Origin of the sequence: Blastococcus sp. CT_GayMR16, from assembly GCF_004570875.1 — a bacterium.
Lineage (GTDB): Bacteria > Actinomycetota > Actinomycetes > Mycobacteriales > Geodermatophilaceae > Blastococcus_B.
The window spans coordinates 1-197,341 of the sequence record NZ_SPQK01000006.1; the positions used below are offsets into that span (position 1 = coordinate 1).

Below are 197,341 nucleotides of genomic sequence, written 5' to 3' on the forward strand. Positions count from 1 at the left end.
CCGCGGCCGCCCAGGCCGAGGCCGAGGCCGCCGCCGCCCGCCCGGGGCAGGGCACCGCCGCCGCGGTCGCTCCCGCCGGCTCCTACCAGGACTACGCCATGAGCAAGCTCGGTGGCAGCGGCAGCGAGTTCACCTGCCTGGAGAACCTGTGGGGCAAGGAGAGCGGCTGGAACCCCAACGCGCAGAACCCGAGCAGCACCGCCTACGGGATCCCGCAGTTCCTGGACTCGACCTGGGGCGGCACCGGCATCGCCAAGACCTCCGACGGCTACCGGCAGATCGACGCCGGGCTGATCTACATCGACACCCGCTACGGCTCGCCGTGCGGCGCGTGGGGGCACTCCCAGTCCACCGGCTGGTACTGAGCCGGCGGACCCTCGGGTAGCGGTCGAACGTGGCCGTGCGCATCGGGACGTCGGGGTGGAGCTACGACCACTGGGACGGCGTCCTGTACCCGCCGGGGACCCCGCCCCGGGACCGGCTGGCGCACTACGTGCGGCGGTTCGACACCGTGGAGCTCAACGCGAGCTTCTACCGCTGGCCGCGCGACGCCGCCTTCGCGAGCTGGCGGCGCCGGCTGCCCGAGGGGTTCGCGCTGTCGGTCAAGGCCCCACGCGGCCTGACCCACGCCAAGCGGCTCTACACCCCTGAGCCCTGGCTGCCCCGGCTCACATCGGCGTGGCACGAGCTGGGGGACCGGCGTGCGGTCCTGCTCGTGCAGCTCCATCCCGCGCACGCGCGTGACGACGTCCGGCTGGACTGGTTCCTCGCCCGGCTGCCGTCCTGGATGCGGGTGGCGGTCGAGTTCCGGCATGCCAGCTGGCACGACGAGGCCGTGTACGCACTGCTCGAGCGGCACGGTGCGGCCTACTGCGTGATGAGCGGCGCACACCTGCCGTGCGTGCTGCGGGCGACCGCGCCGTTCGTCTACGTCCGGATGCACGGCCCGGACACCGGGCACCTGTACGCCGGGTCCTACAGCGACGCCGATCTCCGCTGGTGGGCCGACCGGGTGCGGGAGTGGGACGGCTCGGGCCGCGACGTGCTCGTGTACTTCAACAACGACGGCCACGGCCACGCCGTCCGCAACGCCGAACGGCTGCGCGAGCTCCTGGGCTGATTTCGGGGGCCTGATCCAGGGGCCTGACCGGGTGGCCTGAGTCAGCCTGGCAGGAGCCCCGCTCGGTCCTTGGCCAGCAGCGCGGTGCGCACCGCGGCGTCGACGGTGCCCGCGAAGGCGGGGTCGGCGTCGCTGCGGGCCAGCACGGCGTCGATCATCTCCGGGACCAGCGCGGCGTCCACGGTGAGCACGAGCGTGCCGCCGGCCGCGAGGAAGCGGACCGCGCGCTCGCCGGGCGGGACGGCGCGGACCGCGGCGGCGTTGCCGACGTCGTCGGTGATCACCACGCCGTCGAACCGCAGCGTCCCTCGCAGCAGGTCGGTGACCACGACGGGCGAGAACACCGCCTGGGTGGTCGGGTCGAGCGACGTGTAGGTGGCCGACGACGTCATGACGAACGGGCGGGCGGGGGAGCGGGCCAGGGTGCCGAACGCGGCCACCTGGTCGTCGCCGGCCGTGGTCGTGCTGTCGACGACGTCCGCGGTGGTGTCGGTGTTGGCCTGCACCCGGCCCAGGCCGGGGAAGTGCTTGAGGGTGGCGGTGACCCCGTGGGCGGCCAGCCCGTCGATCACCGTCCCCGCGGCCGCGACCACCACGTCGGCGGTGCTGCCGTACTGCCGGTCGACGGCCCCGATCGGGGGGTTGGCGCTCTCGGTGCCGGCGGGCACCACGTCGGCGACCGGGGCGAGGTCGAGGTTGATGCCGGCGCTCTGGAGTCCGGCGCCCATGCGGTCGGCGAACGCGGCGAGCTCGCCGGGCGGCAGGGCGCCCTGGTCGAGGGCGGAGGGCAGCGGCTCGAGACCGGGCCCCCGCAGTGACTGGACCCTCCCGCCCTCCTGGTCGGCGGCCACCCAGAGCCGGGGACCGGGCGTCAGCGACTGCCACCCCGCGACGGTCCCGGCCAGGTCGGTCGCGGCAGCGGAGGACCGGCCGGCGAGGAAGATCCCGCCCACCCCGCCGGAGGCCAGTCCGTCGCCCGCGGCCAGGTCGTCCAGCCGGACGCCGGCCACGAACAGCTGGCCCACCTGCGTCCGGCGGTCCATCCCCGCCAGCGCGACGGTCACCGGGTCCACCGGGGGCGCGGGGCTCGGCGTGGGGCTGGCCGTCGCCGTCGCCGTCGCGGAGGAGGTCGACGCGGACCCCTCGGCGCCCCCGGACGAGCAGGCGCCCAGAACCAGCAGGCTCGCGAGCGCCGCGATCCGGCGGGCAGGCGTGCGCATGGGCCCGAGTCTGCCGGATCGGCCCTAGCGCAGATCACGGCGCAGGGGATGGTCCGGCGGGACCTCCACCAGCACGATCCGCACCCCGTCCGGATCCTCGATCCACATCTCGACCAGGCCCCACGGCTCCAGCTGCGGCGGCCGCAGGACCGCCGTCCCGGCCGCGGCGCAGCGGGCGTGCTCGGCCGCCACGTCGCGCACCTGGACCCACAGGGCGAGCCCGCGGGGGACCTCGTCTGACCGGCCCGACAGCTCGAGCAGGCCGTTGCCGAGGAAGAACACGACCCCGGGATGCTCGGGTGGCCCGAACTCGCGGTACACGGCCAGCCCCAGCACGTCGCCGTAGAAGGCGCGGCTGCGCGCGGGGTCCGACGGTCGCAGGAGCACGCGGCTGCTCAGGACGTCCATGCCAGAACCCTCCCAGGAACGGCCAGTAGCGTGGCGGCCGTGCCAGAACCGCTCACGGCCCGCGCCGACGTTCCCACGGAGGCCCCGGCCCGCTACGCCAAACAGCTCGTCTCCCACCTGGGCCGCCGGGTCGAGTGGACGACCGACGGTGCGGTGTCCACGGCCACCATCGCCGGCGGTACCGGGATCGTCGAGGTGGGGGACGGCGTCCTGACCCTGCGGGCGGAGGCGCCCGACAGCGAGTCGATGGCCCGGGTGCAGGACGTGCTGGGCCGCCACCTGGAGCGCTTCGGCCAGCGCAACGAGCTCGTCGTCACCTGGTCCGGCGGCCCCGGCGCGGAGCGGTCCGCAGGCTGACCCCCTACGGTCGGGGGATGGGCGGGGAGCAGGAGCAGACGACACCCGAGTCGGCACCCAGCGGCCTGGTCGGCCGCTCGATCGACGAGTTCGTGAACCAGTTGCGTGGCTTCAGCGACCGCGCGAGATCCCTCGCCGGCGCCGTCCCGTCGAAGCTGTCCCTGCCGTCCCTGCCCAGCCCACCGGGTGCGCTCTCGGCGGCCCAGCTGCGGGCGGTCGCGCAGACGGTCAGCGCCCAGCGGCAGTCCATCGGCGCGATGCGGGCGCAACTGGATGCGTTCGACCAGCAGCTCGCGGTGTTCGAGCGGATCCTCGACCCACTCGTCGACTGGAGCGCCACGTGGGCCCGCCTGGAGGAGGCCGTCGGCGACTTCGTCCGGCCCGGCAACTCCGACGAGGCCTCGACCGGCGCCTGAGGGTCAGATACCGGGGAGGTCGTCCTCGTCGTCGTCCCGCGGCTTGCGGCGGAGCAGCCCGGTCACCGAGCCGACGCGGGACTGCGCCATGCGCAGGCCGTGGATCAGCGGCACCAGGTCCTCCTGGATGCGGCGCAGCGTGTCCGGCACGGTGTCGACGACGGGATCGTCGAGCACCCGGCCCACCCGCTCCAGGCCCGGTTTCAGCGCGCGCACCGGCTCCTCCAGCTCGTCGACCAGGCCCTCGAGGCGGTGGGCGATGCGCTGGGCCGACTCGATGGTCTCCCGCGCCATGGTCGTGGCCTGGGTGAGCTCCCGGACGGTCCCGTTCAGATCGCTCAGGGTGCGCGGCAGCTGGGCCAGCGCCTCGGTCTGCGTCTGCAGGAGGCTCAGCAGCTCGCTGAGCCCGGGGATGCGCGGCATCCCGAGCCCACGGAAGGGGTCCACGCCCGCAACCGTCCGCGACCGGGGTCCGGTGCGCAACCCGGGTAGGGCGTGAGGGACCGGGTCCGCCGTCGCCGGGACGGCGTAGCGTCGGATCTCCGGGTGGGCACAGGGCACTCGCGACAGCTGTCGTGGGACCGGGCCGGGAACGACCTCCACCCTCGTGGGCCGGACCGTGCAGTCGGGGTCGTAGGACACCGGAGGGACCGCCCATGACCGCCCATCCCGACGACGGCGCCCGGTCGCCCGGCGCTGCTCTGGACCGGCTGGGCCGGATCCGTCTCACCGAGCACTCGATGCGGTCCCTGCTCGGGGAGATCGCGGAGCTCGCCCAGCAGAGCCTGCCGGGGCGGCTCGAGACGTCGGTGACCCTGCTGACCGGCGACGCCCCGGTCACCGCCGTCGCCACCGGGCCCCTCGCGCGGGAGCTGGACCAGGCGCAGTACGGCAGCGGCGCCGGGCCCTGCCTGCATGCCGCGAGCCGGGGCGAGGTCGTCGAGATCCGGGACATGCGGGCCGAGGAGCGGTGGACGGAATTCCGCGAGCAGGCGGTGCAGCACGGCTGCCTGAGCTCCCTGTCGCTGCCGCTGCCCCTGCACGAGGCGGTGAGCGGATCGCTCAACATCTATGCGCAGGAGCCCTCGACCTTCGACGAGCCCGCCCGCGACTTCGCGCAGCGGTTCGCGTCCTACGGCGCGGTCGTCGCCGGCAACATGCTGGTGTACGAGAGCGCGCTGGACCGGGCCCGGAACCTCGAGGCGGCGATGGCGTCCCGGGCGATCATCGACCAGGCGAAGGGCATCCTCATGGAGCGCTTCAAGCTGACCGCCGACCAGGCGTTCCGGGCACTGACGCGCGTCTCGATGGAGACGAACAAGAAGGTCCGGGACATCGCCGCGCGGTTCGTCGACACCGGCGAGCTCGATCGCCGCCCGCCGCAGTAGCGGTCAGAACCAGGTGAGGACCCGGACCGTCGTCCCCTGGTCGGAGGACCGGACCTGGACCAGGTCGCAGAGCTGGTTCACGAGGTAGAGCCCCCGGCCGCCCTCGGAGTCCAGCGGCGGGCTCAGGCGACCGGTCAGCGGGTCGGTAAAGGTGCCCGAGTCGCTGAACTGGACGACGGCGGCGCCGCGGTCCAGCCACATCGCCAGCGTTCCCGATCCGCCACCGTGACGGACGCTGTTCGTGGCCAGCTCCGAGGCGGCCAGCTCGAGCACCTCCACCCGCTCCTCGGGCAGGCCGCAGGAGCGGGCCCACTGGGCGACGGTGTGGCGGGTGGCCGAGATGTCACGGGCGCCGTAGACGCCGCGGAGCACAGCGTCGGCGGGCTCGGGGAGTCCCTCGGCGAACGCGGCGACGTGCCCGCCGGCGGCGTAGGCGTCGCTGGGCAGCCGGGTCGTCGACGTGGAGCGGACCGGATGGGTGTGCAGCGCGGCCTGGGTGACGGCGCGGGGCAGGTGCTCCTGGTCGTACGGGCACAGCAGCCGCCAGCCCGGTCCGCCGTCGAAGGCGTGGTTGAGCAGCAGTTCGTGCAGCCGGCACTCGACCAGCTCGGCGGTGCGGCGGCCGGGGAAGGCGGGCTCGCCGACCCCGCGCAGCCGACGTCCCGCGCTGGTGTGCCGGTCGAGCGCGGCGGCCCACACCCCGATGATCCGGCCCGGGTTCGCGCCGATCTCGGCCATGTCGAGGAACTCGACCTCCCCGGCGTCGCTGCCCAGGGCGTCGCGGAGCATCTCCAGCCGGGGACGGGGCTCGGCGACGACGACGGCCTCGTCGTGCTCCAGGCCGTCGCGGATGAAGGGGAGGAGACCGGCAAGGAAGTCGGCATCGCCCCGGTAGAAGAGCGCCTCGTGCTCGAAGCGGTCGACCGGCACGGTCACGGAAGCGGTCACGAGGAGACACCGGAGAAGGTGACGGGTGCGAGGCGGGCGAGATCGAGGACCTGCCACATCCGGCGCAGGAGCGCCGAGGAGCCGGTCACCTCCAGGGCCACCGAGCGCGCCTCCAGGTCGGCCGCCCACCGGGCGAGGACCCGGCATCCCGAGACGTCCATGAACTCCAGCCCGGCGACGTCCAGGACGACCCGGCCGTCGTGCGGTCGGGCGGCGGCGAGCACCCGGGCCAGCCGGTCACAGCTGTTGGTGTCCACGCTCCCGGCGAGCACGATGCGGTGGCCGTCGACGAAGATCCGGAAGGAGGAGGCATCGCCGGGTGCGTGCACGAGGGGGTGCACGGCCGTGACGTCGGCGAGCGCCTCGGACCCGAGGTCGGCGCGGTAGGCGCACATCGCCGAGAAGCCGGATCCGCGCGCCGCGAACCCGTCGGCCATGTGCTCCCACCGGACCAGGTCGGCCCGCTGGACGGGGTCGGCAGCCAGGTCGCTGACCTCGGCGAGCACCCGCAGGCCGCGGTAGCCGTCGTCCGTCGCGCGCCGGGTCGCCGCGTCGTAGTACGCGAGCTGCTGCTCCGGGACGAACGGGCCGGAGGCCTCGTAGGCGTCGGCGAGGGTGAGCGTCTCCACGACGCCCGCGGCAATGAGCGTGTCGACGTCGTCGGTCACCGACCGGAGACTGTCGATCATCCGCTGGCCGACGCACAGGAGACGCTCGCCGCGCGCCAGCCCACCGGCGAGGAACTCGCGGGCGGCCTCGTCGAACGCGGCGTCGTCCTCGTAGACCCAGCAGAGGTGGTCCGCTGGGCCGGCTCCGGGAACGTCGTTGACCAGACCGTGTGCACGCACCTACCCAAGGTAGGCCGCGCACGTCTCCGGCGACAGGGCCGCGCCGGGTGTCACAGCGCGCGGAGGATGTCCTCCACCCGCTCGCGGGCGTCGCCGAACAGCATCCGGCTGTTGTCCCGGAAGAACAGTGGGTTCTGCACCCCGGCGTACCCGGTGTTCATCGACCGCTTGAAGACGACGACCCGCTCGGCCTCCCACACCTTGAGCACCGGCATGCCGGCGATGGGGCTGCCGGGATCGTCGGTGGCGGCGGGGTTGACGGTGTCGTTCGCCCCGATGACCAGGACCACGTCGGTGTCGGTGAAGTCGTCGTTGATCTCGTCCATCTCCAGGACGACGTCGTAGGGCACCTTCGCCTCGGCGAGCAGCACGTTCATGTGCCCGGGGAGCCGCCCGGCGACCGGGTGGATGCCGAACCGCACGTCGATGCCCTTGGCCCGCAGGTGGCGGGTGAGCTCGGCGACCGCGCTCTGCGCCTGCGCGACGGCCATGCCGTAACCCGGGGTGATGATCACCGACTCGGCCTCGCGGAGGAGCTCGGCGACCGCATCGGCGTCGATCTCGGTGTGCTCGCCGTAGTCGCGGTCGTCGGTGCTCGCGCTGCCCTCGTTGCCGAACCCGCCGGCGATCACCGAGATGAACGACCGGTTCATGGCCTTGCACATGATGTAGGAGAGGTAGGCACCGGAGGACCCGACCAGGGCGCCGGTGATGATCAGCAGGTCGTTGCCGAGGAGGAAGCCCGACGCCGCGGCGGCCCAGCCGGAGTAGCTGTTCAGCATCGACACGACGACCGGCATGTCGCCGCCGCCGATCGAGGCGACCAGGTGCCAGCCCAGGGCGAGCGCCAGCGCCGTCACGGCGGTGAGCAGCGCCAGGTTCGGGTCGATCACGAAGAACACCGTCAGGACGGCGAAGGCGACCAGCGCACCCAGGTTCAGGGCGTTGTGGGCCGGGAGGATCAGCGGGTTGGACTTGATCCGGCCGGACAGCTTCAGGAAGGCGACGATCGACCCGGTGAAGGTGACGGCGCCGATGAAGACGCCGATCACCACCTCGGCGGAGTGGATGCCGAGCAGGTTGCCGGCCACCTCGGTCTGCTCGCCGGCGTTCGCCTCGACCGACAGGTAGCCGTTCCAGCCGACGAGGACGGCGGCCAGGCCGACGAAGCTGTGCAGGATCGCGATCAGCTCGGGCATACCGGTCATCTCGACCTTGGCCGCCCGCCACAGGCCGATCGCGGCGCCGACGGCCATGGCGGCGACGAGCAGCGTCAGGCCGATCGCGGAGATGCTGCGGGTGGCCAGGCCGATGGTCGCCGCGAGCGCGATCGCCATGCCGGCGATGCCGAAGCCGTTGCCGGTCTTCGCGGTCTCGTGCCTGGACAGCCTGGCGAGGCTGAGGATGAAGAGCAGTCCCGCGACGATGTAGGCCGCCGATGCGGCAGCGGTGGCGGTCATCGCGTGAACATCCCCAGCATCCGGCGGGTGACGGCGAAGCCACCGAAGACGTTGATGCTGGCGACGAGGATCGCGACCGCCGCCAGTGCGGTGACCACGGGCTCGTCGTGGCCGATCTGCAGCAACGCCCCGACCACGATGATCCCGGAGATCGCGTTGGTGACCGACATCAGCGGGGTGTGCAGCGCGTGGTGCACGTGCCCGATGACGTAGAAGCCGACGACGACGGCGAGCGCGAACACGGTGAAGTGCTGGATCAGCTCGTTCGGGGAGAACGCGGTGAGCACGAACAGCAGGGCGGCCCCGAGCCCGACGAGTGCGAATCTGCGGGACGGCGGTGGGGGAGCCTTCGGTGGGGCGGGTTCGAGAGCCTTCGTCTGGACCGGCGCAGGGGAGGCGGACACCTGCACGGGCGGTGGCGGCCAGGTCGTCTCGCCGTCCCGGACGACGGTCATCGCCCGCTGGACGACGTCGTCGAAGTCCAGGACCAGCCGGCCGTCCTTCTCCGGGGTCATGAGCGTCAGCAGGCTGACCAGGTTCTGGCCGTAGAGCTGGGAGGCCTGGGCCGGCAGCCGCCCGGGCAGGTCGGTGTAGCCGATGATCGAGACGCCGTTGGCGGTCATCACGATCTCGTCGGGCACGGAGCCCGCCACGTTGCCGCCCTGCGCGGCCGCCATGTCCACCAGCACGCTGCCGGACTTCATCGAGGCCACCATCTCCTCGGTGATCAGCAGCGGCGCGGGCTTCCCGGGGATCAGCGCGGTGGTGATGATGATGTCGACGTCGGTGGCCTGCTCCGCGTACATCTGTGCGGCCCGGCGGTTGAAGTCCTCCGACATCTCCCGCGCGTAGCCGTCCGTACTCACCGGGGCCTGGCCCCCCTGCTCCTCGGCGTCCGGCACCGCGACGTACTCGCCACCGAGCGAGCGGACCTGCTCGGCCACCTCGGGCCGCACGTCGGTCGCGCGGACGATCGCGCCCAGGCTGCTGGCGGCGCCGATCGCGGCGAGCCCAGCGACTCCGGCACCGACGACGAGCACCTTCGCCGGGGGCACCTTGCCGGCGGCGGTGACCTGGCCGGTGAAGAACCGGCCGAACGTGTGCGCGGCCTCGATGACGGCGCGGTAGCCGGCGATGTTGGCCATGGAGCTCAGCACGTCGAGCGACTGCGCGCGGGAGATCCGCGGGACGGCGTCCATCGCGAGCGCGGTGATCGGGCGCGTGGCGAGTTCCTCGACGAGGTCAGGATTCAGCGCCGGGCTCAGCAGGCTGATGAGCGTGGCGCCCTCGCGGAGCCGGGGGAGCTCGTCGAAGGCCGGGGCGTTGACCCGGAGGACGACGTCGGCCTGCCAGGCGTCGTCGGCGGTGCCGATGCTCGCTCCCGCCTCGGCGTAGGCCTCGTCGGGGAAGCTGCTGGCCAACCCGGCGCCGCTCTCGACCACGACGTCGTAGCCGAGGGCCACCAGCTTGGTCACCGTGGCCGGCGTAGCCGCCACGCGTGTCTCGCGGGCCTTGGTCTCCCGCGGAACTCCGATACGCAACAGGGCGCTCCATTCGTCGCCGGGGGGCATCGTCGCCTGCCCACGGTGGCTGTCGTTCGCTGGTGCACGGTGATCCCGGGGGATCATGCCTGGTAACGCGGAAGGGCACCGTTAGGGTCCGCCGATGTGAGCGGCGACACGCAGGGACTCGAGGTTCTCGAACGCCGGCCGGCCGTCGACACGGGGCGGCCGCCGCTGCTCTTCGTGCACGGACTGGGGCACGGGGCCTGGTGCTGGGAGCACTGGCAGGCGGCCGCCGCCGAGGCCGGTTTCCCCACGTACGCCGTCTCGTTGCGGGGGCACGGTCGGAGTCCCGGAAGGCTGCGGACGGCGCTGCTGCGCGAGTACGTCGACGACGTCGTGGCCACGGCTGCTGCGCTACCGCGCCCGGCGGTGCTCGTGGGTCACTCGATGGGCGGGCTGGTCGTGCAGCAGGCGCTGGCCCGCTACGCCGCCCGGGCCGCGGTCCTGGTCGCGCCGGTGCCGGCCCACCCGGCGCTCGCGTCGCTGGCGGCGATCGCCCGCCGGCACCCGCTCGACGCGCTGCGCATCGTGGCGGGCGGCTCGCTGCCCCTGCGGCCCGACTATCTCTTCCACGAGCTCGACGAGGCGCAGGCGCAGACCCACTCCGACCGGTGCCACGGGGAGTCGGCGGTCGTGCAGTACCAGCTGCTGATGCACCGCCCGGCGCGGCCGCCTCTGGGTTCTCCGCCGGTCCTCGTGCTGGCCACGCCCGACGACCGGCTGGTGCCCATCCGCGGCGTGCGCTCCACGGCCGCGCGGTACGGGGCGGAGGTCGTCGAGTTCCCCGGCATGGGCCATGACCTGATGCTGGACGCCCGCTGGCGCGAGCCGCTCGACGCCATGGTGGCCTGGCTGGAGACGGCCGCGCCGGGCTGAGGTCTCCGTCCCTGTGCTGGTTCCAGCCTCGGAAACTGTCGTACCCCGTCCGTAGATTCGTCGGTGTGTTCGAGGGTTTCGGCGTCGGTCTGACGGTGACGCAGCTGGGGGTGGACCGTGGCCCGGCCGTGCCGGGGGCGCGGGCGTCGCGGTTGTCGGAAGTGCTGCCGGTCGAGGCGTGGTCGGATGGGGAGAAGGCGTTCGAGCTGACCCGCATCCAGCGGTTCCGGGCGATGCTGGACGCCTACGAGGCGGTGGTGGTCGTCGGCTTGGCGGCCGACCGGCCGGATGCGCTCGACCCCCAGCCGGGTGATCGGGGGGCCGGCGTGAACGCGCGGTCGCCGATCCCGGGGACGAGTGAGTTCTTCGTCGACGAGCTGGCGGCGGTGACGAATTCCTCGGCCCGGATGGCCGGTCGGCTGGCCGAGCAGTCGTGGGTGCTGATCGAGAGGTTGCCGGCGGTGTGGGCGGCGCTGGCCGACGGGGAGCTGGACACGGCGCGGGCGCGGGTCTTCGTCGACGTGCTGGGGTCCACGGGCGCGGGGGTGCCGGAGGCGGTGGTGCCGCTGGTGCTGCCGGAAGCGGCCGGTTTGTCGCTGGGCCGGCTGCGGGCCCGGTTGCTGAAGGCGGTGCTGGCCGTCGATGAGGAGTTCGCCGAGCAGGTGCGGGCGGCGGCGCAGGCGCAGACCGACGTGCGGCTGTATCCGACCCTGCCGGGCATGAGCGAGCTGGCGACGGAGCTGCCGGCGCCGGTGGCGGCGGCGTGCTGGACGACGATCGATCAGTTGGCCTGGCTGCGGAAGGTCGACGGGGATCCGCGGCCGATCGGGCAGCTGCGGGCGCTCACGCACGCGGACCTGATCCTGCGGCCGTGGGATGACTCGCGTCCGCCGGTGACCGCGGTGCTGACCGTGACCGCGCCGCTGCCGTCGCTGACCGGGGGTGCCGCCGGTCTCGAGCCGGGTGAGGTGAACGGGCGACCGATCACCGCCGCGCACCTCCGGGAGTTGCTGACGCAGTTGGACGCGCTCTGCCCGGGCGGGCTGCAGGCGCCGACCGGTGGGTCGCTGCAGGTCGCGGTCACCGACGGCGACGGTGCGCTGCTGGCCACCACCGGCCGCCGGGAGCTGGAACGGATCGCCCGCCACGGCTGCCCGGAACATCCGCAGGCCTCGTGCGGCTGCGCGGTGCTCGACCGGCCGCCGCCGGTGGACCGGTACCTGCCCACCCCGGCCCAGCGCCGCTTCTCCGAGACCCGGGACCGGACCTGCCGGCATCCCGGCTGCGGCCAGCCGGTCGCCCGGGTGGACCTGGACCACGTCGTCCCCTACGGCGACGGCGGGGAGACCGACTGCGACAACCTCTGCTGCCTCTGCCGCCGGCACCACCGGCTCAAGACCCATGCACCCGGCTGGCGATTCGTCCTCACGCCACGGGGCGTGCTGCGGGTGACGACCCCGAGCGGCATCACCCGCACCACCCGACCACCGGGCCTGCGCGACCGCATCGAGCAACGAGCCCTCCCCGCGCCGCCCCCACCACCCGCCCCACCGGACGAGCCACCGCCCTTCTGAGGGAAAGCGAGCGCGGTTGTCACCGCCTGACCGCGAGGAGTCAGCGGCGGAAGGGCGTCCTCCGGCGCACGACGGACCTGATTGACGCCCTGATCCCGGTACGTCCAGCATCGCCGAAGCAGCGGCATCCCAGAGTCCGTCCGCCGGACGTTCCGTGCGGGTGCCCGAGGGGGACGTCATGCCGCTCATCCCGCCTGCGCTGAACCGGCCGATCGCCGTCGTCACGGACCTGCTCCGGCATCTCCCGTACGGCCCGCGGCTGATCACATCGGGGTTCGTGTGGCTCCTGGCCAACCGCACCCCGCCGCGGCCCCGGCCGTTCACGCTGGCCGGCGACTACACCAGCTGGATCAGCCTCACCGACCGGTCGTTCACCGGCCGGCACCTGCCCGTCGCCTCCGACGGCCAGCAGCTGCCGAGTGAGGCCGAGGTGCTCGAGCTGTTCCGGCGCCCGCCCGGGAAGGAGACGCCGTCGGTCGACACCAGCGTCCTGTTCCTGCTGTTCGCCCAGTGGTTCACCGACAGCTTCCTGCGCACCGATTCCACCGACGTCCGGAAGAACACCTCGACGCAGGAGATCGACTTCTGCCAGATCTACGGCCTGTCCGAGCAGAAGACCCGGCTGCTGCGGTCGATGGCGGGCGGCCGGCTGACGTCACAGCAGATCGACGGTCAGGAGTTCCCGCCGTTCCTCTTCGAGCGCTCGCCCAGCGGCACGTACACCGTCAAGCCGGAGTTCACGGGACTGCACGACGAGGACTGGCTGCTCGACGTCCTGCTCGCGGGCGTCTCCGACCGGCAGAAGGACCTCTTCTTCGCCGTCGGACTCGAGCACGGCAACTCCACCGCCGGCAGCACCGCCCTCGACGTGTTGTTCCTCCGCGAGCACAACCGCATCGCCGGGCTGCTGGCCAAGGAGTACGAGCTCGGCCGGGAACGCCCGGCCTGGGACCGGCGGATGAGCGTCGCGGAGCTCGACGAGCGGCTCTTCCAGACGACCCGGCTGATCATGGTCGTGCTGCTCCTGAAGCTGGTCGTCGAGGAGTACATCCGGCACATCGCTCCACACGACCCCCCGCTGACCGTCGTCCCCGGCATGGCGGCGAACAAGCCGTGGAACCGGTCCAGCTGGATCGCCGTCGAGTTCAACCTGCTCTACCGCTGGCACATGCTGGTGCCCGACCAGGTGACCACCGATGAGGGGCCGGTCGACTCCAGGACCTTCCTCCGCGACAACAACGAGCTCGTCATCGACCGCGGGCTGGAATGGCTCCTGGCCCAGTGCTCCCGGTCGCGCGCGGCCCGGATCGGCCTGTTCAACACCCCGGCGTTCCTCACCGACCGCCGGACGCCGGAACACCCCGCGGTCGAGGAGCGGTCCATCGCGCTCATGCGGTCCGCCCGGCTGCAGTCCTACAACGCCTACCGCCGGCGGTTCGGCATGCCGGCCGCGCGGGACTTCGCCGACCTGACCTCCGACGTCGCCGTCCAGCAGCGGCTGACCGAGCTCTACGGGGACATCGACCACCTCGAGTGGTACGTCGGGATCTTCGCCGAGGACCACCCCGAGGACCAGATGATGGGGGACCTGCTCACCGCCATGGTCGGCTACGACGCCTTCACCCAGGCACTCACCAACCCGGTGCTCGCCCCCCAGGTCTTCACCGAGGACACGTTCACCCGGGCCGGGTTGACGGTCATCCGCACGACCCGTTCGCTGCAGCAGATCCTGGCTCGCAACGCCGCCGATCCGGCCGCTGCCTACTGCCGGTTCACCTACGAGCCCTAGGCCGCCGCGCCCGGTACCCCCGTCGCGGTCGATCCCGGGCGTGGATGTGTCGTCTCACCCCGACCTCCCCCCAACGGGGGAGCCCGAGCACGTTCGGGTGAAGACCCACCCCCACAACGGCCGAAACACTCCCCAACGGGGCGCAGTCGCGGCTCTGTGAGCGGTGTCGACCTGCGACATCGGAGAAAGGGAGGGAGGACCGTGTCCGTCACGATCAGCGTGCCTGACGACGACCTCGTGCCACCCGAGATCGTCTCCACGGTCTTCTACAGCGCCACGGTCAGCGACAGCCTGGCCATCCTCGTCGCCGAATCGGTCGGCGGGGAGCAGCGGCTGACCTGGTGCAACGAGGGCGCGGTCAAGCTGCTCGGCTACGGCCTCGACGACGTGCGTTCGCTCGCCCTCGACCACCTCTTCCCCAGCCTCGGCGGCGGTGAGCTCAAGCTGCTCCTGCGCCGTGAGCGGGCTGCCCGCATGACCGTCCCCATCCGCACCGCGAGCGGCGCCGGCATCGAGGCCGTCGTCCTGACCACGCCGTCCCCCGGTGGACGGATGTGGACGCTGCGCATCCTGGCGACTGCCAACGAGCAGGAGAAGGCGCTGCGGGCCACCGCCGACGCCCACGAGCGGCGCTTCTCCGCGCTGACCGAGCGCTCGCCCGTGCCGACCCTGCTCTCCGAGCAGGGCATGCGGCTGGCGCACGTCAACGACGCGTTCTGCACCCTGGTCGGCCTGCGCGCCGAGCAGCTCCTCGGCACCGGCTGGATCAACACCATCCACGAGGACGACCTCGACGGCGTGATCGAGCAGGTCGCCGCGGCCCTGGACGGCGACGAGGTCGAGACCCAGGCCCGCCTGGTCCGGGACGACGGATCGGTGCGGACGACGGTCATCCGCTTCTCCCACCTCTTCACCCCGGGCGTCGGCGCCGGCTTCGTCGGCACGATCGAGGACATCACCGATCGCCTCGCCTACGAGGCGAAGCTCGCCCACCAGGCCAACCACGACCCGCTGACCGGGCTGCCCAACCGCACCCTGCTCGCCCAGTACGTGGCCGGGCGGTTCCGCCCGGGCGCCGGCGGCCTGGCCTGCCTCTTCCTCGACCTCGACAACTTCAAGGTCGTCAACGACTCCCTCGGCCACACCGCCGGTGACGAGCTGCTCGTCGAGGTCGCGACCCGGCTCCGCGCAACCGTGCGCCCCGGTGACCTCGTGGCCCGCTTCGGCGGCGACGAGTTCGTCGTCGTCTGCGAGAACGTGGACGAGGACGCCGTCGTCGCGCTCGCCGGCCGCGTGTCGGAGGCACTGGCCCGGCCGATGCGCCTGGGGGGCGTCGACATCCGGCCCTACGCCAGCGTCGGCGTCACGGTGCAGACCGCCGAGCACGTCGCCGCCGACGAGCTCATCCGCGACTGCGACATCGCCATGTACCAGGCGAAGGCCGGCGGCAAGGGGCGGATCACCGTCCTCGACCAGCAGGCCCGCGCCGAGGCCCGGGACAAGCTGCGCCTCATCGCCGAGCTGCGCGACGCCATCGAGCGCCGCGACATCACGCTGACCTACCAGCCGATCTTCAACAGCGTCGACGGGCACCCGGTGGCCGTCGAATCGCTCGCCCGCTGGACGCACCCCGAGCGCGGCCCCATCAGCCCGGCCACGTTCGTCCCCCTCGCCGAGGAGAGCGGCCTGATCGCCGGCCTCGGCCTGCTCGTCCTCGACGAGACCTGCCGCCAGCTCGCGGAGTGGGACCACCTCCTGGGGGCGGCCTCGCCGCCGCGGGCCAACGTCAACGTCTCGGCCCTCCAGCTCGACGACAACCTGCCCGGCCAGGTGGCCGCCGCGCTCGAGCGCCACCAGCTCGACGCGTCGCGGATCTCGGTGGAGATCACCGAGTCGGCCCTGATGAAGGACCCGACCTCGGCCCGGGACGTGCTGCAGCAGCTGCGGGACCTCGGCATCGAGCTGGCCATCGACGACTTCGGCACCGGCTACTCCTCGCTGGCCTACCTCCGGCACCTGCCGGTGGACTGCCTCAAGGTCGACCGGTCCTTCGTGGCCGAGATGGCCCAGGGCCACCCCGAGATCGCCTCGGCCGTCATCGCGCTGGCCGCCACGCTCAACCTCTGCACCGTCGCCGAGGGTGTGGAGACGCTCGAGCAGGCCGAGGAGCTGACCCGCCTCGGCGCGACCTATCTGCAGGGCTTCTGCCTCGCCGAGCCCATGACCGGTGGCCACGCCGCCGCCTGGTTCGCCGCCCACGGGGAGGAATCCCGATGACTGTCGTCCCGCTGCCCAGCTGGGCCGACCCGGCCTCGACCGCGCCGGTGTTCGACATCGAGCACGTGCTGGCGAGCATCGACACGATGGCCGCGCAGCGCCCGGTCGCGGCCCAGATCGTGTCCGTCGCCAACTCCGACGACACCAGCGCCCGCGCCCTGTCGCGGATCCTGGCGTCGGACGTCGCGCTGGCGTCGCGGGTGATGAAGCTGGCCAACTCGGCCTACTTCGGCATGCGCGGCCGGGTGACCTCGCTGCAGTTCGCGGTCACCGTCGTCGGCTTCACCACCGTCCGCACGATGGCGACGGTGGCCCTGACCAACCTCGACGACGAGTCGCGGCTGCCCGAGAACTTCTGGGACGTGACGACGAGCCTCGCGCTCGCCGCCTCGACCCTGGCGCCGAAGTTCGGCGAGCGTCCCCAGGACTCGCTCTGCCTGGGCCTCCTGGCCCAGATGGGCGCGGCCCTGCTGCACCACAACGACCCGGACGGCTACGAGGAGATCCTCGCCGAGCAGCCGACGTTCCGTGGCCGGCGGGCCGCGGAGATGCGGCGCTACGGCATCAACAGCCTCCGGCTGACCGCCGTGGCGCTCGAGCAGTGGGGCTTCCCGGCCAGCCTGACCACCCCGCTCAAGGAGATCGACGACTACCGCGCCATGGACGGCGCGTTGCTGCGGGCGGCGTTCGAGGTCGCGGCACGGCTCACCACGGAGGACTACGAGGAGGTCCCGATCTCGCGGATCACCTGCGGGAAGCTCGTCGAGGACGACCTCGTCCCCGTCATGGACCAGGTGCGCGCCGACGCCGACGAGCTGCGCCGGGCGATGCTCGGCGAGTCGAACGAGCCCGACGGCTCCGACGACTGGGTGGTGTGATCCCGGTCCGGTAGAACCGTGCCGTGATCTCTCGCGGGCGTACCGGCAGCATCCTCGTCACCGGCGCAGGCCACGGCATCGGGCGGGCGACCGCCGAGCTCTTCCTGTCCCGCGGCTGGCGGGTCGGCATGTACGACGTCGACCGCGACGCCGTCACTCAGGCTGCAGCCGGCCGGCCCGGTGCCGTCTGCGGTGAGCTCGACGTCCGCGACCCGGCCCAGTGGGGGACGGCGCTGCGGGAGTTCTGCGGGGACGGCGAGCTCGACGTGCTGGTGAACAACGCCGGTGTCCTCGCCTCGGGGCCGTTCGAGGAGATGTCTGCCGACGTCCACCGGCGGATGGTCGACGTGAACGTCACCGGCGTCGTCACCGGAGCTCTCGAGGCGTATCCGTACCTGCAGCGGTCCGCGCGCGGTCTGCTGCTGAACCTGTGCTCGGCGTCCGCGCTCTACGGACAGCCGACGCTGGCCACCTACGGGGCGACGAAGGCGGCGGTCCGTTCGCTGACCGAGGCTCTCGACATCGAGTGGCGCGGCGCCGGTGTCCGGGTGCGGAGCCTGCTCCCGCTGTTCGTGGACACGGAGATGGTCTCCCGCGACGGGCGTCAGGCCGCGAGCGTCGCGCACCTGGGCGTCCGGCTGACACCTGAGGACGTCGCCACCGCGGCATGGCGGGTCGTGCACGAGCGCCGCCGCTTCCCGTCGGGGCCGCACCGGCCGGTCGGCCGGCAGACCCGGCTGATGGCGACGGCCTCGGCGGTCACGCCCGGCTGGGCCAACCGGCTCGTGGTGGCCCGCCTCGCCCGCTGATCCTCACGCGGGGCGGGGGCGCAGCCCGTCCATGAGGAGGTCGAGCATCCGCCCCGCCTGATCGCGCTGGGCCGGCTCCCCGGCGGCGAGCGTGACGCCGCTGAGGCTGGCGAGCACGTCCGCGGGGTCGACGTCGGCGCGGACGAGGCCGTCCGCCGCGCCCGCCTCGAGCAGGCCGGTGAGCGCGCCCAGCAACTGATCGCGGCTGGTGGCGTAGGGGTTGCCGCCCGAGGCGATGACCGTCCGCAGCGCGTCGGCCATGCCGCGCTTGGTCGTCATGTAGTCGACGAAGCGGTCCATCCACGCGCGGGTCGCCTCGTCGGCCGGCAGGGTCCGCTGGAGCTCGGGCGCCGCCGCGCACAGCCGGGTGAGCTCGTTGCGGTACGCGGCCTCGATCAGCGCCTCGCGGGTGGGGAAGTGCCGGTACAGCGTCCCGATGCCGACGCCCGCGTCCCTGGCGATGGCGTCCAGCGTCACCTCCGGGCCCGCGCTGGAGGAGAGCGCACGGACGGCCGCGGTGAGCAGGCGCTCGCGGTTGCGCGCGGCATCGGCGCGCAGCGGGCGGTCCGACGTGTTCACAGCCGGAGGATCCTCCGTTTAGACTGGGAAGGGAACCGGAGGATCCTCCGTTTGGGTGGCATCCCCGTCTTCCCCTCACGACTCCAGACAGGACAGCGCCATGACCAGCACCGCAGGCTCCACTCCGTTCGGCGCCTCGACCACCGCAGCCGAGGTCGTCGCCGGACTCGACCTCACCGGTCGCCGCATCGTCGTGACCGGCGGTTCGTCGGGCATCGGCGTCGAGACCGCCCGGTCTCTCGCCTCGGCCGGTGCCGACGTCACCCTCGCCGTCCGCAACCCGGCAGCGGGGGAGCAGACCGCGGCCGACATCACGGCCACCACGGGCAACGACCGGGTGAGCGTCGCGACCCTGGACCTCGCCGACCAGGCGTCCGTGCGCGCGTTCCTCGCCGCCTGGGACGGGCCGCTGCACGTGCTCGTGAACAACGCCGGCGTCATGGCCTCGCCGCTGATGCGCACGCCGGAGGGGTGGGAGATGCAGTTCGCCACCAACCACCTCGGCCACTTCGCCCTCGCCACCGGCCTGCTGCCGGCGTTGCGCGCCGCCGGGGGTGCCCGGGTCGTCGCCCTGAGCTCGGCCGCGCACCTGCGGTCGCCGGTCGTGTTCGACGACATCCACTTCGAGCGCCGCGACTACGACCCGTGGCTGTCCTACGGCCAGTCGAAGACGGCGAACGTGCTGTTCGCGGTCGAGGCGTCGAAGCGCTGGGCCGATGACGGGATCGCGGTCAACGCGCTGATGCCCGGGGCCATCCCGACGAACCTGCAGCGCTACGTCACCGACGAGGAGATCGCCGCGATGCGGAAGGCCGCCGGCGGTGGCGGCCCCTCCTGGAAGACCATCGAGCAGGGCGCAGCGACCTCGGTACTGCTCGCCGCCTCGCCCGTGGTCGAGGGCATCTCCGGGCGCTACTTCGAGGACTGCCAGGAGGCGGGCCTGAACCAGCCCGGCACCCGCACCGGCGTGGCCGCCTACGCGCTGGACCCCGAGGCCGCGGCCCGGCTGTGGAACGTGTCGGAGGAGACGCTCGCCCGCTGACACGACGAAGGGCCCGGTCCACATGGACCGGGCCCTTCGGCCCCGTCCCGGGTCCCGCCCTGAGCTTGCGAAGGGTGGGGAGGACGGGGTCCTTCGTCAGGCGTACGGGGCGCCCAGTGGGTCGACGGTCTCGTAGCTGTTCACCGTCGCCGCGAGACGGGCCAGGGCCCAGTCGCCGTCGCCGAGCAGGTGGTCGATCGCGGTGAGCCGGCTGGTGTAGTGCCCCACCGAGTACTCCGCGGTCATGCCGATCCCGCCGTGCAGCTGGATGGCCTCCTCGCCGATGTGCCGGCCGGCGCGGCTGACCTGCAGCCGGGCGCGGTCGGCGGCCTGGACGACGTCGCCGCCGGCCTCCTGCACCATCGACGCCCAGAGCGCGATGCTGCGGGCCAGCTCCAGGGACACGTACATGTCCGACGCCCGGAACGTGAGGGCCTGGAACTTGTTCAGGGTGACGCCGAACTGCTTGCGGGTCTTCAGGTACTCCGCCGTGATGCGCAGGGCGGAGTCCATCGCGCCGAGCGCCTCGTGGGCGTAGGCGATGCGGGCCTCGGCCAGCGCCCGCTCGATCGAGGCGGTCTGGTCGCCCCCGTCGCCCAGCGGTTCGGCCGGGGTGTTCTCGAAGCCGACGTGCGCCGACCGCGTGCCGTCGTGGTTGCGGTACCCGGTGCGGGCCAGCCCCTCGGCGTCGCCGGGAACGAGGAAGAGACCGGTCCCGCCGCCGTCGAGGACCGCGCTGACCACCAGCACGTCGGCCCGCGCTCCGTTGGGCACCGGCTCCTTGACGCCGGTCAGCGTCCAGGAGCCGCCGTCCTGGGTCGCCGTGACGCCCTGGGCCGTCGTCGACCACCGCGTCCTCGGCTCGGCGTGCGCGAAGGCCGGCACGAGACCACCCTCGGCCAGGGCGCCGAGCACCTCGCCGCGCTGCGCCGCGGAACCCGCCGCCGCGACCAGGCCGCCGGCCAGCACGACCGCCTCGATGAACGGCTCGGGCGCGAGCACCCGGCCGATCTCCTCGGCGACGATCGCCACCTCGACCGGACCGGCCCCCATGCCGCCGTCGTCCTCGGGGAACGGCAGGCCCAGGAGCCCCATCTCGGCCAGTCGCGACCAGGTCTTCTCATCGAAGCCGGGGTCGGCGGAGACGACCGCCCGGCGCTGCTCGCTGTCGGGGTAAGCGCGCGCGAGGAGGCCCCGCACCGCCTCCCGGAGGTCGTTCTGCTCGCTGTCGTAGTCGAAGTTCACGGTTGTCTCACAACCCCAGGATCGAGCCGGCGATGATGGTGCGCTGCACCTCGTTGGAGCCCCCGTAGATGGAGACCTTGCGGTAGTTCAGGTAGTGCGGCGTCGCGGCGCGGGCCCAGTCGGGCACGTCGGAGTCCTTCTCGGCGAATGACGCCAGCGAGAGCGGGCCGGCGATGTCGACGATCAGCTCGGTGGCCGCCTGCTGCAGCTCGGAGCCGCGGAGCTTGAGCACCGACGATGCCGGGTGCGGCTTGCCGTCCGCGGAGTTCGCGACCACCCGGAGGGCGGTCAGCTCGAGCGCGACCAGGTCGTTCTCCAGCTCGGCGATGCGGGCGGCCATGAACGGGTCGTCGGCCAGCGGGCGGCCGTCGATGGTGATCTCCCGGAGGTGCTCCTTGGCCTGGGCCAGCAGCCGCTTGGTGGAGCCGATGCGGGCGATGCCGACGCGCTCGTTGCCGAGCAGGAACTTCGCGTAGTCCCAGCCGCGGTTCTCCTCGCCGATCAGGTTCTCCGCCGGCACGCGGACGTCCTCGAAGAAGACCTCGTTGACCTCGCGGCCGCCGTCGATCAGCTCGATCGGACGCAGGGTGACCCCGGGGGAGTCCATCGGGAAGACCAGCAGCGAGATGCCCCGCTGCTTCTTCTCCGCGGTCGGGTCGGTGCGGCAGAGGCAGAAGATCCAGTCGGCGTGCTGGCCGAGCGTCGTCCAGGTCTTCTGGCCGTTGACCACCCAGTCGTCGCCGTCGCGCACGGCGGTGGTGCGCAGCGAGGCGAGGTCGGAGCCGGCGTCGGGCTCGGAGAAGCCCTGGCACCACCAGATGTCGAGGTTCGCCGTCTTCGGCAGGAAGCGCTCCTTCTGCTCCTGGCTGCCGAAGGCCGCGATGACCGGGCCGATCATGCTGGCGTTGAAGGGCAGCGGCTCGGGCACGTTGGCCAGCTGCATCTCCTCGCGCCAGATGTGGCGCTGCAGCGGCGTCCAGTCCTTGCCGCCCCACTCCACCGGCCAGTGCGGCACGGCGAGCCCGGCGGCATTGAGGGTCCGCATCGCCTCGACGTACTGCTCCTTGCTCAGGTGGCGGTGGGCCGCGACCGTGTCGCGGATCTCCTGCGGCACCTGGGTGGTGAAGTAGGTCCGCATCTCCTCCCGGAAGGCCTCGAGCTCCGGGGACAGCTGCAACCGCATCGGTCCTCATTTCCTGACGGCGGCAGTACCACTACTCCGCCGTCTCGACGTCGTCCTGCGACGATCCCACATTCCCTACCGGTCGGTAATTCCGGGCCGCGGACCCGCGGCGCGCTTTCCGCGTCCCTGCCGTTCACCGGGGTGCCGAGCGGGCAGAGTGGAGCCGTGACCTTCCTCGCGGCGCGGTCCCTGTCGTCGTTCGGTCCGCCGGTGTCGACGCCCTCCTACGACCGGAGCTCCGTGCGCACGGGCATCGTGCACCTGGGGGTCGGCGGCTTCCACCGCTCGCACCAGGCGATGTACCTGGACCGGCTCATGGAGACCGGGACGGCGCTGGACTGGGGCATCTGCGGCGTCGGCGTGCTCCCGGCCGACCGCGGGATGCAGGAGGTCATGGCCGCCCAGGACTGCCTCTTCACGCTGGTGGTGAAGCATCCCGACGGCACGCTCGCCCCGCGCGTCGTCGGTTCGATGGTCGAGTACCTCTTCGCGCCGGACGACCCCGAGTCGGTCGTGGCGCGGATGGCCGACCCCGCGATCCGGATCGTGTCGCTGACGGTCACCGAGGGCGGGTACAACGCGTCCGCCGTGACCGGTGAGTTCGACGGCAGTCACCCCGGGGTGGTCAACGACCTGCAGCCGGGTGCGGCCCTGCGGACGACGTTCGGGCTGGTCACCGAGGCGCTCGTACGACGGCGGGACCGCGGGGTGCCGCCGTTCACCGTCGTCTCCTGCGACAACATCCCGGGCAACGGCGACCTGGCGCGCAGCAGCTTCGCGGCCTTCGCGGCGCTGCGGGACGCGGAGCTGGGGGAGTGGGTGCGCGCGGCGGTGCCCTTCCCGAACTCGATGGTCGACCGGATCACGCCGGTGACGACGGACGCCGACCGCGCCGAGCTGTCCCGCCGCTTCGGGGTGGAGGACCGCTGGCCGGTGGTGTGCGAACCGTGGACCCAGTGGGTGCTCGAGGACTCCTTCGCCTCCGGCCGGCCCCGGCTGGAAGACGCCGGCGTGCAGCTCGTCGACGACGTGGCGCCGTACGAGCTGATGAAGCTGCGGCTGCTCAACGCCGGGCATCAGGTGCTCGCCCAGCTGGGCCGGCTGGCCGGGTTCGAGTTCGTGCACGAGGTGTGCGGGGACCCGGTCTTCCGGCGGTTCCTGGAGGGCTACCTCGAGGAGGAGGCGACGCCGACGCTGCCGTCGGTGCCCGGCATCGACCTGGACCGCTACCGGGCCGACCTGGTCGGACGCTTCGCCAGCCCGGCCATCGCCGACACCCTCGACCGCATCCGCGCGGAGGCCTCCGACCGAATTCCGCAGTTCCTGCTCCCCGTCGTGCGGGCGAACCTGGCCTCGGGCGGGGAGATCGAGCGGTCGGTCGCCGTCCTGGCCGCCTGGGCCCGCTCGGCGGAGGGCGCCGACGATGCCGGTCGGCCGATCGGGCTGACCGACTCCCGGGCCGCGGCCCTGGCCCTCCGGGCCCGGTCGGAGGACCCGCTCGCGTTCGTCGCCGACCGGGAGCTCTTCGGCGACCTCGCCGGCGACGAACGGTTCGCCGCCGCGTACCGGGAGGCTCGGACGGCCCTGCGTGAGCGGGGCGCCCGGGCGCTGGTCACCGCCCTGGCTCAGAGGTCGAGCGGCAGCCCGGTGTAGTTCTCGGCCAGCTCGCGGGCGGCCGGCTCCGAGGAGCAGACCCGGCGCAGCTGCGAGAGCTGGAGCTCGGCGTCGAAGTCGTCGCCCGAGCGGTGCAGCATCGACGTCATGTACCAGGAGAAGTGCGTGCACCGCCAGACCCGCGCCAGCGCCCGGTCGGAGTAGCTGTCGACCAGATCGGTCTGCTTCTCGGCGAGGAGCCGGACGAGGGCCGAGGCCAGCAGCGTCACGTCGGCGACGGCGAGGTTGAGGCCCTTCGCGCCGGTCGGCGGCACGATGTGGGCGGCGTCGCCGGCGAGGAACAGCCGGCCGTGGCGCATCGGGGCACTGACGAACGAACGCATCGGCAGCACCGACTTCTCGGTGATCGTCCCGGTCGAGAGCTCCCAGCCGTCGAGGGCGAAGCGCGTCGCGAGGTTGTCCCAGATGCGGTCGTCGGACCAGTCCTCGATCTTCTCCGCAGGGTCCACCTGCAGGTACAGCCGGGACACCGTCGGCGAGCGCATCGAGTAGAGGGCGAAGCCGTCGGGGTGCCAGGCGTAGATGAGCTCGTCGGTCGACGGCGCGGCGTCGGCGAGCACACCGAGCCAGGCGTAGGGGTAGGTGCGCTCCCAGGTCCGGCCGGTGGTGCCCTGCTGCACGACCGCCCGCGAGGGGCCGTGGAAACCGTCGGTGCCGGCGATCACGTCGCACTCGAGGACCTGCCGGTTCCCGTCGGCGTCGGTGAACCGGATGCGCGGGGAGTCGGTGTCGACGTCCTCGGGCGACACGTCGGAGACCTCGAAGAGCAGCGGCGGGCCGCCGTCCAGCTGCGCCTTGATCAGGTCCTTGGTGACCTCGGTCTGGCCGTAGACCCAGACCGTGCGCCCGGTGAGCTCGGGGAAGTCCAGCTTGTGCCGGGTGCCCGGGTACTGCAGGTAGATGCCGCGGTGCTCGAGGCCCTCGCGCTGCAGGCGGTCGCCCGCGCCGGCCTCGGTGAGGGTGTCGACCGTGTGCTGTTCCAGGATCCCGGCCCGGATCCGGGCCTCGACGTAGTCGCGTGACCGGTTCTCCAGGACGACGGAGTCGATGCCCCGGAGCGCCAGCAGCCGCGAGAGGAGCAGACCGGCCGGACCGGCCCCGATGATCCCTACCTGGGTGCGCACGGCTCAGAGTGTGGGCCGGAGCACGCGGCGCTGGGAACCGGAACCTTCCGCTCAGTGAAAATCGCGCGTGCGGGCGAGCTCGCGGCCGATGCCGCGGGCCGCTACCTCGAGCACCGGGACGAGCCGAGGGAGGTCCCGGCGGTGCGGCGGGACGACGATCCCGAGCGCCGCCACCACCACCGGCCCGCTGCGCCGCTCCACCTGCACCGGGACGGCGAGCGAGGCGGCCCCGGGCGACATCTCCTCGGACGTGCGGGCGTACCGCCGCCGGCGCACCTCGGCCAGTTCGCGGCGCAGCCGCCCCGGTTCGACCACCGTGTTCCGGGTCAGCCGGGTGAGCGAGCGCAGCGCCTGCTGGACGACGTCCTCGGGCGCGGACGCCAGCAGCACCTTGCCCACGCCGGTCGCGTGCAGCGGCAGCCGGCTGCCGACCTGGCTGACCACGGGCACCGACTCCCGGCCCGACACCCGCTCGACGTAGAGGGCGCTGAGCCCCTCCCGGACGGCGAGGTGGACGGTGTCGCGGATCGCGGTGTGCACGTCCATGAGGAACGGCGCGGCCACCTGGCGCAGCTCGAGCTGGACCGGCGCGAGCAGGCCGAGGTCCCAGAGCTTCCGGCCGATCTCGTACCGACCGTCCTGCCGCCGGACGAGCGCACCCCAGTCGGCCAGTTCCGCGAGCAGCCGGTGGGCGGTGGTCAGCGGCGTGCCCGAGCGCTCGGCGATCTCCGAGAGGGAGAGCCTCGGGCTGGTCGCGTCGAACGCGTCGAGGATGGCGAGGGCCCGCGAGGTCACCGACCGACCGGGGATGCCACTGCGGCCTGCCATGACTCCTCTTTCGGCCAGTGGAAGTTGGCGCTTGGGCAGGGTAGCTCCCCGGCCGTACGGTCCCGGCATGACCGGGACTCCATCGGCGAGCGGGCTGCATCTGCCGCAGTACCTGCGTGAGGCGGCCGAACTGCGCACGCCCGTCGGCTACGCCGACTACAAGAGCACGGGGCTGCGCGCTCCGCTGCGGACGCCGGTCGATCTGCCGCACCGGCTGACGGAGGTCACCGGCCCGGTGCTCGGTGGGGACCGGGTCCGGCCCGAGGACGCCGACCTGACCCTGCGCAACGGCGGCGAGGCCGTCGGCCAGCGGATCCTCGTGTACGGGCGCGTGCTCGACAGCGGTGGCCGCCCGGTGCCCGATGCGCTGGTCGAGGTCTGGCAGGCCAACGCGGGTGGCCGGTACCGGCACGTCGTCGACACCTTCCCGGCGCCCCTCGACCCGCACTTCGACGGGCTCGGGCGGGTGATGACCGACAGCCTGGGCCGCTACGAGTTCATGACGATCAAGCCCGGCGCCTATCCGTGGGGCAACCACCACAACGCCTGGCGCCCGGCGCACATCCACTTCTCGCTGTTCGGGCAGGCCTTTCCCCAGCGCCTGGTCACGCAGATGTACTTCCCGGACGACCCCCTGTTCGGCCAGGACCCGATCTTCAACGCGATCCCGGCGGCCGCCCGGCACCGGGCGATCAGCCGGTACGACCTCGAGCGCACCCAGGACAACTGGGCGCTGGCCTTCGAGTGGAACATCGTGCTGCGCGGCCGGGAGCAGACCCCGTTCGAGACCGAGGACGACGGAGATGTCGCATGAGCGTCGACCCGCTGCACGTCCCTGATGTCACGGAGCCGTACCAGCCGCGGTCGGGGCGCCGCGGCACCGGCTTCCTGACCGAGCCCCTCCGGCTGGGCGGCACCCCGAGTGCGACGGTCGGGCCCTACCTGGCCATCGGGCTGACCTGGGCCGACGGCATCTGGGCCGCGGAGGAGGGCACCCCGGGGGGTGTCTGGATCCGCGGCCGGGTGTTCGACGGCGCCGAGCAGCTCGTCCCCGACGCGATGATCGAGACCTGGCAGGCCGACCCCGACGGCGGGTTCCCCTCGCCGGAGGACCCCCGCGGGGCGGCGTCCTACCCGGGCTTCCGCGGCTACGCCCGCGCCGCGACCGTCGAACCGCCGGGCGAGTTCGGGTTCTTCACCCTCAAGCCGGGCCGGGTGCCGGACGGCGAGGGCGGGCTCCAGGCGCCGCACCTCGACGTCTCGCTGTTCGCCCGCGGCCTGCTCGACCGCGTGGTCGCCCGGATCTACTTCGCCGACGAGGCAGAGGCCAACGCCGAGGACGTCGTCCTGCGGTCGCTGCCGGACGACGCCGCCCGGCAGACGCTGATCGCGACGCCGACCGAGGACGGCTACCACCTCGACTTCTACCTGCAGGGTGACCGCGAGACGGTGTTCTTCGCGGTATGAACTCATCCGTGACCGGGATGCGCGCGTGACAGGACTCTTCGACGGCACCTTCGCGCGCGGGGGAGCCGCCACCGCTGTCTCCGACGACGCCTGGTTCCGCGCGCTGCTGCAGGTCGAGGGAGCTCTCGCCCGGGCGGCGTCGCGGCTGGGGCTCGTGCCCGCCTCGGCAGCGGCCGCGGTGACGGCGATCTGCGCCGAGCCGGGCCGGCTCGACCTGGCGACCGTCGTGGCGAAGGCCGCGGACGCCGGCAATCCGGTGCCGCCCCTCGTGCGGGCGCTGCAGGACGCCGTGGGGGAGCGGGACGCCGTCGCCGTGCACGTGGGCGCGACCAGCCAGGACATCGTCGACACCGCCCTCGTGCTGCTGGCTCGCAACGCGATCTCCGCGATCGACGCCGACCTGGCCGCGGCGGCGGACGCAGCCGCCCGGCTGGCCCGCACGCACCGCGACGACGTGATCATGGGACGCACCCTGATGCAGCAGGCCCTGCCGACGACCTTCGGGCTGAAGGCCGCCGGCTGGCTGGCCGGCCTGGACGGCGTCCGGCTCCGGCTGGCCGAGGTCGTCGCGTCGCTGCCGGTCCAGTACGGCGGGGCGGTCGGCACGCTGGTCGCCAGCTCCGGCTCGGGGGTGGCGCTGCGCGCGGCGTTCGCCGACGAACTGCGACTGGCCGACGCGGCCGTCTCCTGGCACACCGTGCGGCTGCCGATCGCGGATCTCGCCGGAGGACTGGGTGCCGCTGCCGGGGTGATCGCGACCGTGGCGCTCGACGTCGTCCTCCTGGCCCAGACCGAGGTGGGCGAGGTCAGCGAGGGCGGGTCCCGCGGTGGCTCCTCGGCGATGCCGCACAAGCACAACCCGGTGGCGGCGATCTCGGCCCGAGCCTGCGCCCGTCGCGCCCCCGGGCTGGTCGGCACGCTGTTCGGCGCCATGGAGCAGGAGCACGAGCGCTCCGCCGGCGCCTGGCACAGCGAGTGGCCCACGCTGACCGGCCTGCTCACCACCGTCGGGTCGGCTGCTGCGTGGCTGAACGAGAGCCTGACCGGGCTGCGGCCGGACACCGCGCGCATGGCGGCCGGTGTCGCCGCGGCGCGCGATCCGGAGCTGGCCGCCGCCCTGGCGGAGGCGCTCGCGCCGACGCTCGGCGCGGGCGCCGCCCATGACGCCGCGGCCGAGGCCGTCCGGCAGGCGGTGGCCAGCGGTCTGTCCCTGGGCGACGTGCTCGCCGGCCGCACCGATGTCGACGTCGCCGCGTTGTCCCCCGGGGCTCCCGACACGGGGGAGGCCGGCGCGCAGGTGGACGCCGCCCTCGCCGACCACGCCCGACTCACCGAGGGGACCGCATGACCGGCATCGCCGTCTCGTACACCGTGGACGGGGCGGCCGACGCGCCCGTCGCCGTCCTCTCCAACTCCCTCGGCGCCGACCGCGGCATGTGGGACCCGCAGGTGCCGGCGCTGGCCGAGCGCTTTCGCGTGGTCACCTACGACACCCGCGGGCACGGGGACTCGCCCGCACCGGCCGGGCCGTACACGCTGGATGACCTGGTGGACGACCTGGTCGCCCTGCTGGACGAGGTCGGCGCGCCGCGGGCGCACGTCGCGGGGCTCTCGCTCGGCGGGATGACCGCGATGCGGCTGGCCGCCCGCGAACCGGAGCGCGTCCACCGACTGGCTCTGCTGTGCACCTCGGCGAAGCCGGATCCCCAGCCGTTCCTCGACCGGGCGGCCGCCGTCCGGTCCGGTGGCACGGCACCTCTCGCGCCGACCGTGGCGAGCCGGTGGCTGACACCGCCGTACGCCGCCGAGCATCCCGAGCTGGTCGCGAAGCTGGAGTCGATGATCGCCGGGTCGGACGACGAGGGCTACGCCGCCTGCTGCGAGGTCGTCGCGCACGTCGACCTCCTGGCGGACTGCGCCCGGATCACCGCCCCGACGCTGGTGATCAGCGGGTGGGACGACCCGGCGCTGCCGCCGGAGCACCAGAAGCTCATCGCCGACACGATCCCGGGCGCCGAGCTGGTCACCGTCAGCCCCGGCGCCCACCTGGCCAACCTCGAGCAGACGCTCCAGGTGACCGGACTGCTGCTCGGCCACTTCGACGCCGCAGGAGGCACCCGATGATCGACCCCACCACCGACGACGAGCGCCGTGCGGCCGGGATGGCCACGCGGCGCGAGGTGCTCGGCGACGCGTGGGTGGACCGGGCGGTCGCCGGCACGACGCCGTTCACCGCGGACTTCCAGGACTTCATCACCCGCACGGCCTGGGGCGACCTCTGGCAGCGCCCCGGCCTCGCCCGCCGCGACCGCAGCCTGCTGACCCTGGCGATCACGATCGCGCTGCGGCACTGGGAGGAGTTCGCGCTGCACGTGCGTGCGGCGAAGAACAACGGGCTCACCGACGAGGAGATCGGCGAGGTCATCCAGCACGCGGCGATCTACGCCGGCGTCCCGGCCGCCAACCACGCCTTCAAGGTGGCTGCCCCGATCCTGGACGAGCTCCGCGGCACCAGAGCCTGAGGTCAGGCTCCGGACCGCCACCGGTCCAGCACCGCGTACAGCGTCTCGAACGCCGGCTGCCGCGGGTCGAGGAACGCGTAGTGCCCCTCGCCCTGGAGCTCGATCAGGTCGGTGGGGTCGCCCGCGGCGGCCGCGGCCCCCGCGAAGGCGCGGGACTGCTCGACGCCCACGGTGGTGTCCGCGGTGCCGTGGATGAGCACCCGGGCGGTGCCGGTCGGCAGGCGGCCCCGGAGGTCCGCCGCCCCGTAGACGGCGGGGTCCTCGTCCGGTCCGGCTCCGAGCCACTCGGCGACCGCGCCGCCGTCCCAGCCGGCACGGACCACGCCCGCGAGGTCCAGCGCGCCCGCGAGGGGGACGACGAGGTCGACGCGGGGGTGGGTGGCGAGCGTCTCGGCGAGATAGCCGCCGGCCGAGTGGCCGAAGACGGCGACCTGGCCCGCAGTGGGGGGCAGCGCCTCGACGGCGGCCCACACGTCCTCGGTGGTCTCCCGCAGCCCGCCCCCCGTGCCGGTGCGCCGGTACTCGATGTTCCACACCGCGAACCCGCGCAGCACCAGTTCGCGGACGATCGGCGCGTGCAGGTCGCGCCGGTAGGGCGCCATGAAGTAGCCGCCGTGGATGCTGACCACGAGCGGGGGGAGGCCGTCGACCGGGAGGGCGTCCTCGGGCGGCAGCCAGAGGTCGGCGACCTGGTCGGGGTGATCGCCGTAGGGCACGGTCGCGGGCACGGGGGCCTCCGGGCGCCCGGCATCCCAGGCGCGGAGCTCGGTGAGCCACTCGGCCAGCGACTGGCCCGTCCCCGCGTCCGCCACGGCAGCCGTCAGCTGCCGTACATGCGGAACACCGGCTCGGCGATGCAGACGGGCTTGGTTGCGCCCTCGGCCTCGATCACGGCGCTGACCGTAACCTGCAGGCCGCCGGCGACCTCCTCGACGTCCTTGAGGGTGGCGGTGAGCCGCAGCTTCGACCCCACCGGGACGGGCGCGGGGAACCGGACCTTGTTCAGGCCGTAGTTCACGCCCATCGTCGCGTCGCTGACGACGAGCACCTCCGACCACATCGGGATGAGCAGCGACAGGGTGAGGTAGCCGTGGCCGATGGGGCCGCCGAAGGGGCTCTCGGCCTTCGCGCGGTCGATGTCGACGTGGATCCACTGGTGGTCGCCGGTCGCGTCGGCGAAGAGCCTCACCCGCTCCTGGGTGACCTCCACCCAGTCGCTGGTGCCGAGCTCGGTCCCCTTCAGCGCGGGGAGTTCGGCGAGGGTGGTGGTCGTGGTGCTCATGCTGGGGTCTCCTCGGTGGTGACGTAGCGGTTGCGCAGGTCGGGCTTGCGGACCTTGCCGGTGGCGGTCTTCGGGAGCTCGTCGGCGAGCTCCACGTACTTGGGCACCTTGAACGCGGCCAGCCGCGCGCGCAGGCGGGCGCGCAGGTCGTCGACGTCCGGGCTGGTCCCCGGCACGGGGACGACGACGGCCAGGCCGACCTCGCCCCAGGTCGGGTCGGGGACGCCGATCACGGCCGCCTCCTGGACGTCGTCCAGCTCGAGCAGTGCCGACTCGACCTCGGCGGGATACACGTTCTCGCCGCCGGAGATGATCATGTCCTTGTAGCGGTCGCGGATGTAGAGGAAGCCCTCCTCGTCGACCGAACCGGCGTCGCCGCTGTGGTACCAGCCGTCGCGGATCGCCGCGGAGGTCTGCTCGGGCTCGTTCCAGTAACCGGCCATCACGTTGGGCCCCTGGATCGCGATCTCGCCGACCTCGTTGGTCGATGCCTGCGTGCCGTCGGGGCGCAGCACCCGCAGGTCGGTGAAGAAGAGCGGCTTGCCGGCCGAGCCGACCTTGCGCTCGGCGTCGGCGGAGTCCAGCACCGTGCAGCCCGGGGCAGCCTCGGTCATGCCGTAGGCCTGCTGCATGGTCACTCCGCGGTCGAGCCAGGTCCGCAGGGTCGGCAGGGGGAGCGGCGCACCGGCGGCGCCGATCGTCCGCAGCGCCGACAGGTCCCGGGTGCGGAAGCCGGGCTCGCGGGACATCGCATCGAGCATGGTGGGGACGGCGAAGAACGAGGTGACCCGCTGCTGCTCGATCACGGCCAGGGTCTCCGCCGGGTCGAACCGGCGCACGACCACCGCGCACCCACCCCCGAGGAGGGCGGGGTTGACCGTGCCGTTGAGGCCACCGATGTGGAACAGGGGCGCCAGGGCCAGGGTGCGCTCGGCCTGGGTGAAGTCCATCCCCATCGACTGGTTGACCGCGTTCCAGGTCATGTTGCCGTGGGTGAGCACCGCGCCCTTGGGGCGGCCGGTGGTCCCGGAGGTGTACATGATCAGGCAGGGGTCCTCGAGGGCGACCGGCTCGTCACGGGGCTGCGGGTCGGCGTCGGCCAGCAGGTGCTCGTAGTCCGCCGAGTCCGCTCCGCCGTCCACCGGGGGCTCGGCCGCCACCCAGTGCCGGACGCCCGGCAGCCGGTCGCGCAGCGCGTCGGCCAGCGCACCGTGGTCGCGGCCGTGCACGACGACCGAGGCCCCGGAGTGGGCGAGCACGTACTCGGCCTCGGCCGCGGCCAGGCGGGCGTTCACCGGCACCCAGATCGCAGCGAGCTGCCCGCACGCGTAGAGCGTCTCCAACGCCGACGGGTGGTTGCCGCCGGTCCAGGCCACCCGGTCGCCGGCCGTCACGCCCAGGGCGGCGAGCGCGGCGGCAGTGCGGCGGACGCGGTGGGCGAAGGCGCCGTGCGAGATCGTCGTCCCCTCGAACCAGATCGCGTCCCGGTCGGGGGAGATCCGCAGCCGCCGCTCGGGCCAGGAGCCGAGACCGGCGTTACGCACTGTCCGAGCCCGCCCCGCCGCTCCGCTGACCATGGGCGGGGCCGAGCTTCAGTGCGCGGACCGCGTTCTCCTTCATGATCAGCGGGCGGACGTCGTCCTTGATCTCGAGGCCGGCGAAGTCGCGGACCCAGCGCTCGGGGGTGAGCAGCGGGTAGTCCGACCCGAACAGCACCTTGTTCTTCAGCATCGTGTTGGCGGCGCGGACCAGCTGCGGCGGGAAGTACTTGGGCGACCAGCCGGACAGGTCGATGTAGACGTTGGCCTTGTGCTGGGCGACCGAGATCGCCGCGTCCTGCCAGGGCACCGACGGGTGCGCCATGATCACCGTCAGCCCCGGGAAGTCGGCCGCCACGTCGTCGAGCAGCATCGGGTCGGAGTAGCGCAGCTTGATGCCGCGCCCGCCGGGCAGCCCGGAGCCGATCCCGGTCTGGCCGGTGTGGAACAGCGCCGGGACGCCGAGGCTCTCCAGCTCCGCCCAGAGCGGGTAGTGCCGCCGGTCGTTGGGCTCGAAGGCCTGGATCGACGGGTGGAACTTGAAGCCCCGGACGCCGTGGTCGGTGACCAGCCGCCGCGCCGACCGGATGCCGGAGGCGCCGCGGGCGGGGTCGATCGAGCCGAACGGGATGAGCACGTCGGGGTGCTCGGCGGCGGACTGCGCGATCTCCTCGTTGGACAGGGTCGGGTGCCCGGTCGCCATCTCGGAGTCGACGGTGAAGACGACGGCGGCCATCTGCTGCGACCGGTAGTGCTCGGCGATCTCCGGCACGGTCGGGTGGTGCGGCTCGCCCTTGAAGTACTTCGCCGCCGCGTTCAGCAGTTCGTCGTCCATCGAGAGGTGGCCGTGCAGGTCCTGCTCGACGTGCACGTGGACGTCGATGGCGACCAGGTCGTCGAGCTTCATCGGGCTGCTCACTGCGGCGCCTCGGGCAGCTGCTGGCCCACCGTCTGCTGCGACGGCGCGAACGTGTCCGGCCAGACGCCGGCGATCGCGTCGGCCGACCAGCCGGTGCCGTCGGCGAACTCGACGACCACCTCGCTCGGGTGCGACCACAGGGCCAGGCGGTCGCCGCCGATGCCCACGGCCTGCCCGGTGATGCCGGCGGCGGCGTCGGAGGCGAGGAAGGCGACCAGTCCGGCGGCGTCCTCCGGTGTGCCGAAGCCGAGCTGCTGACGGGCGAATGGAGGCAGGGGCTCGCCGGCCTTCAGGGCGTGGACGTAGGGCTGGAGGAAGGGCACGGTCTCGGTCATCGCCGTCGCTGCGACCGGGACGATCGCGTTGACGGTGATCTCGGCGCGGGCCAGTTCCATCGCCCAGGTGCGCACCATGCCGACGATGCCGGCCTTGGCCGCGGCGTAGTTGGTCTGGCCGAAGTTGCCGACCTGGCCGGTGGGGGAGCCGACGCAGATGATCCGGCCGCCCTCGCCCTGCTCGCGCAGGCGGATCGCCGCGGCCCGGGTGCAGGTGAACGTGCCGCGCAGGTGCGTGGTGATGACGGCGTCGAAGTCGTCGTCGCTCATCTTCCACAGGGTCGTGTCGCGCAGTATGCCGGCGTTGTTGACCAGGATGTCGAGGCGGCCGAACTCCTCGACGGCCCGGTCCACGAGGGCCTGCGCCGCCTCGCTGGTACCCACGGCGACCACCTCGGCGACGGCCGTGCCGCCGGCCTCGGTGAGGGAACGGACGGCCTCGTCGGCGACGGCCGGGTCGACGTCGTTGACGACGATCGAGGCGCCGCTGCGGGCCAGCTCCGTGGCATACGCGAGGCCGAGGCCCCGTCCGCTGCCGGTGACGATCGCGACCTTGCCGGACAGATCCACGGAACTCCTTCGTTCGGGCGCTGGGAGTTCGACGCTAGGCCGGTATTGTGGAGAGTGTCAACGATGGAGGACTGATGGAGCCCAGTACGGCCACGGCAGCACTGACCGACGACGTCGGCTTCCTGCTGTCCCGCGCAAGCGGGAACTTCGTGCGCGCCAGCAACGCCGCGCTGCTGTCCCACGGGCTGCGGGTGCGGTCCTATTCCGTCCTGCTGCTCGCCTGCGGGACCGAGGAGGGGATCTCCCAGCGCGACCTCGCCGCGGTCCTCGGCCTCGACCCGAGCCAGGTGGTCCTCCTCGTCGACGAACTGGCGGAATCCGGGCTCGTGGAGCGCCGTCCGTCCGACACGGACCGGCGCACGAAGCTGGTGGTCGCGACCCCGGCGGGACGGCAGGTCCGGGCCGCAGCGGTCGGCGACGTCGCGTCCGCGGTCACCGGCCAGTTGACCGAGCTCACCGCCACCGAGCAGTTCCTGCTGCGGAACCTGCTGAGCCGGCTGGCCCTGGGCGCCGCGAGCCTGCCCCCGGTCTGAGGCCTGGCCGACATTCTCCGCGCGGAGGGCTGGCGCTCAGCGATTGTGACGTGCATCATGCCGAACATCAATCGTTGACAGTCTCACGCATCTGGAGAGAGTCATGGTCCGCAAGTGGGTTCCCGCCCTGGCCGCATCGGTGCTCGCCCTGGCCGCCTGCGGGGGAGGCGACGAGGGGAGCGGTTCGGCGAGCGGGACGTCCGCAGCCGACGGCGAGCTCCGTCAGGTGACCGTCGGCATGCTGCCGATCCTGCCGACCGCGGCCCTCTACGCCGGCATCGAGGAGGGCTTCTTCGAAGACCACGGCATCGAGATCACGGTCGAGACCGGACAGGGCGGAGCGGCACTCCTGCCCGCCGTCGTCTCGGGGGAGATGGAGTTCGCGACCAGCAACCCGGTGTCGTTGCTCCAGGCGCGGGACAAGGACCTCGACGTCCGGGTGATCGGCCACTGGACGTCCGCGCTGTCGGAGGGCGACACCGACATCAACGGCGTCGTCGCCACCGCGGCGTCCGGCATCGCCTCGGCCGCCGACCTCGAGGGGAAGACGGTCGCCGTCAACACGCTCAACGGCATGGGCGGGCTGACCATCCGCGAGGCCGTCCGGCAGGACGGCGGCGACCCCGACGCGGTCGAGTTCGTCGAGCTGCCGTTCCCGGACATGCCCGCGGCGCTGGGTGCCGGCAACGTCGACGCCGTCTGGGTCCCCGAGCCGTTCCTCGGCACGCTGGCCAAGGCGGGCAACACCGTGGTCACGTACTCGAGCAAGGAGTCGGTCGAGGGGCACCCGACGCAGTTGTTCTTCACCTCGGGGCAGCTCGTCGAGTCCGACCCCGAGCTGGTCGAGGACTTCACCGCCGCGCTGGAGGAGACCCTGACCTTCGCCGACGAGAACCCCGACGCGGTGAAGGCGCAGGTGGCGCAGGTGCTCCCGCAGCTGCCGGCCGCTGCCCTCGAGGGGCTCACCCTGGAGGAGTTCGGCACCGACCTGCGGCGCGAGCAGATCGAGCAGCTCGGCGAGCTGATGGTCGAGGACGGGCTGATCGAGAACGACGCCGATGTGGACGGGCTGCTGCCCGAGGACTGACCGTCACCTGGCTCTCCCCTCGGTCGGTCTTCCGCGTGACGGAAGTCCGCTGGTCGCTGCCGGTGACGGCGGTCACGCTCGGAGGACCGACCGAGGAGAGGCAGGGGCAATGACGTCCATCGTCGCCAACCAGTGGTACGTCGCGGCCTACGGGCGCGAGGTGGGTCGCGAACTGTTCAGCCGGACCATCTGCGGTGAGTCGATCCTCTTCTGGCGCACCGAGGCCGGCGAGGTCACGGCGATGAGCGACCGCTGCGTCCACCGCCGGTTCCCGCTCTCCCAGGCGCCCAGCCATCTCGACGGCGACACCGTCGTCTGCGGCTACCACGGCTTCACCTACGGGTCCGACGGCGTCTGCGTCGCGGTGCCGGGGCAGACGAGGGTCCCGCGGACCGCCCGGCTCAAGGCCTATCCCGTCGTCGAGCAGGACAGCTTCGTCTGGGTGTTCATCGGCGACCCCGACCGCGCCGACACCACGCAGATCCCGCGGGCGCCGTGGCTGGCGCAGGACGGCTGGACGACCGTCTCCGGCATGGAGCCGCTCGCCGCCCGGGCCAGCCTGCTCGTCGACAACCTCATGGACCTCTCGCACGAGACGTACCTGCACGGCGGCTACATCGGGACGCCGGAGGTCGCCGAGACCCCGATCACGACCGAGGTCGACGAGGACGCCGGGATCGTCTACGTCAGCCGGCACATGGACGACGCCGAGTGCCCGCCCTTCTACGCGACGAGCACGGGCCTCACCGGGCGGATCGCGCGCTGGCAGGACATCGAGTTCACCCCGCCCTGCCTCTACAAGCTGCACAGCCGCATCGCCCCGGTCGGGTCGGTGCCCGCCGCCGACGGCACCGACCCCGACGCCTTCCACGTCGAGGTCGTCTACGCGATCACCCCGGAGACCGAGAACTCCACGCACGACTTCTGGGCCGTCGCCCGCGACTTCGCGCTCGACGACGCGGAGGTGTCGGCGTTCCTCCACGAGAACAACCGCACCGTCGTCCTCCAGGACGTCGTGGCGCTGGACGTCCTGGAGAGCGTCATCGCCGGCGAGGCCGACGGCTACCAGGAGCTGTCGATCAACATCGACACCGGCGGGCTCGCGGCGCGCCGGCTGATCAACCGGATGGCCGGCGAGGGCGCCGAGGCGCGCGTGCCGGCGGCCCGATGAACGAGGTGCTATCGGGGGACCGGGTGATGCGGGTGAACTGGCTGCCCGGGTCCGACCGGCTGCGCGGACGCTGCCACTGCGGCGCGGAGACCGAGGCGGAGGACCCGATCGAGATGTGGGAGTGGCTGCTCGCCCATCCCGACCACCCCGCCGGCGGACCGTCGTCGCCGCAGGTCCCCGCCGAGCTGCCCCCGCCGCCGGCGCACGTGGTCACCGATCCGGCGGTCATCCGGCGTCGGTCCCCGGCGCTCGTCTCCTGAAGGAGTGTCTTCCGTGCACAGCACGACCGATGAGGTCGACCTGAGGCTGCGGGTGGATCGGCGGACGACGGGTGCCGAGGGCGTCGTCGTCCTCGACCTGCGGCCGGCCGACGGCACGGACCTGCCGAGCTGGTCCGCCGGGGCGCACATCGACCTCCGGCTGCCCGGCGGGCTCACGCGGCAGTACTCCCTGTGCGGGAACCCGGCCGAGGCCGGCGTCTGGCGGATCGCCGTGCTGCGGGAGCCGGAGAGCCGGGGCGGGTCGGCGCACGTGCACGACGCGCTGGTCGAGGGGGCCGAGGTCGAGGTCCGCGGGCCGCGCAACCACTTCCCGCTCGTGCCCGCGCCGCACTACCTCTTCATCGCCGGCGGGATCGGGATCACCCCGATGTTGCCGATGATCGACGCGGCCGCGGCGGCGGGGGCTTCCTGGGAGCTGCACTACGGCGGGCGCAGCCGGCGGTCGATGGCCTTCCTCGAGTCGCTGGAGGAGGCCACCGGCCAGCAGGTCACCGTGCACCCGCAGGACGAGGTGGGGCTGATCGACCTCGACCGGCTGCTCGGGTCCCCGCGCGAGGACACGCTGGTCTACTGCTGCGGCCCCGAGCCGCTGCTGCTGGCTGTCGAGCAGCGCTGCGCCGCCTGGCCGACGGGAGCGCTGCACCTGGAGCGGTTCGCGCCCAAGGACGTCGGCGAGCCGGTGTTCACCGACGCCTTCGAAGTGGAGCTGGCGACAAGCGGACTGTCGCTGACGGTCCCGCCGGAGAAGTCTGTACTGCAGGTCGTCGAGGAGGCGGGCGTCAGCGTGCTGTCCTCGTGCACGGAAGGGACGTGCGGAACGTGCGAGACCACGGTGCTGTCGGGCGAGGTGGACCACCGGGACTCGCTGCTGACCCCGGCCGAGCAGGCGGCCAACGACACGATGTTCATCTGCGTGTCCCGGGCGGCCTGCCCGAAGCTGGTGCTCGAGCTCTGAGCGCGCAGCGCACGGCCGGGGGCAAGGTGCTCGCCGTCCTGGGGGCCTTCACCCGGGAACGGCCGGCGCTCACCCTGTCCGACATCTCCCGGGTCGTCGCCGTGCCGCTGTCGACGGCACACCGGCTGGTCGGTGAGCTGTGCGGCTGGGGAGCGCTCGAGCGCGACGACGACGGCCGCTACCGGATCGGGCTGCGGATCTGGGAGCTCGGTGCCCTCGCCCCGCGCGGTCTCGGCCTGCGCGAGGCGGCGCTGCCGTTCATGGAGGACCTGTACGAGGTCACCCACGAGAACGTGCAACTGGCCGTCCGGGACGACGACGAGGTGGTGTTCGTCGAGCGCTTCGCCTCCCGGGACGCCGTCGCCGTGCTGACCCAGGTGGGTGGCCGCTTCGCCCTGCCGCCGACCGGGGTCGGGCTGGTCCTGCTGGCGCACGCCCCGCGCGACGTCCAGGAGCGGGTGCTCGCGGCCCCGCTGAAGCGCTACACGGAGTACACGATCACCGATCCGCGGCAGCTCCGCCGCGAGCTCGCCGAGGTGCGGCGCACCGGTGTCGCGATCAGCGACCGGCAGGTGACCACCGACGCGGTCTCGGTGGCCGCCCCGGTCGAGGTGCGGGGGAGCGTGGTCGCCGCCCTGTCGGTCGTCGTCCGGGGGAACTCGGCGGCCGCCGTGCGGACGATGACCCCGGGCGTACGGGCGGCGGCACGGGGCATCTCCCGGACCCTGGACGGGAGCGGGCCGATGGTCGCTGTGCAACCGCGTGCCTCGGGACGACTCTGAGACGAGACTTCCGCCGGGTGACCACCACCGGCGGCGCACGACGACACCAGGTGGACGAGGACGAAGGAGACATTCATGGCACTGCTCGACGATGGGGCCTGGCAGGGCAAGGTCTGGACCGGCGCGTGGACCGAGGGCAGCGGCGGCACCTACAGCGCCGTCGAGCCCTCGACGGGGGACAGTCTCGGCGACGTCGGCAAGGCGACGCCGGAGGACGTGCACACGGCGGCCGTGCGCGCCGTCGAGGCACAGAAGGGGTGGGCCGCGCTCCCCTTCGAGGAGCGCGCCGCCGTCCTGCGGCGGGCGGGTGACGTGCTCGCCGCGAACTCCGACGAGATCAAGGGCTGGCTGGCCCGTGAGTCCGGCGCGATCCTGCCGTTCGGCGACTTCCAGGTGCACACCAGCGCTCAGGAGTGCTACGAGGCCTCGGCGCTGCCCAGCCATCCGTACGGGGAGCTGCTGCGCACCGGCTCGCCCCGGCTCTCCTTCGCTCGCCGCGTGCCGGCCGGCGTCGTCGGGGTGATCGCGCCGTTCAACGTGCCGACGATCCTCGCCATCCGTGCGGTCGCCCCGGCGCTGGCGCTGGGCAACGCGGTGATCCTCAAGCCCGACCCGCGCACGGCCATCAGCGGCGGCGCGATGTTCGCCCGCGTGTTCGCCGACGCCGGCCTGCCCGCCGGCGTCCTGCAGGTCCTGCCCGGTGGGGCCGACGTCGGTGAGGCGCTCGTCGTCGAGCCCGCCGTCCGGATCATCGCGTTCACCGGTTCGACCCGCGCCGGGCGGTCCGTCGGTGCGCTGGCCGGCCAGCACCTCAAGCGCGCGCACCTCGAGCTCGGGGGCAACTCCGCGCTGATCGTGATGGGTGACGTCGACGTCCGCGGGGCCGCGTCGGTCGGCGCGTGGGGCACCTTCGCCCACTCCGGCCAGATCTGCATGGCCACGTCGCGGCACCTCGTGCACGAGTCGATCGCCGAGGAGTACACGCAGATCCTCACCGAGAAGGTGGAGAAGCTGCCGGTCGGCGACCCGTTCCGCGACCACGTGGCGCTCGGGCCGCTGATCGACGCCGGCCAGCGCGACCGCGTCCACGGGCTGGTGACCGCCAGCGTCGAGGGTGGCGCGACCGTGCGGACCGGAGGCACCTACGAGGGCCTGTTCTACCGGCCCACCGTGCTCGGGAACGTCTCGGTCGACGCCCCCGCCTACCAGGAGGAGATCTTCGGCCCGGTCGCCCCGGTGACGCCGTTCTCCTCGCTGGACGAGGTCGTCGAGCTCGCCGCGGGCACGGAGTACGGCCTGTCGCTGGGCATCCTCACCAAGGACGTCTACGCCGGCCTGCAGCTGGCCGAGCGGATCCCGACCGGACTGGTGCACATCAACGACCAGACGGTGAACGACGAGGCCGTCGCCCCATTCGGTGGCGTCGGCGCCTCGGGCACGGGCTCCCGGCACGGTGGGCCGATGGCCAACATCGAGGCGTTCACCGAGACCCAGTGGGTGACGCTGCGCGGAGACCTGCCGATCTACCCGTTCTGACCCGCCTCGCCGCCCAGTGTCGGGCTGTTGTCGTCTCCCGCCCGGGGAGGGACGACAGCCCGACACTGGACGTCGGCCTGTGGACGACGGCACGGGCCCGGCGCCCGGATTCGTCAGTCTTCCGGTGTGCCCGTCGCCCCGCGCCGTCCTGCAGTCCTGCGCGGCCGGGTCTTCCGTGGCTCAGACGTCGTCGCGGCGGGGACGCTGTCGCCCGGGGAGTTGCGGAGCCCGGCCTGGCGGCGGCTCTTCCGGGACGTCTACGCCTGCGTCGACCTCCCGGTGACCCACCATCTTCGTGCGGTGGCAGCGGCGGGCCTGGTCGTGCCGGGGTCAGTGGTCACCGGACGCAGCGCGGCCGTGTTGTGGGGCCTGCCCGCCGCAGAGCGCGACGACGACGTCGAGCTGACCGTCCCGCCCCGCTCGACCGTCTGCCGGGTAGCCGGGATCACCGTCCGGCGCCGGCTGCTCGATCCGGCGGCGGTCACCGTGCGCCGGGGCACCCCCGTCACGACGGCCGAGGTGACGGCGGTCGACCTTGCCCGGACCGGCCCGCTCGACGAGGCCGTCGTGCTGATCGATCGCCTCGTCGCCGGTCGCCTGACGAACCTCGAGATGGTGCGTGCGGTAGAGGTGACGGGCCGCGGCTGCCGACAGGTGCGGGAAGCGGTCGCTCTCGCCGACGGGCTCGCCGGGTCACCGCAGGAGACGCGGTTGCGGCTGCTGCTCCACCGGTCCGGTCTCCCGCGGCCGATTGCCCAGTTCACCGTCCGGGACGCCGGCGGGTTCGTCGCCCGCGTGGACTTCGCCTGGCCTGAGGTCAAGGTCGCCGTCGAGTACGAAGGGCTCTGGCACGGGGAGACACCCCAGCAGGTCGCCGCCGACCGGCGTCGGCTGAACCGGCTGAGAGAGGCCGGCTGGACGGTGGTGTTCGTGACCGCGGAAGACCTGCACCGGCCCGAGCGGCTGGTCGCCCGCATCGCGGCTGCGCTCGCCTGAGGCTCGAGCGTCGGCCTACTGCTGCCTCCGGGCCCGGGAGACGACAGCAGGCCGACACTCGGAGTCGAACAACGGGGTCAGACGGTGGCGGGGAGGGGCATCGCCGGGACGTCGTCGGCGACGGTGAGCGGTGCGCCGGTCGCGGCGACGACCTCGTCGACCGTGACCCCGGGCGCCACCTCGAGCAGCACGAGTCCGTCGTCGGTGACGTCGATGACGGCGAGGTCGGTGATGATCCGGTCGACGCAGGCCTTGCCGGTGAGCGGCAGGGTGCACTCCTCGACGATCTTGGGCGACCCGTCGCGGGCGACGTGCTCCATCATGATGATCACGCGCCGAGCACCGTGGACGAGGTCCATCGCGCCGCCCATCCCGTTGACCATCTTGCCGGGGATCAGCCAGTTGGCCAGGTCGCCGCGGACGTTGACCTGCATGGCCCCGAGGATCGCGACGTCGAGGTGCTTGCCCCGGATCATCCCGAACGACATCGCCGAGTCGAAGAAGCTCGCGCCCGGCAGGATCGTCACCGTCTCCTTGCCGGCGTTGATCAGGTCGGCGTCCTCCTCGCCCTCGAAGGGGTAGGGGCCGACACCGAGGACGCCGTTCTCCGAGTGCAGGACGACGTGGACGCCGTCGGGCACGTAGTTCGGGACGAGAGTCGGCATCCCGATGCCGAGGTTGACGTACTGGCCGTCCTCCAGCTCGAGTGCGACGCGGGCCGCCAGCTGCTCACGGGTGAGTGTCATCAGGCTGCTCCCTCGGTCCGCGGCCGGTTGGTGCGCTTCTCGATCTTCTTGCCCTCGGTGCCGACGACGACGACGCGGTCGACGAACACCCCGGGCAGATGCACGTGCTCGGGCCGGATCTCGCCGGGCTCGACGAGCTCCTCGACCTCCGCGATCGTGACCCGCCCTGCCATGCCCGCGGGAGCGTTGAAGTTGCCCGCCGACTCGTGGAACACCAGGTTGCCGTGCCGGTCGCCTACCGCGGCCCGCACCAGGCCGAAGTCGGCAGTCAGGGCGGTCTCCAGGACGTACTGCTGACCGTCGAAGACGCGCACCTCCTTGGGCTCGCTGGTCTTCACCACGTTGCCGTCGGCGTCGTAGCGGATCGGGATGCCCCCCTCCGCGACCATCGTGCCGACGCCGGTGGGCGTGTAGAAGGCGGGGATGCCCGCCCCGCCGGCGCGCAGGCGCTCGGCGAGGGTGCCCTGCGGGGTCAGCTCGACGTCGAGCTCACCGGTCAGGTAGAGCCGCGCCAGCTCCTTGTTGCCGCCGACGAACGAGCTGATCGTGCGGCTGATGCGGCCTGCGTAGAGCAGCACGCCCAGCGCCTGGTCGTCCACGCCGCAGTTGTTGGAGATCGAGGTCAGGTTGCGGGCGCCCTGCTCGAGGATCGCGTCGATGAGGGCGATCGGAACGCCGCACAGCCCGAAGCCGCCCACGGCGAGGACGGCACCGTCGGCGATGTCGGCGACGGCCTCCTGCGCCGATGCGATGACCTTGTCCATCGTCAGCCCCTCCGCACGCCGGGAACCGCGGGCAGGACGGCGTCCCGCATCTCGTCCGTGCGCGTTCGTTCCACCAACGTGCTCCCATCGGTCAGGACTGCGGTTCCTCCAGTATCCCTGCCGGCCTACGACGGACCGATGCCCGGCCTCCACTGAATGGAAGGGGAACCCGAAGAGCGTGGCTACTGTTTGGCGCCACATGGAACTGACCTGTCCCAAGTGTCACGGCACCATGCGCACCTACGAGCGCAACGGCGTCCACGTCGACCAGTGCTCGGAGTGCCGCGGGATCTTCCTCGACCGCGGCGAGCTCGACCGGCTCATCGACGCCGAGAACACCTGGCACGGGGATGTATCCCCGGCTCAGGCCGCGGCCCCGCCGTCCGCGGGCCACCAGCAGCAGCCGGCCGCCTCGCAGCAGGGGCTCAGCGGCGTCGTCGGTGAGGTTCTGCGTCAGGTGCAGGGGTCGAAGTCGAGCTCGCACCGTTCCTTGGAGTACGGGCAGCCGAGGCGGAAGAAGGAGTCCTTCCTCAGCGATCTGTTCGGCTGACGGCGGCGTCGGCTGCGCCCACGCGCGAGTGCCGGTAGCCGTAGACCGCGTACAGCACGAGCCCGATGACCAGCCAGACGAGGAAACGCACCCACGTCTCGATGCTGAGGTTGGCCATCAGGTACACGCAGGCGACGGCGGAGAGGATCGGCACGACCGGCGAGAACGGGACCCGGAACGGGCGCGGCAGGTCCGGCCGGGTACGCCGCAGCACCGGCACCGCGGCCGACACCAGCACGAAAGCGAAGAGCGTGCCGATGCTGACCAGGTTGGCCAGCTCCTCCAGCGGGACCAGGCTCGCCATCACCAGCACGACCGCGGCGAACAGCAGCGTCATGCGGACGGGGGTGCCGGTGCGCGGGCTGACCTTCGCCACCGACTGGGGGAGCAGCCCGTCCCGGCCCATCGCGAAACCGATCCGGGTCATCGTGACCAGGTCGACGAGGATCACCGACGTCAACCCGGCGACCGCGGCGATGGAGACCAGCGCCGATGCCCAGCCGAGCCCGACCTGGTCGAAGGCGTCGGCGATCGGGGCACCGGGATCGATGTCAGGGGTGTCGACCATCCCGACCAGGACGAACGAGACCCCGATGTAGAGGGCCGTGGCCAGGCCGAGCGTGCCGAGCAGGCCCAGCGGCAGGTCGCGCGCCGGGCGCTTGGTCTCCTCCGACAGGTTCGCGACCGCCTCGAAACCGGTGTAGGCGAAGAACACGACGGCAGCGGCGGTGAGCACGCCGCCGATGCCGAACACCGCCGGCTCGAGGCCCGCGACGGCCGAGATCAGCGGCTGGTCCCAGCCGCCGGCGCCCTCGCTGGGCCGGCCCGGCGGGATGAACGGCGTCAGGTTGGCGCCCCGGATGAACCAGGCACCGGCGACGATCACGAAGACGCAGACGGCGACCTTGACGATGACCAGGACGTTCGTGACGCGGGCGGACTCCCGGATGCCGAGGGCGGCCACCGCCGTCAGGACGACCACGATCAGCGCCGCGCCCACGTTGACCGTGGTCTCCTCCCCGAACAGGGACGTCGGCAGGTCGAGCAGATTGCCCACGTAGCCCGACCACCCGCGGGCCACGACGGCGGCGCCGAGCGCGAACTCCAGGAACAGGTCCCAGCCGATGATCCAGGCGATGAGCTCGCCGGCCGTGGCGTAGGCGTAGGAGTAGGCGCTGCCGGCGGTCGGCACGCTCGAGGCCAGCTCGGCGTAGCAGAGCGCCGCGAGCAGGGCCACGACCCCGGCGATCGCGAACGAGATCACCACCGCCGGCCCCGCCGTGTCCCGGGCTGCCACGCCGGTCAGCGTGAAGATGCCCGTCCCGATGACGATGCCGATCCCGAAGCCGACCAGGTGCCGGGCGCTGAGGTGCCGGCGCAGGTGACCGACCCCGTGCGACTCGCCCTCGCCGCTCGCGTCGGCCCCGATGTTCTCGACGGACTTCGTCCGGAACAGTTCCACCGCGGGGACGCTAGGTGGAGCTCGGCCGGACCGCTCGGCGGCGGTTTCACCCGACGCCGGCCGGGCACGGGGACAAGCACGCGGAACCGCAGAAGCGCTGACGGGAGACCACCATGGCGATCGCCACCATCAACCCGGCGACCGGCGAGACGCTGAAGACCTACGAGCCGATCTCGGAGGAGGCGCTCGAGGAGAAGATCGCCCGCGCGGCGGCCGCCTGGGCGACGTACCGGCTGACGACGGCGGAGCAGCGCGTCGGCTGGCTGCGTGCCGCGGCCGACGTCCTGGACGCCGACACCGACGCGGTGGCCGAGCTGATGACCACCGAGATGGGCAAGACGCTCGCGTCGGCGAAGGCGGAGGTCGGCAAGTGCGCCAAGGCGCTCCGCTACTACGCCGAGCACGGTCCGGCGTTCCTCGAGCCCGAGACCAAGGACGCGGCGGCCGTCGGCGCCCAGCAGGCCTACGTCGTCCACCAGCCCCTGGGCGTGGTGCTCGCGATCATGCCCTGGAACTTCCCGCTCTGGCAGGCCATGCGGTTCGCCGCCCCGGCACTCATGGCCGGCAACGTCGGCCTGCTCAAGCACGCCAGCAACGTGCCGCAGACCGCCCTCTACCTCGAGGAGCTCTTCCGCAAGGCCGGCTTCCCGGACGACGTCTTCCAGACCCTGCTGGTCGGCTCCGGCACGATCGAGCGGGTGCTGCGCGACGACCGGGTCGTGGCCGCCACGCTCACCGGGAGCGCCCCGGCCGGGCAGTCCGTGGCCTCGATCGCCGGCGACGCGCTGAAGCCGACCGTCCTGGAGCTCGGCGGCAGCGACCCCTTCATCGTCATGCCGTCGGCGCACCTGGAGAAGGCGGCGGAGGTCGCCGTCACCGCGCGCAATCAGAACAACGGGCAGAGCTGCATCGCCGCCAAGCGGTTCTTCGTGCACCGCGACGTCGCCGAGGAGTTCACCCGGCTGTTCGCGGAGAAGATCGCGGCGCTGACCATCGGCGACCCGATGGACCCCGACACCCAGGTCGGTCCGCTGGCGACCGAGTCCGGCCGGGAGGACGTCGAGAAGTACGTGGACGACGCCGTCGCGAAGGGCGCCACGGCGCTGGTCGGCGGGAAGCGGGTCGACCGGCCCGGCTGGTTCTACGAGCCGACGCTGCTGTCGGGCATCACGCCGGAGATGGACCTGTACTTCGAGGAGGTCTTCGGCCCGGTGGCGGCGCTGTTCACGGTCGACGGCCTGGACGAGGCGATCGAGATCGCCAACAGCCATCCGTACGGGCTCGGCGCCAATCTGTGGAGCGAGGACGAGGACGAACGAACCCGGTTCATCCGGGACGTCGCCGCGGGCATGGCCTTCGTCAACGGGATGGTGACCAGCCACCCGGAGCTGCCCTTCGGCGGCGTGAAGCAGAGCGGCTACGGCCGGGAGCTCACCGAGGTGGGCATGCGCGAGTTCATGAACGCCAAGACCGTGTGGATCGGGGCGCCGGGGAGCGAGCAGGCCGCCGGGGACACCGCGGGGTCCGCCTCGGAGTGAGCCCCGCAGGGGTACCGGCGGAGCGGCCGGTCGGCCAGACTCGGGCAGGTGTCAGGGTCAGTGCAGGTGCCGTCGCCAGTCGGCCGGCACCCGGTCGCGCGGGCCCGGGGCCGGCTGATCGACGGGGTGGGCGGTCGGCGGGGCGAGCTCGGGCCCCTCGACGTCCCGCTCGGTGGTGAAGTCCCAGAACCAGCTCTCGCCCGGCTCGAAGCTGCGCATCACCGGGTGTCCCGCGGCGGCGGCGTGCGCCCGGGCGTGCTGACTCGGCGAGGAGTCGCAGCAGCCGATGTGCCCGCACTGCGCGCAGCGGCGCAGGTGGAACCACCAGCCGCCGGTGTCCTCGCAGTCCGCGCAACCGGTGCCGCTGGGGGGCGCCGACGGGTCGATTCCGGGCATCGCAGCAGCTGACATCGCGCACCACCATCACAAGGGGAGAACGGCATGGAACCTGGCTTCTACGGTACGGACGGCACCGACCCCGAGGAAGCCTCCGGCGTCCTGGAGCCGGAGGACACCCTGGACGGCACCCCCGGCGTGCGCGACGTCCTGGACACCGGCTGGTCGCCGCCCGAGCGGCCGTGGGCGGTGAACGACTGGGGCACGACGGAGGCGGAGGAGTCGGCCGGCGAGAGCCTCGACGGCCGGCTGGCCCGCGAGCTGCCCGACGGCTCGCCGGACGAGGGCGACGGCCTCGGCGACAGCTCCGACACCGACGGCGAGCTGCTCGACGACGAGGTCGGTGACGAGCGGGCCGGCCGCCTGGTGGACGCCGACGGCGGCGGCACGACCGACAGCGACGACGAGCTGTGGGCCGAGGACGAGGGCATCGACGGCGCGGCCGCCTCGGCGGAGGAAGCGGCAGTGCACATCGTGCGCGAGCGCGACTAGCGTTGATGGTGGCCCAGCGTCGGGTCTCCGGAACTCTCGACAGGAGGCCGCATGGGCAAGCCGGTCCTGCTCAGCGTGGACGACGACCCGGGGGTCTCGCGCGCGGTTGCGCGTGACCTGCGGCGCAGGTACGGCGAGGAGTTCCGCGTGCTGCGGGCCAGTTCCGGGGACGAGGCGCTCGACGCCCTCCGCGAGCTCAAGCTCCGGGGCGACAGCGTCGCGGCGATGCTCGCCGACTACCGGATGCCGCAGATGAACGGCATCGACTTCCTCGAGCGCGCCATGGACCTGTTCCCGCGGGCGCGAAGGGCCCTGCTGACGGCCTACGCCGACACCGAGGCGGCCATCCAGGCGATCAACGTCGTCGACGTCGACTTCTACCTGCTCAAGCCCTGGGACCCGCCGGAGGAGAAGCTCTACCCGGTCGTGGACGCGATGATCGAGTCGTGGCGGGACAGCCACGACGGCGCGGTCGAGGAGGTCAAGATCATCGGGCACCGCTGGTCGGCGCCGTCGTTCCGCGCGCGCGACTTCCTGGCCCGCAACGCCGTCCCCTACCGCTGGTACAGCGTCGAGGAGCCGGAGGGAAAGCGGCTGCTGGAGGCCGCGGGCGCCGGGCCCGACGACGTCCCAGTCGTCGTCACCCCCGACGCCGTGGTCCTCCTCGCGCCGAGCGACGCCGAGCTGGCCGCGATGGCGGGACTCAACGCCGAGCCGCGCGAGGAGTTCTACGACCTGGTCGTGGTCGGCGGCGGGCCGGCCGGGCTGGGCGCGGCCGTCTACGGCGCGTCCGAGGGGCTGCGTACGGTGCTGGTCGAGCGGGAGGCGACCGGCGGACAGGCCGGCCAGAGCAGCCGGATCGAGAACTACCTCGGCTTTCCCGATGGCGTCTCCGGCGGGCAGCTGGCCGAGCGGGCGCGGCGCCAGGCGGCGAAGTTCGGCGCCGAGATGCTGCTGACCCGCGACTGCGTGGCACTGGAGGCGCACGGCGCCAAGCGGGTGCTGCGCTTCGCCGACGGCAGCACGATCGCCGCGCACTCCGTCGTCCTCGCCACCGGCGTCTCCTACCGCAGCCTCGACGTCGACGGCGCCGACGGCCTGACCGGGCGGGGCGTCTACTACGGCTCGGCGATGACCGAGGCCGCCGAGTGCGCCGACCAGAAGGTCTTCATCGTCGGCGGCGCGAACTCCGCAGGTCAGGCGGCGGTCTACTTCGCCCGGTACGCGGGGTCGGTGCACGTGCTGGTCCGCGGGCCCTCGCTGGAGGAGTCGATGTCGCACTACCTCATCGAGCAGCTCGCCGGCATCGAGAACGTGCACGTCCACACGTGCACCACCGTCGCCGAGGCGCACGGCACCGACCACCTCGAGCAGGTCACGCTGCTGGACGCGAAGACCGGCGATCGGACGACCTACCCGGCGAACCACCTGTTCGTCTTCATCGGCGGCGCGCCGCGCACGCACTGGCTCGACGGCGCCGTCGTCCGCGACGACCGGGGCTTCATCCCCACCGGACCGGGCCTGCTCGAGGACGGCCGCCGGCCGCACGGCTGGCCGCTCGACCGCGACCCGTACTTCCTCGAGTCCAGCCTTCCCGGCGTGTTCGTCGCCGGGGACGTGCGGGCCGAGTCGGTCAAGCGGGTGGCCTCGGCCGTGGGGGAGGGCGCCATGGCGGTGACCCTCGTGCACCGCTACCTGGGGGAGAGATGACGCAGACCCCGCCCCGGATGAGCCCCGCCGAGCTGCGCGAGCTCTTCCTCTTCGAGCACCTCGACGACGCGCAGCTCGAGTGGGTCTCCGGCAACGGTGACGTCATCGAGTGCCCCGCCGGGTCGGACGTGTCGGTGGAGGGGGAGCCCGCGGAGTGTTTCTTCGTCCTGCTCGACGGGACGCTCAGCATGGTGCGGACGATCGGCGGCACGGAGGTCGAGACCGTCCGCAGCTCGGACCGCGGCGTCTACTCCGGAGCGGTCCAGTTCTACTTCGGCGACCGGCTCGAGCAGCTCTACCCCGCGACCGTCCGCGCGGTCACCGACTGCCGGTTCCTCGCCCTGCCGGCCCAGCCGTTCGCCGAGGTGTTCCGCCGGTGGTACCCGATGGCCGTGCACCTCCTGGAGGGCCTGTTCGTCGGCCAGCGCAACGTCGCCGAGGTGGTCGCGCAGCGGGAACGGCTGCTGGCGCTCGGCAAGCTGACCGCCGGGCTCACCCACGAGCTGAACAACCCGGCGGCCGCGGCCGCCCGCGCCACGGCGTCGCTGCGCGACCGGTTCGCCGGCATGCGGCACAAGCTCGCGATGCTCGCCGACGGCAAGCTCGACGGCCAGGTGCTCCAGTCGCTCACGGTGCTCCAGGAGGAGTTCGTGTCCCGGGTCGGGAGCGCCGGCGACCTTCCCGCCCTGGAGCGGTCGGACCGTGAGGACCAGCTCGGCGACTGGCTCGAGGAACGCGACGTGACCCAGCCGTGGGAGCTGGCCGGGGTTTTCGTCGCGGCGGGCCTGGCGGCCGACGACCTCGAGCGGGTCGCCGACGCCGTCGCGCCGTCCTTCCTGGAGCCGGCCCTGCGCTGGCTGGCGTACACCGTCGAGACCGAGACCCTGCTGGCCGAGATCGCCGACAGCACCGGCCGGATCTCGACGCTCGTCGACGCCGCCAAGCAGTACTCGCAGATGGACCGCACCCCGCACCAGCCGACCGACCTGCACGTCGGTCTCGACGCGACGCTGGTGATGCTCAGCGCCAAGGTCCCGTCGGGGGTCACCGTGGTAAAGGAGTACGACCGCAGCCTGCCGCAGGTGCCCGCCTACGCCGGCGAGCTCAACCAGGTGTGGACCAACCTGATCGTCAACGCGCTCGACGCCATGGCCGGGCAGGGCACGCTGACCCTGCGCACGGCCAGGGACGGCGACTGCGCGCTGGTCGAGATCGCCGACACCGGGCCCGGCATTCCCGAGGAGCTGCGCCGCCGCGTGTTCGAGCCGTTCTTCACCACCAAGCCCGTCGGCCAGGGGACAGGTCTCGGGCTCGACGTCTCGTTCCGGATCGTGGTCAAGCGGCACGGCGGCGACCTGCGGGTCACCTCGACGCCGGGCGACACCCGCTTCCAGGTGCTGCTCCCGCTGACCGAGCCGGCGGCGCCGGCGTGACCGAGCTGCCCCCGGAGGTGGCCCGGCTGCTCGAGGCGACCAACACCGAGGACCGGGCCGCGTTCCTCGACGCCTTCACCGACGACGGCGCCGTCGACGACTGGGGACGACGGTTCGCCGGCCGCGACCGCATCGCCGAGTGGGACGCCGGGGAGAACATCGGCGTGCACAGCCGCATCGAGGCGACGTCGGTGCGGCGGACCGGCGACACCGTGGAGTTCGGCGTCCAGGTGAGCGGGGACGGCTACAACGGCGGCGGGACGTTCACCGCGGAACTCCGGGACGGCAAGGTCGCGCTGCTGCAGATCCGCGGCTGACGGACAGTGGAGGCCGTGTTCGACGTCGACTGGATGGGTCTGCTCACCCGCGAGGTGCTCCGGGAGCGGGCCGCGGACCTGATCGCCGAGTCCTGCGCCTGGGCGGTCGGCATGTCCGACCAGCCCCACTACCTACGGACGGCCGGGCGGATCGTCGCCACCGGCACGACCGTGGGGGAGCGGGCCGCGAAGGACCTGTCGCTCGGCGACGAGGAGGACGGCCGGCTCGATCTCGGTGACGCCCGGCCGGGCAGCTTCCAGGACGCGCTCAACGCCGTGGGCGGCGACGGCGTCCTGCAGGCCCACCGGTTCGACGAGGAGGTGCTGCACCCCTTCGTGCACGAGACGTGCGTCCGCGCCGCCGAGCGGGCCCGCCGCACGCGGCCCGACGCCTGGGCGGAGCTGGCCGACGACGTCGGGGAGGACGCCGGCGACCTGGCCGGCGTCGTCCGCGGCGGGGGCTGGGAGGCGCCGCTGCGGATCGACGCCGAGCATCTCGTGCTCGCCGCGCTGGGCGCCGTCCCGCTGATCGAGGTGGAGGCCGAGGGGCTGCCGCTGTCGCTGGTGCGCGCCGCGGAGGCGACCACCCGTGCCGCGACCGCACCGGCCGGGCCGCCCGCCCCCGACACCGATCTCGCGGGGTCGCTGTTCCTCGCCGAGGCCGCGCTGACCGCGACCGGGGCGCCGGTGCCGGTCGGCCCGGACGCCGCCGAGCGGTTGCTCGAGGAGCTGCTCGCCCACGGGCTGGAGCCCGACGAGGTGGTCGCCGTGCTGCCGCATCTCCCGGTGCAGCCGGAGACGGCCGACACCGTCGCCGCGATCATCCGGGCCGCCGGCATCGGCTGATCCCTCAGAGCTGGGCGGCGACCAGGCTCTCCAGGGTCAGGTCCGGGTTGTTGTCCTTGAACACCCGCAGGCCCCACTTGTCGCTGAAGACCGCGATCAGCTCACCGTTGGACCGCTGCAGCACCTCCGCGCCGCGGGCGGTCGCGACCTTCGGGGCCGAGGCCTCGTCGGTGCGCAGGGCCAGGGAGTACGGCAGCCGGTCCAGCTCGATGGGCGCGTTGAACTCGTGCTCCATGCGGTGGACCGCGACCTCGAACTGCATCGGTCCCACCACCGCCAGCACGGGCGCCTGCTCCCCCCGGCGGTCCGAGCGCAGCACCTGGACGACGCCCTCGGAGTCCAGCTGCTCGATCCCGCGGCGGAACTGCTTGTGCTTGGCGGTGTCCTTGCCGCGGCAGACCGCGAAGTGCTCCGGCGCGAACGTGGTGAGCGGCGGGAACGTCACTGGGCGCTCGGCGTAGAGCGTGTCGCCCACCCCGAGGGCGGCGGCGTTCACCAGCCCGACGACGTCGCCGGGGTAGGCGCGGTCGATGCTCTCCCGCTCCCGGCCGAACACGTGCTGGGCGTACTTGGTGGCGAACGGCCGGCCGGTGCCCGCGTGCGTGACGACCATGCCGCGCTCGAAGACCCCGGAGCAGATGCGGATGAACGCCAGCCGGTCGCGGTGCGCGGTGTCCATGCCCGCCTGCACCTTGAACACGAAGGCGCTGAACGGGTCGGTCAGGGCGCGCGTGCCCCCGTCGGCGTCCGGCTGGGCGCCCGGCGGGGGAGCGAGACCGACCAGGGTGTCCAGCAGTGCCCCGACACCGAAGTTGGACACCGCCGAGGCGAACAGCACCGGCGTCGTGACGCCGTCCAGGAACAGCGACTGGTCGTGCTCGCCGCTGGTCTCGGCCAGCAGCGCCACCTCCTCGACCGCCTGCTGCCAGGCGTCGCCCTCGCGCTCGGCCGCGGCGTCGGCCGACAGGGTCTCCTCCGGCGCGATCGTGGCGCCGCCGGCGGTGCGGGTGAACCGGCGGTACGTGCCGTCGGAGCGATCGAGCACGCCGCGGAAGTCGCCGGCGATCCCGACCGGCCAGGTGAGCGGGGTCGGCGTCAGTCCGGTGCGGTCCTGGATCTCGTCCATGAGCTCGAGGGCGTCCTTGCCCGGGCGGTCCCACTTGTTGACGACGGTCAGTACCGGGATGCCGCGGTGCCGGCAGACCGCGAAGAGCTTCATCGTCTGGGCTTCCAGGCCCTTGGCGGCGTCGATCAGCATCACCGCGGCGTCGACGGCGGTGAGGACGCGGTAGGTGTCCTCGGAGAAGTCGGCGTGGCCCGGGGTGTCCAGCAGGTTGATGACGGCCTTGTCCTCACCGGGGCCGTACTCGAACTGGAGCGCCGCCGACGTGATGGAGATGCCGCGGTCGCGCTCCATGTCCATCCAGTCGGACACGGTGCCGCGTCGCCCGGCCTTGCCGTGGACGGCACCGGCCTGGCCGATCACCCGGGCGTGCAGGGCGAGCGCCTCGGTCAGCGTCGACTTGCCGGCGTCGGGATGGCTGATGACGGCGAAGGTGCGGCGCCGGGCGGCCTGTCGGACGACGTCCTTCGCGCTGGTGCCGGGGGTCGCCGTCTCGACGGAAGGGGCTGCGCTCACTGGTAGGACAGTAACCGTGCGCCGGGCGTCACTCCGCCGACGTGCGCAACCGCCGGTGAGCCGCCATCCGCACGGGGGCGTTGACCGCGCCGTAGCCGTCGTAACCGCCGAGCCGCTGCACGACCTCGAAGAACACGCGCGACCCGAGCACCTCGGTGAACAGCTGCAGGTAACCCCCCTGCCCGTCCTCGTCGTAGAAGAGGCCGCACTCGCGCATCGCGTCCAGGAGATCCGCGTCCAGGTCCAGCCGGGCCTCGAGGTCGTCGTGGTAGTTCACCGGGACGGCGAGCAGCGGCGCGCCCGCCGCGCGCAGGGCCCGGGCGGTGGCGACGAGGTCCGAGGTGACGAAGGCGATGTGCTGCGGCGCCGGGACGCCGGGCGCCCACTCGCCCCGGCGGAGCAGCGATACGCTGAGCGCCAGCCGGACGGCGCGGCCCGGGCCGGTCACGGCGCGGCTGCGCACCAGCCCGAAGGGCGCCGCGTACTCGGTGACGCTCTCCGGCTCCAGCCCCAGCACCGAGCGGTAGAACAGCCCCGCCCCGTCGAAGGAGTCGAACGGCTGGGTGAGCGCGACGTGGTCGACCGCGGTGATCCCCGCCCCCGATCCGGCGTCGGTCCCGGTGGGCAGGAAGTCGGCCGGCCAGCCGCCGGGCCCGGTGCGGGCGAAGAACACCTGGGTCCCGTCGGGGGCCTCGACCGCGGACAGGTCGGCCTCGGTGGCCCCTCGGGTGCGGGGGAGGACCGGTGCCCGGAAGGCCTCGGCCCGCGCCGCCGAACGGCCGGGGTCCGCGCTCTCCAGGGCGAGCGCGGCCACCTCGGCGTCCCCGGCGCCCGCCGGCCGGACGACGGAGGCATTGAGCAGCACCCGCGCCGCGCCCTGCTCCCACAGCTGCACCGGCTTGGAGCGGTGCTGGCCGGTGTGGGCGAAGCCGAGCGCGCCGAGGGCACCGGCGAGCTCCGGGCCGGACACCCCGTCGACGGCCAGCTCGGTGAAGGCGTAGCCGCTCAGCGCCGGCGCCGGCGGCGGTGCCGTCGTCCCCAGGTCGGGACGGCGCAGCGCCAGCGCCTCCTCCAGCCAGAGCAGCGACCGCATGGCGTCCACCGCGGCCCGGCCCGGCTCGGCCTGCCGGAAGACGTCGTTGAAGACCTCGAGCGACAGCGGGCCGGCGTAGCCGGCGGCGAGGACGTGCGCGAGGAAGCCCGCCAGGTCGAGGGCGCCCTGGCCGGGGAACAGCCGGTGGTGGCGGCTCCACTGGAGGACGTCCATGTCCAGCTGCGGGGCGTCGGCCAGCTGGAGGAAGAAGAGCTTCTCGGCGGGGACGGCGGCGAAGCCCGCGGGGTCCCCGTTGCGCGAGAGCACGTGGAAGCTGTCCAGGCAGAGGCCGAGAGCGGGGGAGTCCGCCCGCCGGACGGCGTCCCAGGACGCCTCCCAGGTGGCGACGTGCCGCCCCCAGGCCAGCGCCTCGTAGGCGATGCGCAGTCCCCGTTCGCCGGCCCGCGCGGCCGCCGCAGCCAGCTGTCCCGCGAGCCGGTCGGGATCGTCGACCGCGTCGGGCGCGACCGATGAGCAGACCAGCACGGTGTCGGTGCCGAGCTCGGCCATGACGTCGAACTTCCGGTCGGCCCGCCGGAGATTGCGCTCGAACCGCTCCGCATCGGTGGAGTCCAGGTCCCGGAAGGGCTGGTAGAGGTCGATCGACAGGCCGAGGTCCGCGCAGCGGGCGGCCAGCTCCTTCGGCGCCCACGGGGAGGCGATCAGGTCGGGCTCGAAGATCTCGATGCCGTCGAACCCGGCACCGGACGCGGCGGCGAGCTTGTCCTCCAGCGTGCCCGACAGGCACACCGTGGCGATGGTCCGCTGCACGTCAGACACGGGCGTCGGACTCCGGCGCGTCGACCAGGGTCGCGAAGTGACGGAGCATGCGGTCGGCGTCGGGTTCGATGCCGGTGAAGAGACGGAAGGCGTCCACGGCCTGGAACACGGCCATGCCGCCGCCGTCGAGGACCCGGCAGCCGAGATCCCGGGCGGCGCGGACCAGTGCGGTCTCCAGCGGCCGGTAGACGATGTCGGCGACCCAGAGATCCGGTCGCAGCACGTCGGCGGGCACCGGGAGCCCGGGGTGGGCGGCCATCCCCGTCGGGGTGGCGTGCGCGAGGCCGTCGGCCTCGGCGACCGCGGCCGCGATGTCGGCGGCCGCGCTCCCGACCGCGCGGCCCGCGCCGAACCGTTCCTCGAGCGACGCCGCCAACCCGGCCGCCCGCTCCGGGTCGAGGTCGAGCACGGTCAGCCGGGTGGTGCCCAGGGTGAGCAGCGCGTGAGCCACGGCGGAACCGGCACCGCCGGCGCCGAGGAGGACCACCCGATCGAGCCGGGCATCCGACAGGCCCCGGTCGAACGCGCGCGCGAAGCCCGACCAGTCGGTGTTGTGGCCCACCGCCCTGCCGTCGCCGAACACCACGGTGTTCACCGCGCCCAGTGCCTCGGCGTCGGGGGACAGCTCGTCCAGGTGGGGGAGGACCAGCTGCTTGCACGGGTGGGTGATGTTGAGGCCGTCGTAGCCGGCGAGCCGCGCCGCGGCGACGAGGTCCCCGACGGACTCGGGCGAGAGCTCGAGGCGGTCGAGGTCGAAGCGGCGGTAGAGGTAGCGGATGCCCAGCTCGTCGGCCTCGCGCTCGTGCATCGCCGGCGTCAGGGACGGCCCGATGCCCGCACCGACGAGGCCGGTGAGAAAGCTCTGCGAGGTGCGGCTCACGGGGGCCTCCGCCTGTGTACCAGTTGGTGAGTTAGCCCTCAGGGGACCACATTCCGACGGCCGGCGCCAGCCCCTCCGTCGGGTGGCCCGGGGTCCAGCCCGTACCCGCGGCGCCTAGGCTCGGCGTCGTCCGCCGAGCTGGAGGAGATCTGTGACCGCGCAGCCGTCCGAGTCCGGAACGCCCGCCGGGGCCGACGGCGGAGCCCTCGCGACGGTGGGCCCCGAGCGCACCCGGGACGCGGACCGCACACGCGCCGACATCCTGGCCGTCGCCACCCGTGAGTTCGCCGACCAGGGCTACGCCGGCGCACGGATCAACCTGATCGCGGACAAGACCAGCACCACGAAGCGGATGATCTATTACTACTTCGGGGGCAAGGAGCAGCTCTACATCGCCGTCCTCGAGCAGGCGTACAGCCTCATCCGCGGCCTCGAGCAGCAGCTGGACGTCGAGCACCTGGACCCGGTCGAGGCGATCCGCGAGCTCGCCGGGCTGACGTTCGACCACCACGAGTCCCATCCGGACTTCATCCGCCTGGTGAGCATCGAGAACATCCACCGCGCCCAGCACATCGCCCGGTCGAAGGTCCTCTCCGGCCTGGCCAATCCCGCGCTCGACGTCCTGGGCGCGATCCTCCGGCGCGGCTGGGCGGCCGGCGTCTTCCGGGAGGACGTGGACGCTCTCGACGTCCACCAGATCATCAGCGCGTTCTGCGTCTTCCGGACGGCGAACCGGCACACGTTCGGCGCGATCTTCGGGCGCGAACTGCTCGACCCGGGCCGTCGTGAGCACCAGCGCCGGATGCTGGGCGACCTCGTCGTGGAGTACCTGACCGCGCACTGACGCGTGCCGGGCGGTCGGCTTGACAAGGTGACGCCCATCACCTCACCATCTGGTACGTAACCAGTTGGTACATAAGCCACTGCAGTTGCCGCACCGCCGCTCCGCTGACCGCACCGACCACCGGCACGACCAGATCGCTGCCGCCGGTACTCCAGGAGACCTCCATGAGCACCACCACCGCCTCCGGCGGCACCGTCGAGGGCGTGCCGCGCAAGGCCGCGCTCGCCAGCTTCGTCGGCAGCATGCTCGAGTACTACGACTTCTTCATCTACGGCGCCGCTGCCGGCCTCGTCTTCCCGACCGTCTTCTTCGCCGACTCCGACCCGGCCACCGCGACGCTGCTCTCGCTGGCCACGTTCGGTGTCGCCTACGTGGCGCGGCCCATCGGCGCGGTCATCATCGGCCACTTCGGCGACAAGGTCGGCCGCAAGAAGATGCTCGTCCTGACCCTGCTGCTGATGGGCGCCTCGACGTTCCTGATCGGCGCGCTGCCGTCCTACGCCGCGATCGGGGTCGCCGCACCGGTCCTGCTGGTCGTCCTCCGGGTCATGCAGGGACTCTCGGCCGCGGGGGAGCAGAGCGGCGCCAACTCGCTGACGATGGAGCACGCCCCCGAAGGTCGGCGCGGCTTCTTCACGAGCTTCACGCTCAGCGGCACCCAGGCCGGACTCATCCTGGCCACCCTGGTGTTCATCCCCGTCGCGGCACTGCCGGACGAGCAGCTGTTCACCTGGGGCTGGCGGGTTCCCTTCTTCCTGTCCGTCATCGTCGTGGCGGTCGGCTACTGGGTGCGCCGGACGCTGCCCGAGACGGCGGAGTTCGAGAAGGTCGAGCAGTCCGAAGGCGTGGCCAAGCTCCCGGTCGCCGTCCTGTTCCGCGACCACTGGGCGAGCGTTCTGCGGGTGGTCCTGTGCGCGTTGGTCTCGGTGGTCAGCACCGTCGTCGCCACGTGGTCGCTCGCCTGGGCGACCAACGACCTGGGCCTGGAGCGGTCGACGTTCCTGTGGGTCATCGTCACCGCGAACGTCGTCGCCCTGGCCGCCATCCCGCTGTGGGCCAAGCTGTCGGACCGGATCGGTCGCCGGCCGGTGTTCGCTCTCGGGGCGCTCGGCTCCGCCGTCCTGGTGTTCCCGTTCCTCTGGGCCGTGCAGCAGGGGGACTGGCCGCTGATCTTACTCTTCGCGGTGCTGCTCTCCGGCGTCGTCTACTCCGCGGCGAACGGCGTCTGGCCGACGCTGTACGGCGAGATGTTCGACACCCGCGTGCGGTACTCCGGGATGGCGATCGGCACGCAGATCGGGTTCGCGCTCGGCGGCTTCTCACCGACGATCGCCGCGGCGATCGTCGGCGACGGCCCCAACGGCTGGTTGCCGGTGGCCATCCTGACCGCGGCCGCCGCCGGGGTGGCCGGGCTCTGCGCCCTCACCGCCCGGGAGACCGCGCACGTTCCGCTGCCCCTGCTGGGGACGCCGGCCGCCCGGGAGAGCAGCCGGGAAGCACTCCCGGTCTGACCTGGGTGCTGTTCAGACCTCGTCGACGGGGAAGGTGCGGGTCGGCGTCACGAACTCCTCCTGTGCGGCCACGAGGAGGATCTCCCGCGACCCGGCCTCCTCGGTCCGCCGCAGCAGGCCGAACACCGAGGCCGCGGCCCGGCCGAGCGCGTCGGCGGCCGAGCCGGTGTCCAGCCAGTGCGCGAGGAACAGCGCGGCGATGGCGTCGCCGGCGCCGTTGACCGACACGTCCAGCCGGGGCGTGCGCACGCGGACGTGCCGGCCGCCCTCGGACGCCAGCAGGTCGACGCAGTCGTCCGGGGTGTCGTCGGTGACCAGCGACGTCGTCAGGACCACCCGGGGGCCGAGCGCCTGCACGGCCGCGACCGCGTCCTTGACCGCGTCGAGCGACGTCGTCGTCGTCCCGGACAGCAGGTCGAGCTCGAAGTGGTTGGGCGTGACGAGGTCGGCGGCTGGCACCGCGACCTCGCGCATGAACTCCTCGATGCCCGGCCGCACGAAGACGCCGCGCCCGACGTCGCCGATCACCGGGTCGCAGCAGTACACGGCGTCGGGGTTGGCGGCACGCACCGTCGCGACCGTCCCGACGACGGCGTGCCCGATGTCGGCCGACCCGAGGTACCCCGACAGGACGGCGTCGCAGCGGCCGAGCACGCCGCGGTCGGAGATGCCCTGGACGACCTCCTCGACGGCCTGCCCGTCGAACACCCGCCCGGTCCACTCGCCGTAGCCGGTGTGGTTGGAGAACTGCACCGTGTGCACCGGCCACACCTCGACGCCGAGCCGCTGCAGCGGGAAGACCGCCGACGAGTTGCCCACGTGCCCGTAGGCGACGTGGGACTGGATCGAGAGAACGTTCACCACGGGGACAGACGGTCGCACACGCGCCCCGGGCGAGGCGGGATCAGGTCACGGCGAGCTCGCGGTCGAAGGCGTCGAGCTGGCCGGCGTCGGTGCGCCGGATCGCCGCCCGGATCGCCGGCCCGGCCAGTGACCACGCCCCCCGGGTGGCGACGTCGGCGACGAGGGTCACCCGGCTGCCGGGCCCGGCCGGCTCGACGGCGTAGGTGTAGTCGGCGGTCACCCCGCCCTGCCGCGAGCGGAGCGTGACCGACCGGCCGGGGTCGAGGGCGGCGATCTCACTGACCCGCTCCTTGCCGCGGGCGGTGAACCGCAGCGTCGTCCCGACGGCGGTGGCGCCGTCCGCGAGGATCGCGTCGACGCCGAGCCACGGGGCCGCCCGGTCCCAGTCGGTCAGCCGGGCCCACACCTGATCCACGGGACGGTCGATGTCGCGGGTGACGGCGAATGCTCGGCTCATGGGCGCAGGATCGCGGCCGGGTGCGGGACGCGTCTTGGACGAACTTCACCTCTCGGGCACGAAACCCGGGGCCGGGTCGTCGGGGTCCAGGAACTGCCGCTGCGCGGCGACGTAGGCCGACGGCGGGACGCCGGTGTGCCGGGTGACGTCCCGGACCAGGTGCGCCTGGTCGTACCAGCCCAGGTCCGCGGCCAGGCGGGTCCAGGCCACCCGGTCCTGGACGTCGATCTGCTCCAGCAGGCGGCGGACGCGGAGCACCCGGGCCAGCGTCCGGGGGCCGAGGCCGACGACCCGGGTGAACTCCCGGTCGAGGTGGCCGTGGGAGATCCCGAGCTCGGCGGCCAGTTCGGCGATGGACCGGGCCGGCTCGGCCTCCAGGGCGGCGACGGCCACGGCGCAGCGCGGCAGTCCCCGGACGGTCTCGTCGAGGCCGGAGAGCAGGACGGCCTCCGTGCGGTCGAGCATCGAGTCGGGATCACCGCTGCCGGCGAGGAGCTCCGCCCGCAGTCCGGGTGCGGCGCGCCACGCCGTCCCGAGGTCCACCACGCGGCCGCGCAGCGGAGCGGGGTCGACGCCGAACACCGCCCGGCAGCCGACCGGCGTGGTGACCACGCCGACGCAGTCGGTCCGCCCGGTCGGCTCGTTGACCAGTGGCCGGTCGTGCGGGCCGATCAGGAAGCCGGTCGAGGCGAGGAACGCGGGCCCGTCCGCGGGGGTCTGCCGGATGGGCGGCCCGAGGACGATGCCGGCGACCGTGGAGCCGGTGGGGGCGATCCGCTCCCGGACGTAGGGGATCTGGCCCCGGGCGTGCCACACCGACTCGACGTAGCGCGCGAGCGGGCCCGCCGGGGTGCGCTGGGTGAACTCGAAGTCCACCCGGGGAGCCTAGGGTGCCGCCGGTCCTGTGACGCCCCGGTGACGCTCGGCTCGTTAGACCTCGGCCATGACGACCCTGGCCACCTACGTCGAGACGCCCACGCCCCGCAGGGCCATAGACGGCACCGACGAATCCCTTCCCGCCGACCTGACCGTCGCGTTCGGCACGGCCGAGGCCCCGGTCGCGGGCTCCGTCCCGCTGCACGACTTCCTCAAGACGGCGGGGATGCTCACCCACGCCGAGCGCGTGCTCATCGTCGACCAGGCGCTGCTGATGCTCGAGGGCAACTACGTGCACCTGCCGCTGAAGTCGGCGATGCACGCCGTCAACCCGGTCCAGCGGCTCCGCCTGCTGCGCGCCCGGCTGCTGCGCCAGACCGGCGAGACCATGGATCCCGAGCGGGTCTTCCACATGGAGATGTCGGGGATCTTCCACTCGGTCCGCGACCTGCACACCAACTACCTGCTGCCCGCGCCGTTCGCCGGAATGATCGCCTACCTGCCCTTCCAGGTGGAGCGCTTCACCGACGACGGCGACGAGAGGTACATCGTCACCCGGGTCGCGCAGGGCACGTCGGTGCCCCCGTTCGGCGTGGGCGTGGAGATCACGCACTGGAACGGCATGCCGATCAAGCGGGCGGTGGCGGTGAACGCCGACCGATTCGCCGGTAGCAACATGGCCGCCCGGCTGGCCCGCGGGGTCGACTCACTGACCATCCGCTCGCTGCGCATGCACCTGCCGCCGGACGAGGAGTGGGTGACCGTCAGCTACCTGGACCCGGCCGGCGTCCGCCGGGAGCTGCGCGAGCCGTGGCTCGTGGCCGCCAACGCGCCGACGTTGACCGACACGGACGCCGTCACCACGGCCGCGGCCTCGATGGGGCTGGACCTGCACGCCGACGAGACCGGCCGCGCCCGCGCGCTGCTCTACGCGCCGCGGGCCGTCGAGCAGACCTTCGGCAACCTGGCGGTCGAGCTGTCCGCGGAACCGGCCGCCGCCGGCGCCGAGGTCCCCTCGACGATGCCCCTGGTCTTCCGGGCCCGCAGCGTCGTGACCGCCGCGGGCACGTACGGCCACCTGCGGATCTTCACCTTCAGCGTCCAGGACCCGGCCGCCTTCGTCGCGGAGTTCGTCCGGCTCGTGGAGCTGCTGCCGCAAGAGGGCCTGATCCTCGACGTGCGCGGCAACGGCGGGGGCCACATCCACGCCAGCGAGTTCACCCTGCAGACCCTGACGCCGCGGCGGATCACCCCGGAGCCGGTGCAGTTCAGCTGCACGCCGCTGAACCTGGAGATCTGCCGGCGGCACAAGGACAACCCGACCCGCCAGATCGACCTCGGCCCCTGGTTCCCCTCGATGGACCAGGCGGTGGAAACCGGGGCGATCTACTCGTCGGCGTTCCCGATCACCCCCGAGAAGGGCGCCAACAGCATCGGCCAGCGCTACTTCGGGCCCGTCGTCCTGATCACCGACGCCCGCTGCTACTCGGCGACGGACATCTTCGCCGCGGGCTTCCAGGACCACGAGATCGGCCCGGTCCTGGGCGTGGACGACAACACCGGAGCGGGCGGGGCCAACGTCTGGACCCACGGGCTGCTCAAGGCGCTGCGGGACCTGCCGCCGGACGCCGAGACGCCCTACGCCGCGCTGCCCCGGCAGGCCGACATGCGGGTGTCGATCCGCCGCACGCTGCGCGTCGGGAAGCTCGCGGGTACCCCGGTGGAGGACCTAGGACCTCGGGGTCCGCTCCGACGTCCGGCACGAGATGACCCGTCGCGACGTGCTGGAGAACAACGTCGACCTGCTCGACGCGGCCGGCGCACTCCTGGCCGGCCGCCCGGTCCGCCGGCTGCGGCTCACCCCGTCGCTGGCCGGCGGGACGCTGACGCTGCAGCTGACCACGGGCGGGATGGACCGGATCGACGTCTACGTGGACGGTCGGCCGCGCGGGAGCAGTGACGTGGCCGACGGCGCCATGACGCTCACCTTCCCCGGGGTCGGCGCCGCGACCACGGTCCAGGTGCAGGGGTTCGCCGCGGGGGAGCTGGTGGCCGCGCGCACGCAACCGCTCTGACCCTCCGAGTTCTGCCATCCTGCCGTCACTCCACGGGGAAGGCGGTGCGGTGGCGAGTCCAGGGACTCCGACGGCGTTCCGTGCGCCGGACGCCGGCCCGGAGACGCCGGCCGCCGGGCTGACCGCTGCGGGCGTCGCGGAGCGGGTGGCGCTCGGCCGCACGAACGCCACGTCGCTGCGCACCAGCCGCACCGTCGGCGAGATCGTGCGGGCGAACGTCTTCACCGTCTTCAACGCCGTACTGCTCACCCTGTTCGCCGTGGTCCTGGCGACCGGGCGGTGGCAGAACGGGCTGTTCGTCGGGGTAGTCGTCGCCAACGCCGCGATCGGCATCGTGCAGGAGCTGCGCGCCAAGCGGACGCTCGACCGGCTGGCAGTGCTGAACGCACCCCGGGCCCGGGTGGTGCGCGACGGGGTGGAGGAGGAGATACCGATCGCCGACGTCGTCCTCGACGACCTGCTCGCGCTCGCCGCCGGCGACCAGGTGCCCGCCGACGGCGTCGTCCGGACGACGACCGGGCTCGCGGTGGACGAGTCGCTGCTCACCGGCGAGGCCGATGCCGTCGTCAAGCAGCCCGGCGACGCGGTGTGGTCCGGCGCCATCGTGGTGTCGGGCCGCGGGCGGGCCCAGACCACGGCGGTGGGGGAGAACTCCTACGCGGCCCGGCTCTCCACCGAGGCCCGCCGGTTCGCCACCACCTACTCCGAGCTCGTCGCCGGCACCAACCGCCTGATGCGGTGGATCGCCGTCATGCTCGCCGTCGTCGGCCCGGCGGTGCTGTGGAGCCAGTTCCAGACGGACGAGAACGCCGACTGGCGCGAGGCGGTCACCGGAACGGTCGCGGCGCTGGTCGGGATGGTCCCGGAAGGGCTGGTCCTCCTGACCACCTTGGCCTTCGTGGTGGCGACCGTGGGCCTGGCCCGGCGGCAGGTCCTGGTGCAGGAGCTGCCCGCGGTCGAGGGGCTGGCCCGGGTCGACGTGGTCTGCCTGGACAAGACCGGCACGCTCACCCACGGCGACGTCCGGTTCGACCGGCTCGAGCCGCTCGACTCGGTGGACCCGGCGCCCGCTCGGAGCGCCCTGGGCCTGCTGGCCGCCGCGGACGCGTCCAACGCGACGGCCGCGGCGCTGTCCGCCGCCTTTCCTCCGCCGGACGGCGCCCCGGCGCAGACCGTTCCGTTCTCGTCGGCCCGCAAGTGGTCGGCGGTGCGCACCGCCGGCGCGGTCACCTGGGTGCTCGGTGCGCCGGAGATGGTCCTCCCGGCCCCGGTGGGCGAGGAGCAGACCGCCGCGCGTGCCCGGTCCGACGAGCTCGCCGCCGAGGGCCGCCGGGTGCTGCTGATGGCGCGGTCGGCCGCCGCACCGGGGGTCGACGGCGACGGCGACGCCGTGCTCCCCGGCGACCTGGTCCCGGTCAGCCTGGTGCTGCTGGCCGAGCGGATCCGGGCGGACGCCGCCGAGGTGCTGCGCTACTTCACCGAGGAGGGCGTGACGCTGAAGGTCATCTCCGGTGACAACCCCCGCACGGTCGGCGTGGTCGCCGCCGCCGTGGGCGTCCCCGGGGTGACCGGCGCCGGCGACGCCGTCGATGCGCGGACCCTGCCCGAGGACCCGGACGCCCTCGCCGCAACGATGGAGGCCGGCAGCGTCTTCGGGCGGGTCACCCCGCACCAGAAGCGGGCGATGGTGCGGGCTCTGCAGCGGAGCGGGCACGTGGTGGCGATGACCGGTGACGGCGTCAACGACGCCCTCGCGCTCAAGGACGCCGACATCGGGGTGGCCATGGGCAACGGCTCGGCGGCGACGCGGGCGGTGGCCCAGCTCGTCCTGCTCGACGGCCGCTTCGCCCACCTGCCCGACGCGGTCGCGGAGGGCCGGCGGGTCATCGCCAACATCGAGCGCGCCGCGAACCTCTTCCTGGTCAAGAACATCTACTCGCTGGTGCTCGCGGTCATCACCGTGGCCGCGGTCTCGGCCTATCCGCTCGAGCCGATCCAGCTCACCCTGATCTCCACCGTCACGATCGGCGTGCCGGGTTTCTTCCTCGCGCTCGGCCCGAACCGCCGGCGCTACCTGCCGGGGTTCCTGCACCGGGTGCTGCGCTTCTCCGTGCCGGCCGGGCTGATCACCGGGGCGGGGGCGTACGCGGGCTACGCCGCGTCCCGCTACCTCTACCCGGACGCCGGGGTCGCGGGCGCCCGGACGACCGCGACCGTCGTCGTCCTGATCGTGGCCCTCTGGACGCTGGTGATCCTCGCCCGGCCCCTCGTCGCCTGGAAGGTGGCCCTGATCGCCACGATGGCTGGGATCGCGGCGGCCGTCGTGGCGATCCCGGCGCTCGGCGAGACGATCGTCCTGCTGCAGGTCACGCCCGAGGCGCTGCTGACCGCGGGGGTCGTCGGCGCGGTGGGCGCGGCACTGGTCGAGGTCTCCTCGAGGGTCTTCAGCGCATCCCCGGCAGCGACCAGGACGAGGTCTGCGCCAGCGCGCTGATCGCGGCGGCCCCGAGCGCGTCCACCTCCCCGGCGAGCAGGCGCAGCGGCACCGGAGCCGGGGCATGCAGGAGCCCCAGCAGGCGGCCGGTGGCCAGCTCGACCCGGGTCGTGCCGGGCAGCTCCGGGTCGTCGGCCGGGGCGGTCGGCCCCCAGGGCTCGCCGAGCTCGTCGCAGAGTGCCGGCAGCCGGCGCAGCAGCTCCGCGCAACCGGCGGCCAGCCGCCACCAGCGGCCGGCGTCCACCCCGGCGCTCGCGGCTGTCGCCGCCGACCAGCGCAGGAGGTGGACGACGTCGTGCCACACCACGTCGGAGACCACGCACGTCATCGCCGAGCAGTGCGGTGGACGCCGGGCGAGCACGAGGCGGTGCGCGCCGTCGGGGTCGAAGAGCCGCTGCCGCAGGTCGTCGTCCATGAGCCCACGCTGCGCCCGCAGCCCGGCAGGGGACTGGACGCCGGCTGGCAGTCGGCTGTCGAGACGGCGTCGGGAAGGATGCGGGTCGTGATCAGGGACGCGGCTGCCGCCGACGCCGGACGCTGCGCGGAGATCTACGCGCCGTACGTGCGCGACACCGCGATCTCCTTCGAGAGCGAGCCGCCCTCGACCGAGGAGATGGCCCGGCGGATCGCCGAGGCGCAGCGCGCCCATGCCTGGCTGGTCCTCGAGGACGACGGGAACGTCGTGGGGTACGCCTACGGCGGGCCGTTCATGTCCCGCGCCGCGTACCAGTGGGCGACGACGGTCAGCGTCTACCTCGCGGCCGGCCGCCGACGGACCGGGGCGGGGCGGGCGCTGTACGAGGCGCTGTTCGACCGCCTCACCACCCGTGGGCACCGCACGGCGCTGGCCGGGATCGCGCTGCCTAACGACGCCAGTGTCGGACTGCACCGCGCCCTGGGCTTCGAGCCGGTCGGCACGTACCGGCGGGTGGGCTGGAAGCACGGCCGGTGGCACGACGTCGCCTGGTACCGGCGGGCCCTCGGCGACGACGACGGGCCGCCGGTCCCGCTGCGCTGAGCTCCACACGTCTGCATCGGTCGACCCGTCCTGGACGAGGAATTGCCGAGCGAGCCTGCGCCTATGTATTTCCACCGGCCTGTCCCATAACGGCCCACTTAGGGACAGCTACGCCTCATCCGTCTCGCGCGGTGGGAGCGGCGGGTGAGGGACTGTGGCCCTTAGCCCGGCGGGTACCGGAACATGGCCTTCAGGCCGGTCGCAACAGACGTCAAACCCGCTGTGCCTGGGGCACTCAACTTCCCCACCGGTCGGGCAGTAGTACACGTCCGGGCAGCCGCAGTCGTAGACAACCCCGTCCCAAGCGGAGGCGATGACCTCCGGTGTCGTGCTCACCGGGTGACGGTATCGGGCAAACGGCTCGGCCTCGATGTACGTCTCAGCCCTACCGATGCCCATAACGGCCCATTTAGGGCGACCTGATCGGGTCGGATCAGGCGACGTCGTCTTCGCGGCCATACTCACCTCCGTGGGCCGAGACCAGGGGGACGCAGAACGAGGCATGAGCCGGGCGGATGCCGATTCGCTTGCTTCGGCGGTGCGTAACGCCGTCCCCGAAGCGCACGTTGCGATACAACCTGACACCGGCCATTGGCTGGTCCAGGTGGAAACTTCCTCTGCTGGCGCCTTCACCCTCTACGACGAGGACGACTGGCGATGGCTGCAGCCTCAGATCGTTCAGGGCATACAACGGTGACCGGTGCAGAAAACCTGTCGATCCCCAGGCTTCGGACACGTTTCTGAAGCCGCCTTGTGTCCCAGAGCGGACCACTTAGGGCCACTCTGCTTGCGCTTTCAGGAGTCCGAGTCGCTCTCGTTGATGCCATAGCCGCGGCCCAGAGGATTCGGCTTCCATCGCGGCGACGAGAACTCGTCGGCTGGACGTGATGGTTCGCCCGGCAGGCGCCCGGCCGATGCATCTCGCGCAGCCACGGACTTGGGTGGGTGAACGTAGCCCGGGGGAAGTGGGTACCACCGGCTCCAGCCAAAATCGTGCCCCCGCCGAAGAAATGCCTGCCCGGGCCGCTCTTCAGCGAATGAGAGGTCTTCGCCTGCAAGCTTCTTGGCGTCGATCTCTGAACTGTTGCGCTTGAAGAAGCCAGCCTGTTGGAAGGTCGCGCGAGCCTGCTCCGGCGAAGTTGCGAAGAGGACGACCTGGCTCTGCCATGTTTGGGCCATTGCGTCGTCGACCGTGAGTCCGTAGACCCGACTTGCCGGGATAGCGGCATCCCGCTCAAGGCGACGAGCGCGCACGTCTGCGCGGCTCGGCTTGTTCGACTTGGGCACGAGGCGATCGTAGGAGAGCCCGCGTGCGGCCAACGCCGACCTGACTTGGCGCGTCTGTGTCTCGGTGTCCCTGGAGCCGCCCTCTGTCCCATAGCGGCCCATTTAGACATCCCACGGTGCTAACTCGTCAAGCGGCGGCGAGTTCGCCGGTTCCGGTGTGCCAGGCGGTCGCCTCGTCGTAACGGCTGTGGTGGCGTAGGCAGCCGTGCAGGATGCCCACCAACCGGTTGGCCAGGGCGCGCAGCGCCTGGTGATGGGTGGCTCCCCGGGCGCGCTGTCGGTCGTAGTAGTCCCGGGCTCCGGGTGAGACGCCGAGCGCGGTGAAGGCCTGGAGGTAGAGGGCGTCGGCGAGCCGACGGTTGCGGGCAAAGCGCGCCAGAACAACCCGTCGGGTGCCCGAGGCGCGGGTAATCGGCGCCATTCCGGAATAGTTCTTGCGCGCCTTCGGATCGGCGTAGCGGTGCGGGTCGTCTCCGAACTCGGCCAGCACCCGGGCGCCCAGAATCGGCCCGAGCCCGGGCTGGCTCAGGTAGATCTCAGCGTCCGGGTGCCGGCCAAAACCCGCCTCCACCTCCGCCCGCAGCACCTCGGTCTGGGTCACCAGCTCGGTGATAACCGCGACCAGCGCGCGCACCGCGGCTGCGTAGGCGCCGACTACGCCGGGGTGCGCCTCGAGTTGCGGAGCCCGCAGTGCGGCCTGGATGTTCTCGGCGGTGGCCTGCAGGTTGCGCTGCCGGCCGGCCGGCCCGCCGCAGCGCCGCGGCGATCTTGCTGCGGGAGAGCCGGCGACCGGCCTCCGGTAAGGGCGCGACCGCCAGGATGGCCAGCGCGTCCCGGCCGGCCAGTTCGTCGCCGAAGGCGGCCAGCGCGGCCGGATAGAACTCGCGCAGCATCGAGCGCAGCGCGTTGGTCTGCCGCTGCCGGGACCAGATCATCGACTGGTGGGTGCGGGTAAGCACCTTGATGTGCGCGCCCAGCGCGGAGTCCCCGGCCACCGGGCGGTGATGCGCCCGATCCAGGCGGACCAGCTCGGCCAGCACATGCGCGTCACCAGGATCGCTCTTGGCCCCGGAGGTGCCGTGCCGTTCCCGGTAGCGGGCGACCTGCAGCGGATTGATCGCGTAGACGATGTAGCCGGCGGCGATCAGCGCCTGCACCCACGGCCCCCGGTCGGTCTCGATCCCGATGACCACCTGCTCTGGTTCGGCGTCGTCCTCGAGGTGCTCGGCGATCAGCGCATGCAGTGCCGCCAGACCATCGGCCCCCTCGGGAAGCCGGCGGCGGGCCAGCCTGCGACCGTCGTCGTCGACGAGCTCAATGTCGTGATGGGCCTCGGCCCAGTCGTTTCCGATGAACAACACCCCAGCGGCCTCCTCCGGTTCGCATCCGTCCGTCCGAACCCTGGAGGAGAAGACCGTGGCGACCTTATGGATCAGTGCTCGAGGCACGCCATCCCACCAGCCATCCGCTTCTCCTCGCTCACCGGCGGGTGCACGGTCTAAATGTGGGCCTCGACGTTCGGGCCCGGGACGCGGAGTGCTCACCCGCCGACGGCCCGGACACCCGGATCCTGCTGGAGATCGACCGGATGCGGTCCCATTAGGGACAGGCGCGCCTCAGTTCAGTCGGGCAGACGCTATGCCCCTCAGGAGGGAGATCGTCGCGGCGTCGGTCTGAACGCCTCCCACTCCCGGGTGCCGCGAGTACTGGTCGGGAAGATCGACAAGGCCCAGCGCTCGATCAGCCGCTGCCGCAGCGGCCTCGGAGTCGCCCAGCATCCTTGCGGCCTTGGCGCAAGCCAACTCATACCGGAAAAGGCTGTCGTAGAAGGCGGTGATGCCGAACATGACCTGTTCGTCCTCGCTCATCTGGACCAGCACCGTCGATGCCTCCTCCGGCCGCTGCAACTCCAGCAGTACCTCAGCCAGAGATACGTGCAGGATGTCCGATCGAACGTTGCTCGGCGGCAAGGACCGGAGGTGTCGGTAGCGCATCTCGGCCTCTTCGAACCGCCCCTGCGCCCGTGCTATGTCGCCGAGGTGCTCAAGCGCCCTCCGCTCCTCGAAGTCGTCGGGATGCTCGGTTAGCAAGCGTTCGTACAGGGCTGTTGCCTCATCGAGCAGCCCGGCTTGAGCCAGAGTGAAGGCCTTAATCCTTATGTAGGAGGAACGCGACTGTCTGGCTCTACTCAGACGCTGCTCAAAGTCCGCTCGCGCATCCGCGTCCCAGTCCGGGTTTCGATACCAGTCACTCACGTGCCAAGTGTCCCTGAAGCCGCCTTCAGGGACGTGCCTGCGACGATGGCTGATCGACCGATGCGCGGCGGGCGGGATGGATGGGGGCGCACCGTCGCCTGAGGCGGCTCGCTCATAGGCCTCTCCAAGGGCTGCTGAACTGGTACGCGGCCGGTCGGCGCCACCCCTCCGTCGGGTGGCACCGCCCGGCCGCGAGTCAGGGTGTGCCGGTCGTCGGCAGTCCGGCGGCGGACCAGGCGAGGAAGCCGCCGACCACGTCGGTGGCCCGATGCAGGCCGAGCGACCGCAGCGCGTCGGCGGCAAGGCTGGACGTGTAGCCCTCCGAGCACAGCACGATCACGTCGACGTCGTAGCCGGTCGCCTCGGGCAGCCGTGCATCGCTGGCCGGGTCGAAACGCCACTCCAGGACGTTGCGCTCGATGATCAGCGACCCAGGCACCTCGCCCTCACGCTGCCGCTGGGCGGCCGGGCGGATGTCGACCAGGTACGCGCCGTCCAATATGCGGGCGGCGGCCTCCTCCGGGGTCACCCGGACGATGCGGGCGCGGGCCTCGGCCAGCAGGTCGTCGACCGTTTGGGCCCCGCGGGGCCGGTCGAGGGTGGGGGCGCTCACCAGTCCACCCCCGCCCGCTCGGTGCCGGTGCGGACGAGGGCAGCCCCGTCGATGCGGTACGTGTTCATCCAGGACAGCCCCGGCGTGTAGACGTGCACGCTGATCGCCGGCTCGGCCTGGGCGTTCGTCACCTGGTGGACGTAGTGCGGGCCGAAGTGCCGCACCCGCCCGGCGGTCAGCTCCGAGCTGGAGTCGTGGACGTCGCTGCGGCCCGCGGCCACCACCCGTTCGGTCAGGGTTCCCCGCACGACGGTGAACGCGCCAGCCGACGTGCCGTGGTCGTGCAGGGGCGTCCCCTGGTCGGGCAGCCAGGAGAGCAGCCAGACCTGTGCGCCGGCCAGATCGGCGTGCAGGGACGGGTCGAGGACGTCGGCGGCGTCGTCGGCGGGCAGCAGGTGCGTCCACCGGCTCGAGGGCCGGTACTCGACGAGGTCGAGCCAGCGTGGGGCAGCGGCGGCCAGGGCTGCCACCAGCCCGGCGGCGCCGGTGCGGCGGACCGTGGCGTCGGTGGGGGCGTGGAGCACGGACGAGGACAGGAGGGTGCTGGTCATGGGGAGATCCCGGGGTGTGCGGCGCGTCGACCGACCCGAGCGGGCGGGACGCGGAGAGGAGGGGTGGCTGCGGGGTCGGTCAGCAGACCGGACAGAGCGCGCTGCTGACCCGTCCGAGGTCGACAGCGGCCCGTCGGTAGAGCTCGGACGCGGCAGCCATGTGCTGATGTGATCAGGACGAACATATCTGTGTCAAGTTCATCGGATTGGTAGGGTTTTCGTGTCGCGACGCCGGACCACCCGGGGACGGCGCTGAAACGAGGGGTGGGTGAACGCGGTGCAACGGCTGCGGTCCGACCTCGAGGGCTTCTGGCCCAGCCGACGCCTCGACGCCTTCGACGGACTCTGTCCGCAGGCCGCTGCGTCGTCCGCCCGCCAGTAGTCCCCACTCACCCTCTGCTCAGGAGCTCCCGTGTCCGTCACCGACGAACTGCTCGCCAACAACGCCAGGTATGCCGAGTCCTTCACCGGACCGCTGCCGCTTCCGCCGTCCCGCCACATCGCCGTCCTGGCCTGCATGGACGCTCGCCTCGACGTGTACCGCGCCCTTGGCCTCGCCGAGGGGGAGGCGCACGTGATCCGCAACGCCGGGGGCGTCGTCACCGACGACGAGATCCGGTCGTGGCCATCAGCCAGCGGCTGCTCGGCACGACCGAGATCGTGCTGATCCACCACACCGACTGCGGGATGCTCACCTTCACCGACGAGGAGTTCCGCTCCTCGATCGAGCAGGACGTCGGCCACCGCCCGCACTGGCACTCGGAGGCGTTCCCCGAGCTCGAGGCCGACGTGCGGGCCTCCCGCCAGCGGATCCTGGACAGCCCGTACATCCCCGAGAAGAGCAGCGTCCGGGGCTTCATCTTCGACGTGGCGACGGGCCGGCTCACCGAGGTCTCCTGAACCGCGGTGCCTGAGCGCGCGGCCTCCCGGCTCAGTCCGGGAGGCCGCCGCGCCTGACCAGCTGCTCCACGATCACGTTGCGCTGGATCTCGTTGGTGCCCTCGCCGACGATCATCAGCGGCGCGTCCCGGAAGTAGCGCTCGACGTCGAAGTCCGTGGAGTAGCCGTATCCGCCGTGCACGCGCACCGCGTCCAGCGCGATCTGCATGGCGGCCTCGGACGCGAACAGCTTGGCCATGCCGGCCTCGAGGTCGGCGCGGACGCCGCTGTCGACCCGCTCCGCGGCGAGCAGGACGAGCTGGCGGGCGGCGGTGAGCCGCGTCGCCATGTCGGCCAGGTAGTTGCCCACCGACTGGTGCTGCCAGATCGGCTTGCCGAAGCTCTCCCGCTCCTGGGCGTAGCGCAGCGCGTCCTCGAACGCGGCCCGCCCGACGCCGACCGCCCGGCTCGCGACCTGGATCCGCCCGAGCTCGAGGCCGCGCATCATCTGCGCGAACCCCGCACCCGGCTCGCCCCCGAGGACGGCGTCCTTCGGGGCGCGGTAGCCGTCGAAGACGACCTCGCAGCTCTCCACGCCCTTGTATCCGAGCTTCGGCAGGTCCCGCTCGACGGTGAGGCCCGGGCCCTTCTCGGCCAGCAGGATGCTCATGCCCCGGTGCGGCGGGTCGGCCCGCGGATCGGTGCGGCACAGCAGCGCGATCAGCCCGGCCCGGCGGGCGTTGCTGATCCAGGTCTTCGACCCGTCGACCACCCACTCGTCGCCGTCGGCGCGCGCGATGGTGCGCATGGCCTGGAGGTCGGAACCACCGCCGGGCTCGGTCAGCGCCATCGTGGCCCGCAGCTCGCCGGTGGCCAGCCGCGGCAGGTATCGCTCCCGCTGGTCCTCGGTCCCGAACGTGGCGAGCAGCGAGCAGACGACGCTGTGCCCGCCCATCGACCCGGCCAGGCTCATCCAGCCGCGCGCGAGCTCCTCGGTGACCAGGGCGAAGCAGGCGGTGGAGACCTGCACGTCGCCGTACGGCGGGGGCACCACCAGCCCGAAGACGCCGAGGGCCTTCATCTGCTCGATGAGCGCCTCGGGATAGGTGTTGGCGTGTTCGAGCTCGCGGACGACGGGCCGGACCTCGTCGTCGACGAACTCGCGGACCAGCGCGACGATCGCGCGCTCCTCGACCGACAGCTGCGAGGTGCTCACCGGACTGATCCTGACAGTCCGTCGACGGGCCGGCTCTCCGTGCCGTCTAGGGTCCCCTCCGTGCAGCCGCCGACCGGCCCGTTGACCGGGATCCGCATCGTCGAACTGGCAGGGCTCGGACCTGCTCCCTACGCCTGCATGCTGCTGGCCGAACTGGGCGCCGACGTCGTCCGGGTGGGCCGTCCCGACGGGCGGGGCCACCTGATCAGCCCCGAGGTCGACAACCTCAACCGCAGCCGGCCGAGCATCGCCGTCGACCTGAAGCGCGCCGACGGCCGGGAGGTCCTCCTCCGCCTGCTCGACCGGGCCGACGTGCTGGTCGAGGGCAACCGGCCGGGAGTGCTGGAGCGGTTGGGCCTCGGTCCCGACGAGGTGCTCGACCGCAATCCGCGGCTGGTCTACGCGCGGATGACCGGCTGGGGGCAGGACGGCCCGATGGCCGCCCGCGCCGGCCACGACATCAACTACCTGAGCCTCACCGGCGCCCTGCACGCGATCGGGACGGCGGACAAGCCGGTGGCGCCGCTGAACATCGGCGCCGACTTCGGCGGCGGGTCGATGTTCCTCGTCGTCGGCGTCCTCGCCGCCCTGCTCGAGCGGGGGACCAGCGGCCGCGGCCAGGTCGTCGACGCCGCGATGGTCGACGGCGCCAGCTCCCTGGTCACGATGATCTACGGGATGCTCGGCGCCGGCCTGTGGCAGGACCGGCGCGCGGGCAACCTCCTCGACGGCGGGGCGCCGTTCTACGACACCTACGCCTGCGCCGACGGCGGGCACGTCGCCGTCGGCGCGCTGGAGCCGCAGTTCTACGCCGCCCTGCTCGAGGGCACCGGCCTGACCGGGAAGCTGCCCGGCGGGCAGTACGACGTCGCCCGCTGGTCCGAGCACCGCAGCCGGTTCGCCGAGGTGTTCGCCTCGCGGACCCGGGACGAGTGGGCCGCCACCTTCACCGGCACCGACGCCTGCGTCACCCCCGTGCTGAGCCTCTCGGAGGCCCCGGCCGACCCGCACCTCGCGGCGCGCGGGACGTTCGTCACCGACGGCGGGGTGACCCAGCCCGGCCCCGCACCGCGGTTCTCGCGCACGCCCGGCGCCGTCCGCGGGAGCCAGCGGCTGCCCGGCGCGGACACCCGTGAGGTGCTCGCGGAGTGGGGCTTCGCCGACGACGAGGTGGGGAAGCTCCTGGCCGACGGCGCCGTCGCCGAGGCGGCGCCGGAGGACTGACTGCGAGAGGGTGGACCGATGGCGGACGAGGTACTGGTGGAGCGGCGCGACGGCGTCCAGGTCATCACGATCAACCGGCCGGGGGCGAAGAACGCACTCGACCGTGCGGTGGCCGAGGGGGTCGCCGCCGCCGTCGACGAGCTCGACGCCGACGACGACCTGCGGGTCGGCGTGCTGACCGGCGCGGGGGGCACCTTCTCCGCCGGCATGGACCTCAAGGCCTTCCTCCGCGGCGAGACGCCGACGATCGGCGACCGGGGGCTCTGCGGCATCACCCGCACCCCGCCGCGCAAACCGCTGATCGGCGCCGTCGAGGGCTGGGCGCTCGCAGGCGGCTTCGAGCTGCTGCTCGCCTGCGACCTGATCGTCGCCTCGGAGACCGCCCGGTTCGGCGTCCCGGAGGTCAAGCGCTCACTCGTGGCCGCCGGCGGAGCGGCGCTGTCGCTGCCGCAGCGGGTGCCGTTTAACCTCGCGCTGGAGATGCTGCTGACCGGCGATCCCCTGTCGGCCGTCCGTGCGGCGGAGATCGGCCTGGTCAACCGGCTCGCGCCCGAGGGCGAGGCGCTGCAGGGCGCCCTGGATCTCGCCGCCACGATCGCCGCGAACGGGCCGCTGGCGGTGGCCGCGACCAAGGCGGTCGCCCGCGGCAGCTCCGACTGGACGTTCGCCGATTCCTGGGCCCGGCAGGAGGAGCTGATCGCGCCGGTGTTCGCCAGTGAGGACGCGCGCGAGGGGGCCACGGCGTTCGCGGAGAAGCGGGCACCCGTGTGGAAGGGCCGCTGACGCGCCCCCAGGGATGCGTGGGATGGTGGCCGGTACTGGCAATCGGAAGGGGCAGGACATGCGGGACGCAGTGATCGTGGAGGCCGTGCGGACGCCGGTCGGCAAGCGCAACGGCGGGCTGTCCGGGGTGCACCCGGCCGAGCTCTCGGCACACGTGCTCAACAGCCTGGTTCAGCGGGCGGGCGTGGACCCGGCACAGGTCGACGACGTCATCTGGGGCTGTGTCGGCCAGGTGGGCGAGCAGACCTTCGACATCGCCCGCACCGCCGTGCTGACCGCGGGGTGGCCGGAGTCGGTCACCGGCGTGACCATCGACCGGCAGTGCGGCTCGTCGCAGCAGTCGGTGCACTTCGCCGCCGCGGGCATCGTGTCCGGCCAGTACGTCGTCGTCGTCGCCGGCGGTGTGGAGTCGATGAGCCGCGTGCCCATGGGCGCCGCGCTGATCGGCGCCAATCCCTTCCCCGCGCCCTTCCTCGACCGGTACGACGGCGTGGCCCCCAACCAGGGCATCGGCGCGGAGATGATCGCCGAGCAGTGGGGCTTCTCCCGCGAGCAGGTCGACGAGTTCTCCGTGAACTCGCAGGACAAGGCGGCGGCCGCCCGGGACGAGGGTCGTTTCGACGCGCAGCTCGCGCCGGTCACCCTGCCCGACGGCACCGTGATCTCGCAGGACGAAGGCATCCGGCCGAGCAGCCTGGAGAGCCTCGGCAAGCTCCGGACCGTCTTCAAGCCCGAGGGCGGCGTCATCACCGCCGGCAACTCGTCGCAGATCTCCGACGGCTCGGCCGCCCTGCTGATGATGAGCGGCGAGAAGGCCCGCGAGCTGGGGCTCACCCCGATCGCGCGGGTGCACACGGCGGTGCTCGCCGGGGCCGACCCGGTGATCATGCTGACCGCTCCCATCCCGGCCACGGCCAAGGCGCTGCAGAAGTCGGGCCTGACGATCGACGAGATCGGCGCGTTCGAGGTCAACGAGGCGTTCGCCCCGGTGCCGCTCGCGTGGCTCGCCGAGTTCGGCGCCGACACCAAGGCGCTCAACCCCAACGGCGGTGCGATCGCGCTGGGTCACCCGCTCGGCGGCTCCGGCGCGCGGCTCATGACGACGCTCGTGCACCACATGCGGGACAACGGCATCCGCTACGGCCTGCAGACCATGTGCGAGGGGGGCGGCCAGGCCAACGCCACCATCCTCGAGCTCCTCTGACGTCCTGAGCCGGGGCCCCCGCGCCCCGGCTCAGGCGCCGTGCGGCCAGACCGCGAGCAGGGTGCGCACCCCGGCGACCAGTGTCAGCGGCCGGTCCAGCATCGGGTGGTGGCCCGCGTCGGGCAGGTCGACCACCGGCAGGTGCCCGCCGACCAGTCCGGCCATCTCCGCTGCCATCGTGGGGCTCACCATGCCCTTCTCGCAGCGGAACAGCGCCACCGGACCGGTCACCCGGGGCAGCAGCTGGGTGAGCAGGGGACGCGTTCCCCAGAAGTTCGGATCGAACTTCCACCGCCAGCCGTCGGAGTCGTGGCGCAGAGACCCGCGGGCGACGTGGTCGTGGACGTAGGGCAGCAGGACGTCCTGCCGCGGGATCGTCCGGAAGTGGCTGATCGCCTCCTCGGCGGTCGGGTACGGCCGGTGCGGGCGTCGCCTCCGGTCGCGCAGCCGCTCGTCCTCGGGCGGCTGGCGGTCGATGGGGGAGTCGATGACGGCGACGGCCGAGACCGTCCCGGGGAGCTCGACGCCGATGGTCAGCGCGACCCACCCGCCCATGCTGTGGCCCAGGACGACGGGGCGGTCCAGCTCCTCGGCGGCGGCCACGGCCGCGACCTCGCGCGCCCAGAGCGACATGGCGTAGGTGTCGCGCCGGCCGCTGTCGCCGTGCCCGGACAGGTCGACGGCCACGACCCGGTGCGAGTGCAGCTGCGGTGCGATGTGGTCCCACCAGCCCGAGTGCGCCGCGCCACCGTGCACGAGGACGAGGCCGGGCAGCGATCTGTCGCCCCAGGCCCGGTAGTGGACGGGCACGCCCTCGACCTCGACGTCCTCGTGGGCCGGCGCGGCGGCCAGCGCCTGCACGAACCAGTCGGGCGCGTCAGCCCGCTCGGCCGGGGAACGGGACATCCCCGCACGCTACCCAGCCGATGAGTTCCGCCCGGCGGTGGAGTCCAGGACACTGACGGGTCCAGAAGGAAGGGGCGCACGATGGGTGGCACACCGGCGGGCGGCGGCCCGCTCGACAGGGAGTTCACCGCCACGATGGTCCGGAGCCCGGCAGCGGGTGGATGGACCTACGTGCAGATGCCCGGGTCGGCCGAGTACTTCGGCACGCGCGGGCTGGTGAAGGTCCGCGGCCGGGTCGACGGGCACCCGTTCGAGAGCTCGTTCATGGCCCTGGGCGACGGCACCCACAAGCTGCCCGTGAAGGCCGACGTCCGGAAGGCGATCGGGAAGCAGGCCGGCGACACGGTGACGGTGCACCTGGACGAGCGGCTCGGCTGAGCGATCCCCGCCGAGGGGTCAGCGGGTGCTCCGCGTGGGGAGCAGGCCCTCCTCGTGGTCGAGCTCGCGCTCCAGCGTGCGCAGGCTCTCGTCGGGGAGCCGGCCCACGTCGCGCCAGCGCAGCAGCTCACCACGCTGGGCCTCGATGACCGACCGGCGCAGTCGCAGCGCGGCCTCGTACTCCGGCGACAGCGGTATCTCCCCGGCCTCGGCACCCTCCAGCAGGTCCAGCCGGTGGCGGTACCGGTTCAGCCGCGTGCGCAGCTGCCCCCGGATGGCGGTGATCGCCCGGTCGTCGACGTCGTCGTGCTGCTCGGCCTCCATCTCGTCGAGACGGCGCAGGGCGGCCTCGACCGCGGCCACCCGGGCCTCGTTGCGCAGGCGCGCCTGATCCGCGGCATCCGCCCGCAGGCCCAGCGCCCGCACCAGGGGGGCGAACGTGAGCCCCTGCCCGACGAGGGTGACCAGCACGGCCAGGAACGCGCAGAAGAGCAGCAGGGTGCGGTCGGGGAACGGGCTGCCGTCGTCGGTGACCAGCGGCAGCGTGAAGATCGCGGCCAGGCTGATCACCCCGCGGGTACCCGCCCAGCTCAGGACGACGATCTCCCGCCCCGAGAGCCGGCCGGGAGCGCCGTGCCCCGGGGCGCTGTCCGGCTCGCCGTCCCCATCGAGGTCCTGGTCGGTCAGCCGCATGTGCAGCGACTGCGGCAGGTGCTCGGTCAGCCACAGCCACAGCGGCCGGAGCAGGAGCACCACGCCGACCGTGATCGCGGACGCCGTGACGATCGTCGACGTCTCGTACTCCCCGAGCCCACGGATGACGGTCGGCAGCTGCTGGCCGATGAGCAGGAAGACGAATCCCTCGAGCAGGAAGTCGACCAGCCGCCACACGGCGTCGGTCTGCAAGCGGCTGGCACCGGAGGCCCAGCTCGGGTTGTTGTGGCCGATGATCAGTCCGGCCACGACCACGGCGAGCACCCCGGAGACGTGCACGGACTCCCCGAGCAGGTAGGCGACGAACGGCGTCGCCAGCGAGATCGCGTTCGACGACAGCGGGTCCGCCCGCAGCCTCCGCAGCGGCCGCACGCCGTAGGCGACCGCCACGCCCGCCACCACACCGCCGACGGAGGCGAGCAGGAACTGGCCGAGTGCCGCCGGGGTCGAGAAGCCGTCGCCCCGGGCCGCGGAGACGGCGACCGCCAGGATGGTGAGGGCGGTGGCGTCGTTGAGCAGTCCCTCGCCCTGGATCAGCGTGATCAGCCTCGGTGGCAGACCGGCCTTGCGGCCGACGGCGAGCGCGGCCACCGGGTCGGGCGGGGCCACCGCCGCGCCGAGTGCGATGCCGGCGGCCACGGTCGCACCGGCGACGAAGAGCCCGAACCCGATCCCGATCACCACTGCGGTGACCAGGACCAGCAGCACCGACAGGCTGACCACGGTGCGCAGGTTCCGGCGGATCGCGGTCAGCGAGGAGTCCAGCGCGGCGCTGTAGAGCAGCGGCGGGAGGACCAGGGTGAGGACGAGCTCGGGGTCCAGGGTGATGTTGGGCCCCGGCAGGAGCGCGTAGCCGATGCCGACGAGGGTCAGCAGGGCCGCGGCGGGCAGGCCGGTCCGCTCGGCGACCCAGCGCACGGCGACGAGGACCGCCACGCCTCCGAGGACCAGCAGCAACATCGTCTCGGCGCTCACTGCCACATCCTCCCGGACGGGAGGTGCGCGCCCCGGCAGGCGAGGCCCTCCCGGCTGTGAGGTGAGTCCGGCGACCCGCGCCCGGCTACCGCGATCGCTGCTGTCGGCGCGCGATCACGACGAGCACGCCGAGAACGACTGCCAGTGGCACCCAGGACGGCACCCCGAACGGCCCCAGGATGAGCCCGACGAGGAAGATCAGGAGCTGGAAGCCGACGACGAACGCGACGAGCAGCACCACCCAGAAGAGAACGGGCCGTTCCGTCTGCATGCGGCGCAAGTAGTCCATCGCCCTCTCCTCGGTCTACAGCGGCGGGGCCACAGGAAGCATCGGCACCATGAGGACGGACATGAAGGCGACCGCCCCCCGGACAACGCCCCGGCCGGGGGAGGGCGTTCCCGTCAGGCGTCGATGACGATCGGGATGACCATCGGGCTGCGCCGGTAGGTGCGGTGCGCCCACTGGCCGACGGCACGGGAGATCAGCTGCTCGAGCTGGATGGCGCCACCCACGCCCTCCTCGGCCGCCCGGGCCAACGCCTTCTCGATCAGCGGCTCGACCTCGGTGAAGGTGGACTCGTCGTGGACGAAGCCGCGGGCGAGGAAGTCCGGCGGCTCGGCCAGCCGCCCGGTGTCGGCGTCGACGATGGCGACGACGGTGATGACGCCCTCCTCGGCGAGGTTGCGCCGGTCCTTCAGGTGCGCCTCGGTCGCGCCCCCGACGGTCTCGCCGTCCACGTAGACGTTGCCCGCGGAGACCTTGCCGGTGATGGACACCCGGCCGTTCACCAGGTCCACCACGAAGCCGTCCTCGGCGAGGACGACGCCCTTGGGGTGCACGCCGGTGCGGATCGCGAGGTCACCGTTGGCCCGCAGGTGCCGCCACTCGCCGTGCACCGGCATCACGTTGCGGGGCTGAACGAGGTTGTAGCAGTAGACGAGCTCGCCGGCGCTGGCGTGGCCGGAGACGTGCACCTTCGCGTTCCCCTTGTGGACGACGTTCGCGCCCCAGCGGGTGAGCTCGTTGATGACCCGGTAGATCGCGTTCTCGTTGCCCGGGATGAGCGAGCTCGCCAGCAGCACAGTGTCGCCCTCGGTGACCCGGATGACGTGGTCGCGGTTGGCCATGCGCGACAGCGCGGCCATGGGCTCCCCCTGGGAACCGGTGCAGACCAGGCACACCTGGTTCGCGGGCAGCTTCTCCAGCACCTTCATGTCGACGACCAGGCCGTCGGGCACGTTCAGGTAGCCGAGATCCCGGGCGATGCCCATGTTGCGGACCATCGACCGGCCGACGAAGGCCACCTTGCGGCCGTGCGCGTGCGCCTGGTCGAGCACCTGCTGGATCCGGTGCACGTGGCTGGCGAAGCTCGAGACGATGACGCGGCGGGGGGCGGTGCGGAACACCTTCTCGATGGCGGGGACGAGCTCGCCCTCCGACATCGTGAAGCCCGGCACCTCGGCGTTGGTCGAGTCGGTCAGGAAGAGGTCGACACCCTCCTCACCGAGCCGGGCGAAACCGCGCAGGTCGGTGATCCGCCGGTCGAGGGGGAACTGGTCCATCTTGAAGTCGCCGGTGTGCAGCACCAGGCCGGCGGCGGTGCGGATGGCCACAGCGAGCGCGTCGGGGATGGAGTGGTTCACGGCGAGGAACTCGAGGTCGAACGGGCCGAAGGACACCTCGTCGCCCTCGGCCACCTCGCGGGTGACCGGCTTGATCTTGTGCTCCTTGAGCTTGGCGTCAATGAACGCCAGCGTGAGCCGGGAGCCGACCAGGGGGATGTCGCGCCGCTCGCGCAGCAGGTAGGGCACGCCGCCGATGTGGTCCTCGTGGCCGTGGGTGAGCACGATCGCGACGACGTCGTCCATCCGGTCCCGGATCGAGGTGAAGTCGGGGAGGATGACGTCGATGCCGGGCTGGTGCTCCTCGGGGAAGAGCACGCCGCAGTCGACGATCAGCAACTTCCCGGCGTGCTCGAAGACGGTCATGTTGCGACCGATCTCGCCGAGGCCCCCCAGCGCGATCACGCGCAGGCCGCCCTCGGGCAGGGCCGGCGGTGTCCGGAGTTCGGGGTGGGAGCGACTCATACCCCGAACGTTACGGCGGCGCTTCGACGGCCCGGCGAGGGGCATTGTGGACGGCCGCCGGAAATGCGAAACGGGGGCCACGGCGCCGAAGCGCCGTGACCCCCGTTCCGGAAGATCAGATCCAGTGGATCAGATCGCGCGGACGTTCTCCGCCTGGGGGCCCTTCTGGCCCTGCGTGACGTCGAACTCGACCTGCTGGCCCTCGTCGAGGGACTTGTAGCCCTCCGACACGATGGCGGAGTAGTGGCAGAAGACGTCAGCGCCGCCGCCGTCCTGGGCGATGAAGCCGAAGCCCTTCTCCGCGTTGAACCACTTCACAGTTCCCTGAGCCATGCTGTTTTTCTCATTCCGTGCAGGGGGTGTCCGGACCGGCTAGTGCCGATCTTCGGGCCGCCGCACCGACCGGCAGGACCGAGAAGGAACGTCAGGCAGAGACGACTGCGGACGTTCAAGAACGAGGCAGAGGCACAACAGCGACCGACGTGAACCTTACGCTGTCGAACGCGATCTTGGCCATCCCGGCCGTCCGGCGTGCCGTTCGTCACCCCCAGGGCCTGTTCCCCCGGGTAGCCCGCCCGCATTCGCCCGGTGGCGGGAAGTCGTGTCATCGTGCTCGCCGAGGGCAGGGCAGGGAGCCCGCTCCACGCGCCCCGGAGGCTGCATGAACCAGCACATCGCCGATCGGCTGCGCTTCCTGCGCGCCTTCGCGGCCAATCCGCGTCAGGTCGGGGCGATCCTGCCGACGTCCCGGCAGGCGGTCAGGGACATGCTCGACCTGGGCGACGTCGCCGGAGCGGACCTGGTGGTCGAGCTGGGCGCGGGGACCGGCGTCCAGACCGGCGAGATCCTGGCCCGCATGCGGCCGGACGCGCGCCTGGTCGCGCTCGAGATCGATCTGCGGCTGGCCGAGCTGCTCGAGGAGCGGTTCGACGACCCGCGGCTGCAGGTCGTCGCCGACTCGGCCGAGAACCTGGCGGAGCACCTGGACGGCGAGCAGGCCGACGTCCTGGTGTGCGCGCTGCCATTCACCTCGCTGGAGCCAGGGCTGCGCCGGCGCATCCTGGAGTCGCTGCCGAAGGCGATCGCACCGCGCGGGGTCGCACTGGTCATCCAGTACTCCCCGCTGATCCAGTCCGAGCTGCGCCGGCTCTTCCCGTCGGTCCGTCGCCGGATCTCGGTGATGAACGTGCCCCCGGCGTTCCTCTTCGCCTGCCGGCTGGAGGCCGGCGCCGGGTCCGACGGCGGTAGCTGACCGCAGGCCGGCAGGAACGTCTCGTCCCGGGCGTGCGCGCGACGGTGTTCCCGCCGGTCGGCTCCGCCCATACTCGGCATCCGCGTTCGACGGGGAGCGCCGAGGAAAGGGACGATCCATGCAGCGGCTCATCGACGCCCACACCCACACGCAGCCCTCACCGGCCGCCACCCAGGAGTTCCTGGACGCCCTTCCCGTCGGGCCGCCGCGGCCACTGCAGGGAACGGTCGACGAGCTGATCGCGGGCATGGACGCCAACGGTCTGGACTGGACCCTGATCGTTCCCTGGTTCGCGGGCATGGACATCGTGAACGCCGCCGTCGAGGCCGGCCGCGACCGGGACGAGGCCGGCGCGGAGGTCGTCGCCCGCTGGCGTGACCTCAACGCCTGGGCGGCGAAGTCGGCGCACGACAACCCCACCCGCATCGTCGCCGTGGTCGGGCTCGACCCCGTGCTCATGTCTCCCGACCTCATCGCCAGCGAGGTGAGGACCCGGCTGGCAGAGGGCGCCAGCGGCCTGAAGGTGGCACCGACCTACATCGGACTGCGGCCCGACGACGAACGCATGGAGATCGTCTGGAAGCTCGCTCAGGAGCACGGTGTGCCGATCCTGTCGGAGTCCGGCAGCACGGACTACGGCCACACGCTGCTCGCCCGGCCCGAGTACTTCGAGGAGGTGCTGCGGAGCTATCCGGACGTCGTCGTCCAGCTGGCGCACCTGGGCCAGGGTGGTGAGGCCGAGATCGCCCGGCTCAACGCCGCGTACGGCAACGTCTACACCGACACCGCGATGCGCCTGGGCGGGCCGGCCATGGGCGACCTGGGCCCGGCCGAGCTGGTCGACCTGATCCGGCTGGTCGGCGCCGACCGGGTCATGTTCGGCACCAACTACCCGATCGTGGACCAGGTCGAATACGCGGCGCTGCTCCGGGCGCTCCCGCTGACGGAGGACGAGCTGCGCCTCGTCGGGCACGACAACGCCGAGCGCGTCTGGGGTGCGCGCTGACGGTCAGCCGGGAGCCAGCGCCGTCCGGAGCAGCGCGGTGAGCTCCCGCGGGCGGTCGGACTGGACCGAGTGGCCGGCCCCGTCGACGACCTCCACCGTCACGTCCGGCCGGCGACGGCGGAACTCCGCCACGTCCTCGTCGCCGACGAACGCGGAGTCCCCGCCCCGGACCAGCGTCACCGGGGCGGGGGTCGCGGCGACGTCGTCCCACAGCCGGGCGAAGGAGTGGGGCCCCATGTCCCGCGGCCGGTCGTAGCGCCAGGCCCACCGGCCGTCGGGCAGTTGCCGGGAGTTGTGCACGACCCCGCGCCGCACCGACCCCGGCGGCCGGCGAGGGGCCGCCGCCGTGGCCGCGGCCACCATGGTCTCGAGGTCGTCGAAGGTCTCCGGGCCACCGACGAGGGCGGTCGTTCCCCGCTGGACGGTGGTCATGGCCTCGACCCGCGCCATCACCGACGGCGTCACGTCGACCACCACGAGCCGGGAGACCGTGCCGGGGTGGCGCCCCGCCAGGGCGATCGCGGTGAGGCCGCCCATCGACATCCCCACGACGGGGACGTCCCGGACCGACTCGGCGGCCAGGGCGGCCGCGACGGTGCCGGCGGTGGTGTCGGGGGAGTAGTCCCGGTCCTCGCGCCAGTCGGAGTGTCCGTGCCCCGGGAGGTCGATCGCGAGGGCAGGCAGCTCGAGACCGATCAGGACGGTGTCCCAGGTGTGCGCGTTCTGGCCCCCGCCGTGGAGGAACACCACCTGAGGCGGGCCCTCGCCCCAGCGGAGGGCGCTGACCCGTCCCTGCGGGGTGGTCGTCGTGGTGCGTCGGACGGGCGGCAGCGCGGCGACCGGTACCCCCACCTCGGCGGCGTTCTCGGGGAGCAGGGCGAACTCGTCGCCGGCGGGCTGGTGGTCCTCGGTCATCGTGCGCCTGCTTCCTGACCTGCTGGGTCGACGATCATCCTGGGCACGCCTCGCGGGTTAGGGTCCGATCGTGGCGGTCGTCGAGGAGCAGCGCGGCCGGGTGCTCCTCGTGCGGATCGAACGCGAGGAGAAGCGCAACGCGATCGACGTCGCCACCGCCCTCGGCATCTCCGCCGCCCTCGACCGGCTCGACGACGATCCCGACCTCTGGGCCGGCGTGCTCACCGGGACGACAGCAGTCTTCTGCGCCGGCACCGACCTGAAGGACGGCGCGGGCGCGGTCACCGAGCGCGGCGGCGAGTACGGCGTCATCCGTCGGCGCCGGGCGAAGCCGCTGATCGCCGCCGTCGAGGGCCCCGCGTTCGGCGGCGGCTTCGAGATCGTGCTCGCCTGCGACCTCGTCGTCGCCTCGACCACCGCGCGGTTCGCGCTGCCGGAGAGCCGGCGGGGCGTGATCGCCACGTCGGGCGCGCTGTTCCGGGCCGCCCGCGCGCTGCCGCGCAACGTCGCCACGGAGATGCTCATCGCGGGCACTGTGTTCGACGCCGAGCGCATGCACGCCGTCGGCGTCGTCAACCGGGTCACCGAGGCGGGCGGTGCCGTCGAGGCGGCACTGGCCCTGGCCGAGGAGGTCTGTGCCTCCTCTCCGGTCAGCGTCCGGGAGACGCTCGCGGCGCTGGCCGGGCAGGACGAGGACGACGACGCCCGCGGCTGGGCCGCGACGGCCACCGCGCTGGAGGCGATCCTCGCCTCCGAGGACATGCACGAGGGCGTCACCGCCTTCTTCGAGCGCCGGCCGCCGCAGTGGAGCGGGCGCTGACCGAGTGACCGGGAGGGCACCGATGGAGGACACCGGACAGCGCCGTGGGCGGTCGATCGCGATGACGGCGGCCGAGGTCGACGACTTCCTCACCGGCGAGCGGACCTGCCGGGTGGCGACCGTCGGCGGGGACGGCAGTCCGCACGTCGCGCCGCTGTGGTTCGTCTGGGACGGCGCCGCCCTGTGGCTGAACTCCCTGGTGCGCAGCCAGCGCTGGACCGACCTGCAGCGCGATCCGCGCGTGTCCGTCGTCGTCGACGCCGGGACGGAGTTCGCGGAGTTGCGGGGCGTGGAGATCAGCGGCCGGGCCGTGGTGGTCGGGGACGTCCCGCGGACCGCCGAGCCCGATCCGGCACTGGCCCGCCCCGAGGAGCTCTTCGCCGGCAAGTACGCCGGCGGCGCGTCGTTCGCCCCGGACGGGCGGCACGCCTGGCTGCGGATCACCCCGGACAAGCGGGTCAGCTGGGACTTCCGGAAGAACCCCGCCCTGCGGATGGCGGGCCCACCGTCCGGGGACAGCTGATGGATCTCACCGTGAACAAGCTCGTCCACATCAACCAGGTGGTCGACGACTTCGAGGGCGCCGCTGCGTTCTACACCGACGTGTTCGGCGCCCGCGAGTACTGGCGCGGGTACGACGAGGACCAGCGCCGGAACGCGAGCCTGTTCGTGATCGGCGACCTGTGCATCGAGCTGTTCGCGCCCGTCGACGCCGACTCGCTGCTCGGTGCCTCGCTGGCCCGGTTCGGCAACAGCTGGCACTCCTTCGAATGGCAGGTGCCCGACCTCGAGCAGGCCCACGCCGCCCTCGACGAGCGCGGCGTGCGGGTGACCACCTACCGGCCGGGTGAGTTCCTGATGGTCCATCCCGGCGACTGCCACGGGATGCTGCTGGAGCTCTGTCCGCTGGAGATGGTCGGGGATCCCCGCATCGAGCCGGACTGGTCCGCGGAGCCGTGGCGCACAGGGCATCCCCTCGGGGTGACCGGACTGCACCACCTGTCCGTCGCCGTCCGGGACCTGCCGGCGGCCACCGCCTGGCTCACCGGCCTGGTCGCGGGCGCCGAGATCGTCCACTCCGGGCCGCGCGACGAGGTGGACGCCGACGCGACCGGGGTGCGGGTCGCCGACCACGTCGTCGAACTGGTGTCGCCGCGGTCCGCCGAGGGACCGGTGGCCGGCTACATCCAGCGCTTCGGTCAGCGCCTGCGCTCCATCGAGATCGGCGTGCTCGACCTCGACCGGGCCCGGGAGCATCTCGAGGGCAAGGGCCTGCGGATCACCGACGGCAGCCGGGCGGGCGCCTTCGCCATCATCGAGGACGACAACTGGGGCGTCCGCTGGGAGTTCGCGCAGACGCCGGCGGGCTGAGCTCACGCCACGGTTGCCGGCGTCGCCGCGCTCCGCCGGGCCTGCACGACCGGCGCCAGCAGCAGCACGAGCGCCAGCAACGCACAGCCGACCGCGGTGCCGGCGAAGGCGAGCGTGTAGCCGTGCTCGGCGGGCAGGAGCTCACCCTTCAGCGTGGCGGTGGCGAGGACGGCGCCGACGGTGGCGCTGCCGATCGAGCCGCCGAGGGTCCGCAGGACCTGGTTGAGCGCGACCGCGCTGCCGGTCTGCTCCGGGGGGACGGCGGCCAGGATCATCGTCGGCATCACCACGAAACTGGCGCCGATCGCCAGTCCCTGCACGAACGTCCCCGAGTACACCTGCCACAGCTGGTCGTGGAAGAACGTCAGGAACACCATGTCCAGGCAGATCAGCGCCGGGCCGACCGGCAGCATCCGCTGGATCGGGATGCGCCGGGCGAGGACCTGGACGAAGCGGTTGGACACCTGGCTGCCGATCGAGCTCGGCATCAGCGCGAGCCCGGCCAGCAGCAGTCCCAGGCCGAAGCCGTAGCCGGTGGACCGCGGGGTCTGCACCAGCTGGCTGACCGCCGACGACCCCGCGAAGAGCATGGCGCCCAGTCCGAGGGCGGACACGTTCGCCAGCGCGACGTCGCGGTGCTTCAGGCTGCGGAGCTGGACGAGTGGGCGCTCGGTGCGCAGTTCGTGCCAGGTCCACAACGGGAACAGCAGCGCCGCCGTCCCGAAGAGGCCGACCACGCCGGGCGAGCCCCAGCCCCACTCGTCGCCCTGGCTGACCGCGAGCAGGAGGCTGGCCAGCGCCCCGGCCAGGAGCGCGGCTCCGGACCAGTCCAAACGCGCCGGACGCCCCACGGCCGACGGGTCCCGCCCGGGCACGGTCAGCAGCACCGCGACGAGGGCCAGGGCGGTGAAGCCGACGGCGAACCAGAAGGCAACCCGGTAGTTGGAGACCTGCACGATCAGGCCGGTGAGCGGAAAGCTCAGCCCGGCGCCGGTCACCGTGGTCACCGACAGGGCCGCGACGGCGCTGCGTACCCGGTCCGGGGGGAGATGCGCCCGCGCCGTCGCCGTCGCCATCGGGATGACCCCGTAGGTGAGGCCCTGCATCGCCCGGCCGATCACCAGCTGGGGGAAGGACTGCGCGGTGGCGGCCAGCACCGAGCCGAGCAGGACCAGGCCCAGCGTGCAGAGGAGGACCGTGCGCCGGGTGGGCCGGTCGCTGAGCGCGCCGAGGACCGGGGTGGCCACGGCGCCCACCAGGAGCGCGGCCGTGAGCACCCACTGCGCGGTGCCCCGGGAGACGTTCTGCGTCTCGGAGATGGTCGGGATCAGCAGCGCGCCCAGCGAGCCGACGACCGACGTGCACAGGCCGCAGTAGACGAGCGCGGCGACGAGGCCGCGGCCCGCGGGCTGACGGGGCCCGGCGGTCGCGTCCGCCTCGGCCATCGCCTGCGCGACCTCGTCCGGGAGGCCGGACGGGTCGTCGAGCGGCGGGCCGGTGACGTGCGGGCTGGTCATCGGTCCAGCAGCCGGCGGACGAGGACCAGGGCCTGGTCGAGGACGGCGCGGTCGGCCTCGTCGAGCTCGGCGCCGATGGCGGCGGCCAGCCACGCGGTGCGCGCGCGCCGCTCGCGCTCGAGCACGGTCCGTCCCTCGTCGGTCAGCTCGAGCAGGACCTGGCGGCCGTCCTCGGGGTCGGGCCGGCGGGTCACGAGCTCCGCGGTCACCAGGTCGGCGACGGTCGCGGCCATCGACTGGGGGCGCACCCGCTCGCTGATGGCCAGCCGGCTCGTCGTCCGCGGGCCCTCCCGGTCGAGCCGGCCCAGCACCATGAGCTGGTGGGCGGGGAACGCGCTCTCGGTGCGCAGCCGCCGGATGAGCTGGGCGGCGACGACGGAGAGCTCGGCGGCGGTGGAGGTGACGTCGACAGGGGCTGCGGTCCGAGCGGCGGGCACCTCCGGAACGTACAGGCAGACTGAACAGTTTGTCTGTAGACTTTCGGTGACCCGCCGCTCGGCGGCAGTACGGGCTCAGCTCCCCCGGGGGAACCGCAGCATCCGTCGGGCGTTGGTCTCGACGATCTTCTCGACCTCGTCGTCGGGGATGTCGGCGAGCACCTCGGTGGCGCGCTTGCGGCTGTTCGGCCAGTTCGAGTCCGAGTGCGGGAAGTCGACCTCGACCATGATCCGGTCGATGCCGATCTCGTGCCGGTTCTTCAGCCCGTGCTCGTCATCGATGAAGCAGCCCCAGAAGTGCTCGCGGAACAGGTCGCTGGGCCGGGTGTCCATGTCGACGTCCTGGTACCACTTGTGCCGTTCCCAGGTGTAGTCGGTGCGCTCGAGGATGTAGGGCACCCACCCGATGCCGCCCTCCGCGAGGGAGAACTGCAGCTTCGGGAACTTCTGGAGAGCGCGGGAGAACAGCAGGTCGACCGTCGTCCACATGAGGTTGGTCGAGAACAGGGCGATCGCCACGGCGAAGGGGCCGTCGGGCGCTGCCAGCTGCCCCGGGACCGGCTTCATGGAGGCGTAGCTGAAGCCGGGCACGAACGATCCCGAGCCGAAGTGCAGCGAGATCGGGACCTCCGTCTCGGAGGCGACCTCCCAGAGCGGGTCCCAGTGTCGCGTGTGGAACGACGGGAGCCCGAGGGGGACGGGGCTGTCCGGGAAGGAGAACGTGCGCGCCCCCTTGGCCGCCGTCCGCGCGGCTTCCTTGGCGGTCTCCTCGATGTCCCACACCGGGAGGATTGCGATCGGGACGTACCGGTCCGGTGCGACCGAGCACCACTCGTCGATGTAGAAGTCGTTCCACGCCTTCACGCAGAGGAGCGCGAGCTCCTTGTCCTGGGCGCGGAAGAAGGTGCCGCCGGCGAAGCCGGGAAAGGACGGGAAGCACAACGCCGCCTGGACGCCGTCGACATCCATGTCCTTCACCCGTGCCACCGGGTCGTAGCAGCCCGGGATCATGTCCTCGTAGCGGACCGGGTCCATGCCCCACTCCTCGCGGGGCTTCCCGGCCACCGCGTTGAGCCCGATCGTCGGGTAGACCTGGCCGTCGTAGTACCAGAGGTGCTTCCCGTCCACCTCACGGATCTGCGGCCCTGCTGCCTTGAACTTCTCGGGGAGCCGGTCCTGCCAGACGCGGGGGTGTTCGATCAGGTGGTCGTCGACGCTGACGATCTGGTGATGGTCCTGCAGGGGCATGTCCACTCCCATTGACTGGGTTCCCGTAAACCCGACGACATTCCCGCCGAGCATATAAGGTCTGTGGCCTGGATCACCATGTGAACGAGGAGGCTCCGGGTGACCGAACCGGGCGACGGGGGGCTGCTGGAGCGGCCTGCGGACGAGGACCACGACCTGCTGACCTACGGGGAGGCGGGCGTCCGGCTGCAGACCGAGATCCAGACGCTCCGGGACGAGGTCGCGCGCCTGGCGGCGGCGACCGATCCGGGGCCCGCCCTGGGGTCGGCCCGCGCCCGGCTGGCGCTCCTCGAGGACGCCGCCCAGCGCAACGCCCGGCAGCCGATCACCGACGACAACTTCGAGGCCTTCTTCGGCTACCGCGGAACGGCCCGGCGCAACACCACCTGACCGGCCGCCCCCGGGCGGCCACCGAGAGGAAGTTCCGCGATGTCCGGTCTCGACAACAGCCAGATCATCACCGACGAGGTCAGCCTGCACGCGGAGGAGGCCGGCCTGGCGGGACACAAGCAGCGCGAGCACGTGACCCCGCTCGGCACGGCCCCCGCCGGCCACCTGCCCGACGGCGAGGGCGACGCGGAGGAGAAGGCCGAGCCGGCCGCGGAGTGACCTCCCACTGACGGCCCCCGCTGTTATAGCGAGGTTTACGGTAGTGGTGTTGAGGTGGTAAGCCTCTCTCCATGGTCGACCCGGACAGTCCTCCGCTGACCACGGCGGCCGACCGTCCGGCGACCGACCGTCCGCCGCTGTTCACGCGGGCCTTCCTGCTCCTGCTGACCGGAGGCTTCTGCTTCTTCGCCGCCTTCGGCATGACCGTCCCGGTGCTGCCGCTCTTCGTCACCGAGGAACTGGGCGGCAACGACCTGGCCGTCGGCGTCATCGTCGGGCTGACGGCGGTCTCCGCCATCGCGATCCGCCCCTGGGCCGGACGCCGGGCGAACGCGTGGGGCAGGCAGCGACTGATCGTCGTCGGCATCGTCATCGGCGCGGTCTCGTTCGTGTTCTCCGGCATCGCGCCGAACCTCGTGGTCCTCGGCGTGCTGCGGCTGCTGACCGGCGTGGGCTCGGCCCTCGTGCTCATCGGGGCGATCACCACGGTGATGGACACCGTCCCGGAGAACCGCCGGGGTGAGGGGGTCAGCTACTTCTCCGTCGCGCCCTATCTCGGCATCGGGCTCGGGGCCGTGGCGGGGCAGGCGGTGTACGAGGCGCTGGGGTTCGAGCTGTCCTTCGTCGTGGCCGGCGCGGTCACCCTGCTGGGCGTGTTGCCGATCCTCGGCGTGCCCAACCTGGTCATCCAGGCCGCACCGGGGGAGGCGCGACAGCGGCACTTCCACCCGGCCGCCATCCTCCCGGGGGCGATCTTCGCCCTCGGCCTCGTGGGCCCGGTGGCCTTCACCTCCTTCATCGCCCTGTACGTCCGCGACTTCGGCCTGGACAGTCCCGAGTGGCTGCTGCTGGCCTACTCGGGCTGCGTCCTGGCGGCCCGGATCCTGGGCGGCCGCATCCCCGATCTCTTCGGTCCGCGCATCGTCGGACCACTGTCGGCGGTCCTGCTGGCGGTCGGGCTGGGCACCATCGCGCTCACCCCGGTCGCGTGGGGTCTCTACGTCGGGATCGTGCCGTTCGCGCTCGGCATCTCCCTGCAGTACCCGGCGATGCTCACCCTCGCGCTCAGCCGGGTGCCGGAGCGCGAGCGCGCCGTCGGGGTGGCCACCTTCACGATGTTCTTCGACGTCGCACAGGGCCTCGGCGGCGCCGTCGTCGGGGGACTGGCGGCCCTCGGCGGCTACCGGGTGGCCTTCGGCGGCTGCGCGGTCCTGGCCCTGGTCGGTCTGGCCGGCCTCTGGTTCGGCCTGCTGCGGCCGAGCGCGGCCGCCGGCGCCGCCGAGGACGGCCATCCACCGCACGACCCCACCGCCGACCAGCCCGAGACCGCCGAGCGCGCCATGCGCCTGGAGTGAGCTCGCGCGTCGTTTCCGAACACCCTCATCCCGATTCCAAGGAGCACGACCATGGACCAGCGCGTCGCCGTCATCACCGGAGCCGGCAGGGGGATCGGCCGTGAGCACGCACTGGCCTTCGCCCGCCACGGCGTCGCCGTCGTGGTCAACGACCTCGGCGGCAGCAGCGAGGGGGAGGGGGCGTCCGCGGGGCCGGCCCAGGAGGTCGTCGACCTGATCCGCTCCGAGGGCGGTTCGGCCGTCGCCGACTCCTCCGACATCTCCGAGCCCGACGGGGCGGCGCAGCTGGTGCAGACGGCGCTGGACGCCTTTGGCCGGCTGGACACCCTGGTCAACAACGCCGGGATCCTCCGCGACAAGGCGCTGCTGAACATGGACGTCGCCGACTTCGACCTCGTCCTCAAGGTGCACCTGCGCGGCACGTTCCTGACCACGCAGGCAGCCGGCCGACACTGGCGGGACCGCGCGAAGGCCGGCGACAGCGTCGACGCGAGGATCGTGAACACCTCGTCGGGCAGCGGGCTGTTCGGCAACTTCGGCCAGTCCAACTACGGCCCGGCGAAGGCCGGCATCGCCAACCTCACGATCGTCTCGGCGATGGAGCTCGGGCGCTACGGGGTCAACGCGAACGCGATCGCGCCCGTGGCGAAGACCCGGCTGCTGGCCACCGCGGGTGCCTCACCGACGATCGACGAGGGCTTCGACCCGCTGGACCCCCGGCACGTGTCGCCGTTCGTCCTGTGGCTGGGCAGCCCGGAGTCGAAGGAGGTCACCGGCCGCGTCTTCAGCGTCGTGGGCGGGTACGTCGGTGTCGCCGAGGGCTGGGAGATCGGCCCGACCCTGCACGAGGAGGGTCCGCTGACCTTCGACCTCATCGAGGAGAAGTTCCCCGCCGTCTTCTCGAAGGCGGCGCCGAACTTCGACGTCCGGCAGTCCCACCCCTACCGCAGCAAGGCCTGATCGCGATGCCGATGGACATGTCCGTCGTCGGCTACCGGACCGAGCCGGTCACCGTCACCTGGGACTCCGCCCGCGCCATCCTGTACGCCCTCGGAGTGGGCGCCGGCAGCGAGGACCCGCAGCGTGAGCTGAAGTTCACGACCGAGAACTCCGTGGGCGTGGTCCAGGCGGTGCTGCCGACGTTCCCCATGGTCATCGGGCGGCGGGTGGACCGGCCCTTCGGCGACTACGACCGGGCCCGGAGCCTGCACGCGGAGCAGGAGATCCGGCTGCACGAGTCCCTGCCGCCGGACGGCAGCGCCGAGGTCGTGGCCGCGGTCGAGTCGATCCAGGACAAGGGGAGTGGCGCGCTGGTCACGTTCAGCGCCACGTTCACCGACCCGGCCACGGGCCGGGTGCTGGCGGCGACCCGGACCGGCTCCTTCGTGCGTGGTGAGGGCGGCTTCGGCGGCGACCGGGGACCGTCGGCGACCTGGACGGCGCCGGACGGCGAGCCCGATGTCGTCGTCCGGCAGCAGACGTCGGTCTGGCAGCCGCTGCTCTACCGCCTGTCGGGGGACCGCAACCCGCTGCACTCCGATCCGGAGATCGCCGCCCGGGGTGGCTTCGACCGCCCGATCCTGCACGGCGCCTGCACCTACGGCTTCGTGGGGCGGGCGCTGCTGCACGCCGTGCTCGGCTCCGACGTCGACCGGTTCGGCGCCATGAAGGCGCGGTTCGCCGCCCCCGTCTACCCGGGGCAGGAGCTGCACACGTCGATCTGGCGGACCGGCGACGGTGCCGTCTTCGTGACGCAGGACGAGACCGGCCGGACGGTGCTGGGGCAGGGCCTGCTCACCGAGCGCGGAGCCGGCTGAGCAGGCGCTGCCCAGGAACGGCGGCCGTCAGGAGGTCGCCGTCCACTCCATCCGCAGACCCAGGGTGTCGGCGGGCTCGGTCAGCAGCACCGACCCCGCCCGCTCCGTCACCCGGATGCCCGCCGTCCGGAGGCGCTCCTCGGTGGCGGCGAGGTCGTCCACCGCCCAGGCGAGCGACGCCAGCCGTTCGCCGCCGGCCGCGAGGAAGGACCCCCACCGGCTCTCCGGGGAGTCCGGCGAGACCAGCCGCACCACCAGGTCGAAGACCGCCACGTCCGCCATCGTCTCGCCGGGAAGGTTGCCGGGCCGGGGCGCCGCCACCTCGACGTCCACGAGGGTGCCCAGCACCCCGACGGCGGCGTCGAGGTCGCGGACGACGGCGGTGACCCACGCCAGTCCCCGGACGGGCACCTCTCCGGCGGTCGGCCCGATCGGCCCGGACCCGTGGCGGGGATCGTCGGCGAAGTCGGTGTCGGTCCACTCGACCAGGATCCCGGCGGAGTCCTTCGGGTGCATGAACATGTGCCGGCCCTCGATGTCGGTGCCGGTGATCCGGACCCCGTGCCGCCTCAGCAGGCTCTCCACCGTCCAGAGGTCGTCCACCGACCAGGCGACGGAATGAACGCCCGGGCCGTAGCGGGACAGGAACCCGGTCAGCGGCGAGTGCTCGCCCGCGGGCACGAAGACCGCGATGGGACTCGGCCCGACCCACAGGACCTCCGCGGTCGCGCCCGACTCGCCGCCGTCCGCCGGCGCCTCCTCGCTGAACCGCGGGTAGCCGCGCACGGCGGGCATGTCGCTGGTGTTGGGAATCGCTCCCAGGACCCTGGTGAACCATTCGGACACCTCCGCCGCCGGGCGGTCGGTGACCAGCCCCAGGCGGTGGAAGTCCCCGGGGCGGACGGGCAGGGCGGGCGGCTGCAGGGGCGGCGGCATCGGAACTCCTCAGCGGCGGGCGGGCGCGGGGCGCAGGACCGGTGGTGATGGACAGGGGGACGCCCACCAACTTAGGGTGCGCCGTACCGTTCGGCTTTCGATAAAGCCGCGGCGCCCGGGATCCGGCGCCGTCGCGGGACTGTGATCGAGCGCCGAGGGGGCCCGCAATGACCGCAGGCGTCGTACCCGGCCCGGTGTCGTGGCTGGACCGGGTCGTCGAGGTCGAGGGCGCCGAGATCCGGTACGCGGTGTCCGGCGACGGGGACCGCGACCTGGTGCTCGTGCACGGCCGGGGCGCCCACCACCTCTGGTGGCACACGGTCCTGCCGCTGCTCGAGCCGGCCTGGCGGATCACCCGCGTGGACCTCAGCGGGCACGGCGACAGCGGGCATCGGACGGCCTACTCCACCCGGCTGTGGTCGGCGGAACTGCTGGCGGTCTGCGACGCCGTCGGCGCGCGACGTCCGGTGCTGGTCGGGCACAGCATGGGCGGCAACGTCTCGCTGCTGACCGCCGTGGAACATCCGGAGAGGTTCGCCGGACTGGTCATGCTCGACAGCGGCGTCCGGCCGCCCGGCCGCTACCGCTCCTTCCACGACGAGCCGCGGGACGGCGCCCGCCCGCCCCGGGGGCCGCGGTACGCGGCCACGCGCGAGGAGCTGCTGACCCGCTTCCGGCTGATGCCGCCGCAGCCGCACCCCGAGCCGGAGGTGATGGCGGTCATCGGGGAGCACAGCACGCGCGATACCGAGCTCGGCTGGCGCTGGAAGCACGACCAGTTCGACATCTCCGACCTCGGTGACGAGCAGGTCGACCTCGCCCTGACCCGGCTGCCCTTCGCGGTCGGCTACGTCTACGGCACCGAGAGCCAGGTGACCGACCGTTCCTCGGCCGAGTACTTCGGCCGCGTCGTCGCCGGTGCGCGGGTGGAGGCGCTACCCGGCGCCCACCACCACGTGATCCTCGAACGGCCGGAGCGGTGCGCGGAACTGATCGACGAGATGGCCGACGCGCAGCTCCGCGGGGTTGCGCACCAGTGACACGAGCCCGGCAACGTTGCCGGGGAGCGAGGAGATCCGATGAGCACGGTGCAGGTCCAGCGGCTGGGACACGTCAACACGTTCGCGGCCGACCACGAGGCGGTCGCGGGCTACCACGCCCGGGTCCTCGGCGCGCAGACGTTCATGGACTGGGAGGAACCGGCCTTCGGCGGGCGGAACGCCCTCTGGCGGATCGCCGGCACGGTGGTGGAGATCTTCTCGCCCACCCGGCCCGACGGCGCCATCGGCCAGTGGGTGGAGCGCAACGGGTCCGGGTGGCACTCCCTGGAATGGACCGTCCCCTCCCTCGACGCCGCGATCGAGACGATGCGCGAACGGGGCATCCGGATCACCGATCACGTCGAGGGCCAGTACGCGTTCACCCACCCCAAGGACGGCCACGGCATCTCCTTCGAGCTCACCGAGGCGCACTTCCCGGGTGACCCGCGGGACGACCCGGGCTGGACGCCGCCGAAGGCCGGCGAGGAGAACCCGCTGGGCATCGTCGGGCCGGTGGCGATCAGCGTCGCGTCGCACGACCCCGACGCGGCCGCCCGCTGGCTCGCCGACCTCACCGGCGCCGAGGGCGTGCGGGCCGAGGAGCGGCGCCACCTGAACACGCGGTCGGTGGCCGTCGACTTCCCGGACCATGTCGTCGAGTTCGTGACCCCCTTGGTCACCCCCGCTGTCGACCACCACCTGACCGACTTCCTGCGGGACAGGGGCGAGCGCATCTTCTCGGTCGACTTCCCCGTCGCCGACATCTACGCCGCCCGCGCGGCGCTGGCCGGGGTCGGCGCACGCTTCGAGCAGTTCGGGCGCACGTCCCTGGTGCTCCCGTTGGACGAGACCGGCGGGGCCCGGATCGAGCTGCGCGCGCAGGTCTGAGGCCTCGCGGAGGCCCGCAGGTCACAGCCGTGTCACGGGCCGTACGCCGTACGTTGACGTGACCTGGGTCATGCACCTACGTTCCAACCGGCCACCCTCCCGTACGGCTTCCGATATACCGGACGATCCGGGCGAGCCGGCCGTGCCACGACAGCGTCGTCCCGCACCCAAGGAGTAGTCCATGTCCCGGTTCTCCCTTCCAGGCGCCACCGGCCCACGACGGGCGCGGCGCACCGCGGCCCTCGCCGTGGCAGGCGTCGCCGCATCCCTCGTCCTGGGCGCCTGCGGCGACGCGAGTGACGACAGCGGCGGTGGCGGGGGTACCGCCGCTGCCGACTGCGGCGACGCACCCGGTGTCACCGACGATGCGATCACCCTCGCCTCGGTGTCCCCGCTCAGCGGTCCGTCCGCGACCACCTTCGCCGGGTTCGTCGAGGCCGCCGAGGCGCGCTTCGCACTGCAGAACGCCGACGGCGGCGTCAACGGCCGGGAGATCACGGTCGAGAAGAACGACGACCTCGGGGACGGCGCAGCGCAGGTCACCGCGGCCCGCAACGCCGTCCAGCAGCAGCAGGCCTTCGCCATCATCTCCGCCTCACGCGTGGACACGATGTTCGACTTCCTGGCCACGCAGAGCGTGCCGGTCGTCGGCTACCCCGGGCAGCCCGCCTACGTGGAGGACGAGAACGTCTTCGGCTTCGCCGGATCGGGCAACATCGGCTACTTCGCCGAGGCGTACGTCAACAAGATGGTCGACCTGGGCGCCACCAACCTCGCCGTCCTGGCGCACAACTCGCCCGGATCGCTGAACAGCGCCAACGGCATGATCCAGGCCGCCGAGGCCAATGACCTCGAGGTCGGTGTCAAGTCGCTGGACGTCCCGCTGGGGTCCTTCGACGCCACCGCGCTCGCCATCCAGATGAAGGAGGCCGGCGCCGACGCGATCTACGCGCCGACCCTCACCGACTCGTCGGTGTCGGTGCTCCGGGCCGCGCAGCAACAGGGCGTGGACCTCAAGGCCGTGTTCGTGTCGAGCGTCTACGACCCGCGGGTCGCCGACCAGATCTCGGAGTTCATCCAGGGCGCGATCACCACGACCCTCGCCGTGGTCCCGAACCAGCTGGCGGACGAGAACGAGGCCGTGCAGACCTACATCGACACGATGAAGGAGTACGCGCCCGACACCGACCCCAGCGCCGGGTTCGCCGAGGTCGGCTACATCTCCGCCGACCTGTTCATCAAGGGCGTCGAGGAGGCCGGTGACTGCCTCACCCGCGAGTCCTTCATCGAGGGCCTGCGCGGAGTCACCGAGTACGACGGGGGCGGCCTGCTCACCGAGCCGGCGCAGTTCTCCGGCGGCGACGCCCCCAACGGTGGCCAGCGGTACGGCAGCTGCGCCTGGTTCGTCACCCGCGAGGGCGACGAGTGGGTGCCGGACGACGAGCCGACCTGCGGCGAGCTGATCCAGATCGCCGGCTGACCAGCACCCCTGCACCAGCTCTCGGACGTGGCGCGGTCCTCAGCGGACCGCGCCACGGTCGGGGCCTCCGTCCCTCGGGGGCTCGCGACAAGCGTTCCGCCGGCCCTGACCGGCTGCTCGTGCACCGACGGATCCATCCCCGCATGACAAAGGAGTTCCTCCATGACCCCGTTCCCCCTTCGATCTGCTTCCGGCCCGCGCCGGGGGCGGCGCACCACGGTCGTGGCCGTGGCCGGCGTCGCTGCTTCCCTCGTCCTGGCCGCCTGCGGTGACGCCGGGGGAGGCGGTGGCGGTGGTGGTGGCTCGGCCTCCGCTGACTGCGGCGAGGCGCCGGGTGTCACCGACGACTCGATCACCGTCGCCTCGGTGTCGCCGCTGAGCGGCCCGTCGGCGAGCACCTTCGCCGGCTTCGTCGAGGCCGCCGAGGCGCGCTTCGCGCTGCAGAACGCCGACGGCGGGGTCAACGGCCGCGAGATCACCCTCGAGAAGAACGACGACCTCGGCGACGGCGCCGCGCAGGTGACCGCTGCCCGCAACGCCGTTCAGCAGCAGCAGGCGTTCGCCATCGTGCACGCCTCGCGCGTCGACACCATGTTCGACTTCCTGGCGACGCAGAACGTTCCGGTCGTCGGCTACCCGGGCCAGCCCGCCTACGCCGAGGACGAGAACGTCTTCGGCTTCGCCGGTGGGTCCCAGACCGGCTACTTCGCCGAGGGTGCGGTCACGCGCCTGCAGGAGGAGGGCGCGACCAACCTCGCCGTCCTGGCGCACAACTCGCCCGGATCGCTGAACAGCGCCAACGGCATGATCCAGGCCGCCAAGGCCAACGGCCTCGAGGTCGGGGTCACGTCCTTCGACGTCCCGCTCGGCTCCTTCGACGCCACGGCGCTCGCCATCCAGATGAAGGAAGCGGGTGTCGACGGCATCTACGCCCCGACGCTGACCGACTCGTCGATCTCCGTGCTCCGGGCCGCACAACAGCAGGGCGTGACTCTCAAGGCGAACTTCGTGTCCCAGGTCTACACGCCGGCCGTGGCGGAACAGGTGTCGGAGTTCATCCAGGGCGCACTGACGTCGACCCTTGCCATCGTCCCCAACGAGCTCGCGAGCGAGAACGAGGACGTGCAGGCCTACGTCGACGCGATGGCGGAGTACGCGCCCGACATCGAGCCCAGCACCGGCTTCGCCGAGGCCGGCTACATCTCCGCCGACCTGTTCATCAAGGGCGTCGAGGAGGCCGGTGACTGCCTCACCCGCGAGTCCTTCATCACGGGCCTGCGCGACCTGGGCGAGTACGACGGCGGCGGCCTGCTCGTGGAGCCGGCCGTGTTCTCCGGTGGCCCCTTCGCGAACGGCAGCGCGCCGTTCGGTGCGTGCACCTGGTACGTCGTCCGCGAGGGCGACGAGTGGGTTCCGGACGCCGAGCCGGTCTGCGGTGAGCTGATCAAGCAGGAAGGCTGACCCGTCGCCCGCCCCCGGACCTCCTTCGCGGAGGACCGGGGGCGGGCCTCGTCCCGCTCCCTGCTCGGAGCGGACGAACCCCCGGACCAGAGGAGCAACCGTGAGCGTCGACCAGGGTTCGCCCGGCATCGCTGCGCCGGGCGGCATGGCCACGCCGGTGCAGCAACTGCCGGCACCGGCGACCCCCGGCGCACGACGCGAGGTCAGCATCGTCATCGCGCCGCAGGACGCCTGGACGTCCGGCACCGAGGTGCGCGCCCGGGCCCGCGACGTCGTGCGGGGCGGGAACGCCTCGACGTCCACCCGCGAGCCGGTCGAGATCGCCGTCCGCACGGATGCCTCCGGTGTGCTGGAGGACGTCCGGATCCCCGCGGCACCCCAGCGGGGAGAAGCCCTGCGCGGCCGCGCGGTGCGTGGTGGGTTCCGGGCCGGCCTCTCCGCCCTGGACGGACTGGACCCGACGTCGCCCGAGGCGGGCCTGCTCGACGACCTGCCGACGGTCCGGCTCATCTCGGGCTACGCGCTGATGATGGAGGCGGAGGAGTCGCCCGCTCCGCCGACCGGGCAGCGGCGGGCGCCCCTGGTGGGCATCTGCAGCGGCTGGCGCGCCGACGGCGTCGCCGTCCAGCGGGCCATGGCCGAGGTGCCCCTGCTCGGTGCCGCCGCGACGACCCCGCCCCTGGAATCGGTCACCGGCTCCCCGGAGGCCTTCCTCGAGGAGGAGGCGCTCGCCCCGCGGACCATGCGGCGCCGGCGCGTGCTCGAGATCGCCCCGGCGGCCGACGGCGGGTGGGACGTCTTCGCCTACCTGCGCGACAGCCACGTCGACCGGGCGGGGATCGAGCACGGACTGCACGAGTACGTGGTGACCGCGACCGCCGGCCGGGGTGACCTGCGCCTGCGGTCCGTCGTGGCCGAACCGCGCACGCTGCCCTTCCGCGACTGCCCGCTGGCCTCCCCGAACGTGGACCGGCTGATCGGCATGCCCGCCGGCGAGGCCGGCTCCGGCGTCGTCGACCGCCTGCCCGGCGCGGCCGGCTGCACCCACCTGAACGACCTGCTCCGCACCTTCCGCTTCCTGCCACGCCTGGCAGCCATGGTCGACCGAGGAGACACAGATGAGCACTGAGGTGCTGGACGAACTGCGCGGGTTCCTCGACGAGGCCGTCCCGCGCTTCCGGGAGCAGTTCGGGGACGACGCCGGCTGGGACACCCGGATCGCCTGGCAGCGGGCCATGGCCGAGGCCGGCTGGGCCGCCCCGGGGTGGGCGGCCGAGAACGGCGGCCGGGCCCTCCCGGCGCACGAGGTCCTCGCCATCGAGGAGGTGACGGCCGGCTACGGGATGCCCCCGCTGGCCGGGATGCTCGGGCTCAAGAACGTCGGCCCGACGCTCGCCGCCTGGGGCACTCCCGAGCAGAAGCAGCACCTGCCGCGCATCCTCTCCACCGAGGAGGTGTGGTGCCAGGGCTTCAGCGAGCCCGGCGCCGGCTCCGACCTCGCGGGGCTGCGCACGCGCGCCGTCCGTGACGGCGAGGACTACGTCGTCAACGGCCAGAAGATCTGGACGTCGAACGGCATGCACGCCACGCACATGGAGCTGTTGGTGCGCACCGACCCCGACGCTCCCAAGCACCGCGGGATCTCCGCGCTGCTGGTCGACATGTCGACACCGGGCATCGAGGTGCGGCCGATCCGCCAGATCAACGGCCAGGCGGAGTTCGCCGAGGTGTTCTTCACCGACGTCCGAGTCCCGGTGGAGAATCTCCTGGGCAAGGAGAACGACGGCTGGAACGTCACGATGACCACCCTCGGGCACGAGCGCTCCGGTGTCGCGATCTTCGCGACGCGGTTCGAGCGCGAGGTCCGCGACCTGATCGCCGCGCACCGCGGGGACGACCTGACACCGGTCCAGCAGGACACCCTCGTCCGCCACTTCATCGAGGCGCGGGTGGTGGCGATCCTGGGCGAGGCCACCCTGTCCCGCGTGGCGGCGGGGGAGCAGCCCGGCTCCGAGCAGTCGGTGATCAAGCTCGTGTGGAGCGAGGCGGCCCAGCGGCTGGCGGCCACCAAACTCGATCTGGCCGGCATCGACGGCGTCGCCGGCGACGCGCCGGACGCCGCGGACGCCTACCTCTCCGCCCGCGCGATGACCATCGCCGCCGGCACGTCACCGATCGTCAAGAACATCCTGTCCGAGCGCGTGCTCGGCCTGCCCCGTGGCTGAGCTACGAACTCCGAAGCCAGGAACCCCGTCCGAGGGAGCACGCGCATGACCACCACCATCGCCGAGCGGGAGGACCTGCGGGCCGCCATCCGTGGCTTCCTGGCCGACCGGCTGCCCGAGGCCACCGTGCGCGTGCTGATCGACACCGACACCGGGTTCGACGCCCGCGCATGGACCCAGCTCTCCGGCGAGCTCGGCCTGTCCGGGCTCCTGGTCCCCGAGGAGCACGGGGGACAGGGGCTGTCCACCGTCGAGCTCGGCATCGCCCTCCAGGAGAGCGGTCGTGCGCTGCTCGGCGCGCCGTTCCTCGGCAGCGCCGTGCTCGCCACCTGGGCCCTGGTGGCCTCCGGCGACGACGCGACGGCCAAGGGGCTGCTCCCGGCGCTGGCCGACGGCTCGACCGTCGCCGCCCTGGGCATCGACGACGACCCGCAGGCGCCGGTCCGGGCGGTGCCCGACGGCGACGGCTGGCGGCTCACCGGTGCCAAGCGGCACGTCGTGGACGTCGCCGCGGCCGACACGTTCCTCGTCACCGCCGAGGCCGACGGCGGGGTGGGGCTCTTCGTCGTCCCCTCGTCCGGTGACGGCGTGACCGTCGAGCAGACCGGGTCCCTGGACCTGACCCGGCGGCTCGGCGTGGTCCGGCTGGACGGCGTTCCCGCGCAGCGCGTCGGGACCGACTTCGCCGCGGGCCTGGAGACCGTGCGCGAGCTCGGGGCCTTCGCCTGCGCCGCGGAACAGGCGGGAATCGCCGGCCGGTGCCTCGAGATCGCCGTCGAGTACGCCCGCACCCGGGAGCAGTTCGGCAAGCCGATCGGCTCGTTCCAGGCGATCAAGCACCAGCTCGCCGAGCACCTGGCCCGCGTCGAGCAGATGCGCGCGGCGGTCACCGCCGCCGCGGCCGAGCTGGCGACGTCCCCCGGCAGTGCGCGGGAGATCGTCTCGGTGGTCAAGGCCTACTGCGGCGACGCGGGGACGACGGTCGCCGAGGGGCTCATCGACACCCTCGGCGGCATCGGCTTCACCTGGGAGCACGTCGCCCACCTGTACCTGCGCCGGATGAAGACGCTGGCGTACCTGTTCGGCAGCCCGGCCGAGCACCGGGCACGGCTCGCCGCCGAGTTCGGGCTGACCGGCTGAACCAGTTCCACCGACCGACAACCCAGAGCGAACGGTGCACCCGGAGTGTGTGCCGAACCGAGGAGGAACCACAGATGGCAAGGATCATGGAAGGCGTCCGCGTCGTAGAGCTGGCGTCGTGGACATTCGTCCCCGCAGCTGGAGCGGCACTGGCCGACTGGGGTGCCGACGTCATCAAGGTCGAGGACATCCGGGGCGGTGACCCGGGCCGGCAGCTGGTCATCGGTGGCCTTCGCCGCGGGACGGGCAAGGCCGACGTCGACTTCATGATGGAGATCGGCAACCGCGGCAAGCGCAGCATCGGCCTCGACCTCAAGACCGAGGGCGGCCGGGAGGCGTTCGCAAAGCTCATCGCCACGGCCGACGTGTTCCTGACCAACTGGCTCCCCGGACCGCGCAAGCGCGCCGGCGTCGACGTCGAGGACATCCGGGCGATGAACCCGAACATCATCATCGCCCGCGGCTCGGGCCAGGGCCCCCGCGGTCAGGACGCCGACCGCGGCGGCTTCGACTCGGCCAGCTACACCGCCCGTGGCGGTGTCGCCTACGCGCTCACGCCCCCCGGCGCCGAGTACCCGATCTCGCAGGGCCCCGCCTTCGGCGACCTGCCCAGCGGCATGACCCTGGCCGGCGGTGTCGCCGGTGCGCTCTTCCACCGGCAGCGCACGGGTGAGGCGAAGATCGTCGACGTCTCGCTGCTCGGCCAGGCGATGTGGGCGATGGCACCGGACATCACGGCCGCGGAGTTCTTCGGCGTGGACCGCATCCCGGTCGCGCAGCCGGGCCAGGCTCTCAACCCGGTCACCAACCGGTACAAGACCAGCGACGGCCGCTGGATCCAGCTGGTCTTCCTGCAGCCGGACCGCTTCTGGGCCGACTTCACCCGCCGGATCGGCCGGCCGGAGCTGGCCGAGGACAAGCGCTTCGTCCCCTCGGCCAACCTGATCCAGAATTCGGCAGCGGCCACCGCGGAGCTCACGGCGACGTTCGCGGAGCACGACCTCGAGCACTGGACCAAGGTCCTCGCCGACGAGAAGGGTGTCTGGTCGGTCATGGCCTCTCCCAAGGAGGTGCTCGACGACCCGCAGGTGTCGGCCAACGACTACCTCGTCACCAACACCGACGACGAGGGCAAGAGCTACCGCTACATCCCTGCCCCGGTGCAGTACGACGAGACCCCGCCCCTGCCTGCCCGGTCCCCGGAGTACGGCGCGGACACCGAGGTCCTGCTGCTCGAGCTCGGCTACGACTGGGAGCAGATCGCGGCGGCGAAGGAAGCCGGGTCCGTCCTGTGACGGCACGCCCGCGGCGGGCGGCCGAGGTATGACGGCGAAGCCGAGGCCGGTGCCCACCCCGGACACCCAGTTCTACTGGGACCGGGCGGCCGAGGAGGAGTTGTGGCTGCCGCGCTGCGACGCGGAGGGCACCGTCTTCTGGTACCCGCGCGACTTCTGCCCCAGCTGCGGGTCGCGCTCGGTCTCCTGGGTGCGGGCGAGCGGGCGGGGCACGTTGGCGGCGTTCGTCGTCAACCACACCCCGCACCCCTCGTACGCCGCCGACGGGCCGTACGTGATCGCGCTCGTGCAGCTGGAGGAGGGCCCCCGGCTGATGACCAACATCCTCGGCGTCGAGCCCGACCCGGCACAGCTGCCGATCGGGATGCCGGTCGAGGTGGTCTTCGAGGACCGCGGCGAGGGCCTCAAGGTCCCGCAGTTCCGGCCGGTGGCGGCATGAGCGGGCTGCCGGACGTCGTCATCGTCGGGGCGGCGGAGTCGGAGAACGTCGGCGTCGTCCCCGACCAGTCGCAGTTCCAGCTGGCGGCCGACTCCGTGCTCCGGGCGCTGGCGCAGTGCGGCCTCGGGATCGGGGACGTCGACGGCGTCGCCAGCACCCTGCAGGTCGCCCAGTTCGCCCACCATCTCGGCACGCGGCCGCGGTGGCTGGACGGCACCGGCGTCGGCGGGTGCTCCTACATGCTGCATGTCCGGCATGCGGTGGCGGCGATCCAGACGGGACAGGCGGACGTCGTCGTCGTCGCGCACGGCGAGTCCGGCCGCTCGCGGGTCGGTCCGACCCTGCGGGTCCCCGACATGGCCAGCCCGGGCGGCCAGTTCGAGCTGACCTACGGCGTCGCGGGCACCTTCTCCTCCTTCACCATCCCGACCACCGCCTACCTGCACAAGTACGGGCTGGGGGAGGAGGCGCTGGCCGAGGTGACGGCCGCCCAGTCGGCCTGGGCGTCGCAGAACCCCCGCGCGTTCCGCGGCAAGTCGCTGACGGTCGACGACGTCCTGGCGTCCCGGATCATCGCCTGGCCCTTCCACGTGCTGGAGTGCTGCCCGGTGACCGACGGGGGAGGAGCCCTCGTGCTCACCTCCGCCGAGCGGGCAGCCGACCTCGACCTGACCGGTCCGCCCGTCCGGGTGGCCGGCTCGGGCGAGACGTGCGAGGGCCCGGGTGCCAGCTTCATGGAGGACCTGACCACGTTCCGCGGCTTCCGGGACTCCTCCGCCGAGGCGCTGCGGCAGGCCGATCTCACCGTCGCCGACATCGACCACCTGATGGTCTACGACGCCTATGCCCACCTGCCCCTCTACGGGCTGGAGGACATCGGGTTCGTCGGCCGCGGTGAGGCGTCGGCCTTCATCGCCAGCGGGGCGACCCGTCCCGGCGGCTCCCTGCCCATGAACACCAACGGCGGGGGACTGCTCTACACGCACACCGGTCAGTACGGGATGTTCGCGATCCAGGAGGCCGTCCGGCAGCTCCGCGGCGAGGCCGTGGTCCAGGTGCCGGACGTGCGGACCAGCCTCATCCAGGGCGTCGGCGGCATGTTCAGCGCCGCCGGCGCACTCGTGCTCACGACCGCCTGAACACCGTCAGGTCTCACCACCACCAGCAAAGGAACCTTCGATGACGAAGCCAGTCCCAGGCGTCCACTACATCTCCACCGCCGACCCTGAGGCATGGGCCGAGGCGGGCCTGGAGTTCCGGGTCGAGGACTCCGTCGCCTGGATCGTGATGAACCGTCCCGAGCGGCGCAACGCCGTGACCCACCCCCTCCGGAACGCCATCCTCGGCGCGGTCGAGGAGGTCCGCGACGACCCGAACATCCGGGCCGCCGTCGTCACCGGGAACGGGAAGGCGTTCTGCTCGGGCGCCGACCTCGGCGAGCCCGACCACATCGAGATCGCGCCGGACAACCGGCGCGGGAGCCACAGCAACATCGCCCGCGAGGACGGCCTCCGCTTCGGCTGGTGGCGGCTCATCAAGGCGGTCTGGGACAACGAGAAGCCGTTCGTCGCCGCGGTCAACGGCCCTGCCTACGGGTTCGGGTGCAACTTCGCGCTCGCCTGCGACCTCGTGATCGCCGCCGAGTCCGCCACGTTCAGCGAGGTCTTCGTCAAGCGAGGCCTGCCGCTGGAGGCGGCCGGTGCCTACCTGCTCACCCGGGGTACCAGCCCGGTCCGCGCCAAGGAGATCGCGCTGTTCGGCGAGCCCCTCCCGGGCCGCACCGCCGCCGAGTGGGGCCTGGCCAACCGCTGCGTCCCCGACGACGAGCTGCTGGCCGTGGCCGGCGACTGGGCCAAGCGGCTCGCGGCCGGCCCGACGATCGGCATCGGCCACGTCAAGGGGCAGATCAACAGCGCCCTGGAGCAGTCGATGGAGCAGGTGGCCAAGGACGAGGTCACGCTGCTGGGTCTCGGCGTCGGCAGCGATTCCGAGGAGGCCATGCGGTCGTTCGTGGAGAAGCGGGAGCCACGCTTCACCGGTCGCTGAGCTCCCGTCCCGCCCGTCCTGGCATCTGCCGGCGGGCGGGACCGGGTTCGGCGGACCGTCGTCGGAGGAAATTTGTGGTCCGAAGCACTGATACCCCGTGACAGGGGTCTCAGCGAGAGTTAACGTAACCCTTACGAGATAGCCGTCCAGAACGGCGCTGTCCTTACTTGCCACCGGAGGCACCCATGCCCTTGCCCGACGATGCCCAGGTCATCTCCGTCGACGACCACGTGATCGAGCACCCCCAGGTCTGGCTCGACCGCCTGCCGAGCAAGTACAAGGACGTCGCTCCCCGCATCGAGCGCGCGGCCGACGGCAACGACTTCTGGATCTACGAGGGCGAGCAGGCCGGCAACTTCGCGCTGAACGCCGTCGCCGGCAAGGACCCGAAGGACTTCGGGCTCGACCCGCGGACCTACGACGACATGCTCCCCGGTTGTCACGACATCGAGGACCGCATCAAGGACATGGACCTCGAGGGCGTCCATGCCCAGCTGTGCTTCCCGAACATGGGCGGTTTCGCGGGCAGCACCTTCGCCAAGTCCAAGGACTTCGAGCTCGCCAACCTCTGCATCAGCGCCTACAACGACTTCATCATCGACGAGTGGTGCGCCTATGCACCCGACCGCCAGATCCCGCTGATGATGGTCCCGTACTGGGACGTCCAGGCGACGGTCAAGGAGCTCCAGCGGACGGCCGCCAAGGGCGCGAAGTCCTTCACCTTCCCGGAGCTGCCCGACCGCATCGGCCTGCCGTCGTGGCACACCGACCACTGGGACCCGATGCTCGCTGCGGCGCAGGAGCTCAACCTCCCCATCTCGCTGCACTTCGGTTCCGGTGGCGCCCCGGTCGTCTCGCCCGAGGGCATGTCCAGCAACTTCACCGTGGCCATCACGCTCTTCGCGCTCAACTCGCAGAGCGCGATGACCGAGCTGCTGCTCTCGCCGGTCTTCCACAAGTTCCCCGACGTGAAGATGGCCCTCTCCGAGGGCGGCATCGGCTGGATGCCCTACATCCTCGAGCGCCTGGACTACGTCTGGACCCGGCACCGCTGGTACAACGACGTGAACCGCGAGATCAAGCCGTCGGAGATCTTCAGGGACCACATCTACGGCTGCTACATCTCCGACGACGCCGGCATCTTCTCGCGGCACCGCATCGGCGTGGACAACATCATGTTCGAGAGCGACTACCCGCACTCGGACAGCCAGTGGCCGCACACCCGCAAGATCCTCGCCGAGACGCTCGTGGACGTCCCGGACGACGAGGCCCGCAAGATGGTCGAGCTGAACGCCCGGAAGCTGTACAACTTCCCGCGCAGCAGCTGACCACCCCGACGCGCTGCGGCGCCGGCCTGCGGGCCGGTGCCGCGGCGCGTCGCTCGTTCCGGCAGACGATCCCGCTCCCCACCGCGCCCGTCGGCGCGGCGTCGAGCGTGCCCGGGAGCTGCCGTCCACACCACGGAGGAATCCTGAGATGACGGCCCGTACGACGGTCGGCGCGGTCCTGCCGCTGCGCCTGAAGCCCTACGTGGACGCGGACAACTCCGCGTTCTGGAGCGGCGGCGCCGACGGCGCGCTGATGATCCACCGCTGCCGCAGCTGCGGCTCCTGGTTCCACCCGCCGGCGCCCGTCTGCCGGAACTGCCAGAGCCTCGAAGTCGGCCCCGAGCGGGCCAGCGGACGCGGGACGGTGGCCTCCTACACCGTGAACGTCCAGCCCTGGATCCCCGGCTCGGAGCCCTACCTCATCGCCTGGGTCGAGCTCGCCGAGCAGCCCGGTCTGCGGCTGACGACGAACCTGGTCGACGTCGAGGCCGAGGACGTCTCCCTCGACATGCCGGTCGAGGTGGTCTTCGAGCCGCACCCCGACGGCGACGTCTGGTACCCCCTCTTCCGCCCGGCCCCCGGAGCGACGGCATGACCACGATCGGCGAGCGCAGCAGCTACGTCTCCGGGCTCGGGCAGTCGGCGGTGGGCCGCAACCTGGGTCGCACCGAGATGTCCCTGACCGTCGAGGCCATCACCAACGCCATCGCCGACGCCGGTCTGCGGCCGTCCGACATCGACGGCCTGGTGACCTACCCCGCGGGTGGGAACGGCACGGCCAAGGGCGGGTTCGGCGGCCCGAGCGCGAACGCGGTCCAGGACGCCATGGGCCTGCGTCTGGACTACTACTCCGGCAGTTCCGACGGCGCCGCCCAGCTGCAGGCGCTGGTCACCGCGTGCATGGCGGTCGCCACCGGTCTGGCCCGGCACGTGGTCATCTACCGCACGGTCACCGAGTCCACGGCCCAGACGGCGTCCGGACGACGGGGACTCTCCCTCGGCGACACCGAGCTGGACGGCGAGATGCAGTACCGGCTGCCCTACGGCGCGCTGTCGGCCACGACCTGGCTGGCACCGCTGGCCCAGTACCACATGGACCGCTTCGGGCTCACCCGCGAGCAGCTCGGCCAGATCGCCGTCGTGTCCCGGGCGAACGCGCAGCTGACCCCATACGCACTGATGCGCGGCCGGCCCATGACCATGGACGACTACCTGGCCGCGCGGATGATCTCCACCCCGCTGAGCCTGTTCGACTGCGACATCCCGTGCGACGCCTCGACGGCCCTGGTCATCTCCCACGTCGACACCGCCGCCGACTGCCCGCACGTGCCGGTGCAGATCAACGCCCTGGGGACGGCGAGCTGGGGCCGGCCGTCGTGGGACCAGTACGAGGACCTGGCCTCCTTCCCGGGACGGGGGCCGGCCGAGCACATGTGGCAGCGCACCGACCTCACGAAGGACGACGTCGACAGCGCGCACATCTACGACGGCTTCTCGATCATCGTGAACCTGTGGCTCGAGGCGCTCGGTTTCTGCGGGACGGGCGAGTCGGGGGCGTTCCTCGAGGGTGGCAAGCGCATCTCCCGGGACGGCGAGCTCCCCATGAACACCAACGGCGGCCAGCTCTCCGGTGGCCGCCTGCACGGCTTCGGCCACCTCCACGAGGCCGCCCTCCAGCTGCGCGGGGAGGCGGGGGAGCGGCAGCTGCCCCGCCAGCCGGAGGTCTCCGTCGTCACCAACGGCGCCGGCTCCACCGTCGGCTGCGCACTGCTCACCCGCGGCCTGGCCTGACCGGCCTGCGGACCCACCCGAATCGGAAGAGGTAGACGTGGACGTTCTCCGTGGACTGAAGGTCATCGATCTGACGGTGTGGGCGTTCTGCCCGGCCGCCGGGGCGGTCCTGGCCTCCTGGGGTGCCGATGTGGTGCACATCGAGAACCCCGGTGCACCCGACCCGATGCGGGTGTTCCTCGGCGGCTCGACCGAGCCCGGCGGCGCGCACTGGATGTTCCAGCACTACAACCGTGGGAAGCGGGCGGTCGCCCTCAACCTCGCTGACGAGCGCGGGCGCGAGGTGCTGCTGAAGATGGTGGAGGAGGCGGACGTCTTCCTGACCAGCTACCTGCCGGCCACGCGCCGCAAGCTCGGCATCGACGTCGACGACATCCGCGCGCGGAACCCGAAGATCATCTACGCCAAGGGCACGGGGGCCGGCCCGCTGGGGCCGGAGTCCGAGCGTGGCGGCTACGACGCCGCTTCCTGGTGGTCGCGGGGATCGCTGTCGGACACCGCGATGAACGTGACCGACACCGACGTCCCGCCCGGCATGGTGGGGCACGGCGACGGGATGTCCGGGCTGGTCTTCGCCGGCGGCATCTGCGCGGCGCTGCTCCAGCGTGAGCGCACCGGCGAGGCGGTGGTCGTCGACTCGTCGCTGATGGGCACGGCCATGTGGTTCAACGGGCCGGCGATCATCAGCAGCACGTTCCCGCCCGAGCAGCAGATGTTCAACGCGCGGCCCCCGCGCGAGGCGCTGTCGTGGTCGGGCAACACCTACCGCACGGGCGACGGGCGCTTCCTCTACCTGTCGTTCCTGGGAGATCCGCAGAAGCACTGGGTCGACCTGTGCGAGCGGATCGGCCGGCCGGAGCTCGCCACCGATCCCCGGTTCGCGACGGCCGCCGAGCGGGCGTCGAACAACACCGACCTCATCCACCTGATGGACGAGGTGTTCGCCGGCCGGCCGCTCGCCGAGTGGCGGACGGTGCTCAACGAGGCGCTCGGCGTGTGGGCGCCCGTGCAGACAGCCCGCGAGCTGCACGACGACCCGCAGGCCATCGCGAACCGGTACGTGCAGGACGTGAAGGCCGGGAGCCGGACGCTGCCGCTGGTGTCGCCCCCGATCAGTTTCGACCAGAACGTCGGTGACATCCGACGGGCGCCGGAGTACGGCGAGCACACCGACGAGGTCCTCGCCCACCTGGGCCTGGGGCAGAACGAGATCGACGACCTGCGCCGCGCCGGCGCGGTCGCCTGAGCGACGACGACAGAGGAGTCGCCATGACACGCAGGGCACTGGTCACCGGAGCCAGCCGGGGCATCGGCAAGGCGATCGCGCTCGCGCTCGCCGAGGCCGGTCACGACGTGGCCATCGGGGCGCGGACGCTGAACAGCGGCGACCCGACGCAGGACCACAGCATGAGCATCCACAAGAAGGACGAGCGGCCGTTGCCCGGCAGCCTCGAGGAGACGGCGCAGCTCATCCGTGAGCGCGGGCAGGAGGCGCTGCCGGTCCGGATGGACCTGACCGACCAGAAGTCGGTGGAGTCCGCGGTCGGCGAGGTGCTCGACCGGTGGGGCGGCGTCGACGTCGTGGTCAACAACGGCCGGCACATCGGGCCGGGACTGATGGACACCATCCTGGACACCCCGCTGGAGCAGTACCGGCTCTTCGTCGAGGCGCACGCCATCGCCCCGCTGCGGATCGCCCAGCTGCTCCTGCCCGCGATGCTCGACCGGGGCTCCGGCACGTTCGTCACCATCAGCTCCGGTGCGGGCACGGACTTCTACCCGGCGGGCAAGCCGGGAGCCGGCGGCGCGGGCCTGGGCTACCGGCTCGGCAAGGCCTCGGGCCACACGGTGGTCGGCAGCCTGCTGGCCGAGTACTCCGACCAGGGCATCCGGGCGTTCAACGTCGACCCGGGCCTCGTGGCGACCGAACGCAACTCGATCGAGCTCGCCGAGCTGGGCTTCGACCCCAACATCGGCGCGCCCCCGGCCGCCATCGGGGCCGCCGTCACCTGGCTGGTGACCGACCCGGACGCCGAGCAGATCATGCGCGGGGACATCTCGGGTCAGGCGCTGGCCCGCGAGCGGGGTCTGTACTCCTGGTGAACGTCCTGGTCTACGGCGCCACCGGGATGATCGGCGAGGCGATCGTGGGAGAGCTCCTCGACCGCGGCCACCGGGTCACCGCCGCCAGCCGGCAGGGCGCGGGCCCCGCGGACCGGCCGGGGCTGACCGTGGTCGCGGCCGACGTGACCGACCGGGCGTCGGTGGCGGCGCTCGCACCCGGGCACGACGCCGTCGTCACGGCGGTGCGGCCGGCTCCGGGGGAGGGGCCCGACCGGGTCGTGGAAGCGGCGCGGTCGCTGGTGACGTCCCTGCCTGGGGCCGGCGTCCTCCGGGTGCTGGCGGTGGGGGGTGCCGGGGGGCTGCAGGTCGCCCCCGGCGTCCGCGTCGTCGACGACCCGGACTTCAGCCCCGTCTACCGGCCGTTCAGCCTGGCGCACGTCGACGCCCTGTCGGTGTACGCCGGGGCGGACCAGTCGCTCGCCTGGACGATGGTCTGCTGCCCCCGGGTGATCGAGCCGGGAGAGCGCTCGGGCCGGTACCGGGTGGGCGGTGCAGAGCTGCTCAGCGATGCGGAGGGGGTCAGCCGGATCACCAACGCCGACTACGCCGTGGCGCTCGCCGACGAGCTCGAGCAGGCGGCGCACCCGCGCGCCCGCATCTCCGTCGCGTACTGACCTCCCGTGGTCGCGTCGCTGCGTCCCACCCCTGGTGAGGACGCGTGACGCGTGCCATAGTGCGGTCTATCGAATAGCTTCCCGAAAGGCAGACGACAGTGACGACGTTCGCCCTCCTGCACGGTGGCCAGCACGGCGGCTGGTGCTGGGACCTGCTGGTCGAGGAACTCGCCGCCCGCGGCCACCGCGCGGTGGCTCCGGACATGCCGATCGAGGATGACGCCGCCGGTGCCCGGGAGTGGGCGCAGAGCGTGGTCGACGCCCTCGGCGAGACCGACGACGACGTCGTGGCCGTCGCGCACTCGATGGGCGGCATGGCGCTGCCGGTGCTCGCCACTCTGCGCCCGGTGCGCCGGATGGTGTTCCTCGGCGCCGTCGTCCCCGTGCCGGGCATGTCGTTCCTCGAGTACCTCGGCACCCCGGAGGGCGGTCAGGCCGTCACGATGCCGATGGGGCCGGACCAGGAGCCCGACGAGCTCGGCCGCGGCGCCTGCTCGTGGGCGACCGCGCGCACGTACTTCTACCCGGACGTCCCCGAGCCGCTGGCCCGCTCGTCGTGGGAGAAGCTCCGGTCCAACGCGCTGACCGTCTTCGTCGAGCCGTGCCCGCTGGACACCTGGCCGGACGTTCCCTCGACGTCCCTCGTCCTGACCGAGGACGCGGCGATGTCGCCGGACTGGCAGCGACTGGTCGCCCGCGGCCGCCTCGGGTCCGACGTGGTCGAGCTCCCCGGCAGCCACTCGCCGTTCCTCACCCGACCGGCCGAGCTGGCCGACGCCCTCGTCCGCATCGCCACCTCTCCGACCCCGACGCCGGCCGCCGCTCCCGCGGCCGCCGGCTGAACAGACAGGACGCCTCCATGACCGAGACCGCACCGCTGCGGCCACTGCCGCTGCCCGACGACGAGACGCGCTTCTTCTGGGACGGCACGCGCGAGCACCGCTTCCTGATGCAGTTCTGCGCCGACTGCAAGCGCTTCTACCACCACCCGCGGCCCGTCTGCCCGGGCTGTCTGTCCTCGGACATGGCGCCCGAGGAGCTGTCGGGGCGCGGGACCGTCTACACGTACACGATCGCCGAGCAGGCCTTCCACCCGTTCTTCGCGAACCGGCTGCCCTACACGCTGATCGTGGTGGACCTGGAGGAGCAGCCCGGCCTGCGGTTCGTCTCCGAGCTCGTCGAGTGCTCCCCGGACGACGTCCGAGTCGGCATGCCGGTCGAGGTCGTGTGGGAGCACGTGACCGACGAGATCACGCTGCCCCTCTTCAAGCCGGCCGCGGTGCAGGCATGACCGGCACCGGACGCCGGGTCGCCATCGTCGGCGTCGGCTACTCCACGGTGGGCCGCGACACCGGCCTCTCCCTCAAGCAGCTCATCGCCCAGGGCGCGCAGGCCGCCATGGCCGACGGCGGTGTCGAGCAGGCCGACATCGACGGCGTCGCGATGCACGCCTTCCCCCCGCACTTCGTGCCGGCCTACGAGTGCGGTGCGCTGCTCGGCCTCCCGTCCCTGAAGTGGACGTCGGGCTCCATCGAGGGCCCGGCCTTCCTCTCGGCCGGGATCCACGCCGCCGCGGCCGTGGCCTCCGGGACCGCCGACGTCGTCCTCGCGCTGCGGCCGATGCTGCGGCTCGGCGCCACCGGGCCCACGCCCGGCGCCTCCGCCGCGGGTGGCCGGCAGTTCCTCGAGCCCTTCGGGGCCGGGCGGCCCGCCCAATGGGCCGGGATGATCAAGCAGCGGATGATGTCGGAGTTCGGCTGGGGCGAAGAGGCCTTCGGCCGGCAGATGGTGGCCCAGCGGGAGTTCGCCGCGCTGAACCCCGACGCCCTGCTGCGGGAGCGGATCACCCTCGACGACTACATGAACACCCGGTACGTGGCCAAGCCCCTGCGCCTGCTCGACTGCGACTACCCCGTCGACTCCTGCGGCGCGGTCATCTTCGCCACCGAGGAGCGGGCCCGGGACTTCGCCCAGAAGCCGGTCTTCGTCGAGTCGTGGTCGTTCGGGACGAGCGGGGAGTCCGACTTCGAGCTCGCCGAGGACATGACGCGGACGTCGAGCTTCAGTGCTGCCGCGGACATGTGGGCACGCACGTCGCTGACGCCGGAGGACGTGCAGGTGGCCGGCCTCTACGACGGCTTCTCGCCGATCACCCTGAACTGGATGGAGGCGCTGGGCCTCTGCGGGCGCGGCGAGGCCAGCGACTTCGTCGCCGAGGGCAACACGTCCCTGGGCGGGCGGGTGCCGGTGAACTGCGACGGCGGCGCGACCAACGTCGGCCGGGTGCACGGGGTCAACCACGTGGCCGAGGTGGTGCGCCAGCTCCGCGGCACCTCCGGCGACCGGCAGCGCCCGGACGCCAAGGTCGGGGTCGCGGCGAACTCGATCGCGGCGTTCACCGCCTGCATGCTCATGTCGGCCGAATGACGTCCTGCTGGCCGCCACCCCGGCGGTAGGTGCACGATCCCCTTGCCCGCGCGGCGGGCAGGGGCCACCAGGAGCGAACCGCTCCGCGCACGGTTCGGAGGAGCGCCCGTGTCCACAGATGTCGACCTCGGCATGTTCATCATCCGGCTGGCTCTCGGCCTGATGCTGATCGCGCACGGCTACAACAAGCTCTTCGGTGCCGGTGGGCTCGCCGGCACCACCCGGTGGTTCGAGGGCCTGGGCCTGCGTCCTGCGTGGCTGCACGCCCGCATCGCGCCGGTCAACGAGATCGGCGCCGGGATCCTGCTCAGCCTGGGGCTGTTCTTCCCGCTGGCCTGCGCCGCGTTCGTCGGGCTGATGGCGGTGGCCTCGCTCACCGACCACCGCGGCAAGGGCTACTTCGTGTTCAAGGGCGGCTGGGAGTACACCCTGCTGGTCGGCACCGTGGCCGTGGGGATGGCGTCGATCGGCCCCGGTGACTGGTCGGTCGACCACGCACTCCTCGACTGGCACCTCGAGGGCCCCGAGTGGGCGGCGTTCGCCGCCGTGCTGGGGCTCGTCGCCGCCGGGCTGCTGCTGGCGACGTCCTACCGGCCGGTGAAGAAGTCGGACACCGCGGCAGTATGACGGGACTGGACGCCGGCCCCGGGACGCTGACCACCGGACCGTCGATCCTCGACCTGCTCGCGCTGGCCGAGGCCGGGCCGGACGTGTTCCGGGCCGACCTCGTCTACGACGACGGCGGCTTCCTGTACGGCGGACAGGTGGCCGCCCAGGCGCTGCGGGCGGCCGCGCACACGGTCCCGCCCGACCGGCTGCCGCACTCGCTGCACTGCTACTTCGTGCGGGCGGGGAACCCCGGCCGCGCGACGGAGTTCCGCGTGGAGCGGGACCGTGACGGGCGGTCGTTCTCGAGCCGGCGCGTGGTCGCCACCCAGGACGGGCGGCTGATCTTCACGATGTCCTGCTCGTTCGCCGTCCCGCTGACCGGCCCGGAGCAGGACGTCGACGGGATGCCGGACGCCGAGCCGCCGGAGCGATCCCGCGCGGCCGAGCTCACCCACCTGTTCTCGCTGGAGGGGGCGCTGCCGACGCAGCCGTTCCCGGACGGGGCGTGGCCGACGCGGGTGTGGGCCCGGTCCACGCTGCCGCTCCCGGACGACCCCCTCGTCCACGCGTGCGTCCTGACCTACCTGTCCGACCTGTTCACCGGTACGGCCGGCCTCGACGACGTCTCGGACCTGGGGACGACGAGCCTCGACCACGCCCTGTGGTTCCACCGGCCCGTCCGGCTCGACGACTGGGTGCTCATGGATCTCGTGCCGCACCAGAGCGCCGCCAGCCGCGGCTGGTACACGGGAACGGTGCACGACGCCTCGGGGCAGCTGGCCGCGTCACTCGCGCAGGAGATCCTCTTCCGCCGCCCGCGGTGACGCGACGGCGTGCCCGCCGTCGATCTCGTCGACCAGGCCCCACTCCCGGGCCGTGGCCGCGTCGACCCGCGTGCCGGTGAGGCCGAGCCAGGCGGCGCGCCAGCGGCCCGCGCGGCGGACGATGCCGACCGTGCCGCCCGCGCCGGGGATGAGGCCCATCGCCAGCTCCGGCAGGCCCAGCACGGTGTCCGGTGCGGCGACCACGCGCCCGGCGAACGTGGGCAGCTCGAAGCCGGCCCCCAGGCAGGTGCCGTGGACCCGGACGGTCACGCGGTCGCGGAGCCGGTGCAGGACCTCGGCGACGCTCGCGCCGAGCCGCAGCACGTGGGCGCCGGCGGGGTCCACCGCAGTCCCGAACTCGTCGAGGTCCCCGCCCGCGGAGAAGCTCGGGCCGTCGCCGCTGATCTCCACCTCCAGCAGCGGGTCCCACTCGGCGGGGGCCAGCGCCGCGAGCAGCGCGTCCCGCATCGCCGCGTCCACGGCGTTGCGGCGGGCCGGCCGGGTCAGGCGCAGGAAGAGGACGTCGCCGGCGAGGGTCGCCGCGACGCGGTCGCTGCGGTCGTCCGGCGGGCGCGGGGCGCCGCGGCCGGCCAGCCAGGCGGCGAACTCGGGGCCGGCGAGGAGCGTGGAGTAGGCGGCCGACTCCGCGCTCAGGGCCGCCGGCACGGGCAGGCCCGCGCTCTGGCGGAGCAGCCAGGTGTAGGTCAGCGCGGCCAGGGGAGTGGTGGCGAACCGGTCGCGGAGACCGGCGAGAGCGGCGAGCGGGTCGGGGACCGCGATCACCCGCCCGCCCGCGGAGGCGTCGGCCAGGCTCAGGTCGACCGCCTGCGCCAGTTCCCCGGGTACCCGCACACCCGGCCCGGCCACCGCCACGGTGGCGCGCCGCGTGCCGCGCAGGGTGGCGACCACGCGCCGGCGTGCCTCGTCGTCCAGGGTGGTGAACTCGCCCGCGGACACCGCGAGCACAGGCTCGACGGGCCGCCCGCGTTCGTCGAGCACGAGCGGGGGCGGCGGTCCCACGGCGACCTCGGCCAACGGGACGAGCGCTGCGGCTGCGTCCGTTCTCCTCACCCGGTGCCCCTCCTCGTCGTGTCCGGTGGGCCGGCCGGCGGGGGAGGCCCCCGCCGGCCGGCCCGTAGTCGGTCGAGCTACTTGGGACCGAACCGCAGCGCACCGTCGATGCGGATCGTCTCACCGTTCAGGTAGTCGTTCTGGACGATCTGCAGCGCCAGCTGGGCGTACTCGTCGGGGCGACCCATCCGCTTCGGGTTGGGCACCGTCGGGCCGAAGTGCGCCTCGGCCTGCACCGGGTCGGGGTAGGCCGGGGTGAGGAACGTGCCGGGGGCGATGACCATCGTCCGGATACCCAGCGGCGCCAGGTCGCGGGCCGCGGTCAGGTTCAGGCCGATGACGCCACCCTTGGCGGCGGAGTAGTCGGACTGGCCGGCCTGGCCCTCGAACCCGGCGATGCTCGCGGTGGAGATGATGACGCCGCGCTGGCCGGAGTCCAGCGGCTCGTTGGCCGCCATCGCCTCGGCCGCCTGGCTCAGCACGTTGAACGTGCCGGTGAGGAAGACCTCGACGGTGCGGCGGAACGTGGCCAGCGGGTAGCGGGCGCCGTCGCGGCCGATGATGCGCTTACCGGCGGCCGGGCCGCCGTGCACGATGACGGCGACGCGCAGCGGCGCCAGCTCCGTGGCGGCGGCGACCGCCGCGGCCACCGACTCCTCGCTCAGCACGTCGGTCTCGACGAAGCGGACGCTGTCCCCGAGCTCCTCGGCGAGCTTCTTCCCCTTGTCGGCGGCGAGGTCGGCGATGACCACCTTCGCGCCGCCGTCGACGAGCCGGCGCACCGTCGCCTCGCCGAAGCCGCCTGCGCCACCCGTGACCAGGGCGGATGCGTTGGACAGGTCCATGTGTGCTCCTCGAATGTGCCGCCCGGAGGCGGTGTCGGGCGGTGGCCTCGGCCGCGGCACCCGAAGTTGTTGGTCCTTACCGTAAGGTGTTCTACACTGCCGGGAGGGCCGAGTGGTAGTTCCCCCGTAGCGGGATCGCCGGGTGACCCTCCGTAACCCCCGCCGTTCTCCTGATTCCCTCGAAGCAGCCCAGTGAGGTGCTCATGCCCGACGCCGTGATCGTCAGCGCAGTCCGAACCGCCATCGGAACGGCCCGCAAGGGCACCCTGGCGGACACCACGCCCGAGGAGATGGCCAAGGTCGTCCTGGAGGAGACCCTCCAGCGCTCCGGGATCGACCGGGAGCTCGTCGACGACGTCGTCTTCGCCGAGTCCGGCTACGGCGGCGGCGCCATCGCCCGGCACGCCGCGGTCGAGGCCGGCCTGCTCAACGCGGGCGGCCAGGCCGTCAACCGGCACTGCGCCGGCAGCCTGACCGCCGTCGGCATCGCCGCCGGCTCGATCAAGTCCGGCATGGACCGCGCCATCGTCGCCGGCGGCGTCATGTCGGCGTCCCTGTCGCCGCGCCTGCAGCGCCGGGTCCCCGGCACCGAGGACGAGTTCGTGGCGTGGTACCCGCCCACGCACCCGGACAGCCCCGAAGCCCCCAACATGGACATGTCGATCAGCGTCGGCTGGAACACGGCGAAGGAAGCCGGCCTGACCCGCGAGGACCAGGACGCCTGGGCCGTCCGGTCCCACGAGCGGGCGATCGCGGCCATCGACGCCGGCCTGTTCGTCGAGGAGATCGTGCCGATCAAGGCGCTCCGCAAGGACGGCAGCTACGTCGACTTCTCCGTCGACGAGCACCCGCGCCGCGGCTCCAGCATGGAGAAGCTCGCGTCGCTCAAGGTGCTCCACCCGGAGATCGAGGGATTCTCGGTGACCGCCGGCAACGCCAGCGGCGTCAACGACGCGGCCGCGGCGCTCACCATCGTCAGCAGTGACCTCGCGGCATCCGAGGGCCTCGCCCCGATCGCCACGATCCGCAGCTGGGCGTCGGCCGGCATCGACCCGCGCCTCATGGGCATGGCGCCGCTGCGCGCCATCCCGAAGGTGCTCGAGCGGGCCGGCGTGAAGCAGTCCGACATCGCCATCTGGGAGATCAACGAGGCGTTCGCGTCCGTCCCGGTCGCGGCCTGCAAGGTGCTCGGCATCGACGAGGAGATCGTCAACATCCACGGCAGCGGCTGCAGCCTCGGCCACCCGATCGCCGCCACCGGCGCCCGGATGCTGACCACGCTCATCAACGACCTGCGCCGCCGCGGTGGCGGCCTGGGCATCGCGACGATGTGCGCCGGCGGCGGCCAGGCCGGCGCCGTCCTCATCGAGGTCTGATCCCGCGCTCGTCTCACGCACGACGGCCCGGTCCCCCCGCGGGGGCCGGGCCGTCGTTCATGTGGGCTCAGCGGGCCGCGTGCGGCTCCCGCACCGACCGCATGAGCCCCTCCTGGACGACGGTCGCGACGAGCCGGCCCTGCACGTCGGTGATCCGACCCTCGTTGAAGGTGCGTCCGCTGGCGGCCGAGGGCGACGCCTGGTCGTAGAGCAGCCACTCGTCGGCACGGAAGGGCCGCAGGAACCAGAGGGCATGGTCGAGCGAGGCCCACTGGAGGCGCGTGCCGGGGTGCAGCAGGGCGCCGGTGCCCAGCAGGCGCATGTCGCTGAGGTAGGTCAGCGCCCCCACGTGGACGGCGGGATCGTCCGGCAGGCGGTGGCGGTAGCGCACCCACAGCAGCTGCCGGGCCCGGCCGGGAACGTCCTCGCCCGCGGGCGCCGGCACCTCCGCGGCCTCCCACTGCGGCCACTCGGCGGCGAAGAACTCGTCCGGGCCGCCGTTCCCGGACACCCCCGGCGCCAGCTCCTCCGGGCGCGGGACCGCCGGGGCGCTGACCTGGTGCTCGGGTCCGTCGTCCCCGCGGTGGAACGAGGCCGACATCGAGAAGATCGTCTCGCCGTTCTGCACCGCGCTCACCCGCCGGGTCGCGAAGGAGCGCCCGTCGCGCACCCGGTCGACGAGGAACACGGTGGGCCGGTCCGGCACCCCCGGCCGGAGGAAGTACCCGTGCAGGGAGTGCACCGGCTGAGCCGGGTCGACCGTGCCGACGGCGGCCATCATCGCCTGGCCGGCCACCTGCCCGCCGAAGGTGCGGGTCATCCGGGTGGGCACCGGCCGGCCCAGGAAGACGTCCGCGTCCAGCTGCTCGATGGACAGGACGTCCTGGATGTCGGTCACCGCGCATACCTACCAGGCCGGCAGGCAGCGGTCAGAGGGCGGTGCCGATCAGCTTGATGTCGAGGTACTCGTCGATCCCGGTCGAGCCACCCTCGCGGCCGGTGCCGCTCTCGCCCACGCCGCCGAAGGGTGCCGCCGCCGACGTCGGGTTGATGTCGTTGAGGCCGATCATCCCGAACCGCAGCGCCTCGGTGACCCGGATCGAGCGCTTGAGGTCGTTGGTGTAGACGTAGGAGGCCAGGCCGTAGCGGGTGTCGTTGGCCATGGCGATCGCGTCCGCCTCGTCGTCGAAACCGACGATCGCCGCGATCGGCCCGAAGGTCTCCTCGCGGTAGATCAGCATGTCCGGGGTGACGTCGGCGAGCACGGTCGGTGCGAAGAAGTTCTGCCCGGTGAGGCCGTCGGGCCGGACCGCGGTGCCGCCGGTGGTCACCCGCGCCCCCTTGGCGACGGCGTCGTCGACCTGGCGCTGCATCTTCGCCATCGCCGCGCCGTCGATCAGCGGGCCGATCGTGACGCCGTCGGTGGTGCCGGCGCCGACCTTCAGCTTGGCGGCGCGCGCCGTGAACGCCTCGGTGAACGCCTCGACGTGGGGGCGCTGCACGTAGATGCGGTTGGGGCAGATGCACGCCTGGCCGGTGTTGAGGAAGCGCACCAGCGCCGCGCCCTTCGCGGCGTGCTCGATGTCGGCGTCGTCGAAGATCAGGAACGGGGCGTGGCCGCCCAGCTCCATCGACACCCGCTTCATGCTCGCCGCGGCACGTGAGGCGAGCATCATGCCGACCTCGGTGGAGCCGGTGAAGGTGAGCTTGCGGACCTCGTGGGAGTTCAGCCAGACGTCGGACACCGGAGCCGGGTCCTCGGCGGTCACGAGGTTCGCCACGCCCGCCGGCAGGCCCGCCTCGTGCAGGATCTCGAACACCGCCACGGCGCAGAGCGGCGTCTGCTCGGCCGGCTTGAGCACGGTGGTGCAGCCGGCCGCGATCGCCGGGGCCACCTTCCGGGTGATCATGGAGATCGGGTAGTTCCAGGGCGTGATCGCCGCGACCACCCCGACCGGCTGGCGCAGCACGGTGAACCGCTGGTCGGCGCGGGCGGACGGGATGGTCATCCCGTAGACCCGCTTGGCCTCCTCGGCGAACCACAGCAGGAAGTCGCCGGCGTACTTCACCTCGGCACGGGCCATCCGGATCGGCTTGCCCTGCTCGCGGGTCATGAGCTGGGCCAGCTCCTCGGCCCGCTCGCCCAGCAGCCGGTGCGCCCGGACCAGGATCTCCGACCGCTCGTACGCCGTCGTCCGGGACCAGGCGGGGAAGGCCGCGTTCGCGGCGTCGAGGGCCGCGCGGGCGTCGGCCGCCCCACCGGCCGAGGCCGCGCCGAAGGCGACGTCGGTGCTGGGGTCCAGGACGTCGAACGTCGCGCCGTCGGCCGCCCCGGTCCACTTGCCGTCGATGTAGAGGGTGGCGGCGTCGGTCATGGTGTCCTCCGGGAGACGGCGGCGGTCTTATCGACGAGCTTACGGTAGCGCTGTTGACGGAGGCGATGCCCGCCGCCTAGTGTCCGCCAGGGTGGGCGTGGGAGCCGGGCAGCGGGAGATCGCCGAGGCTTCTACCGCTACGACGACCGAGACGCAGGAGACCCTCCATGGCTGACCACAACGCGATGCTCCTGGCCTGGAGCAGCCCCGTCGACGACGCCGCGGCCGACGAGTTCCACGAGTGGTACGAGGGCACCCACGTGCCCGAGGTGAAGGCCGCCGTGCCCGGCATCGTCGACGTCCGCCGGTACGGCCTCAACGACGTGACGGCCGAGGGGACGCCGGCCACCCGCTTCCTCGCGATCTACGAGCTGAAGACCGACGACCTGGCCGGTGCGGCCCGGGCGCTCGGCGCGGCCGCGGGGCGGTTCACGCCCACGAAGACCATGGACTTCGCCGGCGAGCCGCCGGTGCTGCAGTGGTACGACGCGCGCTGAACGACGACTTCCGGGGCGGCATCGCCGTCCCGACGACCTGACGACAGAGGAGCAACGATGCAGAAGACTGTCACCACCACCGGTGACCACGGGATCGGGATCATGATCCACGTGGTCCACATGACCGACGACGTGGCGAAGCTGACCAAGTTCTACGAGGAGGTCTTCCTCGGCTACACCTACCTCGGCCAGGACGAGATCAACTTCCTGCCCAACGAGGACCGCTGGGCCACCCTGATCATGATCGGCGACTACTGCGTCGAGGCCATGGCACCCAACCAGCCGGTCAACCCCCAGCTGCCGGTCGGCAAGTTCTACACGAAGTTCGGGCAGCACCTGCACTCGGTCGGCTACAAGGTCGACGACCTGGAGGGCCTCGGCGATCGGCTGATCGACCAGGGCGTGTACATCGGCAAGCCCGGCGGCGGCAAGATCGAGAAGATGGACCCGGCGACGGTCTACTTCTACCCGAGCCCGCGCGACACCGCCGGCCTCATGGTCGAGATGTGCCGTACCGACATGCCCGACGACCCGCGCCTGTCGCCGTACTGGACGTCGATGGCGAGCATGTGGCGCAACAGCCCGCTGACCATCGACCGCCTCGCCTACGTGACCCTCGGCGTCAAGGACCTCGAGCAGGGCGTGCGCACCTACGTCGACACCATGCAGGCGATCCCGGTGTCCGAGGGCATCGACGACGAGATCCAGGCGAAGTACCAGATCCTGCACCTCGGCGACTGCCTGCTGCGGCTGGTGGAGCCGCTCGACAAGACGTCGGACCTCGGCAAGCACGTCGAGCAGTGGGGCAACATGATCTACAGCGTCACGTTCAAGGTGGTCGACCTCGACTCCGCCGAGGAGTGGCTCAACCGCAAGGGCGTCAAGACCAGCCGGCTGCGCCCCGGCCTGCTCGCGGCCGACCCGGCGGACACCTTCGGTGCGCCGCACTTCTTCACCACCGAGACGGTCCCGAACGACCCGTTCGAGAGCTGACGCCCCGCACGACGAAGGGCCCTGCGCACCGGCTGGTGCGCAGGGCCCTTCGTCGTCCCGGGTTCTAGCGGGGGAGGAGCACCTCGGCCGTCCCGGGGGCGAGGGCGTTGCCGTCCTGTTCCTCGGTCCACACGCGCAGGCTGACCCGTCGCCCGTCGGGACCGTCCTCCACGGCCGTCACCTCACCCTTGGCGGTCACGGTCTGGCCCTTGACGTTGGGACCGCGGAACTGGCAGCTGATCGAGACCAGCGTGCCGTCCTCGCCCATCCAGTTCCGGATGAGGTTGTGCAGGTAGGACCACTGCAGGTTCCCCATGCCGAAGGCGGTCGGGTAGCCCGCCGCCTGACCGGCCTCGTCGTCCATGTGGATGGGGACGAACTCGTCGTTCACCGCCGCGTACCGGTTCCAGTTGGCGAAGCCGGTCTTCCGGGTGAAGGGGGTCAGCTGGTCGCCGACGGCGACCTCGCGGGTCTGTGCCGTGCTGGTCATCGACTCGTCCTCTCGTCGTCGTTGGCGCTCAGTAGCGGATCAGCGTCGTGCGGCCGCGCTTGACCAGCGCGCCGTCCTGGTTGGTCCAGGTGTCCTCCATGACCGTGAAGAGCATCAGGCCGAGCCGGCCGCGACGCTCGGAGTAGGAGGCCAGCCGGTTGACGCCGGTGATGACGTCCCCGGACCGGATGGGAGCGCCGTACTCGGCCTCCATGCCGCCGTTGAGCATGAACGTCAGCCCCGGCCCCGCGACCCCGATCTGCTTCTCGGTCGAGTCGGGGTCGTTCTGCTCGCCCACGGCGCCCGACGGGTGGGTGGTCACCTCGGCGGCGGCCCAGGCGAAGGGGTTGAACTCCTCCGGCGCGGTCAGCGGGGCGTCGCCGCGCAGGTAGTGCGCCGGCGGCTCCTCGGGCCAGTAGACGGCCAGTGCCCAGCGGCGGATGTCGGAGTCGGTCACCGGGAAGCTGACCCGGCGGGCGATCTCCGTCCCGGTGGCGGCGGCCATCTCCGGGGAGATGTTGGTGTCGGTCTCGGACGCTGTGTCGGTCTCGGACGCTGTGTCGGTCACGGGCGTTCCTCCTCGTGAGGGCGGTCGGCCGACGGGGAGGCCCGTCGGATGCGGTCCCGTGGCCGACCGGCCCGGGAGGTCTGGATGCGGCTCACGCGAGCTGCTCGACGAAGGCGCGCAGCTGCCGGAGGTTGCGGCACTCCACGACGGTGTCGCAGTAGGGCGCGTAGCGGCCGATGACGGAGTCGCCGCTGTCCCACGCCGCCGCCTGCTCCGGGTTGAGCCAGTGCAGCGCGCCGGCCCGCCGGCGGATCGCGGCCAGGCTCTTCTCCTGCGGGTCGTGGTAGTTGCCCCGGGCGTCGCCGAGGATCAGCACGGTGGTCCGCCGGGTCAGCTCCTCGGCCCACCGGTCGGCGAACGTGGCCATCGCGTTGCCGTAGTCCGACCGGCCGTCGAGCCACACCCCCGCACCGGCCGCGTTGATCCGGCGGCCGGCGTCGGCGATGTCGTCGGACTCCTCGATCAGCGCGGTCACCTCGTCGACGCCGTCGACGAAGGCGAAGCTCCGCACCGAGGAGAACTCCGAGCGCAGGGCGTGGACCAGCTGGAGCGTGAAGCCGGCGAAGGTCGCAACCGAGCCCGAGATGTCGGCCAGCACCACCAGGCGGGGCTTCGCCGGGTGCGGTGCTCGGAACACCGGCGTGACCGGGACGCCGCCGGTGGACATGGCGTTGCGGACGGTCCGGCGGAAGTCGAGGTGACCGCGGCGCTTGTGCCGGCGCCGCTCGGCCAGCCGGGCGGCGAGGGCCCGGGAGAGCGGCCGCAGCACCTCGCGGAGGGCGTCCACCTGTTCGCGGGAGGCGGTGAGGAAGTCGACGTCCTCGGGCAACGGCGTCCGCAGGGTGCGCGCCACGGCCTCCGCGCCCCGGTCGGCCACGAGACGACGGCGGATCTCGCCCTCGACCGCCAGCCGCAGGCCCTCCACCCGCGCCTCGGACTGCTCCACCACCAGGCGTGCGTGCAGGTGATCGGCGCCGGCCGGGGCCTCGGTGACGAGGCGGGTGACCAGGCCCTCGGCATCGATCGCGCGCATGGTCCGGAAGAGGTTGAACGTGCCCGCCACCGGCTGGCCCGGCACGAGGGCCGCGTGCCGCTCGACGTACAGGCCGGCGATCGCCCGCACCAGCGTGCTGTCGTCGGAGCGCATCGCGCGCAGCAGCACCTCGCGCAGCGCCAGGTCGTCGAGGTCGTCGAGCCCGCCCCCGCCGCCGCCCCCGCCGCCGGGCAGCCCGGCGTCCTCGGCCGCCTCGCCGTCCTCGGCGTCGGGCGCGCGCAGGCCGAAGAAGAGGTCGAAGACCGTGTCGAAGGTCGGCAGGTGGTCGGTGGTCTTCACCAGCACCGACCGCAGCGCCACCTGCACCGCGCGCCGGTCCAGGACGTCGACGTGCTCGAGGCTGCGGGCGGCGTCGATGGCCGAGCTGACCGACACCGGGACCCCGGTCGCGCGCAGCTCGGCGATGAGCCCCTCGACCGCGGTCAGCATCCCGGCGTCCCTATGCTCCCGGCGTGCCGAACTCTCCGCTGCCGCCGGTCCTGCTGGTGCACGGCATCGGCTCCTCGTTCGAGCACAACTGGCAGCGCACCGGCTGGGTGGACATCCTCGGCCTCGACGACCGGACCGCCGTCGGCTTCGAACTGCCCGGCCACGGCGGCTCCACCACACCGCTGGACGGCGACGCGGCCGTGCGGGAGCTGACCGAGGTGGTCTCCGGCCACGGGCTGGTGGACGCCGTCGGGTTCTCCGCCGGGGCGATGCTGCTGGCCCGCGTCGCGGTGGCCGTACCGGAGGCGTTCCGCCGCCTGGCGCTGCTCGGCATCGGCGACCGCAGCTGGGGTGCGGGGGAGGAGGGCGACAGCGGCGCCCTGGACCTGGCCGCCGCGCTGGAGAGCGACACCGAGGACGGGGACCCGCGCGTGCGCATCTTCCAGCGGCTGGCGCGGTCGGCCGGGAACGACCCCGTGCGCGTCGCCGGCTACCTCCGGACGGCGCCGTCCCTGCCGTCCCCGGAGCAGCTCGCGGCGGTGACCTGCCCGACGCTGATCGTGGTGGGGGAGCGGGACGCGGTCGGACCGGCCGACCGGCTGGCCGCTGCCTTCGCCGACGCGCGGGCCGTCGTCCTGCCCGGCGTGGACCACATGGCCACGACGACGGACGTCCGCTGCCAGGACCGGGTGTCGCGCTTCCTCGCCGAGAACGGCTGAGCCCCCGCGCATCAGCGTGCGCCGGTGCCGCGCCCGGTGAGTTCGCCCGTCGCGCGCTCGATGTCGCTCTGGTGCTTGAGCAGCACGTGCAGGTGGCGCAGCAGCGCCTCGCCGTCCACCTCGGCGACCCCGAGCATCAGCAGGGTGCGCGCCCAGTCGACGGTCTCCGACACCGACGGCCGCTTCTTCAGGTCCATCCGCCGCAGGGAGGCGACCGCCGCCGCCACCTGGTCGGCGAGGTGCTCGCTGACGCCCGGGACCCGGCTCAGCACGATGTCGCGCTCCCGCTCGGGCGTCGGGTAGCCGACGTGCAGGAACAGGCAGCGGCGCTTGAGCGCCTCGGAGAGCTCGCGGCTGTTGTTCGACGTCAGGAAGACCAGCGGGCGCTGCCGGGCGGTGACCGTGCCGAGCTCGGGGATGGAGACCTGGTAGTCCGACAGCACCTCGAGCAGCAGCGCCTCGGTCTCCACGTCGAGCCGGTCCACCTCGTCGATGAGCAGCACGACCCGGTCCTCGGCCCGGATCGCCTCCAGCAGCGGCCGGCGGAGCAGGTAGTGCTCGCTGAAGATGTCCGCCTCCACATCGGACCACCCGGAGCCGTTCTCTCCGCCGGCCACCTGCCCCGCCTGGATGCGGAGCAGCTGCTTGCGGTAGTCCCACTCGTACAGGGCCTTCGACTCGTCGAGGCCCTCGTAGCACTGCAGCCGGATCAGCCGCGCCCCGGTCGCCAGGGCCACGGACTTGGCGAGCTCGGTCTTCCCGGTGCCGGCGGGGCCTTCGACGAGGATCGGCTTCTCGAGCCCGTGCGCGAGGTGGACGGTGCCGGCGATCGTCTCGTCGGGCAGGTAGCCGACCGCGCGCAGCATGTCCGCGACGGCCTGGGGGGTGGCCGGGAACGAGGGATCGGCGGGCAGCAGCCCGTTCGCCGTGGACGCGGGAGAGGTCGGGTCGGACACGAGGAGGGGGCCCCTTCCGAGGGGAGCTGCGCGGACGGCGAGCAATTGCGGGGAGGCTTACGGTAGCGCATTTGACAGGGGACTGAGGCCTGGGTCACGATGCATCCGCTGGCGGCTGCGACCGCCTTCCGGGGGTGTCCCGTTGAGGCGCTCGCGGGCAGCATGCCCGGCCGGGCCTGCGGCCCGACGCACCGGTCCGCCGGGCCCCGACCGCCGCGAAGAAGGGACCCGAGGTGGACCTCGACCTGTCTCCCGATCAGAAGTTGTTCGTCGAGGCGACGCGCGACTTCATCGACAAGACCATGCCGCTCACCGCGGTCCGCGAGCTGGCCAAGCGCGACCAGGGGTTCGAGCGGTCGTGGTGGGACCGCGGCGCCGAGCTCGGCTGGGCCGCGCTGCTGATCCCCGAGGAGTCCGGCGGGGGCAGTGTCTCCGGCGAGGGGCTGCTCGACCTCGCCGTCCTCGCCGAGGAGCTGGGGCGCACCGTCGCACCGGCGCCCCTCCTGGCGACGAACACGGTGATCGCCGGCCTGCTCGCCGCGACGGACGGCCCCGACCACAGCGCGGAGCTCGAGCAGCTGGCGGCCGGTGAGCTGATCGGCACCTGGGCGGTCTACGAGCCCGGCAGCGGCTTCACCCCGCTGTCCCCGGGACTGACCGCCAACCGCAAGGGCGAGACCTATGTGCTCGACGGCGTGAAGGACCGGGTGGAGGTCGCCGACCAGGCGGACCTGCTGCTCGTGACGGCCACCACCGACGAGGGGCCCACCCAGTTCCTCGTGCCGGCGGCCACCGACGGCGTCACGGTGACGCCGACCTGGAGCCTGGACCTGGTGCGGCGCTTCGGCGAGGTGCGCTTCGACGGCGTGGAGGTCGGCGTGGATGCCGTCGTCGGCCGTCCCGGCGCGGCCGCCGACGCCGTGGAGCGGCAGCTGCAGGTCGCGGTCGTGCTGCAGACCGCCGAGACCGTGGGCGCGATCTTCCGGGTCTTCGAGTTCACCGTGCAGTGGGCCTTCGACCGCTACACCTTCGGCCGCCCGCTGGCCTCCTACCAGGCGCTCAAGCACCGGTTCGCCGACATGAAGACCTGGGCGGAGGGCAGCGCCGCGATCTCGCTGGCGGCCGCCCGAGCGGTCCAGGCCGGCAGCCCGGAGGCCGCGACGCTGGTCAGCTCGGCGAAGTCCTACGTCGGCGCCAAGGCACCCCAGATCGTGCAGGACTGCGTCCAGATGCACGGCGGGATCGGCGTCACGTGGGAGCACGACCTGCACCTCTACCTTCGCCGCGTCACGGTCAACCGGGCGATGTACGGCACCCCCGAGGAGCATCGTCGGCGGATCGCCGACCTCATCAGCGCCGAGAAGGAGATCGCATGAGCCAGGCAACGGCCGCTCCGGTGACCACCGGTCCCGACGGCATGGAGACGGTGGAGTCCTTCCGGCTCCGGGCGCGCGCCTGGCTGGCCGAGAACATGCCCCGGCTGCCCGAGGCGACCGACGACGTCGCACCCGAGGGCGACGACGACGCCGCCTGGGTCCGCGCCCGCGAGCTCCAGCGCACGCTCTGGGACGGCGGGTTCGCCGGAATCTGCTACCCGAAGCAGTACGGCGGCCTGGGCCTCTCCGAGGCGCACCAGCACGCGTTCACGGAGGAGTCGCTGCCCTACGAGATGCCGCTGCTGCTCAACGTGCCGACGCTGTCCATCTGCGCACCGGTGATCCTCGACATGGGCACCGAGGAGCAGAAGCTCGAGCACCTGCCCAAGGTGCTGCGCGGCGACGAGGTGCTCGTCCAGTTCCTGTCCGAGCCCAGCGGTGGCTCCGACCTCGCGGGCCTGATCACCCGAGCCGACCGGGACGGCGACGTCTTCCGGATCAACGGGGCGAAGACCTGGAGCACCAGCGCCTACGCCGCCGACTTCGGGCTGTGCCTGACGCGGACGGACGCGACCGTGCCCAAGCACCGCGGCCTGACGATGTTCCTCATCCCCACCAAGGCGCCGGGCATCACCATGCGCCGGATCACCCAGGTGAACGGGTCGACGGAGTTCTGCGAGGAGTTCTTCGACGACCTCGTCGTGCCGGCGAGCTCCGTCGTCGGCGAGGTCAACGGCGGCTGGACCGTGGGCTCGCGGCAGCTGTTCCACGAGCGGACGGCCGTCGGCGGCGGCTCGCCCTACGTGAGCGGTCAGGGGGCCCGCAGCGCCGGGACGGCGAAGCTCGACCTCGCCGAGCTGGCACGCGAGACCGGCCAGGGCGACGACCCGCGGGTCAAGGAGCTCGTGGGTGAGGCCTACGCGCAGGAGAAGGTCCAGGAGGCACTAATCGGCCGCATCGTCTCGGCGGTCGAGAAGGGCCAGTTCCCTGGACCGTCGGCGTCGATCATCCGGCTCTTCCACGCCGAGACCGACCAGCAGCACGTCGACTACGAGGTGGCCATCGCCGGCAGCGCGGCGGTCACCGGCCCGGCCGGCCAGCGCAGCGCGGGTTACGCCGGACAGCACTACCTGATGCGCCAGGGCGCGAGCCTCGGCGGCGGCAGCACCGAGATGGCCCGCAACATCATCAGCGAGCGCATCCTCGGCATGCCGCGGGAGCACGCCGCCGACCGCGACGTGCCCTTCAACGAGGTCAAGCGCGGCCGCTGACGCATTCCCCCGCCCGACCCGTTCCCCCCCGCTCGATCGTCGTCCGGGCCGCCACACCGGTCCGACGGCGGTCCCGCAGGTGTTCCCGCACGTTCCCCCGGACGTCCCCGGGGACTGCTGCGGGCCGCGTTATTGACGCAGCGTCACCCGCCCTCCGGACCGGAGATGCGGAACGAGTGCGGAAGGTTCGCCCAAATCATTGACGTGATGTGGGTCATCTCCTACCGTTCGCCTCAGTGAGTCAACGGTAGGGCTTTCGATAAGGGCCCGAGTGCCCGTCCGACACCGAAGGCCCACCCTCACACCCCCGACCGAGCCTCGAGCTCCAGGAGCGCCCATCGTGCTGAGCTACCTGATCGCCGGACTCGCCGTAGGGGCGGTGTACGCGATCTCGGCCATGGCCCTCGTGATCACGTACAACGCCTCGCGCGTCTTCAACTTCGCGCAGGGCGGTATGGCGTTCTTCATCGCCTACTGCTTCTACTGGCTCGTCAATGACGTGGGCCTGAACTCCTACCTCGCCGCGGCCATCGCCGTCCTCGTGATCGCGCCAGTGCTGGGCCTGTTCCTGTGGGCCGTCCTGCTGGGCCGGCTCAGCTCCGCCACCCCGCTCGCCCGGCTGGCCGCCATGATCGGCCTCTCCGTCGCGCTGACGGCCGGCACGAGCGTGATCTTCGGCCACGAGACGATCGTCCAGCCGAAGGGCATCATCCAGAACTCCGGCCAGGCGCTCAAGCTCGGTGGCGTGTCGGTGAGCGACGAGCAGCTGCTGATCCTGGTCGTGGCCGCGCTCATCGCCGGCGTCGGCTACCTCGTGCTGAACAAGACCTCGGCCGGCCTGATCACCCGTGGCGCCGTCGACTCGCAGATGATGACCGTGCTCACCGGTACCAACCCCGGCAAGGTCGTCGCCGGGACGTGGATGGTCGGCACGGCGATCGCCGGACTCGCCGGCATCCTGATCATGCCGTCGGTCGGCCTGTCGGCCATCGGGTTCGCCAACGTCGTGGCGGCGTCCTTCGCCGGTGTCGTCATCGGCCGGCTGACCAACCTCTGGTGGGGCTTCTTCGGCGCACTCGCCGTCGGCGTCGCCCAGTCGGTCGTCATCCCGTACCTGCCTGACGAGGGCCTGCTCGCCACGGCGCTGCGTCCCAGCATGCCGTTCCTCTTCATGCTGATCGCCATCCTGGTACAGATCCGCAGCGCCGGCGTCCGCGACGACACCCAGTCGCGTGAGGTGGCCCGGCTCAGCACCAAGGCCGAGTCCAACGAGGCGCACGTCCACGCCGTCATGCGCGACCAGCGCGGGGCCTGGGACCGCTGGGTCGGCTGGGCCGTCCTCGCCGTCGTCGTGTTCCTCGTCCCGATCGTGTTCGAGCAGTTCTGGGTCGGCGTGATCGCGCTCGGCATGGCCTACGGCATCGCGCTGCTGTCCATCCGCCCGGTCACGGGCGAGACCAACGTCGTGAGCCTGTGCCAGATCTCGTTCGTGGGGATCGGGGCGATCGCCGCGGCGCAGCTGTCGACGACATATGGCTGGGACGTCACGACGTCGCTGATCATCGGTGCCGTCGTCGCCGCGCTGTGCGGGCTCGTGGTCGGCGTGGTCTGCCTGCCCCTCGGGCAGCTCTACGCCGCGATCACCACGTTCGCGTTCGCGCTCCTCGCCGAGCAGGTCATCTACACGCGGCCGACCTTCTCCAACAACGACTCCGGGGTCTTCCTCGACCGCCCGACCATCGCCGGGGTCTACCTGCTGGACAACACCCAGTTCTTCTACTTCGCGACCGCGGTCTTCCTCGTCGTGGCCGGCGTGCTCGCGCTGCTCCGCCGGTCGACCGCGGGCCTCGCCCTGGCGACCATCCGCTCGAGCCGGGTCCGGGCGTCCACGCTGGGCATCCCGATCTACCGGTCGCGGTTGGCGCTGTTCGCCCTGGGCGCCGCGATCGCCGGCCTGGCCGGCGGGATCATCGCCAGCTACCAGTACGTGGCCTTCCCGGCCGGCTACAGCGCCGCACTCGGCCTGACCTGGTTCGCCATCGCGGTGGCCCAGGGCCCGTCGAGCATCGGCGGCCTCGCGGCCGCGGGCCTGTCCCTGTCGGTCGCACCTGCCCTGTTCGGCACGTTCCTGCCGACCCGCCTGGCCGACGTCCCCGCCGTGCTCTTCGGCCTGATGGCCATCCAGATCGTGGCCAACCCGGCGGGCATCAACCCGCAGCTGCGGTCGGCCTTCCGCCTGCTGGCGCGGAAACTCACGCCCCAGCACCCGCCGAACCCGCCCGGTGACGACGAAGGAGTCCGTGCCGACGTGTCCACCAACGCTCCGGTCCCCGTGGGGAGCTCCCGATGACCGCCGTGCAGGAGCGGCCCGAGATCGTGACCCAGGAGGTAGCCCTCAAGCTCGAGGGCGTGACCGTGCAGTTCGGCGGCGTCCGCGCGCTGGACGACGTGTCGATGCAGGCCTACCCGGGCGAGGTGACCGGCCTCATCGGTCCCAACGGCGCCGGGAAGTCCACGCTGCTCGCGGTGGCCTCGGGGCTGCAGCCCCCGGTCAAGGGTGAGGTCTTCCTCGAAGGTGCCCGGTTGACCGGGCGGGCCCCGCAGGCGTTCGCGAAGGCCCGCATGGCGCGGACGTTCCAGTCCCCGCAGCTGGTCAAGGACCTCGACGTCCGCCAGCATCTGGTCCTGGCCTTCCGGGTCCGGACCGGCCGCAGCCTGCTGAGCGACATCAAGAGCGCCTTCGGGCCGAAGATGACCAAGGACGAGCGGGAGCGGGCCGACCTGCTGCTCGGCTCGCTCGGGCTCAGCGACGTGGCCCACCTCGGGCCCGCGGAGCTGCCGCTGGGCACGCGGCGCCTCGTCGGCGTCGCCCAGTGCGTGGGCATGGACCCGAAGGTGCTGCTCCTCGACGAGCCGACAGCCGGGCTGAACCAGCGGGAGACCGACCGGTTCGCCGAACTGGTCACCACCCTCTCCCGGGAGCGCGGTATCGCCACGGTGCTCGTCGAGCACGACATCGACCTCGTCCTGTCGATCAGTGCCCGGATCTTCGTCCTCGACTTCGGCAAGCTCATCGCCTCCGGAACGCCCTCGGAGATCCGCAAGAACAAGGCCGTCCAGGCCGCATACATCGGTTCGACGGAGGTCGGGGCATGAGCGACGTACTGCTGTCGGTCAAGGATCTTCGGATCGTCTACGGCGAGGCCCAGGCGGTCGACGGGGTCTCCTTCGACGTCCCGCAGGGCCAGTGCCTCGCCATCCTGGGGGCCAACGGCGCCGGGAAGAGCAGCATCGCCCAGTGCCTGGCCGGGCTCGTGCCGGCGGCGTCGGGGTCGATCACCATCGACGGCGAGGACACCACGAAGGCGCACGGTCACGTGCTCGCCAAACAGGGGGTTGCCTACCTGCCCGAGGGGCGCGGGATCTTCCCGACGCTCAGCGTGGCCGACAACATCAGCCTCGGCGTGCGGGTCTGCGCGAAGGACAAGCGGGCCGCGGCCGAGGAGCGGGTGTACGAGTACTTCCCCATCCTGGGCAAGCGGCGCAAGCAGCAGGCGGCCACGCTCTCCGGTGGCGAGCAGCAGATGCTCGCCGTCGGCCGCGCGCTGGTGACCGACCCCAAGCTCATGGTCGTCGACGAGCTGTCGCTGGGTCTGGCGCCGCTCATCATCGATGACATCTACGCGGCCCTGAGGATCGCCAAGGACGGCGGCACGACGATGGTGCTCATCGAGCAGTACGTCGAGCGGGCGCTGGCCTTCGCCGACAACGCCATGGTGCTCCGGCGCGGCGTCGTCGCGTGGGAGGGGCCGGCCAACGGGGCGGCCGAAGCCGTGGCCCACAGCTACATGGGCGACACCGCCATCGACACGGCGCTCGCCTCGTGACGCCCGGCAGCTGAGACGACCGCATCTGTACACCCGCAGCTGACCTGCCCGCTACCGCCCGCCGGAATCCCCGGCAGGCGGTGGCGGGCACACGTCCGTTCGGGCGACCCCCGTCACGATTCCGGGCCGTCATGGCTTAGATTGCTGGTGAAGATCCAGCGGGTCACCGGCTCGTGACGAGGCGGTGACATCTCCCTCACCGAGGAGGCGACGTGGCGAGGTCAAGCGCGTGCGCCCGTGCCCGTGCCGGCGTGAACCGCCCGTCCGTCGTGGGTCGCGCCGTCCATCCCGTCCGCCAGCGTTAAGGGGCCTGCTGCAATGCCACTGGATCTGTCCGCGGTCGGACATCACCGCGCGCCGACGACGGTGACGTGGGACTCCACCAGGGCGATCCTCTACGCCCTGGGTGTCGGGGCGGGCAGCGACGACCCGGAGCTCGAGCTGGAGTTCACCACCGAGAACTCCATCGACCTCGAGCAGGCCGTGCTGCCGACCTTCCCCATCGCGCTCGCGGTCGGGGGCGGCGAGGAGCCGTGGCACGACGTCGACGCCACCAAGATCCTGCACGCCGACCAGGCGCTGACGGTGCACGCAACCCTGCCGCCGTTCGGCGAGGCCCTCATGGAGGCCGGCGTCGACGCCATCTTCGACAAGGGCAGCGGCGCGCTGGTCGAGCTCAGCAACCGGATGACCGACCCGTCCGGCCGGCTGCTGGCCGAGATGGTCTCCGGCGCCTTCCTGCGCGGTGAGGGGGGCTTCGGCGGCGACCGTGGGCCCGCGTCGACGTGGCAGCTGCCGACGCGCAAGCCCGACGCCGTCGTCGAGCAGGCGACGATGCCGTGGCAGGCACTGCTGTACCGGCTCTCCGGCGAGCGCAGCCCGCTGCACACCGATCCCGAGTACGCCGCCCTGGGTGGGTTCAACCGGCCGATCCTGCAGGGCGCCTGCACCTACGGCTTCGCCGGTCGCGCGATCCTGCAGGCGGTGTACGGCGGCGATCCCGACCGCTTCGGCTCCATGTCGGCGCGCTTCGCCGCCCCCGTCGTCCCGGGCGACGTGCTCCGGACCTCGATCTGGCAGCAGGACGTCGGGATCGTCTTCGTCACCCACACGGCGAAGGGCACGCTCGTCCTCGACCGCGGCATCGCCACGGAGCGCCCCGTCGGCTGAGAGCCGGCTGCGCACTGCCGGTTCGAACCGCCCAGGGGCTTGTCAGGCGGTCCGATGTCGGACACGGTGCACGAGGGGCCGTCGCTGCGACGGTGCGCGGGTGCCTGGACACCCCCTTGCTGGAGAGTGGCCGAGCCGGAGCCGGAGCCTGCTGCCCAGCTCCCCGGATGCGATCAGTGAGGAAGCCACCATGGAATTGCGTGTTCTCGGCCGGTCCGGAGTGCGGTTCTCGACGCTCACGCTCGGGGCGATGGCCTTCGGCAGCATGGGCAACACCGACCGCGACGACTGCGTCCGGATCATCCACCGCGCCCTGGACGCCGGCATCAACGTCGTCGACACCGCCGACGTCTACTCCGGCGGTGAGTCCGAGGAGATCGTGGGCCAGGCGCTCAAGGGACGGCGCGACGACGTCGTCCTCGCTACGAAGTCCTACAACCCCATGGGCCGCGACCCCAACCGCCGCGGATCCTCGCGTCGCTGGATCATCCAGGCCTGCGAGGACAGCCTCCGGCGGCTCGGGACCGACTACATCGACCTGTACCAGCTGCACCGGCCCGACGAGAACACCGACATCGAGGACACCCTCGGCGCCCTGACCGATCTGGTCCGGCAGGGCAAGGTGCGGATGATCGGCTCCTCGACCTTCCCGGCCGAGGCGATCGTGGAGGCGCACTGGGCCGCGGAGCGGCGCGGTACGGAACGGCTGCGCTCGGAGCAGCCGCCGTACTCCATCTTCGTGCGGGGCATCGAGCGCGACCTGCTGCCCACCTGCCAGCGCTACGGCATGGGCGTGATCGTGTGGAGCCCCCTCAACGGCGGCTGGCTGACGGGCAAGTACCGCCGGGACGAGCCGATGCCCAGCGACTCGCGCTTCGCCCGCACCGGGCGGGGGCCGTGGGGGATCGATTCCCCGGGGGCCGACCGCAAGCTCGACCTGCTGCCGGAGCTCGAGGTGGTGGCCAAGGACAGCGGCACCGACCTGATCGGGCTCTCCCTGGCGTTCACCGTGGCCCACCCCGCCGTCACCTCGGCGATCATCGGGCCGCGCACCATGGAGCAGCTGGAGAGCCAGCTGGCGGCCGCGGACCTGCGCCTGGACGACGCGGCGCTCGACCGGATCGACGAGCTCGTCGCCCCGGGGGAGACCGTCGCGCGCAACGACCTCTCGTTCGAGCCGCGGGCGATCCGGCACAAGGCCCAGCGGCGCATCCGCGGCTGACGCGACGAGAGGCCCGTCCGGCCGGCGACGAGCGCCGGCCGACGGGCCTCCCGGTCGTTCAGTGGGTCAGCGGTTCAGCGGGTCGCGGGGGAGGCCCAGGATCCGCTCGGCGATCACGTTCCGCGTGATCTCCGAGGTGCCGCCGGCGATGGTGAGGCACCGGTCGAACAGGTACTCGAAGGTGAGCTCCGGGGTCTCGCCGATGACCGCCGCGGGGCCGGCGATCCGCATGCCCTCCTCGGTCACCCGCTGGGCGTGCTCGGCCGACAGCAGCTTGGTGATGTTGCCCTCCGGCCCCGGTCCCGTGGAGGCCAGCGCGCGGGCCACGGCCCGCAGGTTCAGCAGCACCATGGCCTGTTCCTCCGCGATCAGCGCGCCCACCGCGACGGTGGCGGCGCCGTCGCCGGGTGCGAACTTCTCGGCCAGCTCGGTCAGCTCGGTGGCGGCCAGCCCTTCGCGGCTGCCCCCGCCGATGGTGACCCGCTCGTTCCCGAGCGTCGCCCGCGCCACGGTCCAGCCGTTGTCGACCTCGCCGACGACGTCGGAGTCGGGGATGAACACGTCATCGAAGAAGACCTCGTTGAACAGCGCCTCACCGGTGATCTCCCGCAGGGGGCGCACCTGCACACCCGGGGCCTTCATGTCGATGGCCATCGCGGTGATGCCCTTGTGCTTGGGGGCGTCCGGGTTGGTGCGGACCGTCGCCAGGCCGCGGTTGCAGTTCATCGCGTCGCTGGTCCAGACCTTCTGGCCGTTGACCAGCCAGCCGCCCTCGACGCGGACGCCCTTGGTGCTGACGGCGGCGGCGTCGGACCCGGCACCGGGCTCGCTGAACAGCTGGCACCAGCGGAGCTCGCCGGCCAGGCTCGGTGCGACCCAGCGCTCGACCTGCTCGGGGGAGGCCTGCTGGGTCAGCGTGAGCACCAGCCACGAGCCGATGCCCAGGTTGGGCATGGAGATGCCGGCGAGCTCCTCCTCGAGGACCAGCTGCTGGACGGGGCCGGCACCCAGGCCGTACGGCGGGGACCAGTGCGGCATCAGGTACCCGGAGGTGGCGAGCAGGGCGCGCCGGTCCGCCTCGGGCGTCGCGTCGAAGCGCTCGACGAAGGCCCGGGCCTCGACGCGGTACTGCTCGGCCTCCTCGGGGAGGTCGACGCCGTACGCCCGGCGGGTGCCCGACAGCGTCTGGGCGTAGACGGACCGGCGCGCGGCGTCTCCGGGGCCCACCAGCGCCGCCAGGCTGCTCGCGCGGCGGAGGAACAGGTGCGCGTCGTGCTCCCAGGTGAAGCCGATCCCGCCGTGGATCTGGATGTTCACCTGGGCGTTGGTGATGTAGGCGTCCAGTGCGATCGCGGCGGCCACGTCGGCCGCCAGGGCGGCCTGCTCCGGCGAGCCGTCGGCGCGGGCCGCGTCCCAGGCCACCGCGACGGCGAGCTCGGCCCGGACCAGCATCTCGGCCAGGTGGTGCTTGATCGCCTGGAACGACCCGATGATCCGCCCGAACTGCTCGCGGACCTTCGCGTACTCCAGGGCCATGTCCAGCGCCGCGCGGGCGCCGCCGGAGGCCTCGGCTGCACCCAGGGTGCGGGCCAGCCGGGTGAGGAGCGCAGCCGCGCCGGGCAGGACGTCGTCCTCGGTGACGGCGACGCCGGCCAGCCGGACGCGGGCGAGGTCCTGCGTCGGGTCGAGAGCCGTCACCGGCTCCACGGTGACTCCTTCGGCGGTGGCGGCGACCACGACGACGTCGTCCCCGCTGACGACCAGCAGGACGTCGGCGGCGCGGCCGGCCAGCGCCGGGCCGGCGTCACCGGCGAGCCCGTCGGCCGTCCGCACGACGCCGGGTGCGGCGGGGGTGAGGGCGATCCCGGCGACGGTGCTGCCGTCGGCGAAGCCGGGCAGCCAGCGGGCGCGCTGGGCGTCCGACCCCGCCCGGTCGATGGTCGCCGAGGCCACGGCGGAGGCGAGGAACGGGCCGGGGACCACCGAGCGGCCGAGCTCCTCGACGACGACCGCCAGCTCCTCGAGACCGGCGCCCTCGCCGCCGAACTCCTCGGGGAGGTGCAGCCCGGTCCAGCCCATGCCGGCCATCCGCGTCCAGAAGTCGCCGCGGGACGAGGGAGCCTCGGGGGACTCCAGGGCCGCGCGCGCCTGGGCCGACACCTTGCTGTCGCGCAGGAACGCGCGGGCGACGTCGGCGAGGGACTGATGGTCCTCGGTGATGGCCAGCGGCATGGCAACTCCTCAACACTGAAGGGGGACCCGGTCGCCTCTCAGGTGCGTCTCGGGGTCGTCTCCTTGTTATACCGTATTGCTTACTGTAAAGATGCTCCCCAGATCGTTCCGCATCTGAGGAGACCGCCTGTGCTCCCGTTCCGGCAGCTTCCGGGGGAGCGGACGTTCACGGATCCGCACAGAGTCGTGCCGGCACGGCTCCTCGCGCACGACACCGAGCCACGAGGACTGCGATGAACCTGACCACCCTGCTCGAGATGATCGCCTCCGGCTTCGAGGACCGCGTCCTGCTGGGCCCGCGGGCATCCGGGGTCACCGGCGGACGGCTGCGCGATCTGGCGCACCGCGGCGCCGGCGTCATCCAGGAGAGCGGCGCGACGGTGGTCGTCTTCCTGGGCGGCAACGGGCCGGCCCTCCCGATGGCGATGTTCGCCGCCTCGGTCGCGGGCCTGCCGTTCCTCCCGGTCAACTACCGCCTGGCCGACGAGCAGATCGAGGAGATCCTCTCCCGGCACGAGGCCCCCTTCATCATCGCCGAGGACCCGGCGCGGGTGCACGAGTCGGCGATCAGCATCGACGAGTGGGTCACCCGCTGCACCGAGCACGAGCCGATCGCCGACCCGGCCGACCCCGACCTCGAGGACGTCGCCATCATCCTGATGACGAGCGGGACGACGGGGGCGCCCAAGAGCGCGCTGCTGCGGCACACGCACCTCACGTCCTACGTCGTCGGGTCGGTCGAGTTCGCCGGCAGCGAGGACACCGACGCGACGATCGTCAGCGTGCCGCCGTACCACATCGCGGCCGTGGCGAACCTGCTGTCCAACCTCTACTCGGGCCGCCGGATCCTCTACCTCGACCGGTTCAGCGCCGAGGAGTGGCTGCGCATCGTGACCGACGAGGGCGTCACCCACGCCATGGTCGTGCCCACCATGCTGTCGCGGATCGTGGACCTGCTCGAGGCCACCGAGGCCCAGGGACCGAGCACGCTCCGGTCCATCTCCTACGGCGGCGCGAAGATCTCCGCCGGCGTCCTCCGGCGGGCCCTGCAGCGATTCCCGGAGGCCGGTTTCGTCAATGCCTACGGCCTGACCGAGACGGCGTCCTCGATCGCGGTCCTCGGGCCCGACGACCACCGGGCGGCACTGGAGTCCGACGACCCGGAGGTGCAGGCACGGCTGGGCTCGGTGGGCCGGGCACTGCCCAACGTGGTCATCGAGGTCCGCGACGAGTTCGGCCAGCAGTGCCCTCCCGGCGTCGTGGGCGACCTCGTCGTCCGGGGCTCGCAGGTCGCCGGCGAGTATGCCGAGGCGGGCAGCCAGCTCGACGACGACGGCTGGTTCGTCACGCGGGACCGCGGCTACGCCGACAGCGAGGGCTTCCTGTTCATCCAGGGCCGGTCCGACGACACGATCATCCGCGGCGGGGAGAACATCGCCCCGGCCGAGATCGAGCACGTCCTCGCCGAGCACGAGGCGGTCGTCGACGTCGCGGTCGCCGGCGTGCCGGACGAGGAGTGGGGCCAGCGGATCGCGGCCTTCGTCGTCGTCAAGACCGGGTCGACCGCCACCGCCGACGAGCTGCGCGAGTTCGTCCGTCAGCGGCTGCGGGGTTCGAAGACGCCCGACGTCATCTCGATCCTGCCCGAGCTGCCGCACACCCCGACCGGAAAGGTGCTGCGCCGGCAGTTGGTGGCCGACCTGCTCACCACTGCCTGAGGGCTCTCGACAGACGAGAACCGCCGGCGCCCCGAGGGGGCGCCGGCGGTTCTGTCGTTCGTCGGTCGGGTCAGCCGGCGGGGACGGCGTCCTTGGCACTCCGGGCGCGGGCGACGCACGGCTCGTCGGACTCCTCGTCGAGCAGGAGCCGGAGGCCGCGGATGCTGTTCTCCAGGCCGAACTCGAAGTCCTCGTCGCTGGTCATGGACATCGTGTGCGGCTGGGCCATCGCGGTGAGCACCGTCAGGCCGGGAGTGCTCGCGAACGCCTCGCTGGCCGACTCCGGCCGGCCGGAGGCCGACCAGCTGCGCTCGAGGAACAGGTGGCCGCGCGAGAAGACCGACAGCGCGCTGTAGGCGTACATCGCGGCGTCGGGCGTGAACCCGGCCTTCACGAGGACGTCGAGCACGAGATCGATGCGCTGCGCCGCGATCCGGGTGGCCTCCGGCGTGAGCGGGCCGGTGCGCATGACGATCAGGTCGCAGAGGAGCCCGTTGGTCCGGAACACCTCGCGGAACTGACAGAAGTACGTGCGGACGTAGTCGTCCCAGGGAAGGTTCGGGGAGAGGTCGAAGCTGCGGTCGAACTCCGCCATCGCCCGCTCGGTCATCGTGTCGAGCAGTTCTTCCTTGCTGCGGAAGTACCAGTAGATGCTCGTCACGCCGACGTCGAGCCGCTGCGCGAGGCGCGGCATGCTCAGGGCGTCCAGGGACTCCTCGGAGGCGAGCTCGTAGGCGCCGAGAAGGATCTCCTCAGCGCTGATCGAACCGCGCGCACGACGCTTGCGGGGCGAATTCTTGCGCGTTGGGGTCGACACGCCTGCCTCCTTCCTGAGAGCACGAGGCTCCAGGATAAGGGGCGAACCGGTTGGTCCGCCCGTACCGGGGCTTGTTCTCACCCCTCGTGAGGGTTCGAGGCAGCCCCTCGGATACGCCCGGGGAACCGCGTCGTTCCGGGACGTCTACATCATCAGGTACCGATCAGTTCCAAGATCGTGGCGTTGGCCATACCCCCGGCCTCGCACATCGTCTGCAGGCCGTACCGGGTCCCGGTCGCCTGCATCTGGTGGACGAGGGTGGTCATGAGGCGCGCGCCGGAGCCGCCCAGGGGGTGTCCGAGCGCGATCGCTCCGCCGCGCGGGTTGACCCGCTCGGAGTCGGCACCGGTCTCGGCGAGCCAGGCCAGCGGCACCGGCGCGAAGGCCTCGTTGATCTCGAAGGCCCCGATGTCACCGATGGACAGTCCGGCCCGGTCAAGCACCTTCCGCGTCGCCGGGATCGGGGCGCTCAGCATGATGACCGGGTCGTCGCCGGCGACGACCGTGGTGTGGATGCGCACCAGTGGGCGCAGCCCCAGCTCGCGGGCCTTCTCCGACGTGGTCACCAGCAGGGCGGCCGAGCCGTCGGAGATCTGGCTCGCGTTCCCGGCGCTGATCACGCCGTCGGCCTTGAAGGGGGTCTTCAGCGAGGCCAGCTTCTCCAGCGTCCCGCCGGGGCGGATGCCCTCGTCGGCGACGACCGTGCCGTCGTCCGTGGTGACCGGGGTGATCTCGGCGTCGAAGGCGCCGTCGGCCTGGGCCTTGGCGGCCTTCTCGTGTGACCGGAGCGAGTACTCGTCGAGCTGGGTCCGGGAGAGGCCCCAGCGCTCGGCCATCATCTCCGCGCCGATGCCCTGGTTGGGCCGGATGCCGTCGTAGCGCTCCAGGAAGCGGGGACTGAACGGCTCGCCGAGGGCGCCGTCGCCGATGGAGGAGCCCATCGGCACGCGGCTCATCGACTCGACCCCGCCGGCGACGATGACGTCGGCCTGGCCGCTGACGACCGTCGCGGCGGCGAACGCCACCGCCTGCTGGGAGGACCCGCACTGCCGGTCGATGCTGGTGCCGGGGACCGACTCGGGCCATCCCGCGGCCAGCACGGCGTTCCGGGCGACGTTGTAGGTCTGCTCACCGGCCTGGGTCACGCAGCCCCAGTACACGTCGTCGACGACCGCCGGATCGATGCCCGAGCGCTCGATCAGCGCCGCCAGGACGGAGGCGGAGAGGTCCACCGCGTGCAGTCCCGACAGCCCCCCGCTCCGCTTGCCGACGGGGGATCGCACTGCCTGGCAGATCACGGCGTCTCGCATGTACCACTCCTCGGGTCCGGGAGGACTTCCTGCACCGTACCGAGTTCCTTACGGTATGGATACTCCGCTGTCCCTCCTATCTCCGGGCGCCGCCCTTCCGGCCCCCTCCCGCCGGGTATCCGGCAGCAGTTTCATCACTGCAGGGGGAGCCACTACACTCGCGAACCCACCTCGGTGGCCGGCCGGCCACCGGAACCGCGGCTCGGGGCGCCACCAACCCGGGTGGCGACAGGACCCGCGGAGGGAGCCCGTCGTGACTGTCGCACCCCGCAGGTCGGCGCCCGCGTCCCCGGAGAGCCGGGCCGCACCCACGGGTCCCCTCAGCGTGGCCGAGATCGTCGAGACCGGCCTGCGGATGGGCGTCCGCGACGGCTTCGAGACCCTCAGCATGCGCACGCTGGCCCGCGAGCTGAACGTGTCGACGATGGCGCTCTACCACCACGTCCCCAACAAGGGCGGCCTGATGGTCCTGCTGGTCGACGCCGTGCTGGCGGGGATTCCCGTCCCGCCGCCGGACTACGGGGACTGGACCGAGCGGTTGCGCGAGCTCAACGAGCGCAGCAACGAGGTGCTGAGCAGCTTTCCCGGCCTGGACCGGGTGATGTTCGACATCCCGCCGACGCCCGAGGGCTGGCGGCTGATGAACGGCTACGTGCAGATCCTGCTGGACGCGGGGTTCCCGGAGCGGGAAGCGGCCCTGGCCTTCAGCGTCGTGCACTCCTACGGACTCGGGCGCGCGACGATGGAGCGCGAACTGCGGCGCAGCCGTCGTCCGGACGACGCCCCCGATCTACCTGCCCTCGACCAGCTCAGCCGGCACTGGGCGAGCATGCACCGCCCCGCGGCCCGGGGTTTCGCGATGGACGTGATCGTGGCCGGTCTCCGGTCGATGCTGGACGACTGCGAAGCGCCGGACCGGCCGCGGCGTCCCTAGCGCGGACGGGGTGTTGCGGCGGTATATCGTCAGCCTTACGACAAGAGGGTTCCGTCACCGTCGCCGATTGACACGGCGGGGTGGCGGCCCGACGATCCGGCCTCGGGGCCGATCGGCACCGTTGAAGCATGAGGAGGGCTCGTGAGCCTGAAAGTCGGCAGCCGGTTGCGGACGCCCACGTCCACCGCGGAGGTCATCGTCGTGAAGGCGGCAGCCACCGACGGTGAGCTGCAGTGCGCCGGCGGCGCGATGACCACCGAGGACGTCACCGTCGAGGACCAGGGTGGGAGCGGTTCCCCGATCCTGCTCGGCAAGCGCTACACCGACACCGACAGCGGCCTCGAGTTGCTGGCGACGAAGCCGGGCGCCGGCCCCTTGGTGTTCGACGGCCGTGAGCTCGGCATCAAGTCGGCCGCCACGCTCCCCGCGTCCGACTGACCGGCCCCGCGGCCACCCCGTCAGCCCTCGGCTGACGGGCGCCGCGACGGCACGAGCGTCACCGGCCTCCTCGCCGAGGTGGGCCGCCATCGTCTCCGGCACTGCGGCCGGGATCGAGGAGAGCACATGCGCATCGGCATGCCCATGTCCTACAGCGGGGACTTCGCCGAGACGGCCGGGGTGATCGCCGAGTACGAGGCGGCGGGGCTCGACATCGTCTTCGTCACCGAGGCGTACTCCTTCGACTCGGTCAGCCAGCTCGGTTACCTGGCCGCCCGGACGACGACGCTGGAGATCGCGTCGGCCATCTTCAACATCTACTCGCGGTCGCCCGCGCTGCTGGCCATGACCGCCGCCGGCCTCGACTACGTGTCCGGCGGCCGCTTCACGCTGGGGATCGGCGCGTCCGGCCCGCAGGTCGTCGAGGGCTTCCACGGGGTTCCCTACACCGCGCCCCTGGCCCGCACCCGTGAGGTCGTCGACATCTGCCGCACGGTGTGGCGGCGCGAACCGCTCGAGCACGACGGGCCGCAGATCCAGATCCCGCTCAGCCCCGAGCGCGGCGGCGGCGGGCTCGGCAAGCCGCTCAAGCTCATCAACAGGCCGGTGCGTCCGCGGATCCCGATGCTGCTCGCCGCGCTGGGCCCGAAGAACGTCGCGCTGGCCGCGGAGCTCTTCGAGGCCTGGGAGCCGATCTTCTACTACCCCGAGGGCAGCGCCGAGGCGTTCGGCAAGGCACTGGAGGACGGGAACGCGAAGCGCGACCCCGAGCTGGGGCCGCTGCAGATCGTCGCCGACACCAACGTGCTGGTCACCGACGACCCGGACGAGGAGGCGCGCGGCCTGCAGAAGGTCCGCGAGCACCTCGCGCTCTACGTCGGCGGCATGGGGGCCAAGGGCAAGAACTTCTACAACGACCTGGCCGTCCGCTACGGGTTCCCGGAGGAGGCGGCCGCCGTCCAGGACCTGTTCCTCGGCGGGCAGCGGGCCGAGGCCGCCGCCGCCCTGCCCGACGAGCTGGTCCGTGGGGTGTCGCTGGTCGGGCCGCGCTCCTACGTGGCCGAGCGGGTGGCGGCGTTCGCCGCCTCCGGGGTGACCACGGTCAACGCCGCGCCGCTGGGGGAGGACCACGCCACCCGGCTCCGCTCGGTCGCGACCCTCAAGGAGCTCGTCGCCTGACCGTCAGGTGCCCGACCGCAGCCGGCCGCCGATGAGCACCGCGCGCACGGCTCCGGCGTCCGGCCCGGCGAGGACGGTGCTCGACGGGCGGTCCAGCAGCACCACGTCTGCGACGGCCCCGGTCCGGATCCTCCGGGGAGTGCCCGGAGCGGCGGGGTCGGCCAGGTAGGCGGCCAGCGCCTGGCGAGGGTCGAGGCGCTCGTCCCCGGCGACCACCCGTCCCGCGGCCGTCCTCCTCGTCACGGCGGCCTCGATGACCGCCCAGGGGTCCAGCGGACCGTAGGGGGCGTCGCTCGACAGCGCGAGGGGCACACCGGCGGACAGCAGGCTGCGGCAGCGGTACAGGTCGCGGTGCTCGTCCTCGGGGACGCCGTCCAGGTAGTCCTCGCCCCGGTGGGCCAGGAAGCCGGGCTGCGTGACGACGGTCAGCCCGCGGCGGGCGAGGTCGGGCACCAGTTCCTCCGGCACGAGCGCGGCGTGCTCGATGCGGTCGCCCGAAAGCGGGCCCGCGACGTCGAGGGCGGCCAGCAGCAGCACGAGGGCCGCGCGCGTGACGCAGTGGACGGCGACCGGGCGGCCGGCGGCGTGGGCCCCGGCGATCCGGGCGGCGAGGTCGTCCAGGCCGGGCAGGGCGGAGTCGGCGATCACGATCTTGTACGGGCCGACGCTCGCGCCGGGGACTCCGGGAGCGGGCTGGTCCAGGGGTACGCCGAGGAACTGGACCCGCTGCGGCAGCGCGCCGCTCTTCATCGCGTCCGTCACGGCCGCCAGCGCCTCGGGCGCCAGGTCCGGCGTCGCATCGGTGACGGCCGTGATGCCGAGCCGGGTGAGCCGGTCGCCGACCGCCCTCAGGTCGGGCGGCGGGTCCTGGGGGAGCAGCCGGCGGAGCTCGGCGTCGGACCGCCACAGCCGGCCGGTGGGCCGGCCCGCGCCGTCGCGCTCGATCCCGGGGGCGTCCGTCCCGGCCAGCCGCAGCCACTCGATCGCCGCGCTGTTGAGCATCCACAGTGCTCCGCTGCGGTGCTGCATGCGCACCGGACGGACCGCGTGGAGTCGGTCCAGGGCGGTCGCGTCCAGGTCTCCGGCCACGGTCTCGATGTAGCCGACCCCGCGCACCCACCCGGACGGGTCCGCGGCCGCCGCGCCGAGTGCCGCCGCGAGTGCCGCCCGGTCGTCGACCGCGGGAGGGCCGCAGAGCACCGAGCGGTCGGCCGCGGCGAGCGCCAGCAGGTGCAGGTGGGCGTCCCAGAGGCCGGGGAGCGCGGCGCCGCCCCGGCAGTCCAGTTCGTCCTCGCCTCGCCGGTCCAGCGACGGACCGATCTCGGCGATCCGGCCGTCGCGCAGCCGCAGGTCGACGCCCGCCCGCCCGTCGACCTCGGCGTTCCGGAGCAGCACGCCGGTCACGGCAGCGGGATGCCGAGCTCGCCGAGCACCTCGGCGGTGTGCGCACCGGCCGCCGGCGCCGTCCCCGCCACGGTCCGCCCACGGGGACGGGCGACGGGAACCTGTCCGGCGTCGGTCTCGAGCACCCAGCCCGAGGCGGACGCCTCCGCGGCCCGGGGAGCCTGCTCGGGCCCGTCGGGCAGCGTGGCCGCCACGACGTCGGCCATCGCGACGTCCCAGAGGACGCCCGAACCGTCCGCGGGCGCGGTGAGGGCGAGCGCGGCGGCGGTCAGGCCGGTGAGCGGATCGGCCAGCGCGTCACCGCAGAAGAGGGGCGCTCCGACGTCGTCCGCGACGACGAGCCCGGCGCCGGCCGCGACGTCGTCGCCGAACCCGACACGGGCTGAGTCCCGACCGGCGGCCGTGATGGAGATCCAGGTCGTCCCGTCGGCGACGGCGGCGGCCGCGTCGAGCCCGAACCCGGCGAGGGCGCGGGGCCGCGACGCCTCGATCACGATGTCGGCGGCCGCCACCAGCGCGGCCAGCGCGCGGCGCTCGGCAGGCAGCTCGGGATCGAGCACCACCGACCGGTGCCCCGCGTGCAGGAGCCGGTAGAACGCGGGGTCGCCCCGCCGGGCGCCGTCCGGACGGGACGGGGTCTCCACCTTGACCACCCGGGCGCCGGCGAGGCCGAGCAGCGCGGCGCACAGCGGTCCGGCCCACAGCGCGCTGAAGTCGACGACGAGCAGGCCGTCGACCGATCGCGGGGGGTGGGCCGGGAACGGCGGGGGAGGAGGGGGCCGGTGCACGGGTGCGGCCGCGATGCCGAGCAGCTGAGCCCGCTCGGCCAGGTCGCTCCCCGGGTGGACCCGGAGCCAGTCGGCGACGCCGGGCCAGGGGTCGGCGCCGAGTTCCGCGCTGACCAGAGCGCTGAGCAGCTGGGGATCCACGTCGCGCGCGCAGGACACGGCCGCCCAGCCGTCCGCGGTGGGGAGCAGTCGGCAGCTCCCGCCGGGGGAGACGGGGCCGCGCCGGACGTGGCCGGTGAAGGCGGCCCGCTCGGCGAGGAGGGCCGGCCCGTCGACGGACACCGGGCAGCGGGTCCCCGCCGTCGCCGCGGCGATCGCGTGGGCGAGCTCGCGGGCCCGGGTCGCGCCATGACCGGGCGGCACCAGCGGGGGTCCGTCGGGGCGGCCGGTGAGGTGGACGACGCCGCTGCGTGCCCAGTCGGCTGCCGCGTCGGCGTCCGCGAGGGAGCGGCCGAGTGCGGCGCTGGACGGACTCGGCACGCCGCCGACCATACGTTTTCCTCCTCCTGCGGGCGGGCGTCGATCGCGTCCTTGACCGGGGAAGCGGCCGCTCCTTACGGTAACTGTCAAAACGTCAATTCCAATGAGGGGATCCCGTGACGGACTTCAGCTTCATCACCTACGAGACGATGGACGAGGGCCGGATCGCCCGGATCACCCTCGACCGGCCCAAGGCCCGCAACGCCCAGAACCGGGGCCTGCTCGTGGAGCTGGACGAGGCGTTCCTCGCGGCCGAGGCCGACGACCAGGTGCGCGTCGTCATCCTCCGCGGGGCCGGGCCGATGTTCTCGGCCGGGCACGACATGGGGTCGGCCCTCTCGACCGCCGAGCGTGAGCCGGGGCCCGACCAGCACTGGTCGTTCCAGGTCAACGGCGGCACCCGGCCGGCGCCCGAGGCCCGCATGCTGCAGGAGTGGCACTACTTCTTCCGGAACACCCTGCGGTGGCGTGACCTGCGCAAGATCACCGTCGCCGAGGTGCACGGCAAGGTCTACGCGGCCGGCCTCATGCTGATGTGGGCCTGCGACCTGATCGTGGCGGCCGAGGGCACCGAGTTCGCCGACGTCGTCGGCACGCGGCTGGGCATGTGCGGCGTCGAGTACTTCGCCCACCCGTGGGAGTTCGGCCCCCGCAAGACGAAGGAGATGATGCTGACCGGCGACTCCATCACCGCCGAGGAGGCGCACCAGCTCGGCATGGTCAGCAAGATCTTCCCCGCCGACGACGTGTCCGAGAAGACGGTCGAGTTCGCCCGGCGGATCAGCACGGTCGACACGATGGCGGCCCTGCTCATCAAGGAGTCGGTCAACCAGACGGTCGACAACATGGGCTTCCACAACGCGCTCAACGCCTGCTTCACCATGCACCAGGTCAACCACTCCGCCTGGGCCGAGCGCACCGGGGGCTATCCGGCGGGCACGCCGGAGTTGGGGGTGGTCGCGTGGAACGAGGCCCCGCCGGTCCGCCCCCTCGTCGTCGACCAGCCCTGAGCGTCGACCTGCGATGACTCTGCGATGACTCTGCGATGACTAGGGTCCCGGAGTCGGGGAACCGGCTCCGGGACCGATCAGGGAGGGTCCAGTGCCGTCAGGCAGCACGAGCAGCGACACGGCACCCGAGGGGGTCGTGCCGCGTCGCCGTCCGGGCCGGCCGCCGCAGTCCGAGGGGGCCGAGACCCGTCGGCACATCCTCGAGGTGGCGACCCGCCACTTCCTGCAGGCCGGCTACGACGGGACGTCGATGCAGGCCATCGCGGAGGACGCGGGACTCACCCGGACCGCCCTCTACAACTACTTCAGGTCGCGCGCCGACCTCGCGCGCGCGGTGCTGTTCGAGCACACCGTCGAGTCCGCGCGGCGGGGGCTCGGCCACCAGTGGTGGGTCGATGCCCCGGTGGACGGGCTCTCGGGGCGCGAGCGGCTCCGCGGGCTGCTGCGGGCAAGCCTCGACGACGCGCTGCGCACCCTCGAGATGGGCGACTTCTACATGATCCTGGTGCGGGAGAGCGCGAACGATCCGCAGCTGCGCAAGGCGCTGCGCGACTACGTCGGCGGCCTGCGGAACGCCATCCGCGCGATCCTCGACGAGTCCGTGTCCTCCGGGGAGCTCCCGGAGGACACCGACGTCGACCGGCTGCTGGAATCCGTGCTCGGCATGGCCTGGGCCCTGTCGTCGGGGATCACGACCGCGCCGAGTGACAAGGTGCGCCGGCAGGTGTCACTCGCCCTGGACCTGGTGCTGGACACCGCTCCGTGGCGTGCGGTCACATGACGCCGGAGGACGCCCCCCGCTGGGTCACGTGGTCCGGGAAGGCGCGGACGAAGGCGTCCTGGACGAAGGAGGCCACGAGCCGGCCGTCGGCGGTGTGGATGCGCCCGGTCCCGTAGACCCGGCCGCCTCCGGCGTAGCTGCTCTCGTTCGACACCAGATGCCAGCCGGCGGCGTCGAAGGACTCGTGGAACGTCAGCGTGTGGGTGACGACGCCGGTGGAGAGCGACTCGTGCGCCATGCCCATGCCGATGCCCTCGTGGGGACGCATCGCGGCGCCGATGATCAGGCTGTCGGTGTACCAGGCGGCGAGCGCGTGGTTCCGGGCCCGGTCGCCGGCCGGGGCCGACGGCCAGCGGACCCAGGCGAACAGTTCCGGGGGCCCGTCGGCGGCGACGCCCTCCAGGTCGACGCCCCCGGCCAGGCGTAGCTCCGAACCCGACTCGGTCAGCCCGGGTGCGGGCGCCGCGGCCTCGGGCCCGCCGATCTCCGGGAACGGCGCCGCATGGCGCATCACGTCGGCCTCGTCGCTGTCGAGCAGGACCGTCGCCCGGCACACGTGCCGGTCGCCCTGCGTGACCGCGACCCCGACCGTCGCCATCGTCCGACCGAGGTGGATCGGGTCGACGGTCACCGTCAGCGGCCGGCCGGTGTCCCCGGTCCGCGGGAACATCACCTGGGCGGTGCGGACGTGCTTGTCGGGCTGCACCGCCGCGGCGGCCATGACCACCTGGCCGAGCAGCTGGCCGCCGAAGACCGGCCGGCCGCCGCCGAGCGCGACGCTGTCCGCCTCGAAGGTGAGGTCCCCGGTGCGCCGGAGATCGAGGGCGTCCAGCGCCGACTCCACGGCGGTTCCCGGGGCCGCAGGCCGCGCGGTCAGCGGGACCGCGGGAGGCCGAGGGCGCCGCGCGCCAGGTTGTTGCGGTAGATCTCGGTGGTCCCGCCGTAGATCGCCGTCCCCGGAGCGAACAGCCGCGCCCAGCCGATCAGGCCGTGGGCGATCGCACCCTCGGCGCCGTCGGTGAGGATGCCGGCGGGCGCGGTCAGGTCGGCCAGGGCGTCGGCGTGCCGGATCAGCGTCTCGGCCGCCATGACCTTGCCGAACTCGCCCGGGGTGTTCCAGCAGACCTCGATGTCCAGCAGCGCGGTGGCCAGCTGCTGGCGGACCACCGGGTCCTCGATCAACGGGCGGCCGTCGGCACCCGTCGTCTGCACCGCCCAGTCGACGGTGTACTGGACGAGCCGTTCCAGCGTGCGGGTGAACGCTGCGCCCATGGAGCCGTTGAGGTCCTCGAGCGCGTCGAAGTCGCCCTTGCCGTGCTCGGCGGCCAGCGGCTCCGAGACGACCCGCCACCCCTCGTTGACCGGGCCGAGGCGGTAGCTGTCGGGGATACGGACGTCGCGGTAGAAGGTCATGTTGGTGCGCACGCGGCCCATGGCCCAGATGGGCTGCACCTCGACGCCCTCGGAGTCCATCGGGACCAGGAACATCGTGAGGGTGCGGTGCTTGTCCTCGACCGGGCCCGTCCGGGCCAGCATGAACACGTAGTCGGACTCGTGCGCGTAGGTCGTGAACATCTTCGCGCCGTTGATCACCCAGGTGTCGCCGTCCTGCACGGCCCGCGTGCGGGCGGCGGCCATGTCCGAGCCGCTGTCGGGCTCGCTGTAGCCCAGGCAGAAGGACTTGCGGCCGCTGGCGAGGTCGGGCAGCACGGTGGCCTTGAGCTCCGGGGAACCGTGCGTGCGCAGGGTGGGGAGGATCAGGTCGTTGTTGTAGTTGGGCACCCGGTACTCGTCGAACAGTGCCGTGAGCAGCCGCGCCTCGACGGCGCCCAGCCCGGCGCCGCCGTCCTCCGGTGAGGTCCGCGGGTGCACCCAGCCGCGCTCGGCGAGCACCTCGACGAGCTCGGGGGTCGGCCGGTCGTGGTCGAGGGCGATGATGTGCGGGTCCGGCGTCCAGTGCTCCTCGAGCAGGCGGCGGGCCTCGGCCTCGAAGGCCTCCTGGGACGGGTCGAGCGCGAGCGGACCGAAGTTCATCAGGACTCCCGGGAGGTGATCAGGTCGGCGGCCGGGCGGCTCGTCGCGGAGGTGATGCGGACGGGCGCGGTGGCCGGTGCTGCCGGCGCGGCGGCGGGGGTGGCGGCACGGGCCGCGAGCCGGTCGAGCCCGGCGGCGATCGTCTGCAGGTGGAGGGAGGACCCCCCGCCCAGCTGACCCCAGACCGCGGCCCGGCGGTGGAACAGCGACACGTCGGCCTCGAGCATGATGCCGAAGCCGCCGTGGACGTGGACGCACTTCATGGTCACGTCGGTGGCCACGCGCGCGGCGTTCGCGAGCGCCATGGTGGGCAGGTCGGGGCGGGAGTCGGGCTCCTCGGCGAGGAACCACGCCGCCTTGAGCGTCAGGTTGCGTGCGGTCTGCACGGCCTCGTGGACGTCGACGAGCGTGTGGCTGATGGCCTGGAACGCCGCGATCGGCGTGCCGAACGCCTTGCGCTGCACCGTGTACGTGCGGGCGAGCAGGCTTGCGCCCTCCGCCAGGCCGACCAGCGCCGAAGCGGTGGCGACCTGCCACTCGGCCTCCGCGCGGCGCCACAGGGCGCGCGCGGCCTCCCCGGTGGCGAGCACGCTGCGCTCGACCATCGGATCGGCGGGGTCCCACCACGCCACGGGAGCGGATCCCTGGTTGTCGGCAGGCGCCGGTGTCGACTCCCGACGGAGCAGCACCAGGTCGTCGCCGTCCATCGCGAGGACGCCGCGGGCAACGGCGCCGCTGGGCACGAGCTGGGCCCCAGGCCGGCGGGCGGACAGGGGCGCGATCGACAGGATCAGGTCGCCGGCGACGGCCGGGGCGAGCTCGGGGTGCGTCTCGGGCAGCTCGGCCAGCAGCCGGGTCGCGACGGCGTGGTCGACCAGCGGCACGGGGGCGACGGTCCGCCCGACCTCCTCCGCGGCCAGCACGAGCTCGGTCAGGCCGGCGCCCTGACCGCCGTGCTCCTCCGGCAGGGACAGGTCGGCGATGCCGGCCCGGAGCGCGGACCGCCAGAGCGACTCGTCGAAACCGAGCGGCTCCGCGGCGCGCACCACCTCGGCTGGGGACTGCTCGGCGAAGAACTCCCGCAGCATGGCGCGGACGTCGACGTCGTCCTCACTGAGCGAGTAGTCGTTCCAGCGCAGCTCGATGGCCACGGTCATCTCCCGGTGGTGAGCCCTGATGTGGGTCATGGCGGTCCCGCGGCCGTCGGACGGGGGACCGACGCCGGTTCCGCCAGGTGCGGCCGAGAAACTGACGCCGCGTTATATCTAACCCACGGGCTCCTGCGGGTCAAGGTCGACGGAGGTATAGGCCCCACGGCGCCGAAGTGACATGGTGTCGATATGGACCGGTTCGAACTGCGTCGCCAGGACTTCTCCCTCGACGAGGACCAGAAGGCGCTCCAGACCTCCGTCGCCGAGTTCTTCGCCAAGCAGTGCCCGACCGGCACGGTGCGCGCCGCGGAGCCCCTGGGCTTCGACGAGGATCTCTGGCGCAGGGTCCTCGACCTGGGTGTGGCGTCGATGAGCCTCCCCGAGGCCCGCGGTGGGGACGACGCCACGCTCGTCGACCTCGTCCTGATCGCCGAGGAGTTGGGCCGAGCGGTCGCGCCCGTCCCCCTCGTCGGGCATGCCGTGGCGACCCGCCTCCTGGCCCGGGCCGGCGCCTCCGACGAGGTGCTGGCGCCCGCGGCCCGCGGCGATCGCGTGTTCGCGCTCGCCCCCGCCGCCGTGCGGAACGGTCGCCGGCAGCTGGTGCCCGACGCCGCTGTGGCCGCCGACGTGCTCGCGCTGTCCGGGGACAAACTGGCGCTCCACTCGGCGGCGGGACCGGCGCCGCACGTGGCCAACCAGGGCTCCACCCCACTTGCCTGGTGGGCTCCGGACCCGGGGCAGGAGCGGGTCGTGCTGGCCGTGGGCGACGAGGCCAGGGACCTGCACCGGGCTGCGGTCGCCGAGTGGCGGCTCCTGACGGCGGCAGCCCTGGTCGGACTGACGGAGGCCGCCCTGCACCTTGCGGTCGAGTTCGCGAAGACGCGCCGGACCATGGGGGTGCCGATCGGCACCCTGCAGGGTGTCGCGTTCCCCCTGGCCGACGTCGCGATCGCCGTCTCCGGCGCCCGGAACCTGGTGTGGAAGGCGGCCTGGCTCACCGAGCACGAGCCGGGATCGCGCCCCGAGCTCCCGCTGATGGCCTTCGACTACGCGGTCCGGACGGCGACCCACGGCACCACGACGTCCGCGCACATGCAGGGTGGCCTGGGATTCACCGCCGAGGCCGACGCGAGCCTGTACTTCCTGCGTGCCAAGGGCTGGAGCCTGCTCGCCGTAGGCCCAGGGGAGAACCTGCAGGACATCGGCGACCTGATCACCGGCACGGACTGAGGGACGAGGACATGGACTTCGGCACGATCGAACTCACGCCCGAGCAGCAGGAATTCGCCGACGAGGTGCGGTCGTTCCTCGACGCGCTCGTCACACCCGACGTGCTCGAGCACGAGCGGGCGCACGGCGACGGCTTCAACGAGCGCGTCCACCTCGCCCTGGGCAGCCGCGGCTGGCTGACACCGCAGTGGTCGCCCGAGGACGGCGGCGCGGGGCTGGACCCGCTCCGCCGCCGCATCCTGGAACTGGAACTGCAGCGCCACCGGGTCCCCGACATCACCGCGGGCACCACCAACCTGGTGTGGACGGCGGTCGACCGGTTCGCCGATCCCTCCCTGCGGGACGAGCTCGCACCCCGGGTCGCCGACGGCACCGCGCGCTTCTGCCTCGGTTACACCGACCCCGAGGGCGGCTCGGACATCGCGGCCTCGCGCCTGCGCGCCGTGCGGGACGGCGACGAGTGGGTGCTCAACGGCGCGAAGATGTTCACCACCGGCGCGCAGAACTGCCAGTACACCTTCCTGATCGCCCGCACCGACCCCGAGCTGCCCAAGCACAAGGGCCTCACCATGTTCCTGGTCCCGCTGGCCGCGCCGGGAGTGGAGATCCAGGCCATCCGCACGTTCGGCGGGGAGCGCACCAACGCCGTCTACTACGGCGACGTGCGCATCTCCGACCGCTACCGCCTCGGCGGCGTCAACGACGGCTGGGCGGTGCTGCACGGACCGCTCGACGAGGAGCACAGCGTCGGCACGGCCAGCGACGGACTCGCTGACCCGTCGGTCGGCCGCAGCTTCCTCCGCCCGCTGGAGGTCGCGCTCGACGAGACGCTCGCCTGGGCCCGCGAGACGGGGCCCGACGGCAGCCGCCCGGTCGACGACCCGTCGGTGGTGGCCCGGCTGGCCCGGGTCGCCGTCGAACTCGAGGCCGGCGTCGTCACGCCGGGGCCCATGGGCCGGGTCAAGGGTTCGCTCGCGATCGTGGAGGGCGCGGCCGAACTGCTGGACCTGACGGGGGCCGTGGGCCTGCTCTCGCCCGGCGCGGACGGGGCGCTCGGGGACGGCGACGTCGACTTCGCCCACCGGTGGGCACAGGGAACCGCCACGTACGGCGGCACCGTCGAGGTGTTCCGCACCATCATCGCCCAGCACGTCCTGGGCCTTCCTCGCGCCGGCTACCCCGGCAGCAAGGTGCTCATGTAGCGGTCCCGGCGCCGCTCAGCGGACGGTCGTCGCTTCGGGAACGGCTGCCCTCGGGGAGGCCGGCCCGCCCAGCAACCCGGACGCCGGCGGTGGCGCCACCGTCGGCATGAAGTCGACCTCGGTCTCCGCGGCCAGCGCCTCGGCGGCCGTGATGTGCACGTGCCGGCTGGGGGCGAGCCGGAACAGCGGCACGGCGACGGCGGTGGCCAGCAGACAGGCGCCGGCCGCCATCCAGAACACGGAGCTGAGGGCTCCGAAGGTGGGGAAGGACGCCCCGGCGATCAGGGTGGAACCCATCGTGACGACGGCAGCGATGGCGGCGCTGGACAGCGAGGTGCCGAACGAGCGCAGCAGCGTGTTCAGGCCGTTCGCCGACGCCGTCCCGGTCACCGGCACCGCACTCATGATCAGGATGGGCATCGCCGCGTAGGTCAGGGACGTGCCGACGCTGACCAGCATCGAGCCCGACACCACCTGCCACAGCTCGGCGCTGAAGAACACGCGGACGACGTAGGAGGCAGCCATGCTGCCCGCGCCGATCAGCAGCGTCGCCTGTGCCCCGATGCGGTTGATGACCGTCGCCGAGATCGGTGCCATCGCCCCGAAGACCAGGGCGCTCGGAGCCATCCAGACGCCGGTGCTGATCACGTCCAGGCCCAGGCCGAAGCCGGTGCTGGTCGGCAGCTGCAGCAGCTGGGTCGTCACGAGGAGGTTGGCGAACATGCCGAAGCCCAGGAGCACGGCGGTGATGTTGACCAGCAGCACGGCCGGCCGGCGGGCGATCCGGACGTCGACCAGCGGATTGGGCACCCGGAGCTGGAGGGGGACGAAGGACACCAGCAGGACCGCCCCGCCGAGGCCGGCACCGAGGGTGAGCGCAGACGCCCAGCCCCATTCCGCGCCCTTGGAGAGCGCGAGCAGGACGGCGGTCAGCCCCGTCGAGAGCACCAGTGCGCCGCGGAAGTCGAACCTGCCGCGCGTGCGTGTCGGGGACTGCGAGAGGACGAGGGGAACGGCCAGCAGCATGAGGGCACCGGCGACCGCGGTCACCCAGAACAGCGCGTGCCAGTCGAAGTGCTCGGCGATCAGGCCGGACAGCGGCAGCCCCGCCCCGGCCCCGATCGCCAGGGTGGCGCTCATGAGCGCCACACCAAGGGGCACGCGCTCGGAGGAGAGCTCGTCGCGCATGACCGCGATCCCGACCGGGATGAGGGCCAGCCCGACCCCCTGCATCGCCCGGCCGGCGACGACGGGGCCCAGCGAGTGGCTCATCGCCGCCAGCAGCGAGCCGCTGACCATGACCGCGAGGCAGACGCTCATCAGCAGGCGCTTGCCGAACATGTCCGCCAGTCGCGTCACGACCGGCGTCGCGACGGCGCCGGCGAGGAGCGTCGCCGTCACCAGCCACGAGGCGTTGCTCGCCGAGGTGTCCAGCAGTTCGGGCAGGTCCGGCAGCACGGGGATGATCAGCGTCTGCTGGAGGGCCGTGACCGTTCCGCACAGGGACAGCGTCGCCAGCACCAGCCCCATCGGCCTGCGCCGGGCGGCCGGGGCGGTGGCCGGGGGCAGCTGTCGTACCGGCGTCCGTCGGTTCACTGAGCTCCTCGGTGCCGGGCCTCTCGCGGATGCACCTTTAGGCCGTATAGCCAGATATACACCGGCGATCCGACCGGCGCGCGCACACCCGTCAGGACGGGTCCGCGACCTCGTGGGCGCCGGTGGTGACCGACACGTGGACCAGCCCGACCTGGGCGGCCGCACCGTGCACGTGCCACTCGCCAGGCGCTGCCAGGACGACGTCGCCGGGGCCGATCTCGAGCCGTTCGCCGCCCGCCTCGACGAAACCCTCGCCGGCCGTGACCACCAGCACCTGGCCCTCGCGGTGCATGTGCAACGGGGTGGCGGCGCCCGGCGCGAAGGTCATCAGGCCGACGTCGAGCGACCCGGGTGCGGACACCGGCCCCTGCAGCCAGTCGGCGGAGAGGCCGGCGCCGACGTCCGGACCGTCCGGCGCGGGACCGCCGCGGACCAGTCTCACTTGGGCCCGAAGCGCATTCCTGCGTCCAGCCGCAGGCACTGGCCGTTGAGCATCGGGTTGTCGACGATGGCGAGCGCGAGCTTGGCGTACTCCTCGGGCCGCCCCATCCGCTTGGGGAACGCGTTGCCGGCGATGAGCGGAGCGATCCGGCTGTCGTCCATCTTCGCCGTCCCGCCGGTGGCGAACAGGCTGGGGGCGATCGCGAGAACCCGGATCCCGAGTGAGCCGAGGTCGCGCGCCATGGTCAGGGACATCCCGGCGATCGCGGCCTTGGCGGCGGTGTAGGAGACCTGGCCGATCTGTCCCTCGAACGCGGCGATGGACGCGGTGTTGATGATGACGCCGCGCTCGTCGTCCTCGGGCTCGTTGCGGCTCATGTAGTCCGCCGACAGCCGGTTGATGTTGAAGGTGGCGACGACGTTGAGGTCGAGCACCCGGCGGAAGGTCTCCAGGTCGTGCGGGCCCTCCTTCGTGAGCGTGCGCTTGGCCGCGCCGCCCCCGGCCGTGGTGACGGCGATGTGCAGCCCGCCGAGCGCGGCCACGGCGTCGTGCAGGGCCCGCTCGGTGCCGTCGAAGTCGGTGACGTCGCACTCGTAGAACGTGCCGCCGAACTCGGCCGCGACCTCGGCGCCGGCCGAGGTGGGCCGGTCCAGCACCGCCACGTCGGCGCCGCCCTTGGCGAGCGCCTGTGCGGTCGCGCGGCCCATGCCCGATGCGCCCCCGACGACGATGGCCTTCTTGCCCTGGATCTCCACGTGAACTCCCTTGTCCCGGATGCGGTGAGGGGTCGGCGGAGCGGCAGTCAGCGTGCGAGCCGGTCCGCAGAACGGTCCTTGCGCACTACCTTATGGTAAGCCTTTCGTGACTGCGCAAGAGACGGTTCCCGTCGAGGTGCAGGAGTCCGCGCGCACGGCGCGGCACGGGCCCGGTCACACGATGGAGGACACGCAATGGCAGAGGTCGAGAAGGAGCGCCGGGGCGCGGTGCAGGTGCTGAGGATCAACCGTCCGGAGGCGCGCAACTCGCTCAACATCGGGGTGCTCGCCGGCCTCGGCAACGGCATCGCGGAAGCCGACGCCGACCCGGAGATCCGGTCGATCGTGATCACGGCGACCGGCGACAAGGCGTTCTGCGCGGGCATGGACCTGCGCGGCTTCGCCGAGGGCACCGGCGGCGCGCAGTCCGACGAGGACAAGGCCGGTCTGGCGGGCTACCAGCGGTTCGTGCGCGAGGGCGTCGATACCCCGGTGATCGGGGCCGCCAACGCCACGGCGGTCGCCGGCGGGTTCGAGCTGCTCCTGGCCTGCGACATGGTGGTCGCCTCGTCGGCGGCCCGGTTCGGCCTGCCGGAGGTCAAGCGCTCGCTGTTCGCCGCGGGCGGCGGCGTGTTCCTCGGCGGCCGCATCCCGCTGGCCGTCGCCCTCGAGCTGACGCTCACCGGTGACTACGTGGCGGCCGAGCGCGCGTTCCAGCTCGGGCTGATCAACCGCGTCGTCGCCCCGGAGCAGGTGCTCGACGAGGCGGTGGCCCTGGCCGACCTCATCTCGGCCAACGGCCCGCTCGGCGTGCAGGCCACGAAGCGGCTGGTCCGCGCGGCCGCGGTGCTCCCGGCCGACCAGGTGTGGGCTCTGCAGGCGGAGCTCCAGCCGGAGGTGTTCAACAGCGTCGACGCCAAGGAGGGCGCCACCGCCTTCATCGAGAAGCGGGCTCCCGTCTGGCAGGGGCGGTGACCGAAAGCCTCGACCTGGCCGCTGCCGACGCCGTCCTCTCCGGGCTCCGGCCGTTCCCGGTGGCGGTCACCACGACGGCGGGCGGCCGGGCCAACGGGCTGATCTCGCTCTCCGCCGGGGCGGGCAGCGTGCTGCGGGAGGCGCCGCGCGTCCAGATCAGCCTGGCCAAGCGGAACCTGACCCACGACCTGGTCAAGGAGTCGGGCGTCTTCGCGATGCACCTGCTGGCCGGCGGCGACGACGACGTCCTGGCGGCCTCGCTGGCGATCATCATGACGCTCGGCGGGAGCTCCGGACGCGACGGCGACAAGCTCGCGACGCTGGCCACGAAGCCGGGGGTCACGGGGTCGCCGATCCTCACCGACGCCCTGAGCTACGTGGAGGGCCGGGTGGTCGCGTCGCTCGACACGGAGGAGAACACGCTGTTCCTCGCCGACGTCGTCGCGGCCGACCGCCTGCGGCGCGCGCCCCGGCTCGACATCGGCACCGCGTGGAAGGCCCTGCCTCCGGAGTGGACGCAGAGCTACGAGCGTGGCCTCGTGCACGAGTACAACGCGGCACGGCGCGGCAGGGGACTACCCGAACAGCCGGTGTGACGGCTCAGGTCGTCTCGAAGGCCGTGCCGGTGGGGTCGACCGAGCGCGGGTCCTGCTCGACGTGGTGCACCTCGGCCGGAGCCGTCCGGCGGCCGGGGATGGTGGCCGCGGCGTACGCGGCACCGCACAGGGCGATGCCGGCGGCCACCCACAGGGACAGCCGGATGCCGGACACGTACGCCTCGTGGGCGGCGAGCTCGAGCGCCGCACGCGCCTGCGCCGGCAGCCCCGCGCCGACCGCCAGGGCGTCGGTCAGCGACGTGCCGGCCGCCTCGGCCGCCACCGGGCTGACGCCCCGGTCCGGTGCGGTGAACGAGGCCGTGTACCCGACCGCCGTCAGCGCTCCGCCCAGGGCGACGCCGAGGGCCTGACCGACCTGGCGGGTGAGCTGGTTGACCGCCGAAGCGCCACCGGACCGCTCGGCGGGCACCGAGGTGACCACCGCCTCCGTGCTGGCCGGTACGAAGGAGCTGAACGCCAGGGCCATCAGCGCGAAGCCCAGGCACAGGACGAGGTATCCCGAGTTCACCGTCATGGTGGAGATGACGAGCGCCGCGCAGGCGATGAGCGCGATGCCGCCGCTGACCATGGCCCGGATGCCGAACCGCTCGATCAGCCACGGGGTGCGGGGCACGACGAGGAAGTTCACGACGGTCACGGGCACCGAGATCGCCACCGCCGCGGCCAGGGGGGTGTAGCCCTTGCCCAGCTGGAGCGCCAGGCCGGCGAGGTACATGGCGCCCGTCATCGCCAGGAACGCGACCGTGAGCGCGACGGTGGCGCCGCGCAGCTGCCGGTTGGCGAAGATGGTCAGGTCCAGCATGGGCGCGGGCGTCCGCCGTTCCCAGGCCACGAACGCGGCCCCCAGCGCCACGGCTGCGGCGAACACGCCGAGGACGACGCCGTCCGTCCACCCCCGCGAGGGGCCCTCGATGATGCCCCAGATCAGCGCCCCGAGCGCTGCTGTCGAGAGCACGCCCCCGGCCACGTCGAAGCGGGCCGCCGCCGGGTCCCGCGAGGTCGGGACGACGACGTAGCCGAGGACCACCGCCACCACGATCAGCGGCAGCGTGACGTAGAAGCAGGACTGCCACGAGGTCCAGCCCAGCAGCAGCCCGCCGGCGATCGGGCCGATGAAGGCGCCGGTCGCGTTCATCAGCGTCCAGTAGGCGATCGCCCGTGTGCGCTGCGCCGGCTCGGTGAAGACGTTGACCAGGATCGACAGGGTCGCCGGCATGACGAGCGCCGCCCCGATCCCCATCACCGTGCGCCAGACGATCAGCGGACCCGGGTTCTGCGAGAGCGCCGCAGCGACGGAGGCGAGCCCGCACAGCACCAGCCCGGCCATCATCACGCCCCGGCGGCCGAACCGGTCGGCCACCGCCGCGCCGGTCAGGAGCACCCCGGCGAACGCGACGATGTAGGAGTCGACGATCCACTGGAGCTCGGCGTCGTCCGCGCCGATGTCCCGGACCAGGCTCGGCAGCGCGACGTTCAGGATGCTGGTCTGGATGGTGACGACCACCAGGCTGATGCAGAGCACGGCGAGCGCCCACCACGGATGCGCGGCGACCCCGGCGGCGTCCTGCGCCACGGGACGACGCCGGAGTGCCATTACAGGGCGGCGGCCCGGTCGATGCGTCCGTAGTCCTCGTCCGACAACGACACCCAGGCCCCGTCGATGTTGTCGTCCAGGTGGGCCACCTTGGAGGTCCCCGGGATCGGCAGCATCAGCGGCGAACGCCGGAACAGCCAGGCGAGGGCGACCTGCTGGGGCAGCACGCCCATCTCGGCCGCCACCTCGGCGACCGTGCGGCCCGCCAGGTTCGGCTGGACGGCGATCGGCTGCCAGGGGAGGAACGGGATGCCGGCCGCCTCGCACGCGGCCAGGACACTCTCGAAGGCGCGGTCGGAGGCGTTGTAGCGGTTCTGCACCGAGACCACCGGGAACATCGAGCGGGCCAGCTCCAGCTGGGCCTCGCTCACGTTGCACACCCCGATGTGCGCGACCTTGCCCTCCTGCTGCAGGTCGGCGAAGGCGCCGAGGGTGTCGGCGTAGGGAACCGAGGGGTCCGGCACGTGCACCTGGTAGACGGGCAGGCAGTCCAGCCGGAGCGCTGTCAGGCTCTTCTCGGCCTGGACCCTGATGTTCTCCGGCCGGCCGCTGGGCGGCATGGTCGCGTGCCCGGGGTCCATCCGGGCCGGCCGGAAGCCCGCCTTGGTGCCGATCACCAGGTCGTCGGGATAGGGGTGCAGCGCCTCGGCGATGATCTCCTCGGACTCGCCCAGCCCGTAGATGTCGGCGGTGTCGAAGAACCGCACGCCGCGCTCGTACGCCCGCCGGCACAACCGCACGGCCTCGGCGCGGTCCCGCTTGCCCTCGGCGTTGCGGGCGCTGGAGACGCGCATCGCGCCGAAGCCCAGCCGCCCGACCGTGCGGTCGCCGAGGGAGACGGTGCCGACGGTGGTGTCGTCGAGTGTGCGTGCGTCCATCGGGATCTCCTCGGTGGTCATGGGTGCTCCTGCTTTAGGGGGAGGACCTCGCGGCCGTCGTCCACCGGGGGCGGCAGGTGGGGCTCGATGGCCCGGCTGTCGTGCATCCGCAGCGCGAGCACCGCGGCGGCGGCGGCACACCCGGCGGTCAGCAGGAAGACGAGCACGAACGGGCCCGGGGTGGTCGAGTCGGCGGCCAGCGCCGTGAAGAGCCCGATCCCGACGACGGCGCCGATCTGGTTCGCCGTCTGCTGCAGCGAGACGGCCACGCCGAAGTCCTCCTCGCGGACGGCGTGGCCCATGGCGGAGATCAGCCCCGGCTGGGCGTGGCCGAGGGCCCAGCCGCTCAGGGGAAGGGCGAGGGCGATGACGACGACGCTCTCGATGGCCGCGCCCACCGCCATCAGTCCCAGGACGAGCGCCAGCGCGGCGCTCGCGACGATCACGAGCCTCCGCTCGCCGTAGCGAACGCCGAGGCGTCCGGCCACCGGCGCGGCCAGCATGATGAAAGTCGCCCGCGGGACGGTGATCAGCGACGTCACCGCGACGGAGATGCCGAGCACCGAGAGCAGTAGCAGCGGTGTGATGACGAAGTTGCCCATCCAGCCGGCACCGAGCAGGAACGTCGCCGCGCAGACCACCCGGGTGTTCCTGGCGGCCAGCACCCGCAGGGGGAGCAGGGGCGAGGGGGCCCGGCGCTCGATCACGACCAGCGCCCAGACGGCGAACGGAACGAGCGCCAGGCAGATCAGGGGGATCGGCGACAGGCCCCAGGCGCCGAGCCGGTTGATCCCGAAGGTCAGCAGGAGCGTCGCGATCGCCAGCGCCGCCGCGCCGGCCACATCCAGGTCGCCCTCGGCGCGCACCCCGTCGTCCTTCGGGAGCGTGGCGAGCGCGAACGCCAGCGCCAGGAAAGCGATCCCCGCGTGCACGAGGAAGATCGGCCGCCAGCCGACGAGGTCCACGAGTGGGCCGCCGATCACCACGCCGACAACTGCGGCGCCCGCGAGGGTCCCGGAGGCGAGCGAGGACGCCCGCACCCGCTGCTCGGCGGGATACGCGCGGAACAGGATGGCGAAGGTCGCGGGCACGGTGGCGGCCGCCCCGAGCTGCGACAGCGTGCGGAAGGCGATGAGGCTGGGCGCGCCCCAGGCCATCGCGGTGAGGACCGAGAAGGTGCCGGCGAGGATCAGGCCGAACAGGTACAGCCGGCGGTGACCGCGCAGGTCACCCAGTCGGCCCAGCACGGGTGTCGCGACCGCGGAGGCCAGCATCGGCGCCGTCGTCACCCAGGCGATGGTCGAGGGCATCGAGTCGAGGTCGAGGGCGATCGGTTGCAGCGAGATCGTCAGGATTGTCGCCGGGAACGTGGTCGAGAAGATCCCGATCAGGCAGGCGACGAGCAGCCACCGGGCGCGGCGGGCATCCCCGGCGGACTCATCGGTGGCAGCGGAGAGCCCGGAAGCACGTGGCGAGCTGATGCGGATCGCGTCCTCGTCGTCGGGAGGGCGGCGAACACCAGGCCGAAGTCCCCTCCCGACCGATGTTCTTCGATCGGGAGGCGGCCGTCAAGAGCGTTCCGGGAAGGCTTTCGATATCACCGTTCAGCGGCGGTCGGCGAACAGGTCGCTCATCGCCGGGGGGACGTCCCGGTGGGTGCGGATCAGCCGGACGCGACCGCGGCCCATGGCGGCCAGATCCCGGCCCAGGTCGGTATCGACCTCGCCGGAGACGTCGACCAGCACGTCCAGTCGCGGGAGGCCGGCGGCCACCGTCCGCGGATCGGGTCCGGCGTTGTGGACGCAGTCGGACAGGAGCAGCACCCGAGCGTCCCGCGGGGAGACGCCGGCGAGCTGACGGCGGGCCACCTCGAGGGCGAACGCCACGTTCGTCAGCCCGCCGGTGGGCACCCGGAGCAGGAGGTCCAGGAGAGCGGTCGGGTCGACGGGCTCGCCGAGCCGCAGCAGGACCGCGGCGTCGGACCAGAAGGCGACCACCGCGACCCGGTCGCGGGCCAGCTCGCCGGCCAGCGCGCCGACGGCCGCGGCCGCCGTGCGTATCCGCTCGCCCCGCATGGATCCGGAGACGTCGACCACCAGGACGACCGACCGGCGCATCCGCCGGTGCTCCCGGACGACGACGTCGTCGTCGTCGGGGAATGGCGTCTCGGCCAGCGCATCCAGGGTGCGGTCGAGATCGATGTCGTCCGACCCCGCGCGCCACCGGACGCTGGTGAGCTCTCCACCCGCGGCCCGGGCGCGGTCGTCCTTCCGGGGGCGGGCGACGGCAAGCCGGCGGGCGATCTCCCGGGCCCGTCGTCGTGCGAGCGCGTCGCCGTCCGTCGTGGAGGCGTCGAGGTCGGCGAGGGCGATCACCTCGCCCTGCTCGTCGGAGGAAGCCGGGGTGGTGCCGCCGGCCGGGCCCGACGGGCCGTCGCGGCGAGGTGAACTCGTCGTGGTGACGAGGGCCTGCCCGCCGCTGCCGGGGCGGAAGAGTGCGGGCTCGGTGTCCAGTTGCTTGGGCCGGCGGCGGAGCGGCTGGAGGTGGCGGCGTGGTCCGGTGCCGCGCCGGCCCGGCCGCGAGACCGGCGAGTCCGCAGCGACTGTCCTTCAACCGGGGTCGGCCGCGGCGGGCTGCAGGAGGAAGTGGTCCTCCCAGATCTCCCGGAGCACTGCCTCCGGCGACTCCGCGAGGGTCTCGTCGAGGTGGATGCGACCCGACAGCGCCACGAGCATGGCGTCCAGCACCACGGCGGTGTAGTCACCGGGCAGGTCGCGCGGCGGAAGTTCCGAATCCACCTCGGGCAGCGCGACATCGCGCAGCGCGGCCAGCTGGGCAGCCACCAGCGCCACGTCGATGGCGCCGCGCACACTGCTGCCCTGGCGGACGGCCTCGCATTCCCGGGTCGCCCTCGTCACGGCGACCGCGTCGGCGATCAGCCGGCCGGAGTCCACCTCGGTCCGCCAGGAGACGATGCCCCGTTCTGCGGCGGGGTCCTGGTAGTCGACGGCGAGGCGGCACAGGCGGTCCAGGACGCCCGACGACAGCCGCGTCGTCCCGATGTTGTCGTAGGGGTTCATCGAGGCGACGACCCGGAAGGTCGACCGGGCCTCCACCGTGCCCAGGCGCGGCACGGTGATGCGTCGCTCGGCCATCGCGGTGAGCAGTGTGTTGAGCGTGTCCTCCGGCGCGCGGTTGAACTCCTCCACGTACAGGAAGCCCCCGCTGCGCATGGCGGTCACCAGCGGTCCGGCGACGAAGTTGTCCTCGGTGTAGTCCTCCCGCAGGACCCGGGCCGGGTTGTGGTGACCGACGAGTCGCGCCGGGGTGAGGTCGGCGTTGCCCTCGACGAAGAGCAGGGGGATGCCCCACTCGTGGGTGATCGACCGCAGCAGGGTGGATTTCGAGGTCCCCGGCGGGCCCTCGATGAGGACGTCGCGGCCTGCCGCGATGGCCGCCAGCAGCAGGTCCAGTTCCCGTTCCCTGCCGACCAGGTGCGTGGCGATCCGGGTGCGCAGCTCGCGGACGGCGGCACCGTCGACCCGGGTGACCCGGACACCGGTGATGTCGGTATCGGGCTGGGTGCCGGTGGTGATCTCGCTCGTGGCGTGCTCCTCGGGGTGACGGCGGACAGGGCGGGGGAGTTCTCAGGTGACGGCGCCGGCGATCTTGAGCTGGAGGAGCTCGTCGTCGGTCTTCCCGAGCTCGCGGAGGATCTCGTCGGTGTGCTCCGCGAACTGCGGGGCACGGGAACTGGTCGCCGGGGTCTCATCGAACTGCACGGGGTTCGCGACGAGCTCGCGGGGGATCCCGTCGGCGTCGGTGACCTGCGCGATGAACCCGTTCTGCCGCAGTGCGGTGTCCATCCCCACCTCGTAGGTGTTCTGGACCAGCGCCCACGGCCCCGTCGTGCCCTCCATCCGCGCGACCCATTCGTCATAGCTCAGGCCACCGAGGATCTCCGCGACGATCTCCGCGGCGTCGAGGGCATTGGCCATGATCTTCGCGGTGGTGTCGAAGCGCTCGTCCCGGGCGAGCTCCGGACGGCCCACGGCGGCGCAGAACTCCGGCCAGTACTTCCCCGGCTGCAGCATCGTCAGCATCACCCAGCGGCCGTCGGCGGTCCGGTAGGCGCCGGCGAGGGGGTTGCCGGCCGACCCGTGCTTCGGTGCCACGGTCGGGGGGAGCGGCCCGCCCGCCAGCAGGGCGAGATTGACCGAGAACTGCGTCGCCCAGGCACCTACGCCCAGCAGCGACACGTCGACGATCGACGGGTCGCCGGTGACCTTCCGGGCGTACAGCGCGGCGGCGATGCCGCCGGCGATGGTCATCCCGCCCATCGAGTCCCCGTACGCCCCGGTGGGCATGCCGAGCAACTGCTCGGCGCCGGGCGGGGTGACGCTCGCGGCGCTGCCGCCGCGGCCCCAGAAGGCTGTGCTGTCGTACCCGCCCTTGTCGGCGTCGTCCCCGCGGGCGCCGAAGCCGCTGCCCCGGACGTAGATGATGTCCGGGTTGATCGCCCGCACGTCCGCCACGTCGATCCCGAGCTTCGCCCTGGCCGACGGCAGGTAGTTGGTGACGAAGACGTCGGAGCGGCCGATCAGCTCGGCGAGGACCGCCTTCCCCCCGGGGGTCGCGAGGTCCAGCCCGATGCTGCGCTTGCCCCGGTTCGGGCCTTCCATGATCGGGAAGAAGGTCGTCGTCGGGTTGACGACGTCGAGCCCCAGCAGCCGGACGAGCCCGCGCTGCGCGTCGCCGGTGACCGCGTGCTCGACCTTGATCACGTCGGCGCCCCACTCGGTGAGCACCGCCCCGGAGGCCGGCACGAACGTGAACTGGGCGACCTCGAGGACGCGGACGCCGTCCATCGGACGATTCACCGGATCTCCTTCGTTCGTGGTTGCGGGTCCAGGGCCTGACCGGCCCGGGACCCGCATCGCATCACTCGGCGGTCGAGATCGCCCGCTCGGGACAGACGTTGACCGCGTCCTGGGCCTGGTCGGCGTAGGCGGGCGGCACGTCCGGTGCTATCACCGTGCCGTAGCCGCTGTCGTCGTCGGTGAAGACCTCCGGGGCCAGTTCGTAGCACCGGCCGTGGCCCTGGCAGCGGCCCTGGTCGATGGCGACCTTCATCGGGCGTCTCCGGCAGGGACGTCCCACACCAGCGGCAGGTGGTCGATGCCGCGCAGGGACGACGGGGTCCACTCCACGGCGACCCCCGGCTTCAGGCGGTACTCGGGGATCCTCCGGTGCCATTCGCGGATCACCACGCGCAGCTCCATCCGGGCCAGGTGCGAGCCGAGGCACCGGTGGGGGCCGCCGCCGAAGGCCAGGTGGCTCTTGTCCTTGCGCCGCAGGTCGACCTGCTGGGAGCCCGGGACGTCGGGGTCGAGGTTGGCCGCGGCGAGAGCCGGCAGCACCAGGGTGCCGGCGGGGATGGGGCAGCCGGACAGCTCGGTGTCCCGGGTCGCCCGGCGCGCCGCGGCGCCCATGACCGGGCTCTCCCAGCGCAGCAGCTCCTCGATGAGTCCGTCCATGGACTCCGGTTCGTCGACGAGCAGCTGGCGGGCCTCCGGGTGCTCGATCAGGTAGTTGAAGATGCACTCCAGCGAGATCGTCACCGTGTCGAGGCCGGCCGCCAGGAGCAGGAAGAGGATGCGGAGGATCTCGCTCTCCGACAGCTTCCGGCCGTCGTCGACGTCGGTGGTGAGCAGGAAGGTGATCAGGTCGTCCCGCGGCTGCTCCCGGCGCGCGGCGAGCTCCTGGGAGAACCGCTGGTAGATCTCCCCGACGGTCTGCATCTGCAGCTGCTGCCCGGCCTCGCGGCTGCCGGCGACGATCTCCGGGCGGATCATGATGTCCTTCCAGCGCACCATGTCGTCGAGCTCCTCCTCGGGCAGACCGAGCAGGGTGAGGAACGTCAGACAGGGCAGCGGGACGGCGACGTCGGCGGAGAAGTCGCACTGGCCGGTGTCGATGAACGCGTCGATCATCTGGTTCACGTGGTCGGTCACCGCCGGCTCGAGCGCCTTCATCCGCTTCGGCGAGAACAGCGGGTCGAGAACCCTGCGGTAGATCGAGTGCTGCGGCGGGTCGACGCCCAGCGGGATGACCGGCTCGGCGCTGCCCATGATCGGCGTCGTCTCGTTCGACCACAGGTCGGTGTCGCGCAGGACCGATTCGACGTCGGCGCGCGAGAGCGCCGCCGGGCCGTCGCGGTGCTCGTCGAAGTCGACCGGGCACCGGGCGCGCAGTTGCGCGTAGTAGGCGCGCGGGTCGTTCGCCCGCTCGCGCATGAACTGCTCGAGCCGGGCCTCCCGCTCGGCGTCCGGGGGTCCGGCCTCGACGGTGGTCTGGGCAGCCATGGGCGTCTCCTCTGTCTCGGAACTGGGCAGGCGGATCGAGCGGGTGGAGCTAGTCGGAGCGCGGGCCGGCGGCCTGCACGAGGTCGGTGTCCTGGCCGACGACGCCGACCCGGTCGGAACCCATGGGCGTGCCGAGCGGCGCGTTGCGCCCGGGTAGGACGTCGGTGAAGAAGCGTGCGTTGTCGGCCTGGTGGACGCGCAGCGCGTCGGGCAGGTCGTCCTCGTAGTAGATGGCGTCGCTGGGGCAGGCCGGCTCGCAGGCGCCGCAGTCCACGCACTCCTCGGGGTTGATGTACAGCGCCCGGGCGCCCTCGTAGATGCAGTCGACGGGACATTCCTGGATGCACGTGCGGTCCAGGACGTCGATGCATGCCTCGGTGATCACGTAGGTCACTGGGGGTCCTCGTCTCGGTGGCGCGGCGGGTCACGTCAGCTGCCGGGTCGCCTCGGGTGCCACGGCCACGCGGCGAGCGAACGAAACTGCATTCGGTATCGCGCCTGAGACGACAGACCGATGTGTATCAGTGTCGCGCGTCACATACAAGCCTTGAGTGTGGTCTGGCTCACGCGTAATTTCCGGCACTACGGCTCATTCGCGAGACGCAACCCACTGGAGGACTCATGTCGGACCCAGGCCTCGTTCCCTACGACCCCGAGCGCCGGATGCTCATCGACGGCACGTTGGTCGAGGCCGCGTCCGGCAAGACCTTCGACAACATCAATCCGGCCACCGAGGAGGTGCTGGGGGACGTTGCGGACGCCGACGCAGAGGACATGCGCCGAGCCATCGCCGCGGCGCGGCGGGCGTTCGACGAGACGTCGTGGAAGACCGACCACGCGTTCCGTGCCCGCTGCCTGATCCAGCTGCAGGACGCGATCCAGGGCGAGCTCGAGCAGTTCCGCTCCGAACTCGTGGCCGAGGTCGGCACCCCGGTGATGGTCACCAGCATCGCCCAGCTCGAGGCGCCGCTCGCGGACGCCTTTGCCTGGCCGGCCAAGCACATCGAGGAGTTCCAGTGGGAGCGCGAGCTGCCGAAGGCAGCCCCCTTCGGCGTGCCCAGCCGGCGCTTCGTCTGGAAGGAGGCGCTGGGCGTCGTCGGCAGCATCGTGCCGTGGAACTATCCCTTCGAGGTCACCGCCAACAAGCTTGCGCAGGTGCTCGCGACCGGCAACACCACCGTCCTCAAGCCGGCTCCCGACACCCCCTGGAACGCCACCCGGCTGGGCCGGCTGATCCTCGAGCGGACCGACATCCCGGCGGGTGTCGTCAACGTGGTGACCTCGTCTGACCACCTGGTCGGTGAGGAGCTGACACTCGACCCGCGCGTCGACATGATCTCGTTCACCGGCTCCACCGTGACCGGCAAGCGGATCATGGAGAAGGGCGCGGCCACCCTGAAGCGGGTGTTCCTGGAGCTGGGCGGCAAGTCGGCGATGATCGTGCTCGACGACGCCGACTTCGCATCCGTCGTCCCGAGCGGCATGTCGGTCTGCATGCACGCCGGCCAGGGCTGCTCCATGCAGACCCGCATGCTCCTGCCCCGCTCCCGCTACGAGGAGGGCGTCGAGCTCATCACCGCGGCGATGAAGCAGGTGCCCTACGGCGACCCGACCGACCCGAACAACATGATGGGTCCGGTCATCAGCGCCAAGCAGCGGGCCCGCATCGAGGGCTACATCCAGAAGGGCGTCGACGAGGGCGCCAAGCTCGTCGTCGGTGGCGGACGTCCTGCCCACCTGCCGAAGGGCTGGTTCATCGAGCCCACGCTCTTCGTGGACGTCGACAACTCGATGACCATCGCGCGGGAGGAGATCTTCGGCCCCGTGCTCACGGTCATCCCGTACGACGACGACGAGGACGCGATCCGGATCGCCAACGACAGCGAGTACGGGCTGTCGGGCGGCATCTTCTCCGCCAGCAACGAGCGGGCCATGGCCATGGCCCGCCGGCTGCGGGTCGGATCCCTCGGGGTCAACGGCGGCGTGTGGTACTCCGCGGACTCGCCCTACGGCGGCTACAAGGCCAGCGGCGTGGGCCGGCAGAACGGGATCGAGGGGTTCGAGACGTACCTGGAGACCAAGGCCGTCGCCATCATCGACAACTGAGCGCTGGTCGGGTCGACTCGCCGCCGCCCGCCCTCGTCAGGCGCGGGCGGCGGCGAGGGCGTCCTCGTAGGGTGCGCCGTCCCGGAGCAGCGGCCGCATCCGCATGACCCACCTCGGTGCGGCGGCTCCGAGCACGGCGGTGACGACGCCGTCGCGGCCGTAGACGGCCAGCAGCCGGTCGGCATCCGGGCCCACGCGCAGCAGGGTCACCTGGTCGTCGGGGTGCGGCATGCCCAGGATCTGGAGCTTGGACCCGTACTGGTCGCTCCAGAAGTACGGGACCTCCGCCAGGGCGACCGGCGCACCCGCCAGGTCCCGCGCCACGGCGGTGCCCTGGTCGGCCGCGCTGGTCCAGTGCTCCATCCGCAGGTGCGTCCCGAACAGCGGGTGCTCCCACCGGGCGACGTCGCCGGCTGCCCAGACCCCGTCCACCGAGGTGCGGCCGGTGGCGGTGCAGACCACGCCGTTGTCGACCGCGATCCCCGAGCCGTCGAGCCACTCGGTGTCCGGCAGCACGCCCAGGCCGACCAGGACGACCGGTGCTGAGAGGGTGGACCCGTCCGACAGCAGGAGTTCGCGGTCGGGTCCCTCGCCGCGTGCCTCGACGACCGACCTGCCGCACAGCAGGCGTACCCCGGCGTCCTCGTGCATCCTGGCGACCTCGGCGGCCACCTGCCCTCCGAGGATGCGGGCCAGCGGCGCGGGGAGGAGTTCCAGGAGGGTGACGTCGGCGCCGAGCGCGCGGGCGCTCGCCGCGACCTCGCACCCGATGAGTCCACCGCCGACGATCGTGAGGGTCCCGGTGCGCCGGATGTCCTCCGCGAGCGAGCGCGAGTCCTCCAGGGTGCGCAGCACGTGTGCGCCGGCGCCGCTGATGCCCGGCAGCGTGCGCGGACGGGCGCCCGTCGCGACGACCAGTGCGTCGTAGTCCAGTCGCTCGCCGTCGTCCAGCAGGACGGTCCGCTCGCCCGGGCGCAGGGCCACGGCGCGGCTGCCTAGGCGCAGGTCGACGTCGAGGTCGCTCCAGTCGTCCCGCAGGGGGGCGTCCGGCCGCTCGCCCCGCAGCACCTGCTTGGAGAGCGGTGGCCGGTCGTAGGGCGCGTGCGCCTCCGCGCAGACGACGGTGATGCGGCTGTCCAGGCCGAGCCGCCGCGCCTCCTCGACCGTGCGCGTGGCCGCGAGACCACCGCCGGTGACCACGATCGAGCGGGGGGCTGTCATGGGACCTCCGAGCAGTCGAGTTTCCCGGCAGAGATTTCTTGCCACGGTGTCGCACGGGATGGTTGCATGCGGATGGCTTGCATGCGATGCACGTCACATCTAACGAGGAGGCAGTGGCATGGGCCGTGTCGAAGGCAAGGTCGTCTTCATCACCGGAGCAGCACGGGGCCAGGGTCGGGCCCACGCCTTGCGCCTTGCCGAGGAGGGTGCCGACATCATCGGCATCGACATCTGCGAGGACATTTCGACCAACGCGTACCCGATGGGCTCCCGGGAGGAGCTCGATGAGACCGTCCGGATGGTCGAGAAGCTCGACCGCCGGATGATCGTCAGCACCGCGGACGTCCGCGACCGGGCGGCGGTCAAGGCCGCCCTCGATGCCGGGGTCGCCGAGCTCGGCCGGCTGGACGCCGTCGTCGCGAACGCCGGCATCTGTCCCCTGGGCACCACGGGTGGCGAGGCCTTCGTCGACGCCCTGCAGGTGGACTACGCGGGGGTCATGAACGCCGTCGAGGCCGCCCTTCCGCACCTGGAGGACGGTGCGTCGATCGTCGCCACCGGCAGTCTCGCGGCGCTCCTGCCCGGCACGGTGGACGCGCCGGGCAGCGGCTCCGGCGGCCTGGGCTACTCGCTGGCGAAGCGGTTCATCGCCTCGTTCGTCAACGACCTCGCCTACGTCCTGGCCCCGCAGAAGATCCGCGTCAACGCCGTCCACCCGACGAACGTGAACACGATGCTGCTCAACAACGACCAGATGTACGGGATCTTCCGTCCGGACATCGAATCCCCGAGCCGGGACGACGCACTGGTCGCCTTCCCCGCGATGCAGGCGATGCCCATCCCGTTCGTGGAGCCGGAGGACATCGCCGCGATGGTGCTGTTCCTGGTCTCCGACGAGTCGCGCTACGTCACGGGCATGCAGATGCGCGTGGACGCCGGCGGTTACGTCAAGAGCCGTCCGCAGCAGCCGACGTTCTGACACAGTGCCCCGTGGCGGCCCGGTCCGGACCGCCGCGGGGCATCGGTGTCGAAGGAATGGGAGCCGATGACTGAGACCGTCGAGGTGGCCGGCACGATCCGGGTGCGGCTGGACGAGGCATTGCTGGACTACCTCCGATCCGTGCACGGCGATGGCGCCCTCGGCGAGATCAGCGTGGATGCGGTCGCGCAGGCAGCGGGCGTCTCGCGGGCCACCGCCTACCGGTATCTCGGCAGCCGCGACGAGTTGCTCTACCGCGCCGCGATCATGCTGGCCGAGGCGCACATGGGGCGCTGCGAGGAGATCCTGTCGCGCACCGCCACGGTGGCCGACCGCCTCGAGGAGGCGTTCGCCTACACCGTCCGGGAGACGACGGGCGACGAGCTGCTCCAGCTGCTCCTCCGGTCGCCCCGCGCCGAGGCCATCGACGAGGCGCTGCGCGCCATGACGGGCGACCTCTTCTCGGAGGCGGTCCGCGCCGGGCAGGAGGACGGGCAGGTCCGCACGGACGTCTCCGCCCCGGAACTGATCGCCTGGCAGGTGGAGCAGCTCTACGTGGTCGTCCGGCTGGCGCTGGACGAGGAGCAGGCGCGCTCCTACGTCCGGCGCTTCATGGTGCCGGCGCTGCGCCCGGCGGGGGAGCCCGACGCCGGCCTGAAGCCGCACGTGCGCGCCGTTCTCGACGACGTCCACCGCCGGCTGCAGGACCTCGACCGGAGCGTGGGCAGAGCCCGTTCGGCACTGGACGACTGAGCCGGGGGTGCGGCATGCGCGTCGGGTTCGTCGGGCTCGGAGATCAGGGCGGCCCCATCGCGTCCCGGATCCACGGCGGGGGCTTCCCGCTCACGCTCTGGGCCCGTCGCGGCCGCTCCCTGGAGCCGTTCGCCGGCACTGACGTCGAGATCGCGGCCGGCCCGGCGGACCTGGGCCGGCGGTCCGACGTGGTGGGGGTCTGCCTCTTCGACGCGGCCGGCGTCCGGGAGGTGCTGCTGGGGCCGGGCGGGGTGGTCGAGGGGATGCGCCCCGGTGGGATCGTTCTCGTGCACACCACGCTGTCGCCCGACGAGGTGCGCGACATCGCTGCCGAGGTGACCGCCGCCGGTCTGTCGTTGCTCGACGCCCCGGTCAGTGGCGGCAACGCCCGGGCGGTGGAGGGCACCCTCACGGTCATGGTGGGCGGCGACCGGCAGGCGCTGGACCAGGTGCGGCCGGTCCTCGCGACCTACGCCACCGACGTCGTGCACCTGGGCGGCATCGGAGCCGGACAGACCGCCAAGCTGCTGAACAATGCCTTGTTCACGGCGCAGCTCGTCCTCGCCGACGACGTCCTCCGCATCGGGGAGGTGCTCGGCCTGGATCCGGGGAGCCTGGCCAGGGTCCTCGGGACCAGCAGCTCCGCGGGCACCGCCTCGCGCGTCCGCTTCGACGTCGGCTCGCTGGCGGGGCTCGCCGCGTCACTGGCCGATGCAGCTCTGAGCAAGGACGTCGGCCTGCTCGGGCAGGCGATGGCCGGCCGGCCACGGGAGGACGTCCTGGCGGTCGCGGAGCGCTTCGTCGCCGCGATGGAGGACGCCCGCGGCGCCGGCGCCCCGGAGGACGCCGGCGGCCGGGCGGTGGACCGGCGCTAGGAGAGCCAGCCGACCAGCTTGGTCTCGGTGTACTGCTCGAAGCCCTCGATGCCGTTCTGGCGGCCGATCCCGCTGGTCTTGTAGCCGCCGTAGGGGGCGTCGGCGCCGTACCAGATGCCGCCGTTGACGGAGATGGACCCGGTGCGGATGCGGTCGGCGATGGCCATGCCGCGCTCCAGGGAGCCGGAGAAGACCCCGCCGGAGAGTCCGTACTGGCTGTCGTTGGCGATCCGGATCGCGTCCTCGTCGTCGTCGTAGGGGATGACGGCGAGGACGGGGCCGAAGACCTCCTCCTGGGCGATGGCCATCGAGTTGTCGACGTCCACGAACAGCGTGGGCTCGATGAACCAGCCCTTCGGCTGGTTCGCCGGGCGGCCGCCACCGACGACCAGCCGGGCGCCCTGTTCCACGGCGCGGTCGATGTGTCCCTGGACGCGGTCCCGCTGCAGGGCGCTGACCTGCGGCCCCTGGATGTTGCTCATGTCCTTCGGGTCGCCGTAGGGGATGTTCTGCATGACGGCGGTGAGGATGGCGACGCCCTCGTCGTAGCGGCTGCGGGGGAGCAGCACGCGGGTCTGCAGCGCGCAGCCCTGCCCGGCGTGCATGCACGCGGCGGCGGCCGAGGGGAGGACGGCGGCGAGGTCCGCGTCGTCGCAGACGATCATCGCCGACTTGCCGCCGAGCTCCAGGAACACCTTCTTGAGCGTCGCCGCGCCCTTCTCCATGATCCGCTTGCCGGTGGCGGTGGAGCCGGTGAAGGAGATCAGGTCGACGCGGGGGTCGAGCGTGAGCTCCTCGCCGACCAGGTGGTCAGAGGAGGTCACGACGTTGACCACGCCGGCCGGGATGTCGGTCCGCTCGGCGATGAGCCGGCCGAGGCGGGTGGCGTTCCACGGGGTGTCGGGGGCGGGCTTGATGATCACGGTGTTGCCGGTGGCCAGGATCGGGCCGAGCTTGTTGACCGTCACCTCGAAGGGGAAGTTCCAGGGGACGATCGCCCCGATCACCCCGAGGGCTTCCTTGCGGACGGCGCGGTGCGAGGTCAGCCCGGCCAGGTCGTTGTCGGGGAGCCGGCGCTCCCAGGGGTACTCCTCGATCATCTTCGCCGGCCAGCGGAAGGCATCCGCGAGCGGCCAGTCCAGCTGGGCGGAGTAGGTCACCGCCACCGGCGTGCCGACCTCGTCGACCAGCTCGGCGCGGAACTGGTCGACCTCGGACTCGATCGCCTCCTGGAGCTGCTCGAGGCAGTGCTTGCGGAAGGTGTGGTTGGTCGACCAGTCGGTCTCGTCGAAGGCGCGTCGGGCCGCGGCGATGGCCCGGCGCATGTCCTCCTTGGTGCCGTCGGCGACCTGGCCGAGCACCTCCTCGGTGGCCGGGTTGACGTTGTCGAACTCGGCTCCGTTCGAGGCGCCGACGAGCTCGCCGTCGATGAGCATGCGCTTCTCGGGGGTGTAGCCGGCCAGGGCGGGGATCTCGGTCATGAGGTCGGTCCTTCTTCGTTGATGGACGGGAGGGAAGAGGTCAGCGGGGGAGTGCGTCGAGGAAGCCGAGCACCTCGCGGGTGAAGACGTCGTTGTCGTCGCCGGCCACCATGTGCCCGGTGCCGCGGACGTCGACGAAGCGCGAGCCGGGCACGAGTTCGAGGAGCTCGGCGGCGCCCTCGGGGCTGACGACGTCGGACTGCTGCCCGCGCACCAGGAGGGTCGGGATGGTCAGCGACCGGGCGGCGTCCTTCAGCCGCTCGTAGCTCAGCACGCCGCGGGTCTCGTCGTCGTCGCCACCGTCGTCGCGCCGCATGAGCGCCGGGTCCCAGTGCCAGTGCCAGCGGCCGTCGTCCCGCAGCCGGACGTTGCGCTTCAGCCCCTCGAGACTGGCCGAGCGCTCCCGGTGCGGGTTGTAGGCGGACACGGCGTCGGCGACCTCCTCGAGGGTCGCGAACCCGTCCGGATTGGCCGTCATGAAGTCCTTGACCCGTGCGGCGCCGACCGGCTCGATGCGCGGGGCGACGTCGACGAGGACCAGCCCGCGAGCCTTCAGGTGCCCCTCGCCGGCCGCCACGAGCGACGTCACCCCGCCCATCGACGCGCCGATGAGGACCGGCGGCTGGTCGAGTGCGGCGGTCACCGCGACCAGGTCGCCGATCAGGGCGTCCATGGAGTAGTTGCGGTCGGGCGCCCAGGAGCTGTCGCCGTGGCCGCGCGTGTCCAGCGTGACCGACGTCCAGCCCTGCGTCGACAGGGTGCGGGCGGCGTTCTTCCACGAGTGCCGGGTCTGGCCACCGCCGTGGGTGAGCAGCGCCGTCCCGCGGGGGTCCTCGGCGGCGAACACGTCCGCGGCCAGCTCCACACCGTCCGCGTCGAACCGCCGCTGCACCGGATCTGCCACAGCTCACTGCTCCCGTCCAGCCGCCGGCACGATGCGGCTCAGAGCCGCCCGTGCCGGGGAACGCCGCTGCGACGTCGGCCGCAGGGCCGTGCGAAGGTGCTTATCGAGACCCTTGCAGTAGACCACGCCACACGCGTATGACCGAGTCCGGATCCCGCAGGCACCGATGCCTCGTCGGTAGACAGGAGCACCCATGTCCCGCTGGCAGGACAAGGTCGTCCTCATCACCGGAGGCGGGGCGGGCATCGGCCGCCACTACGCCCACCGCTGGGCCGCAGAGGGCGCGTCCCTCGTCATCGCCGATCTCGACCCGGCGGCCCATGGCCGGGTCGTCGAGGAGCTCGAGGGCCTCGGGGCGCAGGCACTCGGGGTCACGATGGACGTCTCCGACGCGGCGGCAGTCGAGGCGGCGGTGGGGGGCGCGGTCGACCGGTTCGGCGGGATCGACGTCCTCGTCAACAACGCGGGCATCCACCTGCAGCACGCGCAGCTGCCGTTCACCGTCGAGGCCGTGCCGAAGTGGCGGCAGGTCCTCGAGGTCAACGTCCTCGGGGTGCTGACCTGCTCGGCAGCCGCGCGCACCGCCATGGCCGGACGGGACGGTGCGGCGATCGTCAACCACTCGTCGATGGCCGCCTACCTCGGCGGCGGGGCGTACTCGGTGTCCAAGCTGGCGCTGAACTCGCTCACCGTGGGCCTGGCGGAGGCATTCGCCGAGGACGGGATCCGGGTCAACGGCATCGCGCCGGGGCTGGTCGACTCCGAGTCGGCGGTCGAGTGGATGAACGACCCCGAGCGGGCCGGCATCCAGCAGACGCTGGTGGCCGGGCAGATGATCAAGCGCCCCGGGCGGATGACCGACCTGGCCGACGTGGCCCTCTGGCTGTGCTCGCCGGAGGCGAGTTTCGTGACCGGTCAGACGATCCTCGTGGACGGCGGCTTCACGAAGAAGCCGTACTGATCCCTGGGTTGGCTCAGGCGGTCTCCTCCCGGCTGCGGCCCGCGGGGAACGACAGGCGCCGGAATCCCGCGGTCGCATCCGGTGAGGTCGCGTCGATCAGCCGGTCACCGAGCCCCGCCAGGATCAGCTCCTGGCGGCCCTCCCCGTGCCGTCGGGCGAGGTCCTCCGCGGCTGCGGCGTCGCCGGCCCCGATGGCCCGTGCCATCCGGCGGTGCTCGTCCAGCAGGTGCTCCCGGCCGGCGACATCGGGGTACCGCCCGGTCTGCCACGTCTCGCTCGCCCAGGTCTCCTCCTGCGTCGTCCAGACGGCGACCAGGCTGCGGACCAGCAGGCGGACGGCGGTGTTCGGTGTGCTGTCGACGACCAGGTCGTGGAACTCCCGGCCGAGCCGCGTGAACTCCGGGCCGTCGTCCAGCGCGTCGGCGGTGCGGGCCAGGTTGTCCTGCAGGGCCGGGAGCAGCGCCTGGTGACGGTCGGGACGGGTCGCGCAGGCCGCGGCGCAGACCGGTTCGAAGAACAGCAGCGCCTCGGCCAGCTCCCGCAGATGGGTGCGCTCGCCCTGCAGCGTGAGACCGATCGCGTGGGCGACGGAGGCCCCGTCGGGGCGGTGCACCTCGGCACCTCCCACCTTGCCGCGGCGGACGGTGATGAGCCCCTCGACCTCCAGGATCCGCAGGGCCTCCCGGACCGACGGCGCGCCGACCCCGAACGTCGCCATCAGCGACTCCTGCGTCGGCAGCGTCCCGACCCCGGCACCGAGGATGCGCTCGCGCAGCTGGGCGGCGACCGTCTCGGCGACGCGGTCCGACCGTGGACGGCGAGGGCCCCCGGGATCGCCGGCTGTGTCCCCGGATGTCTCCCCGGTCCTGTCCCCGCTCACCGGCTCCAGGATGACAGGTCGGCGTCCGCCCGGCCTGTGGATCGGGCCGCCGTTGACACCGCTCGGCGGTGTAGCGGAGTATCCGGTAAGCCTTACGACGACGCCCGCCGCGGCCTCGTCCTCGTGTGCCGTCCCCTCTCCGGTCGGTCACCTCCTGCGCCGAGAGGTCCCCATGCCCACGACAGTCCCCGCCCTCGTCGCCCCCGCTCCCGGTGCGAAGTTCGAGCGCTCCAGCATCGCGCGCCGCGACGTCGGGGAGCACGACGTGCTGATCGACATCGCCTACGCCGGCATCTGCCACTCCGACATCCACCAGATCCGGGAGGAGTGGGGCGCCTCGATCTTCCCGATGGTGCCCGGCCACGAGATCGCCGGCGTCGTGAGCGCCGTCGGCCCCGGAGTCACCCGGTACGCCGTCGGTGACCGGGTCGGCGTCGGCTGCTTCGTCGACTCGTGCCGCGAGTGCGAGCACTGCCTCTCCGGCGACGACCAGTACTGCCTCAAGGGCAACGTCGCGACGTACAACGGCAAGGACTACTCCGGCGAGGTGACCTACGGCGGCTACTCCACCGCGGTGGTCGTCGACGAGAACTACGTCCTGGGGATCCCCGAGGGCATCGCGCTCGACGAGGCGGCGCCGCTGCTGTGCGCGGGCATCACCACGTGGTCGCCGCTGAAGCACTGGAACGCCGGGCCCGGCATGAAGGTCGCCGTCGTCGGCATGGGCGGGCTCGGGCACATGGCGGTCAAGCTCGCCGCCGCCCTGGGGGCAGAGGTGACCGTGCTCAGCCAGACGCTGTCGAAGGAGGAGGACGGTCGCCGGTTCGGCGCCGCGCACTACGTCGCGACCAGCGACCGGGCCGCCTTCAAGGAGCTCAGGGGCACGTTCGACCTGATCATCAACACGGTCTCTGCCGACATCAAGGTGAACGCGTTCCTCGGCCTGCTGCGCCTCGACGGGACGTTGGTCTTCGTCGGGGCTCCGGAGAACGCCCAGTCGTTCAACGTGTTCTCGCTGCTCGGCGGACGCCGCAGCCTGGCCGGTTCCGCCATCGGCTCGATCCGCGAGACGCAGGAGATGCTCGACTTCTGCGCCGAGCACGGGATCGGCGCCGAGGTCGAGACCATCTCGGCCGACCAGGTGGACGCCGCCTACGACCGCGTGGTCGACAGCCAGGTGCGCTACCGGTTCGTCATCGACACCGCCACGATCCCCGCACCCTGACGGCGGGGGCTCTCGTGGCCGACGTCGAGGTACGCCGGGACGGCGCGGTCGCGACCGTCACGTTCAACCGGCCCGACCGGCTCAACGCGATGACCGGGGAGTCCTTCGACCTGCTCCGCGCGGAACTCGAGGTGCTGGCCGCGGACGACGCGGTGCGGGCCGTCGTCCTCACCGGCGCCGGGCGCGGGTTCTGCGCCGGTGGTGACCTGTCCACGCTGGCGGGGAGCAACGAACCGGGCGACGCCGCGGACCTCGAGGCGACCATGGCGCGGCTGACCCGCAACGCGACCCTGCTGCGGGAGATGCCGAAGCCCACCATCGCGGCGATCAACGGCCCGTGCGCGGGGGCGGGCCTGTCCCTGGCCTGCGCGTGCGACCTCCGCTACGCGGCCGAGGGTGCCGTCTTCAAGTCGGCGTTCCTCTCCGCCGGTGTGCCCGGCGACTACGGCGGCACCTGGACGCTGCCCCGGGTCGTCGGGCCGGCGATGGCCCGGCAGCTGTACCTCGCCGACGAGCGGATCGACGCGGCGACCGCCCTGCGCATCGGGCTGGTCGGCGCGGTGGTGCCGGCCGAGGCACTGCTGCCGGCTGTGGCCGTGCTGGCCGAGCGGCTGGCCGCGGCGCCGGCGCACGTGGTCCGGGCGATGAAGGCGAACTTCAACGACGCCGACGACCTGGACCTGCCGGCGCACCTGGTGCGGGAGAGCGCGCGCTTCGTCGAGGCCCGCCTGACCCGCTGACAGGGCTCAGCGCACCCTGCCGAGCCCGGCCATCAGGTGGTCGATCGCCGTCACGGCCCGATCTCGTGCGGCCGCGGGGTCAGCGGCGTTCGCGATGAAGAGGGCGGCCTCGTCGATGGCGGCCAGCAGGACGTGCGCCAGGACGTCGACGGGCTGGTCGGGCAGCTGGCCACTGTCCACCGCGCGTGCGAGCAGCCGGTGGATCGCCCCCAGTCCGTAGCGCTCCTCGAGCGCCCGCCACTCCGCCCAGCCGAGCACCGCCGGGCCGTCGATGAGCAGGACCCGCTGGACCTCCGGCGTCAGGGAGGCGTCGAGGAACCCCAGCAGCCCGGTGCGCAGTTGACCCAGCGGATCCTCGGCGCCGCCGGCGCTCGTTCCGGCGGAGGTGAGCAGGTCGTCCTCCACCTGCTCGAACACCGCCAGGAACAGCGCCTTCTTGTCCGCGAAGTGGTGGTAGAGCGCCCCTCGCGTTCCGACACCCGCTGCGCTGACGATCTCCTCGGTGCTGGTCGCGAAGTAGCCCTTCTCCACGAACAGCCGACGTGCCGCCGCGATCAGTGCCGTGCGCGTCTCCTCAGCGCGGCCGGCGACCGCGGCCGAGCGGAGCGGCAACGCGGAGCCCGTCGTCCGTTGCCCCTTCTCCATGCCGTGAGTATGTTCCACATACAGCCTGTATGTGGACCTCTCGAGGGGGAGACCGGAATGAGTGACTCAGCGAACGTCGTCCGTCAGTTCTGCGACCTGATGGTCACGCGGGACGCCTCGGCGCTGCGGGCGTTCCTCGCGGACGACGCCATCTACCAGAACGCGGGGATGCCGGCCTCGGTCGGAGCGGCGGCGATCGTGGAGAACCTGGCGGGCCAGTTCGGGGCCTTTCCGGACTCCTACGAGTACAAGACCATCAACCTGGCCGCCGACGGCGATGTCGTGCTCACCGAGCGGCTCGACATGATCGCCACGCCGACGGGGGTGCAGGGTGTGCCGGTGATGGGCACCTTCGTCGTGCGCGACGGGAAGATCGTCCGCTGGACCGACTACTGGGACACCAGCCTGCCCGGCAAGATGATGACCGGGGAGGACGTCAGCGCGCTCGTTCCGGCGAGCTACTGACGGTCGGCCGCCGCACTCAGCGCCAGGCGAACACCGGCTGCTCGAGGTGGGCGACGCGGGTGTCGCGGCCGCGACAGGCCACCTGGCAGAACTGGTAGAGGATCGCGGCGGTCGGCGCGTGCACGTGCCCGCCGAGGAACGGGAGCTGGATCACCGGTGCCTCGGACTCGGGGATGCGGACGAACCGCGGCTCGACGTCGAGGTCGGTCAGCGGTACGTGGTGCACCGCGGCGACCTCGTCCTCCGCGGGGGCTAGCTCGCCGGTGACGCCGGCCCAGCAGACCACCGGAGTCATGACGTACCCCGACCGCGTCACGTAGTCGTCGAGCAGTCCGAGGACGGCGGCGTCGTCGAGCCGCAGCCCGACCTCCTCGTCGAGCTCGCGCAGCGCACCCTCGACCGCAGTCTCGCCCGGGTCGAGCCGGCCGCCGGGCAGCGCCCACTGACCGGCGTGGGCGCGCAGCCGGGCGGCCCGGCGGGTGACGAGCAGCGACAGCGTGCCGCCGTCCCCGGTGATGCTGACCGCGACCGCCGCCTGCTTCAGGTCCGGCCGGTCCGCAGCGTGTCGGGGGAAGCGTGCGATGCGGTCGGCGACGGTCGCCCGGTCGATCAGTCCTCCGCCCACAGCGCCTCGTCGGTCATGCCGCCGGCCAGGATCGGTCCGCCGTCGATCGGCAGGGTCTGCCCGCTCACCCAGCCGCTCATGGGGCTGACGAAGAACAGCACGCCCTGGGCGATGTCGGCGGGATAGCCGACGCGCCGGAGCGCCACGTGCTCGCCCATCGTCTCGGGGGTCTCGCCGAAGCGGGCCCAGGAGCGCACGGCCCCTTCTGACGCCACACCGCCGACGGCGATGGCGTTGCAGCGGACGCCGCGCGGACCCCACTCCGCGGCGGCCACCCGGGTGAGCATCTGCAGGCCCGCCTTGGCCGCCGAGTAGGCGGCGCCGCCCTTGACGCCCTGCACGCCCGCGGCGGAGGAGATGTTGACGATCGCCGGCGAGTCGGACTTCAGCAGGTGGGGGAGGGCCGCCCAGGAGCAGAGATAGGCCGACGTGAGGTTGAGGTCGACGGCGTTGGCCCACCGGTCGGGCGGGGTGTCCTTGAGCGGGAACATGTACGCGCCGCCGGCATTGTTGACCAGGATGTCGAGGCGCCCGTAGTGCTCGACGGCCCGGCGCACGAGCTCCGTCACGTCCTCGGCCTTGCGGACGTCGGTCGGGACCGTGATCGCCTGCCGGCCGGTGGTCGCGACGACGCTCGCGGCCGTCTCCTCCAGTGGCCCGGGCTTGCGCCCGGCGAGGACGACGTCGGCGCCGTGCTCGGCCAGCAGATGGGCCGTGCGGGCGCCGATGCCCGTTCCGCCTCCGGTGATCACCGCGACCTTGCCGGTCAGGTCGAGCAGCGGATGGAGTGGAACGGCTTCCGGGAGAGGGAACGACATGGCCTGAGCAGATCAGTCGACGGCCCCGAAGGGAAGGGGGGTGGCGCAGGTCAGGGTCGCAGCAGCACCTTGATCGACCGGCGCTCGTCCATGGCCCGGTAGCCCTCGGCCACGTCGGCCAGCGCCAGCTCGGTGTCGAAGACCCGTCCTGGCCGCAGGTCGCCCGCGAGGACGTCGGCCAGCAGGTCGGGCAGGTACGCACGCACGGGCGCGACGCCGCCGGCATAGCCGATGTTCCTCGCGAACATCTGCCCGAGCGGGAGCTGGCCGAACGGGGCGCCGACGCAGCCCAGCCGGCCGCCCGGCCGGACGGCGCCGACCGCCTGGGCCATCGACTCCTGGGAGCCGACGCACTCCAGGGCGGCATCGGCTCCGTCGGGCCCCAGCAGCTCGCGGACGGCGGCGACCCCGTCGTCCCCGCGCTGGTCGACGATGTCGGTCGCGCCCATCGCCCGCGCCAGGTCCTGCCGGTCCGGGTGGCGGCTCATCATCACGACCCGCTCGGCCCCGAGCCGGCGGGCGGCCAGGACCCCGCACTGCCCGACCGCGCCGTCACCGACCACGACGACGGTGTCCCCGGGAGCGACCCGCGCCGAGACCGCGGCGTGGTGCCCGGTGCCCATGACGTCGGTGAGCGCCAGGAGATCGGGCACGAGGTCGTCGCCTGCGTCTCCTGCGCGGACCAGCGTGCCGTCGGCCAGCGGCACCCGGACGAACTCCGACTGCCCGCCGTCGGCGAGTATCCCGGTGCGGTCGGGCGCGCCCCAGAAGGACCCGTGCTCGCACGACGTCGGCAGGCCGCGCAGGCAGTGCCGGCAGGTGCCGTCGCTGATGGCGAACGGGGCGATCACCAGGTCGCCGGGCGTGAGGGTCGCGACGGCTGAGCCGACGGACTCGACGACGCCGATGAACTCGTGGCCGATCCGCTTGGGGAAGGCGGTCGGCGCCTTCCCGCGGTAGGGGTGCAGGTCGGACCCGCAGATGCAGGCGGCGGTCACCCGGACGACGGCGTCCGTCGGGTGATGGACCTGGGGGTCGGGGACCTCGGTCAGGTGGATCTCACGGACGGCGTCGAGGAGGGTGGCGAGCACGCCTCATCGTGCCCCTTACCGTGCCGTCGTCCACAGGCGGGGGGAGGGGTCAGCGGCGGGCGGCGAGGGAGGCGATCTCGTGCGCGGACTCCTGGGTGGGGGCCAGGTCGAAGGCGCGCTGCAGTGCGCGTTCCTCCCGCAGGTGGGCCCGGGTCGAGCGGTGCCGGGCGAGGACGGTGCGCAGGCTGGTCATGGCGGATTCCTTGTCGGTGTCAGGAGTGGGTCGGAGCAGTGGCCGGCGCGAGCGGGCTCGCGACGGTGAAGACGTCGGCGTCCGGGGTGAACGCGGAGCCGGGCAGCAGGCGCCGGATGAGGGAGAGGACGCGGTCGTTGTCGCGCTGGACGGTCGCGGTCAGCGTGCGCACGCCCCGGCGGGCGGCCAGGTCGATGAGCTCGACCAGGAGCTGGCGCCCCAGGCCGACGCCCTGCCAGGCGTCCTCGACGACGATCGCGAACTCGGCGGTGCCGGGGTCAGCGGGGGAGCGGTCGTACCGGGCCACCCCGACGACCTCTCCGCCGACGAGGCCGACCACGGCCTCACGCAGGTCGTGGTCGACGGTCACGAGACGGTCGACGGCCTCGGGTGGCAGGCCGCGCAGCGGCGCATGGAAACGGCGGTACACCGTGTCGGGCGACAGTCGCGGCCACAGCCGGCGGAACAGCGTCCGGTCGTCGGGTCGCACCGGCCTCGTCGCGACGGCGATGTCCATGTCCGGCCTCCTGGGTTCGTCGGATGAACTGTGCTCCTCCGATGTCAGGTTCGTCAAGTGAACCCAGGAGTTCTATGCTGGGCGGTGTGAGTGAAGCCTCGTGGGACCGGTCCCGGTGCTCCGTCGCCGGGACGCTGGGCGTCGTCGGTGAGAAGTGGAGCCTGCTGGTGCTGCGGGAGGCGTTCTTCGGCGTGCGCCGGTTCGCCGACTTCCAGCGCCTGCTCAGGATCCCGAAGGCGGTGCTCAGCGACCGGCTCGCCACGCTCGTGGAGCAGGGGATCCTCGCGCGGGTCCCGTACCAGGCCGAGGGGGAGCGGCAGCGGCACGAGTACCGGCTGACGACGAAGGGCCGCGACCTCTATCCGACCCTCGTCGCCCTCATGCAGTGGGGCGACACGTACCTGGCCGATGGGCCGGCGCCGCTCGAGCTGCGCCACCAGGACTGCGGCGCGCCGGTGCACCTGGAGCTGCGCTGCGAGGCCGGGCACGCGGTCGAGGGGCCGCGGGCGGTCCGGCCGGTCCGGGCCACTCCCGTCGGCTGACCCGACGGGCTGGACCCCCGGCCCCCGCGCTTGCAGACTGCGGCCCATGAGCGACGTCGCCAAGGGCCCGGCCAGCTACTTCCCGTCGATCGAGAAGAAGTACGGCCGGCCGATCCCGGAGTGGAAGGACCTGATCCGGGCGTCGCCGCTCACCAGGCACATGGAGCTGGTGGCCTGGCTCAAGTCCGAGCACGGGATGGGCCACGGGCACGCCAACGCACTGGTGGCCGACACCCTCGCGGAGGACGCGACGGCCTGAGGGTGGGCCGAGCTCAGCCCAGGTGGGCGCGGAGCGCGGCCACCACGAGCCGGTGGTCCTCCAGCTGCGGCAGCCCGGAGACCACCACCAAGCCGACCGGGCCGACCGAGCGCACGATCACCGGGAACGCACCGCCGTGGGCGGCGTACCGCAGCGGGTCCAGGCCGTACTCCTCCTCGAACGTCGTCCCCTGCTCCACGCTCGCTTGGCGCACGTAGAGCGAGCTGTGGCCGAACCGGTCGACGACCGCGGCCTTCCGCTCGATCCACGCGGCGTTGTCGGGCGTCGCGCCCGGGAGCGCGACGTGGAAGAGCCGGTGGTGGTTGCGGCTGATGTCGATCGCCACCGGTGCGCCCTGGCGCCGGGCGACGGCCGCGAGCGCCGTCCCGAGCTCCCAGGCGTCGTCGTTGGTGAAGGAGCCGAACTGCAGCTCGGCCTCCTCGGCGGCGAGATCGGCCACGGACGGCCAGGACACGGCGGCGGCGTCGGTCATACCGAGAGTTCCTACCCTGCGCACGGGATGAGCGGGCCGCCCAGGATGGCCGCCTTGGCCAGCAGCTCGGCCCGCTCCGCGGCCGGGTCGGAGCCCCAGGTGATGGCACCGCCCGCGCCGTACACGGCCGTTCCCGACGCCCGGTCGACGACGACGGTGCGGATGGCCACGCCGAAGCGCGCCCGGAACGCCGCCCCCGGCGGCGCGACCAGGCCGACGGCGCCGCAGTACACCCCGCGCGGGCCGTGCTCCAGGTCCCGGATGAGCTGCATGCTCGCCCGCTTCGGAGCCCCGGTGACCGAGCCGCACGGGAACAGCGCGCGGAACACGTCGACGAGGCCGACGTCGGCCCGCGTCCGGGCGGTGATCTCCGAGGTCAGCTGCCACACGGTCGGGTAGCGCTCGAGCGCGAACAGCTCCGGGACGTCGACGCTGCCCACCCGGGCGACCCGGGAGAGGTCGTTGCGCAGCAGGTCGACGATCATCAGGTTCTCGGCCCGTTCCTTCGGGCTGGCCCGCAGGTCCTCGCCCCGGTGCCGGTCGTCGTCGGCCGTGCGCCCGCGGGCTGCGGTGCCCTTCATCGGCCGGGTCCGCAGCCGGTCGCCGTCCCACTCGAAGAAGAGCTCGGGGCTCGCGCCGGCGATCACGTGCCGGCCCAGGTCCAGGTACGCGTGGTGCGCACCGCCCTGCGCCGCGGCCAGGGCGGCGTAGAGGTCCGCGGGGTCGCCGTCGAACCGCGCCCGGAGCCGGTCGGTGAGGTTCACCTGGTAGGAGTCGCCGGCCGCGATGGACGCGCGGACCCGGTCCACCGCCAGGCGGTGCTCGGCGTCGGACCAGTCCGGCCGCCAGTCCAGCGCTGACGTGCCGGCCGATGTCACGGGGTCGACGGGCCGAGGCGGCCCGCAGAGCCCGAACCAGGCGAGCGGCGGGCCGTCGGGATCGGGCGGGTGGACCGGCAGGGCTGCGTCCAGGGCGGCCGCGGCCTCGTAGCCGACGTAGCCGAACGCCCAGTGCCCGGCGGCGGTGGCGCGCTCGACCTCGGCCAGCACCGGGACGACGTCCTCGAGGGTGCGGGCCGTGAGCACCCGGAACGGCGGCGGGCAGCGCATCGCCGTGCCGCTGCGGAGGTCGTCGAACCGCGCCCACAGTGTGCCGCTGCCGGTCATCGCACCGCCTCCTCTGCCGAGCGCGCAGCGTAGTCAGGGCGGTGGCGGGAACCCGTCGGTCAGCCCGACAGCGGCCGGGTCCTGCATCAGCCGCCGGAGTTCGGCGCCGAAGCGCGTCGCGGGAGCTCCGTCGACGACGTCGTGGTCCACGGTCACGGTCAGGTCGAGGACGTCGCGCACGACGATCTCGTCGCCGACGGCCCGCGGGCGCCGGTCCAGCCCGCCCACCACGACGACCAGGGACGCCAGGGTGGGCGGCGCGATCGCGAAACCGCCGCCGCCGGCGAACATCCCGACCGCCGTCACCTGCACGGTGCCGGTGCGGAGGTGCGCGTGCACCGACCGGCGCAGAACCGCGTACATCAGGGGGAGGACCCCGGGGACGCGCCCGGCGGCCGGGGCGAGCCGGGGAAGCGCGCGGCCGGCGGGCGTGGCCGCCGGGTCCTTCGCGGCGCGGAGTTCGGCGGTGATGTCGGCGACGCTGCGCACGTCGGCGTCCCGGACGACGTGCACGAGCCCGAAGGGGCCCTCCCGGGTCTCCACCTCGACCAGCGTCTGCACGTCCACGGCGGAGTGCTGCACCAGCCGGCCACGCCAGTCGCGGTAGGCGTGCACCTCCGGATGCGCCGCGGCGGCCCGCGCAACGGCCGCCACGACGAAGGCCGTCGTGGACATCGGCGGGTCGGAGGCGGCAAGAAGCCTGCGAGCGTCGGTGACGTCGACCTCGAGCAGGCCGTGCATCGGCCGGATCCGCCGACCGGCGCGGACCGCGGCGACGACCAGCCGGCGGCTGGGCGGGAAGGGGCGGATCGTCACGCCCCGGCGGCGCCCCCGACGTGGGATCTGCCCGGTCACGCCGGCGGGCGGACCTGGGAGCTCAGGACGGCCCGGATCGACCGGTCGGACATCAGCGACCAGCGGGAGCACCAGGACAGCGCCGAGCCGACCGACAGGGCCGAGCCGATCGAGAACAGCGACAGGAACGAGCCCGCGCTGCCGATCGAGAGGGCCGAGCCGACGCTGCCGATCGACAGCACCGACCCGCGGGAGCCGATGGACAGCAGCGAGTCCTCCGACCAGAGGGACCAGCGGGACGACGAGGGGGAGGCCATCTGCGCATGGTCAGCCGTGGACCTCCCCGGCGTCCACCCGTTCGCGCGCCGGAGCGAGCGGTCGGCGGGGATCGCGGCCGGCGGCGATCCGGGCGAGGGCCCGCAGCGCGGCGAATGCCCCGACGGGCTCGATCGCCGAGGGGGAGGCGCCCGGGTGGTGCGCCGCGATGCGCACGCGCAGGACGGCCGGCCGGATCAGGAACAGCACGGGGGAGGAGAGGACGGCGGCCTCGCCGTCGATCCCGACCGGGATCGGCTCCGGCGCGGTGACACGGAACTCGGCGGTGGACCACTGGCGCCACGGCCGGCGTCGGCGATGGCCCCGCGAGCTGGGCGGGTCCAGGACCGTGATGCCGAGCACCGACTGGTCGACGGCCGGACGGGTGCCTGCGCCGGCGGCACCGCCGAGGCGGTACTGGTTGTTGCCCACGAGGATCACCGCTGCGCCGCGCAGCTCCCGCCCTCCCGGGGTCGTCCAGGTCAGCTCGGACTCACCCGGTGACCCGAGGGCGTCGGGCACCGTGGCGAGCAGCGTCCGGACCTTGGCCTGCCGGTATGCGGTGCGCTGGACCGCTTGGGCGTAGACGCCCAGTGACACGTTGTTGACGAAGACCCGGCCGTTCACCTCGCCGAGGTCGACCCGGCGTTCGCCGCCGTCGACGAACGCGTCCAGTGCCCCGACCACATCGTCCCGGTCCACGCCGAGGTCGAGGGCGAAGTGGTTGCGCGTGCCGGAGGGGATGCAGGCGTAGGGCACGTCGCAGCGGGCCGCGACATCGGCGGCCACGGCCTGGGACCCGTCGCCGCCGGCCATGGCGACCGCGTCCGCGCCGTCGGCCACCGCCGTGCGGACCAGCGCCGCCAGGTCGTCCCCGGGCCGCAGTTCGACCGGCTCGATCCCGCGGTCGCGGGCCTCGGCCGCCAGGCCGACGCGGGCGGCCTTGCCGTCGTCGGAACGCGGATTGATGAACAAGACCGGGCGCCGGGGCGGGTCGGCGGTGGGGAGCACCACCTCGGGCCGGAACGCCAGCCGGGCCCCGGCGTGCCAGATCAGCACGCCGATCCCGAGGAGCAGCAGGTCCCGGAGGAAACCGTCGTCGACGAGCAGGATCCCGAAGCCGAGCAGCGCCGCACCGGCGACGGCGAGCCCGGCGACCCTGCCCCAGCCGCGGCGCAGCACGCCCTCCCAGGCGCCGCCGGCGACGACCAGGCCGCAGACGAGGACGAGGAGGCCCCGGGGGAAGTCGTCCAGGGCGACGGTGACGAGGAGGGTCGCCGTCCACACCGCTGCGGCCAGAGCGAGGACGGCGGCCGTCCGGCGTCCGGTCGTGCGGCGGAAGCGCGTGCTGCGCACGGCGGCCCGCGATCGGCTGGTTCTCCGAGCGCCCATCGCGGCCTTCCCTGGTCGTCCGCAGACAGCGAAGCTACCGCCGTCCGGCGGCGCCTCCGGGTTCTCGACCGCCCGCGTCACCGGCCCGTCACGCAGCGCTCGCCGCAGCGCACTCGCGCGTGACCGTGCGGTGACGGAACGCCGCGTACCGGTGCCGCGGCTCCGCGGCGGACGCTGGGATCTGGCGCCCGGCGACGGGGGCGAAGACGCTCGTCCCGCCGGGCAGCCCTGTCCGGCGGTCGACGGGGGCGCGCCGGGCGGATCCGGCATCTCGGCGATGAGGGGGAGCGATGATCGATCCACGGTTGACCGGCTTTGCGGGGGACAACGGGAACGTCGTGATGGGCGGGGTGCGACCGCCGGAGACCACCGGACGACAGATCGTCGTCTTCGCCGACACCGACGACGACACGGCCATCGACTGGAGCGGCGCCGGCATCTCCAACGTCGCCGACTCCCGCGACTTCTCCGACGGCGACGTCTCCGCCGAGACCCTGCAGTCGGCCGACGCCACGGTCTTCGCCGAGCTCGGCATCGCCGTCGTCTCGGCCGACGCCGCCCAGATGGCGACGCTGCAGGCCGGCGTCTCGTCGGGGCGCCAGGTGCTCTCGGTGTCCCCGGAGCTGATCCATCACGTGCTGCGCGAGAGCGTCCTGGAGTACGCCCAGGCCTACCGCGACGGGGTGTCCGACCTCGCCGAGCACCTGCTCCACACCAACGGGCACAGCGCGGCTCTCATGGCCGACGCGACCCAGCCGATGTTCGCCGACACCCCGCAGGCGACCTGGGGCATCCAGGCGGTGCAGGCCACCTCGTCGCCACGGTCGGGCAAGGGCATCAAGGTCGCCGTCCTGGACACCGGATTCGACACCGCCCACCCGGACTTCGCCGGCCGCAACGTCACCGCGCAGTCCTTCGTCGCGGGGGAGCCCCCGCAGGATGGGCACGGCCACGGAACGCACTGCATCGGCACGTCCTGCGGCCCGCGGACGCCGTCGACCGGGCCGCGCTACGGAGTCGCCTACGAGGCCGACATCTTCGCCGGCAAGGTGCTCAGCAACTCCGGCAGCGGCTCGGACGCGGGCATCCTCGCCGGCATCAACTGGGCGGTCATGAACCGGTGCCCGGTGCTGTCGATGTCCCTGGGCGCCGATGTCGCGATGGCGCACCCGCCCTACTCGGCGGCCGGGCGCCGGGCCCTGCAGAAGGGCTGCCTGATCATCGCCGCGGCAGGCAACAACGCCGACCGGCGCGCGGGCAACGTGGGGTTCGTCGGGACGCCGGCGAACAGCCCGGAGATCATGGCCGTGGGTGCCCTCGACCAGCAGCTCAACATGGCGTTCTTCTCCGCCCGCAGCCTGCCGGCGCGCGGAGGACAGGTCGACATCGCCGGGCCGGGCTTCCAGGTCCTGTCGTCGTGGCCGCTGCCCACGAGGTACCGGACGATCAGCGGCACCAGCATGGCCACGCCACACGTGGCGGGGATCGCGGCGCTGTGGGCCGAGGCGACCGGGCGGCGAGGTCTCGAACTGTGGGCCACCCTCTGCCAGGAGAGCCAGCGGCTGCTGCAGCCGTCGGTCGACGTCGGTAGCGGTCTCTGCGTGGCTCCCCAGTGAGCCGGGCGGACTAGCGTTCACCGCGTGGTCGAGCTCAGCGTGACCGTCGACGACGAGCACGCCATCCAGGAGGTCGCCGCCGGCCTGCGGGCCCGCGGCATGGAGGTCGCGCAGGTCCTGGACGGGATCGGCGTGATCACCGGCTCGGCGCCGGCCGGGGCCCGCGAGGCCCTGGCCGGGGTCGAGGGGGTCGCGTCGGTGGACGAGCAGCTGACCCACCAGCTGCCGCCCCCGGACGCGCCCGTCCAGTAGCCACCGCCGGTCGACCCCTCGCACTGCCCCTAGGGTCGGGGCCCGGAGTGCGAAGGAGGACCACGGTGCGGCGGATCGTGCAGATGACGTCGGTGTCCCTGGACGGGTTCTTCGAGGGGCCGGGTGGCAACCTCGACTGGCACCTGGTGGACGACGAGGTGCACCAGGAGTTCAACGACGTGCTCGGCGCGATGAGCACCTTCCTCGACGGCCGTGTCACCCACGAGCTCATGGCCGAGTTCTGGCCCACCGCGGACGCCGACCCGGACAGCTCGCCGCCGATGGCGGAGTTCGCGCGCATCTGGCGGGACATGCCGAAGGTCGTGTTCTCCCGGTCGCTGGAGCACGCCGACTGGAACTCCACCGTGGTCCGGGACGTCGACCCGGCGGAGATCCGGCGCCTGCAGGCCCAGCCGGGCGGGGACATGGCCGTGGGCGGTGCCCGGCTCGCCGATGCCTTCCGGCGGCTCGACCTCATCGACGAGTACCGGATCTACGTGCACCCGGTCCTGCTCGGCGAGGGGACGCCGTTGTTCCGGCCGGCGGAGCGCCCGGTCGGGCTCCGGCTGCTGGAGACCCGGGCCTTCGGCAACGGCGTCGTCCTGCTCCGCTACGAGCGCGCCGGGTCGGGCGGCGGCTGAGCCGGCCCGGTCAGGGGACGGCGTCGGCCGCTTGCAGATCTGCCGGACCGAGGAATCCCGCGACGACGCCCTCGGCGACCGTCGTCAGCGAGACACCCGACCGCCGGGCGTGCGACCGCATGACCTGGAAGGAAGCCGCCACGCCGATCCCGGCCCGGGCCGAGAGCACGCCCTTGGCCTGCTCGATCAGGATGCGGCTGTGCAGCGCGGTCTGCAGCTGCTCGGCGAGGATCACCTGGTCACGGACGGCGCGCTCGTGCAGCAGCCCGATCGTGGCCACGTCGGCCAGGCCCTGGACGACGGCGAGGTGCTCGTCGGTGAGCGCCGCCGGGCGGATGCTGAACAGGTTGAGGGCGCCGATCACCTGACGACGGAGCCGGAGGGGCACGGCGTGCACGGTGCTGAACCCCAGGCCCATCGCGGCCTCGGCGAAGACCGGCCAGCGGGTCCGGGCACCGTCCAGGTGGATGTTCGGGATGATCGTCCCGCTCGCGAAACAGTCCAGGCACGGCCCTTCCTGGTTCTGCAGCTCGAACAACTCGAGCAGCCGGCTCGACTCGTCGGTGTACGCGACCAGCTGCAGACCGCCGCGCTGGTTGTCGAGCATGAGACCGGCGGCGTCGGTGTCGACGAGTTCGACCGCCCGCTCGGTGAGCGTCTGCAGGAAGTCGACGACGTCGAATTCCTCGACCAGCGTGTCCGCCAGCTCGACGAAGACCTCTGCGAGGCGTTGTTCCCGCGCCATCGTGTGCTCCTGCCCGCCCCGTGTTCTGGGCTGTCCGTGTGGTCGAGCTGCGTGCGGTCCGGATGAGGCGCTCGGTGTCATGAATGGTCGTCGCGGTCGTCGCGGTCGTCGCGGTCGTCGGAGAGGTCCAGGGAACCGGTCATCACGTCCCGTGCGACCTCGCCGAGCGGCCGGTTCTCGGCGTAGGCCCGGGCGCGCAGCAGCACGAACGCCTCGGCGAGTCCGATTCCAGCCTGCACCGAGAGGACGCCCGTCGCCTGGTGGACCTCCGCGCGGTCGTCCAGGACGGCCAACGCGTGCAGCGGCTCGGATTCGGAGGCGCGGGTCTGCAGGTACAGCAGGAGCAGCGTAGCCGCGTCCGCGTAGGACAGCGCCTCCGTGAGTTCCGCCGGGCCCAGCGTGCCGGGGGAGGCCCGGTACAGGTCCAGCACACCTACGCGGATGGCACCCACCCGGAGCGGAAGGGCGAAGACCGCCGCCACTCCGGCTGCGAGCGCGCCACTCGCGAAGGCCGGCCAGCGGCCGGGGGCGGTCGAGGCGAGGTCGGGCTGGAGCACCGGGCGGCCAGTCTTCGAGGCGTCCACGCACGGACCTTCGCCGAGCGTGAACTGGAGCTCCTCCAGTTCGAGCGCCGCCCCGTCGGTGGCCGCGACGGTGCCGGCCGGTCCCTGCTCGGTCATCAGAGCGAGTCCGACGCCGCTGATCGGCAGGGCTCCGGCACATGCGTGGACCAAGCCGGTGGGCAGCCCGGACCCGTCAGGGGAATCCGCCCAGACGGCGGAGAGGATCTCGGCGACTCTGACCGACGTCACGCTCACCTTCCACCGTATTCGACGCCATCCGACGAGCTGTGGCCGTCCAGAACGGCCCGACCGCGCCCCCGGCGGTTCGCTGGCCGCGCAGACGCTATCGGTGAGCGTGGACGATCGGCAGTCAGCTCCGCCGATGGCGCAGGGTCACGGTCGTCCCCCGGGGCCCGGATGTGAGCGTGACGGTGGCCAGCATCGTCATCATGTGCAGTCCACGTCCCCGGTTGCCCCGGGTGCTCAGGCCGGTTCTCCAGCGTCCGTAGTCGCGGATCACGATCACCACGTCGGGCCCCTCGATCACGGCCCGTACGTCGAAGAAGAATTCCGTCGGCTGCAGCGCATGCTCGATCGCGTTGGCGGCGGCCTCGCACGTGGCGAGTACGAGGTCGTCGATGTCCCGGTCGGGGAGTCCGGCCTGGGCGAGGAAAGGGCGCAGGTCCTGACGAACTCCCCGCACCGACACACCTGTGGACGGGAACCGCCACGCGCCCCGCCGACGTTCCCGGCCGGCCACGAGGGAGGCGTGGGGCGGGGGTGGACCGGCACCCGTGCGTTCGGCGGCGAGGCCCTCGATGGGCTCGGCTTCGATTCGGTCGACCACGGCAGCAGCTCCCACACCTCGGTGAGGTCGCCGGGTCCGGGGCCACCAATGAACGACTGAGCCGTTCCCACGTGCGCGAAATGTAACCCTGACCGCGGGTGCGGAGATGCGGGCCGGGCCCGAACCGGGGTCAGCGAGGCGCCCCGGCGACGTCCTTCGAGGTGTCGTCGTCGGGCATCCGGACCTCGGCGTGGTCGTCGATCATCTTGGCCTCGTCGAAGGGGCTCTCACCGGACAGCGCCGCGGACAGCTGCTCCCGGTCGAGCTCGTGGGTCCAGGTCGCGACGAGCACCGTGGCGACGGCGTTGCCGGCGAAGTTGGTGAGCGCCCGCGCCTCGGACATGAACCGGTCGATGCCGACGATGAGGCCGACGCCATCGAGCAGCTCCGGGCGGTGCGCGGAGAGCCCGCCGGCGAGCGTGGCCAGCCCGGCTCCGGTGACCCCGGCCGCACCCTTCGAGGCGATGATCATGAAGGCCAGCAGTCCCAGCTGCTCGTTGATCGACAGCGGGTCGCCGAGCGCATCGGCGATGAACAGCGAGGCCATGGTCAGGTAGATGGCGGTGCCGTCGAGGTTGAAGGAGTACCCGGTCGGCACCACGATCCCGACGACCGGCTGGCTCACGCCCGCGTGCTCCATCTTGGCGATCAACCGGGGGAGGGCGGTCTCCGACGAGGACGTGGACAGGATCAGCAGGAACTCGCGGCCGAGGTACTTCAGGAGCGAGAAGATGTTGACCTGGGCGACCATGCGGAGGATCAGCCCGAGGATGACGAACACGAAGATCGCGCAGGTGGCGTAGAAGCCGATCATGATCACGGCCAGGCTCTTGAGCGCGTCGAGCCCCGTCTCGCCGACGACCGCGGCGATGGCTCCGAAGGCACCGATCGGCGCGACCCACATGACCATCGCCAGGATGCGGAAGACCAGCCGCTGCAGATGGCCGATCCCGCGCAGCAGCGGTTCGCCGGTCTTGCCCATCGCCTGGATGGCGAACCCCACCAGCAGGGCGACCAGCAGCGCCTGAAGCACCGAGCCGTCGGTCAGCGCGGACAGCAGGGTCGTGGGGATCAGGCCGAGCAGGAAGTCGACGGTGCCGCCGCTCTCCTCGGCGGTGCCGGCGAGATCGGCACCCTGGCCGCGCAGCTCGTCGGACAGCTCGAGCCCCGCCCCCGGGTGCAGGATGTTGCCGACCACGAGCCCGATCGCCAGGGCGACCGTCGTCATGATCAGGAAGTAGGCGAGGGCGAGCCCGCCGATCCGGCCCACGCTGGCGGCCTTCCGGAGGGCGCCGATGCCGAGCACGATCGTGCAGAAGATGATCGGGGCGATCAGCATCCGGATCAGGCCGACGAACGCCGTCCCGAGCCACTTGAGGCCGACGGCGAAGTCGGGGAAGACGAAGCCGACCACGATGCCGAGCACCACCGCGACGATCACCGCGATGTAGAGCCAGTGCGTGCGGTCCCGCCGCGCCGGTGCTGCCTGGTCCGCGGTCGCCGATCCTGACGCCATGGCTCCTCCTGTGGGTGGGCCGGGCCGGAGGGCACGCGCCCCCCGGCGTGCCTACCGTGTGCGGCGCCGGGCTCTCCCGCAACCGGGAGGTACGCCGAGCCCGAAGTTCAGCAGCGCGCCGATCGTGATCCCGGCGAGCGCGCCCCCGACGACGTCCAGGGGGGCGTGGGCGCCCAGGTACACACGGGCCACCGAGTTCAGGACGGCGAGGGCGATGACCAGCAGCAGCTGCCAGCGGTGCCGCAGGTAGGGCGCGAGCAGGACGACGATGCCGAACGCGATGATCGCGTGCCCGGAGGGGAACGACGGCCCGGCCGACGGGACGTCCCGCAGGTCGGCACCGGGAATGGTCGTGCCGGGCCGCTCACGCCGCACCAGCGCCTTGAGCACCTCCTTCTCGACGAGGAGCTTGGCCGGGACCAGCAATACCAGCCCCAGGGCCAGCCGCCAGCGGCGCAGGACCAGGGCGACCGCTGCCACGACCAGCGGCGTGCCGAGGACGCCGAGCAGCTGGAAGACGTAGAGCACCGGCCGCAGGCTGTCGGGCCAGCCGTTGACGAACCGGAAGACGGCGCGCTCGACGGGCCCGACGGTGCCGCCGGCCACGGCCCACGCGGCGAGTGCCGTGGCCGCGGCGGCGGCGAGTGCCGTCCACACGTCGGCCCGTCGGTGGACGAACCCGCTGTCGCTCACGTGAGCAGGCGGTGCTCGAACCCGGCGGACAGCAGCGCGCCGAGCGCGGCGGGGATCCAGAAGGTGAGCAGCCGGAGCGTCACCACGGCCGCGCAGGCGCTCGCCAGGGGTGCACCCACGGCCATGAGTGCGAGCAGCAGGGCGACGTCGGCGGCCCCGGGCGCGCCGGTGACCGGTACCAGCGACCAGACCAGGTTCAGCGCGGCGTACACGGGAACGCCGGTGAGGACCCCGCGGTCAACGAGGAGTGGAACTGCGACAAGGGCCGCTTCGCGTTCCGCTACGTCAACGCGAACGCGCGGCTGACGACGCCGCTGGTCCGCCGGGACGGCGAGCTGCAGCCG

The 197,341-nt window shown here is 72.6% G+C and carries 203 protein-coding genes and 1 pseudogene; 111 read left to right on the forward strand and 93 right to left on the reverse strand.

What is annotated here, in order from left to right:
- Both E4P38_RS08865 and E4P38_RS08870 read left to right on the forward strand, forming a co-directional pair.
- The coding region (locus E4P38_RS08865) for a transglycosylase SLT domain-containing protein (RefSeq protein ID WP_135131422.1) at positions 1–365 on the forward strand (365 nt) is incomplete at its 5' end.
- 29 nt (positions 366–394) lie between these two features.
- Complete coding sequence (locus E4P38_RS08870) at positions 395–1,120, forward strand: DUF72 domain-containing protein (protein ID WP_135131423.1); 726 nt, start codon at positions 395–397, stop codon at positions 1,118–1,120.
- A 41-nt stretch (positions 1,121–1,161) separates the two neighbouring features.
- On the opposite strand, the gene E4P38_RS08875 is transcribed toward E4P38_RS08870, so the two are convergent.
- Together E4P38_RS08875 and E4P38_RS08880 are read right to left on the reverse strand one after the other, a co-directional pair.
- A complete protein-coding gene (locus E4P38_RS08875) occupies positions 1,162–2,340 on the reverse strand; it encodes a glycoside hydrolase family 3 N-terminal domain-containing protein (RefSeq protein ID WP_135131424.1) in 1,179 nt (392 codons plus the stop codon).
- Between the two features lie 24 nt (positions 2,341–2,364).
- Positions 2,365–2,748 carry a VOC family protein gene (locus tag E4P38_RS08880; protein WP_135131425.1) on the reverse strand — a complete coding sequence of 128 codons (384 nt, stop codon included), beginning with the start codon at positions 2,746–2,748 and terminating at the stop codon, positions 2,365–2,367.
- Between the two features lie 39 nt (positions 2,749–2,787).
- Between E4P38_RS08880 and E4P38_RS08885 the strand changes: the two genes are divergently transcribed.
- A complete protein-coding gene (locus E4P38_RS08885; protein WP_135131426.1) occupies positions 2,788–3,105 on the forward strand; it encodes a DUF2218 domain-containing protein in 318 nt (105 codons plus the stop codon).
- Positions 3,106–3,122: 17 nt separating this feature from the next.
- Complete coding sequence (locus E4P38_RS08890) at positions 3,123–3,521, forward strand: hypothetical protein (protein WP_135131427.1); 399 nt, start codon at positions 3,123–3,125, stop codon at positions 3,519–3,521.
- Between the two features lie 3 nt (positions 3,522–3,524).
- Here E4P38_RS08890 and E4P38_RS08895 read toward each other — a convergent pair whose 3' ends face one another.
- Complete coding sequence (locus E4P38_RS08895) at positions 3,525–3,968, reverse strand: hypothetical protein (RefSeq protein WP_135131428.1); 444 nt, start codon at positions 3,966–3,968, stop codon at positions 3,525–3,527.
- A 209-nt stretch (positions 3,969–4,177) separates the two neighbouring features.
- On the opposite strand from E4P38_RS08895, the gene E4P38_RS08900 reads away from it, so the two are divergent.
- The gene (locus E4P38_RS08900) at positions 4,178–4,909 is read left to right on the forward strand and encodes a GAF and ANTAR domain-containing protein (RefSeq protein WP_135131429.1); all 732 of its coding nucleotides are present in this window, start codon (positions 4,178–4,180) and stop codon (positions 4,907–4,909) included.
- Between the two features lie 3 nt (positions 4,910–4,912).
- On the opposite strand, the gene E4P38_RS08905 is transcribed toward E4P38_RS08900, so the two are convergent.
- Genes E4P38_RS08905 through E4P38_RS08920 form a run of 4 tightly spaced genes read right to left on the reverse strand, consistent with a single transcriptional unit; the run spans position 4,913 to position 9,793 of the window.
- A complete protein-coding gene (locus E4P38_RS08905) occupies positions 4,913–5,857 on the reverse strand; it encodes a sensor histidine kinase (protein ID WP_167760503.1) in 945 nt (314 codons plus the stop codon).
- Positions 5,854–6,705, reverse strand: coding sequence for an MEDS domain-containing protein (locus E4P38_RS08910; protein WP_135131431.1), 852 nt, complete (start codon positions 6,703–6,705; stop codon positions 5,854–5,856). Before E4P38_RS08910 ends, E4P38_RS08905 begins: the two co-directional genes overlap by 4 nt.
- 50 nt (positions 6,706–6,755) lie before the next feature.
- A complete protein-coding gene (gene pntB, locus E4P38_RS08915; protein WP_135131432.1) occupies positions 6,756–8,165 on the reverse strand; it encodes a Re/Si-specific NAD(P)(+) transhydrogenase subunit beta in 1,410 nt (469 codons plus the stop codon).
- Positions 8,162–9,793: a Re/Si-specific NAD(P)(+) transhydrogenase subunit alpha gene (locus tag E4P38_RS08920; protein ID WP_348633784.1), complete on the reverse strand. Its 1,632-nt coding sequence runs from the start codon at positions 9,791–9,793 to the stop codon at positions 8,162–8,164. Before E4P38_RS08920 ends, pntB begins: the two co-directional genes overlap by 4 nt.
- A 39-nt stretch (positions 9,794–9,832) precedes the next feature.
- On the opposite strand from E4P38_RS08920, the gene E4P38_RS08925 reads away from it, so the two are divergent.
- From E4P38_RS08925 to E4P38_RS08950, 6 genes are all read left to right on the forward strand, one after another.
- A complete protein-coding gene (locus tag E4P38_RS08925) occupies positions 9,833–10,606 on the forward strand; it encodes an alpha/beta fold hydrolase (RefSeq protein WP_135131434.1) in 774 nt (257 codons plus the stop codon).
- 65 nt (positions 10,607–10,671) lie between these two features.
- Positions 10,672–12,180, forward strand: coding sequence for an HNH endonuclease signature motif containing protein (locus E4P38_RS08930; RefSeq protein ID WP_135131435.1), 1,509 nt, complete (start codon positions 10,672–10,674; stop codon positions 12,178–12,180).
- Positions 12,181–12,334: 154 nt separating this feature from the next.
- Positions 12,335–13,969 carry a peroxidase family protein gene (locus E4P38_RS08935; protein ID WP_135131436.1) on the forward strand — a complete coding sequence of 545 codons (1,635 nt, stop codon included), beginning with the start codon at positions 12,335–12,337 and terminating at the stop codon, positions 13,967–13,969.
- 201 nt (positions 13,970–14,170) lie between these two features.
- Positions 14,171–16,246 carry an EAL domain-containing protein gene (locus tag E4P38_RS08940; protein WP_135131437.1) on the forward strand — a complete coding sequence of 692 codons (2,076 nt, stop codon included), beginning with the start codon at positions 14,171–14,173 and terminating at the stop codon, positions 16,244–16,246.
- Entirely contained in the window at positions 16,243–17,124 is an 882-nt protein-coding gene (locus tag E4P38_RS08945) for an HDOD domain-containing protein (RefSeq protein ID WP_167760504.1), read from the forward strand. Before E4P38_RS08940 ends, E4P38_RS08945 begins: the two co-directional genes overlap by 4 nt.
- 23 nt (positions 17,125–17,147) lie before the next feature.
- A complete protein-coding gene (locus E4P38_RS08950; RefSeq protein WP_209309014.1) occupies positions 17,148–17,933 on the forward strand; it encodes an SDR family oxidoreductase in 786 nt (261 codons plus the stop codon).
- Between the two features lie 3 nt (positions 17,934–17,936).
- Here E4P38_RS08950 and E4P38_RS08955 read toward each other — a convergent pair whose 3' ends face one another.
- Complete coding sequence (locus E4P38_RS08955) at positions 17,937–18,512, reverse strand: TetR/AcrR family transcriptional regulator (RefSeq protein ID WP_135131438.1); 576 nt, start codon at positions 18,510–18,512, stop codon at positions 17,937–17,939.
- A gap of 100 nt (positions 18,513–18,612) precedes the next feature.
- On the opposite strand from E4P38_RS08955, the gene E4P38_RS08960 reads away from it, so the two are divergent.
- Positions 18,613–19,554, forward strand: coding sequence for an SDR family NAD(P)-dependent oxidoreductase (locus tag E4P38_RS08960; RefSeq protein ID WP_135131439.1), 942 nt, complete (start codon positions 18,613–18,615; stop codon positions 19,552–19,554).
- A gap of 96 nt (positions 19,555–19,650) precedes the next feature.
- Here E4P38_RS08960 and E4P38_RS08965 read toward each other — a convergent pair whose 3' ends face one another.
- Together E4P38_RS08965 and E4P38_RS08970 are read right to left on the reverse strand one after the other, a co-directional pair.
- Complete coding sequence (locus E4P38_RS08965; RefSeq protein WP_135131440.1) at positions 19,651–20,799, reverse strand: acyl-CoA dehydrogenase family protein; 1,149 nt, start codon at positions 20,797–20,799, stop codon at positions 19,651–19,653.
- 7 nt (positions 20,800–20,806) lie between these two features.
- A complete protein-coding gene (locus E4P38_RS08970) occupies positions 20,807–21,982 on the reverse strand; it encodes an acyl-CoA dehydrogenase family protein (protein ID WP_135131441.1) in 1,176 nt (391 codons plus the stop codon).
- A 165-nt stretch (positions 21,983–22,147) separates the two neighbouring features.
- Between E4P38_RS08970 and E4P38_RS08975 the strand changes: the two genes are divergently transcribed.
- On the forward strand, positions 22,148–23,635 hold the full coding sequence (locus E4P38_RS08975; RefSeq protein WP_135131442.1) for a mannitol dehydrogenase family protein: 1,488 nt from the start codon (positions 22,148–22,150) through the stop codon (positions 23,633–23,635).
- On the opposite strand, the gene E4P38_RS08980 is transcribed toward E4P38_RS08975, so the two are convergent.
- Together E4P38_RS08980 and E4P38_RS08985 are read right to left on the reverse strand one after the other, a co-directional pair.
- A complete protein-coding gene (locus tag E4P38_RS08980) occupies positions 23,608–24,780 on the reverse strand; it encodes a 4-hydroxybenzoate 3-monooxygenase (RefSeq protein ID WP_135131443.1) in 1,173 nt (390 codons plus the stop codon). The two genes, E4P38_RS08975 and E4P38_RS08980, sit on opposite strands and share 28 nt — an antisense overlap.
- A gap of 51 nt (positions 24,781–24,831) precedes the next feature.
- Positions 24,832–25,608, reverse strand: a complete 777-nt coding sequence (locus tag E4P38_RS08985) for an IclR family transcriptional regulator (RefSeq protein WP_135131444.1) — start codon at positions 25,606–25,608, stop codon at positions 24,832–24,834.
- Between the two features lie 67 nt (positions 25,609–25,675).
- Here E4P38_RS08985 and pcaH point away from each other — a divergent pair, with 67 nt between their 5' ends.
- Genes pcaH through pcaC form a run of 5 tightly spaced genes read left to right on the forward strand, consistent with a single transcriptional unit; the run spans position 25,676 to position 29,597 of the window.
- A complete protein-coding gene (gene pcaH / locus E4P38_RS08990) occupies positions 25,676–26,422 on the forward strand; it encodes a protocatechuate 3,4-dioxygenase subunit beta (RefSeq protein WP_135131445.1) in 747 nt (248 codons plus the stop codon).
- Entirely contained in the window at positions 26,419–27,075 is a 657-nt protein-coding gene (pcaG, locus tag E4P38_RS08995; RefSeq protein ID WP_135131446.1) for a protocatechuate 3,4-dioxygenase subunit alpha, read from the forward strand. Before pcaH ends, pcaG begins: the two co-directional genes overlap by 4 nt.
- A 25-nt stretch (positions 27,076–27,100) precedes the next feature.
- Positions 27,101–28,423, forward strand: coding sequence for a 3-carboxy-cis,cis-muconate cycloisomerase (gene pcaB, locus E4P38_RS09000; RefSeq protein WP_135131447.1), 1,323 nt, complete (start codon positions 27,101–27,103; stop codon positions 28,421–28,423).
- Complete coding sequence (gene pcaD / locus E4P38_RS09005; RefSeq protein WP_135131448.1) at positions 28,420–29,199, forward strand: 3-oxoadipate enol-lactonase; 780 nt, start codon at positions 28,420–28,422, stop codon at positions 29,197–29,199. Before pcaB ends, pcaD begins: the two co-directional genes overlap by 4 nt.
- A complete protein-coding gene (pcaC, locus tag E4P38_RS09010; RefSeq protein WP_135131449.1) occupies positions 29,196–29,597 on the forward strand; it encodes a 4-carboxymuconolactone decarboxylase in 402 nt (133 codons plus the stop codon). Before pcaD ends, pcaC begins: the two co-directional genes overlap by 4 nt.
- Positions 29,598–29,599: 2 nt before the next feature.
- Here the strand turns inward: pcaC and E4P38_RS09015 are convergent, their stop codons facing one another.
- Genes E4P38_RS09015 through E4P38_RS09035 form a run of 5 tightly spaced genes read right to left on the reverse strand, consistent with a single transcriptional unit; the run spans position 29,600 to position 34,241 of the window.
- Positions 29,600–30,409, reverse strand: a complete 810-nt coding sequence (locus E4P38_RS09015) for an alpha/beta hydrolase (RefSeq protein ID WP_135131450.1) — start codon at positions 30,407–30,409, stop codon at positions 29,600–29,602.
- Positions 30,410–30,417: 8 nt separating this feature from the next.
- Complete coding sequence (locus tag E4P38_RS09020) at positions 30,418–30,879, reverse strand: MaoC family dehydratase (RefSeq protein WP_135131451.1); 462 nt, start codon at positions 30,877–30,879, stop codon at positions 30,418–30,420.
- Positions 30,876–32,423: a long-chain fatty acid--CoA ligase gene (locus E4P38_RS09025; RefSeq protein WP_135131452.1), complete on the reverse strand. Its 1,548-nt coding sequence runs from the start codon at positions 32,421–32,423 to the stop codon at positions 30,876–30,878. Before E4P38_RS09025 ends, E4P38_RS09020 begins: the two co-directional genes overlap by 4 nt.
- Positions 32,416–33,324, reverse strand: a complete 909-nt coding sequence (locus E4P38_RS09030) for an amidohydrolase family protein (protein ID WP_135131627.1) — start codon at positions 33,322–33,324, stop codon at positions 32,416–32,418. Before E4P38_RS09030 ends, E4P38_RS09025 begins: the two co-directional genes overlap by 8 nt.
- An 8-nt stretch (positions 33,325–33,332) precedes the next feature.
- A complete protein-coding gene (locus E4P38_RS09035; protein ID WP_135131453.1) occupies positions 33,333–34,241 on the reverse strand; it encodes a 3-oxoacyl-ACP reductase family protein in 909 nt (302 codons plus the stop codon).
- Positions 34,242–34,315: 74 nt separating this feature from the next.
- Here E4P38_RS09035 and E4P38_RS09040 point away from each other — a divergent pair, with 74 nt between their 5' ends.
- From E4P38_RS09040 to E4P38_RS09075, 8 genes are all read left to right on the forward strand, one after another.
- Positions 34,316–34,774 carry a MarR family transcriptional regulator gene (locus E4P38_RS09040; protein ID WP_135131454.1) on the forward strand — a complete coding sequence of 153 codons (459 nt, stop codon included), beginning with the start codon at positions 34,316–34,318 and terminating at the stop codon, positions 34,772–34,774.
- Positions 34,775–34,877: 103 nt separating this feature from the next.
- Complete coding sequence (locus tag E4P38_RS09045) at positions 34,878–35,861, forward strand: ABC transporter substrate-binding protein (protein ID WP_135131455.1); 984 nt, start codon at positions 34,878–34,880, stop codon at positions 35,859–35,861.
- 109 nt (positions 35,862–35,970) lie between these two features.
- The gene (locus E4P38_RS09050; RefSeq protein WP_135131456.1) at positions 35,971–37,032 is read left to right on the forward strand and encodes an aromatic ring-hydroxylating dioxygenase subunit alpha; all 1,062 of its coding nucleotides are present in this window, start codon (positions 35,971–35,973) and stop codon (positions 37,030–37,032) included.
- Positions 37,029–37,292: a hypothetical protein gene (locus E4P38_RS09055; protein ID WP_135131457.1), complete on the forward strand. Its 264-nt coding sequence runs from the start codon at positions 37,029–37,031 to the stop codon at positions 37,290–37,292. Before E4P38_RS09050 ends, E4P38_RS09055 begins: the two co-directional genes overlap by 4 nt.
- Positions 37,293–37,305: 13 nt before the next feature.
- A complete protein-coding gene (locus tag E4P38_RS09060; RefSeq protein ID WP_135131458.1) occupies positions 37,306–38,268 on the forward strand; it encodes a PDR/VanB family oxidoreductase in 963 nt (320 codons plus the stop codon).
- A gap of 26 nt (positions 38,269–38,294) precedes the next feature.
- The gene (locus E4P38_RS09065) at positions 38,295–39,050 is read left to right on the forward strand and encodes an IclR family transcriptional regulator (RefSeq protein WP_245160908.1); all 756 of its coding nucleotides are present in this window, start codon (positions 38,295–38,297) and stop codon (positions 39,048–39,050) included.
- A 75-nt stretch (positions 39,051–39,125) separates the two neighbouring features.
- Entirely contained in the window at positions 39,126–40,586 is a 1,461-nt protein-coding gene (locus tag E4P38_RS09070) for a benzaldehyde dehydrogenase (RefSeq protein ID WP_135131459.1), read from the forward strand.
- Between the two features lie 126 nt (positions 40,587–40,712).
- Positions 40,713–41,582, forward strand: coding sequence for a hypothetical protein (locus E4P38_RS09075; RefSeq protein WP_135131460.1), 870 nt, complete (start codon positions 40,713–40,715; stop codon positions 41,580–41,582).
- Between the two features lie 77 nt (positions 41,583–41,659).
- Here E4P38_RS09075 and E4P38_RS09080 read toward each other — a convergent pair whose 3' ends face one another.
- Together E4P38_RS09080 and E4P38_RS09085 are read right to left on the reverse strand one after the other, a co-directional pair.
- Positions 41,660–42,328, reverse strand: a complete 669-nt coding sequence (locus E4P38_RS09080) for a CoA transferase subunit B (RefSeq protein WP_135131461.1) — start codon at positions 42,326–42,328, stop codon at positions 41,660–41,662.
- Positions 42,328–43,092: a CoA transferase subunit A gene (locus tag E4P38_RS09085; protein WP_135131462.1), complete on the reverse strand. Its 765-nt coding sequence runs from the start codon at positions 43,090–43,092 to the stop codon at positions 42,328–42,330. The genes E4P38_RS09080 and E4P38_RS09085 overlap by 1 nt, the downstream gene beginning before the upstream one ends.
- Before the next feature lie 199 nt (positions 43,093–43,291).
- On the opposite strand from E4P38_RS09085, the gene E4P38_RS09090 reads away from it, so the two are divergent.
- On the forward strand, positions 43,292–43,642 hold the full coding sequence (locus tag E4P38_RS09090; protein ID WP_135131463.1) for a zf-TFIIB domain-containing protein: 351 nt from the start codon (positions 43,292–43,294) through the stop codon (positions 43,640–43,642).
- Here the strand turns inward: E4P38_RS09090 and E4P38_RS09095 are convergent.
- Positions 43,623–45,104, reverse strand: a complete 1,482-nt coding sequence (locus E4P38_RS09095; RefSeq protein WP_135131464.1) for an amino acid permease — start codon at positions 45,102–45,104, stop codon at positions 43,623–43,625. The two genes, E4P38_RS09090 and E4P38_RS09095, sit on opposite strands and share 20 nt — an antisense overlap.
- Positions 45,105–45,217: 113 nt before the next feature.
- On the opposite strand from E4P38_RS09095, the gene E4P38_RS09100 reads away from it, so the two are divergent.
- Positions 45,218–46,642: an NADP-dependent succinic semialdehyde dehydrogenase gene (locus E4P38_RS09100; RefSeq protein WP_135131465.1), complete on the forward strand. Its 1,425-nt coding sequence runs from the start codon at positions 45,218–45,220 to the stop codon at positions 46,640–46,642.
- A 57-nt stretch (positions 46,643–46,699) separates the two neighbouring features.
- Here E4P38_RS09100 and E4P38_RS09105 read toward each other — a convergent pair whose 3' ends face one another.
- Positions 46,700–47,038 carry a UBP-type zinc finger domain-containing protein gene (locus E4P38_RS09105; protein ID WP_245160910.1) on the reverse strand — a complete coding sequence of 113 codons (339 nt, stop codon included), beginning with the start codon at positions 47,036–47,038 and terminating at the stop codon, positions 46,700–46,702.
- 45 nt (positions 47,039–47,083) lie between these two features.
- On the opposite strand from E4P38_RS09105, the gene E4P38_RS09110 reads away from it, so the two are divergent.
- From E4P38_RS09110 to E4P38_RS09130, 5 genes are read left to right on the forward strand one after another with little or no spacing between them, the layout of a single operon-like run.
- The gene (locus E4P38_RS09110; RefSeq protein ID WP_135131467.1) at positions 47,084–47,530 is read left to right on the forward strand and encodes a DUF5709 domain-containing protein; all 447 of its coding nucleotides are present in this window, start codon (positions 47,084–47,086) and stop codon (positions 47,528–47,530) included.
- Positions 47,531–47,581: 51 nt separating this feature from the next.
- Positions 47,582–49,240 (forward strand): FAD-dependent oxidoreductase, encoded by a 1,659-nt coding sequence (locus E4P38_RS09115; RefSeq protein WP_135131468.1) that lies wholly within the window; start codon positions 47,582–47,584, stop codon positions 49,238–49,240.
- Positions 49,237–50,673 (forward strand): ATP-binding protein, encoded by a 1,437-nt coding sequence (locus E4P38_RS09120; RefSeq protein WP_135131469.1) that lies wholly within the window; start codon positions 49,237–49,239, stop codon positions 50,671–50,673. Before E4P38_RS09115 ends, E4P38_RS09120 begins: the two co-directional genes overlap by 4 nt.
- Complete coding sequence (locus E4P38_RS09125) at positions 50,670–50,990, forward strand: nuclear transport factor 2 family protein (protein WP_135131470.1); 321 nt, start codon at positions 50,670–50,672, stop codon at positions 50,988–50,990. Before E4P38_RS09120 ends, E4P38_RS09125 begins: the two co-directional genes overlap by 4 nt.
- A 15-nt stretch (positions 50,991–51,005) precedes the next feature.
- On the forward strand, positions 51,006–51,836 hold the full coding sequence (locus E4P38_RS09130) for a hypothetical protein (RefSeq protein WP_135131471.1): 831 nt from the start codon (positions 51,006–51,008) through the stop codon (positions 51,834–51,836).
- 4 nt (positions 51,837–51,840) lie between these two features.
- On the opposite strand, the gene E4P38_RS09135 is transcribed toward E4P38_RS09130, so the two are convergent.
- From E4P38_RS09135 to E4P38_RS09145, 3 genes are read right to left on the reverse strand one after another with little or no spacing between them, the layout of a single operon-like run.
- Complete coding sequence (locus E4P38_RS09135; protein ID WP_135131472.1) at positions 51,841–53,475, reverse strand: peptide chain release factor 3; 1,635 nt, start codon at positions 53,473–53,475, stop codon at positions 51,841–51,843.
- A 28-nt stretch (positions 53,476–53,503) separates the two neighbouring features.
- Entirely contained in the window at positions 53,504–55,348 is a 1,845-nt protein-coding gene (locus E4P38_RS09140) for a sugar phosphate isomerase/epimerase and 4-hydroxyphenylpyruvate domain-containing protein (RefSeq protein ID WP_245160911.1), read from the reverse strand.
- Positions 55,341–56,228 (reverse strand): shikimate dehydrogenase, encoded by an 888-nt coding sequence (locus E4P38_RS09145; RefSeq protein ID WP_135131473.1) that lies wholly within the window; start codon positions 56,226–56,228, stop codon positions 55,341–55,343. Before E4P38_RS09145 ends, E4P38_RS09140 begins: the two co-directional genes overlap by 8 nt.
- Before the next feature lie 151 nt (positions 56,229–56,379).
- On the opposite strand from E4P38_RS09145, the gene E4P38_RS09150 reads away from it, so the two are divergent.
- Both E4P38_RS09150 and E4P38_RS09155 read left to right on the forward strand, forming a co-directional pair.
- Positions 56,380–57,072, forward strand: coding sequence for a TetR family transcriptional regulator (locus E4P38_RS09150; RefSeq protein ID WP_209309015.1), 693 nt, complete (start codon positions 56,380–56,382; stop codon positions 57,070–57,072).
- Positions 57,073–57,236: 164 nt separating this feature from the next.
- Positions 57,237–58,583 carry an MFS transporter gene (locus E4P38_RS09155; protein WP_135131474.1) on the forward strand — a complete coding sequence of 449 codons (1,347 nt, stop codon included), beginning with the start codon at positions 57,237–57,239 and terminating at the stop codon, positions 58,581–58,583.
- 12 nt (positions 58,584–58,595) lie between these two features.
- On the opposite strand, the gene pdxY is transcribed toward E4P38_RS09155, so the two are convergent.
- From pdxY to E4P38_RS09170, 3 genes are read right to left on the reverse strand one after another with little or no spacing between them, the layout of a single operon-like run.
- Positions 58,596–59,447, reverse strand: coding sequence for a pyridoxal kinase PdxY (pdxY, locus tag E4P38_RS09160; protein WP_209309016.1), 852 nt, complete (start codon positions 59,445–59,447; stop codon positions 58,596–58,598).
- A 40-nt stretch (positions 59,448–59,487) separates the two neighbouring features.
- A complete protein-coding gene (locus E4P38_RS09165) occupies positions 59,488–59,904 on the reverse strand; it encodes an SRPBCC family protein (RefSeq protein ID WP_135131475.1) in 417 nt (138 codons plus the stop codon).
- A gap of 45 nt (positions 59,905–59,949) precedes the next feature.
- On the reverse strand, positions 59,950–60,780 hold the full coding sequence (locus E4P38_RS09170) for a helix-turn-helix domain-containing protein (RefSeq protein ID WP_167760506.1): 831 nt from the start codon (positions 60,778–60,780) through the stop codon (positions 59,950–59,952).
- Between the two features lie 67 nt (positions 60,781–60,847).
- Between E4P38_RS09170 and E4P38_RS09175 the strand changes: the two genes are divergently transcribed.
- Positions 60,848–62,740, forward strand: a complete 1,893-nt coding sequence (locus E4P38_RS09175; RefSeq protein ID WP_209309017.1) for a S41 family peptidase — start codon at positions 60,848–60,850, stop codon at positions 62,738–62,740.
- A 164-nt stretch (positions 62,741–62,904) separates the two neighbouring features.
- Positions 62,905–65,349: an HAD-IC family P-type ATPase gene (locus E4P38_RS09180; RefSeq protein ID WP_135131477.1), complete on the forward strand. Its 2,445-nt coding sequence runs from the start codon at positions 62,905–62,907 to the stop codon at positions 65,347–65,349.
- Here the strand turns inward: E4P38_RS09180 and E4P38_RS09185 are convergent.
- Positions 65,300–65,764 carry a hypothetical protein gene (locus tag E4P38_RS09185; protein ID WP_135131478.1) on the reverse strand — a complete coding sequence of 155 codons (465 nt, stop codon included), beginning with the start codon at positions 65,762–65,764 and terminating at the stop codon, positions 65,300–65,302. The genes E4P38_RS09180 and E4P38_RS09185 overlap by 50 nt on opposite strands.
- A gap of 87 nt (positions 65,765–65,851) precedes the next feature.
- Here E4P38_RS09185 and E4P38_RS09190 point away from each other — a divergent pair, with 87 nt between their 5' ends.
- Both E4P38_RS09190 and E4P38_RS09195 read left to right on the forward strand, forming a co-directional pair.
- On the forward strand, positions 65,852–66,367 hold the full coding sequence (locus E4P38_RS09190; protein ID WP_245160912.1) for an arsinothricin resistance N-acetyltransferase ArsN1 family B: 516 nt from the start codon (positions 65,852–65,854) through the stop codon (positions 66,365–66,367).
- 502 nt (positions 66,368–66,869) lie between these two features.
- Positions 66,870–67,064, forward strand: a complete 195-nt coding sequence (locus E4P38_RS09195; RefSeq protein ID WP_135131479.1) for a hypothetical protein — start codon at positions 66,870–66,872, stop codon at positions 67,062–67,064.
- Positions 67,065–67,162: 98 nt separating this feature from the next.
- On the opposite strand, the gene E4P38_RS09200 is transcribed toward E4P38_RS09195, so the two are convergent.
- From E4P38_RS09200 to E4P38_RS09220, 5 genes and pseudogenes are all read right to left on the reverse strand, one after another.
- Positions 67,163–67,654: a hypothetical protein gene (locus E4P38_RS09200; RefSeq protein WP_135131480.1), complete on the reverse strand. Its 492-nt coding sequence runs from the start codon at positions 67,652–67,654 to the stop codon at positions 67,163–67,165.
- 127 nt (positions 67,655–67,781) lie between these two features.
- Positions 67,782–69,015, reverse strand: a pseudogene (locus E4P38_RS09205) (IS110 family transposase).
- A gap of 255 nt (positions 69,016–69,270) precedes the next feature.
- Positions 69,271–69,909, reverse strand: coding sequence for a tetratricopeptide repeat protein (locus E4P38_RS09210; RefSeq protein WP_167760507.1), 639 nt, complete (start codon positions 69,907–69,909; stop codon positions 69,271–69,273).
- A gap of 196 nt (positions 69,910–70,105) precedes the next feature.
- A complete protein-coding gene (locus tag E4P38_RS09215; RefSeq protein WP_135131482.1) occupies positions 70,106–70,522 on the reverse strand; it encodes a rhodanese-like domain-containing protein in 417 nt (138 codons plus the stop codon).
- Positions 70,519–71,073, reverse strand: a complete 555-nt coding sequence (locus E4P38_RS09220; protein WP_135131483.1) for a cysteine dioxygenase family protein — start codon at positions 71,071–71,073, stop codon at positions 70,519–70,521. The genes E4P38_RS09215 and E4P38_RS09220 overlap by 4 nt, the downstream gene beginning before the upstream one ends.
- 412 nt (positions 71,074–71,485) lie before the next feature.
- On the opposite strand from E4P38_RS09220, the gene E4P38_RS23840 reads away from it, so the two are divergent.
- Positions 71,486–71,740 (forward strand): hypothetical protein, encoded by a 255-nt coding sequence (locus E4P38_RS23840; protein ID WP_280791067.1) that lies wholly within the window; start codon positions 71,486–71,488, stop codon positions 71,738–71,740.
- The gene (locus tag E4P38_RS23845; protein WP_280791068.1) at positions 71,695–71,973 is read left to right on the forward strand and encodes a hypothetical protein; all 279 of its coding nucleotides are present in this window, start codon (positions 71,695–71,697) and stop codon (positions 71,971–71,973) included. Before E4P38_RS23840 ends, E4P38_RS23845 begins: the two co-directional genes overlap by 46 nt.
- A 31-nt stretch (positions 71,974–72,004) precedes the next feature.
- Here the strand turns inward: E4P38_RS23845 and E4P38_RS09230 are convergent, their stop codons facing one another.
- The gene (locus tag E4P38_RS09230) at positions 72,005–73,168 is read right to left on the reverse strand and encodes an acyl-CoA dehydrogenase family protein (RefSeq protein WP_245160913.1); all 1,164 of its coding nucleotides are present in this window, start codon (positions 73,166–73,168) and stop codon (positions 72,005–72,007) included.
- A 60-nt stretch (positions 73,169–73,228) separates the two neighbouring features.
- On the opposite strand from E4P38_RS09230, the gene E4P38_RS09235 reads away from it, so the two are divergent.
- From E4P38_RS09235 to E4P38_RS09245, 3 genes are read left to right on the forward strand one after another with little or no spacing between them, the layout of a single operon-like run.
- Positions 73,229–74,392 carry a CaiB/BaiF CoA-transferase family protein gene (locus tag E4P38_RS09235; RefSeq protein WP_135131484.1) on the forward strand — a complete coding sequence of 388 codons (1,164 nt, stop codon included), beginning with the start codon at positions 73,229–73,231 and terminating at the stop codon, positions 74,390–74,392.
- 18 nt (positions 74,393–74,410) lie between these two features.
- On the forward strand, positions 74,411–75,175 hold the full coding sequence (locus tag E4P38_RS09240; protein ID WP_135131485.1) for a crotonase/enoyl-CoA hydratase family protein: 765 nt from the start codon (positions 74,411–74,413) through the stop codon (positions 75,173–75,175).
- A gap of 58 nt (positions 75,176–75,233) precedes the next feature.
- Positions 75,234–76,379 (forward strand): acetyl-CoA C-acyltransferase, encoded by a 1,146-nt coding sequence (locus E4P38_RS09245; protein WP_135131486.1) that lies wholly within the window; start codon positions 75,234–75,236, stop codon positions 76,377–76,379.
- 30 nt (positions 76,380–76,409) lie between these two features.
- Here the strand turns inward: E4P38_RS09245 and E4P38_RS09250 are convergent, their stop codons facing one another.
- On the reverse strand, positions 76,410–77,285 hold the full coding sequence (locus E4P38_RS09250; RefSeq protein ID WP_135131487.1) for an alpha/beta hydrolase: 876 nt from the start codon (positions 77,283–77,285) through the stop codon (positions 76,410–76,412).
- A gap of 81 nt (positions 77,286–77,366) precedes the next feature.
- Between E4P38_RS09250 and E4P38_RS09255 the strand changes: the two genes are divergently transcribed.
- Complete coding sequence (locus E4P38_RS09255; protein WP_135131488.1) at positions 77,367–77,663, forward strand: DUF1905 domain-containing protein; 297 nt, start codon at positions 77,367–77,369, stop codon at positions 77,661–77,663.
- Between the two features lie 18 nt (positions 77,664–77,681).
- Here E4P38_RS09255 and E4P38_RS09260 read toward each other — a convergent pair whose 3' ends face one another.
- From E4P38_RS09260 to E4P38_RS09275, 4 genes are all read right to left on the reverse strand, one after another.
- Positions 77,682–79,352, reverse strand: coding sequence for a Na+/H+ antiporter (locus tag E4P38_RS09260; RefSeq protein ID WP_209309018.1), 1,671 nt, complete (start codon positions 79,350–79,352; stop codon positions 77,682–77,684).
- 85 nt (positions 79,353–79,437) lie between these two features.
- Complete coding sequence (locus E4P38_RS09265; protein WP_135131489.1) at positions 79,438–79,641, reverse strand: hypothetical protein; 204 nt, start codon at positions 79,639–79,641, stop codon at positions 79,438–79,440.
- Positions 79,642–79,754: 113 nt separating this feature from the next.
- Positions 79,755–81,440 (reverse strand): ribonuclease J, encoded by a 1,686-nt coding sequence (locus tag E4P38_RS09270; RefSeq protein ID WP_135131490.1) that lies wholly within the window; start codon positions 81,438–81,440, stop codon positions 79,755–79,757.
- 129 nt (positions 81,441–81,569) lie between these two features.
- The gene (locus E4P38_RS09275; RefSeq protein WP_029336827.1) at positions 81,570–81,773 is read right to left on the reverse strand and encodes a cold-shock protein; all 204 of its coding nucleotides are present in this window, start codon (positions 81,771–81,773) and stop codon (positions 81,570–81,572) included.
- 328 nt (positions 81,774–82,101) lie between these two features.
- Between E4P38_RS09275 and E4P38_RS09280 the strand changes: the two genes are divergently transcribed.
- Positions 82,102–82,692: an rRNA adenine N-6-methyltransferase family protein gene (locus E4P38_RS09280; protein WP_135131491.1), complete on the forward strand. Its 591-nt coding sequence runs from the start codon at positions 82,102–82,104 to the stop codon at positions 82,690–82,692.
- Positions 82,693–82,810: 118 nt separating this feature from the next.
- Positions 82,811–83,698 carry an amidohydrolase family protein gene (locus tag E4P38_RS09285; RefSeq protein ID WP_135131492.1) on the forward strand — a complete coding sequence of 296 codons (888 nt, stop codon included), beginning with the start codon at positions 82,811–82,813 and terminating at the stop codon, positions 83,696–83,698.
- A 3-nt stretch (positions 83,699–83,701) separates the two neighbouring features.
- Here E4P38_RS09285 and E4P38_RS09290 read toward each other — a convergent pair whose 3' ends face one another.
- Positions 83,702–84,613, reverse strand: coding sequence for an alpha/beta hydrolase (locus tag E4P38_RS09290; RefSeq protein WP_135131493.1), 912 nt, complete (start codon positions 84,611–84,613; stop codon positions 83,702–83,704).
- 70 nt (positions 84,614–84,683) lie between these two features.
- Here E4P38_RS09290 and E4P38_RS09295 point away from each other — a divergent pair, with 70 nt between their 5' ends.
- Genes E4P38_RS09295 through E4P38_RS09305 form a run of 3 tightly spaced genes read left to right on the forward strand, consistent with a single transcriptional unit; the run spans position 84,684 to position 86,804 of the window.
- Entirely contained in the window at positions 84,684–85,433 is a 750-nt protein-coding gene (locus tag E4P38_RS09295; protein ID WP_135131494.1) for an enoyl-CoA hydratase-related protein, read from the forward strand.
- Positions 85,434–85,455: 22 nt separating this feature from the next.
- Positions 85,456–85,956: a pyridoxamine 5'-phosphate oxidase family protein gene (locus tag E4P38_RS09300; RefSeq protein WP_135131495.1), complete on the forward strand. Its 501-nt coding sequence runs from the start codon at positions 85,456–85,458 to the stop codon at positions 85,954–85,956.
- Complete coding sequence (locus E4P38_RS09305; protein WP_135131496.1) at positions 85,956–86,804, forward strand: VOC family protein; 849 nt, start codon at positions 85,956–85,958, stop codon at positions 86,802–86,804. Before E4P38_RS09300 ends, E4P38_RS09305 begins: the two co-directional genes overlap by 1 nt.
- A 2-nt stretch (positions 86,805–86,806) precedes the next feature.
- On the opposite strand, the gene E4P38_RS09310 is transcribed toward E4P38_RS09305, so the two are convergent.
- From E4P38_RS09310 to E4P38_RS09320, 3 genes are all read right to left on the reverse strand, one after another.
- The gene (locus E4P38_RS09310) at positions 86,807–88,321 is read right to left on the reverse strand and encodes an MFS transporter (RefSeq protein WP_135131497.1); all 1,515 of its coding nucleotides are present in this window, start codon (positions 88,319–88,321) and stop codon (positions 86,807–86,809) included.
- On the reverse strand, positions 88,318–88,758 hold the full coding sequence (locus tag E4P38_RS09315) for a MarR family transcriptional regulator (RefSeq protein ID WP_209309019.1): 441 nt from the start codon (positions 88,756–88,758) through the stop codon (positions 88,318–88,320). The genes E4P38_RS09310 and E4P38_RS09315 overlap by 4 nt, the downstream gene beginning before the upstream one ends.
- Before the next feature lie 75 nt (positions 88,759–88,833).
- Positions 88,834–90,006, reverse strand: a complete 1,173-nt coding sequence (locus E4P38_RS09320; RefSeq protein ID WP_135131498.1) for an amidohydrolase family protein — start codon at positions 90,004–90,006, stop codon at positions 88,834–88,836.
- A gap of 99 nt (positions 90,007–90,105) precedes the next feature.
- Between E4P38_RS09320 and E4P38_RS09325 the strand changes: the two genes are divergently transcribed.
- From E4P38_RS09325 to E4P38_RS09345, 5 genes are all read left to right on the forward strand, one after another.
- The gene (locus E4P38_RS09325; RefSeq protein WP_135131499.1) at positions 90,106–90,396 is read left to right on the forward strand and encodes an acyl-CoA synthase; all 291 of its coding nucleotides are present in this window, start codon (positions 90,106–90,108) and stop codon (positions 90,394–90,396) included.
- Between the two features lie 39 nt (positions 90,397–90,435).
- The gene (locus E4P38_RS09330) at positions 90,436–90,615 is read left to right on the forward strand and encodes a hypothetical protein (protein ID WP_135131500.1); all 180 of its coding nucleotides are present in this window, start codon (positions 90,436–90,438) and stop codon (positions 90,613–90,615) included.
- Between the two features lie 71 nt (positions 90,616–90,686).
- Positions 90,687–91,970, forward strand: a complete 1,284-nt coding sequence (locus tag E4P38_RS09335; RefSeq protein ID WP_135131501.1) for an MFS transporter — start codon at positions 90,687–90,689, stop codon at positions 91,968–91,970.
- A gap of 51 nt (positions 91,971–92,021) precedes the next feature.
- A complete protein-coding gene (locus E4P38_RS09340) occupies positions 92,022–92,930 on the forward strand; it encodes an SDR family oxidoreductase (protein ID WP_135131502.1) in 909 nt (302 codons plus the stop codon).
- Between the two features lie 11 nt (positions 92,931–92,941).
- A complete protein-coding gene (locus tag E4P38_RS09345) occupies positions 92,942–93,787 on the forward strand; it encodes a MaoC family dehydratase (RefSeq protein WP_209309020.1) in 846 nt (281 codons plus the stop codon).
- 27 nt (positions 93,788–93,814) lie between these two features.
- Here E4P38_RS09345 and E4P38_RS09350 read toward each other — a convergent pair whose 3' ends face one another.
- Positions 93,815–94,723 (reverse strand): VOC family protein, encoded by a 909-nt coding sequence (locus tag E4P38_RS09350; protein WP_135131504.1) that lies wholly within the window; start codon positions 94,721–94,723, stop codon positions 93,815–93,817.
- A 167-nt stretch (positions 94,724–94,890) separates the two neighbouring features.
- On the opposite strand from E4P38_RS09350, the gene E4P38_RS09355 reads away from it, so the two are divergent.
- The 22 genes from E4P38_RS09355 to E4P38_RS09460 all read left to right on the forward strand — a co-directional run bounded on the left by E4P38_RS09355 (position 94,891) and on the right by E4P38_RS09460 (position 116,454).
- A complete protein-coding gene (locus tag E4P38_RS09355) occupies positions 94,891–95,763 on the forward strand; it encodes an alpha/beta hydrolase (protein WP_135131505.1) in 873 nt (290 codons plus the stop codon).
- A 39-nt stretch (positions 95,764–95,802) separates the two neighbouring features.
- Entirely contained in the window at positions 95,803–96,651 is an 849-nt protein-coding gene (locus E4P38_RS09360; RefSeq protein WP_135131506.1) for a VOC family protein, read from the forward strand.
- Between the two features lie 181 nt (positions 96,652–96,832).
- Positions 96,833–98,131 carry an ABC transporter substrate-binding protein gene (locus E4P38_RS09365; protein WP_135131507.1) on the forward strand — a complete coding sequence of 433 codons (1,299 nt, stop codon included), beginning with the start codon at positions 96,833–96,835 and terminating at the stop codon, positions 98,129–98,131.
- Positions 98,132–98,293: 162 nt separating this feature from the next.
- The gene (locus E4P38_RS09370) at positions 98,294–99,592 is read left to right on the forward strand and encodes an ABC transporter substrate-binding protein (RefSeq protein ID WP_135131508.1); all 1,299 of its coding nucleotides are present in this window, start codon (positions 98,294–98,296) and stop codon (positions 99,590–99,592) included.
- A 100-nt stretch (positions 99,593–99,692) separates the two neighbouring features.
- Positions 99,693–100,721, forward strand: coding sequence for a DUF2889 domain-containing protein (locus E4P38_RS09375; protein ID WP_135131509.1), 1,029 nt, complete (start codon positions 99,693–99,695; stop codon positions 100,719–100,721).
- A complete protein-coding gene (locus E4P38_RS09380) occupies positions 100,711–101,817 on the forward strand; it encodes an acyl-CoA dehydrogenase family protein (RefSeq protein WP_135131510.1) in 1,107 nt (368 codons plus the stop codon). The genes E4P38_RS09375 and E4P38_RS09380 overlap by 11 nt, the downstream gene beginning before the upstream one ends.
- Before the next feature lie 45 nt (positions 101,818–101,862).
- Entirely contained in the window at positions 101,863–102,957 is a 1,095-nt protein-coding gene (locus E4P38_RS09385; protein ID WP_135131511.1) for an acyl-CoA dehydrogenase family protein, read from the forward strand.
- Between the two features lie 74 nt (positions 102,958–103,031).
- Entirely contained in the window at positions 103,032–104,252 is a 1,221-nt protein-coding gene (locus tag E4P38_RS09390; RefSeq protein WP_135131512.1) for a CoA transferase, read from the forward strand.
- A 49-nt stretch (positions 104,253–104,301) separates the two neighbouring features.
- Positions 104,302–104,691: a Zn-ribbon domain-containing OB-fold protein gene (locus E4P38_RS09395; RefSeq protein ID WP_209309021.1), complete on the forward strand. Its 390-nt coding sequence runs from the start codon at positions 104,302–104,304 to the stop codon at positions 104,689–104,691.
- Positions 104,688–105,830, forward strand: coding sequence for a thiolase (locus E4P38_RS09400; protein WP_135131515.1), 1,143 nt, complete (start codon positions 104,688–104,690; stop codon positions 105,828–105,830). The genes E4P38_RS09395 and E4P38_RS09400 overlap by 4 nt, the downstream gene beginning before the upstream one ends.
- Positions 105,831–105,870: 40 nt before the next feature.
- The gene (locus tag E4P38_RS09405; RefSeq protein WP_135131516.1) at positions 105,871–106,737 is read left to right on the forward strand and encodes an enoyl-CoA hydratase-related protein; all 867 of its coding nucleotides are present in this window, start codon (positions 105,871–105,873) and stop codon (positions 106,735–106,737) included.
- A gap of 185 nt (positions 106,738–106,922) precedes the next feature.
- On the forward strand, positions 106,923–108,065 hold the full coding sequence (locus E4P38_RS09410; RefSeq protein WP_135131518.1) for an amidohydrolase family protein: 1,143 nt from the start codon (positions 106,923–106,925) through the stop codon (positions 108,063–108,065).
- 148 nt (positions 108,066–108,213) lie between these two features.
- Entirely contained in the window at positions 108,214–108,660 is a 447-nt protein-coding gene (locus E4P38_RS09415; RefSeq protein ID WP_135131519.1) for an OB-fold domain-containing protein, read from the forward strand.
- On the forward strand, positions 108,657–109,856 hold the full coding sequence (locus E4P38_RS09420; RefSeq protein WP_135131521.1) for a thiolase family protein: 1,200 nt from the start codon (positions 108,657–108,659) through the stop codon (positions 109,854–109,856). Before E4P38_RS09415 ends, E4P38_RS09420 begins: the two co-directional genes overlap by 4 nt.
- Before the next feature lie 37 nt (positions 109,857–109,893).
- Positions 109,894–111,102 carry a CoA transferase gene (locus E4P38_RS09425; RefSeq protein WP_135131522.1) on the forward strand — a complete coding sequence of 403 codons (1,209 nt, stop codon included), beginning with the start codon at positions 109,894–109,896 and terminating at the stop codon, positions 111,100–111,102.
- A 23-nt stretch (positions 111,103–111,125) separates the two neighbouring features.
- Positions 111,126–111,959, forward strand: coding sequence for an SDR family NAD(P)-dependent oxidoreductase (locus E4P38_RS09430; protein WP_135131524.1), 834 nt, complete (start codon positions 111,126–111,128; stop codon positions 111,957–111,959).
- Complete coding sequence (locus E4P38_RS09435) at positions 111,956–112,594, forward strand: NAD(P)H-binding protein (RefSeq protein WP_135131525.1); 639 nt, start codon at positions 111,956–111,958, stop codon at positions 112,592–112,594. The genes E4P38_RS09430 and E4P38_RS09435 overlap by 4 nt, the downstream gene beginning before the upstream one ends.
- Positions 112,595–112,692: 98 nt before the next feature.
- A complete protein-coding gene (locus E4P38_RS09440; RefSeq protein ID WP_135131526.1) occupies positions 112,693–113,436 on the forward strand; it encodes an alpha/beta hydrolase in 744 nt (247 codons plus the stop codon).
- Between the two features lie 17 nt (positions 113,437–113,453).
- Positions 113,454–113,885 (forward strand): Zn-ribbon domain-containing OB-fold protein, encoded by a 432-nt coding sequence (locus E4P38_RS09445; RefSeq protein ID WP_135131527.1) that lies wholly within the window; start codon positions 113,454–113,456, stop codon positions 113,883–113,885.
- Positions 113,882–115,021, forward strand: coding sequence for a thiolase family protein (locus tag E4P38_RS09450; protein WP_135131529.1), 1,140 nt, complete (start codon positions 113,882–113,884; stop codon positions 115,019–115,021). Before E4P38_RS09445 ends, E4P38_RS09450 begins: the two co-directional genes overlap by 4 nt.
- A gap of 108 nt (positions 115,022–115,129) precedes the next feature.
- Positions 115,130–115,648, forward strand: coding sequence for a DoxX family protein (locus tag E4P38_RS09455; protein WP_209309022.1), 519 nt, complete (start codon positions 115,130–115,132; stop codon positions 115,646–115,648).
- The gene (locus E4P38_RS09460; RefSeq protein ID WP_135131530.1) at positions 115,645–116,454 is read left to right on the forward strand and encodes an acyl-CoA thioesterase domain-containing protein; all 810 of its coding nucleotides are present in this window, start codon (positions 115,645–115,647) and stop codon (positions 116,452–116,454) included. The genes E4P38_RS09455 and E4P38_RS09460 overlap by 4 nt, the downstream gene beginning before the upstream one ends.
- Here E4P38_RS09460 and E4P38_RS09465 read toward each other — a convergent pair.
- Both E4P38_RS09465 and E4P38_RS09470 read right to left on the reverse strand, forming a co-directional pair.
- Positions 116,416–117,525, reverse strand: coding sequence for an enoyl-CoA hydratase/isomerase family protein (locus E4P38_RS09465; RefSeq protein ID WP_209309023.1), 1,110 nt, complete (start codon positions 117,523–117,525; stop codon positions 116,416–116,418). The genes E4P38_RS09460 and E4P38_RS09465 overlap by 39 nt on opposite strands.
- 77 nt (positions 117,526–117,602) lie before the next feature.
- Positions 117,603–118,370, reverse strand: coding sequence for an SDR family NAD(P)-dependent oxidoreductase (locus tag E4P38_RS09470; protein WP_135131531.1), 768 nt, complete (start codon positions 118,368–118,370; stop codon positions 117,603–117,605).
- A gap of 203 nt (positions 118,371–118,573) precedes the next feature.
- Here E4P38_RS09470 and E4P38_RS09475 point away from each other — a divergent pair, with 203 nt between their 5' ends.
- Positions 118,574–119,746, forward strand: coding sequence for a thiolase family protein (locus E4P38_RS09475; RefSeq protein WP_135131532.1), 1,173 nt, complete (start codon positions 118,574–118,576; stop codon positions 119,744–119,746).
- A 67-nt stretch (positions 119,747–119,813) separates the two neighbouring features.
- Here E4P38_RS09475 and E4P38_RS09480 read toward each other — a convergent pair whose 3' ends face one another.
- A complete protein-coding gene (locus tag E4P38_RS09480; protein ID WP_135131534.1) occupies positions 119,814–120,644 on the reverse strand; it encodes an acyl-CoA thioesterase II in 831 nt (276 codons plus the stop codon).
- A gap of 31 nt (positions 120,645–120,675) precedes the next feature.
- Complete coding sequence (locus E4P38_RS09485; RefSeq protein WP_135131535.1) at positions 120,676–122,121, reverse strand: NAD-dependent succinate-semialdehyde dehydrogenase; 1,446 nt, start codon at positions 122,119–122,121, stop codon at positions 120,676–120,678.
- Positions 122,122–122,288: 167 nt separating this feature from the next.
- Here E4P38_RS09485 and E4P38_RS09490 point away from each other — a divergent pair, with 167 nt between their 5' ends.
- Positions 122,289–122,618, forward strand: coding sequence for a DUF4286 family protein (locus tag E4P38_RS09490; RefSeq protein ID WP_135131537.1), 330 nt, complete (start codon positions 122,289–122,291; stop codon positions 122,616–122,618).
- A gap of 57 nt (positions 122,619–122,675) precedes the next feature.
- Entirely contained in the window at positions 122,676–123,611 is a 936-nt protein-coding gene (locus E4P38_RS09495; RefSeq protein ID WP_135131538.1) for a VOC family protein, read from the forward strand.
- A gap of 64 nt (positions 123,612–123,675) precedes the next feature.
- Here E4P38_RS09495 and E4P38_RS09500 read toward each other — a convergent pair whose 3' ends face one another.
- From E4P38_RS09500 to E4P38_RS09510, 3 genes are all read right to left on the reverse strand, one after another.
- A complete protein-coding gene (locus tag E4P38_RS09500) occupies positions 123,676–124,101 on the reverse strand; it encodes a MaoC/PaaZ C-terminal domain-containing protein (protein ID WP_135131540.1) in 426 nt (141 codons plus the stop codon).
- 28 nt (positions 124,102–124,129) lie between these two features.
- Complete coding sequence (locus tag E4P38_RS09505) at positions 124,130–124,669, reverse strand: MaoC family dehydratase N-terminal domain-containing protein (protein ID WP_209309024.1); 540 nt, start codon at positions 124,667–124,669, stop codon at positions 124,130–124,132.
- 91 nt (positions 124,670–124,760) lie between these two features.
- A complete protein-coding gene (locus tag E4P38_RS09510; RefSeq protein WP_135131541.1) occupies positions 124,761–126,152 on the reverse strand; it encodes a VWA domain-containing protein in 1,392 nt (463 codons plus the stop codon).
- Between the two features lie 23 nt (positions 126,153–126,175).
- On the opposite strand from E4P38_RS09510, the gene E4P38_RS09515 reads away from it, so the two are divergent.
- Entirely contained in the window at positions 126,176–126,871 is a 696-nt protein-coding gene (locus tag E4P38_RS09515) for an alpha/beta hydrolase (RefSeq protein WP_135131543.1), read from the forward strand.
- Between the two features lie 11 nt (positions 126,872–126,882).
- Here E4P38_RS09515 and E4P38_RS09520 read toward each other — a convergent pair whose 3' ends face one another.
- Entirely contained in the window at positions 126,883–127,827 is a 945-nt protein-coding gene (locus tag E4P38_RS09520) for a MoxR family ATPase (RefSeq protein ID WP_245160914.1), read from the reverse strand.
- A gap of 233 nt (positions 127,828–128,060) precedes the next feature.
- Between E4P38_RS09520 and E4P38_RS09525 the strand changes: the two genes are divergently transcribed.
- The 7 genes from E4P38_RS09525 to E4P38_RS09555 all read left to right on the forward strand — a co-directional run bounded on the left by E4P38_RS09525 (position 128,061) and on the right by E4P38_RS09555 (position 136,753).
- The gene (locus E4P38_RS09525) at positions 128,061–129,203 is read left to right on the forward strand and encodes an acyl-CoA dehydrogenase family protein (protein WP_135131544.1); all 1,143 of its coding nucleotides are present in this window, start codon (positions 128,061–128,063) and stop codon (positions 129,201–129,203) included.
- Positions 129,200–130,474 carry an acyl-CoA dehydrogenase family protein gene (locus E4P38_RS09530; protein WP_135131545.1) on the forward strand — a complete coding sequence of 425 codons (1,275 nt, stop codon included), beginning with the start codon at positions 129,200–129,202 and terminating at the stop codon, positions 130,472–130,474. Before E4P38_RS09525 ends, E4P38_RS09530 begins: the two co-directional genes overlap by 4 nt.
- A gap of 340 nt (positions 130,475–130,814) precedes the next feature.
- A complete protein-coding gene (locus E4P38_RS09535) occupies positions 130,815–132,824 on the forward strand; it encodes an ABC transporter permease (protein ID WP_135131547.1) in 2,010 nt (669 codons plus the stop codon).
- Positions 132,821–133,630 (forward strand): ATP-binding cassette domain-containing protein, encoded by an 810-nt coding sequence (locus tag E4P38_RS09540; protein WP_135131549.1) that lies wholly within the window; start codon positions 132,821–132,823, stop codon positions 133,628–133,630. The genes E4P38_RS09535 and E4P38_RS09540 overlap by 4 nt, the downstream gene beginning before the upstream one ends.
- The gene (locus tag E4P38_RS09545) at positions 133,627–134,361 is read left to right on the forward strand and encodes an ABC transporter ATP-binding protein (RefSeq protein ID WP_135131550.1); all 735 of its coding nucleotides are present in this window, start codon (positions 133,627–133,629) and stop codon (positions 134,359–134,361) included. The genes E4P38_RS09540 and E4P38_RS09545 overlap by 4 nt, the downstream gene beginning before the upstream one ends.
- A gap of 318 nt (positions 134,362–134,679) precedes the next feature.
- Positions 134,680–135,531, forward strand: a complete 852-nt coding sequence (locus E4P38_RS09550) for a MaoC/PaaZ C-terminal domain-containing protein (protein ID WP_135131551.1) — start codon at positions 134,680–134,682, stop codon at positions 135,529–135,531.
- 190 nt (positions 135,532–135,721) lie between these two features.
- The gene (locus tag E4P38_RS09555; RefSeq protein WP_135131552.1) at positions 135,722–136,753 is read left to right on the forward strand and encodes an aldo/keto reductase; all 1,032 of its coding nucleotides are present in this window, start codon (positions 135,722–135,724) and stop codon (positions 136,751–136,753) included.
- A 66-nt stretch (positions 136,754–136,819) separates the two neighbouring features.
- Here the strand turns inward: E4P38_RS09555 and E4P38_RS09560 are convergent, their stop codons facing one another.
- The gene (locus E4P38_RS09560) at positions 136,820–138,985 is read right to left on the reverse strand and encodes an acyl-CoA dehydrogenase (protein ID WP_135131554.1); all 2,166 of its coding nucleotides are present in this window, start codon (positions 138,983–138,985) and stop codon (positions 136,820–136,822) included.
- Between the two features lie 233 nt (positions 138,986–139,218).
- On the opposite strand from E4P38_RS09560, the gene E4P38_RS09565 reads away from it, so the two are divergent.
- Complete coding sequence (locus E4P38_RS09565) at positions 139,219–140,703, forward strand: class I adenylate-forming enzyme family protein (protein WP_135131555.1); 1,485 nt, start codon at positions 139,219–139,221, stop codon at positions 140,701–140,703.
- Between the two features lie 70 nt (positions 140,704–140,773).
- Here E4P38_RS09565 and E4P38_RS09570 read toward each other — a convergent pair whose 3' ends face one another.
- Entirely contained in the window at positions 140,774–141,520 is a 747-nt protein-coding gene (locus E4P38_RS09570) for a TetR family transcriptional regulator (RefSeq protein ID WP_167760508.1), read from the reverse strand.
- A 152-nt stretch (positions 141,521–141,672) separates the two neighbouring features.
- Positions 141,673–142,830: a thiolase family protein gene (locus E4P38_RS09575; RefSeq protein ID WP_135131558.1), complete on the reverse strand. Its 1,158-nt coding sequence runs from the start codon at positions 142,828–142,830 to the stop codon at positions 141,673–141,675.
- A 253-nt stretch (positions 142,831–143,083) separates the two neighbouring features.
- On the opposite strand from E4P38_RS09575, the gene E4P38_RS09580 reads away from it, so the two are divergent.
- The 3 genes from E4P38_RS09580 (at position 143,084) to E4P38_RS09590 (ending at position 145,381) form a co-directional block, all read left to right on the forward strand.
- Positions 143,084–143,764: a TetR/AcrR family transcriptional regulator gene (locus tag E4P38_RS09580; RefSeq protein ID WP_209309025.1), complete on the forward strand. Its 681-nt coding sequence runs from the start codon at positions 143,084–143,086 to the stop codon at positions 143,762–143,764.
- 141 nt (positions 143,765–143,905) lie between these two features.
- A complete protein-coding gene (locus tag E4P38_RS09585) occupies positions 143,906–144,202 on the forward strand; it encodes a hypothetical protein (protein WP_135131561.1) in 297 nt (98 codons plus the stop codon).
- A 126-nt stretch (positions 144,203–144,328) separates the two neighbouring features.
- Complete coding sequence (locus E4P38_RS09590) at positions 144,329–145,381, forward strand: LLM class F420-dependent oxidoreductase (RefSeq protein WP_135131562.1); 1,053 nt, start codon at positions 144,329–144,331, stop codon at positions 145,379–145,381.
- 3 nt (positions 145,382–145,384) lie between these two features.
- On the opposite strand, the gene E4P38_RS09595 is transcribed toward E4P38_RS09590, so the two are convergent.
- Together E4P38_RS09595 and E4P38_RS09600 are read right to left on the reverse strand one after the other, a co-directional pair.
- Positions 145,385–146,785 carry an amidohydrolase family protein gene (locus tag E4P38_RS09595; protein WP_135131563.1) on the reverse strand — a complete coding sequence of 467 codons (1,401 nt, stop codon included), beginning with the start codon at positions 146,783–146,785 and terminating at the stop codon, positions 145,385–145,387.
- Positions 146,782–148,053 (reverse strand): CoA transferase, encoded by a 1,272-nt coding sequence (locus E4P38_RS09600; protein ID WP_209309026.1) that lies wholly within the window; start codon positions 148,051–148,053, stop codon positions 146,782–146,784. Before E4P38_RS09600 ends, E4P38_RS09595 begins: the two co-directional genes overlap by 4 nt.
- A 116-nt stretch (positions 148,054–148,169) precedes the next feature.
- Here E4P38_RS09600 and E4P38_RS09605 point away from each other — a divergent pair, with 116 nt between their 5' ends.
- Together E4P38_RS09605 and E4P38_RS09610 are read left to right on the forward strand one after the other, a co-directional pair.
- Positions 148,170–149,063 carry an enoyl-CoA hydratase gene (locus E4P38_RS09605; RefSeq protein WP_135131566.1) on the forward strand — a complete coding sequence of 298 codons (894 nt, stop codon included), beginning with the start codon at positions 148,170–148,172 and terminating at the stop codon, positions 149,061–149,063.
- A gap of 91 nt (positions 149,064–149,154) precedes the next feature.
- Entirely contained in the window at positions 149,155–149,844 is a 690-nt protein-coding gene (locus tag E4P38_RS09610) for a TetR/AcrR family transcriptional regulator (RefSeq protein WP_135131567.1), read from the forward strand.
- Here the strand turns inward: E4P38_RS09610 and E4P38_RS22870 are convergent.
- Genes E4P38_RS22870 through E4P38_RS09625 form a run of 3 tightly spaced genes read right to left on the reverse strand, consistent with a single transcriptional unit; the run spans position 149,837 to position 153,065 of the window.
- Positions 149,837–150,688, reverse strand: coding sequence for an acyl-CoA thioesterase domain-containing protein (locus E4P38_RS22870; RefSeq protein WP_167760509.1), 852 nt, complete (start codon positions 150,686–150,688; stop codon positions 149,837–149,839). The two genes, E4P38_RS09610 and E4P38_RS22870, sit on opposite strands and share 8 nt — an antisense overlap.
- 29 nt (positions 150,689–150,717) lie before the next feature.
- Positions 150,718–151,878, reverse strand: coding sequence for an acyl-CoA dehydrogenase family protein (locus E4P38_RS09620; protein ID WP_135131570.1), 1,161 nt, complete (start codon positions 151,876–151,878; stop codon positions 150,718–150,720).
- The gene (locus E4P38_RS09625) at positions 151,878–153,065 is read right to left on the reverse strand and encodes an acyl-CoA dehydrogenase family protein (protein WP_135131572.1); all 1,188 of its coding nucleotides are present in this window, start codon (positions 153,063–153,065) and stop codon (positions 151,878–151,880) included. The genes E4P38_RS09620 and E4P38_RS09625 overlap by 1 nt, the downstream gene beginning before the upstream one ends.
- Before the next feature lie 153 nt (positions 153,066–153,218).
- Between E4P38_RS09625 and E4P38_RS09630 the strand changes: the two genes are divergently transcribed.
- Together E4P38_RS09630 and E4P38_RS09635 are read left to right on the forward strand one after the other, a co-directional pair.
- Positions 153,219–154,259, forward strand: coding sequence for an acyl-CoA dehydrogenase family protein (locus tag E4P38_RS09630; RefSeq protein WP_135131573.1), 1,041 nt, complete (start codon positions 153,219–153,221; stop codon positions 154,257–154,259).
- Between the two features lie 11 nt (positions 154,260–154,270).
- Positions 154,271–155,461: an acyl-CoA dehydrogenase family protein gene (locus tag E4P38_RS09635; RefSeq protein ID WP_135131575.1), complete on the forward strand. Its 1,191-nt coding sequence runs from the start codon at positions 154,271–154,273 to the stop codon at positions 155,459–155,461.
- A gap of 15 nt (positions 155,462–155,476) precedes the next feature.
- Here E4P38_RS09635 and E4P38_RS09640 read toward each other — a convergent pair whose 3' ends face one another.
- The 3 genes from E4P38_RS09640 to E4P38_RS09650 all read right to left on the reverse strand — a co-directional run bounded on the left by E4P38_RS09640 (position 155,477) and on the right by E4P38_RS09650 (position 158,254).
- Positions 155,477–157,057 carry an MFS transporter gene (locus E4P38_RS09640; protein ID WP_135131577.1) on the reverse strand — a complete coding sequence of 527 codons (1,581 nt, stop codon included), beginning with the start codon at positions 157,055–157,057 and terminating at the stop codon, positions 155,477–155,479.
- A 91-nt stretch (positions 157,058–157,148) separates the two neighbouring features.
- On the reverse strand, positions 157,149–157,499 hold the full coding sequence (locus tag E4P38_RS09645) for a cupin domain-containing protein (RefSeq protein ID WP_209309027.1): 351 nt from the start codon (positions 157,497–157,499) through the stop codon (positions 157,149–157,151).
- A complete protein-coding gene (locus E4P38_RS09650) occupies positions 157,496–158,254 on the reverse strand; it encodes an SDR family NAD(P)-dependent oxidoreductase (protein WP_135131579.1) in 759 nt (252 codons plus the stop codon). The genes E4P38_RS09645 and E4P38_RS09650 overlap by 4 nt, the downstream gene beginning before the upstream one ends.
- A 195-nt stretch (positions 158,255–158,449) precedes the next feature.
- Between E4P38_RS09650 and E4P38_RS09655 the strand changes: the two genes are divergently transcribed.
- A complete protein-coding gene (locus tag E4P38_RS09655) occupies positions 158,450–159,229 on the forward strand; it encodes an enoyl-CoA hydratase-related protein (RefSeq protein ID WP_135131580.1) in 780 nt (259 codons plus the stop codon).
- The gene (locus E4P38_RS09660) at positions 159,226–159,825 is read left to right on the forward strand and encodes a flavin reductase family protein (protein WP_135131582.1); all 600 of its coding nucleotides are present in this window, start codon (positions 159,226–159,228) and stop codon (positions 159,823–159,825) included. Before E4P38_RS09655 ends, E4P38_RS09660 begins: the two co-directional genes overlap by 4 nt.
- A 4-nt stretch (positions 159,826–159,829) precedes the next feature.
- Here E4P38_RS09660 and E4P38_RS09665 read toward each other — a convergent pair whose 3' ends face one another.
- The 9 genes from E4P38_RS09665 to fdxA form a co-directional block, all read right to left on the reverse strand.
- Complete coding sequence (locus tag E4P38_RS09665) at positions 159,830–161,419, reverse strand: MFS transporter (RefSeq protein ID WP_167760510.1); 1,590 nt, start codon at positions 161,417–161,419, stop codon at positions 159,830–159,832.
- 20 nt (positions 161,420–161,439) lie between these two features.
- The gene (locus E4P38_RS09670; protein WP_245160915.1) at positions 161,440–162,339 is read right to left on the reverse strand and encodes an aldo/keto reductase; all 900 of its coding nucleotides are present in this window, start codon (positions 162,337–162,339) and stop codon (positions 161,440–161,442) included.
- Positions 162,336–163,805: an MFS transporter gene (locus E4P38_RS09675; RefSeq protein WP_135131584.1), complete on the reverse strand. Its 1,470-nt coding sequence runs from the start codon at positions 163,803–163,805 to the stop codon at positions 162,336–162,338. Before E4P38_RS09675 ends, E4P38_RS09670 begins: the two co-directional genes overlap by 4 nt.
- 117 nt (positions 163,806–163,922) lie before the next feature.
- On the reverse strand, positions 163,923–164,693 hold the full coding sequence (locus E4P38_RS09680) for a vWA domain-containing protein (RefSeq protein WP_245160916.1): 771 nt from the start codon (positions 164,691–164,693) through the stop codon (positions 163,923–163,925).
- A gap of 234 nt (positions 164,694–164,927) precedes the next feature.
- Complete coding sequence (locus tag E4P38_RS09685) at positions 164,928–165,914, reverse strand: MoxR family ATPase (protein ID WP_348633785.1); 987 nt, start codon at positions 165,912–165,914, stop codon at positions 164,928–164,930.
- A gap of 51 nt (positions 165,915–165,965) precedes the next feature.
- Positions 165,966–167,198: a CoA transferase gene (locus E4P38_RS09690; RefSeq protein ID WP_167760511.1), complete on the reverse strand. Its 1,233-nt coding sequence runs from the start codon at positions 167,196–167,198 to the stop codon at positions 165,966–165,968.
- Between the two features lie 61 nt (positions 167,199–167,259).
- On the reverse strand, positions 167,260–167,451 hold the full coding sequence (locus tag E4P38_RS09695; RefSeq protein ID WP_135131588.1) for a ferredoxin: 192 nt from the start codon (positions 167,449–167,451) through the stop codon (positions 167,260–167,262).
- Positions 167,448–168,683: a cytochrome P450 gene (locus E4P38_RS09700; RefSeq protein ID WP_135131589.1), complete on the reverse strand. Its 1,236-nt coding sequence runs from the start codon at positions 168,681–168,683 to the stop codon at positions 167,448–167,450. Before E4P38_RS09700 ends, E4P38_RS09695 begins: the two co-directional genes overlap by 4 nt.
- 49 nt (positions 168,684–168,732) lie before the next feature.
- The gene (gene fdxA / locus E4P38_RS09705) at positions 168,733–169,077 is read right to left on the reverse strand and encodes a ferredoxin (protein WP_135131591.1); all 345 of its coding nucleotides are present in this window, start codon (positions 169,075–169,077) and stop codon (positions 168,733–168,735) included.
- Between the two features lie 227 nt (positions 169,078–169,304).
- Here fdxA and E4P38_RS09710 point away from each other — a divergent pair, with 227 nt between their 5' ends.
- Positions 169,305–170,789, forward strand: coding sequence for an aldehyde dehydrogenase family protein (locus E4P38_RS09710; protein WP_209309028.1), 1,485 nt, complete (start codon positions 169,305–169,307; stop codon positions 170,787–170,789).
- Between the two features lie 36 nt (positions 170,790–170,825).
- Here E4P38_RS09710 and E4P38_RS09715 read toward each other — a convergent pair whose 3' ends face one another.
- Positions 170,826–172,010: an FAD-dependent oxidoreductase gene (locus tag E4P38_RS09715; protein WP_135131593.1), complete on the reverse strand. Its 1,185-nt coding sequence runs from the start codon at positions 172,008–172,010 to the stop codon at positions 170,826–170,828.
- Positions 172,011–172,128: 118 nt separating this feature from the next.
- Here E4P38_RS09715 and E4P38_RS09720 point away from each other — a divergent pair, with 118 nt between their 5' ends.
- From E4P38_RS09720 to E4P38_RS09730, 3 genes are all read left to right on the forward strand, one after another.
- A complete protein-coding gene (locus E4P38_RS09720; RefSeq protein WP_135131594.1) occupies positions 172,129–172,989 on the forward strand; it encodes a mycofactocin-coupled SDR family oxidoreductase in 861 nt (286 codons plus the stop codon).
- 66 nt (positions 172,990–173,055) lie between these two features.
- Complete coding sequence (locus E4P38_RS09725) at positions 173,056–173,742, forward strand: TetR/AcrR family transcriptional regulator (protein WP_135131596.1); 687 nt, start codon at positions 173,056–173,058, stop codon at positions 173,740–173,742.
- Between the two features lie 14 nt (positions 173,743–173,756).
- Positions 173,757–174,617 (forward strand): NAD(P)-dependent oxidoreductase, encoded by an 861-nt coding sequence (locus E4P38_RS09730; RefSeq protein WP_135131598.1) that lies wholly within the window; start codon positions 173,757–173,759, stop codon positions 174,615–174,617.
- On the opposite strand, the gene E4P38_RS09735 is transcribed toward E4P38_RS09730, so the two are convergent.
- Both E4P38_RS09735 and E4P38_RS09740 read right to left on the reverse strand, forming a co-directional pair.
- Positions 174,614–176,098, reverse strand: coding sequence for an aldehyde dehydrogenase family protein (locus tag E4P38_RS09735; RefSeq protein ID WP_209309029.1), 1,485 nt, complete (start codon positions 176,096–176,098; stop codon positions 174,614–174,616). The genes E4P38_RS09730 and E4P38_RS09735 overlap by 4 nt on opposite strands.
- A gap of 40 nt (positions 176,099–176,138) precedes the next feature.
- A complete protein-coding gene (locus E4P38_RS09740) occupies positions 176,139–177,002 on the reverse strand; it encodes an alpha/beta hydrolase (protein WP_209309030.1) in 864 nt (287 codons plus the stop codon).
- A gap of 193 nt (positions 177,003–177,195) precedes the next feature.
- Here E4P38_RS09740 and E4P38_RS09745 point away from each other — a divergent pair, with 193 nt between their 5' ends.
- Complete coding sequence (locus tag E4P38_RS09745; protein ID WP_135131600.1) at positions 177,196–177,963, forward strand: SDR family oxidoreductase; 768 nt, start codon at positions 177,196–177,198, stop codon at positions 177,961–177,963.
- 13 nt (positions 177,964–177,976) lie between these two features.
- Here E4P38_RS09745 and E4P38_RS09750 read toward each other — a convergent pair whose 3' ends face one another.
- Positions 177,977–178,843, reverse strand: coding sequence for an FCD domain-containing protein (locus E4P38_RS09750; protein WP_209309031.1), 867 nt, complete (start codon positions 178,841–178,843; stop codon positions 177,977–177,979).
- A 172-nt stretch (positions 178,844–179,015) separates the two neighbouring features.
- Here E4P38_RS09750 and E4P38_RS09755 point away from each other — a divergent pair, with 172 nt between their 5' ends.
- Positions 179,016–180,068 (forward strand): NAD(P)-dependent alcohol dehydrogenase, encoded by a 1,053-nt coding sequence (locus E4P38_RS09755; RefSeq protein ID WP_135131602.1) that lies wholly within the window; start codon positions 179,016–179,018, stop codon positions 180,066–180,068.
- Between the two features lie 14 nt (positions 180,069–180,082).
- Positions 180,083–180,808, forward strand: coding sequence for an enoyl-CoA hydratase-related protein (locus E4P38_RS09760; RefSeq protein ID WP_135131604.1), 726 nt, complete (start codon positions 180,083–180,085; stop codon positions 180,806–180,808).
- Positions 180,809–180,814: 6 nt separating this feature from the next.
- Here E4P38_RS09760 and E4P38_RS09765 read toward each other — a convergent pair whose 3' ends face one another.
- Entirely contained in the window at positions 180,815–181,453 is a 639-nt protein-coding gene (locus E4P38_RS09765) for a TetR/AcrR family transcriptional regulator (RefSeq protein WP_135131605.1), read from the reverse strand.
- Positions 181,454–181,510: 57 nt separating this feature from the next.
- Between E4P38_RS09765 and E4P38_RS09770 the strand changes: the two genes are divergently transcribed.
- A complete protein-coding gene (locus E4P38_RS09770; protein ID WP_135131606.1) occupies positions 181,511–181,918 on the forward strand; it encodes a limonene-1,2-epoxide hydrolase family protein in 408 nt (135 codons plus the stop codon).
- Between the two features lie 16 nt (positions 181,919–181,934).
- Here E4P38_RS09770 and E4P38_RS09775 read toward each other — a convergent pair whose 3' ends face one another.
- Genes E4P38_RS09775 through E4P38_RS09790 form a run of 5 tightly spaced genes read right to left on the reverse strand, consistent with a single transcriptional unit; the run spans position 181,935 to position 185,162 of the window.
- Positions 181,935–182,543: a CoA pyrophosphatase gene (locus tag E4P38_RS09775; RefSeq protein ID WP_245160917.1), complete on the reverse strand. Its 609-nt coding sequence runs from the start codon at positions 182,541–182,543 to the stop codon at positions 181,935–181,937.
- Positions 182,528–183,361 carry an SDR family oxidoreductase gene (locus tag E4P38_RS09780; RefSeq protein ID WP_135131607.1) on the reverse strand — a complete coding sequence of 278 codons (834 nt, stop codon included), beginning with the start codon at positions 183,359–183,361 and terminating at the stop codon, positions 182,528–182,530. The genes E4P38_RS09775 and E4P38_RS09780 overlap by 16 nt, the downstream gene beginning before the upstream one ends.
- A 50-nt stretch (positions 183,362–183,411) precedes the next feature.
- On the reverse strand, positions 183,412–184,452 hold the full coding sequence (locus tag E4P38_RS09785; protein WP_135131608.1) for an alcohol dehydrogenase catalytic domain-containing protein: 1,041 nt from the start codon (positions 184,450–184,452) through the stop codon (positions 183,412–183,414).
- Between the two features lie 49 nt (positions 184,453–184,501).
- Positions 184,502–184,645 (reverse strand): hypothetical protein, encoded by a 144-nt coding sequence (locus E4P38_RS22875; protein ID WP_167760512.1) that lies wholly within the window; start codon positions 184,643–184,645, stop codon positions 184,502–184,504.
- A gap of 19 nt (positions 184,646–184,664) precedes the next feature.
- The gene (locus tag E4P38_RS09790; RefSeq protein WP_135131609.1) at positions 184,665–185,162 is read right to left on the reverse strand and encodes a GNAT family N-acetyltransferase; all 498 of its coding nucleotides are present in this window, start codon (positions 185,160–185,162) and stop codon (positions 184,665–184,667) included.
- Between the two features lie 86 nt (positions 185,163–185,248).
- On the opposite strand from E4P38_RS09790, the gene E4P38_RS09795 reads away from it, so the two are divergent.
- Positions 185,249–185,704, forward strand: coding sequence for a helix-turn-helix domain-containing protein (locus E4P38_RS09795; protein WP_245160918.1), 456 nt, complete (start codon positions 185,249–185,251; stop codon positions 185,702–185,704).
- A gap of 46 nt (positions 185,705–185,750) precedes the next feature.
- Entirely contained in the window at positions 185,751–185,963 is a 213-nt protein-coding gene (locus tag E4P38_RS09800) for a DUF4287 domain-containing protein (RefSeq protein WP_135131611.1), read from the forward strand.
- Positions 185,964–185,976: 13 nt separating this feature from the next.
- On the opposite strand, the gene E4P38_RS09805 is transcribed toward E4P38_RS09800, so the two are convergent.
- Genes E4P38_RS09805 through E4P38_RS09825 form a run of 5 tightly spaced genes read right to left on the reverse strand, consistent with a single transcriptional unit; the run spans position 185,977 to position 190,124 of the window.
- On the reverse strand, positions 185,977–186,456 hold the full coding sequence (locus E4P38_RS09805) for a heme-degrading domain-containing protein (protein WP_135131612.1): 480 nt from the start codon (positions 186,454–186,456) through the stop codon (positions 185,977–185,979).
- A gap of 11 nt (positions 186,457–186,467) precedes the next feature.
- Positions 186,468–187,622 carry an aminodeoxychorismate synthase component I gene (pabB, locus tag E4P38_RS09810; RefSeq protein ID WP_135131613.1) on the reverse strand — a complete coding sequence of 385 codons (1,155 nt, stop codon included), beginning with the start codon at positions 187,620–187,622 and terminating at the stop codon, positions 186,468–186,470.
- Between the two features lie 33 nt (positions 187,623–187,655).
- Positions 187,656–188,438, reverse strand: coding sequence for a 2-oxo acid dehydrogenase subunit E2 (locus tag E4P38_RS09815; RefSeq protein WP_135131614.1), 783 nt, complete (start codon positions 188,436–188,438; stop codon positions 187,656–187,658).
- 35 nt (positions 188,439–188,473) lie between these two features.
- Positions 188,474–188,734 (reverse strand): hypothetical protein, encoded by a 261-nt coding sequence (locus E4P38_RS09820; RefSeq protein WP_135131615.1) that lies wholly within the window; start codon positions 188,732–188,734, stop codon positions 188,474–188,476.
- A 10-nt stretch (positions 188,735–188,744) separates the two neighbouring features.
- Positions 188,745–190,124 carry a diacylglycerol kinase family protein gene (locus E4P38_RS09825; RefSeq protein WP_135131616.1) on the reverse strand — a complete coding sequence of 460 codons (1,380 nt, stop codon included), beginning with the start codon at positions 190,122–190,124 and terminating at the stop codon, positions 188,745–188,747.
- Between the two features lie 290 nt (positions 190,125–190,414).
- Between E4P38_RS09825 and E4P38_RS09830 the strand changes: the two genes are divergently transcribed.
- The 3 genes from E4P38_RS09830 (at position 190,415) to E4P38_RS09840 (ending at position 192,633) form a co-directional block, all read left to right on the forward strand.
- Positions 190,415–191,740, forward strand: coding sequence for a S8 family serine peptidase (locus tag E4P38_RS09830; protein WP_135131617.1), 1,326 nt, complete (start codon positions 190,415–190,417; stop codon positions 191,738–191,740).
- 24 nt (positions 191,741–191,764) lie between these two features.
- Positions 191,765–191,992, forward strand: a complete 228-nt coding sequence (locus E4P38_RS09835) for a ketohydroxyglutarate aldolase (protein WP_135131618.1) — start codon at positions 191,765–191,767, stop codon at positions 191,990–191,992.
- A 65-nt stretch (positions 191,993–192,057) separates the two neighbouring features.
- Positions 192,058–192,633, forward strand: a complete 576-nt coding sequence (locus E4P38_RS09840; protein ID WP_135131619.1) for a dihydrofolate reductase family protein — start codon at positions 192,058–192,060, stop codon at positions 192,631–192,633.
- A gap of 10 nt (positions 192,634–192,643) precedes the next feature.
- Here E4P38_RS09840 and E4P38_RS09845 read toward each other — a convergent pair whose 3' ends face one another.
- The 6 genes from E4P38_RS09845 to E4P38_RS22880 all read right to left on the reverse strand — a co-directional run bounded on the left by E4P38_RS09845 (position 192,644) and on the right by E4P38_RS22880 (position 197,209).
- Entirely contained in the window at positions 192,644–193,378 is a 735-nt protein-coding gene (locus E4P38_RS09845) for a GAF and ANTAR domain-containing protein (protein WP_135131620.1), read from the reverse strand.
- A gap of 77 nt (positions 193,379–193,455) precedes the next feature.
- The gene (locus tag E4P38_RS09850) at positions 193,456–194,190 is read right to left on the reverse strand and encodes a GAF and ANTAR domain-containing protein (protein ID WP_135131621.1); all 735 of its coding nucleotides are present in this window, start codon (positions 194,188–194,190) and stop codon (positions 193,456–193,458) included.
- A gap of 121 nt (positions 194,191–194,311) precedes the next feature.
- Entirely contained in the window at positions 194,312–194,788 is a 477-nt protein-coding gene (locus tag E4P38_RS09855) for an ATP-binding protein (protein WP_167760513.1), read from the reverse strand.
- 130 nt (positions 194,789–194,918) lie between these two features.
- On the reverse strand, positions 194,919–196,304 hold the full coding sequence (locus tag E4P38_RS09860) for a cation:dicarboxylase symporter family transporter (RefSeq protein WP_135131623.1): 1,386 nt from the start codon (positions 196,302–196,304) through the stop codon (positions 194,919–194,921).
- 51 nt (positions 196,305–196,355) lie between these two features.
- Complete coding sequence (locus E4P38_RS09865; protein ID WP_209309032.1) at positions 196,356–196,997, reverse strand: phosphatase PAP2 family protein; 642 nt, start codon at positions 196,995–196,997, stop codon at positions 196,356–196,358.
- Positions 196,994–197,209, reverse strand: a complete 216-nt coding sequence (locus E4P38_RS22880; RefSeq protein ID WP_167760514.1) for a hypothetical protein — start codon at positions 197,207–197,209, stop codon at positions 196,994–196,996. The genes E4P38_RS09865 and E4P38_RS22880 overlap by 4 nt, the downstream gene beginning before the upstream one ends.
- Between the last annotated feature and the right edge of the window lie 132 nt (positions 197,210–197,341).

Bases quoted from the DNA above. Each gene is read 5' to 3' on its own strand.
- E4P38_RS09410 (WP_135131518.1), top strand. From the start codon at position 106,923: ATGCCCTTGCCCGACGATGCCCAGGTCATCTCCGTCGACGACCACGTG.
- E4P38_RS09290 (WP_135131493.1), bottom strand. From the start codon at position 84,613: ATGACCGAGGACCACCAGCCCGCCGGCGACGAGTTCGCCCTGCTCCCC.
- E4P38_RS09710 (WP_209309028.1), top strand. From the start codon at position 169,305: ATGTCGGACCCAGGCCTCGTTCCCTACGACCCCGAGCGCCGGATGCTC.
- E4P38_RS09590 (WP_135131562.1), top strand. From the start codon at position 144,329: ATGCGCATCGGCATGCCCATGTCCTACAGCGGGGACTTCGCCGAGACG.
- E4P38_RS09110 (WP_135131467.1), top strand. From the start codon at position 47,084: ATGGAACCTGGCTTCTACGGTACGGACGGCACCGACCCCGAGGAAGCC.
- E4P38_RS09330 (WP_135131500.1), top strand. From the start codon at position 90,436: ATGTCCGGTCTCGACAACAGCCAGATCATCACCGACGAGGTCAGCCTG.
- E4P38_RS09100 (WP_135131465.1), top strand. From the start codon at position 45,218: ATGGCGATCGCCACCATCAACCCGGCGACCGGCGAGACGCTGAAGACC.
- pcaD (WP_135131448.1), top strand. From the start codon at position 28,420: ATGACCGGCATCGCCGTCTCGTACACCGTGGACGGGGCGGCCGACGCG.
- E4P38_RS09370 (WP_135131508.1), top strand. From the start codon at position 98,294: ATGACCCCGTTCCCCCTTCGATCTGCTTCCGGCCCGCGCCGGGGGCGG.
- E4P38_RS09715 (WP_135131593.1), bottom strand. From the start codon at position 172,010: ATGACAGCCCCCCGCTCGATCGTGGTCACCGGCGGTGGTCTCGCGGCC.
- E4P38_RS09020 (WP_135131451.1), bottom strand. From the start codon at position 30,879: ATGAGCACCACGACCACCACCCTCGCCGAACTCCCCGCGCTGAAGGGG.
- E4P38_RS09540 (WP_135131549.1), top strand. From the start codon at position 132,821: ATGACCGCCGTGCAGGAGCGGCCCGAGATCGTGACCCAGGAGGTAGCC.
- E4P38_RS09240 (WP_135131485.1), top strand. From the start codon at position 74,411: ATGGCGGACGAGGTACTGGTGGAGCGGCGCGACGGCGTCCAGGTCATC.
- E4P38_RS09390 (WP_135131512.1), top strand. From the start codon at position 103,032: ATGGCAAGGATCATGGAAGGCGTCCGCGTCGTAGAGCTGGCGTCGTGG.
- E4P38_RS09280 (WP_135131491.1), top strand. From the start codon at position 82,102: ATGAACCAGCACATCGCCGATCGGCTGCGCTTCCTGCGCGCCTTCGCG.
- E4P38_RS09575 (WP_135131558.1), bottom strand. From the start codon at position 142,830: ATGCGAGACGCCGTGATCTGCCAGGCAGTGCGATCCCCCGTCGGCAAG.
- E4P38_RS09400 (WP_135131515.1), top strand. From the start codon at position 104,688: ATGAGCGGGCTGCCGGACGTCGTCATCGTCGGGGCGGCGGAGTCGGAG.
- E4P38_RS09305 (WP_135131496.1), top strand. From the start codon at position 85,956: ATGGATCTCACCGTGAACAAGCTCGTCCACATCAACCAGGTGGTCGAC.
- E4P38_RS08900 (WP_135131429.1), top strand. From the start codon at position 4,178: ATGACCGCCCATCCCGACGACGGCGCCCGGTCGCCCGGCGCTGCTCTG.
- E4P38_RS09765 (WP_135131605.1), bottom strand. From the start codon at position 181,453: ATGGAGAAGGGGCAACGGACGACGGGCTCCGCGTTGCCGCTCCGCTCG.
- E4P38_RS09355 (WP_135131505.1), top strand. From the start codon at position 94,891: ATGACCGCAGGCGTCGTACCCGGCCCGGTGTCGTGGCTGGACCGGGTC.
- E4P38_RS09655 (WP_135131580.1), top strand. From the start codon at position 158,450: ATGGCAGAGGTCGAGAAGGAGCGCCGGGGCGCGGTGCAGGTGCTGAGG.
- pntB (WP_135131432.1), bottom strand. From the start codon at position 8,165: ATGACCGCCACCGCTGCCGCATCGGCGGCCTACATCGTCGCGGGACTG.
- E4P38_RS09770 (WP_135131606.1), top strand. From the start codon at position 181,511: ATGAGTGACTCAGCGAACGTCGTCCGTCAGTTCTGCGACCTGATGGTC.
- E4P38_RS09500 (WP_135131540.1), bottom strand. From the start codon at position 124,101: ATGACCAGCACGGCACAGACCCGCGAGGTCGCCGTCGGCGACCAGCTG.
- E4P38_RS09635 (WP_135131575.1), top strand. From the start codon at position 154,271: ATGGACTTCGGCACGATCGAACTCACGCCCGAGCAGCAGGAATTCGCC.
- E4P38_RS09360 (WP_135131506.1), top strand. From the start codon at position 95,803: ATGAGCACGGTGCAGGTCCAGCGGCTGGGACACGTCAACACGTTCGCG.
- E4P38_RS09460 (WP_135131530.1), top strand. From the start codon at position 115,645: ATGACGGGACTGGACGCCGGCCCCGGGACGCTGACCACCGGACCGTCG.
- E4P38_RS09175 (WP_209309017.1), top strand. From the start codon at position 60,848: ATGACGACCCTGGCCACCTACGTCGAGACGCCCACGCCCCGCAGGGCC.
- E4P38_RS08875 (WP_135131424.1), bottom strand. From the start codon at position 2,340: ATGCGCACGCCTGCCCGCCGGATCGCGGCGCTCGCGAGCCTGCTGGTT.
- E4P38_RS09565 (WP_135131555.1), top strand. From the start codon at position 139,219: ATGAACCTGACCACCCTGCTCGAGATGATCGCCTCCGGCTTCGAGGAC.
- E4P38_RS09030 (WP_135131627.1), bottom strand. From the start codon at position 33,324: ATGAAGCTCGACGACCTGGTCGCCATCGACGTCCACGTGCACGTCGAG.
- E4P38_RS08945 (WP_167760504.1), top strand. From the start codon at position 16,243: ATGACTGTCGTCCCGCTGCCCAGCTGGGCCGACCCGGCCTCGACCGCG.
- E4P38_RS09080 (WP_135131461.1), bottom strand. From the start codon at position 42,328: ATGACACTCACCCGTGAGCAGCTGGCGGCCCGCGTCGCACTCGAGCTG.
- E4P38_RS09055 (WP_135131457.1), top strand. From the start codon at position 37,029: ATGAACGAGGTGCTATCGGGGGACCGGGTGATGCGGGTGAACTGGCTG.
- E4P38_RS09800 (WP_135131611.1), top strand. From the start codon at position 185,751: ATGAGCGACGTCGCCAAGGGCCCGGCCAGCTACTTCCCGTCGATCGAG.
- E4P38_RS09755 (WP_135131602.1), top strand. From the start codon at position 179,016: ATGCCCACGACAGTCCCCGCCCTCGTCGCCCCCGCTCCCGGTGCGAAG.
- E4P38_RS09670 (WP_245160915.1), bottom strand. From the start codon at position 162,339: ATGACCACCGAGGAGATCCCGATGGACGCACGCACACTCGACGACACC.
- E4P38_RS09735 (WP_209309029.1), bottom strand. From the start codon at position 176,098: ATGACCGAGATCCCCGCCCTGGCCGGCTACACCCCCGAGAAGCGCATG.
- E4P38_RS09115 (WP_135131468.1), top strand. From the start codon at position 47,582: ATGGGCAAGCCGGTCCTGCTCAGCGTGGACGACGACCCGGGGGTCTCG.
- E4P38_RS09220 (WP_135131483.1), bottom strand. From the start codon at position 71,073: ATGACCAGCACCCTCCTGTCCTCGTCCGTGCTCCACGCCCCCACCGAC.
- E4P38_RS09790 (WP_135131609.1), bottom strand. From the start codon at position 185,162: ATGGACATCGCCGTCGCGACGAGGCCGGTGCGACCCGACGACCGGACG.
- E4P38_RS08880 (WP_135131425.1), bottom strand. From the start codon at position 2,748: ATGGACGTCCTGAGCAGCCGCGTGCTCCTGCGACCGTCGGACCCCGCG.
- E4P38_RS09745 (WP_135131600.1), top strand. From the start codon at position 177,196: ATGTCCCGCTGGCAGGACAAGGTCGTCCTCATCACCGGAGGCGGGGCG.
- E4P38_RS09700 (WP_135131589.1), bottom strand. From the start codon at position 168,683: ATGGCTGCCCAGACCACCGTCGAGGCCGGACCCCCGGACGCCGAGCGG.
- E4P38_RS08920 (WP_348633784.1), bottom strand. From the start codon at position 9,793: ATGATCCCCCGGGATCACCGTGCACCAGCGAACGACAGCCACCGTGGG.
- E4P38_RS08985 (WP_135131444.1), bottom strand. From the start codon at position 25,608: ATGGCAGGCCGCAGTGGCATCCCCGGTCGGTCGGTGACCTCGCGGGCC.
- E4P38_RS09825 (WP_135131616.1), bottom strand. From the start codon at position 190,124: ATGGGCGCTCGGAGAACCAGCCGATCGCGGGCCGCCGTGCGCAGCACG.
- pabB (WP_135131613.1), bottom strand. From the start codon at position 187,622: ATGACCGGCAGCGGCACACTGTGGGCGCGGTTCGACGACCTCCGCAGC.
- E4P38_RS09630 (WP_135131573.1), top strand. From the start codon at position 153,219: ATGGACCGGTTCGAACTGCGTCGCCAGGACTTCTCCCTCGACGAGGAC.
- E4P38_RS09320 (WP_135131498.1), bottom strand. From the start codon at position 90,006: ATGCCCCTGCAGGACCATCACCAGATCGTCAGCGTCGACGACCACCTG.
- E4P38_RS09450 (WP_135131529.1), top strand. From the start codon at position 113,882: ATGACCGGCACCGGACGCCGGGTCGCCATCGTCGGCGTCGGCTACTCC.
- E4P38_RS09270 (WP_135131490.1), bottom strand. From the start codon at position 81,440: ATGAGTCGCTCCCACCCCGAACTCCGGACACCGCCGGCCCTGCCCGAG.
- E4P38_RS09045 (WP_135131455.1), top strand. From the start codon at position 34,878: ATGGTCCGCAAGTGGGTTCCCGCCCTGGCCGCATCGGTGCTCGCCCTG.
- E4P38_RS09820 (WP_135131615.1), bottom strand. From the start codon at position 188,734: ATGGCCTCCCCCTCGTCGTCCCGCTGGTCCCTCTGGTCGGAGGACTCG.
- E4P38_RS09050 (WP_135131456.1), top strand. From the start codon at position 35,971: ATGACGTCCATCGTCGCCAACCAGTGGTACGTCGCGGCCTACGGGCGC.
- E4P38_RS09530 (WP_135131545.1), top strand. From the start codon at position 129,200: ATGAGCCAGGCAACGGCCGCTCCGGTGACCACCGGTCCCGACGGCATG.
- E4P38_RS09385 (WP_135131511.1), top strand. From the start codon at position 101,863: ATGACCACCACCATCGCCGAGCGGGAGGACCTGCGGGCCGCCATCCGT.
- E4P38_RS09255 (WP_135131488.1), top strand. From the start codon at position 77,367: ATGGGTGGCACACCGGCGGGCGGCGGCCCGCTCGACAGGGAGTTCACC.
- E4P38_RS09040 (WP_135131454.1), top strand. From the start codon at position 34,316: ATGGAGCCCAGTACGGCCACGGCAGCACTGACCGACGACGTCGGCTTC.
- E4P38_RS09550 (WP_135131551.1), top strand. From the start codon at position 134,680: ATGCCACTGGATCTGTCCGCGGTCGGACATCACCGCGCGCCGACGACG.
- E4P38_RS09830 (WP_135131617.1), top strand. From the start codon at position 190,415: ATGATCGATCCACGGTTGACCGGCTTTGCGGGGGACAACGGGAACGTC.
- E4P38_RS09445 (WP_135131527.1), top strand. From the start codon at position 113,454: ATGACCGAGACCGCACCGCTGCGGCCACTGCCGCTGCCCGACGACGAG.
- E4P38_RS09620 (WP_135131570.1), bottom strand. From the start codon at position 151,878: ATGAACTTCGGTCCGCTCGCGCTCGACCCGTCCCAGGAGGCCTTCGAG.
- E4P38_RS09275 (WP_029336827.1), bottom strand. From the start codon at position 81,773: ATGGCTCAGGGAACTGTGAAGTGGTTCAACGCGGAGAAGGGCTTCGGC.
- E4P38_RS09780 (WP_135131607.1), bottom strand. From the start codon at position 183,361: ATGTCGTTCCCTCTCCCGGAAGCCGTTCCACTCCATCCGCTGCTCGAC.
- E4P38_RS08960 (WP_135131439.1), top strand. From the start codon at position 18,613: ATGACCAGCACCGCAGGCTCCACTCCGTTCGGCGCCTCGACCACCGCA.
- E4P38_RS09120 (WP_135131469.1), top strand. From the start codon at position 49,237: ATGACGCAGACCCCGCCCCGGATGAGCCCCGCCGAGCTGCGCGAGCTC.
- E4P38_RS09415 (WP_135131519.1), top strand. From the start codon at position 108,214: ATGACGGCCCGTACGACGGTCGGCGCGGTCCTGCCGCTGCGCCTGAAG.
- E4P38_RS09245 (WP_135131486.1), top strand. From the start codon at position 75,234: ATGCGGGACGCAGTGATCGTGGAGGCCGTGCGGACGCCGGTCGGCAAG.
- E4P38_RS09430 (WP_135131524.1), top strand. From the start codon at position 111,126: ATGACACGCAGGGCACTGGTCACCGGAGCCAGCCGGGGCATCGGCAAG.
- E4P38_RS09555 (WP_135131552.1), top strand. From the start codon at position 135,722: ATGGAATTGCGTGTTCTCGGCCGGTCCGGAGTGCGGTTCTCGACGCTC.
- E4P38_RS09470 (WP_135131531.1), bottom strand. From the start codon at position 118,370: ATGGACCTGTCCAACGCATCCGCCCTGGTCACGGGTGGCGCAGGCGGC.
- E4P38_RS09105 (WP_245160910.1), bottom strand. From the start codon at position 47,038: ATGCCCGGAATCGACCCGTCGGCGCCCCCCAGCGGCACCGGTTGCGCG.
- E4P38_RS09490 (WP_135131537.1), top strand. From the start codon at position 122,289: ATGGCTGACCACAACGCGATGCTCCTGGCCTGGAGCAGCCCCGTCGAC.
- E4P38_RS09560 (WP_135131554.1), bottom strand. From the start codon at position 138,985: ATGCCGCTGGCCATCACCGAGGACCATCAGTCCCTCGCCGACGTCGCC.
- E4P38_RS09625 (WP_135131572.1), bottom strand. From the start codon at position 153,065: ATGACCCACATCAGGGCTCACCACCGGGAGATGACCGTGGCCATCGAG.
- E4P38_RS09545 (WP_135131550.1), top strand. From the start codon at position 133,627: ATGAGCGACGTACTGCTGTCGGTCAAGGATCTTCGGATCGTCTACGGC.
- E4P38_RS09380 (WP_135131510.1), top strand. From the start codon at position 100,711: ATGAGCACTGAGGTGCTGGACGAACTGCGCGGGTTCCTCGACGAGGCC.
- E4P38_RS09860 (WP_135131623.1), bottom strand. From the start codon at position 196,304: ATGGCGTCAGGATCGGCGACCGCGGACCAGGCAGCACCGGCGCGGCGG.
- E4P38_RS09195 (WP_135131479.1), top strand. From the start codon at position 66,870: ATGAGCCGGGCGGATGCCGATTCGCTTGCTTCGGCGGTGCGTAACGCC.
- E4P38_RS09725 (WP_135131596.1), top strand. From the start codon at position 173,056: ATGACTGAGACCGTCGAGGTGGCCGGCACGATCCGGGTGCGGCTGGAC.
- E4P38_RS09070 (WP_135131459.1), top strand. From the start codon at position 39,126: ATGGCACTGCTCGACGATGGGGCCTGGCAGGGCAAGGTCTGGACCGGC.
- E4P38_RS09285 (WP_135131492.1), top strand. From the start codon at position 82,811: ATGCAGCGGCTCATCGACGCCCACACCCACACGCAGCCCTCACCGGCC.
- E4P38_RS09720 (WP_135131594.1), top strand. From the start codon at position 172,129: ATGGGCCGTGTCGAAGGCAAGGTCGTCTTCATCACCGGAGCAGCACGG.
- E4P38_RS09310 (WP_135131497.1), bottom strand. From the start codon at position 88,321: ATGACCAGCCCGCACGTCACCGGCCCGCCGCTCGACGACCCGTCCGGC.
- E4P38_RS08890 (WP_135131427.1), top strand. From the start codon at position 3,123: ATGGGCGGGGAGCAGGAGCAGACGACACCCGAGTCGGCACCCAGCGGC.
- E4P38_RS09405 (WP_135131516.1), top strand. From the start codon at position 105,871: ATGACGAAGCCAGTCCCAGGCGTCCACTACATCTCCACCGCCGACCCT.
- pcaG (WP_135131446.1), top strand. From the start codon at position 26,419: ATGAGCGTCGACCCGCTGCACGTCCCTGATGTCACGGAGCCGTACCAG.
- E4P38_RS09510 (WP_135131541.1), bottom strand. From the start codon at position 126,152: ATGCTGACCGCGGTCGAGGGGCTCATCGCCGAGCTGCGCGCGACCGGG.
- E4P38_RS09730 (WP_135131598.1), top strand. From the start codon at position 173,757: ATGCGCGTCGGGTTCGTCGGGCTCGGAGATCAGGGCGGCCCCATCGCG.
- E4P38_RS09695 (WP_135131588.1), bottom strand. From the start codon at position 167,451: ATGAAGGTCGCCATCGACCAGGGCCGCTGCCAGGGCCACGGCCGGTGC.
- E4P38_RS09165 (WP_135131475.1), bottom strand. From the start codon at position 59,904: ATGAGCCGAGCATTCGCCGTCACCCGCGACATCGACCGTCCCGTGGAT.
- E4P38_RS09485 (WP_135131535.1), bottom strand. From the start codon at position 122,121: ATGACCGACGCCGCCACCCTCTACATCGACGGCAAGTGGACCGGGGCG.
- E4P38_RS22875 (WP_167760512.1), bottom strand. From the start codon at position 184,645: ATGACCAGCCTGCGCACCGTCCTCGCCCGGCACCGCTCGACCCGGGCC.
- E4P38_RS09185 (WP_135131478.1), bottom strand. From the start codon at position 65,764: ATGGACGACGACCTGCGGCAGCGGCTCTTCGACCCCGACGGCGCGCAC.
- E4P38_RS09085 (WP_135131462.1), bottom strand. From the start codon at position 43,092: ATGGACAAGGTCATCGCATCGGCGCAGGAGGCCGTCGCCGACATCGCC.
- pcaH (WP_135131445.1), top strand. From the start codon at position 25,676: ATGACCGGGACTCCATCGGCGAGCGGGCTGCATCTGCCGCAGTACCTG.
- E4P38_RS09350 (WP_135131504.1), bottom strand. From the start codon at position 94,723: ATGCCGCCGCCCCTGCAGCCGCCCGCCCTGCCCGTCCGCCCCGGGGAC.
- E4P38_RS09155 (WP_135131474.1), top strand. From the start codon at position 57,237: ATGAGCACCACCACCGCCTCCGGCGGCACCGTCGAGGGCGTGCCGCGC.
- E4P38_RS09845 (WP_135131620.1), bottom strand. From the start codon at position 193,378: ATGGCGCGGGAACAACGCCTCGCAGAGGTCTTCGTCGAGCTGGCGGAC.
- E4P38_RS09475 (WP_135131532.1), top strand. From the start codon at position 118,574: ATGCCCGACGCCGTGATCGTCAGCGCAGTCCGAACCGCCATCGGAACG.
- E4P38_RS09335 (WP_135131501.1), top strand. From the start codon at position 90,687: ATGGTCGACCCGGACAGTCCTCCGCTGACCACGGCGGCCGACCGTCCG.
- E4P38_RS09365 (WP_135131507.1), top strand. From the start codon at position 96,833: ATGTCCCGGTTCTCCCTTCCAGGCGCCACCGGCCCACGACGGGCGCGG.
- E4P38_RS09345 (WP_209309020.1), top strand. From the start codon at position 92,942: ATGGACATGTCCGTCGTCGGCTACCGGACCGAGCCGGTCACCGTCACC.
- E4P38_RS09265 (WP_135131489.1), bottom strand. From the start codon at position 79,641: ATGGACTACTTGCGCCGCATGCAGACGGAACGGCCCGTTCTCTTCTGG.
- E4P38_RS08970 (WP_135131441.1), bottom strand. From the start codon at position 21,982: ATGCGGTTGCAGCTGTCCCCGGAGCTCGAGGCCTTCCGGGAGGAGATG.
- E4P38_RS09340 (WP_135131502.1), top strand. From the start codon at position 92,022: ATGGACCAGCGCGTCGCCGTCATCACCGGAGCCGGCAGGGGGATCGGC.
- E4P38_RS09420 (WP_135131521.1), top strand. From the start codon at position 108,657: ATGACCACGATCGGCGAGCGCAGCAGCTACGTCTCCGGGCTCGGGCAG.
- E4P38_RS09300 (WP_135131495.1), top strand. From the start codon at position 85,456: ATGGAGGACACCGGACAGCGCCGTGGGCGGTCGATCGCGATGACGGCG.
- E4P38_RS09090 (WP_135131463.1), top strand. From the start codon at position 43,292: ATGGAACTGACCTGTCCCAAGTGTCACGGCACCATGCGCACCTACGAG.
- E4P38_RS09495 (WP_135131538.1), top strand. From the start codon at position 122,676: ATGCAGAAGACTGTCACCACCACCGGTGACCACGGGATCGGGATCATG.
- E4P38_RS09250 (WP_135131487.1), bottom strand. From the start codon at position 77,285: ATGTCCCGTTCCCCGGCCGAGCGGGCTGACGCGCCCGACTGGTTCGTG.
- E4P38_RS09805 (WP_135131612.1), bottom strand. From the start codon at position 186,456: ATGACCGACGCCGCCGCCGTGTCCTGGCCGTCCGTGGCCGATCTCGCC.
- pcaC (WP_135131449.1), top strand. From the start codon at position 29,196: ATGATCGACCCCACCACCGACGACGAGCGCCGTGCGGCCGGGATGGCC.